The 225456-nt window shown below is 64.5% G+C and carries 220 protein-coding genes, 4 tRNA genes and 1 pseudogene (2 of these 225 cut by a window edge); 112 read left to right on the top strand and 113 right to left on the bottom strand.

The features are described from left to right. The 18 genes in view from LDB29_RS09855 to LDB29_RS09770 are tightly spaced (at most 30 nt apart) and all read left to right on the top strand, a layout consistent with a single transcriptional unit that may run on beyond the window. Positions 1-77, top strand: the 3' portion of a protein-coding gene (locus tag LDB29_RS09855; protein WP_025549542.1) for an NADH-quinone oxidoreductase subunit A. 298 nt of this gene lie to the left of the window's left edge; the window shows 77 of its 375 coding nt (coding positions 299-375); its start codon lies off the left edge, out of view; the stop codon is at positions 75-77. Next, on the top strand, positions 68-622 hold the full coding sequence (locus tag LDB29_RS09850) for an NADH-quinone oxidoreductase subunit B family protein (protein ID WP_013847137.1): 555 nt from the start codon (positions 68-70) through the stop codon (positions 620-622). The genes LDB29_RS09855 and LDB29_RS09850 overlap by 10 nt, the downstream gene beginning before the upstream one ends. A 1-nt stretch (position 623) precedes the next feature. Beyond that, positions 624-1460 (top strand): NADH-quinone oxidoreductase subunit C, encoded by an 837-nt coding sequence (locus tag LDB29_RS09845; protein ID WP_025549541.1) that lies wholly within the window; start codon positions 624-626, stop codon positions 1458-1460. Continuing rightward, a complete protein-coding gene (locus LDB29_RS09840) occupies positions 1460-2695 on the top strand; it encodes an NADH-quinone oxidoreductase subunit D (RefSeq protein ID WP_025549540.1) in 1236 nt (411 codons plus the stop codon). The genes LDB29_RS09845 and LDB29_RS09840 overlap by 1 nt, the downstream gene beginning before the upstream one ends. Beyond that, positions 2695-3363 carry an NADH-quinone oxidoreductase subunit NuoE gene (gene nuoE, locus LDB29_RS09835; RefSeq protein ID WP_025549539.1) on the top strand — a complete coding sequence of 223 codons (669 nt, stop codon included), beginning with the start codon at positions 2695-2697 and terminating at the stop codon, positions 3361-3363. Before LDB29_RS09840 ends, nuoE begins: the two co-directional genes overlap by 1 nt. Further along, positions 3360-4676: an NADH-quinone oxidoreductase subunit NuoF gene (gene nuoF, locus LDB29_RS09830; protein WP_025549538.1), complete on the top strand. Its 1317-nt coding sequence runs from the start codon at positions 3360-3362 to the stop codon at positions 4674-4676. Before nuoE ends, nuoF begins: the two co-directional genes overlap by 4 nt. Before the next feature lie 2 nt (positions 4677-4678). Beyond that, a complete protein-coding gene (gene nuoG, locus LDB29_RS09825; RefSeq protein ID WP_025549537.1) occupies positions 4679-6685 on the top strand; it encodes an NADH-quinone oxidoreductase subunit NuoG in 2007 nt (668 codons plus the stop codon). Beyond that, entirely contained in the window at positions 6682-7731 is a 1050-nt protein-coding gene (nuoH, locus tag LDB29_RS09820; RefSeq protein WP_025549536.1) for an NADH-quinone oxidoreductase subunit NuoH, read from the top strand. Before nuoG ends, nuoH begins: the two co-directional genes overlap by 4 nt. Next, the gene (gene nuoI, locus LDB29_RS09815; RefSeq protein ID WP_007684868.1) at positions 7728-8213 is read left to right on the top strand and encodes an NADH-quinone oxidoreductase subunit NuoI; all 486 of its coding nucleotides are present in this window, start codon (positions 7728-7730) and stop codon (positions 8211-8213) included. Before nuoH ends, nuoI begins: the two co-directional genes overlap by 4 nt. Before the next feature lie 30 nt (positions 8214-8243). Further along, a complete protein-coding gene (locus LDB29_RS09810) occupies positions 8244-8855 on the top strand; it encodes an NADH-quinone oxidoreductase subunit J (RefSeq protein ID WP_025549535.1) in 612 nt (203 codons plus the stop codon). Next, entirely contained in the window at positions 8852-9157 is a 306-nt protein-coding gene (nuoK, locus tag LDB29_RS09805) for an NADH-quinone oxidoreductase subunit NuoK (protein ID WP_004211745.1), read from the top strand. The genes LDB29_RS09810 and nuoK overlap by 4 nt, the downstream gene beginning before the upstream one ends. Before the next feature lie 6 nt (positions 9158-9163). Next, the gene (gene nuoL / locus LDB29_RS09800) at positions 9164-11263 is read left to right on the top strand and encodes an NADH-quinone oxidoreductase subunit L (protein WP_025549534.1); all 2100 of its coding nucleotides are present in this window, start codon (positions 9164-9166) and stop codon (positions 11261-11263) included. After that, positions 11263-12819, top strand: coding sequence for an NADH-quinone oxidoreductase subunit M (locus LDB29_RS09795; RefSeq protein WP_025549533.1), 1557 nt, complete (start codon positions 11263-11265; stop codon positions 12817-12819). The genes nuoL and LDB29_RS09795 overlap by 1 nt, the downstream gene beginning before the upstream one ends. Beyond that, a complete protein-coding gene (gene nuoN, locus LDB29_RS09790; RefSeq protein ID WP_025549532.1) occupies positions 12819-14255 on the top strand; it encodes an NADH-quinone oxidoreductase subunit NuoN in 1437 nt (478 codons plus the stop codon). The genes LDB29_RS09795 and nuoN overlap by 1 nt, the downstream gene beginning before the upstream one ends. Beyond that, on the top strand, positions 14252-14959 hold the full coding sequence (locus tag LDB29_RS09785) for a biotin--[acetyl-CoA-carboxylase] ligase (RefSeq protein ID WP_257557010.1): 708 nt from the start codon (positions 14252-14254) through the stop codon (positions 14957-14959). Before nuoN ends, LDB29_RS09785 begins: the two co-directional genes overlap by 4 nt. Before the next feature lie 15 nt (positions 14960-14974). Next, the gene (locus tag LDB29_RS09780; RefSeq protein ID WP_025549530.1) at positions 14975-15757 is read left to right on the top strand and encodes a type III pantothenate kinase; all 783 of its coding nucleotides are present in this window, start codon (positions 14975-14977) and stop codon (positions 15755-15757) included. Continuing rightward, complete coding sequence (locus tag LDB29_RS09775) at positions 15754-17391, top strand: ribonuclease J (RefSeq protein ID WP_025549529.1); 1638 nt, start codon at positions 15754-15756, stop codon at positions 17389-17391. The genes LDB29_RS09780 and LDB29_RS09775 overlap by 4 nt, the downstream gene beginning before the upstream one ends. Positions 17392-17402: 11 nt before the next feature. Then, the gene (locus LDB29_RS09770) at positions 17403-17663 is read left to right on the top strand and encodes a DUF1467 family protein (protein WP_025549528.1); all 261 of its coding nucleotides are present in this window, start codon (positions 17403-17405) and stop codon (positions 17661-17663) included. A 259-nt stretch (positions 17664-17922) separates the two neighbouring features. On the opposite strand, the gene LDB29_RS09765 is transcribed toward LDB29_RS09770, so the two are convergent. Further along, positions 17923-18603: a GNAT family N-acetyltransferase gene (locus tag LDB29_RS09765; protein ID WP_025549527.1), complete on the bottom strand. Its 681-nt coding sequence runs from the start codon at positions 18601-18603 to the stop codon at positions 17923-17925. A 215-nt stretch (positions 18604-18818) separates the two neighbouring features. Here LDB29_RS09765 and LDB29_RS09760 point away from each other — a divergent pair, with 215 nt between their 5' ends. Next, positions 18819-20762 (top strand): bifunctional diguanylate cyclase/phosphodiesterase, encoded by a 1944-nt coding sequence (locus LDB29_RS09760; RefSeq protein WP_025549526.1) that lies wholly within the window; start codon positions 18819-18821, stop codon positions 20760-20762. A 2-nt stretch (positions 20763-20764) separates the two neighbouring features. Here the strand turns inward: LDB29_RS09760 and LDB29_RS09755 are convergent, their stop codons facing one another. Beyond that, positions 20765-21721: a crotonase/enoyl-CoA hydratase family protein gene (locus LDB29_RS09755; protein ID WP_025549525.1), complete on the bottom strand. Its 957-nt coding sequence runs from the start codon at positions 21719-21721 to the stop codon at positions 20765-20767. 238 nt (positions 21722-21959) lie between these two features. On the opposite strand from LDB29_RS09755, the gene LDB29_RS09750 reads away from it, so the two are divergent. Together LDB29_RS09750 and tgt are read left to right on the top strand one after the other, a co-directional pair. Further along, positions 21960-22139 (top strand): hypothetical protein, encoded by a 180-nt coding sequence (locus LDB29_RS09750; protein WP_025549524.1) that lies wholly within the window; start codon positions 21960-21962, stop codon positions 22137-22139. 53 nt (positions 22140-22192) lie between these two features. Next, a complete protein-coding gene (tgt, locus tag LDB29_RS09745) occupies positions 22193-23323 on the top strand; it encodes a tRNA guanosine(34) transglycosylase Tgt (protein WP_025549523.1) in 1131 nt (376 codons plus the stop codon). A gap of 21 nt (positions 23324-23344) precedes the next feature. Here the strand turns inward: tgt and LDB29_RS09740 are convergent, their stop codons facing one another. The 3 genes from LDB29_RS09740 to LDB29_RS09730 form a co-directional block, all read right to left on the bottom strand. Then, positions 23345-24853: a sensor histidine kinase gene (locus tag LDB29_RS09740; protein ID WP_025549522.1), complete on the bottom strand. Its 1509-nt coding sequence runs from the start codon at positions 24851-24853 to the stop codon at positions 23345-23347. A 231-nt stretch (positions 24854-25084) separates the two neighbouring features. After that, complete coding sequence (locus tag LDB29_RS09735; protein WP_044662533.1) at positions 25085-25339, bottom strand: NepR family anti-sigma factor; 255 nt, start codon at positions 25337-25339, stop codon at positions 25085-25087. Between the two features lie 36 nt (positions 25340-25375). After that, positions 25376-25597: a hypothetical protein gene (locus LDB29_RS09730; RefSeq protein ID WP_128830766.1), complete on the bottom strand. Its 222-nt coding sequence runs from the start codon at positions 25595-25597 to the stop codon at positions 25376-25378. A 95-nt stretch (positions 25598-25692) separates the two neighbouring features. Between LDB29_RS09730 and LDB29_RS09725 the strand changes: the two genes are divergently transcribed. The 7 genes from LDB29_RS09725 to prsR all read left to right on the top strand — a co-directional run bounded on the left by LDB29_RS09725 (position 25693) and on the right by prsR (position 32767). Beyond that, on the top strand, positions 25693-26487 hold the full coding sequence (locus tag LDB29_RS09725) for a response regulator (protein WP_025549521.1): 795 nt from the start codon (positions 25693-25695) through the stop codon (positions 26485-26487). 92 nt (positions 26488-26579) lie between these two features. Next, positions 26580-26714 (top strand): hypothetical protein, encoded by a 135-nt coding sequence (locus LDB29_RS09720; RefSeq protein ID WP_025549520.1) that lies wholly within the window; start codon positions 26580-26582, stop codon positions 26712-26714. A 116-nt stretch (positions 26715-26830) separates the two neighbouring features. Further along, complete coding sequence (locus LDB29_RS09715) at positions 26831-27487, top strand: sigma-70 family RNA polymerase sigma factor (protein ID WP_025549519.1); 657 nt, start codon at positions 26831-26833, stop codon at positions 27485-27487. A 48-nt stretch (positions 27488-27535) separates the two neighbouring features. Continuing rightward, a complete protein-coding gene (locus LDB29_RS09710; protein ID WP_025549518.1) occupies positions 27536-27787 on the top strand; it encodes a hypothetical protein in 252 nt (83 codons plus the stop codon). A gap of 161 nt (positions 27788-27948) precedes the next feature. Then, positions 27949-29337, top strand: a complete 1389-nt coding sequence (locus LDB29_RS09705; RefSeq protein WP_025549517.1) for a TIGR03013 family XrtA/PEP-CTERM system glycosyltransferase — start codon at positions 27949-27951, stop codon at positions 29335-29337. Then, complete coding sequence (gene prsK / locus LDB29_RS09700) at positions 29334-31403, top strand: XrtA/PEP-CTERM system histidine kinase PrsK (RefSeq protein ID WP_025549516.1); 2070 nt, start codon at positions 29334-29336, stop codon at positions 31401-31403. The genes LDB29_RS09705 and prsK overlap by 4 nt, the downstream gene beginning before the upstream one ends. Then, complete coding sequence (prsR, locus tag LDB29_RS09695; protein ID WP_025549515.1) at positions 31403-32767, top strand: PEP-CTERM-box response regulator transcription factor; 1365 nt, start codon at positions 31403-31405, stop codon at positions 32765-32767. Before prsK ends, prsR begins: the two co-directional genes overlap by 1 nt. 290 nt (positions 32768-33057) lie before the next feature. Here the strand turns inward: prsR and LDB29_RS09690 are convergent, their stop codons facing one another. Beyond that, positions 33058-33402: a GntR family transcriptional regulator gene (locus LDB29_RS09690; RefSeq protein ID WP_025552190.1), complete on the bottom strand. Its 345-nt coding sequence runs from the start codon at positions 33400-33402 to the stop codon at positions 33058-33060. Between the two features lie 72 nt (positions 33403-33474). After that, on the bottom strand, positions 33475-34053 hold the full coding sequence (locus LDB29_RS09685) for a nitroreductase (protein ID WP_025552188.1): 579 nt from the start codon (positions 34051-34053) through the stop codon (positions 33475-33477). Positions 34054-34191: 138 nt separating this feature from the next. Here LDB29_RS09685 and LDB29_RS09680 point away from each other — a divergent pair, with 138 nt between their 5' ends. Next, positions 34192-35712, top strand: a complete 1521-nt coding sequence (locus tag LDB29_RS09680; protein WP_025552186.1) for a peptide MFS transporter — start codon at positions 34192-34194, stop codon at positions 35710-35712. 6 nt (positions 35713-35718) lie between these two features. Here the strand turns inward: LDB29_RS09680 and LDB29_RS09675 are convergent, their stop codons facing one another. Further along, on the bottom strand, positions 35719-36189 hold the full coding sequence (locus LDB29_RS09675) for an SH3 domain-containing protein (RefSeq protein ID WP_061935501.1): 471 nt from the start codon (positions 36187-36189) through the stop codon (positions 35719-35721). Positions 36190-36307: 118 nt separating this feature from the next. Here LDB29_RS09675 and LDB29_RS09670 point away from each other — a divergent pair, with 118 nt between their 5' ends. After that, positions 36308-37306, top strand: a complete 999-nt coding sequence (locus LDB29_RS09670) for a D-glycerate dehydrogenase (protein ID WP_025552184.1) — start codon at positions 36308-36310, stop codon at positions 37304-37306. Between the two features lie 274 nt (positions 37307-37580). Here the strand turns inward: LDB29_RS09670 and copD are convergent, their stop codons facing one another. Together copD and copC are read right to left on the bottom strand one after the other, a co-directional pair. Then, complete coding sequence (copD, locus tag LDB29_RS09665; RefSeq protein WP_025551835.1) at positions 37581-38429, bottom strand: copper homeostasis membrane protein CopD; 849 nt, start codon at positions 38427-38429, stop codon at positions 37581-37583. Positions 38430-38434: 5 nt separating this feature from the next. Continuing rightward, positions 38435-38827 (bottom strand): copper homeostasis periplasmic binding protein CopC, encoded by a 393-nt coding sequence (gene copC, locus LDB29_RS09660; protein ID WP_025551834.1) that lies wholly within the window; start codon positions 38825-38827, stop codon positions 38435-38437. Positions 38828-39029: 202 nt separating this feature from the next. On the opposite strand from copC, the gene LDB29_RS09655 reads away from it, so the two are divergent. The 7 genes from LDB29_RS09655 (at position 39030) to LDB29_RS09625 (ending at position 43531) form a co-directional block, all read left to right on the top strand. Then, positions 39030-39308 (top strand): hypothetical protein, encoded by a 279-nt coding sequence (locus tag LDB29_RS09655; protein ID WP_025551832.1) that lies wholly within the window; start codon positions 39030-39032, stop codon positions 39306-39308. A 20-nt stretch (positions 39309-39328) separates the two neighbouring features. Next, positions 39329-39784, top strand: coding sequence for a periplasmic heavy metal sensor (locus LDB29_RS09650; protein ID WP_025551831.1), 456 nt, complete (start codon positions 39329-39331; stop codon positions 39782-39784). Next, positions 39781-40362 carry an RNA polymerase sigma factor gene (locus LDB29_RS09645; protein ID WP_025551829.1) on the top strand — a complete coding sequence of 194 codons (582 nt, stop codon included), beginning with the start codon at positions 39781-39783 and terminating at the stop codon, positions 40360-40362. The genes LDB29_RS09650 and LDB29_RS09645 overlap by 4 nt, the downstream gene beginning before the upstream one ends. Positions 40363-40392: 30 nt before the next feature. Beyond that, a complete protein-coding gene (locus LDB29_RS09640; protein WP_037484133.1) occupies positions 40393-42147 on the top strand; it encodes a copper resistance system multicopper oxidase in 1755 nt (584 codons plus the stop codon). After that, complete coding sequence (locus LDB29_RS09635; protein ID WP_025551825.1) at positions 42144-43058, top strand: copper resistance protein B; 915 nt, start codon at positions 42144-42146, stop codon at positions 43056-43058. Before LDB29_RS09640 ends, LDB29_RS09635 begins: the two co-directional genes overlap by 4 nt. 77 nt (positions 43059-43135) lie before the next feature. After that, positions 43136-43324, top strand: a complete 189-nt coding sequence (locus LDB29_RS09630) for a DUF1328 domain-containing protein (RefSeq protein ID WP_025551823.1) — start codon at positions 43136-43138, stop codon at positions 43322-43324. A 3-nt stretch (positions 43325-43327) separates the two neighbouring features. Beyond that, positions 43328-43531 (top strand): DUF5818 domain-containing protein, encoded by a 204-nt coding sequence (locus LDB29_RS09625; RefSeq protein ID WP_044662521.1) that lies wholly within the window; start codon positions 43328-43330, stop codon positions 43529-43531. Between the two features lie 21 nt (positions 43532-43552). On the opposite strand, the gene LDB29_RS09620 is transcribed toward LDB29_RS09625, so the two are convergent. Next, positions 43553-43819 carry a hypothetical protein gene (locus LDB29_RS09620; RefSeq protein ID WP_044662520.1) on the bottom strand — a complete coding sequence of 89 codons (267 nt, stop codon included), beginning with the start codon at positions 43817-43819 and terminating at the stop codon, positions 43553-43555. A gap of 415 nt (positions 43820-44234) precedes the next feature. On the opposite strand from LDB29_RS09620, the gene acnA reads away from it, so the two are divergent. The 5 genes from acnA (at position 44235) to LDB29_RS09595 (ending at position 49936) form a co-directional block, all read left to right on the top strand. After that, positions 44235-46904: an aconitate hydratase AcnA gene (gene acnA, locus LDB29_RS09615; protein WP_025551821.1), complete on the top strand. Its 2670-nt coding sequence runs from the start codon at positions 44235-44237 to the stop codon at positions 46902-46904. A gap of 229 nt (positions 46905-47133) precedes the next feature. Continuing rightward, on the top strand, positions 47134-47472 hold the full coding sequence (locus LDB29_RS09610) for a hypothetical protein (protein ID WP_025551820.1): 339 nt from the start codon (positions 47134-47136) through the stop codon (positions 47470-47472). Positions 47473-47510: 38 nt separating this feature from the next. Then, positions 47511-48176, top strand: coding sequence for a response regulator transcription factor (locus LDB29_RS09605; RefSeq protein WP_044662519.1), 666 nt, complete (start codon positions 47511-47513; stop codon positions 48174-48176). 102 nt (positions 48177-48278) lie between these two features. Then, positions 48279-49583: a HAMP domain-containing sensor histidine kinase gene (locus LDB29_RS09600; RefSeq protein ID WP_025551414.1), complete on the top strand. Its 1305-nt coding sequence runs from the start codon at positions 48279-48281 to the stop codon at positions 49581-49583. Further along, positions 49583-49936 carry a YbaN family protein gene (locus LDB29_RS09595; protein ID WP_025551412.1) on the top strand — a complete coding sequence of 118 codons (354 nt, stop codon included), beginning with the start codon at positions 49583-49585 and terminating at the stop codon, positions 49934-49936. Before LDB29_RS09600 ends, LDB29_RS09595 begins: the two co-directional genes overlap by 1 nt. Positions 49937-50163: 227 nt before the next feature. Here LDB29_RS09595 and LDB29_RS09590 read toward each other — a convergent pair whose 3' ends face one another. Next, positions 50164-51429: a DUF445 domain-containing protein gene (locus LDB29_RS09590; protein WP_025551410.1), complete on the bottom strand. Its 1266-nt coding sequence runs from the start codon at positions 51427-51429 to the stop codon at positions 50164-50166. Positions 51430-51529: 100 nt separating this feature from the next. Beyond that, positions 51530-52270: an SIMPL domain-containing protein gene (locus tag LDB29_RS09585; RefSeq protein ID WP_025551408.1), complete on the bottom strand. Its 741-nt coding sequence runs from the start codon at positions 52268-52270 to the stop codon at positions 51530-51532. 139 nt (positions 52271-52409) lie between these two features. Between LDB29_RS09585 and LDB29_RS09580 the strand changes: the two genes are divergently transcribed. Genes LDB29_RS09580 through LDB29_RS09565 form a run of 4 tightly spaced genes read left to right on the top strand, consistent with a single transcriptional unit; the run spans position 52410 to position 56197 of the window. Beyond that, positions 52410-54188: an ABC-F family ATP-binding cassette domain-containing protein gene (locus LDB29_RS09580; protein WP_099185721.1), complete on the top strand. Its 1779-nt coding sequence runs from the start codon at positions 52410-52412 to the stop codon at positions 54186-54188. Positions 54189-54247: 59 nt separating this feature from the next. Continuing rightward, positions 54248-54973 (top strand): VIT family protein, encoded by a 726-nt coding sequence (locus LDB29_RS09575; protein WP_044662513.1) that lies wholly within the window; start codon positions 54248-54250, stop codon positions 54971-54973. Between the two features lie 35 nt (positions 54974-55008). Next, positions 55009-55548 carry a glutathione peroxidase gene (locus LDB29_RS09570; protein WP_025551406.1) on the top strand — a complete coding sequence of 180 codons (540 nt, stop codon included), beginning with the start codon at positions 55009-55011 and terminating at the stop codon, positions 55546-55548. A gap of 16 nt (positions 55549-55564) precedes the next feature. Continuing rightward, positions 55565-56197, top strand: coding sequence for a trimeric intracellular cation channel family protein (locus tag LDB29_RS09565; RefSeq protein ID WP_025551404.1), 633 nt, complete (start codon positions 55565-55567; stop codon positions 56195-56197). 27 nt (positions 56198-56224) lie between these two features. Here the strand turns inward: LDB29_RS09565 and LDB29_RS09560 are convergent, their stop codons facing one another. Beyond that, positions 56225-56530 (bottom strand): hypothetical protein, encoded by a 306-nt coding sequence (locus LDB29_RS09560; RefSeq protein WP_048578772.1) that lies wholly within the window; start codon positions 56528-56530, stop codon positions 56225-56227. A 132-nt stretch (positions 56531-56662) separates the two neighbouring features. Between LDB29_RS09560 and LDB29_RS09555 the strand changes: the two genes are divergently transcribed. The 5 genes from LDB29_RS09555 (at position 56663) to LDB29_RS09535 (ending at position 60099) form a co-directional block, all read left to right on the top strand. Continuing rightward, a complete protein-coding gene (locus tag LDB29_RS09555) occupies positions 56663-57004 on the top strand; it encodes a hypothetical protein (RefSeq protein ID WP_025551401.1) in 342 nt (113 codons plus the stop codon). Beyond that, a complete protein-coding gene (locus LDB29_RS09550) occupies positions 57001-57249 on the top strand; it encodes a hypothetical protein (RefSeq protein ID WP_025551399.1) in 249 nt (82 codons plus the stop codon). The genes LDB29_RS09555 and LDB29_RS09550 overlap by 4 nt, the downstream gene beginning before the upstream one ends. 118 nt (positions 57250-57367) lie before the next feature. Next, on the top strand, positions 57368-58297 hold the full coding sequence (locus LDB29_RS09545; RefSeq protein WP_025551398.1) for a DUF808 domain-containing protein: 930 nt from the start codon (positions 57368-57370) through the stop codon (positions 58295-58297). A 3-nt stretch (positions 58298-58300) separates the two neighbouring features. Continuing rightward, positions 58301-59677 (top strand): MATE family efflux transporter, encoded by a 1377-nt coding sequence (locus tag LDB29_RS09540; protein WP_025551397.1) that lies wholly within the window; start codon positions 58301-58303, stop codon positions 59675-59677. Positions 59678-59778: 101 nt separating this feature from the next. Then, positions 59779-60099, top strand: coding sequence for a hypothetical protein (locus tag LDB29_RS09535; protein WP_025551395.1), 321 nt, complete (start codon positions 59779-59781; stop codon positions 60097-60099). 156 nt (positions 60100-60255) lie between these two features. Here the strand turns inward: LDB29_RS09535 and rnr are convergent, their stop codons facing one another. Then, complete coding sequence (rnr, locus tag LDB29_RS09530; RefSeq protein WP_025551393.1) at positions 60256-62565, bottom strand: ribonuclease R; 2310 nt, start codon at positions 62563-62565, stop codon at positions 60256-60258. 362 nt (positions 62566-62927) lie between these two features. After that, positions 62928-64829, bottom strand: coding sequence for a signal peptide peptidase SppA (gene sppA / locus LDB29_RS09525; RefSeq protein ID WP_025550059.1), 1902 nt, complete (start codon positions 64827-64829; stop codon positions 62928-62930). Positions 64830-64984: 155 nt separating this feature from the next. Between sppA and gpmA the strand changes: the two genes are divergently transcribed. From gpmA to LDB29_RS09485, 8 genes are all read left to right on the top strand, one after another. Next, positions 64985-65671 (top strand): 2,3-diphosphoglycerate-dependent phosphoglycerate mutase, encoded by a 687-nt coding sequence (gpmA, locus tag LDB29_RS09520; protein ID WP_025550058.1) that lies wholly within the window; start codon positions 64985-64987, stop codon positions 65669-65671. A gap of 99 nt (positions 65672-65770) precedes the next feature. Next, on the top strand, positions 65771-66265 hold the full coding sequence (purE, locus tag LDB29_RS09515; protein ID WP_037483210.1) for a 5-(carboxyamino)imidazole ribonucleotide mutase: 495 nt from the start codon (positions 65771-65773) through the stop codon (positions 66263-66265). A 1-nt stretch (position 66266) separates the two neighbouring features. Further along, a complete protein-coding gene (locus LDB29_RS09510) occupies positions 66267-67337 on the top strand; it encodes a 5-(carboxyamino)imidazole ribonucleotide synthase (protein WP_025550056.1) in 1071 nt (356 codons plus the stop codon). 132 nt (positions 67338-67469) lie between these two features. Next, positions 67470-67997: a dihydrofolate reductase gene (locus tag LDB29_RS09505; RefSeq protein WP_025550055.1), complete on the top strand. Its 528-nt coding sequence runs from the start codon at positions 67470-67472 to the stop codon at positions 67995-67997. 8 nt (positions 67998-68005) lie between these two features. Further along, a complete protein-coding gene (locus LDB29_RS09500) occupies positions 68006-68944 on the top strand; it encodes a bifunctional riboflavin kinase/FAD synthetase (RefSeq protein WP_044662502.1) in 939 nt (312 codons plus the stop codon). 122 nt (positions 68945-69066) lie between these two features. Next, on the top strand, positions 69067-71964 hold the full coding sequence (gene ileS / locus LDB29_RS09495) for an isoleucine--tRNA ligase (protein ID WP_025550054.1): 2898 nt from the start codon (positions 69067-69069) through the stop codon (positions 71962-71964). A gap of 58 nt (positions 71965-72022) precedes the next feature. Continuing rightward, positions 72023-72538: a signal peptidase II gene (gene lspA / locus LDB29_RS09490; RefSeq protein ID WP_025550053.1), complete on the top strand. Its 516-nt coding sequence runs from the start codon at positions 72023-72025 to the stop codon at positions 72536-72538. Next, positions 72538-72948 (top strand): DUF3035 domain-containing protein, encoded by a 411-nt coding sequence (locus tag LDB29_RS09485; RefSeq protein WP_025550052.1) that lies wholly within the window; start codon positions 72538-72540, stop codon positions 72946-72948. Before lspA ends, LDB29_RS09485 begins: the two co-directional genes overlap by 1 nt. 16 nt (positions 72949-72964) lie before the next feature. On the opposite strand, the gene LDB29_RS09480 is transcribed toward LDB29_RS09485, so the two are convergent. The 8 genes from LDB29_RS09480 to LDB29_RS09445 all read right to left on the bottom strand — a co-directional run bounded on the left by LDB29_RS09480 (position 72965) and on the right by LDB29_RS09445 (position 81128). Then, positions 72965-73294, bottom strand: a complete 330-nt coding sequence (locus tag LDB29_RS09480) for a helix-turn-helix transcriptional regulator (protein WP_025550051.1) — start codon at positions 73292-73294, stop codon at positions 72965-72967. After that, entirely contained in the window at positions 73281-73736 is a 456-nt protein-coding gene (locus LDB29_RS09475) for an SRPBCC family protein (protein WP_025550050.1), read from the bottom strand. Before LDB29_RS09475 ends, LDB29_RS09480 begins: the two co-directional genes overlap by 14 nt. 65 nt (positions 73737-73801) lie before the next feature. Continuing rightward, positions 73802-75736 carry a 1-deoxy-D-xylulose-5-phosphate synthase gene (gene dxs / locus LDB29_RS09470; RefSeq protein ID WP_193666797.1) on the bottom strand — a complete coding sequence of 645 codons (1935 nt, stop codon included), beginning with the start codon at positions 75734-75736 and terminating at the stop codon, positions 73802-73804. A 106-nt stretch (positions 75737-75842) separates the two neighbouring features. Continuing rightward, positions 75843-76313, bottom strand: coding sequence for a Fur family transcriptional regulator (locus LDB29_RS09465; RefSeq protein WP_025550048.1), 471 nt, complete (start codon positions 76311-76313; stop codon positions 75843-75845). A 52-nt stretch (positions 76314-76365) separates the two neighbouring features. Further along, positions 76366-76692, bottom strand: coding sequence for a DUF423 domain-containing protein (locus tag LDB29_RS09460; protein ID WP_025550047.1), 327 nt, complete (start codon positions 76690-76692; stop codon positions 76366-76368). After that, positions 76689-78509, bottom strand: a complete 1821-nt coding sequence (locus LDB29_RS09455) for a monovalent cation:proton antiporter-2 (CPA2) family protein (protein ID WP_025550046.1) — start codon at positions 78507-78509, stop codon at positions 76689-76691. The genes LDB29_RS09460 and LDB29_RS09455 overlap by 4 nt, the downstream gene beginning before the upstream one ends. After that, positions 78509-78931: an iron-sulfur cluster assembly scaffold protein gene (locus tag LDB29_RS09450; RefSeq protein WP_025550045.1), complete on the bottom strand. Its 423-nt coding sequence runs from the start codon at positions 78929-78931 to the stop codon at positions 78509-78511. The genes LDB29_RS09455 and LDB29_RS09450 overlap by 1 nt, the downstream gene beginning before the upstream one ends. 118 nt (positions 78932-79049) lie before the next feature. Further along, positions 79050-81128: a transglycosylase domain-containing protein gene (locus LDB29_RS09445; RefSeq protein ID WP_025550044.1), complete on the bottom strand. Its 2079-nt coding sequence runs from the start codon at positions 81126-81128 to the stop codon at positions 79050-79052. A 109-nt stretch (positions 81129-81237) separates the two neighbouring features. Here LDB29_RS09445 and LDB29_RS09440 point away from each other — a divergent pair, with 109 nt between their 5' ends. Continuing rightward, on the top strand, positions 81238-81438 hold the full coding sequence (locus LDB29_RS09440) for a hypothetical protein (protein ID WP_025550043.1): 201 nt from the start codon (positions 81238-81240) through the stop codon (positions 81436-81438). A 24-nt stretch (positions 81439-81462) separates the two neighbouring features. On the opposite strand, the gene LDB29_RS09435 is transcribed toward LDB29_RS09440, so the two are convergent. Continuing rightward, entirely contained in the window at positions 81463-82758 is a 1296-nt protein-coding gene (locus LDB29_RS09435; RefSeq protein WP_025550042.1) for an MFS transporter, read from the bottom strand. Between the two features lie 155 nt (positions 82759-82913). Between LDB29_RS09435 and pgsA the strand changes: the two genes are divergently transcribed. From pgsA to LDB29_RS09420, 3 genes are read left to right on the top strand one after another with little or no spacing between them, the layout of a single operon-like run. Then, entirely contained in the window at positions 82914-83477 is a 564-nt protein-coding gene (gene pgsA, locus LDB29_RS09430; RefSeq protein ID WP_025550041.1) for a CDP-diacylglycerol--glycerol-3-phosphate 3-phosphatidyltransferase, read from the top strand. Between the two features lie 3 nt (positions 83478-83480). Next, the gene (moaD, locus tag LDB29_RS09425) at positions 83481-83741 is read left to right on the top strand and encodes a molybdopterin converting factor subunit 1 (RefSeq protein ID WP_025550040.1); all 261 of its coding nucleotides are present in this window, start codon (positions 83481-83483) and stop codon (positions 83739-83741) included. Beyond that, positions 83738-84178, top strand: coding sequence for a molybdenum cofactor biosynthesis protein MoaE (locus LDB29_RS09420; protein ID WP_025550039.1), 441 nt, complete (start codon positions 83738-83740; stop codon positions 84176-84178). Before moaD ends, LDB29_RS09420 begins: the two co-directional genes overlap by 4 nt. An 81-nt stretch (positions 84179-84259) precedes the next feature. Here the strand turns inward: LDB29_RS09420 and LDB29_RS09415 are convergent, their stop codons facing one another. After that, positions 84260-85186: a hydrogen peroxide-inducible genes activator gene (locus tag LDB29_RS09415; protein WP_025550038.1), complete on the bottom strand. Its 927-nt coding sequence runs from the start codon at positions 85184-85186 to the stop codon at positions 84260-84262. A 39-nt stretch (positions 85187-85225) separates the two neighbouring features. After that, positions 85226-85999 carry a sulfite exporter TauE/SafE family protein gene (locus tag LDB29_RS09410; protein ID WP_044662493.1) on the bottom strand — a complete coding sequence of 258 codons (774 nt, stop codon included), beginning with the start codon at positions 85997-85999 and terminating at the stop codon, positions 85226-85228. 160 nt (positions 86000-86159) lie between these two features. Here LDB29_RS09410 and epsC point away from each other — a divergent pair, with 160 nt between their 5' ends. From epsC to LDB29_RS09395, 3 genes are all read left to right on the top strand, one after another. Beyond that, entirely contained in the window at positions 86160-86870 is a 711-nt protein-coding gene (gene epsC / locus LDB29_RS09405; RefSeq protein WP_061935260.1) for a serine O-acetyltransferase EpsC, read from the top strand. Next, a complete protein-coding gene (locus tag LDB29_RS09400) occupies positions 86870-87229 on the top strand; it encodes a DUF2794 domain-containing protein (protein ID WP_025550037.1) in 360 nt (119 codons plus the stop codon). The genes epsC and LDB29_RS09400 overlap by 1 nt, the downstream gene beginning before the upstream one ends. A 295-nt stretch (positions 87230-87524) precedes the next feature. Further along, the gene (locus tag LDB29_RS09395; protein ID WP_044662490.1) at positions 87525-88457 is read left to right on the top strand and encodes a nitronate monooxygenase family protein; all 933 of its coding nucleotides are present in this window, start codon (positions 87525-87527) and stop codon (positions 88455-88457) included. 81 nt (positions 88458-88538) lie between these two features. Here the strand turns inward: LDB29_RS09395 and LDB29_RS09390 are convergent. The 3 genes from LDB29_RS09390 to LDB29_RS09380 form a co-directional block, all read right to left on the bottom strand. Beyond that, positions 88539-89299, bottom strand: a protein-coding gene (locus tag LDB29_RS09390) for an IS5 family transposase (protein WP_099185988.1) whose coding sequence is annotated in 2 segments (ribosomal slippage) — positions 88539-88975 and positions 88975-89299 — 762 coding nt in all. Because the reading frame shifts where the segments join, the coding sequence is not laid out codon by codon here. A 344-nt stretch (positions 89300-89643) separates the two neighbouring features. Continuing rightward, positions 89644-90516: an alpha/beta fold hydrolase gene (locus tag LDB29_RS09385; RefSeq protein ID WP_025551301.1), complete on the bottom strand. Its 873-nt coding sequence runs from the start codon at positions 90514-90516 to the stop codon at positions 89644-89646. A gap of 138 nt (positions 90517-90654) precedes the next feature. Next, positions 90655-92616, bottom strand: coding sequence for a PAS domain-containing sensor histidine kinase (locus LDB29_RS09380; protein ID WP_025551299.1), 1962 nt, complete (start codon positions 92614-92616; stop codon positions 90655-90657). A 174-nt stretch (positions 92617-92790) separates the two neighbouring features. On the opposite strand from LDB29_RS09380, the gene LDB29_RS09375 reads away from it, so the two are divergent. Both LDB29_RS09375 and LDB29_RS09370 read left to right on the top strand, forming a co-directional pair. Then, positions 92791-93753, top strand: coding sequence for a sugar kinase (locus tag LDB29_RS09375; RefSeq protein WP_025551298.1), 963 nt, complete (start codon positions 92791-92793; stop codon positions 93751-93753). 62 nt (positions 93754-93815) lie between these two features. Further along, positions 93816-93889, top strand: a tRNA-Gly gene (locus LDB29_RS09370). Here the strand turns inward: LDB29_RS09370 and LDB29_RS09365 are convergent. The 8 genes from LDB29_RS09365 to cyoA are packed head-to-tail and all read right to left on the bottom strand — an operon-like array spanning position 93855 to position 100829. Beyond that, positions 93855-94004 carry a hypothetical protein gene (locus tag LDB29_RS09365; RefSeq protein WP_157846882.1) on the bottom strand — a complete coding sequence of 50 codons (150 nt, stop codon included), beginning with the start codon at positions 94002-94004 and terminating at the stop codon, positions 93855-93857. The two genes, LDB29_RS09370 and LDB29_RS09365, sit on opposite strands and share 35 nt — an antisense overlap. A gap of 51 nt (positions 94005-94055) precedes the next feature. Next, positions 94056-94586, bottom strand: coding sequence for a response regulator transcription factor (locus LDB29_RS09360; protein ID WP_025551297.1), 531 nt, complete (start codon positions 94584-94586; stop codon positions 94056-94058). After that, positions 94583-95905: an ATP-binding protein gene (locus LDB29_RS09355; protein WP_025551295.1), complete on the bottom strand. Its 1323-nt coding sequence runs from the start codon at positions 95903-95905 to the stop codon at positions 94583-94585. The genes LDB29_RS09360 and LDB29_RS09355 overlap by 4 nt, the downstream gene beginning before the upstream one ends. Next, the gene (locus LDB29_RS09350) at positions 95902-96627 is read right to left on the bottom strand and encodes an SURF1 family protein (RefSeq protein WP_025551293.1); all 726 of its coding nucleotides are present in this window, start codon (positions 96625-96627) and stop codon (positions 95902-95904) included. Before LDB29_RS09350 ends, LDB29_RS09355 begins: the two co-directional genes overlap by 4 nt. Further along, a complete protein-coding gene (gene cyoD, locus LDB29_RS09345) occupies positions 96624-97061 on the bottom strand; it encodes a cytochrome o ubiquinol oxidase subunit IV (RefSeq protein ID WP_025551292.1) in 438 nt (145 codons plus the stop codon). The genes LDB29_RS09350 and cyoD overlap by 4 nt, the downstream gene beginning before the upstream one ends. Beyond that, on the bottom strand, positions 97058-97681 hold the full coding sequence (cyoC, locus tag LDB29_RS09340) for a cytochrome o ubiquinol oxidase subunit III (protein WP_025551291.1): 624 nt from the start codon (positions 97679-97681) through the stop codon (positions 97058-97060). The genes cyoD and cyoC overlap by 4 nt, the downstream gene beginning before the upstream one ends. Before the next feature lie 5 nt (positions 97682-97686). Next, positions 97687-99690, bottom strand: a complete 2004-nt coding sequence (cyoB, locus tag LDB29_RS09335; RefSeq protein WP_025551289.1) for a cytochrome o ubiquinol oxidase subunit I — start codon at positions 99688-99690, stop codon at positions 97687-97689. Between the two features lie 5 nt (positions 99691-99695). After that, the gene (gene cyoA / locus LDB29_RS09330) at positions 99696-100829 is read right to left on the bottom strand and encodes a ubiquinol oxidase subunit II (protein ID WP_025551287.1); all 1134 of its coding nucleotides are present in this window, start codon (positions 100827-100829) and stop codon (positions 99696-99698) included. A gap of 187 nt (positions 100830-101016) precedes the next feature. Here cyoA and LDB29_RS09325 point away from each other — a divergent pair, with 187 nt between their 5' ends. After that, positions 101017-102348: an MFS transporter gene (locus LDB29_RS09325; protein ID WP_025551285.1), complete on the top strand. Its 1332-nt coding sequence runs from the start codon at positions 101017-101019 to the stop codon at positions 102346-102348. A 98-nt stretch (positions 102349-102446) separates the two neighbouring features. On the opposite strand, the gene LDB29_RS09320 is transcribed toward LDB29_RS09325, so the two are convergent. From LDB29_RS09320 to LDB29_RS09310, 3 genes are all read right to left on the bottom strand, one after another. Next, a complete protein-coding gene (locus tag LDB29_RS09320; RefSeq protein WP_025551283.1) occupies positions 102447-103313 on the bottom strand; it encodes a glycosyltransferase family A protein in 867 nt (288 codons plus the stop codon). A 2-nt stretch (positions 103314-103315) separates the two neighbouring features. Then, positions 103316-104584 (bottom strand): ammonium transporter, encoded by a 1269-nt coding sequence (locus tag LDB29_RS09315; protein ID WP_025551281.1) that lies wholly within the window; start codon positions 104582-104584, stop codon positions 103316-103318. Between the two features lie 392 nt (positions 104585-104976). Then, on the bottom strand, positions 104977-105678 hold the full coding sequence (locus LDB29_RS09310) for a GIN domain-containing protein (protein WP_025551390.1): 702 nt from the start codon (positions 105676-105678) through the stop codon (positions 104977-104979). A 119-nt stretch (positions 105679-105797) separates the two neighbouring features. Here LDB29_RS09310 and LDB29_RS09305 point away from each other — a divergent pair, with 119 nt between their 5' ends. Genes LDB29_RS09305 through LDB29_RS09295 form a run of 3 tightly spaced genes read left to right on the top strand, consistent with a single transcriptional unit; the run spans position 105798 to position 109010 of the window. Then, positions 105798-107378 carry a M28 family metallopeptidase gene (locus tag LDB29_RS09305; RefSeq protein WP_025551388.1) on the top strand — a complete coding sequence of 527 codons (1581 nt, stop codon included), beginning with the start codon at positions 105798-105800 and terminating at the stop codon, positions 107376-107378. A 49-nt stretch (positions 107379-107427) separates the two neighbouring features. Beyond that, positions 107428-108423, top strand: a complete 996-nt coding sequence (hemB, locus tag LDB29_RS09300; RefSeq protein ID WP_025551386.1) for a porphobilinogen synthase — start codon at positions 107428-107430, stop codon at positions 108421-108423. Between the two features lie 2 nt (positions 108424-108425). After that, positions 108426-109010 carry a gamma carbonic anhydrase family protein gene (locus tag LDB29_RS09295; RefSeq protein WP_025551384.1) on the top strand — a complete coding sequence of 195 codons (585 nt, stop codon included), beginning with the start codon at positions 108426-108428 and terminating at the stop codon, positions 109008-109010. A gap of 21 nt (positions 109011-109031) precedes the next feature. On the opposite strand, the gene LDB29_RS09290 is transcribed toward LDB29_RS09295, so the two are convergent. The 5 genes from LDB29_RS09290 to zwf all read right to left on the bottom strand — a co-directional run bounded on the left by LDB29_RS09290 (position 109032) and on the right by zwf (position 114560). Further along, a complete protein-coding gene (locus LDB29_RS09290; protein ID WP_025551382.1) occupies positions 109032-109544 on the bottom strand; it encodes a hypothetical protein in 513 nt (170 codons plus the stop codon). A gap of 37 nt (positions 109545-109581) precedes the next feature. Further along, entirely contained in the window at positions 109582-110199 is a 618-nt protein-coding gene (gene eda, locus LDB29_RS09285; RefSeq protein ID WP_037483871.1) for a bifunctional 4-hydroxy-2-oxoglutarate aldolase/2-dehydro-3-deoxy-phosphogluconate aldolase, read from the bottom strand. Beyond that, entirely contained in the window at positions 110199-111164 is a 966-nt protein-coding gene (gene glk / locus LDB29_RS09280; RefSeq protein ID WP_025551378.1) for a glucokinase, read from the bottom strand. The genes eda and glk overlap by 1 nt, the downstream gene beginning before the upstream one ends. Positions 111165-111265: 101 nt before the next feature. Further along, complete coding sequence (gene edd, locus LDB29_RS09275) at positions 111266-113107, bottom strand: phosphogluconate dehydratase (RefSeq protein WP_099185724.1); 1842 nt, start codon at positions 113105-113107, stop codon at positions 111266-111268. Then, positions 113100-114560, bottom strand: a complete 1461-nt coding sequence (gene zwf / locus LDB29_RS09270) for a glucose-6-phosphate dehydrogenase (protein WP_025551376.1) — start codon at positions 114558-114560, stop codon at positions 113100-113102. Before zwf ends, edd begins: the two co-directional genes overlap by 8 nt. A 233-nt stretch (positions 114561-114793) precedes the next feature. Between zwf and LDB29_RS09265 the strand changes: the two genes are divergently transcribed. Then, positions 114794-114878: transfer RNA gene (locus LDB29_RS09265), tRNA-Leu, on the top strand. A gap of 278 nt (positions 114879-115156) precedes the next feature. Here LDB29_RS09265 and LDB29_RS09260 read toward each other — a convergent pair. Continuing rightward, on the bottom strand, positions 115157-116302 hold the full coding sequence (locus LDB29_RS09260; protein WP_025550980.1) for an aminotransferase class I/II-fold pyridoxal phosphate-dependent enzyme: 1146 nt from the start codon (positions 116300-116302) through the stop codon (positions 115157-115159). A 54-nt stretch (positions 116303-116356) separates the two neighbouring features. Here LDB29_RS09260 and LDB29_RS09255 point away from each other — a divergent pair, with 54 nt between their 5' ends. Further along, positions 116357-116620, top strand: coding sequence for a hypothetical protein (locus tag LDB29_RS09255; protein WP_025550982.1), 264 nt, complete (start codon positions 116357-116359; stop codon positions 116618-116620). A gap of 2 nt (positions 116621-116622) precedes the next feature. Here the strand turns inward: LDB29_RS09255 and pgl are convergent, their stop codons facing one another. The 5 genes from pgl to LDB29_RS09230 form a co-directional block, all read right to left on the bottom strand. Then, positions 116623-117312, bottom strand: coding sequence for a 6-phosphogluconolactonase (pgl, locus tag LDB29_RS09250; protein WP_025550984.1), 690 nt, complete (start codon positions 117310-117312; stop codon positions 116623-116625). Positions 117313-117317: 5 nt separating this feature from the next. Next, positions 117318-117806: a YbaK/EbsC family protein gene (locus LDB29_RS09245; RefSeq protein WP_025550986.1), complete on the bottom strand. Its 489-nt coding sequence runs from the start codon at positions 117804-117806 to the stop codon at positions 117318-117320. Beyond that, the gene (galE, locus tag LDB29_RS09240; RefSeq protein WP_025550988.1) at positions 117803-118822 is read right to left on the bottom strand and encodes a UDP-glucose 4-epimerase GalE; all 1020 of its coding nucleotides are present in this window, start codon (positions 118820-118822) and stop codon (positions 117803-117805) included. Before galE ends, LDB29_RS09245 begins: the two co-directional genes overlap by 4 nt. A gap of 139 nt (positions 118823-118961) precedes the next feature. Then, positions 118962-121139, bottom strand: coding sequence for a 3-hydroxyacyl-CoA dehydrogenase NAD-binding domain-containing protein (locus tag LDB29_RS09235; protein WP_025550990.1), 2178 nt, complete (start codon positions 121137-121139; stop codon positions 118962-118964). A 134-nt stretch (positions 121140-121273) separates the two neighbouring features. Next, on the bottom strand, positions 121274-122482 hold the full coding sequence (locus LDB29_RS09230) for an acetyl-CoA C-acetyltransferase (protein ID WP_025550992.1): 1209 nt from the start codon (positions 122480-122482) through the stop codon (positions 121274-121276). A 205-nt stretch (positions 122483-122687) separates the two neighbouring features. Here LDB29_RS09230 and LDB29_RS09225 point away from each other — a divergent pair, with 205 nt between their 5' ends. Continuing rightward, positions 122688-124358 (top strand): MFS transporter, encoded by a 1671-nt coding sequence (locus LDB29_RS09225; protein ID WP_099185977.1) that lies wholly within the window; start codon positions 122688-122690, stop codon positions 124356-124358. 4 nt (positions 124359-124362) lie between these two features. Here the strand turns inward: LDB29_RS09225 and LDB29_RS09220 are convergent, their stop codons facing one another. Then, a complete protein-coding gene (locus LDB29_RS09220; protein WP_025550993.1) occupies positions 124363-124953 on the bottom strand; it encodes a nucleotidyltransferase family protein in 591 nt (196 codons plus the stop codon). 153 nt (positions 124954-125106) lie between these two features. Between LDB29_RS09220 and folE the strand changes: the two genes are divergently transcribed. The 3 genes from folE to LDB29_RS09205 all read left to right on the top strand — a co-directional run bounded on the left by folE (position 125107) and on the right by LDB29_RS09205 (position 127420). Beyond that, positions 125107-125715 (top strand): GTP cyclohydrolase I FolE, encoded by a 609-nt coding sequence (gene folE / locus LDB29_RS09215; protein ID WP_025550994.1) that lies wholly within the window; start codon positions 125107-125109, stop codon positions 125713-125715. After that, positions 125712-126554 (top strand): SDR family oxidoreductase, encoded by an 843-nt coding sequence (locus tag LDB29_RS09210; RefSeq protein ID WP_025550996.1) that lies wholly within the window; start codon positions 125712-125714, stop codon positions 126552-126554. The genes folE and LDB29_RS09210 overlap by 4 nt, the downstream gene beginning before the upstream one ends. Before the next feature lie 89 nt (positions 126555-126643). Continuing rightward, positions 126644-127420 carry an enoyl-CoA hydratase-related protein gene (locus tag LDB29_RS09205; protein WP_025550998.1) on the top strand — a complete coding sequence of 259 codons (777 nt, stop codon included), beginning with the start codon at positions 126644-126646 and terminating at the stop codon, positions 127418-127420. Positions 127421-127638: 218 nt separating this feature from the next. Here the strand turns inward: LDB29_RS09205 and mmsB are convergent, their stop codons facing one another. From mmsB to LDB29_RS09190, 3 genes are all read right to left on the bottom strand, one after another. Continuing rightward, positions 127639-128523: a 3-hydroxyisobutyrate dehydrogenase gene (gene mmsB, locus LDB29_RS09200; RefSeq protein ID WP_025549160.1), complete on the bottom strand. Its 885-nt coding sequence runs from the start codon at positions 128521-128523 to the stop codon at positions 127639-127641. 77 nt (positions 128524-128600) lie between these two features. Continuing rightward, positions 128601-129659, bottom strand: a complete 1059-nt coding sequence (locus tag LDB29_RS09195) for an enoyl-CoA hydratase/isomerase family protein (protein WP_025549161.1) — start codon at positions 129657-129659, stop codon at positions 128601-128603. Between the two features lie 28 nt (positions 129660-129687). Next, entirely contained in the window at positions 129688-130830 is a 1143-nt protein-coding gene (locus tag LDB29_RS09190; protein WP_025549162.1) for an acyl-CoA dehydrogenase family protein, read from the bottom strand. Between the two features lie 111 nt (positions 130831-130941). Here LDB29_RS09190 and LDB29_RS09185 point away from each other — a divergent pair, with 111 nt between their 5' ends. The 4 genes from LDB29_RS09185 (at position 130942) to LDB29_RS09170 (ending at position 134323) form a co-directional block, all read left to right on the top strand. Continuing rightward, complete coding sequence (locus tag LDB29_RS09185) at positions 130942-131856, top strand: LysR family transcriptional regulator (protein ID WP_025549163.1); 915 nt, start codon at positions 130942-130944, stop codon at positions 131854-131856. 70 nt (positions 131857-131926) lie between these two features. Continuing rightward, positions 131927-132556, top strand: coding sequence for a class I SAM-dependent methyltransferase (locus tag LDB29_RS09180; protein WP_025549165.1), 630 nt, complete (start codon positions 131927-131929; stop codon positions 132554-132556). Between the two features lie 67 nt (positions 132557-132623). Continuing rightward, positions 132624-133556 (top strand): ABC transporter ATP-binding protein, encoded by a 933-nt coding sequence (locus tag LDB29_RS09175; protein WP_025549166.1) that lies wholly within the window; start codon positions 132624-132626, stop codon positions 133554-133556. Further along, complete coding sequence (locus tag LDB29_RS09170; protein WP_025549167.1) at positions 133553-134323, top strand: ABC transporter permease; 771 nt, start codon at positions 133553-133555, stop codon at positions 134321-134323. The genes LDB29_RS09175 and LDB29_RS09170 overlap by 4 nt, the downstream gene beginning before the upstream one ends. A 213-nt stretch (positions 134324-134536) precedes the next feature. Here the strand turns inward: LDB29_RS09170 and LDB29_RS09165 are convergent, their stop codons facing one another. Then, positions 134537-134992: a universal stress protein gene (locus LDB29_RS09165; RefSeq protein ID WP_025549169.1), complete on the bottom strand. Its 456-nt coding sequence runs from the start codon at positions 134990-134992 to the stop codon at positions 134537-134539. 203 nt (positions 134993-135195) lie between these two features. On the opposite strand from LDB29_RS09165, the gene LDB29_RS09160 reads away from it, so the two are divergent. The 4 genes and pseudogenes from LDB29_RS09160 to LDB29_RS09145 form a co-directional block, all read left to right on the top strand. Beyond that, on the top strand, positions 135196-136494 hold the full coding sequence (locus tag LDB29_RS09160) for a pyruvate dehydrogenase complex dihydrolipoamide acetyltransferase (RefSeq protein ID WP_257556924.1): 1299 nt from the start codon (positions 135196-135198) through the stop codon (positions 136492-136494). Then, a complete protein-coding gene (locus LDB29_RS09155) occupies positions 136494-136898 on the top strand; it encodes an acyl-CoA thioesterase (RefSeq protein WP_025549171.1) in 405 nt (134 codons plus the stop codon). Before LDB29_RS09160 ends, LDB29_RS09155 begins: the two co-directional genes overlap by 1 nt. Before the next feature lie 10 nt (positions 136899-136908). Next, positions 136909-138306: a dihydrolipoyl dehydrogenase gene (gene lpdA / locus LDB29_RS09150; RefSeq protein ID WP_025549172.1), complete on the top strand. Its 1398-nt coding sequence runs from the start codon at positions 136909-136911 to the stop codon at positions 138304-138306. Continuing rightward, positions 138263-138844: pseudogene (locus LDB29_RS09145) on the top strand (phosphatase PAP2 family protein); the annotation flags it as partial. The gene lpdA and the pseudogene LDB29_RS09145, both read left to right, overlap by 44 nt. Positions 138845-138895: 51 nt before the next feature. On the opposite strand, the gene LDB29_RS09140 reads toward LDB29_RS09145, so the two are convergent. Further along, positions 138896-140329: a DUF2142 domain-containing protein gene (locus LDB29_RS09140; RefSeq protein ID WP_037482500.1), complete on the bottom strand. Its 1434-nt coding sequence runs from the start codon at positions 140327-140329 to the stop codon at positions 138896-138898. A 465-nt stretch (positions 140330-140794) separates the two neighbouring features. Between LDB29_RS09140 and LDB29_RS09135 the strand changes: the two genes are divergently transcribed. Continuing rightward, positions 140795-141169 carry a hypothetical protein gene (locus LDB29_RS09135; RefSeq protein WP_025549176.1) on the top strand — a complete coding sequence of 125 codons (375 nt, stop codon included), beginning with the start codon at positions 140795-140797 and terminating at the stop codon, positions 141167-141169. Between the two features lie 73 nt (positions 141170-141242). On the opposite strand, the gene LDB29_RS09130 is transcribed toward LDB29_RS09135, so the two are convergent. The 10 genes from LDB29_RS09130 to LDB29_RS09085 form a co-directional block, all read right to left on the bottom strand. After that, complete coding sequence (locus LDB29_RS09130; RefSeq protein WP_025549178.1) at positions 141243-142190, bottom strand: hemolysin family protein; 948 nt, start codon at positions 142188-142190, stop codon at positions 141243-141245. Between the two features lie 103 nt (positions 142191-142293). After that, entirely contained in the window at positions 142294-142794 is a 501-nt protein-coding gene (gene ybeY / locus LDB29_RS09125) for an rRNA maturation RNase YbeY (RefSeq protein WP_025549179.1), read from the bottom strand. A gap of 140 nt (positions 142795-142934) precedes the next feature. Further along, positions 142935-143939: a PhoH family protein gene (locus tag LDB29_RS09120; RefSeq protein WP_025549180.1), complete on the bottom strand. Its 1005-nt coding sequence runs from the start codon at positions 143937-143939 to the stop codon at positions 142935-142937. A gap of 122 nt (positions 143940-144061) precedes the next feature. Further along, the gene (gene miaB / locus LDB29_RS09115) at positions 144062-145411 is read right to left on the bottom strand and encodes a tRNA (N6-isopentenyl adenosine(37)-C2)-methylthiotransferase MiaB (RefSeq protein ID WP_025549182.1); all 1350 of its coding nucleotides are present in this window, start codon (positions 145409-145411) and stop codon (positions 144062-144064) included. 9 nt (positions 145412-145420) lie between these two features. Further along, complete coding sequence (locus tag LDB29_RS09110; RefSeq protein WP_025549183.1) at positions 145421-146179, bottom strand: 1-acyl-sn-glycerol-3-phosphate acyltransferase; 759 nt, start codon at positions 146177-146179, stop codon at positions 145421-145423. Between the two features lie 6 nt (positions 146180-146185). Continuing rightward, positions 146186-146608 carry a Fur family transcriptional regulator gene (locus LDB29_RS09105; RefSeq protein ID WP_025549184.1) on the bottom strand — a complete coding sequence of 141 codons (423 nt, stop codon included), beginning with the start codon at positions 146606-146608 and terminating at the stop codon, positions 146186-146188. A 123-nt stretch (positions 146609-146731) separates the two neighbouring features. Then, positions 146732-147157: a MucR family transcriptional regulator gene (locus LDB29_RS09100; protein WP_025549185.1), complete on the bottom strand. Its 426-nt coding sequence runs from the start codon at positions 147155-147157 to the stop codon at positions 146732-146734. Between the two features lie 112 nt (positions 147158-147269). Further along, on the bottom strand, positions 147270-147749 hold the full coding sequence (locus LDB29_RS09095) for a GNAT family N-acetyltransferase (protein WP_025549186.1): 480 nt from the start codon (positions 147747-147749) through the stop codon (positions 147270-147272). After that, positions 147746-148375 (bottom strand): tRNA (adenosine(37)-N6)-threonylcarbamoyltransferase complex dimerization subunit type 1 TsaB, encoded by a 630-nt coding sequence (gene tsaB, locus LDB29_RS09090; protein ID WP_025549187.1) that lies wholly within the window; start codon positions 148373-148375, stop codon positions 147746-147748. Before tsaB ends, LDB29_RS09095 begins: the two co-directional genes overlap by 4 nt. Before the next feature lie 100 nt (positions 148376-148475). After that, positions 148476-149048, bottom strand: a complete 573-nt coding sequence (locus tag LDB29_RS09085; protein WP_025549188.1) for a NifU family protein — start codon at positions 149046-149048, stop codon at positions 148476-148478. Positions 149049-149162: 114 nt separating this feature from the next. On the opposite strand from LDB29_RS09085, the gene LDB29_RS09080 reads away from it, so the two are divergent. The 3 genes from LDB29_RS09080 to LDB29_RS09070 all read left to right on the top strand — a co-directional run bounded on the left by LDB29_RS09080 (position 149163) and on the right by LDB29_RS09070 (position 154296). Further along, positions 149163-149633: a pyridoxamine 5'-phosphate oxidase family protein gene (locus LDB29_RS09080; RefSeq protein ID WP_025549190.1), complete on the top strand. Its 471-nt coding sequence runs from the start codon at positions 149163-149165 to the stop codon at positions 149631-149633. Between the two features lie 249 nt (positions 149634-149882). Next, positions 149883-151268, top strand: coding sequence for a DEAD/DEAH box helicase (locus tag LDB29_RS09075; protein WP_025549191.1), 1386 nt, complete (start codon positions 149883-149885; stop codon positions 151266-151268). Between the two features lie 136 nt (positions 151269-151404). Beyond that, positions 151405-154296, top strand: a complete 2892-nt coding sequence (locus LDB29_RS09070; RefSeq protein WP_099185725.1) for a pitrilysin family protein — start codon at positions 151405-151407, stop codon at positions 154294-154296. Between the two features lie 13 nt (positions 154297-154309). Here the strand turns inward: LDB29_RS09070 and LDB29_RS09065 are convergent, their stop codons facing one another. Further along, a complete protein-coding gene (locus tag LDB29_RS09065) occupies positions 154310-154474 on the bottom strand; it encodes a hypothetical protein (protein WP_165363355.1) in 165 nt (54 codons plus the stop codon). 131 nt (positions 154475-154605) lie between these two features. After that, positions 154606-155193, bottom strand: coding sequence for a TetR/AcrR family transcriptional regulator (locus tag LDB29_RS09060; RefSeq protein ID WP_025549192.1), 588 nt, complete (start codon positions 155191-155193; stop codon positions 154606-154608). Between the two features lie 118 nt (positions 155194-155311). On the opposite strand from LDB29_RS09060, the gene LDB29_RS09055 reads away from it, so the two are divergent. From LDB29_RS09055 to LDB29_RS09040, 4 genes are all read left to right on the top strand, one after another. Beyond that, positions 155312-156472, top strand: a complete 1161-nt coding sequence (locus tag LDB29_RS09055) for an efflux RND transporter periplasmic adaptor subunit (protein ID WP_099185727.1) — start codon at positions 155312-155314, stop codon at positions 156470-156472. Positions 156473-156475: 3 nt separating this feature from the next. Further along, entirely contained in the window at positions 156476-159652 is a 3177-nt protein-coding gene (locus LDB29_RS09050) for an efflux RND transporter permease subunit (RefSeq protein ID WP_025549194.1), read from the top strand. Between the two features lie 5 nt (positions 159653-159657). Continuing rightward, positions 159658-161058, top strand: coding sequence for an efflux transporter outer membrane subunit (locus LDB29_RS09045; RefSeq protein ID WP_099185728.1), 1401 nt, complete (start codon positions 159658-159660; stop codon positions 161056-161058). Between the two features lie 81 nt (positions 161059-161139). After that, entirely contained in the window at positions 161140-161625 is a 486-nt protein-coding gene (locus LDB29_RS09040) for a methylated-DNA--[protein]-cysteine S-methyltransferase (protein ID WP_025549195.1), read from the top strand. A gap of 14 nt (positions 161626-161639) precedes the next feature. Here the strand turns inward: LDB29_RS09040 and LDB29_RS09035 are convergent. From LDB29_RS09035 to dapB, 4 genes are all read right to left on the bottom strand, one after another. Further along, a tRNA-Arg gene (locus tag LDB29_RS09035) sits at positions 161640-161716 on the bottom strand. Between the two features lie 74 nt (positions 161717-161790). After that, complete coding sequence (locus tag LDB29_RS09030) at positions 161791-162174, bottom strand: hypothetical protein (RefSeq protein ID WP_025549197.1); 384 nt, start codon at positions 162172-162174, stop codon at positions 161791-161793. Between the two features lie 95 nt (positions 162175-162269). Then, the gene (gene nth / locus LDB29_RS09025; RefSeq protein WP_025549198.1) at positions 162270-162920 is read right to left on the bottom strand and encodes an endonuclease III; all 651 of its coding nucleotides are present in this window, start codon (positions 162918-162920) and stop codon (positions 162270-162272) included. Positions 162921-162926: 6 nt separating this feature from the next. Continuing rightward, positions 162927-163691, bottom strand: a complete 765-nt coding sequence (gene dapB, locus LDB29_RS09020) for a 4-hydroxy-tetrahydrodipicolinate reductase (RefSeq protein WP_025549199.1) — start codon at positions 163689-163691, stop codon at positions 162927-162929. Between the two features lie 187 nt (positions 163692-163878). Here dapB and LDB29_RS09015 point away from each other — a divergent pair, with 187 nt between their 5' ends. Continuing rightward, positions 163879-164577: an NAD-dependent deacylase gene (locus LDB29_RS09015; RefSeq protein ID WP_025549201.1), complete on the top strand. Its 699-nt coding sequence runs from the start codon at positions 163879-163881 to the stop codon at positions 164575-164577. Positions 164578-164746: 169 nt separating this feature from the next. On the opposite strand, the gene LDB29_RS09010 is transcribed toward LDB29_RS09015, so the two are convergent. From LDB29_RS09010 to LDB29_RS09000, 3 genes are all read right to left on the bottom strand, one after another. Continuing rightward, complete coding sequence (locus LDB29_RS09010) at positions 164747-165772, bottom strand: FecR family protein (RefSeq protein ID WP_025549202.1); 1026 nt, start codon at positions 165770-165772, stop codon at positions 164747-164749. Beyond that, entirely contained in the window at positions 165690-166295 is a 606-nt protein-coding gene (locus LDB29_RS09005) for a sigma-70 family RNA polymerase sigma factor (RefSeq protein ID WP_048575718.1), read from the bottom strand. The genes LDB29_RS09010 and LDB29_RS09005 overlap by 83 nt, the downstream gene beginning before the upstream one ends. A 146-nt stretch (positions 166296-166441) precedes the next feature. Further along, positions 166442-166633: a hypothetical protein gene (locus LDB29_RS09000; RefSeq protein ID WP_044662444.1), complete on the bottom strand. Its 192-nt coding sequence runs from the start codon at positions 166631-166633 to the stop codon at positions 166442-166444. A 145-nt stretch (positions 166634-166778) separates the two neighbouring features. Here LDB29_RS09000 and LDB29_RS08995 point away from each other — a divergent pair. The 6 genes from LDB29_RS08995 (at position 166779) to LDB29_RS08970 (ending at position 174775) form a co-directional block, all read left to right on the top strand. After that, a tRNA-Leu gene (locus LDB29_RS08995) sits at positions 166779-166863 on the top strand. A 69-nt stretch (positions 166864-166932) separates the two neighbouring features. Beyond that, a complete protein-coding gene (gene tig / locus LDB29_RS08990) occupies positions 166933-168546 on the top strand; it encodes a trigger factor (RefSeq protein WP_257556909.1) in 1614 nt (537 codons plus the stop codon). A 247-nt stretch (positions 168547-168793) separates the two neighbouring features. After that, positions 168794-169771, top strand: a complete 978-nt coding sequence (locus LDB29_RS08985; protein WP_099185744.1) for a glycosyltransferase family 2 protein — start codon at positions 168794-168796, stop codon at positions 169769-169771. A 113-nt stretch (positions 169772-169884) separates the two neighbouring features. Beyond that, positions 169885-170520, top strand: coding sequence for an ATP-dependent Clp endopeptidase proteolytic subunit ClpP (gene clpP / locus LDB29_RS08980; RefSeq protein WP_007685070.1), 636 nt, complete (start codon positions 169885-169887; stop codon positions 170518-170520). Between the two features lie 135 nt (positions 170521-170655). Further along, positions 170656-171924: an ATP-dependent Clp protease ATP-binding subunit ClpX gene (gene clpX, locus LDB29_RS08975; RefSeq protein ID WP_007685071.1), complete on the top strand. Its 1269-nt coding sequence runs from the start codon at positions 170656-170658 to the stop codon at positions 171922-171924. A 364-nt stretch (positions 171925-172288) separates the two neighbouring features. Then, positions 172289-174775 carry a TonB-dependent receptor gene (locus tag LDB29_RS08970; protein ID WP_099185746.1) on the top strand — a complete coding sequence of 829 codons (2487 nt, stop codon included), beginning with the start codon at positions 172289-172291 and terminating at the stop codon, positions 174773-174775. 48 nt (positions 174776-174823) lie between these two features. Here the strand turns inward: LDB29_RS08970 and mtgA are convergent, their stop codons facing one another. From mtgA to LDB29_RS08955, 3 genes are all read right to left on the bottom strand, one after another. After that, the gene (gene mtgA / locus LDB29_RS08965; protein ID WP_025548841.1) at positions 174824-175519 is read right to left on the bottom strand and encodes a monofunctional biosynthetic peptidoglycan transglycosylase; all 696 of its coding nucleotides are present in this window, start codon (positions 175517-175519) and stop codon (positions 174824-174826) included. Between the two features lie 205 nt (positions 175520-175724). After that, positions 175725-176639, bottom strand: coding sequence for an RNA polymerase sigma factor RpoH (rpoH, locus tag LDB29_RS08960; RefSeq protein WP_025548839.1), 915 nt, complete (start codon positions 176637-176639; stop codon positions 175725-175727). Positions 176640-176714: 75 nt separating this feature from the next. Further along, positions 176715-177680, bottom strand: coding sequence for an RluA family pseudouridine synthase (locus tag LDB29_RS08955; RefSeq protein WP_025548838.1), 966 nt, complete (start codon positions 177678-177680; stop codon positions 176715-176717). Positions 177681-177697: 17 nt separating this feature from the next. Here LDB29_RS08955 and LDB29_RS08950 point away from each other — a divergent pair, with 17 nt between their 5' ends. Beyond that, on the top strand, positions 177698-178099 hold the full coding sequence (locus LDB29_RS08950; RefSeq protein ID WP_025548837.1) for a Mov34/MPN/PAD-1 family protein: 402 nt from the start codon (positions 177698-177700) through the stop codon (positions 178097-178099). Positions 178100-178180: 81 nt separating this feature from the next. Further along, complete coding sequence (locus tag LDB29_RS08945) at positions 178181-178834, top strand: histidine phosphotransferase family protein (RefSeq protein WP_044662436.1); 654 nt, start codon at positions 178181-178183, stop codon at positions 178832-178834. On the opposite strand, the gene LDB29_RS08940 is transcribed toward LDB29_RS08945, so the two are convergent. The 4 genes from LDB29_RS08940 to map all read right to left on the bottom strand — a co-directional run bounded on the left by LDB29_RS08940 (position 178831) and on the right by map (position 183104). After that, the gene (locus tag LDB29_RS08940; RefSeq protein WP_025548835.1) at positions 178831-179883 is read right to left on the bottom strand and encodes a nitronate monooxygenase family protein; all 1053 of its coding nucleotides are present in this window, start codon (positions 179881-179883) and stop codon (positions 178831-178833) included. The genes LDB29_RS08945 and LDB29_RS08940 overlap by 4 nt on opposite strands. Before the next feature lie 300 nt (positions 179884-180183). Next, a complete protein-coding gene (gene glnA / locus LDB29_RS08935; RefSeq protein WP_025548834.1) occupies positions 180184-181596 on the bottom strand; it encodes a type I glutamate--ammonia ligase in 1413 nt (470 codons plus the stop codon). Between the two features lie 96 nt (positions 181597-181692). Then, positions 181693-182031, bottom strand: coding sequence for a P-II family nitrogen regulator (locus tag LDB29_RS08930; protein ID WP_007685085.1), 339 nt, complete (start codon positions 182029-182031; stop codon positions 181693-181695). A gap of 242 nt (positions 182032-182273) precedes the next feature. Beyond that, positions 182274-183104 carry a type I methionyl aminopeptidase gene (gene map / locus LDB29_RS08925; protein WP_025548831.1) on the bottom strand — a complete coding sequence of 277 codons (831 nt, stop codon included), beginning with the start codon at positions 183102-183104 and terminating at the stop codon, positions 182274-182276. Positions 183105-183184: 80 nt separating this feature from the next. On the opposite strand from map, the gene LDB29_RS08920 reads away from it, so the two are divergent. Beyond that, positions 183185-183946 (top strand): molybdopterin-binding protein, encoded by a 762-nt coding sequence (locus LDB29_RS08920; RefSeq protein ID WP_025548830.1) that lies wholly within the window; start codon positions 183185-183187, stop codon positions 183944-183946. A 71-nt stretch (positions 183947-184017) separates the two neighbouring features. Here LDB29_RS08920 and LDB29_RS08915 read toward each other — a convergent pair whose 3' ends face one another. Genes LDB29_RS08915 through LDB29_RS08885 form a run of 7 tightly spaced genes read right to left on the bottom strand, consistent with a single transcriptional unit; the run spans position 184018 to position 191842 of the window. Further along, on the bottom strand, positions 184018-185214 hold the full coding sequence (locus LDB29_RS08915; protein ID WP_025548829.1) for an acetyl-CoA C-acetyltransferase: 1197 nt from the start codon (positions 185212-185214) through the stop codon (positions 184018-184020). A 25-nt stretch (positions 185215-185239) separates the two neighbouring features. Continuing rightward, a complete protein-coding gene (locus LDB29_RS08910) occupies positions 185240-186394 on the bottom strand; it encodes an acyl-CoA dehydrogenase family protein (RefSeq protein WP_025548828.1) in 1155 nt (384 codons plus the stop codon). Positions 186395-186419: 25 nt separating this feature from the next. Further along, on the bottom strand, positions 186420-187244 hold the full coding sequence (locus tag LDB29_RS08905; RefSeq protein WP_025548826.1) for a MaoC family dehydratase N-terminal domain-containing protein: 825 nt from the start codon (positions 187242-187244) through the stop codon (positions 186420-186422). Next, complete coding sequence (locus tag LDB29_RS08900; RefSeq protein ID WP_025548825.1) at positions 187241-188449, bottom strand: CoA transferase; 1209 nt, start codon at positions 188447-188449, stop codon at positions 187241-187243. The genes LDB29_RS08905 and LDB29_RS08900 overlap by 4 nt, the downstream gene beginning before the upstream one ends. Before the next feature lie 6 nt (positions 188450-188455). After that, the gene (locus LDB29_RS08895; protein ID WP_025548824.1) at positions 188456-189472 is read right to left on the bottom strand and encodes an NADP-dependent oxidoreductase; all 1017 of its coding nucleotides are present in this window, start codon (positions 189470-189472) and stop codon (positions 188456-188458) included. Positions 189473-189482: 10 nt separating this feature from the next. Next, positions 189483-190628 carry an acyl-CoA dehydrogenase family protein gene (locus LDB29_RS08890; RefSeq protein ID WP_025548823.1) on the bottom strand — a complete coding sequence of 382 codons (1146 nt, stop codon included), beginning with the start codon at positions 190626-190628 and terminating at the stop codon, positions 189483-189485. Between the two features lie 32 nt (positions 190629-190660). Continuing rightward, positions 190661-191842, bottom strand: a complete 1182-nt coding sequence (locus tag LDB29_RS08885) for an acyl-CoA dehydrogenase family protein (protein WP_025548821.1) — start codon at positions 191840-191842, stop codon at positions 190661-190663. Positions 191843-192109: 267 nt separating this feature from the next. On the opposite strand from LDB29_RS08885, the gene LDB29_RS08880 reads away from it, so the two are divergent. Both LDB29_RS08880 and LDB29_RS08875 read left to right on the top strand, forming a co-directional pair. Then, entirely contained in the window at positions 192110-193336 is a 1227-nt protein-coding gene (locus LDB29_RS08880) for a cytochrome P450 (RefSeq protein ID WP_025548819.1), read from the top strand. A gap of 13 nt (positions 193337-193349) precedes the next feature. Further along, positions 193350-193541 carry a ferredoxin gene (locus LDB29_RS08875; RefSeq protein ID WP_025548817.1) on the top strand — a complete coding sequence of 64 codons (192 nt, stop codon included), beginning with the start codon at positions 193350-193352 and terminating at the stop codon, positions 193539-193541. Positions 193542-193663: 122 nt separating this feature from the next. Here LDB29_RS08875 and LDB29_RS08870 read toward each other — a convergent pair whose 3' ends face one another. Together LDB29_RS08870 and LDB29_RS08865 are read right to left on the bottom strand one after the other, a co-directional pair. Continuing rightward, positions 193664-195139 (bottom strand): aldehyde dehydrogenase, encoded by a 1476-nt coding sequence (locus LDB29_RS08870; protein WP_037482292.1) that lies wholly within the window; start codon positions 195137-195139, stop codon positions 193664-193666. 10 nt (positions 195140-195149) lie between these two features. Beyond that, the gene (locus LDB29_RS08865; protein ID WP_037482288.1) at positions 195150-196535 is read right to left on the bottom strand and encodes an MFS transporter; all 1386 of its coding nucleotides are present in this window, start codon (positions 196533-196535) and stop codon (positions 195150-195152) included. A gap of 391 nt (positions 196536-196926) precedes the next feature. On the opposite strand from LDB29_RS08865, the gene LDB29_RS08860 reads away from it, so the two are divergent. From LDB29_RS08860 to LDB29_RS08845, 4 genes are all read left to right on the top strand, one after another. Beyond that, positions 196927-199980, top strand: a complete 3054-nt coding sequence (locus LDB29_RS08860) for a TonB-dependent receptor domain-containing protein (protein WP_025548813.1) — start codon at positions 196927-196929, stop codon at positions 199978-199980. A 318-nt stretch (positions 199981-200298) separates the two neighbouring features. Continuing rightward, the gene (locus LDB29_RS08855; RefSeq protein WP_025548811.1) at positions 200299-201642 is read left to right on the top strand and encodes a UDP-glucose/GDP-mannose dehydrogenase family protein; all 1344 of its coding nucleotides are present in this window, start codon (positions 200299-200301) and stop codon (positions 201640-201642) included. Positions 201643-201948: 306 nt separating this feature from the next. Continuing rightward, positions 201949-202113 (top strand): hypothetical protein, encoded by a 165-nt coding sequence (locus LDB29_RS08850; RefSeq protein WP_257556891.1) that lies wholly within the window; start codon positions 201949-201951, stop codon positions 202111-202113. Between the two features lie 34 nt (positions 202114-202147). Next, positions 202148-203293 (top strand): family 16 glycosylhydrolase, encoded by a 1146-nt coding sequence (locus tag LDB29_RS08845; RefSeq protein WP_065845992.1) that lies wholly within the window; start codon positions 202148-202150, stop codon positions 203291-203293. Here the strand turns inward: LDB29_RS08845 and LDB29_RS08840 are convergent. From LDB29_RS08840 to LDB29_RS08760, 17 genes are all read right to left on the bottom strand, one after another. Next, on the bottom strand, positions 203278-204213 hold the full coding sequence (locus LDB29_RS08840; protein ID WP_025548808.1) for a glycosyltransferase family 2 protein: 936 nt from the start codon (positions 204211-204213) through the stop codon (positions 203278-203280). The two genes, LDB29_RS08845 and LDB29_RS08840, sit on opposite strands and share 16 nt — an antisense overlap. Next, positions 204213-205298 (bottom strand): acyltransferase, encoded by a 1086-nt coding sequence (locus tag LDB29_RS08835; protein ID WP_025548807.1) that lies wholly within the window; start codon positions 205296-205298, stop codon positions 204213-204215. Before LDB29_RS08835 ends, LDB29_RS08840 begins: the two co-directional genes overlap by 1 nt. Continuing rightward, on the bottom strand, positions 205295-206422 hold the full coding sequence (locus LDB29_RS08830; protein WP_025548805.1) for an endo-1,4-beta-xylanase: 1128 nt from the start codon (positions 206420-206422) through the stop codon (positions 205295-205297). Before LDB29_RS08830 ends, LDB29_RS08835 begins: the two co-directional genes overlap by 4 nt. Beyond that, positions 206419-207387, bottom strand: a complete 969-nt coding sequence (locus LDB29_RS08825) for a glycosyltransferase family 2 protein (RefSeq protein WP_025548804.1) — start codon at positions 207385-207387, stop codon at positions 206419-206421. Before LDB29_RS08825 ends, LDB29_RS08830 begins: the two co-directional genes overlap by 4 nt. Then, complete coding sequence (locus LDB29_RS08820) at positions 207387-208343, bottom strand: glycosyltransferase family 2 protein (RefSeq protein ID WP_025548802.1); 957 nt, start codon at positions 208341-208343, stop codon at positions 207387-207389. The genes LDB29_RS08825 and LDB29_RS08820 overlap by 1 nt, the downstream gene beginning before the upstream one ends. Then, complete coding sequence (locus tag LDB29_RS08815; RefSeq protein WP_099185747.1) at positions 208340-209269, bottom strand: glycosyltransferase family 2 protein; 930 nt, start codon at positions 209267-209269, stop codon at positions 208340-208342. Before LDB29_RS08815 ends, LDB29_RS08820 begins: the two co-directional genes overlap by 4 nt. Next, the gene (locus tag LDB29_RS08810; protein ID WP_025548799.1) at positions 209262-210659 is read right to left on the bottom strand and encodes an O-antigen ligase; all 1398 of its coding nucleotides are present in this window, start codon (positions 210657-210659) and stop codon (positions 209262-209264) included. Before LDB29_RS08810 ends, LDB29_RS08815 begins: the two co-directional genes overlap by 8 nt. After that, positions 210629-211918, bottom strand: a complete 1290-nt coding sequence (locus LDB29_RS08805) for a polysaccharide biosynthesis protein (RefSeq protein ID WP_099185748.1) — start codon at positions 211916-211918, stop codon at positions 210629-210631. Before LDB29_RS08805 ends, LDB29_RS08810 begins: the two co-directional genes overlap by 31 nt. Then, positions 211911-212735, bottom strand: coding sequence for a WecB/TagA/CpsF family glycosyltransferase (locus LDB29_RS08800; RefSeq protein ID WP_025548798.1), 825 nt, complete (start codon positions 212733-212735; stop codon positions 211911-211913). Before LDB29_RS08800 ends, LDB29_RS08805 begins: the two co-directional genes overlap by 8 nt. Continuing rightward, a complete protein-coding gene (locus LDB29_RS08795; RefSeq protein WP_025548797.1) occupies positions 212732-213649 on the bottom strand; it encodes a capsular biosynthesis protein in 918 nt (305 codons plus the stop codon). Before LDB29_RS08795 ends, LDB29_RS08800 begins: the two co-directional genes overlap by 4 nt. Beyond that, positions 213646-215004: a GNVR domain-containing protein gene (locus LDB29_RS08790; RefSeq protein ID WP_025548795.1), complete on the bottom strand. Its 1359-nt coding sequence runs from the start codon at positions 215002-215004 to the stop codon at positions 213646-213648. The genes LDB29_RS08795 and LDB29_RS08790 overlap by 4 nt, the downstream gene beginning before the upstream one ends. Then, the gene (locus tag LDB29_RS08785; protein ID WP_025548793.1) at positions 215001-216428 is read right to left on the bottom strand and encodes an ATP-binding protein; all 1428 of its coding nucleotides are present in this window, start codon (positions 216426-216428) and stop codon (positions 215001-215003) included. Before LDB29_RS08785 ends, LDB29_RS08790 begins: the two co-directional genes overlap by 4 nt. Further along, positions 216425-217240: a polysaccharide biosynthesis/export family protein gene (locus tag LDB29_RS08780; RefSeq protein WP_025548792.1), complete on the bottom strand. Its 816-nt coding sequence runs from the start codon at positions 217238-217240 to the stop codon at positions 216425-216427. Before LDB29_RS08780 ends, LDB29_RS08785 begins: the two co-directional genes overlap by 4 nt. A gap of 27 nt (positions 217241-217267) precedes the next feature. Then, on the bottom strand, positions 217268-218443 hold the full coding sequence (locus LDB29_RS08775; protein ID WP_025548790.1) for a hypothetical protein: 1176 nt from the start codon (positions 218441-218443) through the stop codon (positions 217268-217270). 301 nt (positions 218444-218744) lie between these two features. Further along, positions 218745-218942: a hypothetical protein gene (locus LDB29_RS08770; protein ID WP_128830729.1), complete on the bottom strand. Its 198-nt coding sequence runs from the start codon at positions 218940-218942 to the stop codon at positions 218745-218747. Positions 218943-219211: 269 nt separating this feature from the next. Beyond that, positions 219212-220603, bottom strand: a complete 1392-nt coding sequence (locus tag LDB29_RS08765) for a sugar transferase (RefSeq protein WP_025548789.1) — start codon at positions 220601-220603, stop codon at positions 219212-219214. A 281-nt stretch (positions 220604-220884) separates the two neighbouring features. Further along, entirely contained in the window at positions 220885-221118 is a 234-nt protein-coding gene (locus LDB29_RS08760) for a hypothetical protein (RefSeq protein WP_025548787.1), read from the bottom strand. A gap of 161 nt (positions 221119-221279) precedes the next feature. On the opposite strand from LDB29_RS08760, the gene LDB29_RS08755 reads away from it, so the two are divergent. Both LDB29_RS08755 and LDB29_RS08750 read left to right on the top strand, forming a co-directional pair. Next, positions 221280-221750: an Lrp/AsnC family transcriptional regulator gene (locus tag LDB29_RS08755; protein ID WP_025548786.1), complete on the top strand. Its 471-nt coding sequence runs from the start codon at positions 221280-221282 to the stop codon at positions 221748-221750. 293 nt (positions 221751-222043) lie between these two features. Further along, entirely contained in the window at positions 222044-223432 is a 1389-nt protein-coding gene (locus tag LDB29_RS08750) for an integrase family protein (protein WP_257556884.1), read from the top strand. A 21-nt stretch (positions 223433-223453) separates the two neighbouring features. Here LDB29_RS08750 and LDB29_RS08745 read toward each other — a convergent pair whose 3' ends face one another. The 3 genes in view from LDB29_RS08745 to tnpB are tightly spaced (at most 60 nt apart) and all read right to left on the bottom strand, a layout consistent with a single transcriptional unit that may run on beyond the window. After that, complete coding sequence (locus tag LDB29_RS08745) at positions 223454-223675, bottom strand: hypothetical protein (RefSeq protein WP_257555885.1); 222 nt, start codon at positions 223673-223675, stop codon at positions 223454-223456. Next, on the bottom strand, positions 223675-225303 hold the full coding sequence (locus tag LDB29_RS08740; protein WP_257555886.1) for an IS66 family transposase: 1629 nt from the start codon (positions 225301-225303) through the stop codon (positions 223675-223677). Before LDB29_RS08740 ends, LDB29_RS08745 begins: the two co-directional genes overlap by 1 nt. Positions 225304-225363: 60 nt before the next feature. Further along, positions 225364-225456, bottom strand: partial view of an IS66 family insertion sequence element accessory protein TnpB gene (tnpB, locus tag LDB29_RS08735; RefSeq protein WP_037487503.1) — the final stretch only. It continues 255 nt past the right edge of the window; the window shows 93 of its 348 coding nt (coding positions 256-348); the start codon falls outside the window, past its right edge; it ends in the stop codon at positions 225364-225366.

Here is a 225456-nt window from a genome sequence, read left to right as displayed (position 1 = left end):
CGATGATGATCTTCATAGCGGAGCTGGTGCTCGGCCTCGTCTATGCGTGGAAGAAGGGAGCACTCGATTGGGAGTAGAACTTGAGCGGCCCGCGCCCGGCACCTTGTTGCCCGCGGGGACCCAGCCCGACCAGGATTTCTTCAACGCGCTGAACAGCGAGGTCAGTGACAAGGGTTTCCTCGTCACCTCGACGGAGGAACTGTTTCAGTGGGCTCGCACCGGCTCGCTCTGGTGGATGACCTTCGGCCTGGCCTGCTGCGCGGTGGAGATGATCCACGTCAACATGCCCCGTTATGACATGGAACGCTTCGGCGCCGCACCGCGCGCCTCGCCGCGCCAGTCCGACGTGATGATCGTGGCCGGGACGCTGTGCAACAAGATGGCTCCGGCGTTGCGCAAGGTTTACGACCAGATGTCCAATCCGAAATATGTGATTTCGATGGGCAGCTGCGCGAATGGCGGTGGCTATTATCACTACAGCTATTCGGTCGTGCGTGGCTGCGACCGCATCGTGCCGGTCGACATCTATGTGCCGGGTTGCCCGCCGACAGCGGAAGCCCTGCTTTATGGCGTGATGCAGTTGCAGCGGAAAATCCGCCGCATCGGAACGGTTGAGCGCTGATATGGGTCATTCTGCTCCTAGGATCGCGGCCATCGATGGGATCGCGCAGGAAATCGCCGGTCTGCTGGGACCGATGCTGGTCGAAACCGTCGATCATGCCGATGAACTGAGCTTCACCGTCGTCCGGGAAAAGCTGGCCGACGCGATGGTGCTGCTGCGGGATCGCGCGCAATATCAGCAGCTCATGGAAATTGCGGGCGTCGATTATCCGGATCGTCCGGAGCGCTTCGAGGTCTGCTACCATCTGCTCAGCGTCACGCGGAACCACCGCGTCCGCGTGAAGGTGCAGACCGACGAGGACATGCCCGTTCCCACCGTCACGCACATCTGGCCGGTCGCCGGCTGGCTGGAGCGGGAGGTGTTCGACATGTACGGCGTCATCTTCGAGGGGAACGCCGATCTGCGCCGCATCCTGACCGACTATGGTTTCAAGGGCCATCCGCAGCGCAAGGACTTCCCGCTGACCGGCTATGTCGAGATGTGGTATTCCGAAGAGGACAAGCGCGTCGTCTACAAGCCGGTGAAGCTGGCGCAGGATTTCCGGCAGTTCGACTTCATGAGCCCGTGGGAAGGCGCGCAATATGTGCTGCCGGGCGACGAGAAGGCGCCGCAGGCGCCGGGAGCGCCGACACCTGTCACAGCCCCGTTGCCGGCCGCTGCGGCTCCCAAGGGCGAACCGGCCGGTGCCACGCCCAAGGTCACCGAAAAGTCCGAGGATACCGGTGCGGGTGAACCCGCCAACAGCAAGGGTGCGGAAAAGTCGCCCAATGCTCCGGTAAAGCCCGAAGAGCACACAGACGAAGGCAAAGGCGCTGCCAAGCCTGAGGATAAGGCCTGATGTCCGACTATCTGGAAAAGCTGGACCATGTGACCGACGCGGCGGACCCGTCCTACGGCGACACGGAAATCCAGAACTACACGATCAACTTCGGTCCGCAGCACCCTGCCGCGCACGGCGTTCTGCGCCTGGTCATGGAACTGGACGGCGAGATCGTCGAGCGCTGCGACCCGCATGTCGGCCTTCTGCATCGCGGCACCGAGAAGCTGATCGAGCACAAGACCTATTTGCAGGCGCTGCCCTATTTCGACCGGCTGGACTATTGCTCGCCGCTCGGCATGGAGCACAGCTATGTCCTCGCCATCGAAAAGCTGCTGAACCTGGAAGTGCCGTTGCGCGCGCAATATCTGCGCGTGTTCTTCGCGGAACTGACGCGCATCTGCAATCACATGCTGAACCTCGGCTCGCATGTGATGGACGTGGGTGCGATGACGCCGAACCTGTGGCTGTTCGAAATCCGGGAGGATTGCCTCAACTTCTTCGAACGGGCGTCGGGCGCCCGCATGCATGCGGCCTGGTTCCGGCCGGGCGGCGTGCATCAGGACGTGCCGCTGAAGCTGTTGACCGACATTGGCGACTGGCTCGACACCCGTTTGCCGCGCCTGTTCGAGGACGCGATGAGCCTGGTGGTCGACAACCGCATCTTCAAGCAGCGCAATGTGGACATCGCGGTCGTCAGCAAGGAAGACGCGCTGAAATGGGGCTTTTCCGGCCCCATGATCCGGGGATCGGGCATCCCCTGGGACATCCGCAAGGCGCAGCCCTATGACGTCTATGACCGGATGGAATTCGACGTTCCGGTGGGCACCAATTTCGACTGCTATGACCGCTTCATGGTCCGCGTCGAGGAAGTCCGCCAGTCCGCGCGGATCATGAAGCAGTGCCTCAGCGAAATGCCGGAAGGCCCGGTGGCGAGTTTCGACCGCAAGGTGGTGCCGCCCAAGCGCGGCGAGATGAAGCGCTCGATGGAAGCGCTGATCCACCACTTCAAGCTTTATACCGAGGGCTTCCATGTCCCGGCGGGCGAAGTCTATGTCGCGACCGAAAGCCCCAAGGGCGAATTCGGCGTCTATCTGGTCGCGGACGGCTCCAACAAGCCTTACCGCTGCAAGATCCGCCCGACCGCCTTTAGCCACCTTCAGGCGATGGATTTCATGATGAAAGGCCACATGCTGGCCGATACCACCGCTGTCCTGGGCGCCATGGACATCGTGTTTGGAGAATGTGACCGCTAATGGCTGACGCAGTTCATATCCCGGACGAGGCCGAAACGCGCGCGCGCTGGGGCGCGTTCGCCTGGACGGCCGAAAATGCCGAGCAGGCGAAGAAGGTCATTGCCCGCTATCCCGCCGGGCGTCAGCAGTCGGCCGTGATGCCGCTGCTTGACCTCGCCCAGCGCCAGGTGGGTGCCGAGACGCAGACCCAGGGCTGGCTGCCGGTGCCGGTGATGGAATATATCGCCGACCAACTCGAAATGCCGTATATGCGCGTGTACGAGGTCGCGACCTTCTACACCATGTACAATCTCGCGCCCGTTGGCCGCTATCATGTGCAGGTCTGCGGCACGACGCCCTGCATGCTGCGCGGCTCCGACGATGTGTTCTCCGCCTGCAAGAACAAGGGGCTGGTGAAGGGCGGGACGACGCCCGATGGCCTGTTCACCCTGACCGAGGTCGAGTGTCTGGGCGCCTGCGCCAATGCGCCGATGGTCCAGATCAACGACGATAATTTCGAAGACCTGACCTATGACAGCATGAGCGCGATCCTCGACGATCTCGCCGCTGGCAAGCAGCCCAAGATCGGGCCGCAGATCGATCGTCAGACCAGCTGTCCGGAGGGTGGTCCGACCACGCTCAAGGATATGGTCAACGAAAATCACGACTATCGGGGCGAATGGGCATGAGCGACGTGATCGCGCCTCTCAGCGACAAGGATCGCATCTTCACTAACGTCTATGGCTTCCAGGATTGGGGCATCGACGCGGCGATGAAACGCGGCGATTGGGATAACACCAAGGCCCTGCTGGAAATCGGCCAGGACGACATCATAGAGCGCATCAAGGCCAGCGGCCTGCGCGGCCGTGGCGGCGCCGGCTTCCCGACCGGCATGAAGTGGAGCTTCATGCCCAAGGAAAGCAGGGACGGCCGTCCGAGCTTCCTCGTCATCAACGCCGACGAATCCGAGCCGGGCTCGTGCAAGGACCGCGAGATCATCCGCCACGATCCGCACAAGCTGATCGAGGGCGCGCTGGTCGCCGGTTTCGCGATGCGGGCGCGCGCCGCCTATATCTATATTCGCGGCGAGTTCATCTATGAGGCGAAGGTGCTCTTCGCCGCCGTCGAGCAGGCCTATGAAAAGGGCTTCCTCGGCAAGAATGCCTGCGGGTCCGGCTATGATTTCGACGTCTTCGTCCATCGCGGCGCGGGCGCCTATATCTGCGGAGAGGAAACCGCCCAGATCGAAAGCCTGGAGGGCAAGAAGGGCCAGCCGCGCCTGAAGCCGCCTTTCCCGGCGGGCGCGGGCCTTTATGGCTGCCCCACCACGGTGAATAATGTGGAATCGATCGCGGTCGCGCCGACGATCCTGCGGCGCGGGTCCGAATGGTTCTCCAGCTTCGGCCGGGAGAACAACAAGGGCACCAAGCTCTTCCAGATCAGCGGCCATGTGAATAAGCCCTGCGTCGTCGAAGAATCGATGGGCATCAGTTTCAAGGAACTGATCGACCGGCATTGCGGCGGCATTCGCGGCGGCTGGGACAATCTGCTGGCGGTCATCCCCGGCGGTTCGTCGGTGCCTCTGGTCCCGGCGAAGGAGATCATGGACGCGCCCATGGATTTCGATGGGCTGCGCGCGCTCGGCTCCGGCCTTGGCACCGCCGCCGTCATCGTGATGGACAAGTCGACCGACATCGTCCGCGCCATTTCGCGCCTCTCCTATTTCTACAAGCATGAGAGCTGCGGCCAGTGCACGCCCTGCCGCGAAGGCACCGGCTGGATGTGGCGCGTGATGGAGCGGCTGCGCACCGGCGATGCCGACCAGAGCGAGATCGACATGCTGTTCCAGGTGACCAAGCAGGTCGAAGGCCACACCATCTGCGCGCTTGGCGACGCGGCGGCCTGGCCGATCCAGGGCCTGATCCGGCACTTCCGTCCGGAAATCGAGCGCCGGATCAACGAAAACAAGGGTAGCGCCCCGGTCATGGAGGCAGCGGAGTAACCATGCCGAAGGTCAAAGTAGACGGCGTAGAACTCGAAGTCCCGGCGGGCGCCACGGTCCTCCAGGCCTGCGAGCTGGCGGGGAAGGAAATCCCCCGTTTCTGCTATCATGAGCGCCTCAGCATCGCGGGCAATTGCCGCATGTGCCTGGTCGAGGTGAAGCCCGGCCCGCCCAAGCCGCAGGCTTCCTGTGCGCTGCCGGCCGCGGAGAATCAGGAAATCTTCACCCAGACCGAGATGGTCAAGAAGGCGCGCGAAGGGGTGATGGAGTTCCTGCTCATCAACCACCCGCTCGACTGCCCGATCTGCGACCAGGGCGGCGAATGCGACCTTCAGGACCAGTCGGTCGCCTATGGCAAGGGCAGCAGCCGCTTCGACGAGAATAAGCGCGCCGTCACCGAGAAATATATGGGCCCGATCGTCAAGACGGTCATGACCCGCTGCATCCAGTGCACCCGCTGCGTGCGCTTTGCCGAGGAAGTCGCGGGCGTGCCGGAAATCGGCGCCATCTATCGCGGCGAGAACATGCAGATCACCACCTATCTCGAACATGCCGCCAAGAGCGAGCTGTCGGGCAATGTGGTCGACCTCTGCCCGGTCGGCGCGCTGACGTCGAAGCCCTATGCGTTCGAAGCGCGTCCCTGGGAACTCAAGAAGACCCACGCGATCGACGTGATGGACGCGGTCGGCACCAATATCCGGCTCGACAGTCGTGGCCGTCAGGTGCTGCGCGCCGTGCCGCGCATCAATGACGACGTGAACGAGGAGTGGGCCAGCGACAAGACCCGGCACAATGTCGACGGTCTGGTCCGCAAGCGGCTCGACAAACCCTATGTCCGCAAGGACGGCAATCTGGTTCCGGCAACCTGGAACGAGGCGTTCGCGGCGATTGCCGCCGTCAAGCATGGCGGGTCGGTGGCTGCGCTGGCCGGTGATTTGCTCGATTGCGAGACGATGTTCGCGGGCAAGGCGCTGGTCGAGAAGCTGGGTGGCTCGTTGCTCGAAGGTCGTCAGACCGGGCTCGCCTATGACGTGTCGAGCCTGAGCGCGGTCAACTTCAACACCACGCTCAACGGTCTTGAAACCGCTGACGTGATCCTGCTGGTGGGCACCAATCTGCGCTGGGAAGCGCCGCTGGTGAACACCCGCATCCGCAAGGCGATCAAGAAGGGCGCGAAGGTCTTTGCGCTCGGTCCGCAGGTCGACCTCACCTACAAGGTCGAGTGGCTGGGCAATGACGCCTCGCTGCTTGGCCGTCTGCCCGAAGCGGTTGTGGAAGCCTTCGGCAAGGCCGCGCGTCCGGCGATGATCGTCGGCGGCGGCGTGCTGGCGAAGGACGGCGCCCATGGCGATACGCTGGTGCTGGTCGAGACGCTGGGCCTCGTGAAAGAAGGCTGGAACGGCTATAATGTCCTGCATTTCGCGGCGGCGCGCATGGGCGGGTTGATGCTCGGCTATGCGACGCAGGGCGGCATCAAGGCGGTGGCTGCGGCGAAGCCCAAGCTGCTCTTCTCGCTGGGCGCGGACGAGGTCGATTATTCGGCTTTCCAGGACAGCTTCAAGGTCTATGTCGGCCACCATGGCGACAAGGGCGCGCATGTGGCGGACGTGATCCTGCCGGGCGCAAGCTATGCCGAGAAGGCCGGCACCTACGTCAATCTGGAAGGCCGGGTGCAGCGCGGCGAAAAGGCTGTGTTCGCGCCGGGCGATGCCCGCGAGGATTGGTCGATCCTGCGCGCTCTGTCGGAAGTGCTGGGCGCGACGCTCCCCTTCGACAGCTTCGAGCAGCTTCGCGCCGAAATGGCCAAGACGGTTCCGGCGCTGGGCATCGAGGGTCTGGCCGATTATGGCTGGTCCGTTCCGTCGCTGCCGACCGGCGCCAGTGGTGAGTTCGGCTCTCCGATCAAGGATTTCTACCTGACCAACGCCATCTGCCGCGCCAGTCCGACGATGCAGCAATGTTCGGCCGAACTGATCCACGGCGAGACGTATGCGGAGGCCGCAGAGTGACCGCTTTCTTCCAAAATCTCGGCCTGCCGTTCGAAGGCGCCTGGCTGCTTTCGACGATCATCGGCATTCTGGTGATTGCGTTGCCGCTGATGCTGGCGGTGGCGATGATCATCTACGCCGACCGCAAGATCTGGGCGGCGATGGCGCTGCGCCGCGGCCCGAACGTCGTCGGTCCCTTCGGTCTGCTCCAGTCCTTCGCGGACGGCGCCAAGGTCTTCCTGCAGGAAACCATCATCCCTTCGGCGGCCAACCGCACGCTTTTCCTGATCGCCCCGATCATCACCTTCACCGTCGCTCTGATGGCCTGGGCGGTGATTCCGTTCCAGGTGGGCGTGGTGCTGGCCAACATCAATGTCGGCCTGCTCTACATCCTCGCCATCTCGTCGCTCGGCGTCTATGGCGTGGTGCTGTCGGGCTGGGCGTCCAATTCCAAATATCCCTTCTATTCGGCGATCCGCGCCAGCGCGCAGATGATCAGCTATGAAGTCTCCATCGGCTTCATCCTGATCACCGTCGTGCTCTGGGCCGGCAGCTTCAATATCTCGGCCATCGTCGAGAGCCAGAAGGGCTATTATGGCTTCCTGAACGGCAACGGCTTCAACCCGCTGCTCTTCCCGATGGCGATCATGTTCCTGATCTCGGCCATGGCGGAAACGGCGCGTGCGCCCTTCGACCTGACCGAAGCGGAATCGGAACTGGTCGCGGGATATCAGACCGAATATTCGTCCATGGCCTTCGCGCTGTTCTGGCTGGGCGAATATGCAAACGTGATCCTGATGTGCGCCCTGAACGCCATCCTGTTCTGGGGCGGCTATCTGCCGCCGATCGACTGGGCGCCGCTTTATTATGTGCCCGGCATCATCTGGCTGTTCGCCAAGATATTCTTCTTCTTCTTCGTCTTCTCCTGGGTGAAGGCGACGGTGCCCCGCTACCGCTATGACCAGCTTATGCGGCTGGGCTGGAAGATATTCCTGCCGACCTCGCTGCTGTTCGTCTTCCTGGTGTCGGGCTTCCTCATGTTCACGCGTTACGGAGGCGCTCAATGAGCCTCGGCTATTATGTCAAATCCTTCACCCTCTGGGAGTTTGTGAAGGCGCACGCCCTGACCTTGAAATATTTCTTCAAGCCCAAGGCGACGATCAACTACCCCTATGAGAAGAACCCGATTTCGCCGCGGTTCCGGGGGGAGCATGCGTTGCGCCGCTATCCCAATGGAGAAGAACGCTGCATCGCGTGCAAGCTGTGCGAGGCGATCTGCCCCGCCCAGGCGATCACCATCGAAGCGCAGCCGCGCGATGACGGCAGCCGCCGCACGACGCGCTACGACATCGACATGACGAAGTGCATCTATTGCGGCTTCTGCCAGGAAGCGTGCCCGGTGGACGCCATCGTCGAGGGCCCGAATTTCGAGTTCTCCACCGAAACGCGCGAGGAGCTGATCTACGACAAGGCCAAGCTCCTTGAAAATGGGGACAAGTGGGAGCGGGCGATTGCCGCGAACCTTGCCGCCGATGCGCCCTACCGTTAAGCCGCAGCCGCCGAAGGGGAACATGATCCTGTGATTCACGTGCTTGCCTTTTATCTGTTCGCCGCGATCGTGGTGTGCAGCGGCGCGCTTACGATCCTGTCGCGCAATCCGGTTCATTCGGTGCTGTGGCTGATCCTTGCCTTTTTCAACGCGGCGGGGCTGATGGTCCTGCTGGGCGCCGAATTCATCGCGATGCTCCTTGTCATCGTCTATGTCGGCGCCGTTGCCGTGCTGTTCCTGTTCGTCGTGATGATGCTCGACATCGATTTCGCCGAACTGCGCGCCGGTTTCGTCGATTACCTCCCCTTCGGGCTGCTGATTGCGCTGGTGCTGCTGGCGGAGATCGTGCTGGGCATCGGCCTGTGGAGCGCGGGCCCCATAGAACTGGCCCAGCGCGCGGCTCCGGTGAACCCGGAACTCAGCAATATCCAGGCGATCGGCGCGCTGCTCTACACCCGCTACATCTTCCTGTTCGAAGCGGCGGGCATCGTCCTGCTGGTCGCGATGATCGGCGCCATCGTGCTGACCCATCGCGCCCGTGGCGGCGTGCGCGGCCAGAACATCGCCCGCCAGAACCGCCGCCGTCCCGAAGACGCGGTGCGCAACGTCAATCAGCCCGTCGGGCAGGGGGTAGAGCTGTGATCGGCCTTCAGCATTATATGGTGGTCAGCGCGATCCTCTTCGTGATGGGCGTGCTGGGCATCTTCATCAATCGCAAGAACGTCATCATCATCCTGATGGCGATCGAGCTGATCCTGCTCAGCGTGAACATCAACCTTGTCGCCTTCAGCGCCTTCCTGGGCGATCTGGTGGGACAGGTGTTCAGCATGTTCGTGCTGACCGTCGCGGCGGGTGAGGCGGCCATCGGCCTTGCCATCCTCGTCATCTACTTCCGCGGTCGCGGCACCATCGCCGTCGACGATGTCAACCGGATGAAGGGCTAAAGCTCGATGATCCAGCTTATCGTCCTTCTCCCGTTGCTGGCTGCTGCCATCGCCGGTCTTGGCAACAAGGCCCTTGGCAAGCTGCCCGCGAAGATCGTCACCACCGGCGCGCTGTTCGCATCCTGTGCGATGAGCTGGCCGATCTTCATCGGCTTCCTGACCGGCCATGCCGAACCCCATGTGGTCCCGGCCTTCACCTGGATCCAGTCGGGCAGCTTCGATGCGCAATGGGCGCTACGCGTCGACACCATGACGGCGGTCATGCTGGTGGTCATCACCAGCGTGTCGAGCCTCGTCCATCTCTATAGCTGGGGCTATATGGAGGAGGAGCCGGACCAGCCGCGCTTCTTCGCCTATCTGTCGCTCTTCACCTTCGCGATGCTGATGCTCGTGACGGCGAACAACCTGCTGCAGATGTTCTTCGGCTGGGAAGGCGTGGGTCTGGCCTCTTACCTGCTGATCGGCTTCTGGTTCCGGAAGCCGAGCGCAAACGCCGCCGCGATCAAGGCCTTCGTCGTCAACCGCGTCGGCGACCTTGGCTTCATGATGGGCATTTTCGGCACCTATCTGGTGTTCAACACCATCTCGATCCCGGAAATCCTGGCGGCCGCGCCGTCCATGGCCGGTTCGACCATCGGCTTTCTCGGTCACCGCTTCGACACCATGACCGTGCTCTGCCTGCTGCTGTTCATCGGCGCGATGGGCAAGTCGGCGCAGCTTGGCCTCCACACCTGGCTGCCGGACGCGATGGAGGGCCCGACCCCGGTGTCGGCGCTGATCCACGCGGCGACCATGGTGACCGCGGGCGTGTTCATGGTGTGCCGCCTGTCGCCGATGTTCGAAACCTCGCCGACGGCGCTTGGCTTCGTGACCTTCATCGGCGCGGCCACCTGCCTTTTCGCGGCGACCGTGGGCACGGTGCAGAACGACATCAAGCGCGTCATCGCCTATTCGACCTGCTCGCAGCTCGGCTACATGTTCTTCGCGGCGGGCGTCGGCGCCTATGGCGCGGCGATGTTCCACCTCTTCACCCACGCCTTCTTCAAGGCGCTGCTGTTCCTTGGCGCGGGCTCGGTCATCCACGCGATGCACCATGAACAGGACATGCGCTACTATGGCGCGCTGCGGAAGGAGATCCCGATCACCTTCTGGACGATGACGCTGGGCACGCTGGCCATCACTGGCGTCGGCGTTCCGCTGGTCGGCTATGGCTTTGCAGGCTTCTATTCGAAGGACGGCATTCTCGAAGCGGCCTATGCTTCGGGCGGCGCAGGCGTCGGTGCCTATCTGGTCGGCGTATTCGCGGCGCTGCTCACCAGCTTCTACAGCTGGCGCCTGGTGTTCCTGACCTTCTTCGGCAAGCCGCGCTGGGCCGCTTCGGAGCATATCCAGCATGCCGTCCACGACGCGCATGGCCATGGTCATGACGAACATGCCACCCATGGCCATGGCGCGGAGGACGACAACGCACCGGCGCAGGAGCATGCGGGTCACGATCCGCACGGGCATGAAACCGATGCCCATGCCCTGCCGACCGGCACCGGCGGCTATCATCCGCATGAAAGCGGCTGGGTGATGCTGATCCCGCTGGTGGTGCTGAGCCTGGGTGCGGTGTTTGCGGGCTTCCTCTTCCATGACCAGTTCATCGGGCCGGAAGGCGGCATAGAGTTCTGGAAGGGCGCGCTGGCGTTCGACAGCCATCTGATGCACGCCGCGCATGAAGTGCCGACCTGGGTCAAGTTCGGACCGTTCACGGTGATGCTGACCGGCTTGGTCATAGCCTGGCTGGCCTATATCAAGCACACCGACTGGCCGCAGCGCTTCGTCGCCACCTTCGGCGTGCTGTACCAGTTCCTGCTCAACAAATGGTATTTCGACGAGCTGTATCATTTCATCTTCGTCAAGCCTGCCTTCGCCATCGGCCGCTTCTTCTGGAAGTTCGGTGACGTGGGCTTGATCGACCGCTTCGGGCCTAACGGCCTGGCTGCGCTGGTCGTGCAGGGCAACAAAGTCACCCGTCGGCTTCAGTCCGGCTACCTCTACACTTACGCGCTGGTGATGCTGATCGGCCTCGCCGCGGCTGCAACCTGGGCGATGACACGATAATGAGCGGCTTCCCCATCCTTTCCCTGATGATGGCAGTGCCGATGGCGGGGGCCATCGCCTGTCTGTTCGCAGGCGCCAATCAGGCCCGCTGGATCGCGTTGGTCGCAACGCTGGTCGATCTCGTGCTGGGCGTCATCCTCTGGATGAATTTCGACCAGTCGGGGACCGCCGCCCAATGGCAGTTCCAGGAATATGCGCCGATCTTCGGCCGTTTCGCCTGGGCGCTCGGGATCGACGGCATCGCGCTGCTGCTGATCGCGCTCACCGTATTCCTGATGCCGATCTGCATCGGCGCGAGTTGGATCGCGATCGAGAAGCGCGTGCCGGAATATATGGCGGCCTTCCTGTTCATGGAGGTGCTGATGATCGGCGTCTTCACGGCGCAGGATCTCTACCTCTTCTACATCATGTTCGAAGCCGGCCTGATCCCGATGTACCTGATCATCGGCATCTGGGGCGGCGCGGATCGCATCTACGCTTCGTACAAATTCTTCCTCTACACGCTGCTCGGCTCGGTGCTGATGCTGATCGCGATGATGTGGATGGTGCATGAAGCGGGCACGACCGACATCCCGACATTGATGGCCTATCATTTCGATCCGCATATCCAGACATGGCTGTGGCTCGCCTTCTTCGCCAGCTTTGCCGTCAAAATGCCGATGTGGCCGGTCCACACCTGGCTTCCCGACGCGCACGTTCAGGCGCCGACCGCCGGTTCGGTCATCCTGGCGGGCGTGCTGCTGAAGATGGGCGGCTACGGCTTCATCCGCTTCTCGCTGCCGATGTTCCCGGAGGCGTCCGCGCAATTGGCGCCGCTGGTCTGGGGCCTGTCGATGGTCGCGGTGGTCTATACCAGCCTCGTCGCGCTGGTTCAGTCGGACATGAAGAAGCTGATCGCCTATTCGTCGGTTGCGCACATGGCCATCGTCACCGTCGGCCTGTTCGCCTTCAACCAGGCGGGCATCGAAGGCGCGATGATGGTGATGCTGGGCCATGGCTTGGTGTCGGGCGCTCTCTTCCTCTGTGTCGGCGTCATTTATGATCGGCTCCATACCCGCGAGATCAGCCGTTATGGCGGCCTCAGCATCAACATGCCGAAATATGCGGTGCTGTTCCTACTGTTCACCATGGCGTCGGTCGGCCTGCCGGGCACCAGCAACTTCGTCGGTGAATTCCTGTCGCTGATGGGCATCTACCAGGCGTCGAGCTGGGTGGCGCTGGTCTGCACCACCGGCATCATCCTGGGCGCGGCCTATATGCTCTATCTCTACCGCCGGATCGCCTATGGCGAGCAGAAGAATGCCGATGCGGCCGCGATGCCGGACCTGTCCGCGCGCGAAATCTGGCTGCTGGCGCCGATCGCGGCGGCGGTGCTGTGGATGGGCGTCTATCCGGAGAGCTTCCTGGCGCCCATGCGTTCCGATATCCGCGCGCTCGAAGCGCGCGTCGCCTCCGCCAGGCCGGCGGGCGATTCCCAGATCAAGATGGGGGCGGCCATTCCGGCTGCCGAGGCTGCCCGTCATGAAGAAGCCCCTGCGCACGGGGAGGCGCACTGATGATTGATTCCGCTTCCCTTCTGGCGGTCCTGCCGGAACTGATCCTGACGGCCGGCGGCCTGATCCTGATGCTGATCGCAGCTTATGGCGGCGATGCGACGGCGCGGCTGGTGAACTGGCTGTCGGTGCTGACGCTGGCTATCGCAGGCCTGGCGCTGTCCACTTCGCTGGCGCATGGGCCCGATGCCTTTGACGGGCTGGTGCGCGCCGATGCCTTCTCCGTCTTCGCCAAGGCGCTGATTTATGGCGCGGCGGCGGCGGCCATCCTGCTTGCGCCGCGCTATTTCCTGGTGGGTGGCGCGCTGCGGGCCGAATATCCGGTGCTGATCCTCTTCTCCTCGATCGGCATGGGCATGATGGTGTCGGCGGGCGACCTGCTGACGCTCTATGTCGGCCTCGAAATGCAGAGCCTTGCCGCCTATGTGCTGGCAAGCTTCATGCGGCAGGACGAGCGGTCGTCCGAAGCGGGCCTTAAATATTTCGTCCTGGGTTCGCTGGCGAGCGGCATCCTGCTCTATGGTTCGGCGCTTCTCTATGGCTTTACCGGCGGCACCAGCTTCGACGGCATCGCGGTCGCGCTGAGCGACGGTGTGTCGAAGGGCGAGCTTTTCGGCCTGGTGTTCGTGCTTGCCGGTCTCGCCTTCAAGATCAGCGCCGTGCCGTTCCACATGTGGACGCCGGACGTCTATGAAGGTGCGCCCACCCCGGTCACGACTTTCTTCGCCAGCGCGCCCAAGGTGGCGGCCATCGGCCTTACCGTCCGCGTCGCGATAGAGGCGCTCGGTCCGGCAGGCCTCGACTGGCAGCAGGTCGTGATCTTCGTTGCGCTCGCCTCGATCCTCTTCGGTGCGGTGGCGGCCATCGGCCAGACCAACATCAAGCGGCTGATGGCCTATTCGTCGATCAACAATGTCGGCTTCGCGTTGATCGGCCTTGCCACCGGCACGCCCGCGGGCGCGGCGGCGACGATGAGCTACATGGCGATCTATGTCGTCATGACCATCGGCGGTTTCGCCTGCATCCTGCAGATGCGCGATGCGGAGGGGCGTCCGGTCGAGACCATCGCCAGCCTTGCGGGCCTGTCGCGCTCGCGCCAGGGTCTGGCGGCGGCGCTGGCGATCTTCATGTTCTCCATGGCCGGCATTCCGCCGCTCTTCGGCTTCTGGGCGAAGTTCCTGGTGTTCGACGCGGCCGTCGCGGCTGGCCTGACGGCGCTGGCGGCCTTCGGTATCGCCATGTCGGTGATCGGCGCCTTCTATTATCTGAAGATCATCAAGACGATGTATTTCGACGAGCCGGCGGCGCCCTATGAAGCGCGGGGCGGGGCGGTTGAGAATATCATCCTGACGGCGTGCGCCGTGGTGATCGTCTTCGGCTATTTCCTCAATCCCGTCCTCGACAAGGCGAGCGCGGCGGCTGCGGCGTCGCTGTTCTGACCGAGCTTCGCTTCGTCGGGGAGACTGGCTCCACCAATGCCGACATGCTGGCGTTGGTGGAGCAAGGCGTTTCTGAAGGCTGCTGGTTGCGTGCGGGGCGGCAGACCGGCGGACGCGGGCGCATGGGGCGCAGCTGGGAAAGTCCCGACGGCAGTCTCTATTGTTCGACGCTGATCCGGTTGCGGGGGGGCGACCCGTTGCCGCATACGCTGGCGCTGGTCGCGGGCAACGCCGTGCATGCGCTGGTGGCGCCGCTTTGCAAGGGGCAGGCGCGGATCAAATGGCCCAATGACGTGCTGGTGGACGGCGCGAAGATCGCCGGCATCCTGCTAGAGCGGGCGGGCGATGCCATTGTTGCGGGGATCGGCGTCAATGTGACCGGGCATCCGACCGGGCTCGACCGGCCGGTGACGAGCCTCTTCGCGCAGGGCGCGCGAGATGCCGACGCGGCTGCTCTGCAGGTGCGGCTTGCGGAATTGTTCGCCCACTGGCTGGCGATCTGGCGCGCGCAGGGGCTGGAGCCGGTGCGGACGCATTGGCTGCTCAACGCCCATCCTGCCGGCACGCCGATGCGCGTGGTGCAGCCCGATGGCGAGACGGTGGAAGGCACATTCGACACGCTCGACCGCCATGGGATGCTGATCCTGCGCTTGGCGAATGGCGAGAGCCGTGCCATTCATGCCGGCGACATCCTTCTCATCTGACATCGGGGATCGGCCATGCTTCTCGCGATCGACGCGGGTAACACCAATGTGGTTTTTGCGCTGCTCGAGGGGCGGGAGATTCGCGCCCGCTGGCGGATCGCGACCGATCCGCGGCGCACCGCCGACGAATATGCGGTATGGCTGAACCAGCTCCTGATGCTGGAGGGCTATAAGATTGCCGATGTGGAGGCGGTCATCATCGCGACCGTCGTGCCGCGCGCCCTGCACAATCTTCAGGTGCTGGCCGATAAATATTTCAAGACGACCGCGCTCATCGCCGGTCAGGCGCCGGTGGAGTGGGGCATCGAACTCGACGTGGCCGAACCGGCCTCGGTCGGGGCGGACCGGGTTGTAAACGCCATCGGCGCGCACCATCTCTACCGCGAGGATTTGATCGTCATCGATTTCGGCACGGCGACGACCTTCGACGTCATCGACTATCACGGCGCTTACAAGGGCGGCATCATCGCGCCGGGCATCAACCTGTCGCTGGATGCGCTGGTCGCGGCGGCGGCGAAGCTGCCCAAGATCGCGATCGCGCCGCCGGAGAACCGGTCGGTTATCGGCCGCACCACCGAAGCGCAGATGCATATCGGCGTCTTCTGGGGCTATGTGGCGATGATGGAGGGGCTGGTCGCCCGCATACGTGCGGAAATCGGCCGTCCCGCCAAGGTGATTGCAACGGGGGGCCTGGCGGTCCTCTTCGACGACAATAGCGATATTTTCGATGCGATCGCGCCCGATCTCACGATCCAGGGCCTCGCATTGCTGTATGAACGGAGTTTGAAAACAGAATGATACCCGGAAATGAGCTGATCTTCCTGGCCCTTGGCGGCTCGGGGGAGATCGGCATGAATGTCAATCTCTACGGTTGCCAGGGCAAATGGGTGATGGTCGACTTGGGCCTGACCTTTGCCGATCCCGCCTATCCCGGCGTGGAACTGGTGCTGCCGGACCTGAGCTTCATCGAGGATCGCAAGGACGATCTGCTGGGCATCGTGCTGACCCACGGGCATGAGGACCATATCGGCGCCATTCCCTATCTCGCGGCCGATCTGGGCGTGCCGCTCTATGCGACGCCCTTCACCGCGGGGCTGATCCGGCTGAAGCTGGAGGAAGAGGGGCTGACCCAGGATGTCGCGCTCAACGTGATCGACAATGAGGGCAGCTTCGCCCTGGGGCCCTTCGGCTTCCGCTATGTGCCGCTGGCGCATTCGATTCCCGAAGGCAATGCGGTGCTGATCGACACGCCCTATGGCAAAATCTTCCATACCGGCGATTGGAAGCTGGACGAAACGCCGCTGCTGGGCCAGCCCTCCACGCCCGAGGAACTGGCGGCCATTGGCGACGAGGGGGTGCTGGCGCTGGTGTGCGACAGCACCAACGTCTTCAATCCCGAAGCCAGCGGCTCCGAAGGCGATGTGCGCGTGGGGCTTATGCAGACCATCGCGGGCGCTAAAGGGCGCGTGCTGGTCACGACCTTCGCGTCCAATGCCGCGCGGTTGCAGACCTTGGGGGAGGTTGCCAATGCCATGGGTCGCAAGCTCTGCGTGGCGGGGCGGTCGCTCGACCGGATCATCTCGACGGCGCGGACGGCGGGTTATCTCAGGGATTTCCCGCCGACCGTCGATTGGGACGATGCGATGGCCTTGCCGCATAATGAGGTGATGATCATCGCTACTGGCGGGCAGGGGGAGGCGCGGGCCGCCCTGTCGCGCATCGCCTTCGACAGCCACCCCATCAAGTTGGATGAGGGCGATCTGGTCGTCTTCTCCTCGAAGCAGATTCCCGGCAATGAGATCGCCATCGGCCGCATCCAGAACGCGCTGGCGGCCAAGGGCGTGCTGATGGTGACGGATCGTCAGGCGGAGGTGCATGTTTCCGGCCATCCGGGTCGTCCCGAGCTGGAAGCCATGTATCGCTGGGTACGGCCGCAAATCCTGCTGCCGGTCCATGGCGAGCGGCGGCATATGGCCGAGCAGGCGCGGCTGGGTCTGGCGAGCGGCGTTCCCCATGCGGTGGTGCAGTCCAATGGCGATGTGCTGCGGCTGGCGCCCAACGGGCCGGAGGTCATCGGCAACGAAACGACGGGACGGCTGGTGCTGGATGGCGACGTCATCCTGCCCGCTGACGGAGCGACGATGAACGAGCGGCGCAAGGTTGCGCTGCATGGCCAGATCAGCGTCGCGGTGGCGCTGGACGGCAAGGGCAGGGTGATCGGTTCCCCCGCCTTGCGCACCCAGGGCGTGCCGGTGGAAGAGGACAAGGCCGCCTTTCTGGAGGAGGCGGCCGAGGAGGCTGCGGGCGCTGTCGCCAAGGGATCGCAGGAGGAAGAGGCGTTGCGTGAACGGGTCAGGTTGGCGGTACGGCGCACGGCCACCCGCTGGACGGGCAAGAAGCCGGTGGTGGACGTGCTGCTCATTCGCGCCTAAGCCCTTTGCGCATGAACTGGTATGCGATCTTTGCCATTTACGTGCTGTTCTGGGTGATCAGCGCCTTCATCGTGCTGCCCTTCGGCATTCGCACGCCCGATGAAACGGGCGAGGCGTTGCGGCCGGGGCAGGCGGACAGCGCGCCCAGCAATTTTCGTCCAGGGGTCGTTGCCTTTCGGGCGACGGTCCTGTCGGCGGTTCTGTTCGGCCTCTATTATGCCAATTATGTGGAAGGCTGGATCACGTTGGAGCGGTTGACGCATATCGGCTGAGTGTCTGGCCGGAACCGACGGGCAACGCTGTTGGGTAAGCTTGAGTAGGGGCTTCACGACAGAGTTTTGATGTTCGCCCCAGGCCGCATCATGCTCCTGCGAAGGCACTCGAACGAGGCGCGCGACTCGTTTCGACGTAGCGTACTTCAATATGTGAGCACCGGAGGCGCAGAAAGCCGCCATTTGCAGCCCGCCATGGGCCGAATCCCCGCATATTCTGGGCGGGCGAACCCTCGGACAGGCTCCGCAGCGAGATGGCTCAGATCCGGGCGACCACCATCATGTGCATCCGCGCCCTTATCCGAAAGCCGAGCGTTTCGTAGAGCGCCACCGTCGCCTCATGTGCGGCATAGGCATGCAGGAACGGCATTTCTCCGCGTTCCAGCATGGCCCTGGCAACGATCTGCATCAGGCCCTTCGCATAGCCCCGCCCGCGATGGTCAGGATGAGTGCAGACACCGCTGACCTCGGCAAAGCCCGGCATACGCATCCGCTCTCCCGCCATGGCGATCAGCCTGCCCCGCTCCTTGATGCCGATGAAGCGACCGAGCCGATGGGTCAGCGGCAGGAAGGGACCAGGCTTCGTCATCAATGCAAGAGCACGCATTTCCGTCGCATCATCATCTGTCAGCACGACGGGCTCCCAGGACGGCGCATCGCCCGGAATCTCTTCCGCCACCATCTGCGCAAGCATCGCTTCGCGGACCAGGCGCGTGCCGGCCGGCGGCGTTTGCGCATCGGGTTCGACGATCCACAGCTCCCCCTGTTCGGGCACAAGCGCAGCCAACGCCGATCGAGCCGCCGGATTGCCGTCCGCCGCAGCGGCAAAGGGCCCGTAGCGTGGATCGATCCGCAGCGCGAGCGCATCCCCTTCGGCCAAGGGCTTCCAGCCGCTGTTGAGGGCGTTCCAGACCGGGCGATGCAGAGGATGATATGACACGATGACGCTATTTTCCGGCTGCGACCGGGGAAAGCAAGCCCCTCTTGCCCTGCCTTGCGAGCATAGGTCTCGATGGCCGGTCGATTCCGTAACAATCCGCTAATTCCCGCTTCTTTTGGACGGCGCGATTTACCAAATGGAAATCATGTTTCGGCAATGGTGGCGATGACGTGTCACGCCCTGAACGAAACTTGCTCGCATCCCTGCGAGGGCGCATGACGCCGGACACCCAGCAAAGCGCTGAAGTGCAGGCGAATCTCGTCAAATCCCTTTATGCTTCTCCCGCCTCGCTGATGATCGGTGCGGTTGCCGGCGGCGCGCTGGGGCTGGTGATCGCATGGCATGCGCGGCTGCCCGCCATCACCGCGATTGCGGTCCTGATCTGTCTCGTCGGGCTCAGCCGGTCGATCTCGGCCGTCTATTTCGAGCGGCAGCTTGCCCATCAGAACGGTGTAACCCAGCCCATTTGGGGACTGGCTTATGAATTGGGTGCCTGGGCCTATGCCGCGCTCCTCGGAATATTGACCTTCGCGACTCTCCTGCTTTCGGAGGACGCGACGCTCCACGTATTGGCCGTTTGCCTGGTGGCGTCCTATTCCGGCGGTATTTCAGGTCGTAATGCTGGCCGCATTCACGTCGCGGTGGGACAGACATGTCTATCCCTGCTGCCTACCTCGCTGGGCCTCGTCCTCGCGGGTGGGCTGAGTTATACGGTTCTGGGAATTCTCTGCTTCCTGATGATCTTCGCCATGGCGGACATTACCAAGACGACGCATCGCATCGTCTTGGAGGCATTGCAGGGCAAATATGAAAAGACGCAGCTCGCCACCAAGTTTGAGCGTTTGGCCCGCTTCGACAGCCTGACGGGTGTCGAAAACCGCATGGCGATGCAGATGCGGCTGCGCGAGATGTTCGATGGACGACGATCCGATCAGGATCCGATGGCGGTGTTCTGGATGGATCTGGACCGCTTCAAGGAAATCAACGACTCCCTGGGACATATGATCGGCGACCAGCTTCTATGCAGGGTCGCTGAAAGGCTGTCTCGCGCGCTGGACGGGCGCGGCCATGTCGCGCGATTCGGAGGAGATGAGTTCGTGCTGATCTGCCCCGGCGCCAGCCGGGCCGAAGCGGAGCGGATCGCGGACGATGTAATGGCCGAATTCACGCATGATTTCGACGTCGGCGGCTATAGTCTCGGCGTGACCGCGTCCATGGGGATCGCGGTTGCGCCGGGGGACGGACAGGACAGCGACGAACTGCTCCAGCATGCCGACATGGCGCTGTATCAGGCGAAGCATGCGGGCCGAAACCGCCATGCGCAATTCGCCTGGTCGATGAAGGAGCGGCAGAACCGCACCTACGATCTGGAAATGGGCCTGCGCGGCGCCATGGCGAATAATGAGCTGGTGCTGCACTATCAGCCGATCTTCGACACGAAAACCGGCAAGATCACGATTTGCGAGGCCCTGATGCGATGGGATCATCCGACGCTCGGCCGCATTTCCCCTGCGGAGTTCATCCCCATCGCGGAAAGCTGCTCGATGATCGAACCGATCACGGCCTGGGCGCTGGAGCAGGCCTGCCAGGATGCGATGGAATGGGATGAGAATGTCCGCGTCGCGGTCAATATCTCCCCGGTGTTGATCAAGAGCGACAGCCTGCCCCGCGCGGTCATCGCGGCGCTGATGCAATCGGGACTGAGGGCGCGCAGGCTGGAACTGGAGGTGACCGAGTCGATCTTCCTGGAGGATAGCGGCCGGACCAACCTGATCCTGTCCGATCTCCAGCGGATCGGCCTGCGGCTGGCGCTGGACGATTTCGGGACCGGCTATTCCTCGCTGGGTTATCTGCGCGACTATGCCTTCGACACGATCAAGGTCGACCAGAGCTTCATGCGTGGCGTCGAGGAGAATTCACGCCACAGGGCGATTGCCCAGTCGGTCGCCTATCTGGCCCACGCCCTGGATGTCGAAACCGTGGCGGAGGGGATTGAAACCGACGATCAACTGCGTTGCGCCCGCGAAATGGGCTTCACCAATGTGCAGGGTTTCGTGCTTAGCCGGCCAGTCCCCGCGGTGCAGGTGTTGGAGATGATGCGGCAGATGGATGACGATAGCGGCAGCGTCGCCATGCTCCAGGACCGGCGGCGCGCCTGATCTTATCTATGCAGACGGGTTTGGGCCGAGGCCAGGCGACGCATCATCCGCACGTCCTTCAGATCGAGCTTGAGTGCAGTGGCCGCCCAATTCTCGACGATGTCCTTCAGTTCCTCATATTCCAGCGGATCGACGCGTCGACCTGCCTGGAACACCCCGACATGACCGGCATGATGGGGCAGGCTGGCCGCGATATAGTCGCGGACGGCCTGCTCACCCTCGCCATCCTCCACCAGCGTGTGGATAATGCCCATGTCGTGCATCTCCTGCGCGGTATAGACCTTGCCGGACAGGATCATCCGTTCGGCCGCCAGCCGACCCAGCTTGCGCGCGAGGATGGAATAAGCCCCCATGCCGGGGAAAAGGCCGAACAGCATTTCGGGCAGACCGAAACGCGCACTGCGTTCAGCAATCACGACATCGAAGCAAAGCAAGGCTTCGAAGCCGCCACCCAACGCATCGCCCTGTGCCAGCGCAATGGAAATCACGGGAAGGTCGCCATTGCGCCAGGTGCGATGAACCACGTCGATACAGGCATGGCCATAGTCGACAAGACCGGGCAGGTCGCCACGCTCGATGCAGCCGGCGAACAGTTCCAGATCGCCGCCCAGGTTGAAAACGCCGGGAAAACGCGATCCGGCCACCATATATTTGACCGGCAGCTTGCCCGCATCGAACAGTCGTTTGGTCTCCACATACCAATAGCGGACGTCACGCAACATGGCAGGGCTGAAATTCGGTCGATTCGATGGCGTCATGAACGCCCAGAGCGTAGCGGCATCCGCCTCCCAGCTTATGTCGATCTGGCCGAGGTCGAACATGGTCGAGGTGCCGACGTCCGGCGTCGAGGCCATGCTTTCCGTAACGGCAGCCACGACATCTTCCTCCGCCGGAAGAGGGGCGGGAGTCAGATCGTCCATATGTTCACGGCCGGAATTAAATCGTCCGGAATCAACCATCTGAGCCCCCAAACTGCAACAGATGTTAAGCAGAACAGGGTTGCCGCGCTTATGCAATCGCGCCGAAAGGCATTGCCCCGGAATTAACCATTTTTAATAGCAACTGTTGCAGGGATGTCGCCCAAAAACTGGCCAATCGCGGAGTTTTGTTGTATTTATGCAACAAATAGCTTCTTTGAAAACTTGTCGCAAATCGGGCGCAGGCCTTTGTTAACCTTTATTAATTACGATCATCGCCATGAACACGCCCCGAACCGACAGGCAGCTTGTGACCCTGCTGCTGCACGACCTGCAAGGTGAGTCATGGCAGCTCAGCCTGGCTGCGGATTGTCTTTGTTTCATCGGCAATTACCGCCGGGTCGAAGGGTTCGATGTCGACGCGATCGTTGCGCTTGACGGGCTGCGCAAGAAGGGCTGAAGCGCGGCTTTGCGGCCTTGTCTGGCGCCTCTTTCGACCGTACAGCGCGCGCTGTGACAAATCCCCGCTTCTCCTTTTCGATCGCCGCGACCGACGGCAAGGCCCGCACGGGCGCCATCCAGATGCGCCGGGGCGAGATTCGCACGCCTGCCTTCATGCCGGTCGGCACCGCCGCCACGGTGAAGGCGATGCGTCCGGCCGAAGTGCGTGCAGCCGGCGCAGACATCATTCTTGGCAACACCTATCATCTGATGCTTCGTCCGGGGGCGGAGCGCGTCGCGCGACTGGGCGGCCTGCACGCCTTCATGGGCTGGGACAGGCCGATCCTGACCGATAGCGGCGGTTATCAGGTGATGAGCCTCAGCGCGCTGACGAAGATGAGCGAGGAGGGGGTCGCCTTTTCCAGCCATATCGACGGCTCCAGGCATATGCTGACGCCCGAGCGTTCGATGGAGATCCAGCGGTTGCTGGACAGCGACATCGTCATGGCTTTCGACGAGTGCACCAGGAACGGCTGCACCCATGACGAGGCGGCGAAGTCCATGGAGCGTTCCATGCGCTGGGCGAAACGCTCCCGAGACGGGTTCGATGCAGGGGCGGAACATGCGGAGCGGGCGGCGCTGTTCGGTATCCAACAGGGATCGCTGGACGAGGGCCTGCGGCGGATTTCGGCGGAAAAGCTGATCGACATCGGCTTCGACGGCTATGCCGTCGGCGGGCTGGCCGTGGGCGAGGGGCAGGAGGCGATGTTCGCCACGCTCGATTTCGCGCCCGGCATGCTGCCGGCCGACAAGCCGCGCTACCTGATGGGAGTGGGCAAGCCGGACGACATTGTCGGCGCGGTGGAACGGGGGATCGACATGTTCGATTGCGTATTGCCCACCCGCAGCGGGCGCAACGGTCAGGCCTTCACCTGGGCCGGGCCGCTCAACATCCGCAATGCGCGCTTTGCGGAGGACAAGGGGCCGCTCGATCCGCGCTGCGGTTGCCCGGTCTGCACGACCTGGAGCCGCGCCTATCTGCACCATCTGGTCAAGGCCGGCGAGATGCTGGGCGCGATGCTGATGACGCAGCATAATATCCATTTCTACCAGGCGCTGATGCAGGGGATTCGGGACAGCATCGCCATCGGGCGCTTTCAGGGCTTCGCAGCGGATTTCCGGCGGGATTATCAGCGGGCCTGAGGGGGTAAGCTCCCCGAACGCCTACTCCAGCACCGTAATGACGATCGCATAGTCGCCCGTCTCCGGATCATGGTCCAGCGGTGCGCGCAACTGGCGTGACAGGCCGGTGAGCACCCGTCCGTAGCGCTCCTCCAGCCGGGCGGTCATGTCCGGCGATCCGCGCAGCGCCGGCGAGAGGATGTGGAGCACCGCCCGGTCGGTGCGGCCCGGTTCCAGTTGCACGGAGATCCGCATCGCCGTGCGCGGATTGGACAGCATGGCAAGTTCCACCAGCTCGGTCAGCAGGAAGGCGATGGGCACTGCGACGTCCTGGCTGATGTGCAGATTGTCGCTGTCGATCTGAATGCCGAAGCGGCGCGCCTCGGCCGGGGCGGTGCCGCGCAGGCTGGCCGACAGTTCGCTGATCAGCGACCGCACGCCGACGCCGCGATGTTCCTCCAGCTCGGCATAATGGTTGCGGTGGACGACCGACAGCGCATCGACCCGCCGCTGGATCGTCGCATAGGCCTCGACCGCTTCGGCGTCATGGGCGGATCGCGCGTGCAGGTTGATCAGGCTCGCAATGATCTGGAGGTTGTTCTTGACCCGGTGATGGACCTCCCGCGTCAGCTTTCGCTGGGTTTCCAGGCCCTCCGCCATCTCCGCCTCATGGGTGGCGACATCTTCGCTGATTTCGCGGAAGGTGTCGCCCAGCGCCACGATCTCCTGCGCCGGGGTGCGGATGCGGCGCATCGGTTCCAGCACCTGACCGGGTTCATAGGCCGCCACCGTGCGGCGCAGCAGCACCAGCGGCCGGATCAGAAGGCGGTTGACGACGAACCAGCCAATGGCCGCCGCGGCGAACCACATGACCAGCGGCAGGAACAGCGACAACATGCGCGCGATCGTGACCGGGGGATCGCGCACCGTCATGGTGAGGACGATGTCGGGCGGGTCGAGCCGGGCGGAAAGCGTGGTGCTATGCCCGCCCGAAAGGCCAGCAGGCCGGGTGATGAGCAGGCTGCGGCCGCCCTCATTCAAGGTGATCTGCCGGTTCTGCAACGTGCCCGCAGGGTTGGTCATCGCCTCCAGATAGCCGCGCGGATAATAAGCGATGGCGACGACCGCGCCGTTGGCGCTCCGCGCCCGGCTGATGAGATAGGGCGAATCCGTCAACAACTGCGCGGCGGCATCGCCGAAACGTTCCGACCGGGGAAGGCCCGGCGGTTCCGGCAGGGTGGAACCGCAAAGCCGCCGGCCCGAGCGGTCGTAGATATAATAGCGGCCGCCGCCACGGTCGTGAGAGGTCAGGAAGGCCGAAAGGCGTGCGCACATCGCCGGATCGGGGCCGGATGTCGCAAAGGCATTGGCCGTCAGCATCAGCGCCGTTCGGTCGGACGCGAGATCGGCGGACAATTTGCGCGCACTTTGCGTCACCGCCACGCGCAGCAGCGCTTCCTTTTCCAGGTCGGTGGTGCGGATCGCCTGAAGCGAGGCGACCAGGGCGATCAGTCCCAGCGGCAGCAGGGCCAGCGTCAGGATGAGGAACATCTTGACGCCGGTGGAATGGGAAACGGCGTTCAATCTCTGAATGAAGGAAGCGGCCGGGGGAAGCGTGCCTTCGGCCGGCGGCGGTGGGGATATTCTGTCCATTTACCTGACGCTGAACATCGAACGCCGATTCTTCGGGGAGAGCGTCGCTCGCCGGCCGGATTTTACCAGATGCGCCATGTCCCCTCCGCTTGTTTCCGGCTCCCCCCCGGTCCGGCCGATCAGGGAGAGTCAGTCGAGCTTGCTGAGAAGGTCAAGCATTTCCGCGGGAATATCCTCGTCAACCGCGCGCTGATAGACGGATCGCAGGGCATTGGCGACCTGGCCGTCGTCCTTCGCGGCCGATGTGCGTTTCTTGCGGGCGACACTGCCCTTCACGCCAGAATCCGGAGTGTTGGTGCCGACATCTTTCTTGTCCCCTCCCGTCACATCCCGTTCCGTCGTTGAAGCAACCAAAACACGCCCCTCTGCAGCCATCAATGTCATGCCAGCCTGCTCTTTTTGCGGCTTTCCCCTATGACGTCAATTCGGCGTCAGGGAAATCAAAACACAAAATTCCAAAGATTTTCGAAAAAACCGAACGGCAGTGAAACAAATCCGTTGGTCGTTGGTTCCCTTGGCGAAGCATTTTTTGCCCGCCGCACGAGGTCGGCGGCGAGAATGGAAGGCGACGCGGGCGGTCATGCCCGAAGCATTTCCATTCTGAAAGGGGGTAAGGGGGCTTGCCACATCGGCATCGTCCATCCATCCTCCCATTCCGGCGAATGTTTCGGCATTTTGGTTAAGGCGTGGCTTTAACATAGGACAAGGCGCCCGATGGGCTGGGAGAATTTTTACAGATGTCGCTTGGTCAGCAACTGCACCCCCACCTTCCTTTCCTGCGGCGCTACGCGCGTGCATTGACGGGCAGCCAGGCGCATGGCGATGCCTATGTGCGCGCCACGCTGGAGGCGATCGTGGCGGCGCCCGACGAATTTCCGTCGAATGTCGATCCGCGCCTTGGCCTCTACAAGACTTTCCATGCGATCTGGTCCTCGTCCCATCTGGAAGACGGGCCGGTGCTGACCGGCGCCGACGGGCAGGAGGCGATCGCGCAGGCACGACTCGCCCGCCTGACGCCGCTGCCGCGCCAGGCGCTGCTGCTGACGGCGCTGGAGGGATTTACCGTCGATGACGTCGGCTATCTGATCGGCCTGGACAGCGACGACGTGGAAGCGCTGGTCAAGGAAGCGCTGAGTGAGATCGAGGCGCAGACCCGCGCCAAGGTGCTGATCATCGAGGATGAGCCGATCATCGCGATGGATATAGAGACCATCGTTCGCGACCTGGGGCATGAAGTCACCGCCATCGCCGTCACGCGCGAGGATGCTGTGCGCGAAGCCATGGCGGAACGGCCCGGGCTGGTGCTGGCGGACATCCAGCTTGCCGACGATTCGAGCGGCATCGATGCGGTGAAGGACATCCTCGCCGAATTCTCCGTTCCTGTGATCTTCATCACCGCCTTCCCCGAACGCCTGCTGACGGGCGAACGGCCGGAGCCGACCTTCCTCATCACCAAGCCTTTCCAGCGTTCGACCGTCAAGGCCGCGATTTCTCAGGCGCTGTTCTTCGACGAAGCGACCGCGCCGGCCTGACGTCGCGCGCGGCTTTCTGAAATTAGGCTGGAAAGAAGGGGAACCCCGGTCCGCGACCCGCGTTATTGATGCGTAACGATCGGGAGCGACCCATGGTCGAACAGGAGCAGCATATTGCGACGGAAGAAGCCAGGGCGGGCTCGACGCCGCATATCGTGCGTTACGTGCTCGGCGTTTCACTGACACTCGCGATCATCGTGATGATTGTGATATTGTGGGGCCATTGAACGCGGTTGCGGCAATTGGTCCTTGAGAAGAAAAAGATTGGGATGCGGACGCACATATGGCTTTGACGACTTCCGTTCATGCAGCGAGGGCGACAGCCGGTGAAGGGGTTGTTACCATGAGCGACGGCGTGGGCCAGGATGTTGAGCGCGAAACGCTTTCAGACACCGATTTCAAGCGGGAACTGGCGGCGGTCATCCCCCATCTGCGCGCCTTTGGACGGTCCCTGTCCGGCAATCGCGATGTCGCGGACGATCTGGTGCAGGAAACGCTGTTGAAGGCCTGGGCCGCGCGCAGCCGCTTCCAGGCGGGCACCAACATGCGTGCCTGGACCTTCATCATCCTGCGCAATCATTATCTGTCGCAGATGCGCCGTTCCCGCTTCCGGGGCGATTGGGACGATCTGGCGGCCGACCGCCTGCTTGCCGCGCCCGCCGGGCAGGACAAGCATGTCGAACTGTCCGACATGCAGCGCGCCTTGCTGCAATTGCCGCAGCCCCAGCGAGAGGCGCTGATCCTGGTCGGCGCGGGCGGCTTCGCCTATGAGGAAGCCGCCGAAATCTGCGGCGTCGCCGTCGGCACCATCAAGAGCCGCGTCGCCCGCGGCCGCGCCGCGCTGGAGCAGATATTGGAAAATGGCGAACTGCCATCCCGCCGCAGCCAGGAAAGCAGCGACGCCGCGGTGCTGGACGAGATCATGGACGATGTCGACCGGTTGAGCCGGGGCCGGGAATCCAGGGAAACAGGTGAAGATACCGACTCCGACGTGGAGTGATCTGTGCTATACTCTCCGCCTCGGTATGCGAGGATCGGGAGAAGGAGAATGGACGAAGGTCGTAAGGACGAACCCTTCGAACCGGCTTCCTTGCCGGGCCGGTCGCGGGGAAGCCTGATCATATTCCTTCTGGTCGCCCTGGCGCTGGTGCTGGCGATCGGCTTTTTCTACATGACGAAGGAACGCGACGACCGCCGTGCCGACGCCCTTATGAAGGCAGCCGGTTCCGTCGACAGCGCCGCCCATGTGGTGGGGCACGCGGCGAAGAACGCCGCGGATGCGCTTCGCAACCAGAATTGATCGCCCCTGCCGGTCCGCTTCGCCGGCATGGCCGATGGTCCTGTTCAGAAAATCTTTGTGATTGTCGTGCATTGTCCCCGACAGTGTCGGATTTCCTTACAGCGCCTGTAAGCTGATCCGGCTGTCACCTGCCCGCCGGGCGCAGCGGGAACGCGCGACGAATGATAAGATTGTTCAAACATTATGTGCCGCATGCGGTCCTGCTGCTCGGCCTTCTGGACTTCATGCTGCTGATGGCGGCGGCTGAAGGCGGGTGGATTCTGCGCGCCCGCCAGATCGGCATGGAGGTCGATCATGTGTCGACCCGCATCGCGCCGCTGCTCAGTTTCGGCCTGGCCATACAGACAGCGATGATCGCGGTCGGCGTCTATGGGCCGGAGGCGCTGCAATCGATCCGCTACGCGCTGGCGCGCCTGCTGGTCGCCATATCGCTGGGCGTGCTGTTCCTGTCGGTCATGCATTTCCTGCTGCCGGACATCACGCTCTGGCGGTCCAATTCGCTCTACGCCATGGGACTCGCCATTGCCCTGCTGCTGGCGATCCGCGTCCTTTTGGGATCGATGCTCGGCGGCGAGGCGTTCAAGCGGCGGCTGGTCGTGCTGGGCGCGGGCAATCGCGCCGACCGCATCCGGGAGATCGAGCAGCGCAAGGGATCTGGCTTCCTCGTCGTCGGCTACATCGCGATGAATGACGGCACGCAGGTGATCCCGGAAGCGATCAACCGCAGCGCCATCTACAATCTCGCCGATTTCGTCGTCCGCCTGGCCGCGAGCGAGGTGGTGCTGGCGCTGGAGGAACGGCGCAACGCCTTGCCGCTGAGCGACCTGCTGCGCATCAAGACCACCGGCGTCCATGTGAACGAAATCTCCACCTTCCTGGAGCGGGAAACCGGCCGCGTCGACCTGGACAGCGTCAATCCGAGCTGGCTGATCTTCTCCGACGGCTTTTCCGCCGGCCGCCGCCTGTCCAGCATCGCCAAGCGGCTGTTCGACGTCCTCGCCAGTTCGATCCTGCTGCTGCTGACCGGCCCCATCATCCTGCTCGCCGCGATCCTGGTGAAGCTCGACAGCAAGGGCCCCGCCTTCTACCGCCAGCAGCGCGTCGGCCTGTATGGCGAGGAATTCTGGATCGTGAAGCTGCGCACCATGCGGCAGGACGCGGAACTGTCCGGCCAGGCGGTCTGGGCGGAAAAGGACGATCCGCGCATCACCCGCCTTGGCTATTGGCTGCGCAAGCTGCGCATCGACGAACTGCCGCAGACATGGACGGTGCTGAAGGGCGAGATGAGCTTCGTCGGCCCGCGCCCCGAACGCCGCCAGTTCGTCGAGGATCTGGAACAGCATCTGCGCTATTATGCGGAGCGGCACATGGTGAAGCCCGGCATCACCGGCTGGGCGCAGATCAACTATCCCTATGGCGCGTCGATAGAGGATGCCCGGAACAAGCTGGAATATGATCTTTATTACGCCAAGAACTACACGCCTTTCCTCGATCTGCTGATCCTCATCCAGACGCTGCGCGTCATCCTCTGGCCGGAGGGGGCGCGGTGAGCGGCCTGCTGCAATTCGTCGGGGACTGGGGCCATGCGCTGGCCGCCGTGCTGTTCGCGGCGCTCGGCATTTTCGTCCTGCGCCGCCGGGAAGAAGCCGCCGAACAGCGCCTGCTGGCCGCCGCGCTGCTGCTGACCGCCTGCTGGTCGCTCTATGTCTCCTTCGGCGGGGTGGGCAAGCCGCTGACCGGCATCGGAGAAAATATCCGAAACGCGGCCTGGCTGCTGCTGCTGTTCGCGATGCTGCGGCGGAACGGCGCGGTGCGGGGAGAATCCCTGCTGGCGATCGGATCGGTCTATGCCGCCGTGGCGGGAATCATCCTGCTTCAGACCTTCACCGACCTCATCTGGCGGCAATTGCCGGAGCCTAGCGACCTGCACCGCGCGCTTCTTCACGCCTCGCTGGTGCTGCACCTGATGACCGCCATCGGCAGCCTGATGCTGGTCCATCATCTCTATATCAGTTGGCCGGTTCGGGAACGGGAGCGGGTGGCGCTGCTGCTGGGGGCGCTGGCGGCGATGTGGACATATGACCTCAATCTCTATGCCATCGCCACCTTCGCCATCGACCGGGCAAGCGATCTCTACGCGCTGCGCGGGCCGATGATGGCGCTGCTGGCCCCGGTGATCGCGGCGGGAATGCGCGCCGACATGGCCGGACGGCTGCAACTGTCCCGCACCCTGACATTCCAGTCGCTCTCCCTCGCGGCCATCGCGCTCTACATCGTGGTGCTGGCGGCGGCGGCGGTGCTGGTGGAACTGGTCGCCGGACCCTATGCCCGCGCGGTCGAGATCGGCTGCGTCTTCTTCCTGGCGGTAAGCGCGCTCGTGCTGCTGCCTTCCCGCCGGCTCCGCGCCTTCTGGAAGGTGCAGGTGGCCAAGCATTTCTTCCAGCACCGCTATGACTATCGCACCGAATGGATGCGTTTCGGCGACACCATAGGCCGCCCCGGCGACAATGCCCTGCCTTTGGGGGAGCGCGTGGCGAAGGCGGTGGCCGACATCACCGATTCTCCCGCCGCCCTGCTGATGCTGCGCGCGGACGACGGCGCGCTGGCGTTCGAAACGCATTGGAACTGGCAGGGGGACAGGCCGGACGGATCGGTCGTGCCCGCCCCGCTCGCCGCCCTCATCGAACAGAGCGGCTGGATCATCGACATCGACCGCCCGCCTTCCGGGGCCGGGGAAATCAGCGCGCCGGGCTGGATGAGCCTGGACCGCCGCGCCTGGGCGCTGGTGCCGCTGATCCATTTCGGCCGGCTGATCGGCGCGATCCTGCTTGCCCGCCCGCCGATCGACCGCCGGCTCGATTGGGAGGATTTCGACATGCTGCGCGCCGCCGGACGGCAGGCGGCCAGCTATCTGAGCGAGGCGCAGGGCCAGCAGGCGCTGGACGACGCCCAGCGTTTCGAGGAGTTCAACCGCCGCTTCGCCTTCATCATCCATGACGTCAAGAATCTGGTGAGCCAGCTTTCGCTGCTCGCCCGCAATGCGGAGCGGCACGCCGACAATCCGGATTTCCGCACCGACATGGTGCTGACGCTGAAGGAATCGGTGGGCAAGATGAACGACATGCTCGCGCGCCTGTCGCAGCATAACAAGGGCCGGGCGGAGGAACCCCGGCCCATGGCGCTGCGCGAAGTGGCGGAGCAGGTCGCGCGCACCCGCTCGCGCCAGCACGAAATAGGCGTGACCGGCGACGCGCCGCCCGTGCTGGCCGATCCCGCCAGGGTCGAGCAGATCGTCACCCACCTGCTCCAGAACGCCATCGACGCCAGCCGGCCGGACAGCCCCGTGGAATTGCGCTTGTCCGCCGATGATGCCTGCGCCCTGCTGGATGTCGTCGATCAGGGCCGGGGGATGACCGCGGAATTCATCCGCCGCGAATTGTTCAAGCCCTTCTCCTCCAGCAAGGCGGGGGGCTTTGGCATCGGCGCGTTCGAGGCGCGGGCGCTGGCCCAGGCGATGGGCGGGCGGATCGATGTGGAAAGCAAGCCCGGCGTGGGGAGCCGGTTCACGCTGCGCCTGCCTTTGGCGCAACAGGATCTTAGGGGGAAGGCCGCCTGATGAGCGACATGCGACCGAAACTGCTGATCGTCGAGGACGATCCGGGCCTGCAACGGCAATTGCGTTGGGCCTATGAGGAATATCAGCTCTTCATCGCGGGCGACCGGGAGGAAGCGATAGAGATGCTGCGCGAGCAGGCGCCCGATGTGGTGACGCTGGACCTGGGCCTGCCGCCCGATCCCGACGGCACCAGCGAAGGGTTCGCGACGCTGGCGGAAATGCTGCGGATCAAGCCGGACACGAAGGTCATCGTCGCGTCCGGCCATGGGGCGCGGGAAAGCGCGCTGCAGGCCATTTCCGGCGGCGCCTATGATTTCTACCAGAAGCCGGTCGACATCGATGAGCTGGGGCTGATCGTCCGCCGCGCCTTCCACGTCCATGCGCTGGAGCGGGAAAATGCCCGGCTGGCCGAAACCGCGCCGGAGGGCGGGCGCGTGCTGGGCCGGCTGATCACCGCCGCGCCGGAAATGATGAAGGTCGCCCGCACCATAGAACGGGTGGCGGCCGCGGACGTTTCCGTCCTGCTGCTAGGCGCAAGCGGCACCGGCAAGGAATTGCTGGCGCAGGGCCTGCACGATGCCAGCCCGCGCCGGGACGGGGCCTTCGTCGCGATCAACTGCGCGGCGATTCCCGAAACATTGCTGGAGGCCGAACTGTTCGGGCATGAGAAGGGCGCCTTCACCGGGGCGATCAAGACCACGCCCGGCAAGATCGAGCAGGCGCAGGGCGGCACGCTCTTCCTGGACGAACTGGGCGACATACCGCTGGCCTTGCAGGTGAAGCTGCTGCGCTTCCTGCAGGAGCGGGTGATCGAACGGATCGGCGGACGCCAGCCCATATCGGTCGACACGCGGATCGTCTGCGCCACGCATCAGGATCTGGAAGCCATGATCGCGGCAGGCACTTTCCGGGAGGACCTCTATTATCGCCTGGCGGAGATCGTCGTGCGCATTCCCGCTCTCCGGGAGCGGCCGGGCGATCCGGCGCTGCTGGCGCGGCATTTCCTCCACCGCTTCGCCAAGGAGATGAATCCGCAGGTCAAGGGGCTCGCGCCCGATGCGCTGGCGGCGCTCGACGCCTGGGGCTGGCCCGGCAATGTGCGAGAGCTGGAAAACCGCATGAAGCGCGCCGTCATCATGGCCGACGGCAAGCATGTGACCGCGGCCGATCTCGATCTGGACGGGGATCGCGCCGAAGGCGGTGATGTGGTGAACCTGAAGGCGGCGCGGGAAATGGCCGACCGCCGCGCGATCCGCCGGGCGATTGCGCGGACGGACGGGAATATCTCCGGCGCGGCGAAGATGCTGGGGATCAGCCGGCCGACGCTCTACGATCTGCTGAAGCAATATCGGATGCAGAATTGAAGGCCCCGATTGTACCAAAGCGCGCCGCGTCCATTGGAGTGCGGGGAAATGGCCAATCCAAGACATTCCCCTCCCGTAAACGGGAGGGGTTAGGGGTGGGCGCGAGCGTAGCGAGCTTCCAGCTTAGCCGTTGAAAATTCACGCTGATGTCGCGCCAGCCCACCCCCTAGCCCCCTCCCGCAGGCGGGAGGGGGAATGTCCGCAATCCACCCAAATCAGCCAGCCCGGCGGCTCACGAACTTATCACGTCACCCGCACCCTCTGCGCTCATGGAAAAACGCAGGGCAATCCTAGGCTCGTTGCAAATCCAGATCCGCCGCGCTGATTCCCAGCCTCCTGATCTGATCCGCCACAGGCGGCCATACGGTCTCCATGAAGCGCGCCCGTTCCATTTCCCGCAACCGCCGCGTCGCGCCGTCGGCGACGAACATGCCGACGCCGCGCTTCACCACGATCAGCCCATCGTCCTGAAAGCATTGATAGGCCTTCGCCACCGTCAGCGGATTGGCGCCCTGCTGCGCGGCCAGGGCGCGCACGGAAGGCAACATGTCCCCGTCGCGAAATTCCCCGTCCAGAATAGAAGCGGCGATGATCTCCCGAAGGCGGAGATAGACGGGTTTTGAGTCGTCGGCCATGGTGCATCAGTGCCATAATACAGCGTGGCAGGTCAAGCGACGCCCTTGCGCCATATCCGGTTGAGCGTGTAACTATCTGTCCCAGACAGAAACTATATTGTCATATTCTGGCCTAGGACGCTCTTCCTGTTCCCGTCCCGCAGTGCCGATGAAGATGAAGCCCGCGATCCGTTCCCCGGCTTTCGCAAAGGCCGCGCGCACATCCTCATTATAGCTGGGCCAGCCCGTCAGCCAGCCCGCCGCAAAGCCCAGCGCATGCGCTGCATGGAGCAGATTCATGATCGCCGCGCCCGCCGACAGTTCCTGTTCCCACACAGGGATCTTGCTACCCTCCACCGGCGCGGACAGCGCGACGACCAGCGTGGGCGCCTGATGCGCGAACTGGCGCATTGACTCCATCTCCAGCCGCCCGGCATCGGGCTTTTCGGCGCGATACGCCGTCTCGAGCAATGCCGCGAGAGCGTTCCGCTTCTCCAGCGGCACGATCACGAAGCGCCAGGGCGCCAGCTTACCATGATCGGGCGTGCGCTGCGCCACCTCCAATATCGTGCGGAGCTGGCCTTCGTCCGGTCCCGGCGCGATCAGGTCGCGGGGCTTGCCCGATCGGCGGGTCTGGAGAAGCGAGAGCGGAGAACTGCGGTCGTTGAACATGGCCGTCCAGATGGCCCGGCGGCGGACAGGACGCAAGGGCAGGGCCGCTCTTTGACAGACGAATAATTTCGGTTCTAGGCTGGCGGCGACAAGGGATGCGTTTCGCAGGGCCCGCAACAAGATAGGATAAGGGGCCGGATGGCGACCTCCATTTCAACGCCCGCCGGGGCAGGAGCGGGCAGGACCTGGCTCGGCCATCCGCGTGGGCTGTTCCTGCTGTTCTTCGTGGAGATGTGGGAACGATTCTCCTTCTACGGCATGCGTGCGCTGCTGATCTTCTACCTGACGCAGCATTTCCTCTTTTCCGATCGCGACGCCAGCTACGCCTATGGCGCCTATATGTCGCTGATCTACATCTCGCCGCTGATGGGCGGCTATCTGGCGGACCGCTATCTCGGCCAGCGCAAGGCCGTGCTGTTCGGCGGTGTCGTCATCGCCGCCGGGCACATCATTTTGGGCATGGAAAGCGACGATGCGGGGGCCATGGGCCTTGGCCTGTTCTGGCTCGGCCTGGCGACGGTGATCACGGGTACGGGCTTCCTCAAATCCAGCGTTTCGGCACTGGTGGGGCAGCTCTATCCGCGCGACGACATGCGACGCGACCCGGCCTATACGATCTTCTACATGGGTATCAACCTGGGTGCGACAATAGGCCCGGTCATCTGCGGCTATCTGGGCCAGACATGGGGCTGGCACTGGGGCTTCGGCGCGGCGTCGGTCGGCATGATCGCGGGCGTGATCGGCTTCATGCTGTGCAGGCCGCTGCTTCAGGGCAAGGGCGAGCCGCGCGATCCCGAACGCCTCAGGCAGCGTGTCGGCGGCATCCTCAGCCGCGAATGGCTGGTCTATCTTTCCAGCCTGGCGTTCATCGCGCTGTGCTGGTTCCTGATCCAGAATCATGTGATCGTCGGCTGGATGCTGGCCGCGGCAAGCGTCGCCGTCGTGCTGTACATCCTCTGGGAAGCGTTCGGCCGGATGGAGCGGATCGGCCGCGACCGGATGCTGGCGGCGCTGTTCCTGCTGGTCATCAATCCGCTCTTCTGGGGCCTGTACGAACAGACGGGATCGTCGCTCAGCCTTTTCACGGATCGCTATACGGACCGGAACATCTGGGGCTTCAACGTGCCCGCCTCGATGTTCCAGTCCGTCAACGCCGCCTATATATTGATGTTCGGACCGGTGATGGCGGGCTTGTGGATCTGGCTGGCGGAGCGGGGTTGGGAACCCTCCACTCCTGCCAAGTTCGGCATTGCGCTGGCGCTGGTGGGCGCGGGCTTCCTGATCCTGGTGGCGGGAACCGGCGCGCCCGGCACGCTGACGCCGGTGCTGTTCATCTTCCTGCTCTATCTTTGCCACACGCTGGGCGAACTCTGCCTGTCCCCTGTCGGCCTGTCCGCCATGTCGAAACTGGCGCCGTCGCGGATGATCGGCCTGATGATGGGCATCTGGTTCCTGGCCATGGCGCTGGGCGAATATGCCGCCGGGCTGATTGCGGCGGCGACGGGCGGAGAGGGCGGCGCGGCCTCCCGCGGCGATGTGCTGGCGGTCTATGGCAGGATCGGCTGGTGGTCGGTCGGTGCGGGGCTGGTCGTCATGGCGCTGGCGCCCCTGGTGAAGCGGCTGATGCACGCCGACCGGTTCGACGAAGAGGGCGAATGAGCGGCGCTACCCCGTCGCGCCCCATATGTCGCTGGCGCGGATGAAGCCCTTCTGCCCCCCTACGTCGAAGGCGCACCAGCCCTTGCCGCAGGAGGAAAGCCGCCCCACCACGCCCTTCTGCGCGCGGAACAGGGCGCGGGCGTCCTCGCTGGGGGAATCGCGCATCGGAGCGATGTCCGCCGTGACGATGGCGGTGGGGGTGTCGCTCAGCAGGCGGACATGCATCCACCCCTGCGTGCCGGTCGAATCCTCCACCTTGCGCCACAGGCCCAGCACCTGCACCACCTTCACCGGCAGGTCGCGGCGGCGATAGACCCAGTTGGACGGGTAATCCAGGCTGGGGCCCACGCGCATGCGCGCCTCGGCCTGGGTCAGCGACGCCCAATAGGGCACCGGCTTCGCAGGCGCGGCCCATGCCCCGCCCGCCCAGCACAGCGCCGCGACCATGCCCGCGCCCAGATAGCCCTTCATGCCCATATCGTCCCCATTGCCTGACTGCCGGACCATAGCCGCTCGCGGCCATGACCGACAACCGCTCTCTTGCGGATATGGATAAGCGCTTGACCATCGTCCTCACGGGGAATAGCGGCCAGACATGGCCAAGAAACCGCGCCCCGCCACGCCGCGCGTCATCGTTACGCGCCGCCTGCCTCCCAATGTCGAGGCGCGCATGGCCGATCTGTTCGATACGGTCTTCAACATCGGTGACGTGCCGATGGATCGCGCCGCGCTGACCCGCGCCATGGCGCAATGCGACGTGCTGGTGCCGTCCGTCACCGACCAGATCGACGCCGCGCTGATCGAGGCCGCGCCGGAGAGGCTGCAACTCATCGCCAGCTTCGGCAGCGGCGTCGATCATATCGACCTCAATGCCGCGCGGCAGAAGGGGATCATCGTCACCAACACGCCCGGCGTGCTGACCGAAGACACCGCCGACATGACGATGGCGTTGATCCTGTCGGTGCCGCGCCGCCTGGCGGAGGGGGAGAAGCTGGTGCGCTCTGGCGCGTGGACCGGCTGGAGCCCGTCGGGCATGCTGGGGCACCGCATCGGCGGCAAGAAGCTGGGCATCATCGGCATGGGCCGCATCGGCCGTGCGGTCGCGCGCCGCGCGGCAGCCTTCGGTCTTTCCATCGCCTATCACAACCGCCACCGCCTTCCCTTCGAAGTGGAGCAGGAATTGCAGGCGCACTGGCATGGCGATCTGGAGTCTCTGCTGGCGGGCAGCGACATCGTGTCGATCCACTGCCCGCTCAACGCCGACAGCCGCGGGATGATCGACGCCCGGCGGATCGCGCTGATGCGGTCCGACGCCTATCTGATCAACACCTCGCGAGCCGAGATCACGGATGAACCGGCCTTGATCGGGGCGCTTGCGGAAGGACGGATCGCAGGGGCTGGGCTGGACGTCTACACGCATGAACCGGCGGTCGACACCCGGTTGCTGGACCTCTCCAATGTGGTGCTGCTGCCGCATATGGGGTCCGCGACAATCGAGGGGCGCGACGCCACCGGGGCACGGGTGATCGCCAATATCCGCAGTTGGGTCGACGGCCACCGGCCGCCCAATCAGGTGCTGGAAGGTTGGGTCTGAAGCAACCGCCGGTGCGATGGGGAGATGGGTGGTAATCTGACGCCCACTTATCCCTGTCCCTTGAGGGAGAAGGCTGCGCAGACTTGGCAGCTTGCTGCCTAGTCGTAGCTGGGTGAGGGGGGTGCGATCCAACGGATCGCGCGGACCGCAGGCCCGCTTCCCTCCTCTAAATCAGCCCAGGCTCCTTCGTCGCCAAGGCTTCCCATCCTCCTCCCTCAAGGAGAAGGAAGGTCTTGAAATCGCCAATCCCAATCCTCCCCTCATCACCCACATTTCAAGCCAGTGGATCCAGGGTCCCAAGCGCCGCGACCAGTCCCAGTATGAGGACCGCCAGGCTGGTTTCCGCCAGCAGCGACAGGCGCAGATGGGCAACGCCTCCGTTCCTCTCCAGCATCGGCGTCAACCACCAGCGATTGGCGGCGGCGAGCAGCAGCATGCCGGCGAACAGCGCCAGCTTGGTGAGAAGCAGCCAGCCATAAAGGCCATGCAGAAGCGCGGGCAGTTGGGCTATACCGACGATCATCACTGCGTTGAATGCGCCGGTCAGGATCAGCGTCGCGACGAAGATCGTGCCGAACAGGGAGAAACGCTCCAGCATATGGGCGGTTCGTCCGCTCTCCCTTCCCGACAGCACGGCGTGCAGCAAGGCCAGCAGCGCACCGAACCATCCGGCGGCGGCCAGCACATGCAGCGCGTCCGCGATGCGGTGGGCGCTGCCGGCAAGGCCTTCGCTGGCGGCGGCATGGCCCGACCAGGCCAGGGTCGCGGCGGCGATGGCGGCGGGCAGGGCCAGGGCGGCGTTCCATCCGGCGCCCTGCCGGAGCAGCAGCGGCAGGATCGACAGCAGCGCGACGGCCCGCACCGCCAGCACCATGCCAAGCGGCGTTTCCTTGAGCAATATCCCGACGACGCCCCAGTCGGGGGGCAGGAACGGGGTTCCCGCCATGGCCGCCGCGCTGGCGAGCAGCCACAGGGCGGAGAGCGCAAGCCCGGCCACCGCCAGCGCGCCGATCGCCCCGCGCGGCGCGCTTCCGCCCATGCTCCACCAGAACAGTGGCAGGCCGGCGAGCGCTGCAAGATCGGCGTACAGGGCGAAACGGGCAGTGACGAGAAGCCAGTCCATCGACCTTATTTGACCGAGAAGCTGTATTTGCCCGCGATCTTGTGCTGGTCGGCGCCGACAATGTGCCAGTTGAGGTCGTAGCTGCCGGCCGGCAGCGCCCGGGGCAGGGTGACGATCATGGTCTTCCCGTCCCCGTCGACCGCTGTCTTGAAGCCCTTGATCGGCATCGGCGCATGATCGGCCATGCCCGGCATGCCGGTCATGATGAGGTCCACGCCGCTCAAGGGCGCGAGCAGCTTTTCGGAAAAGCTGAGCGTCAGCCGGGTGGGTTTGGAGACGGTGGCGTCCGCCGCCGGGCTGGAGGAAAGCAGCTTCGGATGCGCCAGCGCTGCGGAGGGGAGGGCGGCAAGGCCGAAGGCGGCGGCCAGCATGGCGGGGGTGAACAGGTTGCGACGCATGATGATAGGCTCCCGATAGATTGCGGTTACGGACCATTACGCATTGCGCTTTCCGACCCCTCGACCGGAGCGCAGGAATTTTTGCATGAGGGGTCGGTAAGCGCCCTGCGTATTGCAGGCGACAGGACATGGTTGTTTGTGGTGATTTCCGGCGTGGCGGATGATGCCCGCCGGCTTGAAGCCGCTATGTGGAGTGAAAGTGATGAGCGACCTCGATCAGCTATTGGGCCAGGTGGCCGCCCAGATGCGGAACACCCCCGCCGATCCGCGTCTGGAAAGGCTGGAGGACGCCGTGATGGCAGGCGTCGTCTCGCGCCGCGAACGGGCCGTGGCGCGGCGCAGCCTCGCGCTGGCGGGGATCGTCGCGGTCGGCATCGGGTGGATCGGCAGCGTGGTGCCCGGCAGCCCGGCGCAGGCGGCGTCCCGGCCCGCCATCATCGGCATGTCGGATTACGCACCCTCCCGCCTGCTGGGGCAGTGAGTCATGCAGGGGGCAAGGGCATGAGGGGAACCGCACGCTATGGGCTGGTCGCGCTGGTCGCCTTTGCAGCGGCGCTGGCGGCGGTGCTGGTGGCGCGGGCCTGGATCGCGCCGGAACCGCGCGTCGAAAGCGAGGTTCATGCCCTGATCCACCAGAAGCTGGAACTGGATGCGGCGCAGGAACGGCGCATTCACGCGCTGGAGGCGGATTTCGCGAGGCGGCGCGAGGCCATGGAGGCGGAGATGCGCGCCGACAATGCGCGACTGGCGCAGGCGATCGCGGCGGAGCATGGCTATGGCCCGAAAGTGGCCGAGGCCGTCGACCGGTCGCATCACGTCATGGGCATGCTTCAGAAGGAGACGCTGAAGCATATCTTCGCGATGCGCGCCGTGCTGCGGCCGGATCAGGCGGCGCAGTTCGACGCCGCCATCGTCAAGGCGCTGACCCGGCCAGCCCCCGTCCCGCCGGAGCGGTGAGCCCGTCGCTCACCGAACGCGGCGATGCAGAGCTGGCCGCGCTGGCGCTCGCCGGGCAGCAGAGCGCCTATGGCGAGCTGATGCGCCGCCATCGCGACGCCGTGTTCCGTCTGGCGCGGGGACATGCGGGCGATGCGACGGAGGCGCTCGACATCACGCAGGAGACGTTCATCTCCGCCTTCGCCGCGCTTGGCCGCTATGATGGCGCGCGGCCCTTCCGGCTGTGGATCGCGCGGATCGCGGTGAATAAATGCCGTGACTGGGCGCGGCGGCGGGCGGTGCGGCGCTTCTTCACCTTCGCCCGGCCGATAGAGGAAGCAGGCGCCGTGGCGGACGGCATGCCGACGCCGGAGGAGGCTGTCCAGTCCCGGGCGGAGCTGGCGCATATCCATGCAGCCATCGCCGCATTGCCCGGCAATCTCAAGGACGTGCTGGTTCTGCGCGCCATCGAGGGAATGAGCCAGGCGGAGGCGGCGCAGATATTGGGCATCAGCGAGAAAGCCGTCGAAACACGCCTCTACAGGGCGCGCAACAAATTGGCTGAAGGATTGAGGGATGGGGCGACGGGCCGCGTATAGGGGGAAACCGTCCTTATTGCAGAGCTGTCCATGCCCTTCACCCTTCCCGATGTCGATCGCCGCACCCTCGTCCGCAATCTTGCCGGACTGGGCGGCGCGCTGGCGCTGAGCCGGGTTTTCCCCGCCTGGGCGCGAAGCGGAACGGCCGGCCTGACGCCGGCCCCGGAAGTGCTGAGCGGCGAGGCCATCGCCCTGACCGTGGCGGAAGGGCATTTTTCGACCGGCGGGCGTTCGGCGCACGCGGTGATGATCAACGGCACGCTGCCCGCGCCGCTCATCCGCCTCAAGGAAGGGCAGAATGTCCGCCTGTCCGTCACCAACCGGCTGCGGGAGGATACGTCGATCCACTGGCACGGCCTGATCGTGCCCTTCCAGATGGACGGGGTGCCGGGGGTCAGCTTTCCCGGCATCCGCCCCGGCGAGACCTTCACCTATGAATTCCCCATCCGGCAGTCCGGCACCTACTGGTATCACAGCCATTCCGGCATGCAGGAGGCCGTCGGCCATTATGGGCCGATCGTGATCGATCCGGCGGGAACCGATCCGGTGGAAGCCACGCGCGAGCATGTCGTCATCCTGTCCGACTGGAGCCCGGTCCACCCGCACGTCCTGCTGAAGCGCCTCAAACAGATGGGCGGCTATTTCAACATGCAGAAGCAGACCTTGGCGGGGCTGCTGGCCGGGAAGGACCAGAACGCGAAGGAGCGCATGGAATGGGGCGCAATGCGGATGGACCCGACCGACATATCCGACATCACCGGATCGACCTACAGCTTTCTGGTGAACGGCCATGGCACGGCGGAGAACTGGACCGGCCTCTTCACGCCGGGCGAGCGGGTGCGGCTGCGCATCATCAATGCGGCGGCCATGACCAACTTCAACCTGCGGCTGCCGGGCCTGCCGATGACCGTGGTGCAGTGCGACGGCCAGTATGTGCAGCCGGTCGAGACCGACGAGTTCCAGATTGGCATCGCGGAAACCTATGATGTGGTGGTGCAGCCCGGGGAAGCGAAGCCCTACGCCCTGATCGCGGAAGCGATAGACCGATCGGGCCTCGTTCGGGCGACCCTGGCGCCGCGCATGGGCCTTGCGGCGGAGGTGCCGCCGCTGCGCGCCCGACCGCTGCTCGGCATGAAGGACATGGGCATGGACATGTCCGGAATGGACATGGGGCAGGGCGGAGTCATCGATCTCAGCCAGCCCGCCAATGAAGGCATGGCCGGCCATTCGATGAAGATGCGCGACAGGTCGGTGGCGCCGCAGGTGAAGATGGGACCGGGCGTCGCGACGCTCTCGCCCATGCCGGCCGACAGGACCGCCGACCGCCCGACGGGGCTGGAGACCGTCGACCATCGCGTGCTGACCTATGCCGATCTCAAATCGCTGACGCCCCATGCGGACAGGCGTCCGCCGACCCGGACGCTCGACATCCACCTGACCGCGAACATGGAGCGCTATATGTGGTCCTTCGACGGGGTGAAGCTGTCGGATGGGGCGGACCCCATTCCCTTCCGCCATGGGGAGCGGGTGCGCGTCAACCTGATCAACGACACGATGATGCCGCACCCGATCCATCTTCATGGCCATTTCTTCGAACTGGTGACCGGTGCGGGCGACCATAATCCGCTCAAGCACACGGTGAACGTGCTGCCGGGGGGAAAGGTGAGTTTCGACCTTACCGCCGACGCGCTGGGCGATTGGGCCTTCCACTGCCATATGCTGATGCACATGCACACGGGGATGATGCGCGTCGTGACCGTGCGGCACGCGGGGGACGCGGCATGAAGGCGCCGGTTTGCCTGGCCGCGCTGCTGCTCGCTTCCGCCGCCTTGCCGGTCTGGGCGCAGGATCATGGCGGGATGGACCACGGCGCCATGCAGCAGGACGATCATTCCGACCATCCGCCTGCCGGGGACGCCCATGCCGGTCACGGCCAGCCCGCGCCCGATGACGGCGTGCCCAAGGGGGTGGCCCCTCCCATGCCGTCCGATCATGCCTCGGAAGCCTTTTACAACCCCGCCGAAATGGCGCGCGCCCGTGCCGCCATGCTCAAGGAAAGCGGCGGCATGACCTTCTCCCGGCTGATGCTCGACCGGCTCGAATATCGCATGGGCAGGGGCGCCGACGGCTATCATTGGGAAGGGGAGGGCTGGATAGGCGGCGACATCGACCGTTTCGCCTTCAAGACCGAAGGAGAGGGCGAATTCGGCGGCCCGCTGGAAAGCGCGGAGGTGCAGGCGCTTTACAGCCACTCCATCGATCCCTGGTTCAACCTGGAAGCCGGCGTCCGCCACGACATTCGCCCCGATCCGCAGCGGACCTATGCGGTGGTGGGGATAGAGGGCCTCGCCCCCTATTGGTTCGAGGTCGGCGCGCAGGCCTTTCTGTCCGATAAGGGCGACGCGCATCTGCGGCTGGAGGGCAGCTACGACCAACGCATTACCCAGCGCCTGATCCTGCAACCGGCGGCGGAGATCAACCTCGCGGCGCAGGACGTGCCGGAACTGGGCATCGGTTCGGGTCTTTCCGACATCGAGTTGGGATTGCGCCTGCGCTATGAATTCGCGCGTGAATTCGCGCCCTATGTCGGGGTCAACTGGGAACGCAAGCTGGGCGACACCGCCCGCTTCACCCGGCGGGATGGAGAGCGGGCTGCAACGACGAGCCTGGTGATGGGCGTGCGCTTCTGGTTCTGATCGCCTGACCGCGGTCAGGAACCGGCGGTCCCGCCATCCGTTGGAAGGAGCAGGTCTTTCACCGGAAGGAGTGTCGCATGATCCGTCTGGCCATTATTTCGCTCGTGATCGCCGCCGTGCTGGCCATATTGGGCTTCGGCGGCGCGGCGGGCGCCTTCGTGGGTATCGCGAAGTTCCTGTTCGTGCTGGCGATCGCACTGTTCGTCATCTTCCTCGTCCTTGGCCTGATGGCTGGCAAGGGGATCAAGAACGCGATAGACCGATGACCCATGACGGAGATCGGTGCTGGAGTGGATGAAACCGGGCGGTTGGTCCGCGACGAGGCGGGTTTTCTGCTCCAGCGCGATCTGGGCGGCAGTTTCCGCCTGGTGTTGCTGCGGGTACCCGTCGACCATGTGGAAAAGCGGGTGCGGGTTCAGGGCTATTATGCCGGCGACGGCATAGTGGAGGTGGAGGGGGTGGCCGCGGCCTGACGGCGCGCAGCCCTCCTCCGATCAGGGATTGATCGAGTCGCGCGGATCGCCTGACGCCATGACGTCATGCGTGCTGACGAAACGGGCGCAGGCTCCGAAACCACGGTTGTTCTCCAGTGGCAGGGCGGTTTCGCAATAGGCGCATTCGGCCATCAGCCGGCCGACCATCCACTGGCTGCGGCCGCAACTGGGGCAGTGATTGGCTTCCCCCGGATGATAGTGGATGATGTAACCCCTTAAGGCCGGGTCGAAAGACTTGCCGGTCGCGAGGCTGGAAACTGGGCGCATCGTCTCTTCCTCCTCAGACATATATCTCGGCATCGACGTAAAATTCGGAAATTTCCCCCGAGCTTCACATCAGCATTGATGCAACGACGAACGTCAGAGCGAGCGACCCTTTATCATCTCTGCAAAGCCCGCTCCTTGCACCAGAACGCGGCTGCAACCCAATGTATCCCGCCCCGGAGGACCGCGTCTACAAGAAAGATTATCGAGGACCGTCCCATTTTCGCGCCTTCGCATTTGACTTGAGGCGCGCAGGCGCTATGGCGGCGCGCATCGGGACATATCCGCTTCGGCCGTGAGTTGGGGCGCATCCCGCCACCTTGCCGTCCGGTCTTTTTTCGCCGTCCGGCGAGCCTCTGGTGGAATAGCGTCATCCTGCCTGCTCCTGGCCGGGCAACTGCGAGGAGACGCACGACTCATGACCGCCATCGGACAGGACACACTCGGCACGCGCGACACTTTGAAGGTCGGCGGCAAGGACATCGCCTATTATTCGCTGAAGAAGGCCGCCGCGAAGCTTGGAGACGTTTCGCGCCTGCCTTTCTCGATGAAGGTGCTGCTGGAGAACCTGCTCCGTTTCGAAGACGGCGTCACCGTCACCACCGACGACATCCAGGCGATCGTCGACTGGCAGAATGACAAGGGCAAGGCGGAGCGGGAGATCCAGTATCGCCCCGCCCGCGTGCTGATGCAGGACTTCACCGGCGTTCCCTGCGTGGTCGACCTGGCCGCCATGCGCGACGCGATGACCGCGCTGGGCGCCGACGCCGGCAAGATCAACCCGCAGGTGCCCGTCCACCTCGTCATCGACCACTCGGTCATGGTTGACGAATTCGGCACGCCCAAGGCGTTCGAGCAGAATGTGGAAATCGAATATCAGCGCAATATGGAGCGCTACGACTTCCTGAAATGGGGTTCGAAGTCGCTCGCCAACTTCTACGCCGTGCCGCCGGGCACCGGCATCTGCCATCAGGTGAACCTGGAAAATATCGCGCAGGCCGTCTGGTCGAGCGAAGGCCCCGACGGCGTCACCGTCGCCTATCCCGACACCTGCGTCGGCACCGACAGCCACACCACCATGATCAACGGCCTGGGCGTGCTGGGCTGGGGCGTGGGCGGCATCGAGGCTGAGGCCGCGATGCTGGGCCAGCCCGTCTCCATGCTCATTCCCGAAGTCGTCGGCTTCCGCTTCACCGGCGAACTGAAGGAAGGCGTCACCGCCACCGACCTCGTCCTCACCTGCACCCAGATGCTGCGCGCCCGTGGCGTCGTGGGCCGCTTCGTCGAATATTTCGGCCCCGGCCTTGCCACCCTGTCGCTGGCCGACCGCGCGACGCTCGCCAACATGGCGCCGGAATATGGCGCGACCTGCGGCTTCTTCGGCATTGACGACAAGACGCTCGACTATATGCGCCTGACCGGCCGCACCGAAGAGAATATCGCCCTGGTCGAAGCCTATGCCAAGGAGCAGGGCTTCTGGATCGATCCGTCGGTCGAACCGGTCTTCACCGACACGCTGGAACTGGACCTCGGCACCGTCGTCCCCAGCCTCGCAGGGCCGAAGCGCCCGCAGGACCGCGTTTCGCTGCCGGAAGTGGACGATGTGTTCAACGCCGACATGGAAAAGGTCTACAAGAAGGCCCAGGCGCGCGTTCCGGTCGAGGGCAAGGATTTCGACATTGGCGACGGCGACGTCACCATCGCCGCGATCACCAGCTGCACCAACACCTCGAACCCCGGCGTCCTGGTCGCCGCGGGCCTCGTCGCCAAGAAGGCGAACGAACTGGGCCTGAAGCCCAAGCCCTGGGTCAAGACCTCGCTGGCGCCCGGCTCGCAGGTGGTCACCGACTATCTGGAAAAGGCAGGGCTCCAGTCGCATCTCGACGCCGTCGGCTTCAACCTCGTCGGCTATGGCTGCACCACCTGCATCGGCAACTCCGGCCCGCTGGCCGAGCCGATCAGCAAGGCGATCAACGAAAACGGCCTGGTCGCCGCCGCCGTCATCTCCGGCAACCGCAATTTCGAGGGCCGCGTGTCGCCCGACGTGCGCGCCAACTTCCTGGCCTCGCCGCCGCTGGTCGTCGCCTATGCGCTGAAGGGCACGGTGGTCGAAGACTTCATCACCACGCCGATCGGGACTGGCAAGGACGGTCAGCAGGTGTTCCTGAAGGACATCTGGCCGACCAACGACGAAGTGGCCTCGACCATGGCGGGCTGCATGGACCGCCAGATGTTCCAGGCGCGCTATGCCAATGTCTACAAGGGCGACGCCCACTGGCAGGCGATCGATGTCACCGGTTCGGACACCTATAGCTGGCGCGCCGGCTCTACTTATGTCGCCAACCCGCCCTATTTCGAGGGCCTGACCATGACCCCGAAGCCGGTCACCGACATCGTGGAGGCCAAGCCGCTGGCGATCTTCGGCGACTCGATCACCACCGACCACATCTCCCCGGCCGGTTCGATCAAGGCGACCAGCCCGGCGGGCAAGTGGCTGCAGGAGCGTCAGGTGGCGCAGGCCGACTTCAACAGCTACGGCGCGCGCCGCGGCCATCACGAGGTCATGATGCGCGGCACCTTCGCCAATATCCGCATCAAGAACCTGATGCTGGACGGTGTGGAAGGCGGCATGACCCGCTATGAAGGCGAAGTCATGCCGATCTACGACGCGGCGATGAAGCACAAGGCCGACGGCACCCCGCTGGTCGTCATCGGCGGCAAGGAATATGGCACCGGTTCGTCGCGCGACTGGGCGGCGAAGGGAACCAACCTGCTGGGCGTGCGCGCCGTCATCGTAGAGAGCTTCGAACGTATCCACCGTTCGAACCTGGTCGGCATGGGCGTGCTGCCGCTCCAGTTCAAGGACGGCCAGAACAAGGACACGTTCGGTCTGACCGGCGACGAAACCTTCACCATCCAGAATGTCGCCGGCCTGAAGCCGCGCCAGGATGTCGAAGTGATCGTGAAGCGCGCGGACGGTTCCACCTTCACCTTCACCGCGCTTTGCCGCATCGATACCGTCAACGAACTGGATTATTTCCTGAACGGCGGCATCCTCCAATATGTGCTGCGCAAGCTCGCCGCCTGACCGGCCAACGCATAAGGATGATGAAAAGGGCTCTCTCCATGAGGAGGGAGCCCTTTTCCTTTGGAGGCAAGGCCGAGATCGCAAGAGCCGCCGCATGGCCGCTTTCAGGTCAATCCCCATCATCGACCGTGTCGGGCTCCTGCGCGGGCAGGGCAGGGTGCGCCCCAGGAAGAGGGCGGCAGGCGGAACGCGCGCCACCCACCCTTCATCGTCATTCACCACCTGTTCAATGGCTCCCGGCTATGCCAAGGTCATGGAAATGAAGCGGTTCAGACTGATAGCAGGCTTGGGGGCCATGGCGGTGCTTTTCGCCGCGAATCCTTCCGCTTATGCCAGCAGCCAGCGCGATGAGCAGGATGCCGCGCGCCGCGCGATGCTGGACGGGCAGGTCATGCCATTTTCCGTCATCAAGCGCCGGGTGGATGCCGCCATGGGCGGCGCCACCTATCTGGGCAGCGAATTCAATCCGTCCACCAATCGATACCGCCTGAAATATGTGAAGGACGGCAAGGTGCTATGGGTTGATGCGGACGGTCGCACGGGCGATATAATCGGCTGGGCGCGCTGACAGGCGCGCGTCGGGCATAACAACAGAAACGGGGCCATATGCGTCTGCTGATCGTCGAAGATGAACCTAGCCTCGGGCAACAGCTCCGCAACACGCTGGAAGGCGCGGGCTATGCCGTGGATCTGGCCGACGATGGCGAGGACGGGCATTTTCTGGGTGCGACCGAAAGCTATGACGCGGTCGTCCTGGATCTCGGCCTGCCCACCATCGACGGCCTTACCGTGCTGGACCGCTGGCGCAAGGAGGGACGCAGCTTCCCGGTGCTGGTGCTGACGGCGCGCGACAGCTGGTCCGACAAGGTGGCCGGGCTGGACGCGGGCGCCGACGATTATCTTGCCAAGCCTTTCCAGAGCGAGGAACTGATCGCCCGCCTGCGCGCGCTGATCCGCCGCGCATCGGGCAATGCGTCGAGCGAACTGACCGCGGGCGACGTAAGGCTGGATACGCGCTCGGGCAAGGTGACGCTGAAGGGCGAGCCGGTGAAGCTCACCGCGCAGGAATATAAGCTGCTGTCCTACCTCCTCCACCACAAGGGCAAGGTGGTGAGCCGCACCGAATTGATCGAGCATATCTACGATCAGGATTTCGACCGCGATTCCAATACGATCGAAGTGTTCGTGACCCGCATCCGCAAGAAGCTGGGCGCGGACGTCATCACGACGATCCGGGGCCTGGGCTACAGCCTGGATGAACCGGGGCGGTAATCGCTCATCTTCCGTTCGGGCTTCGGGCGAACGGAAACAAAGGCTTTTGCGTCTTTGACTGACCAGCCGCAAGTTAGCTCGACCGGATCGCTCAGCCGCCGCATGATCGGCATCGCGGCGCTGTGGATCAGCCTGCTGCTGCTGGGCGGCGGGCTGGCGCTGGATCGGGTGCTTTCCGACGCGATCACGCGCAATTTCGACGATGGCATGAACTATGTCCTGACCGCCATGATCGCGTCGGCCGAGATCGGGCCGGACGGAGAGGTGCTGTTCAACCGCGAGCCTGCCGACCAGCGTTTCCTGGAGCCCAATAGCGGCATCTATTACCAGATCAGCGGCAAGGGGCATGAGGATTGGCGGTCGCGTTCGCTGTGGGACCGGGCGCTGAAGGTCAATCCGGAGCATCATGACGACGCCCCGCACATCTACGACAGCAACCAGTTTCCGGGCGAAGATCTGCGCGTGATGGAACGCAGCATCATCCTGCCCGGATCGGACACGCGCTGGATGTTCATGGTGGCGCAGGCGCGCGAGGGACTGGACGCGCAGATCAAGACGCTGCGATCGACCCTGTTCGAGAGCTTTGCCCTGCTGGCGCTGGGGCTGATCGTGCTGGCGACGTTGCAGACCATTTACGGGCTGCGGCCGCTCCGCAAGGTGCGGCATGAAATCGTGCGGATGCGCGCGGGCGAAAAGAATCGCGTGACCGAGCCGATGCCCGCCGAGGTGCTGCCCATGGTCGAGGAACTGAATGCCCTGCTCGCCCATAATGAGCGGCAGGCGGAGGAAGCGCGGACCCATGCGGGCAATCTCGCCCATGCACTCAAGACGCCGCTGACCGTGATCATGAACGCCGCGACCGCGCAATCGCCCGATCTGGGCGATACGGTCATCCGGGAAGCGACGACGATGCGGCGGCAGGTCGACCACCATCTGGCGCGGGCGCGCGCGGTCGGACGGCGCGGCGCGGCGCAGAGCCGGGCGGAAGTATGGGCCAGCCTGGATGCGGTGGAAAGGGCCGTCCAGCGGCTCTATCCCGAAGTCCGCATCGACATGGATGGCGACAAGGAAGCCGCCGTGCGGGTCGAACGGCAGGACCTGGACGAAATGCTGGGCAACCTGATCGAGAACGCCGCCAAATATGGCGGAGGCAGCGTGTTCGCGACCGTAGGGCGCAAGGGGGCGATGGTCGAAATCCTGGTGGAGGATGACGGCACGGGCATTCCGCAGGCAGACCGCACGCGCATTTTCGACCGGGGCGTAAGGCTGGATTCGGGGAAGCCGGGGACAGGCCTTGGCCTCGCCATCGTGCGGGACGTCGCGGAAATCTATGGCGGGTCCGTCGCGCTGGAGGAAAGCGACGATCTGGGCGGAGCGCTGGTCCGGCTGCGGCTGCCCGCGGCCTGATGCGGCGGCATCTCTATCTTGCCTGCGGTTTCCTGTCGCTTGGGCTGGGGGCGGTCGGAGCCTTCCTGCCGCTCCTGCCGACAGTGCCATTCATGATCCTGGCGGCCTTCTGCTTCGCGCGGTCGAGCCCGGCGCTGGAGTCGCGCCTGCTGGAGCACCGCCATTTCGGCCCGCATATCCGGCATTGGCGGGAAAAGGGCGCGATCAGCCGGCGAGGAAAGAAGGCGGCGCTGGCGGCTTTTGCTTTCAGCATGGTGCTGGCGCTCATATTTTCGCCATTTCCGTGGTTCTTGGTCCCTGCGGCGGCCGCTGCGATCGGCGGGACATGGATATGGACGCGGCCCGAAGCTTGAAGCGCGACCTTTTCCGCGCAGAAAGCGGGCAGGCCGTTTTTCTTCCCCCGTTCGCCCTGAGCCCGTCAGACCTGTGCTGATAGCCGGCCTTGCACGCAGTCGAAGGGCGCTTCAGCTCTTCTTGAAAGAGGTCATTTCAGGAGAAAGGCGAAGGGCTTCCGACAGGCTCGGCCCGAACCGTGCTCTTGTGTCCGTCCCTGGCCCTCATCCGCCAAATCCCGCATTTTCTACAGCAGCGTATCGACGCTATGGATGGCAAGTCCCACCAGCCCGCCCACCAGCGTGCCGTTGACCCGGATATATTGCAGGTCGCGGCCGACCGCATGCTCAAGCCGGCTGGTGACGGTCCCCGCATCCCATCCGCGCACCGTCTCGCTGACCAGCTTGACGATGGCATCGCCATAGGCTGCCGTCGCCCCCACGGCGGCACGCCGCACGAAGCGGTTGATAAGGAACCGCAGCCGCGCGTCCTGTTGCAAGGTCGCACCAAGCTGATGGAGCGCTTCGCCCAGACGCCCCGCCATCGCCTTGCCGGGATCGCGCACCGCGCGCAACAGCCCGCCGCGCGCCTGTTCCCACAGGCCATCGATCCAGCGCTGCATTGCCGGATTGTCGACCACCTCGTCACGGATGCGCGCCACGCGCGCCTGCATCTCCAGATCGAATTGCAGGTCGGCGGCGAGCTTCGTCAGGCCCTCCTCGGCCTTCAGGCGCAGGCTGTGCGCCGGGTCCTGCGCCATGTCGGCCAGCAGCTTGCGCAGCCCGTCGATGATCGCGTTGGACAGATTCTCGTCAAGGCCGGTCCAGCGCATTATCTTGCCCGACCGGTCATGCACCATCTGCCGGATCAAATGGTCGTTCGCCTCCAGCGTGCGATCCGCCCATAGGATGATGCCGTCCATCACCGGGGCGTGGCGCCCGTCCCGCATCGCGGCTTCCAGCGCTTGCCCGATCAGGGGGGCAAGGTTCATGGCGCGCAGGCGCTGGGCGATGGCGCCCTTCACCATGCCGCCCAGCCGTTCCTGGTCCAGCGCTTCCAATATATCGGCGGCGAGCCGGGACGCGCCCTCGCGCAGCCTGCCGTCGCCGCTGGAGGGACTCGACAGGAAGCGTCCCGCGGCGGCCGCCATGTCCAGCCGCTGCATCCGCCGCGCCACCACGGCGGGGGTAAGGAAATTGTCGCGCAGGAACAAAGCGAGCGTATCCCCGATCCGATCCTTGTTGCGCGGGATGATCGCGGTATGCGGGATCGGCAGGCCCAGCGGGTGGCGGAACAGGGCGGTGACGGCGAACCAGTCGGCCAGTCCGCCGACCATCGCCGCCTCGGCAAAGGCCTGGACGAAGCCGATGGCGGGGTGGAGGTGCGCCGTCGCCCGCGCCGCCAGGAACAGCGCCGCCATGACCAGCAGCATGCCCGTCGCCACCGTCTGCATGCGCCGCGCCGGATGGACAGGGCTGGCGACGGCGGGCCGGGGCGGAGCAAGCATCTTCATGACCAGCTAACGGTTACGCCGCCGTTTCGTTCAGGCAAGCGCTTCTTTTCCGGGGAAGGGGATGGAAGGCCGGCAACTGGCCGAAGGGCGCCCCGCCACCTTATCTTTCCAGCGCATATTGCACCGTCAGCGTCACCGAGGACCCGACCTGTCCCGGCTCCACCGGCGTCGCCGGCGCTGAGTCCGCCTTGAACCGCGCCGCTGCCATCACCGGCATGGGCGGCTGCCCGCCGCTGTTGCTCTCCGCCAGCGAGACGAGCCTTGCCGAGCGATAACCCGCCGCCTGGGCATAGAAATCGGCCTGCGCCCTGGCGGTCTTCAACGCCGCCGCCCGGGCCTGCGCCAGCATCGGCGCGGGATCGCTGATCGAGAAGCTCGGCCCGTTCACATTGGTCGCTCCGGCCTCCACCATCGTGTCGAGCAGGGTTCCCACCTTCCTGATGTCGCGCAGCTTCACCGATAGCTGGTTCGAAGCCTCATAGCCGATGAAACGCGGCCCGGCGGGCTGGCCGTCGCGGTTGCTATAGTCATATTGCGCGCTCAGATTGATGCCGCTGGTCTGGATGTCCTTCTTCGGAATGCCCGCCTTCACCAGCGCGGCGACCAGCCTGTCCATCTGCACCGCATTGTCGCGCATCGCCTGCGCGGCGGTCTGGGCGCGCGTCTGGACCCCGGTACCCACCGTCGCCATGTCGGGCGCCGCCTCCACGGTCTCGGTGACGTTCAACGTCACGACCGGCGCGGTTTCTGCGATGGTCACGCTGGTCTGCGCAGCGGCCGCGATCGGCAGAGCGGCGGCGGCAACGACAGCGGATGCCATCAGGGCGAACGTGGATTTCACAGGGCTTTCTCCTCAAGAAGCGATGCAGCGACATTGTGACGGCTGCGATGAATGGACGCTGACATGCGTTGAAAGCCGTCAGACAGCTTCCGGTTCCCCCCCCTTGCCCCAGGCGCGTCAAAGCCCTAGCTGCACGGCCATGGCGGCTCCCATTCTCTCCTTCGAAAATCTTGGCCTGTCCCAGGGCACCCATTGGCTTTTCCGCAATCTCGATATTTTCGTCGGGGATCGGGACCGGCTGGCGCTGATCGGCCGCAACGGCGCGGGAAAGACCACGCTGCTGAAACTGATCGCCGGCCAGATCGAACCGGACGAGGGCACGCGCTCCGTCCGTCCGGGCGCCCGCGTCATCATGCTGGAGCAGGACCCTGACGTTTCCGGCTTCGCCACGCTGCGCGACTTCGCGCTGGCGGGCCAGTTCGCGCCGCCCGCGCATGAGGTGGACGCCATCGCCAGCCAGCTCGGTACGGACCTCAACCGAGAGGCCGCGACCGCTTCGGGAGGCGAACGCCGCCGCGCCGCCATCGCCCGCGCCCTTGCCAGCGAACCCGATCTGCTGCTGCTGGACGAACCGACCAACCATCTCGACATCGACGCCATCGACTGGCTGGAGGGCTGGCTCGGCCGCTATAATGGCGCGTTCATCGTCATCAGCCATGACCGCGCCTTCCTGACGCGCCTCACGCGCCAGACGCTGTGGCTGGACCGTGGCGGCATCCGCCGCAACGAGATCGGCTTCGGCGGTTTCGAGCAGTGGATGGAAGCGGTCTATGCCGAGGAAGCCCGCGCCGCAGAGAAGCTCGACGCCCGGCTCAAGATCGAGGCGCACTGGCTGGAACGCGGCGTCACCGCCCGGCGCAAGCGCAACCAGGGCCGCCTTGCCAAGCTCCACGAAATGCGGGCCCAGCGCGCCGCCATGGTGGGGCCGCAGGGTGTCGCGAAAATCGCCGTCGCCAGCGACGACAACAAGACGAAAAGCGTCATCACCGCTGAGCATGTCACGAAGAATTTCGGCGACCGCACCGTCATCAGGGATTTCTCGCTGCGCATCCAGCGCGGCGACCGGATCGGCATCGTCGGCGGCAATGGCGCGGGCAAGACCACGCTCCTCAAACTGCTGACCGGTGAACTCGCGCCCGACAGCGGACAGGTCCGTCAGGCCAAATCGCTCGACATGATCTTCATCGACCAGCAGCGCAGCCTGATGCAGGCCGACAGGCGCGTGCGCGACGTTCTGGCCGAAGGCGGCGACTGGATCGACGTGCGCGGCACGCGCAAGCATGTCCACGGCTATCTGAAGGAATTCCTCTTCGACCCCTCGCTGGCGGAGGCGCGCGTCGGCACCCTGTCGGGCGGCGAGCGCTCACGGCTGCTGTTCGCCCGCGAATTCGCCCGCGAATCGAACCTGCTGGTGCTGGACGAACCGACCAACGACCTGGACCTCGAAACGCTCGACCTGCTTCAGGAAGTCATTGCCGATTATGAGGGCACCGTCCTGATCGTCAGCCACGACCGCGACTTCCTCGACCGCACGGTGACGGTCACGCTTGGCCTGGACGGCTCCGGCACCGTCGACGTGATCGTCGGCGGCTATGCGGATTGGGTCGCCAAGCGCCAGCCGAGGAACGCGCCCAGGCAAGAGAGGAAGGCTGCGCCGCCGCCCCCGCCGAAAAGCGCGTCGACCAAGCTCAGCTACAAGGACCAGCGCGATTTCGACCTGCTGCCCAAGCGGATAGAGGAGATGGAGGCGGCCATTGCCCGCGATGAGGAAGCGCTGGCCGATCCCGATCTCTACAGCCGCGATCCCGGCAGGTTCGACCTGCTCAGCAAGGCGATCGAAAAGGCTCGCGCCGAAAAGGAAGCCGCGGAGGAACGCTGGCTGGAACTGGCGGAAAAGGCGGAAGGGCTGGGTGCCTAGAATGCCTTGCGCCATCCTCCTCATCTGGTAGCCAGATGGCGGAAAAAGGGGACAGGCGCATGGAACAATCCGCGACGATGCAGGACAATGACATGATCGACGGCCATCATGCGGTCCATTATGTCAACCGCGTCGGCTGGCTGCGCGCGGCCGTTCTGGGCGCCAATGACGGCATCGTCTCCACCGCCAGCCTGCTCACCGGCATCGCTGCGTCGGGGGCGTCGCGGGATACCATCCTTCTGTCGGGCATCGCCGCGCTGGTGGCGGGCGCCATGTCGATGGCCGCGGGCGAATATGTGTCCGTCAGCGCCCAGTCCGATACAGAGCGCGCCGATCTGGCCAAGGAAAAGAAGGCGCTCGCCCAACAGCCCCATGTGGAATGGGAGGAATTGCGCGACATCTACGTCGATCGCGGCCTGACGGCTGACCTTGCGGGCCAGGTGGCGACGCAGTTGATGAATGTCGACGCGCTCGCCGCCCATGCGCGGGACGAACTGGGCATTTCCGACATCAGCACCGCGCGGCCCGTCCAGGCGGCGCTGACCTCCGCCGCGACCTTCTCCGCAGGCGCGGTCGCCCCTGTGCTGGCCGCCGTCGCCAATCCGTCGCACGCCATCGCGGCCGTCGCCGTCACGTCGCTGCTGTGCCTTGCGGTGCTTGGCTATGTCGGCGCCCGCCTGGGTGGCGGCGGGGTAGCGCGGGCGGTGGCTCGCGTCGTCTTCTGGGGCGTTTTCGCGATGCTTGCGACCTCCGGGGTAGGAAAGCTCTTCGGCGCCGCCATATGATGGGGGAAGCCGTCCATTCGCAAGGAGAGCATGCCATGATCCAGCAAATCCCGCTCAAGACCATCAAGGGCGCCGACGCCAGCCTGGCCGACTATGCGGGCAAGGTGGTTCTGGTGGTCAACGTCGCCTCCCGATGCGGCCTGACCCCGCAATATGAGGGACTGGAAAAGCTCTATCGCGACTATAGGGACAAGGGGCTGGTCGTCGCCGGCTTCCCCGCCAACGACTTCGGTGCGCAGGAACCGGGCAGCAATGAAGAGATCGCGACCTTCTGCACGACCAATTTCGGCGTGGATTTCCCGATGTTCGAGAAGATCGTCGTCACCGGGCCGGAAAAGCACCCGCTCTACGCAGCGCTGACCGGCGCGCAGCCGAGTTCGCAGGGGGAGGGGGCCGAGTTCCGCGAAAAGCTGATCGGCTATGGCATCACGCCCAATCGCGAACCCGAAGTGCTCTGGAATTTCGAGAAGTTCCTGATCGCGAAGGATGGCGGCGTGGCCGCCCGCTTCGCGCCCTCGACCACGCCCGACGATGCCGGGCTGATCGCGGCCATAGAGGCGGAACTGGCGAAATAGCGCCCAGCGCCGCCCCATGAACCAGACGCTGCTGCCGCAAATCGGCCCGGTGCTGGAGACGCTCGGCATCGTCGGCACTTTCGTCTTCGCCGCGTCCGGGGCGCTGGCCGCCGCGCGCCTGCGCCAGACGCTCGTCACCTTCGCCTTCTTCGCGCTGGTGACGGGGGTAGGGGGCGGGACTGTCCGAGACCTGCTGATCGGCGCGCCGGTCTTCTGGGTCCGCGACGCCGTGCCCGCCATCGCCTGCATGATGGCGGCGCTGCTCGTCTGGTTCACCCCGCGCCGTTTGTGGAGCGACAGCGCTCTCGACTGGCTGGATGCGGTGGGGCTCGCCGCCTTCGCCGTCTATGGCGCGGCCAAGGCGATGAGCTATGGCGTGCCGCCGCTGGTGGCGGCGATGATGGGCGTCGTCACCGGCTGCGTCGGCGGCATCATGCGCGACCTGCTGGCGGGGGAGCCGTCCATATTGTTGCGGCCGGAACTGTACGTGACGGCGGCGGCGCTCGCGTCGGGCCTGTTCGTCGCCCTGCGCTGGATCGGGCTGGACGTCCCCGTCGCGGGCGTCATCGCCGCGCTGCTCGGTTTCCTGCTGCGGGCCGTCGCGATGCGAAAAGGGCTCGGGCTGCCGCACTACCAGACGGAAGACTGAACCGGCCTCCGCGGATAGCCTCCGCCGTCACCCATGCGCCTTTTTCCGCCGGGTTTCCCAACCCTTTCTGGCGGCGGCGGACCGATCGGCGGCCGGACGCCGGGCCGACGCCGCGCCGCCCTTCTTCCCGCCCTTGCGCGAGGAGGCATGGCTGTCCGGCTTGCCCCGGCCGGAGCCGGATTTGTTGCCGCCGCCCGATTCCTTGTTGACGGTCGCCCAGGCGCGCCGTTCCGCTTCCTTGCGGGACACGCCGCGATCCTCATAACCCTGCTCGATATGCTCCGCCTTGCGCTTCTGCTTGTCGGTGTAGCTGCTCTTGTCGCCCTGGGGCATGATCGTCTCCTTTTCCTTGCATTCCAGGCTAACGATCGAACCGGCGGGCCGTTCACATCGCTGCACAGGCGTTACGACGCGGGAACCGAACGACGGGGGGAACAGGGCGGTCCGGCCCGCGTTCACCAGCGCATGGAGCAGCGCATTCTTCTCGAACGGCTGGCGCGGCATCTGGCCGCCGGCAATCCCGACCTGGGTCCGGATCGCTGGCAGGAACAGGTGGAAACCGCGGCAGGCCTGCTCGCCATCATCAAGGACCCCGACGATGCCATGCGGCAGGCGGGTGACGAACGGGTCTGGCAGGCGATGATCGACGCCGCGCTGCGCCAGCGCTGGGCCGTTGCCTCCGCGCCGTCCGTGGAACCGCCGGGCGGCACCGACGAGGAAGGCGACATCCCGCTGACGCCGGACACCGTCAGCGGCAACCGGGCCGAATGGGTCCATCTGCACCAAGCACAGGAGAAGCCGAAATGAAGGGGTTGTTGAAACTCGCATTCCTCACCGGACTGGGCGCCGTGGCGTGGAGGGGATGGAAGGAGTGGCAGGCGCAGCGCGACGCGGGCGACTATCGCGGGACCGGCTTCTCCTCCGGCCCGGTGCGCGATGCCGGGCCGGACGAGCAGCATATCGACGCGCGCGACTGGGACATGGTGGACGAGCAGGTCGATGAAAGCTTCCCCGCCAGCGACCCGCCGGGCAATTATCGCGGGCTGCATTGAGCCGCCGGCTCGCTCCCTTATCGATCCGATCGCTTCCCAATCCATTGCACCGCTTGTGCCCCGCCTCTATTGAGGCGGCTGCCGGTCCCATGCCGGGGCCAACAGGGGAATAACATCAATGCCTTCGGGTCTGATCGCGCTGCTCGACGACGTGGCGGGGATTGCCAAGCTTACCGCCAGTTCGCTGGACGATGTCGCCGCCGCCGCGGGCAAGGCGGGCTCGAAGGCGGCCGGCGTCGTGATCGACGACACCGCCGTCACGCCGCGCTATGTCATGGGCCTGACGCCGGACCGCGAACTCCCCATCATCTGGAAGATCGCCAAGGGATCGCTGCGCAACAAGCTGCTGTTCCTGCTCCCCGCCGCGCTGGTTCTGAGCGCCCTCGCGCCCTGGCTTCTGCCCCCCTTGCTGATGCTGGGCGGTGCCTTTCTCTGTTTCGAAGCGGCCGAAAAGCTGCTGGAGGCAGTGCAGGGCGGCCATGATCTGGCGGAGGAGGCGCTGGAAACGCATAGTTCGAAGGAACTGGAGGACCAGAAGGTCTCCGGCGCGATCCGCACCGACTTCATCCTCTCGGGCGAGATCATGGCGATCGCGCTCGGCACCGTGGCGGCGGAACCGATCTGGGAGCAGGCGATCGTCCTGATCGTCGTCGCCTTCCTGATCACCGCCGGCGTCTATGGCGTCGTCGGCTTCATCGTGAAGATGGACGATATCGGCCTGCATCTGGCGGAACGGCGTTCGGCCGGCGCACGGGTGCTGGGCCGTGCGATGGTGAAGGCCATGCCGGTGCTGATGCGGATATTGGGCGTCGTCGGCACTGCGGCCATGCTCTGGGTCGGCGGGGGCCTGATCGTCCACGGACTGCACGAATTTCACTGGGATCTCATCCCCGGCGCCATCCATCATGTCGCGGAAGCCGCGGGCCGGGGGCTGCCCGCCATCGCGCCGGCGGTGGAATGGGTCGTGAACGCGGCGGGCGCGGCTATCGTCGGGCTGGTCGTCGGCGGCATCGTCGTGGCGGTGCTGCACCTCTTCAAAAAGCACTGATCGATGCGTTCACCCTGGCGTCTGGAGGCCGGGGCGCTGACCGCGCTCGCGCTGCCGATGATCGCGGGCAATATCGCCTGGGCCGGCATCGCGGCGACCGACCTGCTGCTGCTGGGCCGGCTCGGCGCGGGCGCGGTGGCTTCGGGGGCGCTGGCGATCAACCTGTTCAACGCGCTGCTGATCTTCGGCATGGGGCTTGTCACCGCCGCCGCGCCGCTGATCGCCACGGAACGGGGGCGTCGGCGGCATTCGGTGCGCGACGTCAGGCGGACGGTGCACCAGACGCTGCGCGCGGCGACCCTGTTCGTACTGCCCGCCTGGGCGCTGCTCTGGGAAAGCGAATCCATCCTGCTGCTGATGGGGCAGGAGGCGGACCTGGCGGCGCAGGCGGGCGAACTGATGCGCGGCCTGCAATGGGCGCTGCTGCCCTTTCTGGGCTTCACCACGCTGCGCAACTTCATTTCCGCGCTGGAACGGCCGGTCTGGGGCCTGATCATCATGGTCTGCGCCATCCCGTTCAACCTGCTGGCGGGCTGGACCCTGATCTTCGGGCATCTGGGTTTTCCCGCGCTGGGGATTTTCGGCGCGGGCATCGCCAGCACGCTGTCCTCCTCCTTCCTGTTCCTCGGGCTGCTGTCGGTCATCCTGATCGACCGGCGGTTCCGCCGCTATCGCCTGCTGGGGCGATTCTGGACCCGTGATCGCGAACGGCACCGGGCCGTCTGGGCGCTGGGCCTGCCGATCGCGATCACCCTGGGGCTGGAAACCACCGTGTTCAACGCCTCCGCCTTCCTGATGGGGCTGATCGACCGCGACTCGCTGGCGGCGCACGCCGTCGCGATTCAGATCGCCGCGCTCGTCTTCATGGTGCCGATGGGCATCGGCCAGGCGGCGACCGTGCGCGTGGGTCTCGCCTATGGAAAGGGCGATCTGGCAGCGGTCGGCCGTGCGGGCTGGCTGGCGCTGGCGATCGGGACCGGATTCGCGCTGATCGCCGCGACGATGCTCATCGCCTTTCCGCGCATGCTGATCTCCGCTTTCCTGAACCTTGCCGATCCCGCCAATGCGCGGACCGCGATGCTGGCGGTCGGTTTCCTGGGCGTCGCGGCGCTGTTCCAGTTGGTGGACGCCGCGCAGGCGGTGGGGGCAGGGGTATTGAGGGGCATACAGGATACCCGCGTGCCGATGATCTTCGCCCTGATCGGCTATTGGGTGATCGGCATCGGAATCGGCATCGTCCTGGCCTTTCCGCTGGGGTTACAGGGCCTTGGCATCTGGCTGGGACTCGCGAGCGGGCTGGGCGTCGTCGCGCTGCTGCTGGTGGCGCGCTGGGCCTTGCGTGAGCGGCTGCATCTTCTATCGCGCAGGCGAAACGCCTGAATCCATTTGTCGCGGGCATGGGCCGGGTTGCGTCGCCGTGCGATGGTGCGACGCACAAAGCAATTGAACCGGCGCGTCAAATCGGTAATGAAAAACGCATTATGAACGCTCCTACCATGTTCTTCGAGGCGATAGCGCTTCAGAAATGTCTGATGGCGACCTACAACAAGATGGTCGTGAAGCTCGCGCCGCACATCCTCTACACGCGCCATGACGAAATGTTCATCGACGCGGTGACGATAGAGCGCGACGGCCGCCCGCCGCGGGAGCTGAAGCTCGGCACCTTCAAGCTGGCGGGACTGAACGACGTCAGCCTGGTCGATGAAAAGTTCGAGGCGATGCACGGCCTCTATGATCAGGGCGACAGCAAATATAAGGGCGTGACCCTGTTCGCGGTCGAGCCGGAGAGCGCGGCAGCCTGAAACCGCATTGACGGTTGAAGAGGAAAAAGGGGCGGTCCTGCGGGGCCGCCCTTTTTCGTTCACGGTGACGCCGTGGAGGTTGCAGCGCCATCTGCTCCTGCAAGGACAGGAACTCGCGTCAACCTGCGCCGTGGAAGCTTCATCGCAAAGGGGCTCTCACCGCCGATGCTTGCCCCGCTTCGATCCGATGTGGCGGATATTGGTCGGCCGCCCGCGCCTGACGCTGCCGGGCCGCACGCGGTCCTTCTTGAAGCTCGGCCGCTGGGGCAGGGCGTCGGGCAGTTCGAAGCGCAACGAGCCGTTGATCGGGTCCGCTTCGGCCAGCCGCAATTGCAGCCGCTGCCCGACCGTATAGCGGTCCCCGCTCTCCACGCCTTCCAGCGCCCGCCCGGCTTCGTCGAAGAAGAAACGCTCGTCGCCCAGCGTCGACACCGGCACCAGCCCGTCGCCGCCCAGCCCCTCGACCGTGGCGAAGAAGCCGAAGCTCTGCACCCCGGTGATCCGCGCCTCCACCAGATCGCCCACATGCGCCGCCAGGAACGCCGCGACATAGCGGTCGATGGTCTCCCGCTCCGCCTCCATGGCGCGGCGCTCATGCTGGCTGATCATCTCGCCCACGCGGCCCATATTCTCCATATCCTCGCCGCTCAGCGATGATCGGTCGGGAATATCCCCCTTGGGCGCCGGCAGTTCCAGCCCATAGGCGCCCACCAGCGCCCGATGCACCAGCAGGTCCGCATAGCGCCGGATCGGCGACGTGAAATGCGCATAGGACCCCAGCGCCAGCCCGAAATGCCCCATATTGGACGGCGCATAATAGGCCTGTGTCTGGCTGCGCAGGATCTGCTCCATGATCTGGGGCTTCTCCTCCGCTTCCCCGATCCGCGCGATCAGCCGGTTGAAGGTGGCGGGCTTCACCACCTGCCCCAGGGCGAATTCGATGTCGAAGGTCGCCAGATAATCCTTCAGCGCCACCAGCTTGTCCCGACTCGGCGGCTCATGGACACGGTACATGACCGGCGCCTTCTTGGCCTCCAGCGCCTTTGCCGCCGCGACATTGGCGGCGATCATATAATCCTCGATCAGCATATGCGCGTCCAGCCGCTCGCGCACCGCCACGCTGACGATCTTGCCATATTCGTCCAGCACCACCCGCCGCTCCGGCAGGTCCAGCGCCAGCGGCTCCCGCTTGTCCCGCGCCTTGCGCAGCAGCGCCCAGCAGGCCCAGAGGGGCTTTAATGCCGGTTCCAACAGGTCGAGGGGCTTTTCGCCGTCGATTGCCGCCTGCGCATCCTCATAGGCCAGCACCGCCGCCACCCGGATCACCGCGCGGGAAAAGCGCCAGCTCTTCACCTTGCCCGCCGCATCCAGCACGAGGTGACAGGCCATGGCCGCACGATCCTCGCCCGCCCGCAGCGAACACATGTCGGAAGAAAGCTGGTGGGGCAGCATCGGCACGACCAGATCGGGGAAATAGACGCTGTTCCCGCGCTTCCTCGCCTCGCGGTCCAGCGCGCTGCCCGGACGCACATAATAGCTGACGTCCGCGATCGCGACGATCGCCTTGTAGCCGCCCTCATTGGCCGGATCATCATCCGGCGCGGCCCAGACCGCATCGTCATGGTCCCGCGCATCGACCGGATCGATGGCGACGATGGGCAGGTGCCGCAAATCCTCCCGCTTCTCCTCATGCAAGGCGAGGCTGGAAGCCGTCACCGCCTCCTCCTCGACCCGCTCGGAAAAGACGTGGGGAATGCCATGCTTGTGGATGGCGATCAGGCTGAAACTGCGCGGCGCGAAGGGATCGCCCAATATGTCCGTCACCCGCGCCGTGATCCGGGGCGGGCGCCCCACCGGCTCGGCCAGCACCAGATCGCCCTTCTTCGCCGTGCCGGCGTCCGAAATCGGGGTATCCCGCCGGATGCGCTTGTCGACCGGCCGCAGCCACAGCTTGCCGCCATCCGCTTCCTCGACCACGCCCAGCAATTCCTCGCTCGCCTTGGCAAGCTTCTTCATCGGATGCGCGACCCAGCCGCGCCCCGCTTCCTCCGTCCGCGCCAATATGCGGTCGCCAATTGTCAGCGCGCCGCGCTTGCCCCGCTCCATGACGCGCAGCCGGGGCGCGGGCTGCCCCTCCGCCTCCCAGCGTTCCGGCGTGGCGATCAGGGTGGTGTCGTCGACATCCACGATCCGCAGCACCGTGACCTTGGGCACGCCGCCCATCTTGTGGAAGGCCCGCGCTGGGCCGATGTCGATCAGCCCTTCGTCCGCCATGTCCTTGAGCAGCGCCTTGAGCGCGATCTTCTCCTGCCCCTTGAGACCGAAGGCCTTCGCGATCTCCCGCTTTCCGGCCGGCTGGTCGGACGTGGCGATGAAATCCATCACCTGCTCGCGCGTCGGGAAACCTGCGGGCCGCACCTTGGTCCGGGCGGAGTCGGATTTCTTCTTCTTTTCGGTGGATGCCATGGACCAGCTATAGGGAGAGGGGCTCCCCCGCGCCAGTGCTCCATGGCGGAGGGTCGATGTGAAAAGATAACGGCTGCAGGGAAGGGCCTTTGTGGCGTCTGGGCTGGGTACGAAGCGGAAACCCATTTTATCCCTCTCCCTTGAGGGAGAGGGCTGCGCAGACTTGGCAGCTTGCTGTCTAGTCGTAGCTGGGTGAGGGGGTTGCAATCCAACGGATCGCGCGGGCCTCAGGCCCGCCCCTTCCTCATCCAACCCCGCCCACGCTCCTTCGCCGCCAGGGCTTCCCACCCCCCTCCCTCAAGGGAGAAGGAATGTCCGCCACTGCCCATCAATCCCCATGCCACATCAAGCAGCACCGCACATCACCGCCACAGCCCAAGCAGCAGCGCCATCATCCCCCGTTCATCCGCCGCCGTCGCCACCCGCGGCGCGCCATAGCCCCGGCACTCCAGGCAATCGGCCCGCACGCCCGCGCCGCTCACCAGCGCGCGCACATCGGCGACGGCCTGCAAAGCCCAGTTCCGCTGCACGATCGCCTGCCGCCCGAGCAGGTCGCGCCCGACCATGGCTGACGGGGCCCCGGCATCGTCCTCATCCTCCCGATCCATGACCGACTGGACGAATTCGGCGAACTTGTCCGGTTCCTTGGCAATGCGATAGGGCCTGGCCTTGGCCGGATCGATCTTCGCCAGCCTCGCCGCCTCGGCAATCGCCTCTTCCAGCCCGCCGAAGCGATCCACCAGGCCGATCTGCCGCGCCGTGCCGCCGTCCCAGACGCGCCCCTGCGCAATGGCATCGATCTGCTGGGGGGTCTTGCGGCGCGATTGCGCGACCAGCCCGACGAAGCGGCCGTAAATATCCTCGACCCCCATCTGCATGATCCGGTCGAACTCCGGCGTGGTGCCCCCGGCAATGTCCGGCTGGCCCGACAGCGGCGTCGTCTTCACGCCGTCGGTGGTGACGCCCATCTTCGCCAGAGTGCCCTCGAAGCTGGGTATGATGCCGAACACGCCGATCGAACCGGTGATCGTATCCGGCTCCGCGAAGATCACATCGGCCGGCGTCGATACCCAATAGCCGCCGCTGGCCGCCACATTGCCCATGGACACCACCACCGGCAGACCTTCGGACTTCGCTTCCATGATGGCGCTGCGGATCTTCTCCGACGCCATCACCGATCCGCCCGGCGAATCGACCCGGACCACCAGCGCCTTCAGGTCCTTGTCCGCCAACGCCTTGCGCAGCAGCGCCGAAATCGTGTCGCCCGCCGCCGTGCCCGGCCCGGCCTCGCCATCGACAATGTCGCCCGCGATGGTCAGCACGCCGATCTCGCCGTCATTGGCGGGCTTGTGCGCCCTCATATAGTTTTTAAGATCGATGGCGGCGAAATTCCCGGCCCTGTCGTCCGGCGCATCGCCCGCAACCTCTGCCACCCGCGCGCCGAAGGCCGCTTCGTCGCCCACCCGGTCGACCAGCCCGGCGCCCAAGGCCGCCTTCGCCAGATTGCCGCCAGCCGCCTCCGCCAGAGCCGCCGGATTGCCGACATAGGCCGCCAGCCGCGCCCTGGGCCGCGCCTTGGCCACTTCCTGCCGCCAATCCTCCCACAGCGCATCGGCGAGCGCCTGATTGGCCTGCTTCGCTTCCGGCGACTGGCCGGTCCGCGTGAAGGGCTCGACGAAGCTCTTGTAGGTGCCGACGCGATAGACATGGGTGTTGACCCCCAGCTTGTCGATCAGCCCCTTGTAATACAGCCCCGATCCGCCGCGCCCGGTGATCGCCACGCCGCCCAGCGGGTCCACCCAGCTTTCGCTCGCATGCGCGGCCAGTTGATAGCTGTCGTCGCTATAGATGGCGGCATAGGCGAAGACCGGCTTCTTCGCCGCGCGCACCGCGTCCAGCGCCTTGCCCACCCGCGCCAGCGCCACCTGACCGCCGCCCATGAAACCGTCCAGGTTCAGCACGACGGCCTTCACCTTCCTGTCGTCTCTGGCGGCATCCAGTGCGGCAACGATGTCGGCCAGCCCATATTCCTTCGCCCGGTCGCTCCCGCCCGACAGCAGCGCCATCGGATCGATTTCCGACGGCTGTTCGACGATGGTCCCGTCCAGTTTCAGCAGCAGCGCGCCGCTGCCGACGCTCTGCGCTGGCTTGGGCGACCAGGACAGGGCGGCATAGAGCGCCCCGAAGAACATCAGCAGGAACAACAGCACCAGCCCGTCCTTGATGGCGACCAATATGCGCCACACGCCCTTCACAAATGCCAAGTTGCCGGTTCCTTCCTTCAGCTTCTGCGTGGGCTATCCCATCGACGGACCGACTGCAATGTGGGGGCAGGCCGGGGCCGCGCAAGCTTGCGTCGGATATTTCCCGCGCTATGGGAGGGCGCAATTCTTGGTTTCTCGTGCAGGAGACACGCTTCATGCCCACGCTCGTCCTCATCCGCCACGGCCAGTCGGCCTGGAACCTCGAAAACCGCTTCACCGGCTGGTGGGACGTGGACGTGACCGAAAAGGGCGCGGAGGAAGCCCGCGCCGCCGGCCGCATGCTCAGGGAAAAGGGGCTGGACTTCGACCAGTGCTACACCTCCGTCCAGACCCGCGCGATCAAGACGCTGAACCTGGTGCTGGAGGAAATGGGCCGCCTGTGGCTGCCGGTCGAAAAGGACTGGCGCCTCAACGAACGCCATTATGGCGGCCTTACCGGCCTCAACAAGGCGGAGACGGCGGCCAGGCATGGCGACGCGCAGGTGAAGATCTGGCGCCGCAGCTTCGATACGCCGCCGCCGCCGCTGGAGGCGGGCAGCGAGTTCGACCTGTCGAAGGACCGCCGCTATGCCGGCATTCCGATCCCCTCGACGGAATCGCTGAAGGACACGATCGCCCGCGTGCTGCCTTATTGGGAAGAGCGGATCGCCCCCGACCTCAAGGCCGGCAAGCGCGTCGTCATCTCCGCCCACGGCAATTCCCTGCGCGCGCTGGTGAAGCATCTCTCGAACATTCCCGACGATGAGATCACCGAACTGGAAATCCCGACCGGTCAGCCCATCGTCTATGAACTCGCCGACGACCTGACCGCCAGGGACCGCTACTACCTGTCGGAACGCTAGAAAGGCCCCTCCCGCAGGGGAAGAAAGAAGCATTGCCCCTCCGCGAACCTCCCGCTAAGGGGCTTTGCTTTCCGCATATCAGGGAAAGTGCGAAGCGAAATGACCGGGGCACTCGAAGCCGTGCAAGTCGGCATCATCATGGGCAGCCGATCCGACTGGGAAACGATGCGCCACGCGGCGGAGACGCTGAAGGCCCTCGGCGTCGCCCATGAATGCAAGGTCGTCTCCGCCCACCGCACGCCTCAGCGCCTCTACGACTATGCCACCGGCGCGGTCGGCCGGGGCCTGAAAGTCATCATCGCCGGAGCCGGTGGCGCCGCACATCTCCCCGGCATGGCCGCCTCCATGACGCGCCTGCCAGTGCTGGGGGTGCCCGTGGAATCCAAGGCGCTGAAGGGCATGGACAGCCTGCTTTCCATCGTCCAGATGCCCGGCGGCGTTCCGGTCGGCACGCTCGCCATCGGCAAGCCCGGCGCGATCAACGCCGCGCTCTTCGCCGCCTCGATCCTCGCCACCACCGACGAAGCGCTGGCGCAGCGCCTCGACGCCTGGCGCGAAAAGCAGACCAACGACGTAGCGGACACCCCCGAATAAGATGACCATCATCCCGCCCGGCTCCACCATCGGCATATTAGGCGGCGGCCAGTTGGGCCGGATGATCGCCATCGCCGCCGCGCAGCTTGGCTATCGCACGCACATATACGCCCCGGAATCGAGCGGCCCCGCCGCCGACGTCTCTCCCCGCTGGACGCAGGGCGCCTATGAGGATGCCGACGCACTGGCGGCCTTCGCAGACAGCGTCGACGTCGTCACCTATGAGTTCGAGAATATCGACCCCTCGGCGGTCGAAGTCCTCGCCACCCACGGTCTCGTCCGCCCCGGCGCGGAGGCGCTCCGCGTGGCGCAGGACCGCCTCGCGGAAAAGCGCTTCGTCTGCGACCTTGGCGGCCTCACCGCGCCCTTCGCCCCGGTCGAAAGCCTGGACGATCTCGAAGAGGCGCTGGACCAGATCGGCAGCAGGGCGATCCTCAAGACCAACCGCATGGGCTATGACGGAAAGGGGCAGGCGCGCCTCTCCGATCCCGGCGACGCGGTCGGCGCGTGGAACGCCATTGGCCGCCAGAGCGCCATCCTCGAAGGCTTCGTCACCTTTGCGGAGGAATTCTCCGTCATCCTCGTGCGCGGCGCCCATGGCGACATCCGCTTCTGGGACAGCGCCGCCAACGTCCACAGGGACGGCATTCTCGACAGTTCGACGGTTCCCGCCGGCGCGCGGATCGAAGGCCAGCTTGCCGAAGCCCGCGCCCTGGCGTCGAAAGTCGCCGACGCGCTCGACTATGTCGGGGTCCTGACGCTGGAATATTTCGCCAGCGCCAATGGCCCGGTCTTCAACGAAATGGCCCCGCGCGTCCACAATAGCGGCCACTGGACCATCGAAGGAGCGGTGACGAGCCAGTTCGAAAATCATGTCCGCGCGATCTGCGGCCTGCCGCTGGGCGACACCGGCCTCGCCGCGACGAAGGTGGAGATGCGCAACCTGATCGGCGTCGAGGCCAATGACTGGCTGCAGATCCTGTCCGATCCGGCCAATCACCTGCACCTCTATGGCAAGCATGAAGCCCGCCCCGGGCGCAAGATGGGTCATGTCACCCGCCTGACCCTCTAACCTCTCATCGTTCGCCCTGAGCTTGTCGAAGGGCTTCACTTCTCTTTAAAGGGGGAGGCGATGGGGGCTTCGAAAGGCTCCGCCCGAACGCAGGATGGGTGTCGTGATCGATCAAATATTGGCCCGAACCGCATGACCAGTCCCACCGCCGAAATCCTCCTCATCCTGGCCCGCGCCGACAATGGCGTGATCGGCCGGGACGGCGACCTGCCCTGGCGCCTGCCCGCCGACCTCCGGCATTTCAAGGCGCTTACCCTCGGCCACCCGATGATCATGGGCCGCAAGACCTTCGACAGCCTTCCCGGCCTGCTGCCCGGCCGCCGCCATATCGTCCTGACCCGCGACAGCGCATGGAGGGGGGAGGGCGCCGAAACCGCCCACAGCCCGCGGGACGCCATCGCCAGGGCCGCATCGCCCACCGTCACCGTCATCGGCGGCGCGGAAATCTACAGCCTCTTCCTGCCTTTCTCCCATCGCATCGAACTCACAGAGGTCCATGTGGATGCGGAAGGCGACACCCGCATCGCCTATCCCGATCCCGCCGACTGGCGGGAAGTCGCCCGGCAGGACCATCCGGCCGAAAATGGCCGCCCCGCCTACAGCTTCGTCACTTTCCTCCGCGCCGCCGCGCATTGCCAGCGGCCGGACGCATGCCTATAGCGCCCCTCATGGAGCGGCTGCACAGCGGCGCCCCGATGCCCGCGCATCTGCGCGGCAGCATCATGGCGCTGGGGAATTTCGACGGATTTCATGCCGGGCATCAGGCCGTGGCCCGCCGCGCCATAGAGCTTGCCCGCGCGCAGGGCAGGCCCGCTGTCATCGCCACATTCGACCCGCATCCGATGCGGCTCTTTCGCCCGGAAACCCCCTGGTTCCGCCTGACCACCCTCGACCAGCGGGAACGCCTCTTCGCCCGCGCGGGCGCCGACGCGATGCTGGTGTTCGATTTCACCCGCGAACTGGCCGCGCTGGACCCGCTCTCCTTCGTTCGCCTGCTGGTCGACTGGGGCGTAGCCGGAGTCGTGACGGGGGAGGATTTCACCTTCGGCAAGGACCGCGCGGGCTCCACCCGGAGCCTTGCGCAACTGGGCGCGCCGCTCGGCCTTGCCGCCGAAGCCGTACCCCCGGTCACCGGCGCGGATGGGGAGATCATCTCTTCCACCCGCATCCGCAAGGCGCTCCAGTCCGGCGACTGCGCAACCGCCACCCGCCTGCTGACCCGCCCCTTCGCCATTGAAGGCGTGGTCCAGCATGGCGACAAGCTCGGCCGCACCATCGGCTTTCCAACGGCCAATATCGATCTTGGCCATTATCTGCGCCCGGCCTATGGGATCTACGCCGTGCGCGGGCTGCTGGCCGACGGGCGCGTGCTGGACGGTGCGGCCAATCTCGGCATCCGTCCCAGCTTCGATCCGCCCAAGGAATTGTTGGAGCCACATTTCCTCGACTTCGCCGAAAATCTCTACGACCAGCGGATCGAGGTTCAACTGATCCACTATCTTCGTCCTGAAGCGAAATATGACGGCCTCGACGCGTTGATGGCCGCCATCGCGAAGGATTGCGACGATGCGCGGCAAATCCTTGCGGGAACGCCGCACCTCGCCTAATGCACCGGGCATATTTCTCACCCGTTCGGGCTGAGCCTGTCGAAGCCCTTTTCTTTCCTTGAGGAAGAGCGCGATCGTTCGGCAGGCCGGAACGAACGGATTATTTCACCGCCGGACCCAAAATGACCGATCAGCCTCGCCAAGAAACCCAGGATTACAAGAGCACCGTCTTCCTGCCCGTCACCGACTTTCCGATGAAGGCGGGCCTCGCGCAGAAGGAACCGGCGATCCTGGCCCGCTGGGAGGAAATGGACCTCTACGGCAAGCTGCGGGAGCGGCGGAAGGGCCGCCGGCGCTTCATCCTCCACGACGGCCCGCCCTATGCCAATGGCGACATTCATATGGGCCATGCGATGAACAAGGTGCTGAAGGACATCATCGTCCGCAGCCAGTCGTTGCTGGGCTATGACGCGCCCTATATCCCCGGCTGGGACTGCCACGGCCTTCCCATCGAATGGAAGATCGAGGAGGAATATCGCAAGAAGAAGCAGAACAAGGACGAGGTTCCGGCCCAGGAATTCCGCGCCGAATGCCGCGCCTATGCCGACAGGTGGGTGGGCGTGCAGAAGGAACAGTTCAAGCGCCTTGGCGTCATGGGCGACTGGGACGATCCCTATCTCACCATGAAGTTCGACGCCGAAGCCACCATCGTGGGCGAACTGCTGAAATTCGCGGAAAGCGGCCAGCTCTATCGCGGCGCGAAGCCCGTCATGTGGTCCCCGGTCGAAAAGACCGCGCTGGCCGAGGCGGAGGTCGAATATGAGGACATCGTGTCGACCCAGGTCGACGTAGCGTTCGAGATTGTCGAAGCCCCGAACGCGCCCGAACTGGTCGGCGCGCATGCAGTGATCTGGACGACCACGCCCTGGACGATCCCGGTCAATCAGGCTTTGGCCTATGGCCCCGAAGTCGATTATGTCCTCGTGGAAAGCGACGGCCGCAAATTATTGCTGGCCGAAGCCCTCGTCCCCTCCGTCCTCCTGCGTCATTCCCGCGAAGGCGGGAACCCATCTCCCGACGCCGCCTCCACCGCGACGCCTGAGGCAGAAATCCTCTGGCGCGGCAAAGGCGCCGACCTCGCCGGAGCCGTCGCCCGCCACCCGATGCACGCCCTTGGCGGCTTTTTCGCCAAACCCCGCCCGTTCCTCGCGGGCGATTTCGTTACCACCGACGCGGGCACCGGCCTCGTCCACATGGCCCCCGACCATGGCGAGGACGACTTCGCGCTCTGCAAGGCGAACGGCATCAACCCGGTCTTCGCCGTCGAAAATGACGGCAAATATCGCGAAGACTGGCTCTGGCTGGGCGGCCAGGGCAGCGTCATCAACCCGAAATTCGTCGGCAGGGAAGGGCCCATCTGCACCGACCTGCGCGAAGCAGGCGGGCTTCTGGCTGCGTCCGATGACTTCAAACACAGCTATCCCCATAGCTGGCGCTCCAAGGCGAAGATCATCTTCCGCTGCACCCCGCAATGGTTCATCCCCATGGACCAGAATCCCTCTCCCCTTGTAGGAGAGGGAAGGGCCCCGCTCGCGCAAGCGGGTGGGAAGGGTGAGGGCGACAACGCCGCCACCCTGCGCGAACTCGCCCTCAACTCCATCGAACACACCCGCTGGGTGCCGGAACGCTCGATCAACCGCATCCGCTCGATGGTGGAGGGCCGCCCGGATTGGGTGATCAGCCGCCAGCGCGCATGGGGCGTCCCGATCGCCCTCTACATCCATCGCAAGACCGGCGACTATCTGGTTGATAAATCAGTTAATTCCCGCATCCTCAAAGCGTTCAGGGGTGCGGGAGCCGATGCGTGGTTCGGCGCCGACCACCAGGCGCTGCTCGGCCCCGATTACGACCTCAACGACTATGAGGTGGTGAACGACATTCTCGACGTCTGGTTCGACAGCGGCTCGACCCACAGCTTCGTGGTGGAGGGCCGTTACGGCGAAGGCGTCCGCGCCGACCTCTATCTGGAAGGCTCCGACCAGCATCGCGGCTGGTTCCAGTCCTCGCTGCTGGAAAGCAGCGGCACGCGCGGCCGCGCGCCCTATGACGCCGTCCTCACCCACGGCTTCGCGCTGGACGGGCAGGGCCGCAAAATGTCGAAGAGCCTCGGCAATGTCGTCGATCCGCTGAAGGTCATTGCCGAAAGCGGCTCCGACATCCTGCGCGTCTGGGTCGCCAGCACCGACTATTTCGACGACGTCCGCATCGGCAAGGAAGTGCTGGCCGGTTCGTCCGACGCCTATCGCAAACTCCGTAACACTTTCCGTTACTTGCTGGGCGCGCTTTCCGACTTTTCCGAAGAGGAAAGGCTGCCCGTCGCTGAAATGCCGGAACTGGAGCGCTACATGCTCCATCTGCTGGCAAGGCTGGACGCCGATCTCCGCAGCGTGGTCGACAAGGCGGCCGGCAGCGAGAACTGGCTGGAATTCAGCCGCTACACCCGCGCACTGATGGATTTCGCGAACAGCGACCTTTCGGCCTTCTTCTTCGACATCCGCAAGGACTGCCTCTATTGCGATTCGAAGTCGGACCCGAAGCGCCGCGCCTACCGCACCGTGCTCGACACGCTGTTCCACGCGCTGGTCCGCTACGCCGCGCCGATCATCCCCTTCACCGCTGAGGAAGTGTGGCAAAGCCGCTATCCAAATGCCGAAGAAAGCGTGCATTTCCTGGAATGGCCGACCGTCGATGCGGCATGGCTCGACCAGAGCCTGGACGACAAATGGGCGGAGATCCGCAACCAGCGCGATCAGGTCAACGAAGCCATCGAGCCTCTCCGCCGCGAAAAGGTCATCCGCTCCAGCCTGGAAGCCGATGTCACCATGGGTGAACTGGTCCCCAGTGACGGTGTGAACTTCGCTGAAATCGCCATCGTCGCCCGCATCGAAATGGGCAAGGGCGACGGCATCGTCGTCAAGCCCAGCGACTGGCACAAATGCGGCCGCTGCTGGCGCCTGCTGCCGGAGGTCGAGGAAGACGGCGCGCTCTGCAACCGCTGCGACGAGCTTTTGTCGGCGTGAGCATGAAGCGCTTGCCAGTGCACGGGGGGACCAAGTTATGCAGGTTGAGCACTAATTGATGCCAAATTCCGTCCACCATCGCCCTCTGGGCCTGATCGTCGCGGCCGTTACGCTCGTGCTCGACCAGCTCGTCAAGTATACCGTCACCTATCCCCTCGCGCTGAAAAGCCGGATGGACGACGGCATTGAAATCCTGCCGATCTTCCGCCTGCGCTGGCTGGAAAATCGCGGCGTTTCCATGGGCTTCTTCCACGCTGACACGAACATGATGCGCTGGATACTGGTCGGCATGACCATGCTGATCGCGGGTTTCGTGGCCGTGTGGATGTGGCGCGAAAAGGCGCGTCAGGACGTCGCGGCGCTCGGCCTCGTCCTGGGTGGCGCCATCGGCAACATCATCGACCGCATGCGCCTGGGCTATGTGGTCGACTATGCCGACCTGCATTTCGGGGAGTGGCGGCCTTTCCTGATTTTCAACCTGGCCGATGCAGCCATCACTTTCGGCGTGCTGATCCTGCTTGCGCGGGCGCTTCTGCTGCGCGAGAAGGGCGCAAAGACGGAGTCAATGAACTGATGCGTAAACTGATCCTCGCCGCTGGCCTGATTTCCATGCTGTCCGCTTGCGGCGGTGGCGGCGGCCTTTTCAACCGGTCGCGTCCCGACGAATTTGCCGTTTCGCGCCAGGCTCCGCTCGTGATCCCGCCTGATTTCGCGCTGGTTCCGCCCGCGCCCGGCACGCCTGCCGCCGCGTCGGTCGATTCGAGCAAGGCTGCAATGGACGCCATGTTCGGCGGCCCCGCTGCCCGCAGCCCGGGCGAAAGCGCCACTCTGAACGCGGCCGGCCGCGCCAATGCCGCCGCGGGCATTCGTTCCTCCGCCGGCGATCCGGCGACCGAAGTGGTCGAAAAGGGCGCAACCACCCGCGACATCATCGCCGCCCCCGAAGGCGACGGTCAGGACGCCCGCGCGGCCACTCCGCAATAATCGGAAAAACCGGAATTCAGGGCTGGCTCTCGACGAAATCCTTGAGCCGGCCCAAAGTCCCATCCCATTGACTGCCGACCTTGGCGAGCCAGTCCCTGGCCTCTGCGATACCCTCGGGCCGCAGGCTGAACAGCGCCTCGCGCCCGGCCCTGGTCCGCGTGACGAGTCCGGCGCCAAGCAGCACATCCAGATGCTTGGCCACCGCCTGGCGGCTGATCGGCAATCCATGGCCCAACTGACCGATCGAACGCTCTCCGCCGTCGGCAAGCCGCCCGATCATGCCCAGCCGCGTCGCATCTCCCAAGGCCGCGAAAAGTCGGGCTGGGGCAGCGTCAATGCTCGGCATAGTCGCGAATATTCTTCACCTGCTCCGCCCAGCCGCCTTCATTGTCCCGCATGACATTGCTTCGCCGGGGTTCGGGAACCTTGTCGAAGCCGCTTTCCGTGACCGTCAGCCGGGTGCCCAGGGCGGTCGGCTCCAGCATGAATTCGACCAGCGTCCATTCGGACACGGCCACACCGCTTTCCATCAATTCCTTGTCGCCGCCGGTCGCCGGCCATTCATAGGCGAAGCGCGTCATCGGCTGGATCGCCACGACCCGCGCTTCCCAGCGATAATCCTCATATCCCGGATAGGTCATATATCCGGTCGAAGCCGCCCCCACGGCAAAGGGCTGATCGAGAGCGACCCGGAACCAACTTCCGAACTTCTCATGATCGATCAGCGCGTCCCACACCCTTTCGACAGGGGCGGCGATCTCGATGGTCTTGGTGATGGAATCAGGCATATAGGCAACCTCCGGATTGCCCATATGCACTCATAACCTCCATCATGCAACCTTTTGGTTGCTTATTATGCCCGGACTTCGGTTCCGATCCCGGCGCTGTTATGACGCAGGGCCGTCAGCACCGTGTCGACTATGGCGCTCGCGTCCAGACGGGCGTCGGCATATTGCTTTTCCGGCTTGTCCTGATCCTGGAAGATGTCGGGCAGGCGCATGGTGCGCAGCTTGAGACCGTTGTCGATCAACCCCTGATCGCTAGCCAATGTCAGCACATGCGCCCCCAGCCCGCCGACCGAGCCTTCCTCTATGGTGACGCCAACCTCATGCGTGGTCAGCAACCTGCGGATCAGCGCTTCGTCCAGCGGCTTGGCGAAGCGCAGGTCCGCCACGGTCGTGGACAGTCCCTTGGCCTCCAGCGTTTCCGCCGCCTTCAGCGCCTCCTCCAGCCGGGTTCCGAGAGACAGGATCGCGACCTGCCGTCCTTCCCGCACGATCCTGCCCTTGCCGATTTCCAGCCTTTCCGGCGTGGCGGGCAGGGCGACGCCCGTGCCGTTGCCGCGCGGGTAGCGCACCGCAATCGGCCCATCGTCGTGCAGGGCGCAGGTGTGGACCATATGGACCAGTTCCGCCTCGTCCGCTGCCGCCATGACGACGAAATTGGGCAGGCTGGCAAGATAGGTCACATCGAAACTGCCCGCATGGGTCGATCCGTCGGCACCGACGAGGCCGGCCCGGTCTATGGCGAAGCGCACCGGCAGATTCTGGATCGCCACGTCATGGACGACCTGATCATAGGCGCGTTGCAGGAAGGTCGAATAGATGGCGCAGAAGGGGCGCATGCCCTGCGCGGCAAGCCCGGCGGCAAAGGTCACGGCATGCTGTTCCGCAATGCCGACGTCGAACGTCCGGTCGGGAAAGGCGGCGCCGAACTTGTCCAGCCCCGTTCCCGACGGCATGGCGGCGGTGATCGCGCATACCGCCGGGTCGCGTTCCGCCTCCGCGATCAGCGCCTGGGCGAAGACGCCGGTATAGCTGGGCGGACCGGGAGGCGCCTTGGCCTGCGCGCCGGTGATGACGTCGAACTTCTGCACGCCATGATATTTGTCCGCCGCCGCCTCCGCCGGGGCATAGCCCTTGCCCTTCTGCGTCACGACATGGACGAGGCATGGCCCCTCCGCCGCGTCGCGGACATTCTCCAGCACCGGGATCAACTGGTCGAGATTATGCCCATCGATGGGGCCGACATAATAGAAGCCCAGTTCCTCGAACAGCGTGCCGCCCATCGCCATGCCGCGCGCGAACTCGTCGGTCTTGCGCGCCGCATTGTGAAGGGGGCGGGGCAGCCGCCGGGCCAGCCGCTTGGCAAGGTCGCGCAGGCCAAGGAACTCCCGGCTCGACACCAGCCGCGCCAGATAGGCCGACAGCCCGCCGACCGGCGGCGCGATCGACATGTCGTTGTCGTTCAGGATCACGATCAGCCGGTTCCCGGCCTCCCGCGCATTGTTCATCGCCTCATAGGCCATGCCCGCCGACATGGAGCCGTCGCCAATGACGGCGATCGCCTTGCCGGGCTGACCCTTCATCCTGTTCGCCACGGCAAAGCCGAGAGCCGCGCTGATCGAGGTCGAGCTATGCGCCGCGCCAAAGGGATCGAACTCGCTCTCCGCCCGCTTGGTGAAGCCGCTGAGACCGCCGCCCTGACGCAGCGTGCGGATGCGGTCGCGCCGTCCGGTCAGGATCTTGTGCGGATAGCATTGATGGCCGACGTCCCAGACCAGCCTGTCGTTCGGCGTATCGAACACATAATGGATGGCGGTCGTCAGTTCCACCACGCCCAGGCCGGAACCCAGATGACCGCCGGTCACGCCGACGGCGGAAATCACCTCCTGCCGCAGCTCGTCGGCCAGTTGCCGAAGCTGGCCCGGTTGCAGCTTGCGCAGGTCCGCCGGCCAGACGACCTGGTCGAGCAGCGGGGTGGAAGGACGATCGTTCATGAAAGACATAGACTCCCGAACGCAGGAAGTTCCCTGCTTGCCGCATTTTCCGAGTCAGCAGATCGCATCCGCTTCGAAAATGCTCTGGGCCGTTCCGGGCGAAAGCGCAACGCCATCACGCGGCGCATTTGGCGCAGATGCCCAATATCTCGATGACGGGGCGATCCGGCTGAAAACCCTCGCCCCGGGCCACTGCGCGGACCTTGTCGGTCACCTTGTCGTCGTCGACATGCGTCGCCTGCCTGCAGCGGGTGCATACCAGGAAGATGCAGTCGTGATGGCAGCCCGGATGCACATTGGCGATATAGGCATTGGCGCTTTCCACCCGCATCGCGATGTTGTTGTTCACGAACAGGTCGAGGATGCGATAGACGCTGTTGGGCGCCACCCGCTTGCCCCGCGCCTTGGACACGCTGTCGGCTATGTCATAGGCGGATGCGGGGGTTTCCTCCGCCGCCAGCGCATCGAAAATGGCCGCGCGCATCGGCGTCCATTGTTCCTGGCTCGCCTCCAGCGTGGCGCGGGCGGCATCCGCGAGACTGTCGCTCGACGGTTCATGATGGTCGTGATGATGATGGTCGGCCATGGGTTCAATCTAAGCCTGGGTTAATGCGGGGGCAAGTGGCGGGCGCGGTCCGTCAGCCGCGCCAGTAGATCCACGCCGCCCATATCCAGCCGGCGATCATCAGCGTCCCTCCGACGGGCGTGACTGCGCCCAGCCATTTGGGAGCGCCCAGGGCCATGGCGTAGAGGGTGAAGGCGAAGATCGCCGCTCCGCCAAGATGCAGCGCCGCCGGACCCCGCGCCACCCCCATGATGGCGAGCGCGCCTACCGCATGGACGAGCTGATAGAGCCCGCCGGTGCGCAGCCACTCCGCCGCCTGCGGGCTGGCCGCGCCATGCGCGCCGAAGGCGCCCGCCGCTATCGCCACGGCCGCCGATAATGCAGCCAGAACCGCGATCATGCCTCTTCCTCCCCATCGCCGCGCGCCAGCAGGCGCATTTGCCTGCCGGGCCGATACATCAGCTCCTTCGCCGCCATCAGATTGCCATGCTCCATCTGGAGCGCCATGCGCTGTTCGTCATTGCGGCGATATTGACGCTCCACTTCCTCGACCTCTTCCGGCGGAACGCCAAGCGCCTGCATCGCCAAAACGCCCATGCAGATGGCGGATTCGAACACTTCGCGCACGACGCCGGCCAGATCCATGTCCTTGAGCGCCAGCAACTGCCGCCGGTCGAAGGCGCGTACCACCAGCGCCGCCTGCGGAAAAGCCTCGGCTATCGGTTCCAGCACCCGGCCGTCGAGCGAAGGATCGTCGATGCAGAAGGCGATCAGCCGCGCCTCTTCCGCGCCAGAACGGCGCAGCAGGTCGATGCGCGTGCCGTCGCCATAATAGACCTTCATGTCGAAGCGGCTGGACACTTCGATCTGCGACGGCTTCTTGTCGATCAGCACGACGCCGAAGCCATGGCCCATCAGCATCTGCGCGACGGTCTGCCCGAAACGGCCATAGCCGACGATGATCGCCGTGCCGCGCGGCGCCTCCTCGGGCGTGGGCAGGTCCGGCCTTGCCTTGGGCCTGGCGAATTCCAGCTTGCGCGCGAACAGCATCAGGAAGGGCGTCGTCGCCATGGAGAAGGTGACGATGGCGCTGAACAGGCTGGCGGCCTGGGGAGCGATCAGCAAAGCGCTCTGCGCCTGCGCGAACAGCACGAAGCCGAATTCGCCCCCCTGGCTCAGCAGCAGGCCGGAGCCGATGGCCTGGTTCCATTCCATGCCGAACAATCGGGCAAGGCCGGTAATCAGCGCCGCCTTGGTCAGCACCAATATCGCCGCCATGCCGATGACGAACAGCGGATTGGCGGCCACCGCATACAGGTCCAGCACCATGCCGACCGCCAGGAAGAACAGGCCGAGCAGGATCGAGCGGAAGGGTTCGACATCCGCCTCTATCTCATGGCGATAGGGCGAATCGGCCAGCATCACGCCCGCCACGAAGGCGCCGAGGGCGGTCGAAAGGTGCAGCGCGTGCATCAGCGCGGCCGCCGCCAGCACGGTGAACAGGCCGACGACGACGAACAGCTCCCGCTCCCCCAGCCGCCCGACCAGATGGAGCAGGGGCCGCAGGATGAAGCGGCCCGTCAGGACCAGCCCGGCGATGGCGGCCACCGTATAGCCCGCCATCAGCCATCCCGGCGGACCGGCCGCATCGGCCGGGTTGCGGGACAGCGCGGCGACGATGGTGATCAGCGGGACGATGGAAAGATCCTGGAACAGCAGGATCGAGAACACCTTTTCACCAAAGGGCGAATTGATCCGGCCGCTGCTCTTGAGGCCGGGCAGCACCTGCGCCGTCGAGGAAAGCGCCAGCGGCAGCCCCAGCGCAATGGCCGCCCCCCAGGTGAAGCCGGTCGTGTAGAAGATGATCGCCGTCAGCGCGCATCCGCACAGCACCACCTGCGCCATGCCGAGCGCGAAGATGTCGCGCTTCAGCCGCCAGAGCCGGGCCGGATGCAGTTCGAGGCCCACCAGGAACAGCAGCAGCACGATGCCGATCTCGGCTATGGCGAGCTTCGATTCCGCTCCGCCGACAAGCCTCAGGCCCTGCGGACCCACAAGTGCGCCCGCAACCAGATAGCCCAGCACGGCGCCCAGCCCAAGGCGACGGAACAGCATGACGAACAGCACTGCCGCGCCCAGCAGGATCACGCCCTCCGACAACAATATATCGGTGGCGGAAACAGGTACCGCAGCAGTTGGCCCAGTCTGCCCCTGCATCAGGCGTCGGCCATGCGCGCGGCTTCGGCAATGGCTTCGAAGCCCAGCCGGATGGAGGCGTGGCGGGCCGGATAATCGCGGGCGGGCGCGAGCACGGCCAGCCCCGGCCAGAAATCCAGCTCATCGCTTTCCCCCGCCAGATAGGCGGTCAGCCGGTCCCGCGCCTCCGCCAGTTCGCCGGCGGTGAGGCCGATCGCCTGCGCGGCCATCAGCGCCGCGGAGGCCTGCCCCAGCGCGCAGGCCTTCACGTCCAGCCCCATATCGGCCAGCCGGCCATCTTCCATCCTGACGTCGGCGGTCACGCGCGACCCGCAAGTGGGCGAGCGCTTCTCGACGCTGGCCTGCGCGTCGGGCAGCCGCTTGTGATGGGGTATGTTCGCGGCCAGCCGCAAAATGTCCTTGTTGTAGAGGGGGGCGCTCATTCCGATCCATGTAGGGCAGGATGCGTTCAGGAGAAAGGGCGGAAGGGGTCGTGCATGGCGCCGGCGGGAAAATATTGCATGCGTCGGCGCAGGCGGGCGCGCATCCATTCCGCCGCCATCAGGGCTGTTGATCGGTGGTCCCGGGACTGGCCGGAACGATCACGCGCGGCGGCGGCGCGCCCGGCTGCGGTCCGGGCACGCCGGGCGGCGGCCCCTGCGGCTGGTCGATGGGCAGGCGAAGCTGGCCGCCGCCGATATTCACCGTCACCCCCTCCGTATCCAGGCCCACGCTCATATTGCCGAGCCCGGCCTCCGTCGCGACATTGGCTATGGCGTTGACCAGATCGCTGTCCCTGCTTTCCTCCGGCGCATCCTCGACCGGTTCGTTGATCGCGCCCGCCATGAAGGTCCGCCAGATGCGGGCGGGCACGCCGCCGCCCGCCGCGCCGCCGGGCAGGGGCGTATTATCGTCATTGCCGATCCACACCGCCGTCACCAGCCCGCCCGCATAGCCGACGAAGATCGCGTCGCGGCTGTCCTGCGTCGTCCCCGTCTTGCCGAAGGTGCTGGTGCGAAGCGCGGCCGCGCTGCCGGTGCCGCGATTGGCGGCGGAGGACAGGAGGTCGCGGATCATCTCCAACTGGTCGTCGCTGAAATGCTTCTGGCGGCTCATCAGCCGGTCGAACCAGCCCTGCTCCTCCGGCGGCAGGCCGTGCGCCAGCACCGGATAGGCGCCCGCAGCCACCGCCGCATAGGCCTCCGTCAGTTCGACGAGCGGTATTTCCGACGTGCCGAGCGCCAGGCTCAAATCCTCCGTCAAGGGGGCCGTCACGCCCAGATCGCGCGCCACCTTGATGACATTGTCGACACCCACCTTCTGCGTCAGCCGTACCGCGGCAACATTGCTGGACGCGGCGAAGGCCTGCCGCAATGTGATCCGCCCGCGATATTTGCCGCCATGATTGGTCGGGCGATAGCTGCCCGTGGTGATCGGCGTGTCCTCGATGAAGTCGTCGGGCGTCATGCCGGCCCGGAAGGCGGCGAGATAGACGAACAGCTTGAAGGTGGAACCCGGTTGCCGCTTCGCCTGGACGGCGCGGTTGAAGGCGCTCTCGCCGTAATTCCTGCCGCCGACCATCGCGACCACGCTGCCATCGGGCTTCATCGCGACCAGGGCGGCCTGCGCCTTGCCCAGCGGCGCGCGGCGGATCGCGGCCTCCGCCAGCCGCTGGATGCGCCAGTCGAGCGTGGTGGCCACATTCTGCGCGCCATAGACCGCGCCGGCCCTGTCCCGCGCCTGCGGCAGCACCCAGTCCGCAAAATAGGTGCCGCTGGTCGGATCGGGCGCTTCATGCACGTTGAGCCGCGCCGGGGGCAGGGCGTCGCGTTCCGCCTTGGTGATGTAGCCTGCCTCGACCATCGCCTGCGTCACCAGGGCGGCGCGGTCGCGCGCGCCCTTCAAATTGGTGGTCGGCGCAAGGCGGGATGGCGCCTTCAGCAACCCCGCCAGCATCGCCGCCTGGGGGATGGTCAACCGTTCCGGCTGGCGGTTGAAATAGTGCAGGGACGCGGCCCGCAGGCCATAGACATTGTCCCCGAAATAGACGTTGGACAGATAGCGCTCCAATATCTGGTCCTTGGTCAGCCACGCCTCCAGCCAGAAGGCGATCAGCGCCTCCCGCGCCTTGCGCCCGAAGGTCCGGTCGCTGGAGAGGAACACGCCCTTGGCAAGCTGCTGCGTGATCGTGCTGCCGCCCTGGGAGGAGCCGCTGGACCAGAGATTGTGCCAGGCCGCCCGCGCTATGCCTCGTGGATCGACGCCCCAATGGTCATAGAATCGCCGGTCCTCGATCGCCATGAAGGCCTGCGGCACATGCTTGGGCAGGGCCGCGACGGTGACGGGCTTGTCGATGATCGCGCCGCGCCGCGCGATCAGATGGCCGTCCGCCGACATCAGGCTGATGCTGGGGGGCGCGATGGGCTTCAGGGATCGGGACATGGGGGCCGTCACCGCGAGCCAGGCGATGAGGATCATCAGCAGGGCCAGCAGCGCCGCGACCACCCATCCGGCTATCTGCACCCGGCGCTTCCATGGCCGCGGCGGCGCGAAGGCGCTGGGCGGTCCCGCGCCGAAGGCGCGGGGCGGCAGGGCGTCAGGGTCGGAAAGGGGCAGGGGATCTTTCATCGCTTCGGTCATGCTGTGTTATTTGCCTGACACGGTCAAGCGTGTCCCGTCGCGGGACAATCGGGGGTTAACTTTAAATCGCGATATTCCAAAAGGTAAAGAATCTCTTAACCTGTGCGTCATGAGAAGCAGACCTCTAGTCCTGACGAGCGAGTCGGCGCGCCATCCGTTCCGCCAGCGGCTGCCGCGCCATGTCCTGCGCGTCGTCGAACCGGCCCCCGCCGCGCGCGAACGCCCGCCGGTTTCCGACGACAATGACTGGAAACTGTTTGTGCTGAGCTTCGGTGCCTTCTTCACGGCCTTCTACAGCTTTATCTTTTAATCGCTTCTTATCAGCCACGCACCGTCAATCGCATGCCTTGTGCAGCGTCCAGGCGATCCATGCGCAGGGCAGGCACAGCGCCGCCACCAGCAGCAACTGGTTCACCACGGAAAGGCCCGCGATGCTGAGGCTGATGGTCAGCAGCGATCCCAACACCATCGCCCCTGAATTGACGATATTGTTCGCCGCGACGGTGCGCGCCGCCTCGCACTTCTCGACCGTCGTGGTGAGGAAGGCGTAGAGCGGCACCACGAACATCCCGCCGAAGGTCGCCACGCAGAGCAGGCAGAGCGACAGCGGGATCGCCAGCGGGTGATAGAGGAATCCCGCCAGCGAGAGCATCTTCCCATCCGATCCCGCCATCCAGAGGTCGCAAACGATGTGGAAGGCGACGATGCTGATCCCCATGCCGATGACGGAGGCGGGCGCATATCGGGCCGACACATGGCCGCTCAGCAACCGGTTGATCGCCACCGAACCGATGGCGATGCCGATGGAAAAAATGCCCAGGAACAGGCTGGCGACGGATTTGTCGGCGCTCAGCACATTCTTGACCAGCGGCGGGAACTGGATGAACAGCACCGTGCCGACCGCCCAGAAAAAGCTGATCGCCATGATGGCGAGGTAGAGCCGCCGGATGTGCATCGTTCCCCGCACCAGCGCGATCGAGGATCGGATGATGTGGAAATCGATCGGTTGCCGCTCCAGCAGCGACGGCGCGGCGGGCACGTTGCGCCCCGCCAGCCAGCCTATCACCGCCGTCAGGATGATGCAGACCGCCGCCGCCTGCACGGGGATGATCCCGGCCAATATGGTCCCGGCAAGGATGGCGATATAGGTTCCGGCCTCGACCAGGCCGGTTCCGCCCAGCACTTCCTCGTCATGCAGGTGCTGGGGAAGGATCGCATATTTGATCGGCCCGAAGAAGGTCGAATGCACCCCCATGGCGAACAGCGCGACCAGCAGCAGCGGAATGGCGAGCAGGTGGACGGCGATCCCGCTCCAGATCAGCGCCAGCCCGGCCGCGCCGACCGTCATGATGACGATTTCGGCGGCCTTGACGATGCGGATGATCGCCGCCTTGTCCCGCTGGTCGGCGAGCTGGCCCGACAGGGCGGACATCAGGAAGAAGGGCAGGATGAAGACGCCGGTCGCCAGCGCGCTGAACCAGGTTTCCGACTTCTCGTCATTATAGACGGTATAGACGACGAACAGCACCATCGCGTTCTTGAACAGATTGTCGTTGAAGGCGCCAAGGAGCTGAGTGATGAAAAGCGGCAGAAAACGTCGCTTGTTGAGGAGCCTTAGAGAGGCTTGCATGGGCGAGGGGGTCTTCTTCGCTGTGGATGAGCGTGGCGGGGTCTAGCGATAGAAGACGGGTCAGCACAACCCCTCTGCGCGAAACCTTGCCCCCCGTCCTCTCCCATGTTGCGCATCCGCTTGTGCGCCGGCCCCGACTGTGGCAGTCCGCCGCCATGCTGACGCTGCCCAATCTGCTGACGCTTTCGCGCATCCTGACCGTGCCGCTGCTGGTCGCCCTGTTGTGGCCGGCTGAGATCGGCGCGCGCTGGACGACCGGCTATATGCTGGCCTTCGCGCTATATTGCCTGATGGGGATCACCGATTATTTCGACGGCTACCTCGCCCGCGCTCAGGGCGCCGTATCGAAACTGGGCATCTTCCTCGATCCCATAGCGGACAAGATCATGGTGGGGGCGGTGATCCTGATGCTGTCGGCCACGCGCGACATTTCGGGCATCCATATCGCCGCCGCGATGATCATCCTGCTGCGCGAGATCGCGGTTTCTGGCCTGCGCGAATTCCTGGCGGGGCTCCAGGTTTCCGTGCCGGTGTCGCGCCTCGCCAAATGGAAGACGACCTTCCAGCTCATCGCGCTGGGCGCGCTGATTCTCGCCGGCGCCGTACCGCAATTTCCGTTCGTGCAACTGGTCGGCATCGCCACGCTCTGGGCGGCGGCGATACTGACGCTGGTCACGGGCTGGGACTATCTGCGCGTCGGCATCAAGCATATGGATTGAACCATGGCCGACCTCACGCTCGTCTATTTCGCCTGGGTCCGGGAGGCCATCGGCCGGGATGAGGAGCGGGTGGAGCGGCCTGCCGCCGACGCCACCGTCGCCGCGTTGATCGCCGCGCTGGCCGCACGGGGCGGCGGTTATGCCGAGGCCTTCGCCCGGCCGGACAGGCTGCGCGCGGCGCTGGACCAGCATTTCGTGCCGATGGACAGCCCGATCGGGGACGCGAAGGAACTGGCGATCTTCCCGCCGGTCACGGGCGGATGAACCGCGTCTCCATCCAGGCCGAGGATTTCGATCCGGCGGTGGAACTGGCCGCGTTGGAGGCCAGCGGCGGCGGGGGCGTCGCCAGCTTCACCGGCATCGTTCGGGGGGAAGGCGGGTTGGTCGCGCTCGAACTGGAACATTATCCGGCGATGACGACGGCGCAGGTCGAACGCATCGTCGCGGAGGCGAGCGACCGCTGGCCCCTGCTGAGGGTTCGGGTGGTCCACCGCTTCGGTCGGCTGGAGCCGGGCGAACGCATCGTGTTCGTCGGCACGGCCTCGCGCCACCGCGCCGCCGCGCTGGAGGCTTGCGCCTTCCTCATCGACTGGCTGAAATCCCGGGCGCCCTTCTGGAAGAAGGAACATTTTGCGGATCGGACGGAATGGGTCGAAGCCCGCGTCGAGGATGATGCGAAGGCCGAGAGCTGGAAGCGTTGAGCAAAAATCTGCCCTGTTCCTGATTTCGCGGGAACAGCATGTTTCTCTCCAGCCATCGCCCGCCAGCAATGGGTCCTGAGCCTAAGCCGCCGCGCTGACCTCCGGCAAGTCCGCCGCGTCGCGCAGCAATTCCGCGAGCAGCCGGAATTCCTTGTCGCGCGGGCTGTTCTTGCGCCACACCAGGGCGATGTCGCGATGGGCCCGTTCCGACCGGAGCGGCCGGGCGGTGATCTGCGTATGGTCGAGCAGGCCGCTCGCAATCGCCATTTCCGGCATGATCGTCATGCCCAGGCCATTGTCCACCATCTGCACCAGCGTATGCAACGACGTGCCCATCATCATGGCGCTCGCCCGGATTTCCGGCCGGTTGCACGCGGCCAGCGCGTGATCCTTCAGGCAATGTCCGTCCTCCAGCAGCAGCAGCTTGGTTTCATCGATCATTTCCGGCGCGATCCATTCGGGCGGATCGCGCGGATCGTCCCGGGGAAAGGCGACATAAAGCCGGTCCTGGAACAGAAATTCGCTGTCCAGCTCGCCGGTGGGAAAGGGCAGGGCGAGCAGCACGCAATCCACATTGCCGTGCCGCAGCGATTCGATGGCGGCCTGCGTCGTTTCCTCGCGCAGGTACAGCTTCAGTTCCGGCCGTTCGCCCCGCAACCTGGGCAGCAGGCGAGGGAGCAGGAAGGGCGCGATGGTGGGAATGACGCTCATCCGCAATTCGCCGGTCAGCGGCTTTCCCGACGCTTCGGCAATGGCCGCCAGTTCTTCGGCTTCGCGCAGCACCCGGTGCGCCTTTTCCACGATGCGGTCGCCCAGGGCGGTGAACCGCACCACGCGGCGCGTCCGCTCGACCAGCGTGATGCCGATCAGCGATTCCAGCTCGCGAATGCCGGCCGACAGCGTCGACTGGGTGACGAAGCAGCTATCCGCCGCCTTGCCGAAATGGCCATGCTCCTTCAGCGCCACCAGATATTGCAGCTGCTTGAGCGTCGGCATGTAACTCGACATTGATCGCCTTCCTCGATTGGAAAGCCCAATATAATTGTCTTAGCCGATATATCCAAGCCATTTGGCCACGCCGAACAAGGATGTGAGGGTCAGGATCGATCCCACGGCGATGAACAGCGTCCGGGGCGAGACGTGCCGGGCCAGCATCGCGCCGAACGGGGCCGCGATCACGCCGCCGATCAGCAGGCCGACCGTGTAGGTGGTGAAGGTTTCCCACCCCAGATGCAGCAGGAATGTGATGCTGATGGAGGTGGTCAGGATGAATTCGACGCTGTTGACCGTGCCGATGGTGTGTCGGGGGCTGGACCCCTGGATCAGCAGGTTCGACGTCACCACGGGCCCCCAGCCGCCGCCGCCGGTGGCGTCCATGAAGCCGCCGACCAGGCCCAGGGGCCCCACCCATTTGGGATTGCGCGCCTGGGGCGGATAATGAAAGCCCCGCCACACCAGATAGATGCCGATGGCCGTCAGATAGGCCTGGACGAACGGCTTGATCATCGCCCCGTCCACATTGGACAGGAGATAGGCGCCCGCCACCCCGCCGATCACGCCCGGAATGATGAGGCGCGCGAACAGGCGCCAGTCGACATTGCGATGGATGATGTGGCTGATGGCCGACACCCCGGTGGTGAAGGTTTCCGCCGCATGGACGCTGGCCGATGCCCTGCTGGGCGGCACGCCGAGCGCCAGAAGCAGCGTGCTGGAAATGACGCCATAGGCCATGCCCAAAGCGCCGTCGATCATCTGGGCGCCGAAACCGATGAGAATGAAAGGCAGGATTTCGCCGAAATGGGCGATAAAGATGTCGATCATTCATTGGTCCCTGTTATGATTGTCTACCGCCTTGATTGGTATATCACGGGCCGCCAAGAAACTTTCTGTTTTATCGGGCGAAGCCGAAATAGCCCGCCATCTGGAAAATTCATCCTTTTGCGCTTATGTACCGTCTGGTCGGTTTCATCAGGGGCGCTTCATGCTGCGCAATCTTATTGCTTATCTGGACTCGGTCAAATCACGCGACCCTGCCCCGCGCTCGCGCGCTGAAATCCTGCTCTATCCGGGCGTCTGGTCGCTGGCTTTCCACCGCGTGGCGCACCGCCTCTACCGCGCGCGGCTCTATTTCCTGGCCCGTGCGGTGAATCATTTTTCGCGATTCCTGACCGGCAACGACATTCATCCCGGCGCCCGCATCGGCAGGCGCTTCTTCATCGACCACGGCTTCACCGTGATCGGGGAGACGGCGGAGATCGGGAACGACGTCACCCTCTATCAGAACGTGACGCTGGGCGGGACCGATCCCGCCAACGGCATCGCGGGCAAGCGCCACCCGACACTCGAAGACGGCGTGATCGTCGGTTCCGGCGCTCAGGTTCTGGGCCCCGTCCGCGTCGGCGCCCGCGCCCGCATCGGCGCCAATGCCGTGGTGACCAAGGATGTGAAGGAAGGCGCGACCATGGTCGGCATTCCCGCGCGGCCCATGCTGGTCGACGTGACGGCCTATCAGCGCGAATTCCTGCCCTATGGCACGCCATGCTCCGACTGCGTCGATCCGGAAAAGCAGAAGCTGGAACTGCTCCAGCTTGAAATCGACCAGTTGCAGAAGCGCGTGGCCGAACTGCTTGCCGAACGGGGCGGTGCGCCCGTGGATGACGTTCGCCTGGTCAAGGAGCGTGGCCGCGCCTGATGAGCAACGTGACGCCGTTCCCGTCGCAAGCGGCCCAGGGTGCAAGGGGGGCGGCCAGCCAGACCGGTTTCGATCGTCTCGAACTCCAGCGGATCATGGATCTTTACGGCCGCATGGTCGCGGCGGGCCATTGGCGCGACTATGCCATCGACCTGGGCCGCGAAGCCGCGATCTTCTCCGCCTTCCGCCGCGCCGCCGAACGCCCGGAATTCCGCATCGAAAAACGCCCCTCCCTGCGGAACCGCCAGGGCATGTGGGCGCTGATCGGGGAGGCCGGGCACGTGTTGAAGCGTGGCGCGGAACTGCAGGGGATACTCGCGCCGGTGGAACGGCGGCTGCTCAAGATCGTGGGGGATTGACGCCCCCGCGCCCCGCCAGGGCATGGGCGGGTAGGGAGCGGACGTTGGCGGTCCCGCTATGGCTCCTGCCTTCGCGGGAGCATCATGTGCCTGACGTCCCTTATTGACCCCTTCCCGCGAAACCCTGCGATTTCCGGTTCGGCAGGACCGTAATCATCAGAAGAGCGATCATCCTTAACCCTACGGCATTGCGGAAGATGCCGCTCTCCCGCCAACCGCGCCAAGATTCCGCCTTTTTAGCCGCTCGTGTAAATGATAGCGCCGTCATGGAAATCATGAAGGAGAGGCTTCGCCTATGAGCTTGCCGGCATTTTTGGAAGGCCGTTTGTCCCTGCCGTTGATCGGTTCGCCGATGTTCATCATCTCCCAGCCTGCGCTGGTGATCGCCCAGTGCCGTGCCGGGATCGTGGGTTCCTTTCCCTCGCTCAATGCCCGTCCGTCCGGGGTATTCGAACAATGGCTCCAGCAATTGAACGAGGCGCTGACGGACAGGGACGCCCCCTTCGCGGTCAACCTGATCGTGCACAGGACCAACAGCCGGCTGGAGGAGGATCTCGCCCTCTGCGTCAAATATCGCGTGCCCATCGTGATCACGTCGCTGGGCGCGCGGGAGGATGTGAACCGGGCGGTGCACAGCTATGGGGGCATCGTGCTGCACGACGTCATCAACAATGTCTTCGCGCGCAAGGCGATCGAGAAAGGCGCGGATGGCCTGATCGCCGTCGCGGCGGGGGCGGGCGGGCATGCCGGCACCCTGTCGCCCTTCGCGCTGGTGGAGGAAATCCGGGCCTGGTTCGACGGGCCGCTGGCCTTGTCGGGCGCGATCGCCACGGGCCGGTCGATCGCGGCCGCGCGGATGATGGGGGCTGACTTCGCCTATATGGGTTCCCCCTTCATCGCGACGGAGGAGGCCAATGCCGAACCGGCCTATAAGCAGATGATCGTCGACAGCGGCGCGGCGGACATCGTCTATTCGGATTATTTCACCGGCGTGCTCGGCAATTATCTGCGCCCCAGCATCGCCGCAGCAGGTCTGGACGCCGACAAGTTGCCCAAGGCGTCGGAAATGGATTTCTCCAGCGACGCGGGCGGCGACAAGAAGGCGTGGCGCGATGTCTGGGGCGCGGGTCAGGGGATCGGCGCGATCCGCAAGGTTCAGTCCGCCACGACCTTCATCGCGCAACTGAAATCGGAATATCAGGCAGCCGTCGCCGCCTTCGGAGCCTAGAGCGTTTTCCAAGCAGATGGAATCATCTGCTGAATCGGAAAACGCGACAAAACAAAAACTTAGGCAGTAGTGACGATTTAATCATTTGAGCCATAGCATGATGCTGGCGAGTTTGACGAAGCCGAGGAAGTTTGCGGCGAGTTTGTCATAGCGTGTTGCGATACGGCGCCACTGCTTGAGCTTGGCGAAGAAGCCCTCGATGCCCCAACGCTGTTTGTAGGCGATGCGATCATAGTGGTGCTGATATTTGCGATGGCGGCGAGGTGGGATGACCGGCTCGCCGCCTTGCTCGTAGATGAGATCGTGCAAACTGTCGGCGTCATAGGCCCGATCAGCCAGAACCTTGCCAGCCGGGATGCCGCGGATCAGATCGCAGGCGGGCGCCATGTCGTTTTGCTGTCCGGGGCCGAGGATGAAGCGGATCGGCAAGCCCAAGGCATCGACTACGGCATGGATCTTGGTGCCGAACCCGCCTCGCGAGCGCCCGAGAGCCTGGGCTTGAGCGCCCCCCTTTTTACCCGAGCCCCAGCCGCCTGGGCCTGGGCGCGGATCACGGTCGCATCGATCGCCAGCCATTCGATGTCGGGATCATCCGACACAGCCTCGAAGATCCGGTCGATCACGCCTTGCTCAACCCAGCGATAATAACGCCGTTTAGCGGTCTGATAGGGACCGAACTTCTCGGGTAGATCGCGCCAGCGTCCTCCTGAACGCGCCAGCCAGAGCAAGGCGTCAAGAAACAACCGTCCGTCACTGCGAGGACCACGCTTGCCCTTGCGCCCGCCCGGAACGAACTCCCGCAGCCGCTCCCACTGATCATCCCGCAGCACTTCGCCTTCCACGCCAGCCTCCAAAAGCCAGCCTTGAATCACAAATCCAAACCGTCGTGAATCCCTAAAATGTCACTACGGCCTAGAGCAGTCGAGCCGATGCAATCGGATCGGAATCTGCTCTAGAGCCAATCGACATTCAGCCCTGACGGCCTGCAAATGACGCTTTTCCGTGCTTCCGGTGCTCACCTATTTTGAGCAGGCTGCGCTCCGGGTCACGGAAAACCAGCATTTTACCTTCGGTGGCCTTCGGCTCGGCTCGTCATCTTCTGAATGTCGATTGGCTCCAGGCGGCGCCCTTCATACCCTCATCCCGGCTTTCGCCGGGGTGAGGGTTGAAATTCCGAATGGCCGGGTCACAGGAAGGCGCGCAGTTCCGCGATGAAGCGGTCGAACTGGTCATGGTGCAGCCAATGACCGGCATCCGCGAATTCGACCAGCCGGGCATCCCGGAAATGCGCGGCGCGCCCATCCTTCACCGGATTGGACGCCCAGCTATCCAGCCCAAGGCACAGCAGCGTCGGACATGTGATCCGCTTCCAGAATTGCGGCAGGTCCATGTCCGACCAGGCCTGGGGCGCCGCATCGTGCAGATAGGGGTCGAATTTCCAGCGATAGCTGCCATCCTCGTTGCGATTGACGCCGTGGATGGTGAGGTGCATCGCCTGTTCGACCGACAGATGGTCGTTGCGTTCCCGCATGCGCGCGACGGCTGCCTCCAGGGTCGGATAATGCCGCCGTGCCTGACGCGCCCGGTTCCGCCGCTTCTCGATCCATTGCAGCCATAGGTCGGGCTCGGCCTTTTGCGCCTGTTCCTCGATCCGGCCCGGCGACAGGCCCAGTCCCTCTATGGCGACGATCCTGGCGACCTTTTCCGGGAACAGCCCGGCATAGCGCAGCGCGATCGATCCGCCCAGCGAATGGCCGACCAATATCACCGGCTCCCGGCCCAGTTGCTCGATCAACTGCGCCAGGTCGTAGACATAGTTCGCCATCATGTAGGAACCCTCGGCCGACCAGGCGCTGTCGCCATGGCCGCGCAGGTCGGGCGCGACGACGTGATAATCCTTCGCCAGCGCACGTGCCGTCCAGTCCCAGCTCCGCGAATGGTCGAAGCCGCCATGCACCAGAACCAGCGTCGGCGCGGCGCTGTTGCCCCAGTCCAGATAGTGCAGGCGCATCCGCAGCGACGTGTAGAAATGGGAAGTCGGCGCGGCTTGCGTGTTCATGCGATCCTGCGAGCGGGTGGACAGGGGAGGGACAAGGTTCATGTCTCTTTGGCGAACTCCCCGGCGCATGCAAGGGGCGAGAAAAGGAAAATCCCTGTTTTACGCCTGTTTGGTCAAGCTTTGGTAAAGATCGCCGCTCTACAGATCGTCCGAATGGGCGGCCAGCCTGACGAGCTTCTGGTGGTCCTGCGCCACCGCGGTCACGATGCGCGCCAGTTCCGCCTGCTTGAACGGCTTGTCCAGTCGGGGCCGTTGCGTCATGTTCGGCGGCAGTTCGGCAAAACCCGTGATGATGACCACCGGCAGGCCGGGCAGCCTTTGCTCGATCTCGTCGGCCAGCTGCGTGCCGGTCATGCCCGGCATGGCATAGTCGCTGATCACCAGGTCGACGCTGCCCTGTTCCAATATGCGCAGCGCATCCGGTCCCGACGTCGCCTGGAATACCGTGTGCCCCAGTTCCTCCAGCATGCCCGCGGTGTTGGTCAGCACCAGATCGTCATCGTCGACGGCCAGGATCACCAGCGGCTCCGTCAGCGCCAGGGCAAGGGCATCGGGAATGTCGGCCACGGCCACCTCCGCCGGTTCGGCGGGCGCCATCGGCAGCCACAGCGACACCGTGGTTCCCTGGCCCGGTTCGCTGACGATGGTCAGGGAACCGCCGCATTGTTCGGCAAAGCCGTGCACCATCGACAGGCCAAGGCCCGTGCCCTTGCCGACGCCCTTTGTCGTGAAGAAGGGTTCGCGCGCCCGCTCCAGCGTCGCTGCGTCCATGCCCTCGCCCTCATCGATGACGGACAGGCGCACATAGGGGCCGCCCTCCAGTCCGGGGCGTTGCGCCTTGGGCAGAGTGGCCTCCGCCCCTTCTATGATGATCCGTCCGTCGCCGGACATGGCGTCCCTGGCGTTCACCGCCAGATTGAGCAGCGCCAGTTCAAGCTGGGCCGGATCGGCATGGGCGGCGCTCAGGTGCAGGGGAAAGCGGGTTTCGATGGCGATCCCGCTGCCCAGCGTCGTCTTCAGGAGGTCGGCCATGTCCCGCACCAGCGCTACGCAATCGACGCTCCGCAACTTCAGTTCCTGCTTGCGCGCAAAGGCCAGCATGCGCTGCGTCAGCGTCGCCCCGCGTTCCGCCGCCGTCATCGCATTGTCGATATAGCGGGACACGTCCGCCCCGGTCGCCAGCCGCTGCCGCGCCAGGTCCAAACTGCCGACGATCACGGCCAGCAGATTGTTGAAATCATGGGCGACACCGCCCGTCAGCTTGCCGATGGCCTCCATCTTCTGCGCCTGGAACACCGCCTCCCGCGCTTCTTCGAGCGCCAGTTGCGTCTCCCGCCGTTCGGTGAGGTCGCGCGTTATCTTGGCGAAGCCGATCAGTTCGCCGGCGGCGCTGCGGATCGTATCGATGATGACATGCGCCCAGAAGCGGGAGCCGTCCTTGCGGATGCGCCATCCCTCCGCCTCGAACCGGTCTTCGCGCGCCGCCGTGTCCAGCGCCCGGGATGGCAGGCCGGCCATGCGGTCCTCTTCCGAATAGAAGCGCGCGAAATTCTGGCCCAATATCTCTTCGGTCGTATAGCCCTTGAAGCGTTCGGCCCCCGGATTCCAGCTCGTGATCGTCCCCATGGGGTCGAGCATGTAGATGGCATAGTCGGTCACGCCCTGCACCAGCAGGCGGAACCGTTCCTCGCTGCGGCGCAATTCCTCCTCCGCCGCGCGGCGTTCGGTCAGGTCGCGAGTGACCTTGGCGAATCCGATAAGCTGGCCGCCGGGTTCGCGGATGGGATCGATGACCACATGCGCCCAGAAGCGGGAGCCGTCCTTGCGCACGCGCCATCCCTCCGCCTCGAACCGGCCGGCATTTTCGGCGGTGTCCAGCGCGAGCGCGGGCAGGCCGGCCGCCTGATCCTCCGGCGTGTAGAAGCGGGAGAAATGCTCACCGATGATCTCATCGGCCTCATAGCCCTTGAAGCGCCGCGCGCCGGCATTCCAACTGACGACGATGCCGTTGGCGGAAAGCATGTAGATGGCATAGTCGGTGACGTTCTGGACCAGCAGCTCGAAGCGGTTTCCAGATCCTTCCGGTGCCGCCGTGCTCATGAGGGGTTCCCGTCGAATTGACATGTTCGTCGTCCACAACGCGCATGCGTTCCGGACGTTCCGCTTGCGAAAGCGATTGTCCGGCGTGCCGGGCCGGGCGCGGCATTGACTTCGCCGTGCCCTCCGCGCCAAGGAGGCGCCTTCGGCAAGGATGGCCAGGAAGACGGAACGCATATGGGCAAGACAGCAGGAATCACCGTCGTGGGCGAAGCGATGCTGGAACTGAGCCGCGCGTCGGACGGGGTCGGTTCGGGCCAGGTTGGTTCGGGCCAGGTTGGATCGGGCGGGGGCTGGAACCTGCGCTATGGCGGCGACGTCATCAACACGGCGATCCATCTCGCCCGTTGTGGCGACCATGTGCGCTTTGCGAGCGCGATCGGCGCCGATCCGATGAGCGCTGAACTGCGCGCGGCCTGGGAAGCAGAGGGCGTCGACACGTCGCTGCTGCTCTCCGCCGAGGGAAAGCTGCCGGGCCTTTACGCGATAGAGACCGATGCGCAGGGCGAACGCAGCTTCCACTATTGGCGGGGGGAGGCCGCCGCCAGGCGCATGTTCGACCTGCCGGAAAGCGCCGCCATGGTGGAAGAAGCGGCCGGATCGGAACTGCTCTATTTTTCCCTGATCACGCTTGCGATATTGTCCGGGGAGGCGCGCGAAAAGCTGTTCGCCCTGTGCGCGGCGGTTCGCGCAAAGGGGGGCAGGGTGGCGTTCGACGGCAATTACCGCGCCCGGCTGTGGCCCGATGCCGCGACCGCGCGCCACTGGCGCGACCGTGCCATCGCGCTCAGCGACATGGGTCTGCCCACTTTGGCCGATGAGGTCGAAATGGGCGAGGCGGACGATGCCGAGGATGCGGCCCGCCGCTGGGGCGCTGGCGAAGGCCGCGAGATCGTGGTGAAACTGGGCGCCGACGGCTGTCTGCTGGATGGGCAGATCGTCGCGCCGCCCGCCAGGCTCTCCGTCGTCGATTCGAGCGGCGCTGGCGATGCGTTCAACGGCGGCTATCTCCATGCCCGCCTCGCCGGTCGTTCCGCGCGCGAGGCGGCGCTTGCGGGCCATCGCCTGGCCGGCTGGAATATCGGCCGCCGGGGCGCGATACCGGCCCGCGATGGTGATGCGCCCTATGCCGACCTCTGAAATTCTCCGCTGCGACCTCGTTGACGGCATTGGGATCAAAGGCTAAGCCGCGTTTCACCCCGGCGGGTGTAGCTCAATGGCAGAGCAGAAGCTTCCCAAGCTTACGACGAGGGTTCGATTCCCTTCACCCGCTCCAGATTTCCTGACATCATGACGGCTATGTCGAGTTCGCCCCGGGCGCATTCCTGATGGGCCAGCCGCGAACCGGCCAGTAGCGACCGGCGAATCGCGAACCGGTCAATGGCGGGCATCAACTCCTGCCGCCAACGGCCGCGCCGACCGCCATCCACCCCATATCCTCTTCAACCCACCTGCCGCTTCGCCAGCTTCCTTGCCAGCGTGCGCCGGTGCATGCCCAATCGCCGTGCCGCTTCGGAGATATTGAAGTCGCTGTCCTTCAGCACTTCATGGATATGTTCCCATTCCAGCGTCTTGATCGACGTCGGGCGGGGCGCGAGGGGGGTGGAAGGGTCGCCGGCGGAACGCGCGAAGGCCGCCTCTATGTCGTCGGTGTTGGACGGCTTGGCGAGATAGTTGGACGCGCCGAGCTTGATCGCCTCCACCGCCGTCGCGATGCTGGCGAAGCCGGTCAGGACGACGATCACCATCGCCGGATCATGGGCATGCAATGTCTGCACGCAGACGAGGCCGGATTCCGCGCCCAGCTTCAGGTCGACCACGGCGAAGCCGGGCTTGCTGCCCGCCAGCACCGTTTCCAGCGCCGCATGGCTGTCGGCCGCCAGCACCGTATAGCCGCGCCGTTCGAAGGAGCGCTTGAGCGTTTTGGCGAACGCCTCGTCATCTTCGACAATCACCAGCAGGCGCTCAGTCATGGGGCCGTCTCCTCTTCCAGCGCCACCGTGCCCAGCGGCAGCCGCAGCAGGATCAGCGCCCCGCCATCCGCGCCGTTGCTCGCGCTGACGCTGCCGCCCAGCTTGCGCACCACATTGACCACAAGGAACAGGCCCAGGCCATGGCCTTCCTTGCCCTTGCTCGATCGATAGGGCTTGCCGAAATCCTCCAGCATCGCCTCCGAAAAGCCGCTGCCATTGTCGCGCACCGCGATGTTGAGCGAACTGCTGTCGCGCCCCGCCAGCAGGTCGATATAGGTCGCGCCCGCCTCCCGCGCATTGTCGAGCAGATTGCCGATCGCCTGCCGGATCACCGGATCGGCCACGATGCGGGGATAGTCGTGCGGCCCGAAATCGCAGCGCAGCGGCATGCCGGGATTCGCCCTGCGCCACTCCATGGCGATGCCCTCTATGAAATCGCGCACATTGGTCACTTCCGGAGCCTCGCCCCGCGCCTCGCCGGAGGACAGGAGGATGCCGGTGACGATCTCCTTGCAGCGCTGGACCGCCGCCTGCATCTCCGCCACTTCCTCGACCAGAGGGGGGTGGGCCGTGATCTCCGGCATGTGCCGCCAGTCGCCCAGCACCACCGCAAGCTGGGAGAGGGGGGTGCCCAGTTCATGCGCCGCGCCCGACGCCAACAGGCCCATGCGGACGATATGCTCCTCCTCCGCCGCCTGTTGACGCAACCGGGCGAGATAGGCGTCCCGCGCCTGGAGGTTGCGCGTCACCGGCAGCACGAACAGCACCAGCAGCACGGCGATCATGGTAAGGCATATCCATGTGCCGACGATATGCAGGTCGAACAAATGGCCTTCCAGCGCGCCGTTCAGGTCCAGCGGCCGGTAATGCAGCGCCAGCAGCCCCGCACAGAGCGCAGAGACGAAGACGATGCCCCAGATGCTCCACCGGTCGAGCAGCACCGCCCCCAGCGCCACCTGCACCAGATAGAGCGAGATGAAGGGATTGGTCGCCCCCCCTGAAAGATAGAGCTGCGCCGTCAGCAGCAGCACGTCGAACAGCAGCGACAGGAACAGTTCGGCATGGGACACGTCGGTCCGCTTGCGCAGCGCGCCGAAGCTGAGGCCGTTCATCAATATCGCCATGCCCGCGATCAGCAGCATCGGGGCGATGGGCAGGCGGATGCCCATGATGAAATGCACGGCGAGGATGGTGATGAGCTGCCCCGCGATCGCCAGCCAGCGCAACTGCACCAGCAGCGCCAGATTCTTGCGGCCCGCGGCGTCGGCAGGCCACTGGCTGGGTTGCCAGAGGGTGCTGATCGGCAGGTTCCGGTTCATCCCCGGCGGTCTTTCCGCTCCTGGCGCATCACGAATATGTACGCGCCCGCGACCATTGCCGCCAGCGCGAACCATGTGATCGCATATTGCAGATGATTGTTCGTAAAGGCGACGACGGTGAGGCCGCCGACAGGCAAGGCGCCGGGATCGGCCGCCGCATCGGCGTCGATGAAATAATCGGCCACCGGCCGCCCGATCCCGCGCGCTGCTGCGATGGCGGCCACATCGCGGGAGAACCAGCGGTCGCTTGCCGGATCGTTGGAGCGCAGGAAACCGCCGCCCGGTTCGCTGAGCCGCAGCAGTCCCGAAATCCGCGCTTCGCCCGGAGGACGCATATAGTCCCGTCGCTTGTCGGGCGGCACGAAGCCGCGATTGACGATGACCGTGAAGCCCTGATCGGTGACGAGCGGCGTCAGCACCCAGAAACCGGCGCCGCGCACCGTGACGGCCTGCACCAGCGCGGCCTTGTCATGGAGGAAACGGCCCGAAATCCTGACGCGCCGATATTCGTCGGCCTTAGCGGCCATGCGGGGAGCGGGGACGGGGGCGGCATGGATTCGCGCATCGACGCGGGCGATCAGGTCGCGCTTCCAGGCGAGGCGCTGGACCTGCCAGGCGCCCAGTGCGCAAAATCCGGCAAAAAAGAAGAGGGCGATCAGCGTCAGGCCGATCGGAAAGGCCGGGGAGCGCCGGGAGCGCTCCCCGTCTTGGGCCGTTGTCACGGCATCTCGCTCATATTGTGCATGACGCGCATTTCCTGGGTCGGACCCATGTCCATCTCCATCTGCGCGTGCGGCATCATGTTCGCATTCAGATGATACATGACCCACAGGGAACCGGACAGGACGATGACGACCAGCACCACCGTCAACATCATCGCCATGAACGACCAGCCGCCTTCGACGCGGGTGTTCATGTGCAGGAAGTAGATCATGTGGACGACGACCTGGACCGCGGCGAAGCCCATGATGACGATGCCCGTCAGTTGCGGGTCGTTCAGCGCGCCGCTCATCACCAGCCAGAAGGGAATGGCCGTCAGGATCACCGACAGGCCGAAACCGATCATGTAGCTGCCGAAGCTGCCGTGCGAATGGGCGTCATGATGATCGTCATGATGGTGGTCGTGGCCACCGTGCGGATGGACGGCATCGCTCACCGGAGCACTCCCATCAGATAGACAAAGGTGAAGACGCCGATCCAGATGACGTCCAGGAAGTGCCAGAACATCGACAGGCACATCAGCCGCCGCTTGTTGGCGGGGATCAGGCCCTTCTTCGCGACCTGCACCATCAGCGTGACCAGCCAGATCGAACCGAAGGTGACGTGCAGCCCGTGCGTTCCGACCAGCGTGAAGAAGGAGGACAGGAACGCCGAACGCCACGGACCCGCGCCCTCATGGATGAGGTGCGCGAATTCGTAGAGTTCGATGAACAGGAACGCCCCGCCGAACAGCAGCGTGACGACCAGCCAGCCCTGCGTGGCGCTGACCCTGTTCTTCTCCATCGCCAGCATGGCGAAGCCATAGGTGATCGAGGAGAAGAGCAGCATCGCGGTGTTGAGCGCGACGAGGGGCAGGTCGAACAGGTCCTTTGGCCCCGGCCCGCCGGCATAGCTGCCGCCCAGCACCGCATAGGTGGCGAAGAGGATGGCGAAGATGAGACAGTCGCTCATCAGATACATCCAGAAGCCCAGCATGGTGCTGTGGCCTTCGTGGAGGTGCGGCTCCTCGGGCAGGTGATAGGCCCGGGGTTCCCTATGTGCAGTTGCGCTGCTCATGCGTGTCAGACTCCCGCCGCGAGGATTTGCGTGCGCTCTTCCTCGGTGCGCGTCACATCCTCCGCAGGGATGTAGAAGTCGCGCTTGTAGTTGAAGGTGTGGCCGATGGCGACGGCGACGATGCCGATGAAGCTCAGCCCCGCAAGCCACCAGATGTACCAGATGAGCGCAAAGCCGCACAGCGTCGCCAGCCCGGCCAGGATCACGCCCGCGCCCGTGCTGCTCGGCATGTGGATCGGCCTGTAGCCGCTCAGCGGACGCTGATAGCCGTTTTTCTTCATGTCCGCCCAGGTGTCGCCATCGTACACCACGGGGGTGAAGGCGAAATTATACTCCGGCGGGGGCGAGCTGGTCGCCCATTCCAGGGTACGGCCGTCCCAGGGGTCGCCGGTGGGATCGCGAAGCTCGTCGCGCTTCCAGATGGACACCGCGAACTGGATCAGCATGGCGCCGATGCCGATGGCGATGATGGCGGCGCCGATCGCCGCGATGACGAACCAGGGTTGCAGCGACGGATCGTCCAGCACCCGCAGGCGGCGCGTGACGCCCATCAGGCCGAGCACGTAGAGCGGACCGAAAGCCAGCCAGAAGCCGATGTTCCAGCACCAGAAGCTGACCTTGCCCCAGAAGACGTTCAGCCTGAAGCCGAAGGCCTTGGGCCACCAGTAGTTGATCGCCGCGAACAGGCCGAACAGCACGCCGCCGATGATCACATTATGGAAATGCGCGATCAGGAACAGCGAGTTGTGGAGCACGAAGTCCGCGGGCGGAACCGCCAGCAGCACGCCGGTCATGCCGCCGACCGTGAAGGTCAGCATGAAGGCGACGGCCCACATCATCGGCAGCTCGAAACGGATCTTGCCGCGATACATGGTGAACAGCCAGTTGAACAGCTTGGCGCCCGTCGGGATCGAGATGATCATCGTCGTGATGCCGAAGAAGCTGTTGACGCTGGCGCCCGAACCCATGGTGAAGAAGTGGTGCAGCCACACCAGGTAGGACAGCACCATGATGGTGCAGGTCGCATAGACCATGGAGGTGTAGCCGAACAGGCGCTTGCCGCAGAAGGTGGAGACCACTTCGGAGAAGACGCCGAACAGCGGCAGGATGAGGATATAGACCTCCGGATGGCCCCAGATCCAGATGAGGTTGACGTACATCATCGGATTGCCGCCGAAATCATTGGTGAAGAAGGCGGTGCCGGCATAGCGGTCGAGCGACAGCAGGACGAGCGTGGCGGTCAGGATCGGGAAGGAGGCGACGATCAGGACGTTCGCGCAGAGCGAGGTCCAGGTGAACACCGGCATCTTCATGAGCGACATGCCCGGCGCGCGCATCTTCACGATGGTCGCGATCAGGTTGATGCCGGACAATGTCGTGCCGACGCCCGCCACCTGCAGCGCCCAGATATAATAATCGACGCCTGTCGCGGGACTGTAGGCAAGCCCTGACAGCGGCGGATAGGCAAGCCAGCCGGTCTGCGCGAACTCGCCCAGGAACAGCGACATCATGACCAGCACCGCGCCGCCTGTCGTCATCCAGAAGGAGAAATTGTTGAGGAAGGGAAAGCTGACGTCGCGCGCCCCGATCTGGAGCGGCACGATGTAGTTCATCAGGCCGGTGATGAACGGCATCGCCACGAAGAAGATCATGATGACCCCGTGCGCGGTGAACACCTGGTCATAGTGATGGGCGTTCAGATAGCCTTCCGAACCGTTGAAGGCCCAGGCCTGCTGGATGCGCATCATGATCGCGTCGGCAAATCCGCGCAGGAACATGATGAGGCCCAGCACCATGTACATGATGCCGATCTTCTTGTGATCGACGCTGGTGAACCATTCCTTCCAGAGATAGCCCCAGAGCCGGAACCAGGTGAGCGCCGCGACAAGGGCGGTGCCGCCCAGCACCACCGCGACGAAGGTTGCGACGACGATGGGCTCATGCCATGGGAAGCTGTCCCATGTCAGACGACCGAAGATCATCTGTGCGGTTGTCATTGTGCCAGTCATGGGCCTTACCGATGCTGCGCGTGCGCGTCAGCGCCGCTGTGGGAAGAGTGATCGCCCGGCGCCTGCGCGGCGCCCTTCGCGCCGTCCGCGGCCGGTGCGTCGGGAGCAGTCTCCTGCCCCCTGTTCCGGTCCGACTGTTCGATCACATGGCTGTCGGGGAAGTCGTAGCGCAGACCTTTGGTGTCGCGCGCCGATTCCTTGCCCGCGCCGCCCATCATGTTGACGTGCATCAGCTCGCCCATGCAGCGCTGGCCGGGCCGGGGGCACAGATTGACGACGGCATCGAACAGCTTGGGGTCGACGGCGGAGAAATAGGCGACCGGCGCCTTTTCGCTGGGCTTGGCCAGGGTCAGATAGACGTCGCGATCGAGATGGGCGCGGCTGGCCTTCACCCCGGCTGCCCAGGCATCGAACCCGGCCCTGTCCAGCGCCCGGTAGGCGAAGCGCATGTGGGTGAAGCCCGCGCCCGAATAGTTGGCGGAAATGCCGGTGCCCGCCACCGGCCGGTTGGCGACGGCGTGCAACTGGGTCTTCATGCCGGGCATGGCATAGATCTGGCCGGCGAGTTCAGGCACGTAGAAGCTGTTCATCACGGTAGAGGCGGTGATGTCGAACCGCACCGGCACATTGACCGGCAGCGCCAGCTCGTTGACTGTCGCGATGCCCAGTTCGGGGTAGATGAACAGCCATTTCCAGTCGAGCGCCACGACCTCGACCGTCAGCGGCTTCACCCTGGGATCGATCGCCGTCCTGGCGTCGATGCGGTCGAGCGGCCGATAGGGATCGAGCTTGTGCGTACTGACCCAGGTCAGCGCGCCAAGGCAGATGATGATCAGCAGCGGCGCGGACCAGATCAGCAGTTCCAGCTTGGTGGAATGGTCCCAGTCCGGGTCATAATCCTTGTCCGCGGCCTTGTTCGCCGCGCGGTAGCGCCAGGCGAAGAAGAGGACGAGCGCCATGACGGGAACGACGATGAGGAGCATCAGCGCGGTCGAGATCAGGATCAGGTCGCGCTGCTGCACCGCAATATCGCCCGACGGGTTCATCACGACCCAGTCGCAGGCCGTCAGCGGCAGCGCCAGAATCGGAGCGGACCAGCGGAAAATCCGGGTCCGGTCGAGGGGGATGGGGTGTGGCATGGGGGCCGCCTACCGCTTCCGCAGGGAGTCGAACAGTGGGCAATTTGTCCCATTGTGCGCAGATGCAAAAAATGCTTCAGCGGTGGGATACTGCTTAGACTCTGCGGGTTTTCTGCTATGTTGCCTATCCGTGGCCGCCGGCAGAACAGAAGAGGGTTCCGGTGGCTTAGCCAAGGAGCGGATGCCTATGAGTTCACAGGCCATGACCTTCACCTCCCGATCGCTGGAGGATGATGCGCGCCTGATCAATGCGCGGGACCACAAGATCGCGCCGGGTGATATTTCCATTGGTGTGATCATTGGTCGCACCTCCGAATTCTTTGATTTCTTCGTTTACGCCATCGCCTCGGTCATCGTGTTCCCGAGCCTTGTGTTCCCCTATGTGGATGCCCTGACCGGCACGCTCTATTCCTTCGCGATCTTCGCCGTCGCCTTCATCACGCGGCCCATCGGTTCGCTGATCTTCATGGCCATCGATCGCCGCTACGGGCGCGGAACGAAGCTGACCGTCGCGCTGTTCCTGCTCGGCGGCTCGACCGCGTCCATCGCCTTCATGCCCGGTTATGCGACGATTGGCCATTATGCTGCGTTAGTCCTGATCATCTTGCGCGCGGCACAGGGCATCGCGCTGGGCGGCACATGGGACGGGCTGGCGTCGCTGCTGTCGCTCAACGCGCCGCAGCATCAGCGCGGCTGGTACGCCATGGTGCCGCAACTCGGCGCGCCGCTGGCCCTGCTGGTGGCGAGCGGGCTGTTCGCCTTCTTCCTGCTCACGCTGTCGCGTGCGGACTTCCTCGACTGGGGCTGGCGCTATCCCTTCTTCGTGGCCTTCGCGATCAACGTCGTCGCGCTGTTCGCCCGGCTGCGCATCGTGGTGACGCATGAATTCGAACGCCTGTTCGAGCAGAAGGACCTTCAGCCGTCCGAAATCCTGCCGACGGTCAAGGCGGAAGGCCGCAACATCATCATCGGCGCCTTCGCTCCGCTGGCGAGCTTCGCGCTGTTCCACATGGTCACCGTATTCCCGCTGAGCTGGGTCGCGCTGTTCACCAACCAGCCGCTGGAACGGTTTCTGATCATCGAGATGATCGGCGCGTCCGTGGGCCTGCTGGCCATCGTCGTTTCCGGCTTCATCGCGGACCAGATCGGCCGCCGCTCCCTGCTGGCATGGTCGGCGCTCGGCATCGCGATCTTCAGCATCATGGCGCCGCTGCTGCTGAACGGCGGCGATCTGGGAGAGGTCGCCTTCATGATCCTGGGCTTCATGCTGCTGGGGTTGGCTTTCGGCCAGTCGTCCGGCGTCGTCGCGTCGAATTTCGCGACCGAGGCGCGCTATACCGGGTCGGCCCTGACGTCGGACCTGGCCTGGCTGGTCGGCGCCGGCTTCGCGCCGCTGGTGGCCCTGTTGCTGTCCGTGAAATTCGGTCTGGCCGCCTCGGGCATCTACCTGCTGTCGGGTGCGGTGGCGACGATGGTGGCGCTCTACATCAACAAGGAACTGGCGGCCCGCGACCGTTAAGGGGGCATCCGCCATCTTTGAAAAGGGGCCGGAGGGGGTTTGTCCTCTCCGGCCCTTTTCTGTCCCCGACGTGCCCACAGGAGCACGTTAAGCCAAGCTCAGAGCGACGCTCTACTCCCCCGCGCAAAATCCCGCATGCGCGCCAACGCCTTCCGGTCGAACCATCCCACGGGCAGCGCGCGCGGCGCAAAGCGCGGCAACCATTCCCCATAGACCGCATCCATCCGCACCGGCAGCCCGTCCACGCCATCCCGGCCCATGATGTCGGAAATGATCCGGTTCTGGAAAAAGCGCACCGAATAATTGATCATCCGCCGATATTGCATGCGCAGGGTGGTGGGCCGCAACAGGCTGACCGCCTCACAGCGAAAGCCGGCATCCTCGCAGGCCAGGATGCGCTCCCGCCGCCAGTCGGCATCGCGCCCCAGATCGGTATGCGCCCATGCCGCCACCAAACCGTCGTCTCCGATCAGGTCCTCGGGCAGCCGCAAGCCCCTGAGCCGGATCGCCGCCAAGAAGCGCCCCGACAGGGCGTAGAGATCGCCGAACAATCCCCGTTCCTCCCGCAGGGTCCGGCGATAGGCGTCCGCGGACCGCCCGTTCATCGGCATCCCCGCCGCCGCATTCGCCTCCGGCCGCGCCGCGAGGTCCGATACCAGCGCATCGATCGACCCGGCAAGGATCTCCGCATCGCCATCCATGAAGATCACGGCATCTTCTCCGCCGGTCAGCAGGCGGTGGACGAAATGGTTCCAGGTGCGCGCCTTGCCCCCGGCGGCCAGATCGTGGACGATGACATTCGTCCGTCCTGCGGCCGCTTCGCGCGCCCGTCCTGCCGTGGCATCGGTCGATCCGTTCACCAGCACATGGAAGACGGTGTCGGCCCGGTCCAGCGGCAGCGATGCAAGGCAACGCCCGATCCGCCGTTCCTCCTGATGCGCGAATATGCCGACCGCGACGCCCATGCCTAGCGGAAATCCCAGCCCTGCTGTCCATGGCGGGGGATGTCCAGCCCCTCCGCTTCTTCCCGCGCGCCGATCCGGGCGGGCGTCACGACCGACAGCATCAGCGCGATGATCGCCGCTCCCGCCATCGCCCAGAGCGCCACCGCCGCGATGCCGATGCACTGCGCCAAGAAGGCGCCGGCAAGACTGATCCCCGCCGCGAAACCGACGCCGCCCAGCGCCGGCAGCACGAAGGGAAGCAGCAACAGCGCGCCCGTCAGCCCGCCCAGTCCGTGGATCACGAAAATATCCGCCGCGTCGTCGATGCGGTCGCCCAATAATCCCTTTGCCAGTCGGCAGATGACGGCGGCGATCAGCCCGATGGCCATCGCGCCGCCCGGCCCCACCAGAGCGCCGGAGGCGGAAATCGCCACCAGCCCGGCCAATGCGCCGGAAACCAGCCCATTGGCGGTGACATGCCCCTTGTCGATCCGTTCCACCAGCATCCATCCGAAGAGGCCTGCGCAGGCGGCGAAATGGCCGTTCAGAATGGCGGTCGCGGCATTGTCCGTCGCGCCGAAGGACCATCCGCCCACTATGCCGGCCCAGCCGATCCACAGCAGCAGCCCGCCTGATACGCCCAGCACCGGCGCATGTCCGGCAGAAACGCTGCGCCGCCTGCCCACGACCAGCACCAATGCGAGCGCGGAAAATCCCGCGCTCAAATGAACGACCAGCGCGCCCGCGAAATCCATGACGCCCAGATTGGCGAGCCATCCGCCGCCCCAGACCCAATGGACGACCGGCGCATAGACCAGCAGCAGCCAGAGCAGCGCAAACAGCGCCATCCACCCCAGGCGCACCCTTTCCGCCACAGCGCCCGGCAGCAGGCCGGCGGCAAGGATCGCAAGGGCCATCTGGAACAGCACGAAGGTGGATTCCGGCACGGTCAGCCCGTCACGCAGCGCCCCCAGATCGGCCAGCAACAGATGCGCCCGGCCGCCCAGCCACCCGCTCCCCGGCGCATAGGCCAGGCTGTAGCCGACAAGGGCCCAGAGCAGCGAAACGCCGGCGGCCACCACCAGCCCCTGCACGCCGATCGACAGGGCGTTGCGCACATGGACCAGACCGGCATGACGCAGCGCGAGTCCCGGCAGCGCCGCCAGCAACACCAGCAGACCGCACAGCATCATCCATGCCGTATCGCCGCTGTCGGCCACGGCCACCTGCGCCGCCGCGGGTTGCGGGGCCGCCGACAGGAAAAGAAGGAGAATGGCAAGGAGGCGAGGCATCAGTTAATCCGGCAGTCCATATCCGGGCCGTCGTAACGCATGCGAAGTAAAGACTTGCCTAACCCTGATCGTTTCCCGCCACGCAGCCGATGCCTTGGGCAGCGCCGACAAATTCAGGACTCGCCGGACCAGTTGATTTGGGCGGGAAGCGTACACCCGCTTCATCCCTCTCCCTTGAGGGAGAGGGCTGCGCAGACTTGGCAGCTTGCTGCCTAGTCGTAGCTGGGTGAGGGGGTGCGATCCAACGGATCGCGCGGACCGCAGGCCCGCTCCCCCTCATCCAGATCAGCCTTAGGCTCCTCCGCCGCCAGGGCTTCCCATCCTTCTTCCTCAAGGGAGAAGGATGGTCTCGAATTGGCCATCCCCCGGCATCCCGAACTCGTCCCCATCGCCTAATAGGCTTCCCCACCGCAACTGATCCGCCCCGTCCCCCGATTGTCGACGCTGCAGGCGGCCTTCCCCGCCACCGTCACATCGCCCGATCCGGATGCGGAAACCCGGGCCGAAACCTCTGCCGTCACCGCCACATTTCCCGGACCGTCATTCGCCACCGCGGCCTGCCGCACCCGCAGGCCTTCCGCCATCACCGCTCCGGGGCCGGTGACGCGGATGGTCGCGACGCCCGCCTGGCCGGACAGGTTCGCCCGTCCGGCTCCGGCCACTCCCAGGCTCAGCTGGTCCAGATCCACCGCCGCCACGCTGACATCGCCATTGCCGCCCAGCACGATCTCACCGCGCAGACCCTTCATCCGGCTGACCGACACCGATCCGCCGCCGGTCAGCACCACGCGGCTGAGGTCGCCGGTCGACAGCCGCAGCACCGCCCGCCCGCCCGATTTCTCGCCGGGCCGCGCCCGCTCCACCGTCACCGCAAGCAGGCGGCCGGATATGTCCACCTTCAGCCGGTCCAGCACCGCCTGATCGCCATCCGCCCGCGCCGAAGCGCCCGCGCCGGTGGTGATCGTCACCTCCACCGGCGCATCCACGCGAATGGCGTCGAAACTGGTGATGGTGAACCCGCGCGTCGCCGCCGCCGCCGGGGCGGCCCATAGCATGATGACGACCGGCAGGGCGAGCGAACGGGGCAGCGGCATGACGATCTCCCAGTCTTTTGCCGATCCTGATAGGGATGGGCCGTAGCGGTTCCAAGCCCCCTTGTTCGTCGCACCGGATCAGGCAAGATCGTCAGGTTTTCAAAAGGGGCATGTGGCTGATGCGCAAATGGATTTCCGGACTCCTCCTGGCTTCGATCAGCATCGCGGCCCCGGCTGCGCCCGACGACCGGGGCGAAGCCTGGTGGAAGCATGTCCGCACCCTTGCCGACGATGGCTATGAAGGGCGGGGAACGGGCAAGCCGGGCTATGACAGGGCGGCTGATTATGTGATCGGACAGCTTCGGGCGCTTGGGCTGAAGCCGGCCGGGACCGACGGCTATAAACAGCCGGTCGCCTTCGTCGAGCAGGTGATCCTGTCGCAGCAGAGCAGCGCTTCGCTGACGGGGCCGGGCGGCCATGCCGCGCTGGCGGCGCCCGCCGACATCATCTTCTCAGGGGGCGGCGGCCCCGCTCCGGAAACCGTCGGCGCCCCGCTGGTCTTCGCCGGCTACGGCCTGCACCTGCCGGAAGCGGGGCATGACGATTTCGCCGGGCTGGACCTCAAGGGCAGGATCGTGGTGGTCGTCTCGGGCGGACCGGCGACCCTCTCCGGCGCGCTGAAGTCCCATGCCCGATCGGAGCGGGCGGCGTGGCTGGCGAAACAGGGCGCGCTTGGACTGATCCAGCTCGTGACGCCGAAACAGGTTGAAATTCCGTGGGACCGGCGCATGGCGCTGGCCAGCCAGCCGGCCCTGTTCTTCCGCGACCCGGCCCTGCGGGATACGGCGACCCCCTTCCTCAACGCCCAGTTCGACCCGGCCAAATCCGCGCTGCTCTTTGCCGGATCGGGCCATGATTTCGCGCAGATCTCCGCCGCCGCCGACAGTTCCGGTCCGGTGCCGTCCTTTCCGCTCGCCCAGCGGCTGGACGCGAAGGTGGCGGCGAGGCGCGCCGATTTGACCTCGCCCAACATCATCGCGCTCATGCCCGGGACGGACCCGCAGCTCAGCAGGGAATATGTCGTCCTGTCCGCGCATCTCGACGGCTATGGGGTGGGCACGCCGATCGATGGGGACGCGATCTACAATGGGGCGCTCGACAATGCATCGGGCGTGGCGAGCCTGCTGGAAATCGCCCGGACCCTGCGCAACGGGAAGGTGAAGCCCCGGCGGTCGATCCTCTTCGCCATCGTCACGGCGGAGGAGAAGGGGCTGCTCGGGTCCAGCTATTTCGCGCGCCGTCCGACCGTGCCGCAAAGGGCGATGGTGGCCGACCTCAATTTCGACATGGCCCTGCCGATCTTCCCGCTGACCACCGTGACGCCGATCGGCTATGACCAGAGCAGCCTTGGCAAGGACGCCGAAGCGGTAAGCGCGGCGATGAACCTGCCGATCACGCCCGATCCCTTCCCGGACCGCAACGTCTTCGTCCGGTCGGATCAGTACAGCTTCATCCGGGCGGGCATCCCCGCGCTGTTCTTCAAATATGGCTTCAAGGCGGGCACGCCGGAGGCGACGGTCGAAAGGGCCTGGCGCGCCAACATCTACCATTCGCCCAGGGACGACGCGAACCAGCCGGTGATGCCGGCCGAATCGGTGAAGCTCAACGACTATGTCGCCGCCGTCACGCTGCGCGTCGCCAATGCGCCGCAGCGCCCGGCCTGGAACGAGGACAGCTTCTTCCGCCGCTTCGCCAAATAGCGTCCCCTCCTGCTTGATCCGGCGAGGGCAGGGGCCTAAACCCCCGGCCATGACCCATGCCTCCTATCCGGCGCTTCGTCTGCGCCGCACCCGCGCCTCGGCCTGGAGCCGGGCGTTGCACGCCGAAACCCGCCTCACGCCCAGCGACTTCATCTGGCCGCTGTTCGTCACGGAGGGCAGGCAAGTGGAGGAACCGATCGGCTCCCTTCCCGGCGTGTCGCGCTGGTCGGTGGACCTGATGGTGGAGCGTGCGAGGGAAGCGCAGGCGGCGGGCATTCCCTGCCTCGCGCTTTTCCCCAATACGCAGGCCGACCGCCGCAGCGATGACGGGGCGGAGGCGCTCAATCCCGATAACCTGATGTGCCGCGCCATCCGCGCCATCAAGGATGCGGTGCCCGACATCGGCATCCTGACCGACGTGGCGCTCGATCCCTATACCGCGCACGGCCAGGACGGCCTGCTGGACGAGGCGGGCTATGTCGTCAACGACGCGACCATCGACGTGCTGATCGGCCAATCCCTGAACCAGGCGGCGGCGGGCGCGGACATCATCGCCCCCAGCGACATGATGGATGGCCGCGTCGGCGCCATCCGCGAGGCGCTGGAGCAGGAAGGCCATGCCAATGTGCAGATCATGGCCTATGCCGCCAAATATGCGAGCGCCTTCTACGGCCCGTTCCGCGATGCGGTCGGATCGAGCGGGCTGCTGAAGGGCAACAAGAAGACCTATCAGATGGACCCCGCCAACAGCGAGGAAGCGCTGCGCGAAGTCGCGCTGGACATTGCCGAAGGCGCCGACAGCGTGATGGTGAAGCCGGGCCTGCCCTATCTCGACATCATCGCCCGGGTGAAGGACCGGTTCGAAGTGCCCGTCTTCGCCTATCAGGTGTCGGGCGAATATGCGATGCTGGAGGCCGCGGCCGCCGCGGGGGCGGGGGAGCGCGACGCGCTGGTGCTGGAAACGCTGCTGGCGTTCAAGCGGGCAGGCTGCTCGGGCGTCCTCACCTATCATGCGCTCCATGCGGCGCGGCTGCTGGGAGCCTGAACATGACCGATCATCCCGAAGTCTCCATCATCCCCTTCAACGGCAAGACGCCGAAGATCCACCCCAGCGCCTTCATCGCGCCGGGATGCCGCATCATCGGGGATGTGGAGATCGGCCCGGACGTCAGCATCTGGTATAATTGCGTGATCCGGGCGGATGTGAATTTCATCCATATCGGCGCCCGCACCAATATCCAGGACGGCTCGATCGTGCATTGTGACAGCCCCGGCGACCATATTGACGGCCGCCCGTCCGAAGGCTGGCCCACGATCATCGGGGAAGATGTGCTGATCGGGCATCTGGCGATGGTCCATGGCTGCATATTGAAGGACCGCGCCTTCGTGGGGCTGGGCGCCATCGTCATGAGCGGCGGGACGGTGGAAAGCGACGCCATGCTCGCGGCCGGGGCCCTGCTTTCTCCGGGGAAGACGGTGCCTCACAGGCAGCTTTGGGCCGGCCGCCCCGCCAAATATATGCGCGACCTGTCGGACGAAGTGCTGATCGACATGCGGGAGGGCGTCGACCATTATGTCCATAATGGAAAGGCGCACAAGGGCGCGGTGAAGGCGGCGCTTTCGCCCGATTGAATCAGCAGGGCTGCGGGCGGATCAGGGCTGCGCCAGACGCCCCTTGAGCACGTCCAGCCGGTCGTTCTGCCCATCGACAATCGCCAGCGCGGAAGCCCGCGCCGCATCGATCGCCTCGATCCCGCCGCTGGCCTTCCCCTCGGCCGCCGCGTTGCTGCGCTCGACAAAGAGCACGTCCAGGCTCGCAAGCGCCGATACGCTGTCGTTGCGCGCCGATTCCAATGCGCTGAGCGCCGTCTGCGCCGCCACCCAGGCCTCGCTGGAGACCGCCGCGCCGGATGCTGCCCGCGTCGCCCTGTCCGCCGCCGGCCAGGCCTTGTCGAATGCCGTGCCGCCCGCCTGAGCCTGCGCCGTCAGCCGGTCGACATTCTGGACCAGCTCCGGTTCGGGCGCGACGGGGGAGGGCGCGGGCGCCGCCTCCGCTATGGGGGCGTCCTCTATCGCCCGCTTGGCGAGGGACGGATAGCCCTGGAAGGTGCTGGCGCAACCGGACAGGAACAGGGCCAGGGAAGGAAGCAGCCGACGCGGATTCATGCTTCGCATCTAGGATGAGCCGCGCCGGGAGGCAAGTTCAGCGTGGCAGCGCGGCGGCTTCCCGTGCAAGCGCCTCCATCTTCGCCGGATCGACCGGCCCCTTGGGCACGACCCAGCTTCCGCCGACGCATTTGACGACGGGTTCCGCCAGCCATCTGGGCGCGCTTTCCGCCGTGATCCCGCCGGTCGGGCAGAAGCGCGCCATGTGCAGCGGCGCGGCCAGGGCCTTCAGCGCGGGCAGCCCGCCCGAAGTCTCCGCCGGGAAGAATTTGAAGTGCGACAGCCCCATGTCCAGCCCGCGCATGATGTCGCCCGCCGTCGCCGTGCCCGGCAGGAAGGGAATGCCCGCGGCGATCGCGGCCCTGCCCAGCGGCTCGGTCAGGCCGGGGCTGACGATGAAGCGCGCCCCCGCCTCCATCGCGGCGTCCAGTTGCGCCGGGTTCAGCACCGTGCCCGCTCCGACGACGGCGCCCTCGACCTTCGCCATCTCCCTGATCACGTCCAGCGCCGCCGGCGTCCGCAGCGTCACTTCCAATGTTGGAAGCCCGCCCTTCACCAGCGCCCGCGCGATCGGCAGCGCATCCTCGACCCGGTCCACCACCAGCACCGGGATCACCGGGGCCAGTTCCATCACCTGTTCAACGCTCAACGCCATCATTTCTTCTCCCGAAAGGCCGCGGCGGCGCCGTACAGCCCGATTTCGTCATGCAGGGCGAGCCGGATCGGCACCGACTTCATCAGGCTTTCGAACCGTCCCTTGGCGGTGAAGCGCTGGTGGAAACCGCATTGCGGCAATATGTCCTTCATCCGCTGGGTCAGGCCGCCCGCCAGCACCACCGTATGCGGTCCCTGCGCCAGCGCCAGGTCGCCCGCGACCGAGCCGTAGGACATGCAGAACCGCGCCAGCGCCCTGCGCGCAAATTCGTCGGTCCCGTCGATGGCGGCCTGCCAAAGCTCGGCATCCTCCATCAGCATGACCCGATCATGGCCGATGGTCGCCATCGCCTTGTAGATGTTGTTGAGCCCCGGTCCCGACACGATGCGCTCGGTCGACACGCGCAGGAATTTGTCGCGCAGATAGGCGAGGATCTTCTCTTCCAGCGGGTCCAGCGGCGCGAAGTCCAGATGCCCCCCCTCCGTCGCGATCACATGCGGCTCGCCATCGTCGAAGGCGATCATCGCCACGCCCAGCCCGGTGCCCGGTCCCAATATCGTCACCCCGCCGTCGCGCGGAAAGGGCCTGTCCTCCCCGAACAGCAGCGGCAGATTCTCCTTCGGCAGGCGCGCCACGGCATGGGCGACCGCCTCGAAATCATTGACCAGCCGCAGATGCCTGAGGCCCAGTTCCTCGTCCAGCGTATCGGGCCGGATGACCCATGCGCTGTTGGTGAGCTTGATGACTTCGCGCCCGATCGCGGTGGCAAAGGCGATGGAGGCGGATGTGGGCAGATGACCGCCCTCATCCTTGACGAAGGCTGCCCAGCAGGCCTGGAGGGTCGGATAATCGGCCACCTTATATTTGCGCACCTTGCCCAGCGTGGGCACATTGCGCGCATTCAGTCTGGCACGGGCGAAGCGGGCGTTTGTGCCGCCAATGTCGGCTGCGATGATCTCGGTCATGCTACTCTCCTCCCGTCCGGGCCGAGCCTGTCGAAGTCCTTCACTCTTCCTCAGGAAAAGCGCTCCTCCGAAAATCTCGGGCGAACGGGAATGCTTCGGTTCTAAACTTCGGTTTCCATGGCCGCCAGAATGGGCGATGCGCCGCTTTCCGCCAGATCGCTATGATGGCGGAACAGCGCGAACAGCTCGCGGCCCGTATCATAGGGGGCGGGGGGCGGCGCGGGCGTGTCGCGGCCGTCCCATTCCGCCGCGTCGACCAGCGCCTCGATCAGGCCCGTCTCCGCGCAGACCCGCACCATGTCGCCGTCGCGCAGCTTGGCGATGGGGCCGCCGCCCAACGCTTCCGGCGACAGGTGGATCGCCGCGGGCACCTTGCCCGATGCGCCGGACATGCGTCCGTCCGTCACCAGCGCGACGCGGAAGCCGCGATCCTGCAACACCCCCAGCGCCGGGGTCAGCTTGTGCAGTTCGGGCATGCCGTTCGCCCTTGGCCCCTGGAACCGCACCACGACCACGACATCGCGCTCCAGTTCGCCGGCCTTGAAGGCGCGCAGCACATCGTCCTGATCGTGGAAGACCGCCGCGGGCGCTTCGATGGTCCAGCGCTCCCGGTCGACCGCGCTCACCTTCATGACGCAGCGGCCAAGATTGCCGGCCAGCAATCGCATCCCGCCGTCGGGATTGAAGGCGTCGGACACCGGCCGGAGGATCGACAGGTCGCGCGATTCGGGCACGTCCTTCCAGACCAGCGCGTCATTCTCCAGCGCCGGTTCCTTGCCATAATCGGCCAGTCCCTGCCGCGCGACGGTGAGGATGTCGCCATGCAGCAGCCCGTTGCCGAGCAGTTCGCGGATCACATAGCTGATGCCGCCTGCCGCATGGAAATTGTTCACATCGCCCGATCCATTGGGATAGACCCGCGCCAGCAGCGGCACGACATCGGAAATTTCCGCGAAATCGGTCCAGTCGACGACGATCCCCGCCGCCCGGGCGATGGCCGGCAGATGGATCGCATGATTGGTCGATCCGCCAGTCGCCATCAGGCCGATGATGGCGTTGACGATCGCCTTTTCATCCACGCAATGCCCCAGCGGCCGATAATCGTCATTGGGTTGCCCGTCCCTGTCCCAGCCGATGCGCGACAATTGATGCACCGCCGCCCGCGTCAGTTCCTGCCGAAGCTTCGTGCCCGGATGCACGAAGGAGGCGGCGGGCATGTGGAGCCCCATCATCTCCATCATCATCTGGTTCGAATTGGCCGTGCCATAGAAGGTGCAGGTCCCTGCGCCGTGATAGCTGGCGCTTTCGGACTCCAGCAGTTCCTCCCGGCCGACCTTGCCTTCGGCATAGAGCTGGCGGATGCGCACCTTCTCCTTGTTGGCGAGGCCGGACGGCATCGGCCCGGCGGGGATCAATATGGTCGGCAGATGCCCGAAACGCAGCGCCCCGATCAGCAGCCCCGGCACGATCTTGTCGCAGATGCCCAGCAGCAGCGCGCCCTCGAACATGGCGTGGGACAGGGCGATGGCGGTGCCCAGCGCGATGGTGTCGCGGGAAAAGAGCGACAGGTCCATGCCCGCCTGCCCCTGGGTCACGCCGTCGCACATCGCCGGAACGCCGCCCGCGACCTGCGCGGTGCAGCCCACCTCCCGCGCCGCCAGCTTGATCTGCTCGGGATAGCGGCCATAGGGCTGATGCGCCGACAGCATGTCGTTATAGGCGGTGACGATGCCGAAATTCATCGCCGCGCCGGTGCGGATGACAGCCTTGTCTTCGCCGCTCGCGGCAAAGCCATGGGCCAGGTTCCCGCATGAAAGCTGGGCGCGGTTGGTGCCCGCGTCCCGCCCGCGCTCGATCAGGCTCAGATATTTGAGGCGCGAAGCCGCGCTGCGCTTCACGATGCGTTCGGTGACCTTTTCGATCACCGGATGAAGGTCAGTCATTCCAGCTCGCTCCGTCTCGTTCGATAAGGGCAATGGCTGAGGACGGCCCCCAGTTCCCGGAAGAATAGGAGGATGGCTTCACCCCGGCCTCCTTCCACCCGTCGATGATCGAATCGATCCAGGTCCATTGCGCCTCGACCTCGTCCCGGCGCACGAACAGCGTGGCGTCGCCCGCCAGCAGGTCCAGGATCAGCCGTTCATAGGCGATCCGGCGGCGCTGCCCGGCGAAGGCGGCGGTCAGCGACACGTCCAGCGTCACCTCCTCCAGATGCACCTCGCGCTCCAGCCCCGGCCTTTTGCTCATGATGAGCAGGCGGATATATTCCTCCGGCTGCAACCGGATGATGAGCGTATTCGGCTCCAGACCCGACCCGCCATTGCGCCCGAAGATCGAATGGCGCACCGGCTTGAACTGGATCAGGATTTCCGACTGGCGCGTCGGCATGCGCTTGCCGGTGCGCAGGTAGAAGGGCACGCCCTGCCAGCGCCAGTTGTCGATATGGGCCTTCAGCGCCACGAAGGTCTCGGTGTCGGACGGCCTGCCCAGTTCGTCGGCATAGCCGGTGACGATCTGCCCACCGACCGCGCCGGGCGTATATTGCCCGCGCACGCTGTGCGTCTTCACCGCCTCGGCCGTCATCGGGCGCAGCGAACGGAGCGCCTTCACCTTCTCGTCGCGCACGGCGGTCGGGTCCATCCGCGCGGGCGGCTCCATGGCGATGATCGACAGGATCTGGAGGACGTGGTTCTGCACCATGTCGCGCAGCGCGCCGACGCCGTCATAATAGGAAACCCGGCCTTCCAGGCCCACCGTCTCGGCCACGGTGATCTGCACATGATCGATGGCGGTGGCGTTCCACAGCGGTTCGAACATCACATTGCCGAAGCGCAGGGCGAGCAGGTTCTGGACCGTTTCCTTGCCCAAATAATGGTCGACGCGGAAAATCTGGTCCTCCGCGAACAGCGCGCCGATGCCGTCATTGACCTCTTTGGAAGAGGCCAGATCCTTGCCGATCGGCTTTTCCATCGCGATTCGCGTCTTCGGCGTGATCAGCCCCGCCTCGGCCAGCCCCTGCGCGGTCGGCGCGAAGAGGGAAGGGGGCGTGGAGAGATAGACGGACACGCCCTTGTCGAGTCGCCCGTCCAGCCGTTCCGCCAGCGCCCTGAACTGGGCGGCGTTGCCTGCCTCCACCGGCTGGTAGACGATGATGTCGCGCAGCCGCTCCGCGATGTCCGCGTCATAACGGTCTGCGGCCAGGAATTTCCGCAGCGCCTTGTCGATGTCGGCGCGAAACTGCTCGTCGGTGAATTCGGAACGCCCTGACGCGATGATCAGGAAATCCTCCGGCAGCAGGCCATCGGCCAGCAGATTGTAGAGCGAGGGAAAGATCATCCTGTGCGCCAGGTCGCCGGTGGCGCCGAACAACAGGAACGTGGCAGACGGTTCGGTCAAAGGTTGTCCCTTTTCCGTTAGTGTTATCAGGTCTGCACGAAGCCGCCCTTATACCCAGCGGCACTCGTTACGCAAGCAGGCTATCCCTGTGGGGCCCATCCCGCAACCGCGAGAGGATGAAAGCGTCGATTTTTGGCTGGACGCTGGCCGCCGATTTTGCCATTGGCGCTCCACCCTGGCGTTTTTGACGGAAGATGGAATCATCCTCCGTCCGGAACGCGGCTGAAGGGCATGCGGGCGTGGTGAAACTGGTAGACGCGCCGGACTCAAAATCCGGTTCCGAAAGGAGTGTCGGTTCGATTCCGACCGCCCGCACCATCTTATTTAGCCTCAAGCTTATTTTGCCTCAAGCGCCGGGCGGCCGCATCCGCGGCGCTGGCTATCCTCGCATAAGCTCGGGCGGCCGTTCGGTTCGCCCTTGCGAACCCCGCCGGGTTCGATGCCCTCTTTCCAGACATGGCCATGCACTAAAAAGCCCGGCAGCATGGCTGCCGGGCAGGCGAGCTTTTACAGGGTAAAAGCTTCGGGTCGCACCCCAGCGATTAACCGCAAATATTTAAGATACCAGAGGAATTTGCCGATCCAGCCGGAATGGATCAATCCCTTGCCCCGCCGCCCTGCGCGTTGAACCAGGGGATCATCCGGGCGATGGCATCCTCCACCCGATCGGTGGAAACCGCGAAACTGAAGCGGATATGCCGGTGCCCGTCGACCGGATCGAAATCGATCCCCGGCGCCGTCGCCACCCCCGTTTCGCGCAGCAATCTCTGGCAGAAGGACAGGCTGTCATTGGTCAGATGCCCCACATCCGCATAGATGTAGAAGGCCCCGTCCGGCGGCGCGATCTCCTTCAACCCCAGCGCGGGCAGGGCGGCCAGCAGCAACTCCCGGTTGCGCCGATAGGTCGCGACATGCCCCTCCAGCTCATCGACGCAGTCGAACGCCTTCAACCCCGCATGCTGCGCCAGGGAAGGCGGCGTCAGGAACAGATTGCCCATCCGCGCCCGCGCCGTGTCGATCAGGCCGGGCGGAAACACCACCCAGCCCAGCCGCCACCCGGCCATGGAAAAATATTTGGAGAAGCTGTTCACGACGATGGCGTCCGGCGCGAATTCCAGCATCGACCGCGCCGGTTCGCCATAGCTGAGCCCGTGGTAAATCTCGTCGGAGACGATGCGAATGCCCCGCACCCGGCAAACCTCTGCGATGCGCGCCATCTCCTCGGCGGGAATGATGGTCCCCGTGGGATTGGCCGGACTGGCGATGATCGCCCCATCCGGCGCGGGTTCCAGGGCCTCCAGCGCCGCCGCGCCGATCTGGTAACGCTCCGCAGGCCCGCAATCGACCTCCAGCGGCTCCAGATACAGCGCCTTCAACGTATTGCGATAGGCGACATAGCCCGGCCGCGCCGTCGCCACCCGCGCACCCGGCGCGAACAGGCTGGTCAGCGCCAGCACCAGCCCCGGCGAAGCGCCGCAGGTGAGCAATATCTGCTCCGCTTCCACGGCCACGCCATAGCGCTCCCGATAATGGAGCGCGATCCGCTCCTTCAGCGCCGGACTTTCCCAATAGCCCATGGGGTCGCGATCCAGCACGGCATGCGCTTCCATAATCGCAGCAGAGGGCGCCCCCGTGGACGGTTGCCCGAATTCCATATGCAGGATGGATCTCCCCTCGGCCTCCAGCCTGTGGGCTTCCCGGCTGATGGCGATGGCGTGAAAAGGATCGATATTGGCAACCATGCGTCGCCTCTTACCCGCGCCGCAACCTTGTCACAATTGCCGCGTTGGCGATGGATGAACGAAACCATGCTCGACGCGCTGCAATATTATGGCGCAGGCGCCGCCACCATCGCCGCTTTCATCGTCTCCCTCAATCTCGGCCGCCGCATCACGGGCTGGGCTTTCGTCCTCTTCGTGACCTCCTCCATCGCCCTGATCGGCTGGGGTTTCCTGTCGGAAGACAGCGAAGGCATAGGCTTCCAGAATATCGCGCTGCTCCTGATCAATCTCGTCGGCGTCTGGCGCTATCTCATCTCCAGGCACAAGCCGCGCGACTGAACCTATTCCGAAATCCAAACCTCCACCGAAACCGCATGCTGGCACAGCGCCACCCGGACAGGCAGTTCCTCCACCGGCCCCCCCGCCAAGGCCCGGTCATAGACCGCCTTCTTCGCCGCCCCGCCGATCTGGAGGAAGATATGCCGGCTCGCAAGGATCGCCCGGGCGCTCATCGACATGCGCTGATGCGGCGCAGCGGGCGGCGTGACCGCGATCGTCAGGGCATGGGTGGAAAGCCCCTCCGCCAGTTCCTTCGCCCCCGGAAACAGCGAAGCGGTATGCCCATCCTCCCCCATCCCCAGCAGCACGATGTCGAGCGGCCAGGGCAGGGCCGCGAACGCCGCCTCGCACTCGGCCTGCCCGGCATAGGCGTCCGCCGCCTCATTCTTCATCGGCACGAACCGCGCCGCCCCGGCCTTCCCCTGCAACAAAGTCCCGCGCACCAGCCGCTCATTGCTGTCCGCATGGTCCGGCGCCACCCAGCGCTCGTCGACCAGCGTCACGATCACCTTGCCCCAGTCGAGCGCCATCGCCGACAAAGCCTCCAGCACGGGCCTTGGCGAGCGCCCGCCCGACAGCGCGATCGTCGCCACCCCCCGCGCCGCGATGGCATCCCCGAGGATCGCGGCGATCCGCCGCGCCATGTCCGCCGCCGCCAGCGCGCCATCGACGAAAAGATGTTCGGTAGGCATGTCGTTCAATTCTCTTCGGCCAGATTGTCTTCAGGGATCGTGCAGATGTCGATCCATCGCGCGGCGGTCAGCTCGGCCAGCCGCTCCGGCGTCAACTCCACCGAAGTCGTCCGCGATCCCGCCGCCGGAAACACCGTCTCGAAATCCCGCAGCGAAATGTCGCAATAAACGGGCAGGGGAGAGGTCAGCCCAAAGGGACAGACGCCCCCCACCGGATGCCCGGTCAGCCCCTCCACCTCCTCCAGCCCCAGCATGCGCGGCCTGGCGCCCAGCGCCGCCTTCGCCTTCCCGTTATTCAGCCGCGCATCGCCCCGCGCCACCACCAGCGCGACCTCATCCCCGACCCGCAACGACAGCGTCTTGGCGATCCGCGCCGGAACCACGCCCAGGGCCTCCGCCGCCTCATTGACCGTGGCGGTGCTCACCCCCTGGTCGATGATGGCGACATCCGGCGCATGGACGGAGAAAAAGGCCCGGACCGACTCCGCGCTCATTCCCCTCCATTCCCCCTTTGCTGTATCTCGGTCAGCTTGCGCTCCCAGGCGAGGGCATGGGTGACGATCTGATCCAGATCGGCATAAAGCGGCTTCCATGGGAATTCCCCCATGATCGCCCGATTGTCGGAAATGAGCGCATCCGGATCGCCCGCGCGCCGTCCCTCCATCCGCCGGTCGATCTTCAGGTTCGTCACCCGGTCGACCGCGTCCAGCACCTCCAGCACGGAAAAGCCCCGGCCATAGCCGCAGTTGAGCAGATAATTCTGCTCCGGCCTGACCATCAGCGCCTCCAGCGCCAGCACATGCGCCGCCGCCAGATCGGTGACATGGATATAGTCGCGCACCCCGGTCCCGTCCGGCGTGTCGAAATCGGTCCCGAACACCGAAACATGGCTCCGCTTGCCCAAGGCCGCCTCGACCGCGACCTTGATCAGATGCGTCGCCCCCGCCGTCGACTGTCCCGTCCGCCCGGCCGGATCGGCGCCCGCCACGTTGAAATAGCGTAGCGCGCAGAAATTCATCGCATGCGCCGCGCTGACGTCGCGCAGCATATATTCGGTCATCAGCTTAGACATGCCATAGGGATTGATCGGCCGCTGCGGCGTGGTCTCCCGGACCGGGCTTTCCTCCGGAATGCCATAGGTCGCCGCCGTCGAGGAGAAGATGAAATGCGGCACGCCTACCGTGACGACGCTCTCGATCAGGTCGCGGGTCTTGGCGCTGTTGTTATGATAATATTTGAGCGGGTTCTCGACCGATTCCGGCACCACCACCGATCCGGCAAAGTGCATCACCGCCTTCACGCCATGATCGCGCAGGGCCTTCTGCACCAGCGGCTGATCCGAAATATCGCCCTCGACGAAAGCCACATCGTCCGGCACCGCCCAACGGAACCCCGTCACCAGATTGTCGATCACCACGACGCCATAGCCCGCGTCGCGCAGCGCCAATACGGCATGGCTGCCAATATAGCCGGCCCCGCCCGTGACCAGAACCGACGGCTTTTCGCTCATAAGATGAAGGTCTCCCGATAGATCAGGGCCGCCGCCATTCTCCCCCGTCATGCTGAAACAAGTCCAGCATGACGAATGAGAAGGTTACAGCCCTTTGCCTGTCAGGACTAGATCAGCTTCGTGACGATTCCCACCCCATTCATGCCGCGGCGCGGGACGAAACGGGGCGATAGAAAGTCGCGCCGCTTGCCGCCATGTCCTGCAACTGGACCGTGGGCGCGAAGCGATCCCCATGCGTCGCCGCCAGCCGCTCCAGCACCGCGACGACATGGCCGATGCCGACCGTGTCCATATGGCTGAACGGTCCGCCGGTATAGGGCGCGAAGCCCCAGCCGAAGATCGCCCCGATGTCGCCATCCTCCGGCGTCTCCAGCACGCCTTCCTCGAAGCAGCGCGCGCATTCGATCAACTGGCGGTAGAGCAGCCGCTCCTTCACTTCCTCGACATCGGGCTGCACGGCGGCGCGCGGGAACATCTCCTCCAGTCCCGGCCAGAGATGCTTCTTGCCGCCCTCGGGATAGTCATACCAGCCCTTGGCGCTTTTCCGCCCCAGCCGCCCCAGTTCGACCATCCGCGCCATCACCGCGTCGGACGGCTGCGCGACATAGGCGTCGCCCAGCTCTTTCTGCGCGGCGACGACGATCTTGTGGCCCAGCTCGATGGAAACCTCGTCGCCCACCGCCAGCGGCCCCACCGGCATGCCCAGTTGCCGCCCGGCATTTTCGATCAGCGCGGGATTGATCCCCTCCGCCACCATCTCCACGCCCTCCTGCACATAGGTGCCGAAGCAGCGCGAGGTATAGAAGCCGCGCGAGTCATTGACGACGATCGGCGTCTTCCTGATCTGGGCCACGAAATCCAGCGCCTTAGCGATGGCGGCCGGCCCGGTCTCCTTGCCCAGGATGATCTCCACCAGCGGCATCTTCTCGACCGGCGAGAAGAAGTGGATGCCAATGAAATTCTCCGGCTTGCTCCACGCCTTCGCCAGCTTGGTGATCGGCAAAGTGGAGGTGTTCGACCCGAAGATCGTATCCGAGCCCAGCACCTCCTCGACCTTCTTGGTCACTTCGGCCTTGATCGCGACATCCTCGAACACCGCCTCGATCACGAAGTCCGCTCCGGCCAGCGCGGCATAATCCGTCGTCGGCGTCACGCGGGCCAGGGTCTCCGCCATCTTCTCCGGCGTCATGCCCCGGCCCAGCCGCTTCTTCAGCACCTCCTCGACATGCGCCTTGCCCTTTTCGGCATAGGCCTGGTCGCGGTCGAACAGCACGACCTCGATCCCCGCCTGCGCGGCCACGGTGGCTATCCCTGCGCCCATCATGCCCGCGCCCAGCATGGCCAGCTTCTTCGTCGGCGCCTTGGGCTGGTCCTTGGGCCGCCGCGCTCCGCGCTCAGCCGCCTGCTTGTTGACGAACAGGCTGCGGATCATGTTCGCCGCCTGCGGGTCGGCCGCGACCTTGGCGAAATATTTGCTCTCCACCCGGATCGCCCGGTCGATGGGCAGGAAAGCCCCCTCATAGACCGCCGAAAGCAGCGCGATCGGCGCGTTCATGTTGCGCTGGGTCTGCTTGAGCGTCATCGGCAGGGCGCCCGCCATGGTCTGGACGAAGGCCGGATTGAAGCCGCCCGCGCCGCCGGGGAATTTGAAGCCCTTGACGTCCCAGGGCTGCACGAAGGCGTTGGGATTGGCCTTCACCCATTCGCGCGCGGCTTCGACCGCCGTGCCCTGCGGCACGACCTGATCGACCACCTTCATCATCGCTGCGTCGGCGGGACGGAACAGCTTGCCCTGCAACATGTACATCAGCGACGCCTGCACCCCCATGATGCGCGGCAGGCGCTGCGACCCGCCGCCGCCGGGGAACAGGCCGATCAGGATTTCGGGCAGGCCCAACTGCGTCTTCGGGCTGTCCCCGACGATCCGGCGATGGCAGGCCAGCGCCAGTTCGAACCCGCCGCCGACGCAGGTCCCCTCGATGGCGCAGGCGATCGGCTTGCCGCAGGTCTCCAGCCGCCGGAACAACTGGTTCAGCACGAAAACCTTGTCGAAGATCGCTGCGGGGGAGGGGCGTTTCCCATTTTCGCTGACCAGCATCGACCCGAAATATTTGAGGTCCATGCCCGCCATGAAGCCGCTGCTCTTGCCCGACGCGATGACCGCGCCCTTGATCTCCTCCTCGGAGGAAATGCGCGTGATCGCCGCGTCCAGATCGGCCAGGAAATCCGGGCCGATGACGTTCATCGACTGATCGGGAACATCAATGGTGAGGGTTGCGATGCCGTCGGCGTCGATGTCGAAATTGATGGTCTGCATTTGAGGCAACCTTTCCTACCTCCGTTCGTGCTGAGTAGGGGCTGAGCTTGTCGAAGACCCGTATCGAAGCATTGATCCTTCGATACGCCATTTCGACGGGCTCAATGGCTACTCAGGACGAACGGCTCCAATGTTCAAACGCGCTCGATGATGATGCCCGTGCCCATGCCCGCGCCGACGCACAGGTTGATGAGCGCGGTGCCCTTGCCGCTGCGTTCCAGCTCGTCCAGCGCCGTGCCCAGCACCATAGCCCCGGTCGCGCCCAGCGGATGGCCCATGGCGATCGCGCCGCCATTGACGTTGATCTGCCCATGGTCGAGGTCCATCGCCTGCATGTAGCGCAGGACGACGCTGGCAAAGGCCTCGTTCAGTTCCCACAGGTCGATGTCGGCCTTGCTCATCCCCGCCCGATTGAGCAGCTTGCCCGCCACGAACTCAGGCCCTGTCAGCATGATCAGCGGCTCCGACCCGATAGAGGCCATGGCCTTGATCCGGGCGCGGGGTCTCAGCCCATATTTCTCGCCCATTTCCCTGTTGCCGACCAGCACTGCCGCCGCTCCATCGACAATGCCGCTGCTGTTGCCGGCATGGTGGACGTGATTGACCTTCTCCAGCTCGGGATAGCGGAGCAGGGCGATCGTGTCGAAGCCCGGCATCTCCTCACCCAGCGCGGCAAAGCTCGGCTTCAGGCTGCCGAGCGACTGCATCGTCGCGTCAGGCCGCATATGCTCGTCATGGTCGAGCACGACCGATCCGATGACGTCCTTCACCGGCACGATGGATTTGGCGAAGCGCTTCTCGTCCCAGGCGGCCTTGGCGCGTTTCTGACTCTCCACGGCATAGGCGTCGACATCGTCGCGGCTGATCCCGAACTTGGTCGCGATCACGTCGGCGCCGATGCCCTGCGGCGCGAAATAGGTCTTGTAGGCGACCGCCGGGTCCATCGCCCATGCGCCGCCGTCCGAAGCCATGGGCACGCGGCTCATCGACTCGACGCCGCCGCCGATGGCAAGGCCCGCTTCGCCGGAATAGACCTTGGCGGCGGCCATGTTCACGGCCTCCAGCCCCGAAGCGCAGAAACGGTTGATCTGCACCCCCGGCACGGTCTGGGCGTAATCGGCGTTCAGCACCGCCACGCGGGCGATGTCCGCGCCCTGTTCGCCCACCGGGCTGACGCAGCCCAGTATGACGTCATCAACATCGGCGGTGTCGATCTCCGTCCGGTCCCGCACCGCCTGCAGCATCTGCGTCGCCAGCTGGATCGGGGTGATTTCGTGCAGCGACCCGTCGGCCTTGCCCCGGCCCCGGGGCGTCCTGACGGCATCGTAGATAAAGGCTTCCATGGCTTTCCATTCCTCTCCGCTGGGCGCCGGATGTTCGCTGCGAATGTATTTACGTTTACGTAAAGTGCAAGCCTCAATCGTCAGCCCGCCCGACCGTAACGTCATCCCGCCAAAGGGGCCCCGCCTCGTCCTCCGGCGGACGTTTCAACCCTTTTCAATTCTTTTAATGATTCGCGGATTTGACCCGCCCGCCTTATTCCGCTTCATGGAAAGCGTGTCAGAGTCGGACCCCTCCCAAGCGCCGTCGCCCTTGTCGATCCCGATCTTCCGCGCGATCTGGTGGGCCAGCCTCGCCTCCAACTTCGGCGGGCTGATCCAGTCCGTCGGCGCGCAGTGGATGATGACCTCGCTCTCCGCCTCGCCCCAGATGATCGCGCTGGTTCCGGCGGCGACGACCCTGCCAATCATGCTGCTGTCGCTCTGGGCAGGCGCGGTGGCGGACAATAGCGACAGGCGGGTGGTCATGCTGATCTGCCAGCTGTTCATGCTCATCGTCTCCGCCCTGCTGGCGCTGTTCGCCTGGATGGGTTGGGTGACGCCCTGGGCCCTGCTGGGCTTCACCTTCCTCGTCGGCTGCGCCACCGCGATCAACGGACCGGCCTGGCAGGCGTCGGTCGGGGACATGGTGCCGCGCGCCGCCTTGCCCCATGCCGTTTCGCTCAATTCCATGGGCTTCAACATGGCGCGCAGCATCGGCCCGGCGCTGGGCGGCGTCATCGTCGCGGCCGCCGGTGCGGCGACGGCCTTTCTGGTCAACGCCATCAGCTATGTGGGGCTGGTCGCCGTGCTTGCCCGCTGGCGTCCCGAACGGCCGCCTCAACTCCTCCCGCGCGAACGCATCGGCCTCGCGATGCGCGCAGGGGTTCGTTATGTCGCCATGTCGCCCAATATCCAGGTCGTGCTGCTCCGAAGCGCGGCATTCGGCATCGGGGCAAGCGCCGTTTCAGCGATGATGCCGCTGGTGGCGCGCGAGCTGCTGGGCGGCGGCGCGCTGACATTCGGCGCGCTCAGCGGCGCCTTCGGCATCGGCGCGGTGCTGGGGGCGCTGTCGACGGGGCAATTGCGCCGCCGCTTTTCGGTCGAGACCATCGTGCGCTCGGCCGCCATGGCGCTTGCGGCCGGGACGGTGCTGATGGCGGTCAGCGACTGGCTGGTCGTTGCGTTGCTGGGGCTGCTGATGGCGGGCGCGGGCTGGGTGATCGCGCTTTCGACCTTCAACGTTTCGGTCCAGATGTCGGCGCCTCGCTGGGTCGTGGCGCGGGCTGTTGCCCTGTATCAGATGGTCGCCTTCGGCGGCATGGCCGGGGGTGCATGGCTGTTCGGCACCATGGCGGAGGATCATGGCGTCGTCACCGCCCTCTATGGCGCGGCAGCTGTCCAGTTCGCCTCGGCCCTGATCGGCTATGCGCGTCCGCTGGCGCAGACGGGCGAGGAGAATCTCGACCTCCAGAACCTGTGGCGTGAGCCGCAGACCGCCGTTCCGATCGAGCCCCGCAGCGGCCCGGTGGTCGTCACCATAGAATATCGCATAGCCGCCGGATCTGTCGTCCCCTTCCTGGCGGCGATGAGCGAACGCCGCCGCATCCGTCGCCGCGACGGCGCCCATGGCTGGTCGCTGCTGCGCGATCTGGGCGATCCGGAATTGTGGGTGGAGCGCTATCATGTGTCGACCTGGCTGGACTATGTCCGCCACAACAGCCGCCGGACCGTTGCCGACATGGCGAACAGCGAAGCCATCCACGCCCTGCACAGCGGCCCCAATCCGCCGGTCGTCCACCGCATGCTGGAGCGGCAGACGGGTTCTCTGCCGCTGGGCCGCTCGGCCGACCCGCGCGAGATGGGCGATCCCATGACCGATCCCACCCGGTCGAGCTGATGCGCTATTCGGGCCGCCGTTCGGCCAGATCCTCCGGCGTGTCGATATCGCGCAGGCTGGCGCCCATGGTTTCGATCTGCACGCCATGGCTGAGCAGCGCCCGCGCCCCCTGGTCTCCTCGCAGCGCCAGCAGTTCGGGGAAATGCTTCCGCCCGATGAAGGCGGGCGGCGAAGAGGAAAATCCGTCGGTGCTGGCGACGACGGAGCGGATGTCCTCCGCTGCCATGCAGATGCGGTTGTAATGCGTCTGCGGCACGTCGGGCATGTCGGCCAGGCAGATCAATATGCCGCGGCATTTCCGCATCGGCATGACATGCTCCACGGCGCGGATGATGCTGCCCGATATGCCGTCTTCCGGACGATCGTTGACCAGGATCGAATAGCCGCGCCGTTCCAGCCGGCGATGCAGGACCGGCGCCTGGCCGACAGGACGCACCACTGCAACCAGTTCCGCAAAGATCATGGAGGCGATGGTTTCCAGCGCATGCACCGCGACGGGCTTGCCCCGCCAATCGGCCATCAGCTTGTCTTCTTCCCCGAATCGTGAGGATGTGCCCGCTGCAAGGAGGACGGCGGCGATCTGTTCGGTCCGCATGGTTCCGCTGTGATGATTTGAGGCGACCCCGGTTGACCCGGTTTCCCCTGCATGTGCCACCGCCAGCATGTCCTGTCCAGCAGGGCGAAGGGGCTGGCGTTCCTGTAAATCAGTCGCCATATGCCCGGAAGCAACAAAGGAGTGGTGCCGTCCATGGAATATGATCCCGATGCCGAAACTGCGGGCGAGTCGATCAAGATTCCGGTTCCGGCGGACGTGGCCGACGCGATCCGTACGCTGATCCGCTGGTCGGGCGACGATCCGGAACGGGAAGGGCTGGTGGAAACGCCCCAGCGCGTGGCGCGGGCGTGGAAGGAATATTGCCGCGGCTATGACGACGATCCGGCCTATCATCTTTCGCGCATCTTCCATGAAGTCGGCGGCTATGACGACATCGTGCTGTTGAAGGACATACCGTTCCAGTCGCACTGCGAGCACCATATGGCGCCCATCGTGGGCGTCGCGCACATCGCCTATCTGCCCGGCCAATATGTCGTCGGCATATCGAAGCTGGCGCGCGTGCTGCACGCCTTCGCCCACCGGCTTCAGGTGCAGGAACGGCTGACTTCGGAAGTCGCCAACTGCATCTGGGAACATCTGAAGCCCCAGGGCGTCGCGGTCGTGGTCGAGGCGACCCATGGCTGCATGACCGGCCGTGGCGTGCGCACGCCCAATGTCGTCATGAAGACCAGCCGCATGCTCGGCGTCTTCCGCGACGATGAGAAGAGCCGTGAAGAAGTGCTGAAGCTGATCGGATCGTGAGCGAAGAGGAAGCTCCCGCCTATCGGCCCCTCGGGGGCACTGGGAAGCGCGCCGAACAGGCGGGCGCACGGCCGCTGGCGCAAAAGCGGCTGGCGCTGGTGACGGGCGGCCATCGGCGGTTGGGCGGCATCATCGCCGCCGCCTTCGCGCGGGCAGGTTATTCGCTGGCGATCCATGGCAGCCACGATACCCGGCTCGATTCCCATCTGGCGCTGACGCTGGAGGAGAATGGGACCGAATGGGACGGCTTCACCGTCGATTTCAGCGATCCGGAAGGGGCGGAGGAACTGGTGGCGCTGGTCGCGGAGCGTTTCGGCCGTCCGCCCGATGTCCTGGTCAACAGCGCGGCGATCTTCGGCCAGGATCGGCTCGACAGCGTCAATGCCGACGACCTGATGCGCCATTATGCGGTCAATTGCGCCGCGCCCACCTTGCTCACCAAGTCCTTTGCCACCATTCCGGCCGGCACAGGCGACCGGTGCATCGTCAATATACTGGATCAGAGGATCGACCATCCGCATGGCGACCAATTGGCCTATACCTTGTCGAAGATGGCGCTGGCGGGGCTGACGCGGCTGTCCGCCTCCACCCTGGCGCCGCAGATCAGGGTCAATGCGGTCGCCCCTGGACTCACCATCGCGACGCCCGATTATGACGAAGGGCAGATGGAAAGGCTGTCCGCGATGATGCCGCTGGCGCGTCTGCCGCAGGCGGAGCAGATTGCCGAAGCCGTGCTGTATCTGGCGGGCGCCAGTGCGGTGACGGGTCAGACGCTCTATATCGATGGCGGCGCGCATCTGCGCAGCTATGACCGGGACTTCATGCATCTGTGCCGATAGCGGCTGCGAAGATGCGGCTTGCCGGGGCTGGCCAAGGGCCGTCGCGCTGCATAGAGCGGATCGCAATGGGTCAATGAAGGGAGACGGCAATGGCATATGAAACGATCCTGGTGGAACAGCGCGATGCGGTGACGCTGGTCACGCTCAACCGCCCGCAGGCGTTGAATGCGCTGAACAGCCAGGTGCTGAAGGATCTGGGCGAGGTCTTTGCTGCCTATGATGCCGATCCGTCGCAGCGTTGCCTGGTCCTGACCGGCAGCGAGAAGGCCTTTGCCGCCGGCGCCGACATCAAGGAAATGGTGGAGAAGGATTCGGCGGACTTCTTCCTGGAGGATTTCTTCTCCGGCTGGCAGAGCAAGGTCGTCGCCACCCGCAAGCCGTGGATTGCGGCGGTCGCCGGCTTCGCGCTGGGCGGCGGATGCGAACTGGCGATGATGGCGGATTTCATCCTGGCCGCCGACACCGCGAAATTCGGCCAGCCCGAAATAAAGCTGGGCGTCGCGCCGGGCATGGGCGGATCGCAACGCCTGACCCGCGCCGTCGGCAAGGCGAAGGCGATGGAAATGTGCCTGACCGGCCGCATGATGGGCGCCGAAGAAGCGGAAAGCGCCGGTCTGGTCGCGCGGATCGTTCCGGCGGCTGATCTGCTGGAGGACGCGCTCAAAACGGCCGCGACCATAGCGGGGATGCCGCCCATGGCCGCGATGGTGAACAAGGAAATGGTCAATCTGGCTTTCGAGACCGGGCTGGCTCAGGGCATCCTGACCGAGCGCCGCCTGTTCCAGATCCTGACCGCGACCGAGGACAAGAAGGAAGGCATGGAAGCCTTCGTCGCCAAGCGTCCGGGGGTTTGGAAAGGCCGCTGATTGATGAGCGGATGGAGGCTGATGATGGCCAATTCAGGACATTCCCCTCCCGTAAACGGGAGGGGTTAGGAGTGGGCGCGAGCGTAGCGAGCTTCTGACTTAGCCGGTGCAAAACAGCGCAGATGCCGCGCCAGCCCACCCCCTAACCCCCTCCCGCCTTCGGGAGGGGGAATGTCCGCAATCCACCCATTTACGAGACGCTTGGAGATGGAAACCCCTTACTTCCCCTCCAACATCTCGATCATCAGCGAAAAGTCGCGCCCCGCTTCACCCTGATTGGCGAGCAGCTGGTAAAGCGACTCCGCCGCATTTCCCATCGGCACGCTCGCTCCGACCGAAGCGGCGGCTTCCGTCGCTAGCTTCAAATCCTTCAGCATCAGCCCCACAGCGAAACCGCCCTGATAGCCATTGTCCGACGGGCTTTGCGGCCCGACGCCCGGCACCGGGCAATAGCTGGTCATGGACCAGCTTTGCCCCGACGATACGCTGGAAATATCGTAGAAGGTCTGCGGGTCGAGGCCCAGCTTCTTCGCCATGGCGAAGGTCTCGCAGGTCGCCACCATGGTCGCGCCCAGCAGCATGTTGTTGCAGATTTTGGCGGCCTGACCATTGCCCGCGCCGCCGGCATGGATCACCGCCTTGCCCATGGTCGACAGGATCGGCTTGGCCCGGCCGAAAGCCTGGTCCGAGCCGCCGACCATGAAGGTCAGCGTACCGCCATTGGCCGCCGCGATGCCGCCTGAAACGGGTGCATCGACCATCTCGAAGCCCTTGCCCGCAGCGGCTTCCTCCACCCGGCGCGCCGTCGCGACGTCAATGGTCGAACAGTCGAGGAACAGCGCATCCGCCTTGGCCGCCCCGAAGACTTCGCCTGTATAGACGGCTTCCACATGCTTTCCCGCTGGCAGCATCGTGACCACCGCATCGGCGCCTGAGACCGCCTCCGCCGCGCTGGCGCAGCGCACGGCGCCCGCTTCGGCCGCCTTGGCCAGCGCCTCCTCCGAAAGGTCGAAGGCCCGCACGGCAAAGCCGTTCTTCAGCAGATTTGCGGCCATCCCACCGCCCATATTGCCCAGGCCGATGAAGGCGATGGTCTGGCTCATTTCAGGCACTCCTCTAGAGCGATTTCATGTCAGATAGGCCATCTGACGGCTTGGAAATCACGGAAAACAAAGCATGTTCAGCCGCGCAGTTCGGGCAGCGGCGTCCATTCCCTTTCCGGCGGCAAGGGCGCGAACAGGCTGTCCACCAGCTCGTCCGTCACATCCTCCGGCCGCGCGGGATTCCATCGCGGCGCATTGTCCTTGTCGAAGATCACCGCGCGCACGCCCTCCACGAAATCGGGACGGCGGATGACATGATGGCCGATGCGATATTCGTTGCGCATATTGTCGGCAAAATCGGTGAAGGCAGCGCCCTCGACCATCTGGCGCAGCGCCACCTTGATCGTCTGCGGCGACTTGGTGGCGAGCGTTGCCAGTTGCTCGCGCGCCCAGTCCGATCCGTCGGCTTCCAATGCAGTCAGAATATCCTCGAAGCGGTCCGAAGCGAACAGCCGGTCGATCTCCTCCCGATGCGCCTGCCAGGCCGATGGCGGCGGCGCATCGGCCATTTCGTCCAGTATTTCCGCCAATCCGTCGGGATCGGCAATAATCCGCGCCTTGACGGCATCCAGCTTGTCCGACGCCATATAATGGGTCGCGATGCCGATGGCGGCGCAATCCGCGCCCTTGATCCGCGCGCCCGTCGTCGCCAGCCATGCCCCAGTTCGCCCCGGCATGCGCGGCAGGAACCAGCCGCCGCCCACATCGGGAAACAGCCCAATGCCCGTCTCCGGCATGGCATAGGTGGTCCGCTCTGTCGCCACGCGATAGCGTGCCGGATCGGAAATCCCCACGCCCCCGCCCATGACGATGCCATCGATGAAGGCAATAATCGGCTTTTCATAGACGAACAGCAGATGGTTCATCCGATATTCGGTGAAGAAGAATTGCTCCGCCTCCGAACAGTCGCCTTTGGCGCTGTCGGCGATCATGGCGATGTCCCCGCCCGCGCAGAAACCGCGCCCTTCGGCATGATCCAGCATCACCGCAACGACGCTCTCATCCTCCCGCCAGGCCAGCAGCGCCTCAATGATCGCGCCGCACATCTCGGTGGTCAGCGCATGGATCGCCTTGGGCCGGTTCAGCCTTATCCGCCCCACGCCATTATCGACGGAAATCAGCACCTGATCGGTCATAAAATCTCCTGCGCATTCTCTCTCGGGCTTAGGGCCGCAGCATGTCGCGGGCGATGATCATGCGCATCACCTGATTGGTGCCTTCCAGGATCGAATGCACGCGCAGATCGCGCCAGAAGCGCTCGATCGGATAGTCCATCAGATAGCCATAGCCGCCATGCAGTTGCAGCGCCCGGTCGACCACCGACGATCCGGTGTCGGTCGCCAGCCGCTTGGCCATGGCGGCGAAGCGCGTCTTGTCCGGCGCATTCTCCGTCACCTTGACCGCCGCCGCATAGAGCAGCGTACGGGCGGCCTGAAGCTCTGTCTCCATATCCGCCAGCGTGAACTGCGTGTTCTGGAAATCCGCGATGCTCTGCCCGAACTGCTTGCGATCCTTGGTGTAAGTGAGCGCTTCGTCGATGCAGCGCTGCGCTCCGCCCAGCGAGCAGGCGCCGATGTTGAGCCGCCCGCCGTCCAGCCCCATCATCGCGATGCGAAAGCCTTCGCCTTCGCCGCCGACCAGATTCTCGACCGGCACCCGCACGCCGTCGAAATTGACCTGAGCCGTCGGCTGCGAATGCCAGCCGAGCTTGCGTTCCTGCGCGCCGAAGCTGACGCCGGGCATGTCCTTCTCGATGACGAGGCAGGATATGCCCTTCGGCCCGTCGTCGCCGGTACGGACCATGACGACATAGATTTCATTCTCCCCGCCGCCGGAGATGAACTGCTTAGAGCCGGTGACGACATAATGATCGCCTTGCCTGATCGCCCGCGTCTTGAGCGCCGCCGCGTCGGACCCCGATCCCGCTTCGGTCAGACAATAGCTGCCGATCCGCTCCATCGGCACCATGGAGGGCAGATATTTGTCCTTCACGGCCTGCGATCCGAACCGGTCGATCATCCAGGCGGCCATATTGTGGATCGAGATGAACGCGCTGGTCGACGGACAGCCATAGGCCATCGCCTCCATGACCAGCGCCGCCTCCAGCCGCCCGAGCCCAATGCCGCCCGATTCCTCCGACACATAGATGCCGCCAAAGCCCAGCTCCGCCGCGGCGCGGATGGTGTCGCGGGGGAAGATATGCTTTTCGTCCCACTCCGCCGCAAAAGGGGTGATCGCATCGGCGGTGAACCGGCGCGCCATCTCCTGAATGGCCAACTGGTCCTCGGTGAGATCGAACTGGCTCACAAACTCTCCTGACGTTCGCTTTGGGTTGCTTCTAGATACGATGCGGAATTGCACGCAACAACGCAGTTCTGCATAGCATTGCAGCGATTTTGCAGATTTGGCGAGTGATGAATGTTCGATTGGGACGATCTCAGGGTCTTTCTGGCGGTGGCGCGCACGCGAAAGATCGCGCCCGCCGCGCGAGCCCTGGGGATCGATGCGACGACCATAGCGCGGCGGCTTGCCCGGCTGGAGAAGGCGCTGGGGCCCGAACTGTTCGAAGTGGGGGCGGGGGAGCGCACGCTGACCGCCCATGGCCAGGCGTTGCTGAGCCATGCCGAAAGCATCGAGAGCGCAGCGCTCGCCGCGATGGAGGAGGCCACCGGGCGGGAGCATCATCTGAACGGCCAGGTGCGCCTTTCGGTGGCCGAGGGTTTTGGCACCTGGGTGCTGGCGCCGGGGCTTGCCGACTTCGCCAGGCGCCATCCCGCCATCAGGCTGGACCTCATCACCGCATCCGGTTTCCTCAATCCGTCCAAGAGGGAGGCCGACATGGCGGTCATGCTGGCCCGGCCGCAGCGGGGGCGGCTGTCGGTTCGCCGGATGGGCGATTACCGGCTGCACCTTTATGCCGCGCCCCACTATCTGGCGGAGGCGGGCGTGCCCGAAGGCACCGCTGACCTGCGCGATCATGTGCTGATCGGCTATGTGCCGGAATTCATCTTCTCGCCCGAACTCGACTATCTGGACGAGGTGGAGGCGGGGCTGGAAGCCAGTCTGCGCGCCACCAGCATCAATATGCAGCATCGCATGATCGCGGAAGGGGCGGGGATCGGCGTGCTGCCCGATTTCATCGCGGGCGGCGATCCCTCGCTGGTGCCGGTGATGGCCGGCGAGGTGGAGATCATGCGCAGTTTCTGGCTGGTGACGCATGGCGACCTTAAGAAGCTGCCCCGCATCGCGGCCGTGGCGCTATGGTTGCAGGAGCGTATCGAAACCCTGAAAAGCGCCGCCGAGGTCGACCAGCCGACGGGAAATCGCCTCTAGGCCATATCGACGCGGCCCGTCCGGGCCGCTAAGGGAGTCGGCATGACAGTGAAATGGTCGCAGTTCGCTCATGCAGCATAAGTCCAAGCGCAGCCGGGCGATGACCCTGCCCAACAGCGAGTTTCGCACCCGGGCGACCGAATATCTGGATTTCCTGGCCGCCTGGGTGAAGAAACCGCGCCAGACCGCATCCGTGGTGCCCAGCAGCCGTTATCTCGCGCGGTTGATGGTCGAACATATCGATCCGGAGGACGGCCGGGTAATCGAACTGGGCGGCGGCACGGGCGTCTTCACCCGAGCGATCCTGGGCACCGGCCTTCCCCCGGACAAGCTGGAGGTGGTGGAGATCAACCCAGCCTTTGCGCGCGGGCTGCGGCGTCATTTTCCCCATGTTTCGGTGCTGGAGACACCGGCGCAGATCGTTTCCACCGCAACCGCCGGCGAGGCCGGGGAATATCAGACGGTCATCAGCGGCTTGCCCCTGCTGGCGATGGATCGGCAGATGCATGCCGACATTCTTTCCGAAAGCTTCCGCATGCTGCGGCCCGGCGGCGCCTTCATCCAGTTCACTTATTCGATGCGTCCGCCCGTGAGCCGGGAGATTCTCGACGCGCTCGGCCTGGAGGTCGTCAGGGCCGGCCAGACCGTCCGCAACTTCCCGCCTGCCACGGTCTTCCGCTTTTTCCGCAAGGGCGAATAGACTGCGGTTGCGCCGCGCGGGCGGCACCCTATCTTTGCGCTTCAGAAAAAAGGGGGCACTGCCGCGCATGGCGTCCATCATCACCGTTTCGGGCCTGACCAAAAGCTATGCTTCGGGTTTCCAGGCGCTCAGGGGCGTCGACCTGGAGATCGAGGAGGGCGAGATATTCGCGCTGCTTGGGCCGAATGGCGCCGGCAAGACCACCATGATCTCCATCATCTGCGGCAATGTCCGGCCGACGGGTGGCAGCGTCACCGTCGCCGGGCATGACATCGTCCGCGACTATCGCGGATCGCGTTCCGCCATCGGCCTGGTGCCGCAGGAACTGCATACCGATGCGTTCGAACGGGTGATCGACACGGTCACCTTCTCTCGCGGATTGTTCGGCAAGCCGCGCAACGACGCCTATATCGAGAAGATCCTGCGCGACCTGTCGCTCTGGGACAAGCGCCACAGCAAGATATTGGAGCTGTCGGGCGGCATGAAGCGCCGCGTGATGATCGCCAAGGCGCTGTCGCACGAACCGCGGGTGCTGTTCCTGGACGAACCGACCGCCGGGGTCGACGTCGAACTGCGCCGGGACATGTGGAAGCTGATCGGGGAACTGCGCCAGACCGGCGTCACCATCATCCTCACCACCCATTATATCGAGGAAGCGGAGGAAATGGCCGACCGGGTCGGCGTCATCAACAGGGGCGAACTGGTGCTGGTGGAGGAAAAGACCGCCCTCATGAAGAAGCTCGGCAAGAAGACGCTGACCATCGTGCTGGCGGAACCTCTGTCCGCCGTGCCGCCGGAGCTTGGCGAATGGCAGGTCGCGCTGAAGGCGGACGGCCATGAGATCGAATATGTGTTCGACACCCAGGCGGAACGGACCGGCGTATCGTCGCTGCTGCGCAAGCTGGGTGATCTTGGCATCGGCTATAAGGACCTCAATACCGAGCAGAGCAGCCTGGAGGATATTTTCGTCTCCCTGGTCCATCAGGAGAAGGCGGCATGAGCGGGTTCAATTATCGGGCCATATGGGCGATCTATAAGTTCGAACTGCATCGCTTCCGCCGCACGCTGCTGACCGGGCTGCTGGTGCCGGTGATCACCACCTCGCTCTATTTCGTGGTGTTCGGCGGCGCGATCGGTTCGCGCATGACGCAGATCGACGGGATACCCTATGCGGCCTTCATCGTGCCCGGCCTGATCATGATGTCGATGTTCACCGAAAGCATCTTCAACGCCAGCTTCGGCATCTATATGCCCAAATTCACCGGCACCATCTATGAACTGCTGTCGGCGCCGGTATCGGCGGTGGAGACGATCATCGCCTATGTCGGCGCGGCGGCGACCAAATCCCTGATCGTCGGCACCATCATCTTCGTGACCGCGCATCTGTTCGTGGACATCCGGGTCGCCCATCCGCTCGCGATGGTCGCCTTCATGGTGCTGATCGCGGTCAGCTTCTGCCTGTTCGGCTTCATATTGGGGATATGGGCGCAGAGTTTCGAGCAGTTGCAGGTGATCCCGCTACTGCTGATCATGCCGATGACCTTTCTGGGCGGCGCCTTCTATTCGATCCACATGCTGGCGGAGCCGTGGCGGACGATCACGCTGTTCAACCCGATCGTCTATCTGATCTCCGGTTTCCGCTGGACCTTCTTCGGGCGGGGCGATGTGGGCATCGAGTTCAGCCTGCTGTTCGTTGCGAGCATGCTGGCGCTTTGCCTTGCCATCATTGGCTGGATGTTCCGGACGGGCTATCGCCTCAAGAAATAAGGCGTAAGGCGTCCGGGTCCGGCTTAACAAGCTTTGCTCCTGTGTAGGCAAGGGCCCGGTCCTGCCGTTCGAACCGGATTCCTTTCCGCGCAGGAACACGGATCAATGCCCCTAGAGCAGATTCCGATCCGATTGCATCGGCTCGACTGCTCTAGGTCTTTGTTTTGTCGCGCTTTCCGAGTCAGCAGCTGATTCCATCTGCTTGGAAAAGCGCTAGCTCAACCGGTCGATGGCCTCGGCATCCAGACCGCCGGGGATGACCATGATCGGGCAGGGCAGCTTGCCCGCGTCGGCGCCCGCGAAGTGCGAGACGAGGACGCCGGGGTGCCCGCTGGCGGCGGCCCCCAGCACCAATGCCGCGACATCGTCCATCTCCTCCAGCGTGTGGCGCACGACCGTCACCGGATCGCCCTGCCGGACGGTGATGCTGGGGCGGATGCCGGACTCGTCGGTCAGCGTGCCCGCCGCGCTCGTCACCAGCGCTTCGGCCCGTTGCAGGGCTTCATCCTCCATCGTCGCCTGCACGCCGCCCCATTGGACGAACTCGGCGGGAGGGATGAGGGCCAGGATACGGATCGCGCCCGCCGTCTTGGCGGCGCGCCGCGCAGCGAAACGAAGCGCCGTCTCCGCCTCCGGCGATTCGTCCACGACAACCAGATATGTCCGCATCTGCCGCGTCCTTACAGGGTAACGACCTTTTGGTCTTCATCGTCACAGGCGCCAGCTGAACCCATATGGTTAGCCGTGAACCAGAGTGGTGAAATGTGGCCGATTATCGGCGGGTGCGCAAGGCTTGGCCTTGACCGTTCCGGCCAAAGCGCCGAAACGAACTTCATTGCCCCATGCCCGATAAGATGAGAGGCCTTCCACCCATGAGCAAGACGATCCAGATGCCGGCCCTTTCCCCGACCATGGAAGAAGGGACGCTGGCAAAGTGGTTGGTGAAGGAGGGCGATGCCGTCTCCTCCGGCGACCTGCTCGCAGAGATCGAGACCGACAAGGCGACGATGGAATTCGAAGCCGTCGATGAAGGCATAGTGGCCAGGATACTGGTGGCCGAAGGGGCGGAGGGCGTGAAGGTGGGCACGGTCATCGCCATCATCGCGGAGGAGGGCGAGGATGTATCGCAGGCCGCTGCTGGAAATGCCGCGCCCAAGGCGGCTGCTCCCGCAGAGAGTGCAGAGAGTCCTGCGCCCAAGGCCGACCCCGTTCCCGCCAAAGCGCCCGCACCTGCCGCCAAGGCTGATCCGGCGCCGGCCCAGGGGACCGATGGCAGGGTGAAGGCCAGCCCGCTCGCTCGCCGTCTGGCCGAGGCCAAGGGGCTCGATCTTGCCGCCGTCACCGGTTCCGGCCCCAATGGCCGCATCGTGAAAGCGGACCTCGACGGTGCTGCGCCGGCCGCCAAGGCCGCTGCTCCGGCGCCTGCCTCCGCGCTTGCGGCCGCACCCGTCGCCGCTCCGGCTGCGGCGCAGGACTTCGGCATCCCGCATGAGGTCATCAAGCTCAGCAGCATGCGCAAGACGATCGCGCGCCGCCTGACCGAATCCAAGCAGCAGGTGCCCCATATCTACCTGACCGTGGACGTTCGGCTCGACAAGCTGTTGAAGCTGCGCGGAGAACTCAATGCCGGCCTTGCTTCGCGGGGCGTCAAGCTGTCGGTGAATGACTTGCTGATCAAGGCGCTGGGCGTCGCGCTGGTCCAGGTGCCGGAATGCAATGTACAGTTCGCCGGCGACCAGATGCTGAAATTCCAGCGCGCCGACATTTCGGTCGCCGTGTCGATTCCCGGCGGGCTGATCACGCCGATCGTGACCGAAGCGGACAGCAAGGGCGTCGCCGCCATCTCGACCGCGATGAAGGACCTCGCCAGCCGCGCCAAGGATGGCAAGCTGAAGCCGGAGGAGTATCAGGGCGGCACTGCCTCGCTCTCCAACATGGGCATGTTCGGCATCAAGCAGTTCGAGGCCGTCATCAACCCGCCGCAGGGCATGATCATGGCCATCGGCGCAGGCGAGAAGCGGCCCTATGTCATCGACGACGCCCTCCAGATCGCGACCGTGATGTCGGCCACCGGCAGCTTCGACCATCGCGCCATTGACGGCGCGGACGGCGCCCGCCTGATGCAGGTCTTCAGGGAGCTGGTCGAAAATCCGATCGGCTTGCTGGCCTGATGAGCCGGATGGACGAGCAGCCGCCGGCAGACCACCCGGCGGTGCGCGTCATCGCGATGCCCGCCGACACCAATCCCTATGGGGATATTTTCGGCGGCTGGTTGATGAGCCTGATGGATTCCGCGGCGGGTTCCGTCGCCGCCAGACACAGCCATGGCCGTGCCGTGACCATCGCGGTCGAAGGCATGACTTTCCTGCGCCCGGTCGTTGTGGGCGATGAGGTGTCGGTGTTTGCGACGCTGAAATCGGTCGGGCGCACGTCCATGAAGATCGACGTGGAAGCGTGGCGCCGTGCCCGGCACGACGACCGCAGCTATCGCGTCACCCGCGCGACCTTCACATTCGTGGCGATCGGTGAGGATCGCCAGCCCCGTTCCGTGCCGCCCTTGGCGGACCAAGACTAGAGAGACCGATATGGCTGAGAATTACGACCTCATCGTTCTGGGCTCCGGCCCCGGCGGCTATGTGGCCGCGATCCGCGCCGCCCAACTGGGCCTGAAGACCGCCATTGTCGAGCGGGAGAATCTGGGCGGCATCTGCCTCAACTGGGGCTGCATCCCGACCAAGGCGCTCCTGCGTTCCGCGGAAATCTACCATTATATGCAGCATGCCGGGGACTATGGACTGGCGGCCGAGAAGATCAGCGCCGACATCGCGGCGGTGGTGAAGCGTTCGCGCGGCGTCGCCAAGCAACTGAACCAGGGCGTCACGCACCTGATGAAGAAGAACAAGATCGCCGTCCATATGGGCGAGGGCAAGCTGACCGGGAAGGGCAGGCTCAGCGTCACCAGGGACGGCAAGACGGAGGAACTGACGGCGAAGCACATCATCGTCGCCACCGGTGCGCGGGCGCGCGACCTGCCGGGCAGCCCGGCCGACGGCAAGCTCGTCTGGACCTATCGCCACGCCATGACCCCGCCGGAAATGCCGGGCAAGCTGCTGGTCATCGGATCGGGCGCGATCGGCATCGAGTTCGCCAGCTTCTACAATGACATGGGCGCCGACGTGACCGTGGTCGAGATGATGGACCGCATCGTGCCGGTCGAGGATGCGGATGTTTCCGCCTTTCTCGAAAAGGCGCTGAAGAAGCAGGGGATGACCATCCTGACCGGTGCCGGCGTCAGCGACATCCAGGTCGGCGCCAATGGCGTCAAGGCGAAGCTGAAGGACAAGGCGGGCAAGGAGAGCGCCGCCGAATTCAGCCACATGATCGTCGCCATCGGCATCGTCCCCAATACGGAGAATATCGGCCTCAAGGAACTGGGCGTCGCCATGGACGAGCGCGGTTTCCTGAAGACCGACGCGATGTGCCGCACCAATGTCGACGGCCTCTGGGCGATCGGTGACATCACTGCCCCGCCGTGGCTGGCGCACAAGGCGAGCCATGAGGGCGTGATCGCGGCGGAAGCCATTGCCGGCAATCATCCCCATGCCATGGACCCGCGCAATATTCCGGGCTGCACCTATTGCCATCCGCAGATCGCCTCCGTTGGCCTGACTGAAGCCAAGGCGAAGGAAGCCGGCTATGAGGTGAAGGTCGGCATGTTCCCGTTCATCGGCAATGGCAAGGCCATCGCGCTGGGCGAGGCGGAAGGTTTCACCAAGACGGTGTTCGATGCCAAGACCGGCGAATTGCTTGGCGCGCATATGGTCGGTGCGGAAGTGACCGAGATGATCCAGGGCTATACCATCGGCAAGACGCTGGAGACGACCGAGGCGGAACTGATGCACACCGTCTTCCCGCATCCGACCATCTCGGAATCGATGCATGAAAGCGTGCTCGCCGCTTATGGGCGCGCACTCCATATCTGATCGGCGCAAAGCCGTGGCTAAAGGCGCGGGGGCGTTTGTCCTCGCGCTTTTTTGCGTCCTGGGGATTGCGCTGGTCCAGCGGCAGGGATGGCTGGATGGGCTGAATGCCGGGTTGATGGGAATGGCGGGGCGCGCGCGGGACAGCGGCGCCGGAACCATCGTCACCTGGATCATGCAACTGGCGTCGGCCGTGGGCGGAACGGCCGGGCGCTTCGCTCTGCTGGGCGCCTGCTTCGTCGCGCTTTGGGGGATGGCGCGTGCGCGTGCCCTCTGGCTGTTCTGGGCGGCGTTCGGCGGGACATTGCTCAACCTGGCGCTCAAGCAGATATTTGCCGCGCCCCGGCCCGATCTGTTGCCGCATCTTGACCTGGTGAACAGCTATAGTTTTCCAAGCGGCCATGCGGCGGGAAACATGGTCTTCTTCGGGGCCCTGGCCATGCTGGGCGGGCGGCGCTCCGCCTATGTCGCCATGGGACTGGCGATTGCGCTGATCGGGATCAGCCGGGTCTGGCTGGGCGTGCATTGGCCGAGCGACGTGCTGGCGGGTTGGATCGAAGGACTGGGTTGGCTGGCGCTGTGCGGTGCCTGGCTACCAGCGCGGAGAGGGCAGGAAGAGACGGCGGATGGGGTCATGGTGCGGGGGCATGCCGTCGGCGGTGACGAAGCCATGGACCCAGAAGCTGTCGAAAACCGTGGCGGCGGCAATGGCGAGTAGCAGCAGGGCCGATCCGGCGAACAGGGGCCGGGCGCCGCGCAGCGGCGCCGCCGGCATAAAGGCGAGCAATGCGAGTGGCAGGACGGGCAGGAAATAGCGACCCTGCGTCCCCTGGATATAGTCGGCGCCAAGCGGCGTGCCCGTCAGATACATGGCGGTTTCGATCAGCAGCGCCACCCCGGCCGCGATGGCGAGCCACCAGAGCCTTTGCCCCCATGAGACGCGCATGGCCGATCCGCTGCCAATCGCCGCGCCGAGCATTGCCAGCGCCAGCGGATAGGCGAGAAGAGGCAGCAAAATCGCATTCCAGCCGAAACGGCCCACGATCTGGAGCGCATAGACCGGCGCGCGTTCGGTGACGCTGGTGACAAGGATATGGAGATAGGCAAGCGGATCGTGCAGGATAACCGCCAATTGCTGACCGAGAGGCGCGGTCATGACCGTCTCGCCCGTCTTGCGCGACACGATATGGTAGAGCGCCTGGGTGCCGCCGGAGAGCTTCATCCACAGAAGGAAGGCGAAAGCGCCGATGACCATTGCGGCAAGGAGGGGCAGGGGCCGAAGATCGCGGCGGCTTTCCGGCCAGCGCAATCCGGCCGCCATCAACGGCAGATAGACGCCCTTGGCAAGCGCCAGCACGGGAGCGGTCAGGTAGAGCGCCAGGCCGCGTTTCGCCGTCCACCCCATGAAGCCGACCCGCAGCGCCAAGGCAAGGCCGAGAAAGCCCGTGCCGTTGATGACCGCATCGGGGGAGAGCGAAGCATTTTGATAGCAGAAGGTCGGCAGCAGCGCCGTGGCGAGCAGGGCATTGCGGCCGAAGGGAACAAGGCCGAGCGCCGCGGCCAGCATGGCCAGTGCGAACAGGGCGTTGACGATCCGGCCACTGTAGAAAGCTCCCAGATGCGGCAGGCCCAGGCTCTTGCCGATCGCCAGACCGGTCGCTCCGGGCAAATAGAGGGTGGGCGCATAGTTCGCCACATTGGGGAAATCGGCAAAGCGACGCTCATCGGCACGGGATTTCCCGGCATCCCACACGGTCATCAGCATGGACGGCCGGAACAGGCGGGCCTCGGGTGATGCGCGCGTCGGGAAATGGGCGTCGTGCAGGTCGATGGCGGCGCGGGGAAGCTCGGCGCCGATCATCGCGCCCTGCTGCTTGGTCAGCATGCCGCCTTCGGAAAGGAGGAGCGCCTTCATAAAATGCTGATTCTCGTCGGGAGCCTGAAAGGGCGGCGTGACGCAGGCAAAGAAGAGGGTTGCGATGCAGATCAGGGCGTAGAGCCGCTTTTCCAGGCTGGTCCATGGCATATAGCTCGTCGTCCGCGGATTCGCCCGGCCGGATGTCCGTCTTTCCTGTCGCATCGATCGCCCCCTGTCTGGGCATGATGACCTAGCGGCAAGCTCTTAATATTTCGCGCCTATTTCTGATCTGCATCAACATATCGGGTGGGGATCGCGTAAGTCTTCCGTAATATTTCCGCGCCAGTGTCGTCAGGCTCGGGACCCAATGCTGGCCGGGTCGAGGTTTGAGGCAAAATGGCTCAGGGCCAGAAGGCAAGGCGCAGGAATATGTCGATATTTCCAGCCTTGCCGACGCAGCACTGGGGTCATTTCGGTCAAATTTCTGCGGGACGCCGAAATGGCTTCCATCTCGAACCGACATGCGCTGGCAAAGGCAATGAGCCTTCGCGGCGCGCATTCCGGCCCGATATGGTCGCCATTTCGACGCCTCGAACCCGCCAGTAACGGGTCCTGAGCCTAGCGGAGAACTCCATGTATATCATTGATTTCCGGCATGATCTGAACCTGCTCGACATCCGATGGCGCGGCATCTTCACCGATGGGGCGATTGCGGAATATGCGCGCATATTGAAGCGCCAGTTCGTTGAGCAGGGGTTCCAGCCGGGCTATCTGCTGCGCATGGACATGACCGACAGCGCCGTCCAGACACAGGATGCGGTTGCATCCTTCGGTCGCCATCTCGGCGATTTTCCCAAGGCGAGGCGGATCGCCATCGTCACCCCCAGCGCCATTGCAAGCATGCAGGTGCGCCGGGTGATGACCCAATCCTATCTGCGGATATTTCCATGGGCTGAGCCGGCACTGGAGTGGCTGCTGGAGGATGAAGCAGCGGTGGCTGGGCTATAGCGGGCCATCCTGAGACCTTCGCATCACTTGCTCAGGTCCGATTCCTACCGCTTCAACCCAGCTCAAAGCAAAATCAGCCCTCTTCCTCGATTTCCCGTTCCGCCGGAGGGTGAAGGCGCAGACGGCTGACGCGGCGTCCGTCGCTGTCGAGGATTTCCAGTTTCCAGCCGCTTTGTGCATGTTCGACGATCTCGCCGGGCTCGGGAACGCGGCCCGCGATCACGAAGGCCAGGCCGCCCAGCGTGTCGACATCTTCCTCTATGTCCGCCAGCTTTTCGTCGATTTCCTTCGCCACATCCTCCAGTTCGGCGCGGGCGTCGGCTTCCCAAAGGCCGCCATCCAGCGGAACCAGCATCGCTTCCGGTTCCTCGTCATGCTCGTCCTCCACCTCTCCGACGATTTCCTCGACCAGATCCTCGAAGGTGAGCAGCCCTTCCGTACCCGAATATTCGTCGAGCACGATGGCGAGATGGGTGCGCTTGGCGCGCATTTCCGCGAGCAGGTCCAGCGCCCCCATGCTTTCGGGAACATAGAGCGGCTGGCGGATCAGCGGTTCCAGCGTATCGGGCACCGGCGCCTTGCCCGCCAATATGGCGAAGGCGTCGCGGATGTGGATCATGCCGACGATAGTGTCCAGATTTTCGCGATAGACGGGGATGCGGCTGTGTCCCGCCTCCGCGAACAGCGCGGCCAGATCGGCAAAGCTGGCCTTTTCCTCTATGGCGATGATGTCCGCGCGAGGGACCGCCACGTCATCGACCGTATGTTCGGAAAAGTGCAGCAGGTTGCGGACCATCTGGCGTTCGATGGCGGACAGGTCGCCCTTGGCAGGGGGCGCCGCGCCTTCCTCCTGCTCCTCCTCATCATATTCGTCGAGCGCATCCTCCAGCTCGCGCCGAAGGCTGTGGCTTTCCTCATCTCCGAAGAGCAGCGATTTCAGGCCGCTCCATAAACCGCCCTCATGGCTGCTACTGTCCGATTCCTTCGAACCGTTGCCGTCCTTGGGACTGCCTTCCGCCATCGTAGTTCCCGTTTCCCTGTTCACGGCATCGCCCGAGAAAGCCTGTCCTGAACCCGTTTGACGGTGGGCGCCGGCTTTCCGCTAAAAGCGATGCCACAAAATATTATCGATCCCCATAGGGATCGGAAATGCCCAGGCTGATCAGCGACTGCGTCTCCAGCGCTTCCATCGCTTCGGCCTCGGCGTCCTCCATATGATCATATCCCAGCAAATGAAAAGTCCCATGGACGATCAGATGCGTGGCATGATCGGCTATGGAGATGCCCTTTTCCGCGGCCTCGCTGGCGCAGACCCCTTCCGCCAGCACGATGTCGCCCAACAGCACCTCGCCATCGTCGGTGTTGGCGGTGGTTTCCAGCAGGTCCGACTGCACCATCGGGAAGGACAGGACGTTGGTCGGCCTGTCCTTGTCCCGATAGGCGCGGTTGAGCTGGTGGACCTCCTCATCGGTGGTGAGTTTGACCGCGACCTCGTACAAGGCTTCGTCCGCGGCGAACGCGGCATAGGGGCTGTGCGTGATGGCCGCGACGACGGCCCGCTGGGCCAGCAATTCCCAGTCGGTATCGGGCCAGCCCTGTTCGTGGAGAACGGCGACTTCAATCATTATGACGGTTTCCGTTCGCGCCGGGGGTAGTCGAGACATGGTGAAGGTCGAAATGTCGTTCCTCGACCCTGGGCTGTCCCGGACGCCTGCCTTGGCGGGCGTTCGAAGGGCTCGAAATGGCAGGGTGCCGGGCGTGCATCTCAGGCATCCGGGCCCTCATAAGCCTGGACGATGCGGCCCACGACCGGGTGACGCACCACATCGCTGATGCCGAAGGGCACGACGGAAATGCCCTCCACCCCCTCCAGCCGCGCGACGGCGTCCGCCAGACCGGAAATGCCCGGTTGCGGCAGATCCACCTGACGCGGGTCGCCACAGATGACCATGCGGCTGCCTTCACCGAAGCGGGTCAGGAACATCTTCATCTGGGCGACGGTGGTGTTCTGCGCTTCGTCCAGCACGATGAACGCGTTGGACAGGGTGCGGCCGCGCATGAAGGCGAGGGGCGCGATCTCGATCTCCCCCGACGCGATGCGGCGTTCGACCTGCTCTGCGGGGAGCGTGTCGTAGAGCGCGTCGTAGATCGGGCGGAGATAGGGGTCGACCTTTTCCTTCATGTCGCCGGGCAGGAAGCCCAGGCGCTCGCCCGCTTCCACGGCGGGGCGGGAGAGGATCAGGCGGTCGACGCTGCCGGTGATGAGCTGGCTCACGGCCTGCGCGACGGCGAGATAGGTCTTGCCGGTGCCCGCCGGGCCCAGCGCGAAGATGATGTCGTTGCGGGTGAGCGCCTCCATATAGGTCACCTGCGTTGCGGAACGCGGGACGATGGTCTTCTTGCGCGTGCGGATCATGACCTTGGGCGGTTCGGCCACGTCATGGCGGATGATGCCGTCCAGCGTGGGCTCCGCGGACATGGCGATCACCGCTTCCACCGCGCCGGCATCGATTTCCTGGCCGGCGACGATACGGTTGTAGAGGCCTGTCATGACATCGCGCGCGCGGGCGGCCGCCTCGGCGTCCCCCTCGATCTGGAGCTTGTTGCCGCGCGCCGCGATATAGACGCCCAAGCGGTTTTCGATGGCCACCAGATTCTGGTCATATTGGCCGAACAGCGCGCCCAGCAGGTGCGGACGGTCGAAAGTGACTTCCAGCCGGGCGCGTTCTGCGACCTCGGTGCGGTGGTTATGATTGGGTTTCTTGGACATTCAGCAGCCTCCCTGTTCGTCAGTCATACTCGCGCGGGCGAGTATCCATCTCCTGTCGTTTGAGCCTGGTGGACAGGGCTGGAGATGGGTTCCCGTTGCCACGGGAACGACTGTGATTAGGTTCAAGCGGCCTTCCTCCTGCTGGGTTGTCCGGCCAGACTGTTCGGGCCGGCGCTGATGATATCGACTTCTACCATGTCCCCGATGGAAAGTTCCGGCGCGGTGACGTGGACGGACTGAAGCCAGGGCGTCTTGCCGATGAGCTGGCCGGGATGGCGGCCCTTGCGCTCCAGCAGGATGCCGGTGCGGCGGCCGACGGTGGCCGCGTTGAATTCCACCTGATGGCGGTTGATCAGCGCCTGCAGGCGGGCGAGCCGTTCGTCCATGACCTCCGCGGGGATCTGTCCGTCCATGTCGGCGGCGGGCGTGCCGGGGCGCGAACTATATTTGAAGCTGTAGCATTGGGCGTAGCGGACCTGCTCCACGATCTTCAGCGTATCCTCGAACTCGGCGTCGGTCTCGCCGGGGAAGCCCACGATGAAGTCGCCGGAGAGCGCGATGTCCGGCCGGGCTTCGCGCACGCGTTCGATGATGCGCAGATAGCTGTCGGCGTCATGGCTGCGGTTCATCGCCTTCAGCACACGGTCGTTCCCCGACTGCACCGGCAGGTGGAGGAAGGGCATCAGCTTGGGTTCGTCGCCATGGGCCGCGATCAGCCCGTCGCTCATGTCGTTGGGATGGCTGGTGGTGTAACGGATGCGCTTGAGGGCGTCGATCTTCGCCAGTTCGCGGACCAGCCCGTCCATGCCCTGCGTCCGGCCCCTGTCATCCTCGCCGGTCCAGGCATTGACGTTCTGGCCGAGCAGGGTGATCTCCCGCACGCCGCCGTCGACCAGCGCCTTCGCCTCGTCCAGGATCGCGGACCAACTGCGGCTGATTTCCGCGCCGCGTGTATAGGGGACCACGCAATAGGTGCAGAATTTGTCGCAGCCTTCCATGATCGTCAGGAAGGCGGTGGGGCGCGCCTGCTTCGTGCGCGCGGGAAGGGCGCCGAACTTCGACGCCAGCGGCATGTCCGTGTCGACGGCCTGTTCGCCACGGCCCGCCTTGTCGATCAGGTCGGGCAGGCGGTGATAGGCCTGTGGGCCGACGACGATGTCGACATTGCGGGCGCGCCGCTGGATTTCGCCGCCCTCCGCCTGGGCCACGCAGCCGGCGACCGCGATCATCGGTCGGCTGCCGTCCTCGCGGGTCATGCGGCCGATGTCGGAATAGACCTTGTCCACCGCCTTTTCGCGGATGTGGCAGGTGTTGAGGATGACCAGATCCGCCTCGGCGCCGTCGGCCGCGGCGGTCATGCCGCGCTCGCCCAGCATTTCGGCCATGCGCTCGCCATCATAGACGTTCATCTGGCAGCCGAAGGATTTGACGTGGAAGGTCGCTGGAGTCTTTTGGGCGTCGTACCGATTCATGCGGTCCAGCTATACAAGGGGTGCGCCGCAAGTAAAAGGCGGCAGGTGCGCGGCGATGCTGGCGGCTATTCTTTCGCGGGTCGTCGCGGCCAAGGCCTTGCGATCAGGACAGATTGCCGGATCGAACGGTTCCAGAAAGCGCAGGGTGACCTCCAGCCTGCCCTTGCGTTCCAGCAACCTCCTGACGTTCGCACCCGCCGGCTCGTCACTGTGCCAGCTGATTTCGGCGGTGGCCGGACCATAGTCGATATGGACAGGCTGAATCCGCACCGAGCGCGGAGGAGGCAGCAGGACCGAGAGCAGGGATGGCTTGAACGGCAGGAGGCCGGTGCCGTCGCTGGTGGTGCCCTCTGGGAAAAGCGCCACCGGCTGATGCCCCGCCAGCGCGGCGCGCAAGGCGTCGAGTTGCGAAGAGAGCGCGCCGCGGCGCTCGCGGGCGACGAAGAGCGTGTTGTTCTGCGCTGCCAGCCAGCCGATGACGGGCCAGCGCGCAATGCCGTCATGCGCGACGAAGGCCGCACCCGTCGCACCGCCCAGCGCCAATATGTCCACCCAACTGACATGATTGGCGATGATGAAGCTGTCCCCTTGAAAGGGATGGCCGTCGATCCGCACCCGGGCGCCGACGGAACGCGCCGCCAGCGCCAGAAAGCGCGGCGGCCAGGGCGACCGGCGCCGGGCCGCGCGCCAAAGCAGATGCGGGATGAGGCAGAGCAGCAGGCTGACGGCCAAAGCCGTCAGGCGCATGAAGCGGCGAAGTGCGGCCAAGCTGTCTCAGCTCTTGCGGTCGAGCGCGACGCCGTAAAGTTCCATCCTGTGGTCGACTAGGCGGAAGCCAAGCTTTTCCGCGATCTGCTTCTGAAGCTGCTCCAGTTCGGGATCGACGAATTCGATGACATTGCCCGTCTCGACATCGATCAGATGGTCGTGATGGGATTCGGGCGCCGCCTCATATCGGGCGCGGCCGTCACCGAAATCGTGACGATCCAATATGCCCGCTTCCTCGAAGAGGCGGACCGTGCGGTACACGGTGGCGATGGAAATGCCCGGATCGATGGCAGCGGAGCGCCTGTGCAGTTCCTCCACATCCGGGTGATCCGTGGCGTCGCTCAGCACCTGGGCGATGACGCGGCGCTGTTCGGTGATGCGCAGGCCCTTTTCATGGCAAAGGGCTTCGACGTCGATCTTGCGGTTCATGCAGGCTCACTTGGCTGGAATGTGCGTAAGTTCGGAAAAGAGCCTAGCGGCTTTCGTCCTAGTATAAAAGGGGCGCGCGATACGCGCACCCCTTGCATGGGCGTTTGCCTGCGGTTTGCGCTGTTATTTGGGAGCGCGGACGCGACGGCGCTTGGTGCCGAGGCCGATCTTCTTGGCCAGGCTGCGGCGCTGTTCGGCATAGTTGGGCGCGACCATCGGATAATCGGCCGGCAGGCCCCATTTGGCGCGATAATCTTCGGGCGTCATCTGATAATGAGTCATCAGGTGGCGCTTCAGCATCTTCAGCTTCTTGCCGTCTTCCAGGCAGATGATGTAGTCGGGCTTGATCGACGAGCGGACCGAGACGGCGGGTTCGGGCTTCACCTCCGGCGCGGCGGCGGGAGTGGCCAGACCGGAAAGCGCGGCGTGCACATTCTGGATCAGGGTAGATACGTCAGAGACGGCAACGCTGTTGTTCGAGACATGGGCCGCGACAATATCCGACGTCAAAGTAATGAGCAGTTCGCTCTGCGCTGATTCAGTTTCCATTTCTTTTCCCTGCGAAGGCTATTGGTTGCGCGACCCGCCCGAGGAAAATCATTTCAGGAGCGGTATGGGTCAGCTATACCGATGGTTTCTGTTTTGCAAGGGCGGATTTAAATCATCTAAGCATGTCGATACGAAAGCTTAGCGCGTCGTGAAGTTGTCCATCGTTGCCGCGATAGTAACCGGGACGGCGGTGTACATATTCGAACCCGGCTTTTTCATATAGCCTTATTGCCGTATTCGACGCGCGAACTTCCAGATTCATCGACGTAATGCCCCGCTTGCGCGCCGTCCTGAGGCTGTCGAGCAGCAGGTCCTCGCCAATGCCCCTCCCGCGCCAGAGCGGGCTGACGGCCAACAGCAGCAATTCGCATTCGTCAAGCACGGAACGGACCAGCGCGAAGCCGACCGGCGCGGCGTCGATCCGGGCGATGGTGAGCCAGGTTCCCGGCATGGTCATCACCCCGGCGAGCTGCGGCAATGTCCATGCTTCGCCAAAGGCCGGGTCGAAGGCGCGCACCATGACGTCCATGGCATCGCTCATCGCGTTGCGCTCTCCATCCTCATAGGTCTGGAGCGTCAGGCCCGGCGTCATGACGCTGCGCGTTCCGCCATCGGACGCGCATCCGCGCCACGGCAATAAAGGGGGGAGGGGGGGAGCGGCGGGAGCCCGGCGACCAGCGGATAGTCCGCGGCATCGGGATACAGGCTCACCGCCGTGCCATGGCCGCGCGCCGTCACCAGCGCTTCGGCGCCGGTGCCGTAGAGCGTGGGCTGCGTCAATTGCTTCGCCAGTTCGGCAATCGGCGTGGAGGCAGGCGGGCCGAGGGGCGCAAGCCCGTCAGTGGAGAAGGCCTGCCAGAACAACTCGCCATGACCGCCGGTAATGGTGACGGCCAGGGACTCGTCCTTATGATCCCCTGCCGCCGCCCTGGCCGCGATCATGGCGAGCGCGCCATAGCCATGCAGCGGAATGTTCCAGGCCAGCGCCAGCGCCCGCGCGGCGGCGATCCCGATGCGCACGCCGGTGAAGCTGCCGGGGCCGACATCGACGGCGATCGCATCGGCCCGGCCGCCGTCGGGCAGGGCAGCGATGGCGGGCAGCAGCGCTTCGGCATGGCCACGCCCGACGATTTCATGAAAATGGCCCAGGGGCGCTCCGTCATCGAGCAGCGCCACGGACAGCGCCTGTGTCGCGGTGTCGATGACCAATATGCGCAAAGAAAACCCCTGTTGACCGCTCGCCCGATGCGATGCCCGGCTCTGCGGTTAATCGATCGGCACGGGTTTGCCAATTGTTCCCGGCCAACTGTTTCGCCGCTCAGACGGCGCGGACCTCCGTCACTTCGGGCACATAATGTTTGAGCAGTTGTTCGATCCCGTTCTTCAGCGTCGCCGTGGAGGAGGGGCAGCCGGAACAGGCGCCCTGCATGCGCAGATAGACGGTTCCCTTGTCGAAGCCGCGATAGATGATGTCGCCGCCGTCATTGGCCACGGCCGGCCGGACACGGGTGTCGATCAGCTCGCGAATCTGGGCGATGATCTCCTCATCTTCCGGATCGTCCGCAAATTCCTCCTCCTCGGGGACGAAGATTTCGCCTGCCGAGCCGGGCGCGAACAGCGGCATGTTGGCGGAGAAATGTTCGAGCAGGATCGAAAGGATGTCGGGCTTCACATCGCTCCACTGTGCGCCGGGCGCGATGGTGACGGAAATGAAGTCCCCGCCGAAAAAGACCCCCGTCACGTCGCCCAGGCCGAACAGCGCATCGGCCAGCGGTGAAGCCTCCGCTTCTTCCGGTGTGGCGAAATCGCGGGTGCCCATGCCCATGACCACGCGGCCGGGAATGAACTTGACGGTTGCCGGATTGGGCGTCGCTTCGGTCTCGATCAACATGCGCGCTATGTGGAGAGAAGACTGCGCAAGATCAAGCTTTCGTGCTAAATTGACTCCCGCAAATCGCTTGGCGCCGTCGATTGAGTCCCGCCTGAGATCGAAGGGAGAGAGAAGATGAGCAATGAGGCCGACATCCGCCACCGCTTCTGGACGGAATTGTCGCAAAGCCCGTTCCTGATGGTCGGGTTGAGAGGGTCGCCCGATCACAGCATGCCCATGACGGCGCAGCTCGATCCCGGCGCGAACCATTGCTTCTGGTTCTATACGACGCGGGAGAACCGGCTGGCCAGGGGCGGACCGGCCATGGCCCAGTTCGCAGGCAAGGGACATTTCCTGTTCGCCTGCATCGACGGCACTCTGGTCGAGGAGACGGACCCGGCGGTGATCGACCGGTACTGGACCCATGACGTAGCGAGCTGGTATCCCGGCGGACGGCAGGACCCGCATCTGACGATGCTCCGTTTCGATCTTGGCCGCGCGGAAATCTGGCGTGCCGACATGTCGCTTGGCGGCATGTTCCGGCAAATGTTCGGCGGAGACGTGCGCGAAGAGATGCGGAGCAAGCATGTGGAGGTGACGTTGTAGGGGTAGGCGAAAGCCGCCACTTGCTTTTTCCCGCCATTCCCGCCATATGCGCTGCAACGCAGCAGCGGGCTTCACGCCCCTTCCAGCGATTGGCAGCGTGATCGCTTCGGCCCGAACGGGCATCGGGGCCGGCCAATGAAAGTCTGCGCCAAGCTTTGAGGCTTCCCTTTTCACGCGGGTCGTTTCGTAACCCGCCTTGCGTCCCGGCCGTGCCGGAAGACGCCGGGGCCCATTCGTGAGTTATCATCCATGCAATTTACCGACCTTGGCCTTGCCGAGCCGATCCTGAAGGCGCTCGCCGCCAAGAAATATGCCTCGCCGACGCCGATCCAGGCGCAGGCCATCCCCGTGCTGCTGAAGGGCAAGGACCTGTGCGGCATCGCGCAGACCGGCACCGGCAAGACCGCTGCCTTCGCGCTGCCCAGCCTTGACCATTTCGCCCGAAATCCCAAGCCGACGCCGCTCCAGGGCTGCCGCATGCTGGTGCTGTCGCCGACGCGCGAACTCGCCGCGCAGATCGCGCAGAGCTTCCGCGACTATGGCCGCTTCCTGAAGCTGTCCGTGGAGGTCGTGTTCGGCGGCGTGCCGATCAACCGGCAGATCCGGGCGCTGGGGCGCGGCGTCGACATCGTCGTGGCGACGCCGGGCCGTCTGCTCGACCTGATCGACCAGCGCGCCTTCACCATCAAGGATACCGAGATCTTCGTCCTCGACGAAGCCGACCAGATGATGGACATGGGCTTCATCCACCCGTTGAAGCGCATCGCCAAGCTGCTGCCGAAGGAGCGGCAGAACCTCTTCTTCTCCGCCACCATGCCGGGCGAGATCGAGGCGCTGGCCAGCCAGTTCCTGCACGATCCGGTCAAGGTGAGCGTCGCGCCGCAGTCGACCACGGCGGAGCGGGTCCGGCAGCAGGCTACCTTCGTCAACCAGATGGAGAAGCAGGCGCTGCTCAACCTGACGATCCAGAAGGAAGACATCGACCGCGCGCTGATCTTCACCCGGACCAAACATGGCGCCGACCGGGTCGTGCGCTTTCTGGAGGGCGCGGGCATCCAGGCCGTGGCGATCCATGGCAACAAGAGCCAGGCGCAGCGGACCACCGCGCTCCAGGCCTTCCGCCATGGCCATGTGAAGCTGCTGGTGGCGACCGACATCGCCGCGCGCGGCATCGACGTGTCGGGCGTCAGCCATGTCATCAATTTCGAACTGCCCAATGTGCCGGAACAATATGTCCACCGCATCGGCCGCACGGCGCGGGCAGGGGCGGAGGGCGTTGCGATCAGCTTCGTGGCGGACGACGAGCGGCCTTATCTGAAGGCCATCGAGCGGACGACCAAGGTGAAGCTGGACGTCGTCCCGCTGCCGGAGAATTTCGTCGAGGTGGTGCGCAATCTTCCCAAGGCCGCGCCGCAGCGCAAGGGTCGGGAGCAGACCCCGGAGCAGAAGACGCGGCGCGCCGACGGGCAACGCCGCTATCAGGACCAGCAGAAGCAGCAGCGCGGCAATACCGAACGGGCGCATCGGCCGGATGGCGAAGCTGCGAAGCCGGCAAAGAAGAATTTCCGGCGCCGTCGCGGCGGCAGCAATGTCGGCGCGCATAAGGGCGCGGTGCAGAAGACCGGCGGGCGGTAATCCCAGATATGATGGGCTCCTGCGAAGGCTGGAGCCCAGTCCTGCCGTTTGACCGGATTCCCGTCTTCGCGGGAAGATGGGGTTCCTTCCTCTTTGTCAGTGGCCATTCAGGAAAATCTCTTTAGGCTGCGCGGCCATGAGCTTTTCCTTCCGGCGTTCCGCCGCTTCGCTGTCCGTCCTTGCCCTGCTGCTTTCGGGAACGCCCGCGCCTCTGGGGGCGAAGACGGACCCGACTGCCACATCCACGGCGCCGGGCTCGACCAAGGCGCAGGTCAGGCCATGGCTCTACGAGAACAGCGATGTTCCGATCGATCCGGCCTGGCGCTTCGGCACCCTGTCCAATGGCGTGCGCTATGCCGTCCGCCGCAATGGCGTGCCGCCGGGTCAGGTGTCGGTCCGGCTGCGGATCGACGCCGGCTCGCTGATGGAGCAGTCCGATGAGCTGGGATATGCCCATTTCATGGAGCATCTGACCTTCCGTGGCTCCCGCCATGTACCCGACGGGGAATCCAAGCGCATCTGGCAGCGGCTGGGCGTCACCTTCGGCAGCGACAGCAATGCGCAGACGACGCCGACCGGGACCACCTATGCGCTCGACCTGCCGCAGGCGACGCAGGCCAGCCTGGGCGAAAGCATGAAGATACTCGCCGGCATGATGGCCGACCCCAATATCGTCGAGAGCGCCGTGAATGCCGAGCGCGCCGTGGTTCTTGCGGAAAAGCGGGAGAGCGATGGGCCGCAGATGCGGATTTCCGATGCGACAAGACGGCATTTCTTCGCTGGCCAGCCGCTGGCCGACCATAGCCCCATCGGCACGGTGGCAACGCTGAATGCCGTCACGGCGGCGAAGATGGAAGCTTTTCACCAGCGCTGGTACCGCCCGGAAAATGCCGTGATCTCTATTGCGGGCGACATCGACCCGGCCATGGCCGAGCAATTGATCAAGGATAATTTCGGCTCCTGGACCGTCCCCGGAAAGGGCGCGCCGCTACCCGATTTCGGGGAGCCCGACCCCAGGGCCCCTGCCACCAGGGTGACGGTGGAGCCCGGCGCGCCCACCGGCCTCACCATGGCCTGGCTGCGCCCGTGGAAGCCGCATGCCGACACCATCGTCTACAATCAGGACAAGCTGACCGACATGCTGGCCCTGCAGATCATCAGCCGCCGTCTGGAACAGGTTGCGCGCAGCGGCGGCAGCTTCCTGCAGGCAAGCGTGGATCAGCAGGATGTCAGCCGGTCCGCCGATGGCACCTTCGTCACCATCGTGCCCACGGGCGAGAATTGGGAAAAGGCGTTGGGAGACGTGCGCGCGATCATAGAGGACGCCAAGGCCGCGCCGCCAAGCCAGATAGAGATCGACCGCGAATATGCGCAGATGGACACCGCACTCGCGATTCAGGTTGAGAATGCCGATACGGAGGCGGGCGCCAAGCAGGCGAGCGACCTGGTGAGCGCGGTCGACATTCGCGAAACCACGGTCAGCCCGCAGGCGGCGCTGGACATCTTCCGCTCCGGCAAGACGGGCATGACGCCGCAGAAGATATTGGATTCGACCCGGCGGCTCTTCTCCGCCGGCGTCTTCCGCGCGCAGCTGATCACTGGCAAGGTCCAGCCCGGCGTCGACGCGAAGCTGGCCGCCGCTGTCGCCGCGCCGGTCAAGGCGGCGACTAACGCGCGGCTGGCGGACAAGGTTGTGACCATGGCCGACCTGCCGAAGCTCGGCGCGCCGGGGAAGGTCGTTTCGCGTACGCCTATCGGCCTGCCGGGGATGGAAAGCATTGTCTTCTCCAACGGCGTCAAGCTGACCCTGTTCGCCAATGATGCGGAAACGGAGAAGGTGCGGATCAACGTCCGCTTCGGTCATGGCCAGCAGGCCTTTTCCCCGACCCGGCCCGTGCCGGGCTGGGCGGCGGATTATGCGCTGGTGGCGAGTGGAATAGGGAAACTGGGCCAGCGGGAACTCGATGACCTGACCAATGGCCGCCGCATGGGGATGGATTTCGCCATCGACGACGATGCCTTTGAAATGCAGGCCGTAACGCGTCCGGCGGATTATAAGGACCAATTGCTGCTGTTCGCGACCAAGCTGTTTGCGCCGGGATGGGACCCCGCGCCGATCGCGCGCGTGAAGACGGGGGCAGGGGTCGCCTATGACGCGATGGAGCGGGCGCCGGATTCCGTGCTGGCGCGGGACCTCAACTGGTTGCTGCACGACAGGGATGTGCGGTTCCGCACGCCTTCGCGGGCGGAGATCGACGCGCTGACTCCACAAGCCTTCCGCGCCACATGGGAACCGCTGCTGGCATCCGGGCCCGTCGAGATACAGATTTTCGGGCAGGTGAAGGCGGACGATGCCATTGCAGCCGTGGCGGCGACCTTCGGTGCGCTGCCGCAGCGGGTGGATGTCCCGGTTCCCGCCGCCAACAAGCTGATGCGCTTTCCCGCCCATGTCGAAAGCCCGGTGGTCCTGCGGCACAAGGGCGACAAGGAGCAAGCGGCGGCGGTCATGGCATGGCCCACGGCAGGCGGGTTCGCACTGACGAAGGAAGCGCGGCAGCTTGAAATCCTGACGCAGATTTTCAACGATCGGCTGTTCGACAAGCTGCGTTCGACCGAAGGCGCGGCCTATTCGCCCAGCGTCCAGAACAACTGGCCATTTTCCTATGAAAGCGGCGGTTACATATTGGTGACGAGCCAGGTGCGCCCGGATCGCGTCCGTTATTTCTACGGCGTGGTGAAGGACACGGCGGCGGACCTCGTCAAAAATCCGGTGAGCGAGGACGAATTGCAGCGCGCCGTCGCGCCGATGCGGCAATTGCTGATGCGGGCAGGGACAGGCAATGCCTTCTGGATGAACCAGATGGAGGGCGCTACCCACGACCCGCGCTATGTACAGGCGATGCAGACCATGGCGCAGGACATGCTGACCGTCACGCCAACCGATATTCAGGCGCTGGCGGCCAAATATCTGGTGCCCGGCAAGAGCTGGTCTGCGGTGGTGCTGCCCGATGGCGTCGCCGCCCAATAGCCGGACCGGCGGCTCAGGCCGGGACGCGCTCCGTCTGTTCCAGCAACTGGCTGTAGAGCCGGACATATTCCATGTGGATCGCGCGGATTTCCGGATTGCGGGAGCGGGCGGCCAGCCTGCGATTGCGGTCCAGCCGCGCCTCGAAATAGCTGCGGTCGAACGACATGTTGATACCCATTTCTTGCCTCCCGGGGGAACGATTTGGGGGCAGGAATGTTTCCAGCGGCCGAAAGTTGCGGCTGATTTCAGGCATTTCTGCTGCAACGCGGCAGACTGACCGGAAGCCGAGCCGGACCGAAGCCCGCCCCTTCAGTCCATGGCGCGAAGCGCGGCGACGATCATGAAGGCCGCGCATTTGGCGGTACGCTCAGCGCTGATGGTCGGTGCCGACAGGCTGCGATGGCCCAACCCGAACAAACAGGCCAGGATCATTTCTTCGGCGCTTTTCAGCGCTTCGCCCGACAATCCGGGGTTTGCGACGCAGGCGAAATCCCCCAGGGATTTCCGCAGGCCGTTGCACATGTCGGCAATCGTGCCCGCGACCCGCGCGTTGCGGAATCCCTCGGCCAGAATATCGAAGGACAGGGCCTCGTGCGGGTTGTCCATCACCTCCAGCAACAGCAGTTCGAAGGTCCGCTCTATGCTGATCTCCCCTGCCTCGAGCCGGTTCTGCAAGCTCAGGATCGTCGCTTCGCGTTCGCGCGTATCGCTATTCACGATCGCTTCGATAATGTCTTCCTTGCCCTTGAACAGCCGGTAGATCTGGCCGACGGACACATGCGCCGCGGCAGCCAGCTCGGCCATCGCGCTCTGATGAAAACCGTTGGCGGCGAACAGATCGCGGGCCGCATCCAATATGCGGTCCCTGGCATTCCGTTCATGTTGCAATGCAGCCAAAAATCTTCGTCCCGTCTTTTTTACTCTTGAACAAATTGTGGCATGTTCCTACCTGCCGCGCAAGCGGAATGAACGTTCATTCCAATTGAAGCCACCAGTGGAAACGGAGCATCGACCGATGCAAAAGGGGATTTTTGTCGGACTGTTCGCCTGCGCGTCGGCCCTTGCGCTGGGCGCCTGTGGCGAGCAGCAGCAGCCTGCGCCGCCGCCGCCCGCGGTCGGTGTGGTGAAATTGACGGTGGAAAACGCTCCGTTGACGACCGAGCTTCCTGGCCGCATCGCCGCAGTGGAAACGGCAGAGGTCCGGCCCCAGATCAGCGGCGTCATCCGCCGCCGCCTGTTCACCGAGGGCGCCGTGGTGCGTGCGGGCCAATTGCTCTACGAGATCGAGGATGCGCCCTATCGCGCCGCCCTGGGGCAGGCGCAGGGCGCTCTCTCTCGGGCGCAGGCATCGATCCGGGCGACGGGACTGCAGGCGCAGCGTTATAAGGAACTGGTCGGCATCAACGCCGTCAGCCGGCAGGAGGCCGACAATGCCGCCGCCTCGGCCCAGCAGGCGCGCGCCGATGTCGCCGCGCAGCGGGCGGCGGTGCAGGCCGCCCAGGTGAACCAGGATTTCACCCGCATAAGGGCCCCCATTTCCGGGCGGATCGGCCGTTCCCTGTTCACGCCGGGCGCGTTGGTGCAGGCAGGACAGGCCGACCCGCTGGCGACGATCCAGCGGACCGACGTCGTCTATGTCGACGTGACCCAGTCGGCCGCGCAGATCATCGACCTCAAGCAGGCGATGAAGGCAGGCGGCGTCAGTGCCGCCGACGGCGCGCGGGTCCAGTTGCTGCTGCCCAATGGCAGCGTCTATCCGATCGAGGGGCGTCTGCAATTTTCCGAGGTGACGGTCGATCCCAGTTCGGGCGCGGTAACGCTGCGTGCGACTTTCGCCAATCCGGACGGCCTGTTGCTGCCCGGCATGTATGTGCGGGCCAGGCTGGTCGAGGGCCAACGCAGCCAGGCGATCCTTGCGCCGCAGCAGGGCATCACCCGCGATGCGCGGGGCCGGGCCACCGCCATGGTGGTGGGTGCGGACAACAAGGTCGAACTGCGTCAGGTCGAAACCGACCGGGCCATTGGCGACAAGTGGATCGTCACCAAGGGGCTGAAGGCGGGAGACAGGCTGGTCGTGGAGGGCCTGGTGAACCTGCGGCCCGGAACGGTCGTGAAGCCGGGCGCGCCGCAGCAGGTGACGGCGGGCAGGCAGGCGAATGCCGGCGGGGCGAACTAAGCCATGGCCCGCTATTTCATCGACAGGCCCATCTTCGCATGGGTCATCGCCATCGTCATCATGCTGGCCGGCATTCTGGCCCTGCGCTCGCTGGCCGTGGCGCAGTTTCCGGAGATCGCGCCGCCCGCGGTGACGATCGCGACCACCTATCCGGGCGCGAATGCGGAAACGCTGGAAAGCACGACGACGCAGATCATCGAGCAGCAGCTCAAGGGCATCGACAATCTCCGCTACTTCTCGTCCAGCAGCGATTCGGCGGGCAACCTCACCATCACCCTGACCTTCGAGCAGGGAACGGATGCCGACATCGCGCAGGTCCAGGTCCAGAACAAGCTGGCCCAGGCCACCCCCCTGTTGCCGCAGGAAGTGCAGCAACAGGGGCTGCGCGTCACCAAATCCACCTCGACCTTCCTGATGATCATGGCCGTCTATGCCGATGACGGCATTCATGATCAGCAGGATGCGGGCGATTTCGTCGCTTCCGCCCTGCAGGATCCGATCAGCCGTGTCGACGGCGTGGGGGATACCCAGTTGCTGGGCGCGCAATATGCGATGCGCATCTGGCTCGATCCCTATAAGATGGCCAATCTGGGCGTCACCACCGGCGACGTCAAATCCGCCATACGCGCCCAGAATGCGCAGGTTTCCGCAGGCCAGATCGGCGGCACGCCGTCGCCCCGCGGCCAGGCGCTGAACGCCACCGTGACGGCGCAGTCGCGCCTCAGGACCCCCGAAGAGTTCCGGCAGATCCGGCTGCGCAGCAACAGCAACGGATCGGTCGTCTATCTGGCAGATGTCGCCAGGGTGGAGTTGGGTGCGGAAAGCTACAGCTTCGGCGCGAGGTTCAATGGCCATCCGGCCGCCGGCTTCGGCGTAAGGCTGGCGCCGGGCGCCAATGCGCTCGATACGGTGGAAGGCGTGAAGAACCGGGTCAACGAACTGTCGAAAACCTTCCCGAGCTGGGTCAAATACGACTTCCCGGTGGACAATTCGACCTTCGTGAAACTGTCGGTGGAGCAGGTCATCCACACGCTGTTCGAAGCGACGCTGCTCGTCTTCGTGGTGATGTTCCTGTTCCTTCAGAACTGGCGCGCCACGCTGATCCCCACCATTGCGGTGCCGGTCGTGCTGCTGGGATCGCTGGCGATCCTCTATGCGGCGGGGTTCACCATCAACACGCTGACGCTGTTCGGCATGGTGCTGGCGATCGGCCTGCTGGTCGACGACGCCATCGTCGTGGTCGAGAATGTCGAGCGCATCATACAGGAAGAGGGGCTTAGCCCGAAGGAAGCCGCGAAGAAGTCGATGGACGAGATCAGCGGCGCGTTGATCGGCATCGGCCTAGTGCTGTCGGCGGTGTTCCTGCCCATGGCGTTCTTCGGCGGGTCGACGGGCGTGATCTTCCGCCAGTTCTCCATCACCATCGTTTCCGCCATGGTGTTGTCGGTGCTGGTCGCGTTGATCCTGACGCCCGCGCTCTGCGCGACGATCCTGCGTCCCCGGGGGCACAGCCATGTCTGGACCGGCCCGTTGGGGTCGCGCTTCGGCCGCTTCTTCGACTGGTTCAACCGGACCTTCGACCGCAATGTCGTGCGATACGGCGCGACCGTGGAGAAGGTCGAGCGGCGCTGGGGCCGCACGATGCTGGTCTATGCATTGATCGTCGCGGGGATGGCGCTGGTCTTCCTGCGCCTGCCTGGCGGTTTCCTGCCCGATGAAGATCAGGGCATCATCATCAACCAGGTGTCGCTCCCGACCGGGTCGACGCTGGAGGAGACCGAACGGACGCTGGCGAAGGTGCGCGATCACTATATGACGGACGAGAAGCGGAATGTTGCCGCCGTCTTCACCATCTCCGGCTTCGGCTTCGTGGGCCAGGGCCAGAATGTCGGCCTCGCCTTTGTTAGGATGAAGGACTGGTCGCAGCGCGAGGGCGCCGACAACAAGGTGTCCGCCATCGCTTTGCGCGCCAATGGCGCGTTCCAGCGGATTTCCGCAGGCATGGCGATCGCCTTCGTGCCGCCCGCCGTGCAGGAACTGGGCAATGCCACCGGCTTCGACTTTCAGCTCGTGGACCGCGCCGGGCTGGGCCATGACAGGATGCTGGAGGCGCGCAACCAGTTGCTGGGCATGGCCATGGCCGACAAGCGGCTGGCGCAGGTGCGCCCCAACGGGCTGGAGGATACGCCGCAGCTCAAGCTCAACGTCGATCAGGCGGCAGCGGGCGCGCTGGGCATCGCCCAGTCCGACGTCAACGATACGATCAGCACGGCGATGGGCAGCAGCTACGTCAACGACTTCATCGACCGCGACCGGGTGAAGCGCGTCTATGTGCAGGCCGATGCGCCGTTCCGGACCACGCCGGATTCGATCGGCGTGCTGCATGTGCGGGGAAGCGGCGGCGCGATGGCGCCGATCTCTTCCTTTGCGACGACCGAATGGACCCATGGCCCGGCGAAGCTGGAGCGGTTCAACGGCGTGCCGTCGATGCAGATCATGGGTGCGCCCGCGCCGGGCGTTTCGACCGGCGAGGCGATGAAGGCGATGGAGGAAATGGCGACCAAGCTGCCGGCAGGCGTCGGTTATGAATGGAACGGCATTTCCTATGAGGAGAAGACCTCCGGCGGGCAGGCGCCGGCGCTTTATGCGCTGTCGATGCTGATCGTGTTCCTGTGCCTGGCCGCGCTTTATGAAAGCTGGTCCGTGCCCATCGCCGTGATGCTGGTGGTGCCGCTGGGCGTGTTCGGCGCGGTGGTCGCCGCGATGCTGGTCGGCCTCAACAACGACATCTACCTTCAGGTCGGCCTGATCACGACCATCGGCGTGTCGGCCAAGAACGCCATCCTGATCGTCGAATTCGCCGAGGAGAAGATGCGCGAGGGGCTGCCACCCGCGCGGGCGGCGCTGGAGGCGGGCAAGCTGCGCCTGCGGCCGATCCTGATGACCAGCTTCGCCTTCGTCTTCGGCGTGCTGCCGCTGGCGGTGGCGAAGGGCGCGGGCGCAGGCGGCCAGAACGCCATAGGCTGGGCCGTGGTCGGCGGCATGCTGTCCGCGACGGTGCTGGCCATCTTCTTCGTGCCGGTCTTCTTCACCGTCGTGAAGCGGCTGTTCCGCGAACATCATGGCAAGGATCAGGGCGGGCATGAGGGCGGCGCCCGGCTGGGTCCGCAGGAGGCATGAGGATAATGAACAAGATGAAGCCGTTCTCGGCGGCTGCTCTGGCGCTGACGCTCGCGGCCTGCGACATGGCACCCAAATATGTGCGCCCTGCCTTGCCGGTGCCGGGCGGGAGCCCGCAGGGGCCGGCCTATCCGGCTGGGCAGGGGCAGGCGATCGTTCCGGCGGATACGGCCTGGAAGGATTTCTTCGTCGATCCCCGCCTGGCGCGGGTGATCGAGACGTCGCTGGCCAATAATCGCGACCTGCGTGTCGCCCTTGCCAATGTCGAGCAGGCGCGGGCGCAATATCGCGTGCGGCGGGCGGACATATTTCCCACTGTGAACGCCAGCGGCAGCGCCACCTATCAGGACACGCCCTTCTCGCAAGTCGGGACGGGCCGGATGGACATCTATTCGGCGTCCGTGGGCGTGTCGGCCTGGGAAGTCGACCTGTTCGGCCGGGTGCGCAACCTCAGCAGGGCGGCGCAGGAACAATATTTCGCATCGGTCGAGAACCGGAATGCGGCGCAGACCGCGCTGGTCGCAGAGGTCGCGAACGCCTGGCTCGCCATGGCGGCGGATCAGGAGCGGCTGAGGATTGCGCGCGATCTGGAAAAAGCCTTCCGCCAGACGCTGGACCTCACCAAGGCCCGCTTCGCCAACGGGATCGCGTCGGAACTGGAAGTGCGGCAGGCGCAGACCAGCCATGACCGGGCGCGGTCCGACATTGCCGAAGCGACGACCCTGGTGGCGCAGGACCAGAATGCGCTGAACCTGCTGGCCGGTATGACGGTGGCGGCGGAGGACTTGCCGGCGGCGATGCCGGATGGCGACGTCACCCTCTCCAACCTGCCGGCCGACCTGCCTTCCACGGCTTTGCTGCGCCGCCCGGACATCATGGCGGCCGAACATCAGTTGCTGGCGGCCAATGCCAATATCGGCGCGGCGCGAGCGGCCTTCTTCCCTAATATCTCCCTGACTGCGGCGTTCGGGACGTTGAGCCTTGGCCTGTCCAATCTGTTCAAGTCGGGCAGCGACACATGGTCGGTGGTGCCGTCCGCCAGCCTGCCGATCTTCGATTTCGGCCGGAACATGGGCAATCTGCGTTATGCGCGGGCCATCTATGACGCGATGGTCGCCACCTATGAGAAGAGCGTGCAGACGGGTTTCCGTGAAGTGGCCGATGCGCTTGCCCGGCGCGGCACGATGACGGAGCAAATGGAGGCGCAGACATCGCTGCGGGATGCGGCGCGGGTAAGCTATCGCCTGTCGGAAGCGCGGTTCCGCGCCGGCGTCGATCCCTTCCTGACCACGCTGGATGCGCAGCGGACGCTCTATAATGCCGAACAGAGCCTGCTGGCGACACGGCTGGCGCGCGCCGCGAACATGGTCGAACTGTATCGCGCGATGGGTGGCGGCCTGAAATGATCTTTGACCGCAAGCGGCGGGAAGGCGGCCATGCATGTCATGCCCCATGCTGGCGTCGGCAAAGGGTTGAAAGGACAGGGCATGACTTATGCATATCGGACGCTGGCATCGCCCGTCGGTGAACTGACGCTGGTCGCGTGCGAGGCGGGACTGGCGGCGGTCCTGTGGCAGGATGACGATCCCCGGCGGGTGCCCATGGGGCAGCGGACCGAAAGGGGCAATCATCCGGTGCTGGAGGAAGCGGGACGGCAACTGAATGAATATTTCGCCGGGCAGCGGGAGACGTTCGACCTGCCGCTGCATTTCAACGGCACGGATTTTCAGAAAAGCGTCTGGACCGCGCTGCTGACCATCCCCTTTGGAGAAACGCGCAGCTATGCCGATATTGCCCGTCAGATCGGGAGACCGTCCGCCTGCCGCGCAGTGGGTGCCGCCAATGGGCGCAACCCGATTTCCATCATTGCGCCGTGCCACCGGGTGGTGGGCGCCAACGGCGCACTGACGGGCTTTGCAGGCGGCTTGAAGGCCAAAAGCTATCTGCTTGGTCTGGAGACAAAATTTCTCTGACATCCATTCGAAAATGGCGCACCCAAGAGGATTCGAACCTCTGGCCTTTGCCTTCGGAGGGCAACGCTCTATCCAGCTGAGCTATGGGTGCGTGTCGCTGGTGCGAAGGGCCGCTTAGCAAAGCCCAATCGCTCGCGCCAGCATCAAAATCGCCTCAGGCCAAAGTTATTTCGCCATTTTCTGCATCGGCTGGAATTTCCCAAGGCCGCAGCTCGGTCCACGCTGCAATCCGCCGGTCTGATAGAGCACCGTGATGATGTCCACCGAGCAGAGCTGGGACAAGCTGGTCTTGTAGAGGAAGCGCCGCTCGAAACCCAGGCTGGGGCAACTCATCGGCAGGATATTCCGATAGACCTTGTTGCCGTTCATGATGAAATCGATGGTCCTGTCGTCGCGGACCTCGGTGGAGCGGATCGCATTCAGTTGAACGCAATCAACCGGCTTGCCGGCGGGGACCAGATTGGCCGGAGCCTTCCCGGCTAGGGCAGGGGCAGCCGTGCAGGCGAGTGCCGCGGCCAGGGCGAATTGGCGGATAAGGGGGGCAGACATATCGTCTCTCCTGTTGACTGTCCGGATGACGTCGCGGGAACCCGTCATCCGTCCTGTCGCTCCTTCTACCGCGCGGCGGCTGAACCGCGCAATAATCAGGGGCTGGTGCCGGGCGCGGGCGTCTTGGGCTTGAAGCGGCAGAGGTCGGCCACGATGCAGCGCCAGCATTCGGGCTTTCGCGCCTTGCAGACATAGCGGCCATGCAGGATCAGCCAGTGATGGGCATCGCGGCGGAAGGGGCCGGGAACGTTTTTCTCGAGCTTCAGTTCGACGGCAAGCGGCGTCTTGCCCGGCGCGAGGCCGGTACGATTGCCGACACGGAAGATGTGGGTGTCGACCGCGAATGTTTCCTGCCCGAACGCGGTGTTGACCACGACATTGGCGGTCTTTCGCCCGACGCCGGGCAGGGTGGTCAGGACATCGCGATCCTGCGGCACTTCTCCGCCGAAATCGCGCAGGAGGATTTCGGACAGGGCGATGACGTTCTTCGCCTTGGCGTTGAAGAGGCCGAGGGTCTTGATATGCTGCTTCAGGCCTTCTTCGCCCAGTTCCACCATCTGCTGCGGCGTGTGGACATCGCGGAAGAGCGCGCGGGTCGCCTTGTTGACGCCCACGTCCGTCGCCTGCGCGGAAAGCAGCACCGCGACCAGCAACTGATAGACATTGCCATATTCCAGCTCCGTTCGGGGCGCCGGATTGGCTTCAGCGAGGCGGCTGAAGAAATCGAAGATCTGGTCCTTCTTCATCGGCGTTTACAGGCCCAGCACGCCCTTCATGTCGTAGCGGCCGACGGGTTGGCCGATCAGCCATTCGGCCCCCTTCACCGCGCCCCGCGCGAAGATGACGCGGTTTTCGGCGCGATGGCCGATTTCGATCCGCTCGCCCTCGGCCGCGAGGATCACCTGATGGTCACCCGCCACCGATCCGCCGCGCAATGCCGCAAAGCCGATCGCACCCCTGGCCCGTGCGCCGGTGATACCGTCGCGCCCGCGTTCGCTATGGTCGGCAAGAGCGATGCCGCGCCCGCGCGCGGCGGCTTCGCCCAGCAACAGCGCAGTGCCGGAAGGCGCATCGACCTTATGACGATGGTGCATTTCGACGATCTCTATGTCCCAATCGTCGTTGAGGCGCGCCGCAGCCTGTTCCACCAGCGCCGCCAGCAGGTTGACGCCCAGAGAGGTATTGCCGGTCTGGAGGATCGGGACTTGCTTTGACGCTTCGTCGATCAGCGCATGGTGCGCGGATTCCAGTCCGGTGGTGCCGATGAGGATCGGCTTCTTCGCCGCAATGCAGGCGTCCAGATGGGCCGACAGGGCGGCGGGCACGGAAAAGTCGATCAGCACGTCGCTTTGCTCGGCCAGGGCAAGCGGATCGGCAGTGATGGCGATGCCGGGGGCAAGCTCTCCCGCGCCACCGCGGTCAGTGCCTCCGGCGATTTCCAGCCCAGCCTCCTGAGCGACCTGCGCGATGGCGCGTCCCATGCGGCCAGCCGCGCCGAAAATCCCGATCCGTGTCATCAGCCTCATTCCCTGAAAGGTCGGATGGCCGATGCCAGAACGGGCCGGGCTTGTCATCCCCGCGGTACGGAAATGGACGATAAATGGCTGGTGAGGCCAAGCCAATGATCCGTTCTGCAAAAACGATGTCCGGATGATCCCGAATGCGGCATAGCCATGACATGCAACCATGGCGCCGGAAGAAGAGATGGACGACATTCGCAATATCGTGATCCTGACCGGCGCGGGAATTTCGGCGGAAAGCGGCCTTGCCACCTTTCGCGGGCCCGATGGCCTGTGGGAGGGGCATAGGGTCGAGGATGTGTGCACGCCCGAAGCTCTGGCGCGGAATGCCGCGCTGGTGCATCGCTTCTATGACGAGCGGCGGGCCAGGCTGAACGAGGTGAAGCCCAATGCCGCGCACGAGGCGCTGGCGGCGCTGGATGCGGCATGGCCGGGCGAGCTGCTGATCGTCACGCAGAATGTGGACGATCTGCACGAGCGGGCCGGGGCGAAGCGGCTGGTCCACATGCATGGCGAGTTGCGGTCGGCGCTCTGTGCGGCTTGCGGCAAGGCGGTGCCATGGACGCCGGCTCTGCCCCCCGGCTCGGCCTGCGACGGGTGCGGGCGTCCGGCCCTGCGCCCCGACATCGTTTTCTTCGGGGAGATGCCCTATCGGATGGATCTGATCGACGATGCCTTGCGGCGGTCCGACCTGTTCGTTTCGGTGGGCACTTCCGGGGCGGTGTATCCGGCGGCGGGATTCGTGCAGACCGCGCGCCATGTGGGCGCCCGGACGCTGGAGTTGAATCTGGAGCCATCAGCGGGCAGCTTCTATTTCGAGGAAAGCCGTATGGGGGCGGCGAGTATCCTGGTGCCGCAATTGGTGCGGGAATTATTGGGGTAGTCCGGAACGGGCCGCTTCGCATGGCCATTGGACCGAAAGCGGATTCTTCTGCGGTCCGGTCGTGCCATCTCGCCTGAGATCCCGGCGTTCGTCCGGATGATGGGGTGAGAGGCCGGGGGACCATGGCGATAATGTCTGCGGATGAGGGGGAGTGTTTTGCTTCCCGCTCCTATTCGCCGGCGGCATTGTCCGCTGGCTCCGGCTCATCCTGATAGAGCAGCATGACCGAGCCGTCCTGTCCGGCGACCACCCGGATGGGCAGGCTGAGTTGCAGGGCGGAGAGGAATTCCTTGCTGTCGGTGATACGGAAGCGGCCGCCGATGCGGAGCGATGAGACCCGGGTGTCCCCGATCAGGATCGGCGCCGCACGGTAGCGGTTGAACTCGCTCGCGGCCTGTTCGATGGTCTCTCCGTCCAGTTCCACCATCTGTTCGCGCCAGGCGGTCCGCTGGCCGATGAAGCGCGAGTCGAGATGGGTGAGCGACACGCTGCGCGGCTGGATGACGGCGCCGCTGCCGGCGCTGATCTGCTGGGCCAGATCGTTGCCGGAATGCACCGTGACGGTGCCCTGCGTGACGGTCAGTTCGACCAATGAAGGGCGCAACCGCACGTTGAAGGCGGTGCCGACGGCGCGGATGACGGCGGAGCGGGCCTCGACGTCGAAGGGGCGGGAGCGGTCGTGGGCGACGTCGAAAGAGGCTTCGCCCTTCAGGATGCGGACCTTGCGGCCATGATCGGTGAAGCGGACCTCGGCGGCGCTGTCGCTGTTGAGATGCAGGGTGGAGCCGTCGTCCAGCGCGATGTCGCTGATCTGGCCGATCCGCGTTTCATAATGGTCGACGCCGCTGAAGGTGCGGACCGTGACGATGGCAGCGACGATGAACAGCATCACCGCGACGGCGGCGGCGATCATGATGTTGCGCGACAGGCGGCGCTGCTGTTCCTCGCTGACGATGGCTTCCAGCGGGGGCAGGTTGACTTCGGCGGCCGCGCTCTTGAGCCGTTCGGCCGCTTCCCAAGCGGCTTCGGCCCGCGCGAACGCTACGGCATGACGGGGATCGGCTTCGACCCAGCGACAGATTTCCGCTTCGACCTCGGGACGAGGATCGCCATTAAGCCTTGCCAGCAGGCGCGCGGCTTCCGCCTCGATCTTGTCCCTGCTTTCGTAGCCCGAATCTGGTCCCGACGCCTGCACGTTCGAAATCCGTTTCCTCACGTTCCGCCCAGGCCCGCATAACTATTGCGATCGCTTTGGCCAGATGTTTTTCAACTGTAGAAACGGACAGGGACATTTCCTCCGCTATTTCCAGCATCGATTTTTCATGGATACGGCGGAGAATGAAGACCCGGCGGCATTGTGTCGGAAGCGAATCGACGATCGTCTCGACCTGGCGCAGGGCCTCGCGGGCGTGAAGCTGAGCCTCCACATTATTTTCGCCCTGCAGCAGTTCCAGGTCGGCAATGGTTTCGAAACTCACCACCTTGTTACGGCGCGCGGTGTCGATCACCAGATTGCGGGCTATGGTGAAGAGATAAGCCCGACCGGTCGTCACATTTTCCCAATTTTCAGTGGCATAGGCGCGGGCGAGTACCTCCGCGACCATGTCTTCCAGTTCCTGATTGGCAGGCAGGATCCTCCGGAGGCGCCCTCTGAGAGCAGCTTCCTGTGGTAGGATCACTGTCTTGAACCATTCCAGCTTAGCGCGAACCCTGTGCACGATGACCCCCTTGCTGTCAGCCGCGCCTCTCCCGAATTCATCTGTTTGTCATAGTTCAATCATGGATGCAGGGGCCTGTCCAGCGATTGCGCAGGCATTATTTCCCGTTTCTGTGGAAAACCCGCGGTCTGTGACCAAAATGTCGATCAGACGGGAGGGAGTTCGGGCGGCGCGCTGTCCGGCTGGTCGAAATCGGGACCATTGGGCACGATTTCCGGCGGCTCGCCGGCGGGGGTTTCGTCGGGCGTGAGGGGCGCAGGGGTTTCCGGCGGCGATTGAGGGTCGATCCTGTCGGGGGGCGGCACGCCGTCGGGCGCCGGGTCGGGGTGGGTGGCCATGGCTGTCTCTCCTTGATATGAGGGGTTACGCCCGGCCGGGCGGATGGGTTCCGTTCGGACTTATCCACCGGTTATCCACAGGCTGGACCTCTGGGCCTTGCTTCATGGGTCGCTTTTCTCTATGCCGCGCCGACCGGCGACCGATGCGGGCGTGGCGAAATTGGTAGACGCGCCAGATTTAGGTTCTGGTATCGCAAGATGTGGGGGTTCGAGTCCCTTCGCCCGCACCAGTGCGCCAGACTCTATAGGATGCGCAGGCGCCAACGAAATTCAGCTTTAGAAAGCGTTTGAGAGAAGAGATGCAGACTGTCGAGACGTTGAACGAGGGCCTGAAGCGCGCCTACACCGTGACCATCACGTCGAAGGACATCGACGCCCGCGTGGAAAAGGAAGTGGCCGCCATCGCGCCGCAGGTCCGCATGCCCGGCTTCCGCCCCGGCAAGGTGCCCGCCAACCTCGTCAAGAAGATGCATGGCGAATCGCTGCAGCGCGATGCGCTCAACAGCTCGATCCAGGACAGCATCCAGAAGCTGATCGCTGACCAGAAGCTGCGCCCCGCGATGCAGCCTTCGGTCGAGCTGGACGAGGCCTTCGAATTCGGCAAGGACGCCGAGGTGAAGGTCGAGCTGGAAGTGCTGCCCGAGATCGCGGCGCCGAGCATCGAAGGGCTGAAGCTGGAGCGTCTGACCGTCGAGCTCGCTGATGCGCAGGTGGATGAAGCCGCTGGCCGCATCGCGACCCAGCAGGGCGCGCTGGAAGAGCATGCCGCCAGCCACAAGGCGAAGGACGGCGATACGCTGACCATCGATTTCGTCGGCAAGATCGACGGCGAGGCCTTTGAGGGCGGTTCGGCCGAGGACGTGAAGCTCAAGATCGGCTCGGGCCAGTTCATCCCGGGCTTCGAGGAGCAGCTTGCCGGCGTCAAGAAGGGTGACGAGAAGACCATCACCGTCACCTTCCCGGAAGATTATGGCGCTGCGCACCTCGCCGGCAAGGAAGCGACCTTCGACATCACCGTCAAGGCGATCCTGAATGCCGACAAGCCCAAGCTGGACGATGATTTCGCCAAGTCGCTGGGCCTGGAGGGTCTGGACAAGCTCAAGGAACTGCTGAAGGGCCAGATCGAGCAGGAACATAATGGCCTGACCCGCACCCATATGAAGCGCAAGCTGCTCGACCAGCTCGCCGCTGCCCACGATTTCGACGTGCCGCCGAGCATGGTCGAGGCCGAGTTCAACCAGATCTGGGCGCAGCTCCAGCACGAAGCCAGCCATGAGGAAGACCCCGAAGCGGCCCTCAAGGAGATGGAAGCGGAGAAGGAAGACTATCGCGCCATCGCCGTGCGCCGCGTCCGCCTGGGCCTGCTGCTTTCGGAAATCGGCCAGGCCAATGGCGTTGTCGTCAGCGATCAGGAAATGAACCGCCTGATCATGCAGGCAGCCCAGCAGTACAGCCCGCAGGACCGCGAGCGCTTCGTGCAATATGTGCGTCAGGACCCGATGGCGGCCGCGCAGCTCCGTGCGCCGCTCTATGAGGACAAGGTGGTGGACTTCCTGTTCGAGAAGGCGGAGATCACCGACCGGGCCGTCAGCCGGGAAGAGCTGGAAGCCGCGATCGAGGCTGAGGATGGCGATCTGAAGCCGCACGTCCACGGTCCGGGCTGTGGTCATGATCATGACCATGATCATGACGAAAAGCCCAAGGCGAAGAAGGCTGCGCCGAAGAAGAAGGCTGCCGAGGCCGAGGAAGCGGCTCCGGCCGAGGCTGCCGCCGAAGAGGCCCCGGCCAAGAAGGCTCCGGCCAAGAAGGCCGCCGCCAAGAAGGATGAGGCCGTGGCTGAGGAAGCCGCTGCCGAGGAGAAGCCCAAGGCCAAGAAAGCTCCGGCCAAGAAGGCTGCCACCAAGGCTGAATAAGGCCTTTTCGGTCTGACTGGACAAGCGCCCGGCTTCGCAAGGAAGCCCGGGCGCTTTTCATTTCGGGCGCGGCATGGCAGACGAAATGTTAATGAGGTCCGTTCATGTCGAGAGGGGGCAGGATCGGGGGGAGTCGAACTCCTGCCAAGGCAGGATTCCAGTCCCGCCGTTTGAATTGGGTCCTGCCTTCGCAGGAACATGCCGTGTTTCCGAGGTGATGCGGCGGCGCTAAAAAGGTTTCGGGTCGATGAAGGAATTTCCGGCAGTGGAAAGCGGGGAGGGCGTTGCCACGCCGAGGATCGCCGTCATCCTGCCCTGCTATAATGAGGCCGGTGCGATCGTTCGGACGGTGGGGGATTTCCGCCGGGCGCTCCCCTCCGCCGAAATTTACGTGTTCGACAACAACAGCACGGACGGCAGCCGCGAACTGGCAGCTGGGGCTGGGGCTATCGTCCGCCGCGTGGCGCAACAGGGCAAGGGCCATGTGGTGCGCCGCATGTTCGCGGACGTGGATGCCGATATCTACATCATGGCGGATGGCGATGCGACCTACGAGGCTGCGGCCGCTCCAAAGATGGTGGCGGCAATGCTGGAAGATAATCTCGACATGGTCGTGGGCGCAAGGCGGAGCGAGATAGAGGAGGCCTATCGGCGCGGGCATCGCTTCGGCAATTGGGCGCTGACCAGCCTACTCAAGCGGCTGTTCGGACGCAGCTTCACGGACATACTTTCCGGATACCGTGTCTTCTCCCGACGGTTCGTCAAGAGCTTTCCCGTCCTTTCCGCCGGGTTCGAGATCGAGACGGAGATCAGCGTCCACGCGCTGGAACTCGCCATGCCCGTGTCGGAGGTGGTCACCGCCTATGGCGCGCGGCTGGAAGGATCGGTCAGCAAGCTCAGCACCTATCGCGACGGCTGGCGCATCCTGCGGACGATCATCACCCTTTATCGCATCGAACGGCCGATCCTGTTCTTCGGCATCATCGCCGCCCTGCTGGCATTGACGGGACTGGTCCTGGCAGCGCCGCTGATCCTCACCTATATGAAAACGGGGCTTGTGCCGCGCTTTCCGACCGCCATATTGGTGACGGGCCTCATGATCCTCGCGACGCTTTCGGGCATGTGCGGCCTTATATTGGACACCGTGGTGCGCGGGCGGCGGGAGGTTCGCCGGCTTGCCTATCTCGCCTTCAAGGCGCCATCCGACTTCGCCCGGCGCGACTGATTGCGCCCCGTTCGGCCGGGTAAACAGACCGCGTTTCACGCGACCCCTTGAACAGTCCGCTTTTTGTGCCGATGTAGAGAACGGGCAAAAGCAACACACCCTGAAAGAGCAAAATGACCGATATCATGTCCGATCCCATGGCCGCTCTGGTCCCTATCGTCATCGAACAGTCGAACCGGGGCGAGCGCAGCTTCGACATCTATTCGCGCCTGCTGCGGGAGCGGATCATCTTCGTCACCGGCCAGGTCGAGGATCATATGGCCTCGCTGATCGTCGCCCAGTTGCTGTTCCTTGAGTCGGAAAATCCGAAGAAGGACATCTGGATGTACATAAACTCGCCCGGCGGGGTGGTGACGTCCGGCATGGCGATCCACGATACGATGAAATATATCCGTCCACAGGTGGGCACCGTGTGCATCGGCCAGGCTGCCTCCATGGGCAGCTTCCTGCTCGCGGCAGGCGAGCCGGGCAAGCGCATCGCGCTCAGCAACGCGCGCATCATGGTGCACCAGCCATCGGGCGGCGCGCAGGGCATGGCGTCGGACATCGAAATCCAGGCCAAGGAAATCCTGCGCATCCGCAGCCGCCTCAACAACCTCTACGTCCAATATACCGGGCGTTCGCTGGAGGAAGTGGAGCGCGCCATGGACCGCGATACCTTCCTTGAGGCGGAGGAAGCCAAGGCCTTCGGTCTGGTCGACGAAGTGTTCGACCGCCGGCCGGCCATGGCGGAAACCCCCGAGGGCTAAAACCTATGTTTACCGCACGCGCCCTTTTCTCCCCTTGTGAAACGGGCGCGTCGCGGTCTAGGATGATCCTAGGACCAGAATATCCCTCGGCATGGGGCGGCTGTTCGCCTCAAAAGAGGGAAGAGAGATTGGCGAATGACTAAGCTTACGGGCTCCGATTCTAAAAGCACGCTTTACTGCTCCTTCTGCGGCAAGTCGCAGCATGAGGTGCGTAAGCTGATCGCGGGGCCGACCGTGTTCATCTGCGACGAGTGCGTGGAACTGTGCAACGACATCATCCGGGAGGAGACCAAGGGCGGTCTCGTCGGCAAGAAGGATGGCGGCGTGCCGACCCCGCAGGAAATCTGCGATGTGCTGGACGATTATGTGATCGGCCAGAACCGGGCGAAGCGCGTCCTGTCGGTTGCCGTCCACAACCATTACAAGCGCCTCAACCACGGCACCAAGCCGGGCGAGGTGGAACTGGCCAAGTCCAACATCCTGCTGGTCGGTCCGACCGGCTGCGGCAAGACGCTGCTGGCGCAGACGCTGGCCAAGACGTTCGACGTGCCCTTCACCATGGCCGACGCGACCACGCTGACCGAGGCGGGCTATGTGGGCGAGGATGTGGAGAACATCATCCTCAAGCTGCTCCAGGCGTCGGATTATAATGTCGAGAAGGCGCAGCGCGGCATCGTCTACATCGACGAGATCGACAAGATCAGCCGCAAGGCCGAAAATCCGTCGATCACGCGCGACGTGTCGGGTGAGGGCGTGCAGCAGGCGCTGCTGAAGCTGATGGAAGGTACGACGGCTTCGGTTCCGCCGCAGGGCGGGCGCAAGCATCCGCAGCAGGAGTTCCTCCAGGTCGATACGACCAACATCCTTTTCATCTGTGGTGGCGCGTTCGCAGGCCTGGAAAAGATCATCGGCGACCGTCTGGAGGCCAAGTCGATCGGCTTCGGTGCTCATGTCGCCGCGCCCGAGGAGCGAAAGACCGGCGAACTGCTGCGCCAGAGCGAGCCGGAGGATCTGCTGAAATTCGGGCTCATCCCTGAGTTCGTCGGTCGTCTGCCGGTGATAGCGACGCTGGAAGATCTGGACGTGGCTGCGCTGGTCAAGATTCTGGTTGAGCCGAAGAACGCACTGGTGAAGCAATATGCCAAGCTGTTCGACATGGAGAATGTCGAACTCAGCTTCACGGACGATGCCCTGACCGCCATTGCCAAGAAGGCCATCGAGCGGAAGACGGGCGCGCGCGGGCTTCGCTCGATCCTGGAGGCCATCCTGCTCGACACCATGTTCGACTTGCCTTCGATGGAGGGCGTGGGAGAAGTGGTGGTCGACAAGGATGTGGTCGCCGGCAGCAAGGAGCCGATTCGCGTGTTCAGCGAAAAGGACAAGCGGGCCGAAGACGCGGCCTGACTTTCGCGCGCTGCAACAGGTTAAATCAGGGAGAGGCCAGCGAGTTTCGCTGGCCTTTTTCGCGTCTTAATATTGGCTCGGTAAAAATTCTTGCTGCGTTGCAAAATTGCACCACTGTCAAATAGCTGCTCCGAGAGATCAGTTATTCTATATAAATCAATAGCTTGATGTCATCTTGCAACGTCCCTTGTAAGCATTGTCCATGCTGCATGCGCGGCCGTCACGTGAATGCTGTTATATTGTAGTAAAATTGCAATCAGAGCATCACAGGGCCGTCGCCATCGGCCGCCACAGGCGGCGCCAGCTCCACAGAGCAAAATAAAGCAGGCGCGACGCGCCAAACTTTCAAAGGGACAAAAATCAGATGAAACAGCTTCTTATGTGTAGCGCTGCGCTTGTCGCCGTGGCTGCGCCCATTGCCGCGTTTGCGCAGTCGACGGGGTCGATCGACTTTGAAAATGAAATCGTTGTGACTGGCGCTAGTGTGGACAAGGGCCTAGGCGGCGTAATCGTACCTGATACCAGCAAGGCCAAGGCCGTGCTCGGCGCTGAGTTCATCCAAGCCCAGACACCCGGCCAGTCGATCAACGAGGTGATCAACCAGCTTCCGGGCGTTAGCTTCCAGAATAACGATCCCTTTGGTTCTGCTGGCGGCACCATGACAATCCGCGGCTTCGACGACAGCCGCATTTCCCAAACCTTCGACGGTCTTCCCCTCAACGACACGGGCGGTTACTCGATCTATTCGAACCAGCAGCTCGATCCTGAAATCATCGACCAAGTGAACGTGAACTTAGGTTCTACCGATGTGGACAGCCCAACGGCTGCTGCCAGCGGTTCAACGGTAAATTACCGTTCGATCACGCCAAGCGAAGATTTTGGCGCGAAGATGGTCGCTTCCGTTGGGGATTTCAGCTTCTTTCGTCTGTTTGGCATGGTTCAGACGGGCAATCTCACGCCGTGGGGCACTCGTGCATTCGTTTCTGCCAGCCGTGCGACAAACAATGCCATCTACGGCGGTATAGGTGAAATCGACAAGCAGCAATATAACGCCAAAATTTACCAGCCGATCGGCAGCAATGGCGACTTCATCTCCCTCGCCGGGCACTATAATGAAAATCGGAACAATTTTTTTGGCTCAGTTCCCTTGCGGGTAGACGGCGGGCGAGTGGCTGGCAGCGCGAGCGCCAACCGTTTTCCAATCACGAAGGATGAACGCTTTTACGAAACCGCTCGTTGTACCATTCCGGCCGGAGTTACTGGTGCAGTCGATACCGCCAGTTCCTGTGGTTCCGATTATGAGTATCGATACAACCCGTCCAATACAGGCAACATCCGCATCAATTCACGCTTTACGTTGGCGGACGGACTGATCCTTACCGTCGATCCCAGCTACCAATATACAAAGGCGAACGGCGGCGGTACCAGCATCGCTTCTGAAGGTCTTACCCCGGCAAGCTCGGGCATTGCAGGCGCGGTCGGCTTCATTCAGGGTTCGTCGAGCTCAACCCAATATTATTTCGGGCGCGACCTGAATGGCGATGGTGATATGCGCGACACCGTTCGTGTTCATTCGCCCAGCCAGACGCAGACCCATCGCTATGGGTTGATCGCTTCGCTGCGCTACGATCTGGATGACAACAACACGTTGCGCGTGGCCTACAGCTATGATCGTGGCCGGCATCGGCAGACCGGCGAAGCGGGCTATCTTCAGACGATCGGCTTCGGCGCCGAACCTTTTCCCGTCAATCATCCGATCAAGGACGTAAACGGTGCGGCGGTGGAGAAGCGCAATCGCTTGTCCTATGCCATCCTGCATCAGGTTTCGGGTGAATATCGCGGCAAATTCAATGCCTTCACTGTCAATGTCGGGTTGCGGGCGCCTTTCTTCAAGCGCGACCTTAACAACTACTGCTTCACTCAGAGTGCGTCGGGCAACCTTCGCTGTTTCGAGCCGGGATCGTCGATCGAGGCTGCCTATGCGGTTGCGAACCCAACAGTGCAGGGACCGCAGCAGCGCATCTTCAAATATGACAAACTGCTGCCGAACGCTGGTTTCGTTTTCAACGCCAACCAGGCGCTGGACATTTTCGGCAACTATTCAAAGGGCCTCCAGGTCCCGGGGACCGACAACCTCTATCAGTCCTTCTATTACGATCCGGCAAATCCCAACGCCAATCCTTCGCCTGAAACAACGGATAATTTCGACCTTGGCATTCGTTATCGGACGGCTACGCTACAGGCGCAGCTGTCGGGTTGGTACACGATCTATAAGGATCGCCTCGCATCCGCTTATGATCGCGATCTGGACACCACCATCTATCGCAACCTGGGTCGTGTCGATAAATATGGCATAGATGGCAGCATTACATATCAGCCGATGCCGGAGCTGATGTTCTATGTCTTCGGTTCCTACCTGAAGTCGAAGATCAAGGATGATGTCGAACTGACGGCGACCACCCAGGCGCAAACCTCGGGGAAACGTGAATCGGGTGCTCCCATCTATACGCTCGGCGGCCGCATTCAGGGCGAGATCGAAGGAGTTCGTCTGGGTGTTCAGGCGAAGCGCACCGGCTCACGTTATGTGAACGACCAGAACCTGCCGGTATTCCAGAACGGAGCGCAGGTCTATGGTGCCAAGGCGCCCGGCTATACGCTCATCGATCTCGACGCGCGCTATTCGTTGGAGAAATTCGGTGCGCCCGGCGTCGCGGTTCAGTTGAACGTGACCAATGTGTTCGACAAGCTCTATGTGGGCGGTTTCGATGGCACCCTGTCGAATACGAGCATCACCTTCGCGCAGATTGGCGCGCCGCGGACCTTCGTGGGATCGCTGGTCGTCAGCTTCTAAGGTTTGGTACCTTATGGAAGAAAGGGCGCGGAGAGATCCGCGCCCTTTTCATTTCAGGCAGCTATCCAGCCCGTCGCGCTGGACAATACCGATGCGGGCGGTGATGCTGTTGCCATAGCGGCGGGTGAAGCCATGGGGGTCGATGGCTTTACGCTTCTTGGGAAGAGGCAGGACTGCGGCGATGCGGGCGGCCTCTGCACGGGTCAGTCGCTGGGCGCCGTGGTGGAAATAGCGGATCGCGCCAGCCTGCGCGCCATAAGTGCCGATGCCGGTTTCCGCGACATTCAGATACACCTCCATGATCCGGCGCTTGCCCCAGATCGCTTCGATCAGGAGCGTGAACCAGGCCTCCAGCCCCTTGCGGACGAAACTGCCGCCCTGGAACAGGAAAACATTTTTTGCGGTCTGCTGGCTGATGGTCGATCCGCCGCGGATGCGGCCGCCGCTCGCATTGTGCCGCATGGCCTGAGCGATGGCGACGGCGTCGAAGCCATGATGGCTGCAAAAGCGGCTATCCTCCGCGGCGATGGCGGCGCGCGCCATGTCCGGGTCCATCTTGTCCAGGCTCATCCAATCCTTGGTGATGCCGTTGGGGTCCAGCAACATCGTCCATGTCACGGGCGGCGGCACGAAGCGATAAATCACCACCATCAACAGAGAGAGGGCAACGAAACCACCGATGATCTTGAGGATGATCCCGATCCAGCGGGAGCGGCGGCGAGGGGAAGCGGACTTGGCGTTCATACTGCCGTGGTAGCGCGGATGCCGGGCGGTTCAAGATGGGAGAAGGCCACTCTTCGTGCCGACGAAAGCCGGGCTCATGACGCCAGGTGCACTTTTGCTGCCTGAGATCCCGGTTTAGCGCGGATCACGAATGATTATTGAGTGGGTGAGCGAAAAAAAAAGCCCCGGATTTCACTCCGGGGCTCCTTTGCGTTTTGCCATCCGGTCAGACAGCAGCGAGGCGGGAGATTTTGCCCAGCTTGTCGCCTGCAATCCGCATCATCGCCTTTTGCAGCTTCTCGAAAGCGCGGACCTCGATCTGGCGGACGCGCTCCCGGCTGACGCCATAGACCTGCGAGAGTTCCTCGAGCGTCTTGGGTTCCTCCGCCAGGCGCCGTTCGGCCAGAATATGCTTCTCCCGATCGTTGAGGTCGTCCATAGCCTCCACCAGCATGTCGTGGCGCAGTTCGCTCTCCTGCTGGTCGGCGACGCGTTCGTCCTGGAGCGGATCGGTGTCAGCCAGCCAATCCTGCCACTGGCCCTCGCCATCCTCGCGCATCGGCACGTTGAGCGACGTGTCGCCGCCCATCGCCATGCGGCGGTTCATGGAGATGACATCCTCCTCCGTAACGCCCAGATCGGTCGCGATCTTCCTGACGTCGTCGGGGTGCAGGTCTCCATCTTCGAACGCTTCGATATTGTTCTTCATCCGGCGCAGGTTGAAGAACAGCTTCTTCTGCGCAGCGGTGGTGCCCATCTTCACGAGGCTCCAGGACCGCAGGATGAATTCCTGGATCGATGCGCGAATCCACCACATGGCATAGGTCGCCAGACGGAAGCCGCGATCCGGCTCGAACTTCTTCACGCCCTGCATCAGGCCGATATTGCCTTCGCTGATCAGCTCGCTGACCGGCAGGCCATAGCCGCGATAGCCCATGGCGATCTTCGCCACGAGGCGCAGATGCGAGGTCACGAGCTGGGCAGCGGCTTCGGAATCCGCATGCTCGGCATAGCGCTTCGCGAGCATATATTCCTGCTCGGGCGTCAGAATCGGAAATTTGCGGATTTCCGACAGATAGCGGTTGAGGCTGGCTTCACCGCCCAGCGCCGGAACCGCGGGGACATTGCTTTTATCAGCCATGTCGTCACCTTTCCCTTTCATGCGCGGCGGGACCCAGAAGAGGCGTCCAAGGCGCCGTCGCAAACTTGTCCAAAACTATACGTGAAGCTCGCTTAACAGTTCCTGCATATCGACAGGGAGTTTGCTGTCGAAGCTGAGCGCCTCACCCGTTAACGGATGTATGAACCCCAGCCTTTTCGCGTGCAATGCCTGCCTTTCGAAACCCAGCGTTTCCAGTATCGATTTGAAACCTTTTCTCTCTTTACCGTAAACCGGGTCGCCGATCAAGGGGTGTCCCAGATGCGCCATATGGACGCGGACCTGATGGGTTCGTCCGGTTTCCAGCCTGCATTCAACCATGGCCGCGCCGCGCAGCCTTTCCATCGTCCGGTAATGCGTCACGGCATGTTTGCCGCGCCCTTCCCGATGAACCGCCATCTTCTTTCGATCGGCGTCGGAGCGGCCGATCCATGTGTCGATGGTGCCCGTCGCCGGCTGCGGCACGCCATAGACGATCGCGGCGTAGAGCCGATCGATCGAATGTGCCTTGAACTGCTGCGCGAGCCCTTCATGCGCGCGGTCGGATTTGGCAACGACCAACAGCCCCGAAGTATCCTTGTCGATGCGATGGACGATGCCTGGCCGCGCCACCCCGCCGATGCCGGAAAGCTGGCCCTGGCAATGATGGAGCAGCGCGTTGACAAGCGTGCCGTCCAGATTGCCCGCCGCCGGGTGGACGACCAGGCCCGCCGGCTTGTCGATGACGATCAGGTCTGCGTCTTCATACACCACGACCAGCGGGATGTCCTGCGGCACGGCCTCGGCCTCGACGGGTGGCGGAAGGGTGATGGCGAAAGCCTGTCCTGCGGCGACCTTCATGGAAGGATTGGGAGATCGCGCACCCCCCTTGCCCGGGTCTTCCGTCACTTGGCCTTCGACGATCAGCGCCTTCAGCCGCTCGCGCGAAAGATGGGGAACCAACTCGGCAAGCGCCTTGTCTAGCCGCATGCCAGCCTGCGCTTCACCGATTGTCGCTTCAATGATGGAAACCCCCGAACCCATTGGGTAGGAATGTAGGAATGAGGGTTGGGATTTCAAGAGGGCTGCTGGAACAAATCATGTCCGAAGCGGCGGCGAACAGGCATGAGGTCTGCGGGCTGCTGCTGGGGAAGGCGGGCCGGATCGAGGCGGTTCGGCCCGCCGCCAATGTCGCCGCCGATCCGGCGCGGCATTTCGAACTGGACCCGGTCGAACTGATCGCTGCCCATCGCGCGGCGCGGGCGGGCGGGGCGGCGATCGTCGGCCATTATCATTCGCACCCGGGCGGTCAGGCCGTGCCATCCCAAACCGACGCGGCCTGCGCGACGCCCGACGGCAGCCTCTGGCTGATCGTCGGCGGCGGCGCGGCCCGCCTGTGGCTTGCCAAGGCGGGGAGAGACGGACAGGTGCAATTTGTCGAGGCTTTGCTCGACATCATGTGAGTGAGGGTTGCATCGCGATGCAGGGCAGCGCATTAGCCGTTCATTCCTTCCTGTTCATTTCTCCGGCGGCAGCGAACCTTCATGACCAATCCGATCGACAGCATCGATTTTGCCAGCCTGCTCTGCTCGCGCCTTTGTCATGACCTTTTGAGCCCGGTCGGCGCGCTCAACAACGGGCTTGAGCTGATGGCGGACGAAACGGACCCGGAAATGCGTCAGCGTTGTCTGGACCTGTTGGCGGACAGCGCGAAGACCTCTGCGAACAAGCTCAAATTCTTCCGCCTGGCCTTCGGTTCGGCGGGCGGCTTTGGCGATGCCGTGCCGACGCATGAGGCGCGGGTCGCGATCGAGGGTATGTTCGCGGCTTCGGGCCGGGTGAAGATCGGCTGGCTGGTCGAGGACGACATGCTGGAAAAGCTGCCGGTGAAGGTGTTGCTGAACCTGGCGCTGATCGCGGGCGATGCGCTGGTGCGGGGCGGCCAGCTCGACATCGGGGCGGAAAAGCGGCCGGGCGTGACGGAGATCGTCGTGCGGGCGGAAGGGCCGAAACTGGTGCTTGATCCCGACCTGCGCGCCGCGCTGGCGGGGACTTTGCCGCCGGAGGGGCTGGCTTCGCGCACGTCGGCGGCATGGATGGTGCGCACCCTGGTGACGAGCGTCGGCGGGGAGATTGCGCTGTCGCCTGCTGGCGAGCCGATCTTGCTGTTCGGGGCGTCCATTCCCGACGCGCGCTAAGCGCTTTCCTGCATTTCCCTCGCCAGAAGGCCGATCAGCTCGGCGGCGGGGAGGGCGCGAGCCAGCGGTGCACCCTGGCCGGCCCATTGCGCGCCGAAGCCGCCTTCGCCCTTGGCCTTTGCCGCGGCGTTCAGCGCTTTGCCCGCATCATAGGCGATGGGGTAGGCGGGCGGCTGCAATGCTGCCTCGGCGCCCCAGGCGGTGAAGCGATTGGCAAGGCAGCGGGCCGGACGACCTGAAATGGCGCGGGTCATCGCGGTGTGATGGGCAGCGGGGCTCGTGAGGGCGGCGCGATAGGCTGCGTCGGCGCTGCTTTCCGTGCAGGCGATGAAGGCTGTGCCCAGTTGTGCCGCGACCGCGCCGAGGGCGAGCGCGGCACGAATGCCTTGCCCGTCCATGATGCCGCCCGCTGCGATCACGGGCAGGTCGCATTGGACTGCAAGCAGGCGAGTGAGGGCGAAGGTGCCGAGCTGGTCGTCAGGCGCTTCGGGATCAAAGGCGCCTCGATGGCCTCCTGCCTCATATCCCTGTGCGACTATGGCGTCGATGCCCGCTTCCCGCGCAGCCCGCGCTTCGACCGGACTGGTGACGGTTGCGAGGAGAAGGCATCCGGCTCGCTTGAGCGCCGCGATGCTGGTTGGATCGGGCAATCCGAAATGGAAGCTGACGACCGGCGGCGCAAGTTCGACCAAGGTGGCGAGCATCGCGTCGTCCTCCACGAAGCTGCGGTAGATTTCGCGGAGGCCGGTCGGAGGCTGGGCATCATAGGCCTGGAACAGTGGCGTCAGTGCAGCGAGCCAGGCCGCTTCCCTGACGGGGTCGCTGCGCGCGGGCCGATGGGTGAAAAGGTTGACGTTGAAGGGACGGCTGGTCTGGGCGCCGACGGCTTCTATCATGGCGCGGGCACCCGCCGCGTCGGTGGCGCCCACGGCAATGGAACCAAGCGCTCCTGCATTGGAGACGGCTGCCGCCATGGCGGGCGTAGAGACACCGGCCATCGGCGCCTGGATGATGGGATGGGACAGGCCCAGCGATTCGATGATCGACATGGGATCGATTGTCGGAGTTTTGCGGCAGGCGGGCAATGGGCGGATCTGGGCTGAAGCTGAATTCGCCAATTGTCGCCATCAAGCGCATCATGCTTCTGCAAAGGCAGCGGAATGAGGCAAGTGGCTCATGAGGGCTCTGTCCGGCGCTTGAACATCGTTTGAGCTGTGCGTCGGCTTTCGGAGGAGCATGGCCCGGTTGGATCGGATAATGGCGTTCTGCTTCCGTCCATTCCCACATCCCAAATGAAAAGGGCCCGGTCGCCTGTGCGACCGAGCCCCTTTCCAACAGTCCCGAATGGCTCAGGCGCTGTAGTACATGTCGAATTCCACCGGCGAGGGAGCCATTTCCCAGCGGTACACTTCGGGCCACTTCAGTTCGAGATAGGCCTCGATCTGGTCCTTGGTGAACACGTCGCCCTTCAGCAGGAAGTCGTAGTCGGCGGCCAGCGAGTTCAGCGCTTCACGTAGCGAACCGCAAACGGTCGGCACCTGGCTCAGTTCTTCCGGCGGCAGGTCGTACAGGTTCTTGTCCATCGCGGCGCCGGGATGAATCTTGTTCTCGATGCCGTCAAGGCCGGCCATCAGCAGCGCCGAATAGCACAGATAGGGGTTGGCCATCGCGTCGGGGAAGCGGAATTCGACGCGCTTCGCCTTGGCGCCCGCGCCGTAGGGAATACGGCAGGAGGCCGAGCGGTTGCGGGCCGAATAGGCCAGCAGAACCGGGGCTTCGAAGCCCGGCACCAGGCGCTTGTAGCTGTTGGTGGTCGGGTTGGTGAAGGCATTCAGGGCCTTGGCGTGCTTGATGACGCCGCCGATGAAGTAGAGGCAGGTTTCGCTGAGGCCGGCATAGCCTTCGCCCGCGAAGAGCGGCTTGCCGCCTTCCCAGATCGACATGTGGGTGTGCATGCCGGAACCGTTGTCCTGCGCGATCGGCTTCGGCATGAAGGTCGCCGTCTTGCCATAGGCCTGGGCGACCATCTGCACGACATATTTGTAAATCTGCATGCGGTCGGCGGTCTGGACCAGCGTACCGAAGGTCAGGCCGAGTTCGTGCTGGGCAGCGGCCACTTCATGGTGGTGCTTGTCGCAGGGCAGGCCCATTTCCAGCATGGTCGACACCATCTCGGCGCGAATGTCGGTGCAGGGATCGACCGGCGCGACGGGGAAATAGCCGCCCTTGGCGCGCGGACGGTGGGCAAGGTTGCCGCCTTCATATTCCTTGCCGGTGTTCGTCGGCAGCTCGACATCGTCGATCTTGAAGAAGGATTCATTATAGTCCGAGTTGAAGCGGACATCGTCGAACATGAAGAATTCGGCTTCCGGGCCGACATAGACGGTGTCGCCGAAACCGGCCGACTTGACGAAGGCTTCGGCGCGCTTCGCGGTCGAACGCGGGTCGCGGCTGTAGAGTTCGCCGGTATCGGGTTCCACGATGTCGCAGAAGATGATGAGCATCGGCGTGGCGCTGAACGGATCGACATAGACGGCGTCCAGGTCGGGCTTCAGGATCATGTCCGACTCGTTGATCGCCTTCCAGCCTTCGATCGACGAACCGTCGAACATCAGGCCCTGGGTCAGTTCATCCTCGCCCAGCACCGAAGACACCATGGTCAGGTGCTGCCACTTGCCCTTGGGATCGGTGAAACGGACATCGACCCATTCGATCTCCTTTTCCTCGATCATCTTCAGGATGTCTTTAGGCGTGTTAGCCATGTGAACCTTGCCCTTCTTTCATGATACCCCCCCGAAGGGGTAAGTTGATGTGGTCAGCCGCCAGACCGCTGAAGCCGGCGAGAAGTTTGGTGAAAATCAGATGGCGTCGCTGTCGCGCTCGCCGGTGCGGATGCGCACCGCACCCTCGATATTGGAAATGAAGATCTTGCCGTCGCCAATGCGGCCGGTCTGCGCCGCGGCAGAGATCGCCTCCACCACCCGTTCGGCGAGCGAATCGTCCACCACGACCTCCAGCTTCACCTTGGGCAGGAAATCCACCACATATTCGGCGCCGCGATAAAGTTCCGTATGGCCCTTCTGGCGGCCGAAACCCTTGGCTTCGGTGACGGTGATGCCCGACACGCCCACTTCGTGCAGGGCCTCCTTCACTTCGTCGAGCTTGAACGGTTTGATGATCGCTTCGATCTTCTTCATCTCTAGATATCCCAACTCAAACGCGCGCCAAATGGCGGGTATGATCCCGCCCTTCGTCCTGATCGAGCGACGACCGTCATGCCCCCCGAAGGCAAGAGCCGCCTCTCTTCCTAATCAATTACCGTGCCAAATAGCGAATCGCTGGAAACTGCTTTCTGCGATGCAGCAACTTTTGTCCATATTGCCCGGATTCCGGGCAATATCATGATGAGCTGCCCATTTTTTAGGCATGGCTGATATGATCAACGCTGATAGGGCGGCGCGTCGAGACCCGCAGGGCTTCTGGTGAATATCTCGCAACCGGTTTCAGTGATGCCGATGCTGTGTTCGAACTGCGCGGACAGGGTACGGTCGCGCGTGACCGCCGTCCAGCCATCCTCCAGCATCTTCACGCCCGGCTTGCCAATATTGATCATCGGTTCGATGGTGAAGAACATGCCGGGCTTGAGTTCCGGGCCGGTGCCGGGGCGGCCGACATGGACCACCTCCGGGCTGTCATGGAACACGCGGCCCAGGCCGTGGCCGCAGAAATCGCGCACGACGCCATAGCGGTGTTTTTCCGCATGACGCTGGATGGCATGGCCGATGTCGCCCAGCATATTTCCGGGCTTAGCCTGCTCAATGCCCAGCATCAGGCATTCATAGGTGACTTCGACCAGGCGCCGCGCCTTGATCGGGGCTTCGCCGCAAATATACATGCGGCTGCTGTCGCCGTGCCAGCCATCGACCAGCGGCGTCACATCGATATTCAATATGTCGCCTTCCTTCAGCTTCTGATCGCCGGGAATGCCGTGGCAGATGACATTGTTGAGCGAGATGCAACAGCTATGGGTATAGCCGCGATAGCCCAAAGTCGCGGGTACGCCGCCGCCGTCCAGCGTCATGCGGCGGACGATGTCGTCCAGCTCTCCGGTCGTGACGCCCGGCACGACGTGGGGCACCAGCGCGTCCAGTATCTCCGCGGCCAGCCGCCCGGCCTTGCGCATGCCTTCGAAACCGGCCGCGTCATAGAGCTTGATCGCGGTCGAGCGGGAAATCGGCGCGTCCGCCGTCATCGTCATATATTCGGTCATGGACGTGATTATAGGCGGGGATGCCGCATAATGCGAGAGGGCGGCTAGGCAGGGCGCGCGGCAGAAGCTATGGCCAGCCTATGGCCGACCCGACCCGCATATGGACCGCAGCGCTGATCGTGATCGGCGACGAGATTCTCTCGGGCAGGACCCAGGACAAGAATGTGTCGCAGATTGCGACATGGCTGAATGTGCAGGGCATCCGCCTGCGCGAAGTGCGGGTGGTCGCCGATGACAGCGACGCAATTGTGGAAGCGGTGAATGCGCTTCGCGCACGCAACGATTATCTGTTCACGACCGGCGGCATCGGGCCGACCCACGACGATATTACCGTGGACGCCATTGCCGCGGCGCTGGGCGTCGACGTTGAAATCCACCCCGAGGCGCAGGCGATGCTGTCGGCCTATTATGAAACGCGCGGAGGCTTGACCGAGGCGCGTCTGCGCATGGCCCGCGCACCTGCCGGATCAAGCCTGATCGAAAATCGCATGTCGGGCGCTCCGGGCATTCGGCATGGCAATATCTTCATCATGGCCGGCGTGCCGCACATCACCGCCGGGATGCTGGATAGCCTGACGGGGAAGCTGGAGGGGGGGCTGCCGGTGCTGTCCGCCACCATCGGTTGCTGGGTGGCGGAAAGCGAGATCGCCGACCTTCTCGGCGCGACGGAACGGGCGCATGAGGGTTGCCAGATCGGCAGCTATCCCTTCTTCCGCGAGGGGAGGACGGGCGCTAATTTCGTGATCCGCTCAGTCGACGCGGAAGGGCTGGATCGGTGCGTGGCGGACTTGAGCGCCGGGTTGGAGCAGGGCGGCTGGCCGGTGGTGGCCGGCGGAATTTGAGCCGCGTCCCATAGGTGCTTCGGATGGGGAGCGGACATTGACGCTCCCCCTTGGGCGGCCATGCTCCTTTGTCAGGCTCGCTCGAATATGGCGGCCAGACCCTGGCCGCCGCCGATGCACATCGTCTCCAGTCCATAGCGTCCATCGCGTCGCTGCAATTCGCGCAGCAGATTGGCGAGAATCCGTCCGCCCGTAGCCCCGATGGGATGGCCCAGCGAAATGCCCGAGCCATTGACGTTCAGCTTGTCCCGGTCGTCCCAGTTCCAGCCCTTGAGGCAGGCGAGCACCTGTGGCGCAAAGGCTTCGTTGAGTTCGACCAGATCGATGTCTTTCCACCCGAGGCCGGTGCGTGCGAACAGCCGTTCGACCGCCGGAACCGGCCCGATGCCCATGCGCGAGGGGTCGCAGCCCGCCGCCGACCAGCTATGCAGATAGCCCATGGGCTCCAGGCCGAGTTCGCTGAGCTTGTCCTCCGCCACCACGAGGCAGGCCGCCGCCGCGTCATTCTGCTGGCTGGCATTGCCGGCGGTGACGACGCCGTCCTTCTCGATGGGCTTCAGCAGGGCCAGCGATTCCGGCGTGGCGTCGGCGCGGATGCCCTCATCCTTCACGAACATCAGGGGCTCGCCCTTGCGCTGCGGCACTGGAACGGGAACCAGTTCGTCGTCGAACTTGCCCGCTTCCCATGCGGCGGCGGCGCGCTGGTGGCTCATCGCGGCATATTCGTCGCAGGCTTCCCGCGAGATGTCATAGTCTTTGGCGAGATTGTTCGCCGTCTCGATCATGCCGCTGATGATGCCATAGCGTTCGATCGGCTGGGACATCACCCGGCCCCGCGTCAGGCGGTCGTGGAACTGGGTCGAGCCGGACCGGGCGCCCCAGCGATGATCGATCGAATAATATTCGACGTTCGACATGCTTTCCACGCCGCCCGCGATCACCATGTCCGCGGCGCCGGTCTGGATACGCATGGCGGCGTCGATCACCGCCTGAAGTCCGGAGCCACAGCGCCGGTCGAGCTGCACGCCGGGAATGGATTCGGGCAGCCCCGCCGCCAGCGCCGACCAGCGGCCGATGCAGGGCGCCTCGCCATTGCCATAGCCCTGGCTGAACACCACGTCGTCGATCCGCTCGGGGTCGATCCTGGTGCGATCCACCAGCGCCTTGATGATGATGGCGCCCAGATCGCCCGCCGTCATCGACTTGAGCGACCCGCCATATTTGCCGACGGCGGTGCGGATGGGGGCGACGATGGCGGCTCTGCGCATGGGGATAAGTCCTTCGGATGAAAAATCAGCGGGCGGATTCGGCCTGGCGGATCATCTGCCTGGCGATGATGGTCTGCTGGATTTGGCTGGTGCCCTCATAGATGCGCAGCAGACGGACATCGCGATAGAAGCGCTCCACCTTATATTCGGCCATATAGCCGGCGCCGCCATAGATTTGCACGGCGCGGTCCGCGATCCGGCCCACAGCTTCAGATGCATGATATTTGAGCGCGGCGCATTCCAGGCTGACGGGCTCGCCCGCGTCGAACTTCGCCGCGACCGACTGCATCAGCGCTTCGGTGGTCAGCATGTCGACCTTCATGTCGGCCAGCATGCCCTGGACAAGCTGGAAGTCGGCGATGCGCTGGCCGAACTGCTTGCGCTCCAGCGCGTAGGAGAGCGCCATGTCGATCAGCCGCTGGCACATGCCGAGCGAGACGGCCGCGATGTGGATGCGTCCGCGATCCAGCACCTTCATCGCGGTCTTGAAGCCGCGCCCGGGCACGCCGCCGATGATGGCGCTCGCTGGCACGACCACATCGTCCAGGATGACGTCCGTGGTGATCGACCCCTTCTGCCCCATCTTCTTGTCGGGCTTGCCGAAGCTGATGCCGGGCGTGCTGGCGGGCAGGATGAAGGCGGAGATGCCCGCCGCGCCCTTCACATCGGGCTCCGTGCGCGCCATCAGCGTGAAGACGCTCGCGCGGGGGGCATTGGTGATGTAGCGCTTGGTGCCGCTGATGCGGTAATTGTCGCCGTCCCTGATCGCGACCGTGCGCAGCGAACCCGCGTCGGAACCCGCCTCCGGCTCTGTCAGGCCGAAGCTGGCGATGGCTTCGCCGGTCGCGAATTTGGGCAGCCATTCGCGCTTCTGCTCCTCGGTGCCGTCCATGACGATGCCCTGGCTGCCGATGCCGACCGTGGTGCCGATGACCGAGCGGAACACGACCGAGGCACGGGTGATCTCCCGGATGATCGCCGCTTCCTCCGCCATGGTGCAGCCAAGGCCGCCAAATTCCTCCGGCACGGAAAGGCCGAACAGGCCCATGTCGCGCATCTGCTGGATGATGCTTTCGGGTACGGCGTCGGCCTCCTCGACCGCATCTTCGGCGGGGATCAGCTTTTCCGCGACGAAGCGCTGGACGGTGGTGCGGAACAGGTCGAACGTCTCGGCGTCCATCTCGAAAAACTCCTCTCTCAGAACTTCAATAAGCGACGTCCGCCACCATGGCGTCCATGCCGTCACAGCGAATGGCGCGGAAGCGACCGCCCTCATCCTCGCGCAGCAGCACGCTCTGGCCGCAAAAGACCGGGGCGACGGCGCGGAAGGAGAAGCGGCTGGGCTTGCGCCCTCCGTTGCGGGCTTGGCCGAACAGCTTGGCGGCGGTGAAGGGACCGTGGATCACCAGCCCCGGATAACCTTCGTCCGCGCAAGCATAGGGCAGGTCGTAATGGATGCGGTGGCTGTTGAAGGTCACGGCGGAAAAGCGGAACAGATCGACCGTGGACGGCGTCCAGACAGCGTCCTTCTCCCCCGGGGGGAATGGGGCCGGAACGATGGCGGGAGTCGCGCCGCCTGCATCGCGATAGACGATGGTCTGGGTCTCGCGCACGCATTCATCGTCCCCCTGGACGATGCGATGGTCCACGGTCAGCAGGATCAGCTCGCCGCTGCGTCCCGATTTATGCGCGACATCGCGCACGGTGGAGATGCGGGTCGCCTCTCTGTCGAGCAGCAGAGAGGGACCGAATGCCATGTCCGATGCCGCGAACATGCGGCGGGGCAGGCTGACCGGGGGCAGGAAGCCTCCACGTCTGGGGTGGCCGTCGGGACCGATCCGGTCCGCTGCGGCGACGGGCAGGAAGAAGGCCCAATGAGCGAGGGACGGCTGGATTTCCCCGACGTTCAGCGGTTCGCCTATGGCGGCGGCAAAGCGGGTGAGCGCCTGACTATCCAGAATTTCAGTGCGGCTTTCTGTCTTGCCGATCCAGCTGCGCCAATGGGCGATGTCGGCTTCGGTCACGGTCATGCCACCAGCCCTTCATCATGCAGCCGTCCGATCGCGCCGCTGTCCAGGCCCAGCACAGTGGCGAGCACTTCGTCGGTATGTTGCCCCAGTTTCGGCGCGATGGCGACGGTACCGCGCGCTTCGTTCGCCAGCGTGCCCGCCGGACCGGATGTCGGATAGCTGAGGCCGCTCGGATGGGTCAGCGTCTCGAACAGCGGATTGGCGGTGAACAGGCGCGCGTCGGTCGTCACCGCCCGATGCAGCGTCTGATATTCGCCCCAGGTGACGCCGCCCGCGTCGAAGGCGGGTTTCAGCGCTTCGGCCGTGCGGCTTGCGAAGGCAGCCTCGAACAGCGGGAAGAGGCGGGCGCGGTGGGTGAAGCGGGCGCCTTCATCCCTGGCGAAGCTGGTCCCAAGTTCCGTTTCGATGGCGCCGACCGCATCGCTAAGGTCCAGCGTCTTGAGCAGGCCGCTCCACTGGCGCGGCGTGATGGCGACGACGATCAGCCGCTTGCCGTCCGCCGTCACGAAATCGCGTCCGAAGGCGCCGAACAGGTCATTGCCCATGCGGGGGCGGTCTCCGGCGGACAGCACTTCCGCCACCGAACCCAGATGCGACAGGCTGGACGCCGCCAGATCGGACAGGGGAATGCGGATTTCCGCGCCCTCGCCGCTGATCCTGCGGCGGAGGAGGGCCGATGTCAGCGCGAAGGCGGCATAGGCTCCGCCCAGCAAATCCCACGCCGGCAGCACATGGTTGACGGGCCGTTCGTCATCGGCCGGCCCCGTCATCTGCGGTACGCCGACCGCCGCGTTGATCGTATAGTCGACCGCTGGCGATCCGTCAGCCCAGCCCATCACCCGGACGGTGATGATGTCGGCGCGCCTCGCCGCCAGCGCTTCATGGCTGAGGAAACCCTTTACCGGATAGTTGGTGAGGAACAGCCCGGCATTGTCGCCCGGCGCCGTCGCCAGCGCCACGGCCAGTTCGCGGCCTTCGGGACGGCCAAGGTCGATGGCGATGGATTTCTTGCCCTTGTTCAGCCCCTCCCAATAGAGGCTGTCCCCACTGGGCGCGACCGGCCAGCGGCGGTAGTCCGGACCGCCGCCGATGGCGTCGAAGCGGATCACTTCCGCGCCCATCTGAGCGAGGTGCAGGCCACAGGATGGCCCGGCTATGAAGGCGGCGCCTTCGACGACGCGCAGGCCTTTCAGCAAATCATACATGCAGTTTCACCCCAGGAATCCGACAAGGGTCCGGCCGATATTCGCACCGGTGAACAGACCCCAAAAGGCATCCAGCGCCTTGTCGATCCCTTCATAGACCGTTTCCGCCGAAGCCATTTGCCCTGCGGCGTTCCAGGCCGTCATCCGCTCCACCATCTCGGTCTCAAGGTCCATATGGTCGAGTGCGATGAAGCCTTCCATGCGGATGCGCTTGGTCATGATCATGGTAAGGTTGCGCGGTACGACCGGCGCATCGGTGACGTTATATTGGGAGATCATCCCGCACACCGCGAAACGGGCGAAATTATGAGCTAGCGACAGCGCGGCCTGCAAATGATCGCCGCCGACATTTTCGAAATAAACGTCGATGCCCGTCGCGCCGATCGCCTTGACCTCACGGGCGAGCGCTTTGGTGAGGTTCGGCTCCGCCTTGTAATCGATGGCGGCGTCGACCTTCAGCACATCGCGCAGGAAGGCGGTCTTTTCCGGGCCGCCCGCCGATCCGATTACCTTGCATCCGATGTTGCGGGCGATCTGGCAGGCTATCGAGCCGACCGCACCGGACGCTGCCGAGACGAATACGACCTCGTCAGGTTGCAGCCGTGCGATCCGCATCAGCCCGGCATAGGCCGTCAGGCCCGGCATCCCGGCGAAACAGAGCCAGGCCTGGGTGGGGAGGGCGCTCCTGTCCCGCTGCTGAAGCGCACTGGCAGGGGCGCTGAAAACCTCCCGCCATCCAAGGCGGGAGAAGACGAGATCGCCCGGCGCGAAGGCCGGATCATTGGAAGCGATGACCTCTCCGATCGCCGGCCCCTCCATCGGCGCATCGAGCGCGAAGGGCGGGACATAGCTCTTGGCGTCGCTCATCCGCCCGCGCATGGCGGGATCGACCGCCATCCACAGGTTGCGGACCTGCACTTCGCCCGGACTGGGCGGCGGTGCGTCGACCGTGACCATGGCGAAGTCTTCCGCGACCGGCGTGCCGATCGGGCGGCGCTTCAGGTGGATTTCACGCGATTGCATGCCGGTCGCCTCAATAGCCGTTGAGCCGCGCCCAGCGCTCGCGATGCCAGGCGGTCGAGCCATAGCATTGCGCCGCCACCCGCGCCCGCTTCAGATAAAGTCCCGCATCATGCTCATGGGTCATGCCGATGCCGCCGTGAAGCTGGACCATCTGGGATGAAATACCGTGCAGCGTTTCCCCAACGGTCGCCTTGGCCAGGGAGGCGAGGGCGGGGAGGGCGGGATCGTTCGCGTCCATGGCGTCCAGCGCCGCCTCCACAGCCGATCGGGCGAGCTGCAATTCCCCGAACATCTCCGCCGCGCGATGCTGCAAGGCCTGGAAGGAGCCGATGATTGCGCCGAACTGCACCCGCGTCTTGAGATAATCGAGCGTGGTGTCGAAGGCCTGGGATGCATTGCCCAGCATCTCCGCCGCCAGGCCGATGGCCGCCCGGTCGAACAAGCTGTCGAGCAGGTCGATGCCCTTGCCCACTTCGCCCAATACGGCGTCAGCGCTCACCGGCACATTGTCGAAGCTGAAGAGAGCGGGCCGCCGCGCATCGATCTGGTCCAGCGCTTCCCGCGAGAGGCCGGGCGTATCGCTTTCCACCAGGAACAGGGTGATCCCGTCCCTGTCGCCGGGGAGGCCATGGGTGCGCGCCGCGACGATGGCGAAGGTCGCCGCCATGCCATCCTGCACGGGCCGCTTGATGCCGTTCAGCACCCACCCGTCGCCCACCGCCATGGCGGCGAGCGCGATCTTCTCGCGCTCATGCTGCGCCCCTTCCTCCGCCGCGAGCGTGCCTATGGCCGATCCGTCGGCAATGCCCGGCAGCCAGCGCGCCTGTTGCGCCTCCGTCCCGCCCAGCCGCAGCGCCGATGCCGCCACCAGCGCCGAACTCAGCAGCGGCGAAGCGCCCAATGTCCGACCCAGTTCCTCCAGCACCAGTCCCATGCTGCGACAGCCGAAATCGGAGCCGCCCTGCGCCTCCGGCACCAAAATGCCAGTCCAGCCCATCTGGGCCATTTCGGCCCAGGCCGCCGGATCGAAACCTTCCGCATCCGGCCGGCCGCCGCCATCATGGCCATAGAGCGACCGCAGCGCCGTCAAGGGCAGGCGATCACGCACCCATTCCGCCGCCATGTCCCTCAGCATCTGCTGTTCTTCGTTCAGCATCCTCCCGATCCCATCCTTATTCGTCTCTTTTGTCAGGCCGGCAGTTCCAGCGTGCGCTTCGCCGTGATGTTGTTCTGGACTTCATAACTGCCGCCGTAGATCGAGAAGGCCTTGCTATGCAGCCAAGCGCGCGTCGCTTCCCGTTCCGCGTCGGTATAATGTTCGCCCGACCAGCCGAGTCCGTTCGCGCCCATCAGCTCGACCAGCAGTTCGGCCCTTTCCTGGATGATCCCGGACCAGAGATTCTTGAGGGCCGAGACCCCATTGCTGGGGCCGCCGCTTTTCGCCTCCCGCGTCAGGCGCGCAACCGTCGCCAGATAGGCTTCGTGCCGCATGGCGTTGCGGACCATGCGCACCCTGAGGTCGGGATTGTCGATCCGTCCCATGCTGTCCGTGCCGCAATATTCATGAGCCAGCGGCGCCAGCGGCGTAATCTCCGCCTTCACATCCGACAGGCTGTTGCGTTCGAACTGGAGCAGGCGCTTGGCGATGGCCCAGCCCTGATTGACTTCGCCAACCAGATGGCCCTTGGGCACTTTCACATCGTTGAAGAAGACTTCGCAGAAATGGGTCGATCCGCTGATGAGGACGATAGGGCGGGTTTCGATCCCCTCCGATTTCATGTCGATCAGCAGGAAGCTGATGCCGCCCTGCTTTCGGCTGGTGTCGGTGCGGACGAGGGCGAAGCACCAGTCGGCCTGGTCGGCGCCCGATGTCCAGATCTTCTGCCCGTTGACCAGCCAATGATCGCCCATGTCGATGCATTTGGTCTGGAGCGAAGCAAGGTCGGACCCAGCGCCCGGTTCCGAAAATCCCTGGCACCAGCGCCGTTCATTGGTGGCGATGAAGGGCAGATGCTCCAGCTTCTGTTCCTCGCTGCCATATTCCAGCAACGTCGGGCCCAGCATCATCGTACCGTAGCTGCGGATCGGATTGAAACCGCCGATCGCAGCCAGTTCCTGCCCGATGATCTTGGCCTGCGCCTCGCTAAGGCCGGCGCCTCCATAGCGCGGTTCCCAGGTGGGCACGCCCCACCGCTTTTCCGCCATGCGTTCGCGCCACAGGCGCCAGTCGGCATTGGATTCCGCCGCATGCCGGTCGCTGACGAAGTGAATGGATGGAGCATTGGTCAGCGAAGGCGGGAAATTCGCCCGCAGCCATGCGCGCGCTTCCTGCCGGAACGACTGCGCTTCCATTCCATCCCACTCGGCCATGCACCCTGTCCCTGTTTCCCGCAAAAGCCACGCGGCCTTCCGATGGAGCATCCCGCCTCCATGACCGAATCCTTATGCCAATTCTGCACCGCTGGCTAGGTATAAATTGCACAGGTGGGTAAAATTAGTCGCATCTTCATCGATCATGACCGTGATGGTTGACAGCTTTGCCACAGGTCATAAACTATACTCAAATGCAAAATTGATAAGATCAGCCGCAGCCTTGCGATTCGGCGGCGGGCGGCTCGTACATAGGAGAGCGCGCATATGGAGACCTTCGCGGCCCGACCCATTCCGGCGCATGTTCCGCCCGATATGGTCGGCGATTTCAGCCTGTTTTCCTCGCCCGGCATGCAGCCGACGCCCAATGGCGATCCGCAGGCGGCCGCCGCCGTCGTGCATCAGGGTCCGCGCATCTTCTATTCGCCGGTCAATACCCGCGACGGGCGCGGCACATGGGTCATCACCCGCGCGCAGGACCAGCGGAAGGTGTTGCAGGACCCGGAAACCTTCTCCAGCCATCGCAGCATCTTCGCCTCCGCACTGGGGGAAAGCTGGCCGATGATCCCGCTGGAACTGGACCCGCCGGACCATGGCAAGTTCCGCTCGCTGCTCAACCCGCTGCTCTCGCCCAAGCGGGTGATGGCGCTGGAAAGCGCCGTGCGGGAACGTGCGATCTTCCTGATCGACAGGATCGCGGCGGCGGGCACCAGTTGCCACGTCATGGAGGATTTCGCCTTTCCCTTCGCGGTGAACATCTTTCTGCGCTTCCTTGGGCTGTCCGACGACCGGCTGGATGAATTCGTCCGCTGGGCGAACGAACTGCTGCATGGCGACAATGTGCAGCGTCCCGCCGCCGCGCGGACCATCATCGGCTTCATCGACGAATTGTCCGCCGAACGGCGCAGGCGGCCGGTCGATGACTTCATGTCCTTCCTGGTGCAGTCGAAGATCGATGACCGGCCGCTGACCGACATGGAAATTCGCGGTACCGGCGTGCTGCTGTTCATCGCAGGGCTGGATACGGTGGCAGCCGCCATAGGCTTCGACCTCAACTATCTGGCGCGGCATATGGACGACCAGCAATTGCTGCGCAGCGATCCGTCTCGGATCGTGCTGGCGGCGGAGGAACTGCTGCGCGCCTATCCCACCGTGCAGATGATCCGCGTGGCGACCCGGGACATCGATTTCGAAGGCGCGCCGATCCGCCGGGGCGACTATGTGTCCTGCGCGACGATGATCGCCAATCGCGACCCGCTGGAATTCCCGCATCCCGAAAGGATCGACCTGGCGCGGGAGGATAATCGCCACACCGCCTTCGCCTATGGCCCGCACCGCTGCCTGGGATCGCATCTCGCCCGGCGGGAGATCGTGGTCGGGCTGGAGGAATGGCTGAAGCGCATTCCGCCCTTCCGCATCAAGCAAGGCACGGCGCCGGTCACTTTCGGCGGGCATGTGTTCGGCATCGAAAATCTGGTCCTCGACTGGTCCTGAGGAGGGACTTTCCATGAAAATCATCGTGCACAATGACAAATGCCAGGGCCATGCGCGTTGCTGGGCCATGGCGCCGAATATCTTCGAGCTGGACGATGAGGGCTATATCAAGCCCGGCGACATCGACGTGGCGGAGGCGGATGAGAAGCTTGCCTGGAAGGGTGCGAAATCCTGCCCGGAAAGGGCGCTGGAAATCGGCAAGTGAACACGAGGCAGGGAAGGGGGCGCTCCTGCTGAGGCAGGGGGCAGTTCCGGCGACAGGACTGGGCTGCCGCGAGCCCCCCATCTCGCTCCAATGCCTTCGCGGGAGCGGGAAGGGGCTCCAGCTTATGTCCTGATCCACACGCCCTTGGTCTGCAAATAGGCGTCGATATGTTCGGCGCCGCCCTCCCGTCCGAAACCGCTCATCTTGTAGCCGCCAAAGGGGACGGACGGGTCCATCGCGAAATAATGGTTGACCCAGATCGACCCCGCCCGGATGCGCTTCACCGCCGCCATGGCCTTGCCGATGTCCTTCGTCCACACGCCGCCCGCCAGGCCGAAGCGCGTCGCATTGGCGCGAGCGATCACTTCATCGAAATCGTCGAACGGCATTATGCAGGAGACGGGGCCGAAAATCTCCTCCCGCGCGATCCGCATCTCATCCTTCACATCGGCAAAGATGGTGGGCGCGACCCAGTGGCCCTTGTCGAAGGCGCCGCCCGTCACGCGTCCGCCGCCCGTCACGAGCCGCGCGCCTTCCGTCGGCCCCAGTTCGAGATAGGAGGAGACGCGGGCATATTGCTTGGCCGACACCAGCGGACCGATCTGGGTGTCGGTGTCGAGGCTGGGGCCGATCTTCAGGGCCTTCGCGAAGGCGGCGATGCGCTGGACCATCTCCTCATAGACAGGACGTTCCACGAACAGTCGCGTGCCGGCCGCGCAGACCTGACCCGAATTGTTGAATACCCCCATCGCCGCTGCTGGCGTAGCCATGTCGAGATCGGCATCGGCGAAGATGATGTTGGGCGACTTGCCGCCCAGTTCCATCGTCACCTTCTTCACAGTCCCGGCGGATGCGGCGATGATCCTCTGGCCGGTCTCGCAGGAGCCGGTGAAGGCGATCTTGTCCACATCGGGATGCGCGGAGAGGGCGCCTCCGGTTTCGCCCGCGCCGGTCACGACATTGACGACGCCCGGCGGCACACCCGCCTCCAGGCACAGTTGCCCGAAGCGGAGCGGGCTGAGCGATGCATCTTCTGCGGGTTTCAGGACGATGGTGCAGCCGGTCGCGAGTACAGGCCCGACCTTCCACGCCGCGCTGAACAGCGGGCCGTTCCATGGGATGATCGCACCCACCACGCCCACCGGCTCGCGCAGCGTGTAGGACAGCAGGTCCACCGGGAAGCTGTTGGACAACGTCTCCCCATGGATCGCCGTTGCAGCGCCCGCAAAATGACGCAGCGAACGTTGCAGCATGCCCCGCAATCCACGAGCAGCCGTGATCGGGCGGCCCATTTCGATGCAGTCGAGCAGGGCGAGATCGTCGAACTCCGCATCCACCAGATCGGCCAGCTTCAACAGCACAGCCTGCCGCTCGGCCGGTTTGAAACGGCTCCATGGCCCTTCAAAGGCGGCGCGGGCGGCGCGGACGGCGCGGTCCACATCTTCCGCGCCCGCCAGCGCCAGTTCGGCCACCAGTTCGCCGGTCGATGGGCTGAAACTCTGGAACGTCTCGCCGGACAGGGCGTCGACAGGCTTGCCGTCGATCAGCAGCTTTTTGGGCTTGCCGTCGATGAAGGTGGGGCGGCGTGTCTCGATCATCGGATCATCCTCAAGCAATGGCTTCATGGGCGCGCCGCATCGAGGCGCGACCGAAGGCGAAAAGAAGCGCGGCGGGCAGCAGCACGCAGAACACGCTGATGACGAGCGACAGGCCGACCTTCATCTCGTCGCCCAGCAACTTGTCGGTGACAAGGCCGATGAAGGCGGGCCCGCCCGCCATGGCGATCAGGCCGGACGCCAGCACATAGAGCGCCGACACGCGCCCGCGCAGATATTGCGGCGTCACCACCTGCACCGTGGCAGGCCCCATGCTGGAGGTGGAGAGGATCAGCGCCATGAAGCACCAGTAGCAGGCGACGGTCGTCCAGGGGCTGCTGACCAGAAAGGCGGCGATGCCGAAGGGCGCCGAGGCCAGCACCGTCAGCAGGCACCAGAACAGATGGGCGTCGCGCCTCCCCCGGCGATAGAGCCGGTCGACCGTCCAGCCATGCAGAGGGATCATCGCCGCCGCCCCGATCTGGGCGAGGCCGATGACCGGCCCGATCCGTCCCGGTTCCCAACCATGAACCCGCGCAAGATAGACTGGCGTCCACAGCTGGAAACCGATGGTGGCGGCATAGGCCAGGCCGAAGCCGACAAAGGTCGCCAGATAGAGCGGCTTATATTCGCGCATGAAAGCCCATGCCTCGCCATAGCCCGCGCCCGCGCTGATCGCCCTGCGCCGGGGCGGTTCGCGGAAGGCGAAGACCAGGAAGGCGAGCGCTATGCCGGGCGCGCCGGTCATGATGAACACCTGTTGCCAGGGTTGCAGCAACCCGAAGACCGGCCAGACGGCGGGGCCAGCCTTCATCGCGGCGGCGACGATCGGGCCGCCGAACAGGAACACGATGCCCGCGCCCATCACCCCGCCCATGATGAAGACGGACATGGCGAGCGAAACCTTGTGCGGCGGGAAGCTGTCCCCGACCACCGAATAGCTGCCGGTGCCGAAGCCCGACTCGCCCGCGCCGACGCCTGCCCGTGCCATGGCGAGCGCCGCGAAGCTGCCGGCAAGGCCGCAACTCGCCGCCGCGATGCTCCACACCGTCACCGACAGATAAAGGACGACTCGGCGACTGAAGCGGTCCAGCGCCATGCCTAGCGGAATCGCGCACAGGCAGAAGAGAATGGCGAAGGCCGGTCCTTGCAACAGGCTGATCTGGAGGTCCGACAGGCCCAGATCCTTTTTGATCGGCCCGACCATGAGGGCCATGATGTTTCGGTCGGTCAGTGATAATATGTACAGCAGGAACAGGATCGCCACGGTCAGCCAGCCCATCAGGGGCGAAGGATAGGCGGCCTGTTCGGGGAGAGGTGAGGCGATGGTGGCTTCGACATCTCCGTGCGCGCCGCCTGATCCTGACGATGACGCCATCGTCGCGGAAATCTGCGTCATGGTTGCGCTGCCCGGGCGCAAATGGCGCTGTCTGACTGACGATCGTGCGGCAAGGCCACTCTCCCTATCTCTCGGCCCTGTAGCGGCCGGCAAGGTCTGCCGGCGCACTGCCGCTCCAGCCATTATAACGCACATTTCTGCACAGTGGGTCAATATATGTTCGTGGCATGTGCGCGGAAACGTCGGACCGCCGGGGCGGCGCGGGGAAATTATGCCGGGGGATTCCGGTGAAGGAGGGCGAGGAATATCTGCAATTAACTTTTCCCACTAGTGCAAAATTTATTGACATCGGCGTTGGCTGGGATAACTATAAAAGTGCACACGGGGATAATAATGATCGCGCCCGGTGACGTTGCCGGACAAAGATCGTGCAGGGAGAGGAAAAGGAAAGATGACGAAGGACAGGCTGTTCATATCGTCGCTGGCCGTCGGCGCCAGCATCATCGCAATGGCAGTGCCCGCCTGGGCGCAGGAAATGGCCGCGGCGGCGCCCGCGCAGGAAGATGCCGTGCCCCAGGCCGCGGCGCCCGCGAGCAATGCCGACATCGTCGTGACGGGGTCGCGCATCGTGCGCGACGGCTATACCGCGCCGACTCCGGTGACGGTCGCATCGACGGAGGAACTGGCCAAGACCACGCCCTCGGGCGTGGCCGACGCGCTCAACAAGCTGCCCCAGTTCAACAATTCGCTGAGCCCGTCCAAGTCGGCGAATAATTTCTCCAACCTGCCGATCCACGGCAATGTTCTGAACCTGCGCGGCCTCGGCACGCCCAGCAACAATCCGAAGGGTCCGTTGCGTACGCTGATCCTGTTCGACGGGATGCGGGTTTCGCCCACCGAATATGTCGGCACCATCGATACCAACGTCCTGCCGCAACTGCTGATGCAGCGCGTCGACGTGGTGACGGGGGGCGCTTCGGCCCAATGGGGTTCGGATGCGGTCGCGGGTGTCGTCAACTTCATCCTCGACAAGAAGTTCACGGGCTTCAAGGGCGTGGCCCAGGCCGGCGTGGACCAGCGCGGCAATAACGGCAACCAGCGGCTGGGCGGCGCATTCGGCGCGGATTTCGCCGGCGGCCGCGGCCATGTGCTGCTGAGCGCGGAATATTCCAACAGCGACGGCATGTTGCGGCAGGACCGCGACTTCGCGACGCAGGGCTATAATTTCGTCGGCAGCGTGACATCCACCTGCGCTCTTTCCGCCAACGGCCAGTCGCGCACCTGCACGGCGGCGCCGGGCACGGTTGCCAATCCCTATGTGGTTGCGCCGGACATCCGCATCTCCGCCCTGGCCGCCAACGGCCGTATCGTGGGGTCCAGCGTGGCCGGCAATCCGTTCGTCGGACGGGTCATCAACAATGACGGCTCCACCCGCCCGTTCAACCTGGGGACCGTGGTCGGTACCACCGGCTTCCAGCAGGGCGGCGACGGCTACAAGATTCCCGACGACACCAATGCGATTTCGCCGCTCACCAACTATAACGGTTTCGGCCGGGTCAGCTACGACCTGACGGACGACATCAATTTCTTCGTCCAGGGGCTCTACGCCCGCAGCAAATATCATTATTTCACACAGGGCAATTCGCTGATTCCGGCGACGCAATCGGCGCGCATCTACAAGGGCAATCCTTATCTCTCCACTGCGCTCGACGGCGCGCTGACAGGCGCGAACGATTATTATGTCGTCGGTCAGCAGGATGCAGGCCAGCCCAAGCCGATCGCCTATGAAAAGACCGATTATTGGACGGCGACGACCGGCCTTGCGGGCAAGTTCGACGACTTCAACTGGCAGGTGACCTACAGCCACGGCGATTCGAAGCATTCGATGGACAATGTGGGGCTGTACGACAACCAGAAGCTCTATGCCGCGCTCGACGCCGTGCGCGATCCCTCGACCGGGCAGGTCACCTGCCGCGTGCTGCTGAACCCGACCTATGCCAGCCAATATGCCGGGTGCAAGCCGATCGACGTGATGCATGGCGATCCCTCGAAATCGACGCCGGAGGGCTATGCCTATGCGACCGGCACCTCCAGCTATCGGGCGCGCTTCAAGCAGGATGCGATCGCCGCCAATATCAGCGGCAGCCTGTTCGAACTGCCGGCAGGCCCGGTCGACATCGCGGTGGGCGTGGAATATCGGCGCCAGTCCCTGCGCCTCACCAGCAATGCCGATCCGTCGCTGCTGGACACGGATGCGGAGCGGGAAGCCTATTTCGCCGGCTTGCGCGGCGTCCCTCGGGCGGAATCGGCAACGGTTCCCTATCCTACCGGCTCGATCAACACGCTCTTCTACTGGCTGACCAATGTCGGATCGGCAGCGGGCAAGCTGAACGTCAAGGAGGCCTATGCCGAACTTGCGGTGCCGATCCTGAAGGACACGCCCTTCTTCCGCGAATTGAGCGTGAACGGCGCGATCCGTGTGACCGATTACTCCACCTCCGGCACGGTCAAGACCTGGAAGGTGGGCGGCACCTGGAAGCCGGTGGACGACCTGCTGCTGCGCGGCACCTATTCGCATGACATCCGCGCGCCCAATCTGTTCGAACTTTATGCCGGCGCGCAGAGCGGCATCGGCATCGTCAATGACGTCAGGAGTGCGGACGGGAGCTATGGCAGCGGCCAGAACGTCAATGCCAACACGGTGACGTCGGGCAATCCCAATCTGAAGCCGGAAGTGGCGGACACCTACACCTTCGGCGCAGTGTTCTCGCCCAGCTTCCTGCGCGGTTTCTCGGCCTCGATCGACTATTACAACATCAAGGTCGACAAGCTGATCGACTCCCTGTCGGCGCAGCAGATCCTGACCAACTGCCTTAATGCCGGCGGATCGGGCGTTGCGGAATGCAATCTGATCGAGCGCGCGAGCCCGACCAGCTTCCCGTCGCTGATTCGTCTGACCCCTGCGAACATCGCCTTCCTGAAGACGGCGGGCATCGATTTCGACTTCACCTATCGCACGGCGGTCGGCAATGGCGGGCTGGGCGTGCGGCTCTACCTCAACTATCTCGACAAGTTCGATGCCCAGCAATATGCGGGCGCGCCGATCGCCCATTATGCGGGCGTCAGCGTCGTCACCAGCAACCCGCAGGGTTTTCCGCGCTGGCGCGGCAACCTGACGGTGGACTATACCAATGGCCCCTTCGGCCTCACCATCGGCGAACAATATATCGGCAAGATGCGGCTCGATATTCCGGGCGGCGCGACGCCGATCCAGTTCGTCAATCCCAAGGTGAAGCCGGTCTGGTACACCGACCTGACGATGCGCTACACCATTCCGCATGGCGATGGCGGCAATTTCGAATTCTTCGCGACGGTCAACAACCTGTTCGACAAGAAGCCGCCGCTGATTCCCGGCACCGTGCCGGGCGTCAACCCGCCGACCAATATCGCGGTGTACGACATTGTCGGCCGCGCCTTCACGGCCGGCGTGCGCGTCAAATTCTGACCGGTTCCTCAGGGCGAGGGCGAGGGGCGGGAGCAGCGATGCTCCCGCCCTTTTCCATGGGCTAAGCGCCTGATCCGCGCCCATATGTGTGGGAAGAGCGGCAGGCTGCGTTGCATCCAGCCCGCGCAGGACGGTATGCTGCGCTGCGTCAATCGCCGGCTGGTTCCGGCCAATTGGGCATCGGGCTCGGTCGCCTGGCGCCCAACCCATGATGAGGGATGAGGGTCCGTGCATCCGGGGTTTCCCGGAATGGATTCCTGCGTCCTTTCATGATCGGTTGGCCGTCGGTCGAAAGCCGTTTGAAGAAGGAGAATAGTGATGCGGATCGTTATGACCGGCTCGGGCTATGTCGGCCTGGTATCCGGCGCGTGTCTCGCGGATTTCGGCCATGATGTCATCTGCGTGGACAAGGACGCGCGCAAGATCGAGTTGTTGCAGGGCGGGGGCGTTCCGATCTACGAGCCGGGCCTTGCCGATCTGATTGCGCGCAATGTGAAGGCGGGTCGCCTGACATTCACCACCGATCTTGCCGGATCGGTTAGCCAGGCCGATGTGGTGTTCATCGCCGTCGGCACCCCCGCGCGGCGAGGCGATGGGCATGCGGACCTCAGCTATGTCTACGCCGCCGCCCAGGAGATCGCTTCCAATCTGAGCGGGTTCACCGTCATCGTCACCAAGTCCACCGTTCCGGTCGGTACGGGGGACGAGGTCGACCGTATTGTCCGCGAAACCAATCCCGATGCGCAGTTCGCCGTCGCCTCCAACCCCGAATTCCTCCGCGAGGGTGCGGCGATCCAGGATTTCAAGCGTCCTGACCGCATCGTCGTCGGCATAGAGGATGAGCGCGCCCGCCCGGTGATGGAGGAGGTCTATCGCCCCCTCTACCTCAACCAGGCGCCGATCCAGTTCACCGGCCGCCGGACAAGCGAACTCATCAAATATGCCGCCAACGCCTTCCTGGCGATGAAGATCACCTATATCAACGAAATTGCCGAACTGTGCGAGAATGTCGGCGCGGACGTCCAGCAGGTGGCGCGCGGCATCGGTCTCGATAACCGGATCGGTTCGAAATTCCTTCATGCCGGGCCGGGCTATGGCGGCTCCTGCTTCCCGAAGGATACGCTGGCGCTGGTCAAGACGGCCGAAGACGCCGGCGCGCCGATCCGCCTGATCGAAACGACCGTGGCGATCAACGAAAGCCGCAAGCGGGCCATGGCGCGGAAGGTGGTCGCGGTCTGCAACGGGTCGGTGCGCGGCAAGACGATCGCCGTGCTGGGCCTGACCTTCAAGCCCAATACCGACGACATGCGCGATGCACCGTCGATCGCCATCATCCAGGCCCTGCAGGACGGAGGCGCGCAGGTGCGGGCCTATGATCCGGAGGGGATGGATGCCGCCCGTACGATGATGGCCAATGTCGAATTCTGCGATAATCCCTATGTCGCGGCGCAGGGGGCTGCGGCGGTCGTCATCGTCACGGAATGGGATGCGCTGCGGGCGCTCGATCTGCCGCGCCTCAAGGGCATCATGAGCGGTGACGGTCTGGTCGACCTGCGCAACATCTATCGTCCGGCCGATGCCGAGGCGGCCGGCTTCGCCTATGTCAGCGTCGGCCGCGGCGCCACGCCCGAGATAGAAGAGTTGGTTCAGGCGGCGGAATAAGCCGCGACCGAAATCCCTTCCCTCGCGGGAAGGGCTGGAACAGGCGCGCTCCCGGCCTTGTGTCGGGAGCGCTTTTCATTTCCGGCGTGGAAATCCCGGGTCATATCGATTCCGAAAACATGGCCAGGTTCAGCCAGTTTCCGGCATGTCCACCAACAACTCGTCGCAAATTCCGAAAGGATACGACGAGTCGTCGTTGACCCGAAGTTTTTGTTAACCTTCTTGGGAGACCCTATCGGGGATAACTGCGGGGGTCGCAACCATGCCTGTCAAAATGACTGGCTCCATTTTTGGAGCCGGAATGCTTTGTATTTTCGCAGCGGGAGCCGCTACGATCATGACTGGGGGGTCGACATCGAATATGACGTCGACCGCAACCAGCACCAGTTCGCAGCCTCTTTCCGCCACGAACTCCACAACGATAACGTCGTCGACGATCAGCGGTTCCACGACGATGAACATTGTCTCTGATTTTTCCGATTTCGACTTCGCCAATGGGACGAAGCTGCCGGCAAAGGCGACGCTGTCGCTGGGCAATGCGAGCTTTCGTCCGGGCAGCAGCGTGGCCTATGTGCCGGTGACGCTGGATCGGCCGACGCCCAATACGGTGATCGCGCGGATCATCACGGTCAACGGATCGGGCACCTATCGCGCACTGTCGGGCTATAATTACCAGACGGTCGACACGGTGGTGATCTTCCGCCCCGGCGATCCGCTGGTGCAGACCGTCGCGGTGCCGATCATCGGCGCCACGGAAGGCCAGCAGTTCCAGGTCAAGCTGCGGGAGGCGCCGTGGGGCGGCCTTCAGGGTCAATCGACCGCGACGATCATGGCCAGCAGCACGGCCATCGCAACCGCCAGGGCGACGGGTATGTTTCGCGAGCCGCGCAGCTTCGCGGCGACCGGTACGCTTCAGTTCGAACTGCTCAAGGACACGCATAGGCGGTCCCCCGATGGCGGTTGGGACCGGTGGGCGACTTCGCTTGCCCATGGCCGGACGCAGATCGCCAATGGGGAAACCGGTCTCTATCTCGATTCCAGCATTTTCCCCGGCATCGAAGGGCCGGTCTATTGGGGGACGAACGGACTCGTCCTGCATACGCAAAAGCTGAAGACGCCGATCAGCTATGGCGGCCAGACATGGTATTATGGATCGTCGGTGCTCGACGGGCGCAATTTCCTGGCGACGCAGATCGGCTATGGCCAATATGAATGGGAAGCCAAAATGCCCAGCCGGCGCGGGTCATGGCCTGCCTTCTGGCTGGTTTCGACCAGCGGCTGGCCGCCCGAGATCGATATTTATGAAGGGTTCGGCTATCAAAGCTATTGGGATTTCGACCGCCATGTCGCCCATACCCTGCATATCGGGGCCAACGGCACCCGTTACGATCAGCGGGGCGTCACGATCCAGACGCAGCAGGCCTATGGCCTCAGCGGCTATTCCCAGGGTTTCCATCGTTTCGCCGTGGACATCCAGCGCGATTACATCACCTGGTTCGTGGATGGGGTGGAAACCTATCAGTCGGTCAATCCCTTCCGGGGCTTCCGCTTCTATCCCATCATGGACGTCGCGGTGAAGACCGATGGCGCTTATGATGACGGGTCGGGCGACATGGTGGTCAAGAGCTTCAAAATCTACAGCGCGCCATAATGGCTCGCCCCGTAATAGCTGCGCGCGCCTCCTGCCAGGGCATAGAGGCGCGCCCAGCTCTTGACCCACTGTCCGGCGATGTCCACCCGACGCGCGCCGGGCAGAAACAGGGCCGCCAGTCCTGCGGTCCGCAGTCCCAATATCGCAATCGACCGGGCCAGCAGCTTCGCGGCGCCGATGCGGCCGGGCAGGGCCTTGCGCCGCGCCATGGTTTCGGTGCAGCCGATGCGCCACATGCGTTTCAGCACCCATGAAAGGCGCGCCCGCTCCGCCGGCACCCATTCGCTGACCCGTGCATCGGGCGACCAGCCGAAGCGGGCGCCTGCCTCATGCAGCCGGGCCAGGAAATCCAGATCCTCTCCGCCGCTGCGGTTGAAGCGCGGATCGAAGAAGGGCACGCCGATCATTGTAAAGGCGCGCCGGCCGACCAGCAGGTTGTTGCTGGCCCAGAGCATGCCGGTCGCCCCCCATGGGCGTTCCTCCGCGCGGAAGACCAGCGTTTCGCGCGCCCATCGCGGCGGCTGCCCCACGAAGCAACTGTCCACCGGCCCGGCAACGACATCCGCGCCCACCTGCGCCTGACAGATCAGCAGCGCGTCGAGCCAGCCGGGTTGCGGCCACTCATCATCGTCGATCATCGCCAGGAAACGCATCGCCGGGTCGTCCAGAGCGGCGGCGGCGATGGCATTGCGAACTGCGCAGAGCCCTGGCTGCGCCACCGTCAGCAGCGTCACGGGCAGGCCATATCCCTCCGCCAGCAGCGACCGGACCACGGCTGCCCCCTCCTGCCGGACCGGATCATTGTCCGCCACCAGCACCATCACGTCATGGCGGTCGGTCACGCCGGGCAGGACCTCCAACAGGTGGCGGAGCTGTTCGGGCCGGCGGAAGGTGGGAATGGCGATCCAGACCGCGGGCATCAGGCGGCAGCCTCGACCACGGGCTTGCGGCTCCGTCCGCCGCGCTGGAGCCATTTGATGAAGCGGTGCCCGCGCACCTCCACCAGCGCATAGCTCGCCCAGCAGAGCAGCCAGGTCGATACCAGCATGGCGAGGACGATCAGTCCGTCGGAGCCGGTGATCCCATGCCTGTGCGCCACGCCCATGCCGCGGGCGAACACGTCGCGCACCAGCGGATGCCAGAGATAGATGGAATAGCTGATCAGGCCCAGATGGAAGCTGACCGGATTGGCCATCACCGCCCGCGCCGCAGCGCCGTTATAATAGCAGCTCAGCACCAGCGCCGGCATCAGGCAGACCACCAGCAGATCGGCCTTTCCAGGCAGCAGCAGCGCGAGCGCGATGAGCCCGCAGATCATGGCGAATGCGCCCGTCCGGTCGATGAGCCGCCGGCACCACGCCTTCTCTGCGCAGCGATAGCTGAGAACGCCCAACGAGAAACCGGCGAGGCAGCGCAGCAGCGTGAGCACGCTGTCGCTGTCATTGACGTCCAGCGGACCGCTGGAACCCCGGCCCGACAGCGCCACCAGGCCCAATATTCCGACGCACAGCAACCCCTGCACCCACGCCCATCGCGAGAAGGCGATGATGGCGATCAGCGGGTAGATGAGATAGGCCGCGACCTCCGTGCTGACGGACCAGCTGTTGCCTGCGATCGGCTCCGTTCCCCAACCCCAGCTCTGCACCATCAGCAGGTTGGTGAGGATGTTCGGCGCATCGAGCGCGATCGCCTGGCTGCCGGAGATGTTCAGGACGATGCGCGCCATGAACACCAGCGTCACGATCAGGTGCAGCGGCCATACGCGCGCCATGCGGTTGATGAGGAAGTCGACATAGCTTGCCCGTCCCAGATGGTTCACCACCCGGTCGTGATAGCCGAAGGAGATGACGAAGCCGCTCAGGATGAAGAACAGGTCGACCGCCAGATAGGCGCGGGAAAAAAGCGGCAGGCGAAACGCCTCGAACGCCGGATTATGCGGGATGTGGTACAGCAGCACCGACACCGCCGCCACGCCGCGAAGGCCGGTCAGCGAGGAAATTCTCATGCGCCTGCGCTCCTCATGGCGGGGGCCGCGTCGAAGGCGGCGGCTATGGCGTCCCACAGCGGCTTGCGGCGCATCCCGCCGTCCAGCGGCAGGCCGCGCGACAACTGGCCGTCGGGCCACTTGTAATCCTTGAAACTGGACAGCCAGCTATAGCGGTCCGACAGCCCCCAGCAGAGCACCGACCGCATCGCCGGATTGTCCAGCGCCACGTCCAGAAAGGCCTTGGCGACGGAGGCGACCTCCTTGTCCCGTTTGTCCGGATTGGGTGGCCCACCCCGGTCCGCGACGTCGAATTCCGTGATGGAGAGGGCCAGCCCATAGCCGCTGAGCTGTTCCAGAAAGCGCGCGAACAGGGCCTGGTTGAAACCTTCCCTATAGGGCTTCAGATGCCCTTGTATGCCCACCGCGTCCACCGGCACGTTGCGCGCCATCAACCGGTCGAGCAGCTTCAACAGAGCAGTGCGGCGGCGCTCGCAGCGGGGGGAGTCATGTTCTATCCCGAAATCGGTCAGGAACCGCATGGGCCGGGGATCGACTTCCCGCGCATGGTGGAAGGCGATGTCGATATAATCCTCGCCCAGCGCATCCATCCACATGCTTTTGGCGCGCATGCCGTCGGCGCGGCCGTCATTGGGCTCGATGGCTTCGTTGACGACGTCCCATTCGCGGATTTTGCCTGCGTAACGGCGCATGGCGGTGTCGATATAGCTGGTCATCAGCGTTTCGCGTTCGGCACGGCCGGCGGCCTTCAACGCCGGTTCCAGCCAAGGCGGTTGCGCGGCGTACCAGACCAGCGCATGCCCCCTCGCGCGCATGCCATGCTGCTGTGCGAAGGCGATGATCTGGTCGGCGCCGCTGAAATCATATTTGCCGGGTTTCGGCTCGGTCGTGCCGCGCTTCAGTTCATATTCCTGGACGACCATGTCGCACTCCCGGGCGACGGCGGCGGTGAAATCGGGGTCTTCGCGCAACTGGCGCGACTTGATCGCCGCGCCGAAATAGCGGCCCGACTTGCGGGCATGGGCGGCCAGCCCTGCCGTGCCGCCGACCTGCGCGGCGCTCGGCTGGATGGGGGAGCAGGCGGAAAGCGCCGCCGCGCCCGCCAGGAATTCACGCCGCCTCACAGCCTCTGCCCCTTGCCGGCGAGCATGTGGGACAGGTCGATCCAGCGGTCGGAAATGCGGCGATAGACCGGGTCGGGCATCACGATCTGCAACAGCACGGTCGCCGCCAGCCGGGGACCGAAGGCGCCCCGGCAGACGGCGCCCAGATAGTAGCGCATCGCCTGCCGCCTGCTGGTCGGCCAGATGCTTTTCGCGGCGTGCCAGCCCATATAGGCGGAAAAGGCGCGCGGGCTGATATGGGGGCGCAGGTCCCGCAGCCAGGTCAGGCTGCCGATGCTGCCGCGCACCTGCGAAAGCCGGTCGTCGGCATCGCGGTCGGCCCATATGGTGCCGGGCCGTTCCGTCATCAGGAAGCGCGCCCCGGCCAGCGACAGGCGCAGGGCGAAGTCGGTATCGTCGCCGAATTTCACATCCTCGCGATAGCGCACCTTCTCAGCCAGCGTCCGGCTGAGGGCCATGCTGCTGGTCTGGATGAAGCCGCGATCGCACATCAGATAGCGGTCCATGGTTTCCCCATGGGCGATGGCGCGCGGCGGCTTGAGGAAATTGCGTCCTTCGCCACGGTCGGCCAGCACCTGGCCATAGGCGACGACATCCTCGCTCTCCTGCAACAGGGGCAGCAGGTCGGCAAGATGGTGCGGCAGGAACCGGTCGTCGCAGTCGAGAAAGGCGATATAGCGCCCGCGGGCATGGTCGATGCCCTTGTTCCTCGCGGCCGCCGCACCGCGATTTTCCTGCACGATGACCTTGAGACGCGGATCGTTGATCGCGCCCAGGGCAACTTCCGTCCCGTCCGTCGATCCGTCCACGACCACGATCACCTCGATGATCGCGACCGTCTGTTCAAGGGCGGACATGACGGCGGCCACCGCCGCGTCGCGCCGCTGATAGGTGGGGATCACCACGGAAAACAGCGGCGCGGCGGTGGCAGCCTTCAGGCTGGACGGAGGTTGCCAGGCGGTCATCACGAACCGGCTCCACTTGTGGCGGCCTCGGCCTTGCCGAAGCGCAGGACGAAGCCGTTGACCAGCGATCGGTAGAGCGGCTTGGGCAGATAGGATCGCAGCACCTGCCGGGCGATCACGCGGGGAGGGACGCCGCCCGCCACCATGCCCACCGCCAGATCCTTGATCGCCACCACCGGCCTGATCGGCGCCATATGATAGGCCAGCACGGTTGCGCGATAGCCCCGCCGCGCCCGGTTGGTGAGCATGTGGCCGCAGCGGTCGAGCCAGTCGAGCGAGGTTTCATAGCCCTTCACATAGGATGTCCGGCCCGCCTCCGTCGCGTCGAGCCAGATGGTCAGCGGCTGGTCGATCATCCGGAACCGGGCCCCCGCGCCCTGGAGCCGGACGCAGAAGTCGAGATCCTGTCCCTTCTTCAAAGCCGGGTCGAACAGCACATGCTGGGCCATGCCGGTCGGCACGACCATGGTGCTGGTCTGCATGAACTGATTGGCGCAGAACAGATATTCCCCGACATCCTCGCCCTCGCGAATGCCGCGGTCGGGCCTGATCCAGTAGCGGTCGACGCCCCGGTCCACTTTCATGCGGGAATAGAGTACCGTTCGCCCGTCATCTCCCGCCAGCGCCTTCGCCATGATGGAAAGCTTGCGCGGAAGGAACAGGTCGTCGGAGTCCAGAAAGGCGATATAGCGCCCGTCGGCCGCCATGATGCCGGCATTGCGCGCCGCGCCGCCGCCGGCGTTATCCTGCCGGATATAGCGGACGCGGGGATCGCCTATCGCGTCGATCACGGGGCCGGGATTGTCCCGCGAACCGTCGTCGATCACGACGACCTCGAAATCCTGCCAGTCCTGCGCCAGCACGGACCGGATGGTGTCGCCGACGATTTCCGCACGGTTGTAGAGCGGGATGACGACGGAGAAAAAGGGTTGCTTGCCCAGCGCGGCATCGCTCATGCGCCATGCACCTTTCGATATTCTTCATAGTGGAATCCGGCGAGCCCGGCGATCTTGCCGGCCGCGCGATAAAGCTTGCCGAGCCGTTCGACCCGCTTGCCCCGGTCGAACGTGGCGACAGCGCCCACTGATCCGACGAGGAATCCCGCGACAATGCGCGGCGCTTCGCCCAGCAGCGTGCGCAGGCGGCCCTTGTGGAAACGCTCGACCATCATGTCGGTCATGCCGACGCGATAGCCGCGCATCAGCAGCCATCGGGCGGTGACGCGGCTGGCGGGGATGAGTTCGGTCACGACCGCCTCCTCCGACCAGGCGAAGCGGAAGCCGGCGCGCTGCATGCGGGTGAACAGTTGCTTGTCCGACCCGCCGGTCAGCGCCATGCGCTCGTCAAAGGGGCGCTCCCCCATGGCGCGCAGGGCCGTGGCGGCGATCAGCACATTGGCGGTGCTGTCCACCAGCGCGACCGGGCCGGACTGCCCGCGTTGCTTGGGGGCGAGCAGGGGATGGCGCGCCGCCCAGGGAGCGATGGCGCTGTCCATCTCCCGCAGCACGGCGCCGCCGACCACGTCCGCCTCCCAGCGCTGCGCCGTATCGGCCATGGCGTCGATCCACCCGGGGGAAGCGGCCTCGTCATCGTCCAGCATGGCGACATGGGTCGCGCCGGGCCGCGCCAGCGCGGCGGCGACGAGCGCGTTGCGCACCAGCGGAATGCCGCGTTCCGCAACCAGCAGGGCTTCGATCGGCCAGCGATAGCCTTGGGAAGCGAGCTGCTCGACCACGGCGAGCCCTTCCTGACGGGCCGCGTCATTGTCGGCCACCAGCACTTCAAGATGGTGCCGCGTTTGTTGCGCAGCGAGGGATTCCAGGGTCCGGCGCAATCCCTGTGGCCGGTTGCAGGTGGCGATGCAGACGATGATATTAGCCATGGACGCTCTCCTGCTGGAGATGGTGGCGCCGGGTCCATTGCGGGCGCGGCTTGGCCTTGAAAGTGGCGTGGGCGGCCGCGATGGCCGCGAGAAAGATCACCCAGACCTGGCGATCCTTGTCGAAAAAGCTGGTTTCCAGCAGGTTCTGGTACATGACGAACACCCAGATGGCGAAAGCGGGCACCATCAGCGCCTGGTTCTCCCTGGTCGAGCCGGTCAGGAACCAATAGGCGGGCAAGGCAAGGAAGCTGACCAGCAGCATGATGAGGCCCAGCGGCCCGGTCGTCACCCAGATTTCCAGATAGCCGTCATGCGAATGGGCGGTCAGCATCTGGAATTGCTGGTTCAGATAGTCATGCGCGGGGCTGTTCACGCCCACCTGCCAGAAGCCGCCGAAGCCCGCGCCCAGGTAGGGATGATCGGCCAGATAATCGAACACCACCCGCCAGATCGATACCCGTCCGGTGAAGCTGGTCGGATCGGCGAACAGCCGCTCGATGGTCGGTTGATAGGCGATGTAGAGCGCCAGGAAACCCACCATGCCGAAACCCAGCATCAGCAGCAATATCGCGCGCTTCTGCGTGTTGTCGCTCAGCGCCCGATAGATGTTGCTGATCGCCAGCATGCCGACGCACAGCGCGAGCGAAGTCTTGCTCTTGGTCCCGATCACGAAGACGAACGCCATGACCGCGAACAGCGCATAATACCATTTGCGCCGGTCGATCCATGCATTGCCGCAGACGATGAAGGTCAGCGCCATGACGGCCCCGGCGATATTCTTGTGGAAGAAGAAACCGCGCCATGCGCCGATCAGCGCCTTGTCGCTTTCGGTCGGTGGATGGACGGCGGCGGGTGTCAGCGGCAGCGACACCCAGCAGATGATCAGCGAGACGATCAGCGCCGCGCGCAGCGCGTCGAACAGCCGCTGCGGCCCCATCAGGGAGAGCGCGCAGAAGGTGATGTAGATCACGATGAGCTGCTGCATCGCCCGCTTGAAGGACACGAACGGGTCCACGCCCCAGGTGCAGGAAATGAAGAACCAGACCAGCATGATCGCCAGCGGCCAGAAGGTGAATCTATATTGCAGCGGATGCTTGCGGATGATCTGCACGCCGGTCAGCAGCAGGGCGAAGCCGATGAACAGCATCTGCTTGAACAGGTCCGACCCGTCATTTTCCTGCGCCATCGCCACCAGCTCGTCCTGCGTGCGGGAGGCGAAGGGTTGCTGGCCGATGAAGACCATCATCAGGAAGACGAAATAGAAGATCTGGGTGATCCAGATCATGCGCATGCTCTGGCCGCCGCCCGTCTGTGCGGGGATGGCGGCGACACCGCCGCGATGCCAGCTTGTCGCCATGGTCAGGCGGCTCCCCGCTGATCGCGCCGCCATTTGCGGTCGAGTTGCCAGATGCCGAGCATCATGACGAGCTGCGACAGCACGACCCCGCCGATGGAAAGGACGGGCGCGGTGCCCAGCACCAGCAGCGTCACGGCGACCAGCCCGACGCCGCAACTGCGCATGCTCTGTGCGGCGAGCGGGCGGAAGGCCTTGCGCGCCTGGGTCATCACGCTCATCGGCGTCTGCACGCACTGGACGAGGGAGAGGAGGGCGCAGAGGCCGACCGCGATCATCACCAGCCGGTGGTCCAGCGTGGGCTTCAGGATCAGGCCTGGAAAGGCATAGAGGGCAATCGCCGCCACCGCGCAGGTCGCCAGCCACAGCATGACCAGCGCGGCCATGAAGACCCGTTCCGACCTGATCGCCGCGTCATGATCGCCGCGCGCCACGGCCCGGGTCATGCGGGGCCGCTCCAACTGTGTGAGGGCGGTGATGCAGACATTGACCGGGCGGAAGAACAGCATCCCCACGGCGATCGGCGCAAAGGCGGTCGGCCCGGCGAGCAGCGTCACGATATAGCTGTGCGAATTGGAGGTCGCCTCCGTCGACAGCACGCCGACCAGCGTCCAGGCCGACTGCTCCTTCCACACCGGGCGATAGGCGCCCAGCGCGCGGGCGGGCGCCATGGCGAAGTGCCGCCGCAGATAGGCGAGGCCGAAGGGGAGCAGTCCGACCAGGCTGGCCGCCACCAGCATGCCGCCGATGGCGGGCATGTCCGCGCCGGTCCGCATCGCGATCAAAAGTCCCGCCAGGATCGTCCCTGCATAGGCGAGGTCCGATCGTGCAGCCCTTGCCGGAGCATGATGCGCATAGGCATTGGAGCGCCCGAACCAGCGGATCAGCGACAGCATGCCCGCCATCCCGAACAGCAGGGCTGCGGCGGGAGAGGCGGTTGCCCAGGCGATGGCGGCGCAGATCAGTCCCTGGCTGGCCGCCAGCATCAGGTTGACCGGGAAGAAGAAGTCGAAGCTCCGGGCATCGGCATCGTCTCCCTGGTTCACTGCGATGGTATAGGGCGTCGACACCAGCGCATTGGACAGGCCATAGCCGAATTGGATGATCACCAGCAGGAATGCCAGCGTGCCGATGGCCGCCGTTTCCAGATGGTGGATGGAAAAGAGCTGGACCAGCAGATGGCTGACCGAGACGATCGCCGACGACAGGCTCGCCAGCCCGAAGCGGCCGAACAGGCTGCCAAGGCGCCGGACGCGGCCCGTCGGAAGATTTTCAGCCACCTGGGCTTCAGCCATGGCGATGTTTCCAGATCAGCCAGAGGGCGTGCGGATTGGTGGTGATGTAGCGCCAGGCCAGTTCTTTGGGCCGCGTCGCCATGCGGTGCAGCCATTCGAAACCGGACTTCTGCATCCAGAGCGGCGCGCGCGGATAGTCGCCGGTGATATAGTTGAACAGGCCGCCACAGGTGACGATCCAGCCGGCCTTGATCCGGTCGCGATTGCGCACGCAAAAGGCCTGCTCGCGCGGCTTGCCGGTGCCGACCCAGAGGACGTCGGGCGCGGCGGCATTGATCGCGTCGATCACCGCATCCTCTTCCTCCGGCTTCCAGAAGCCGTTGCGCCGTCCGGCGAGCTGAAGACCCGGCGCCAGCGCGAGGATCTCCTTCGCGCAGGCGGCGTTCACCTTCTCCTCGCCGCCGAGCAGATAATAGCTGACCTGGGCCTCCGCCGCCGGTTTCAGGCTGTCGATGAACATGTCCGTCGTGCTGGAGCGGTCCGCGATCTGCGGTCCGCCGAACCAGCGGGAGGCCGCGACGATGATCTGTCCGTCGGCATGGATCAGGTCCGCCTGCGCCAGATTGGCGCGGAAGTCCGGATCGGTGGCGTTCATCGACAGGCCCTGGCCGTTGGCGTCGAACACCAGCGACGGCTGCTGCTCCAGGCTGCGGCGCAGGGGCGCTTCCACCAGCATCTTCGCGATCAGCGCATCCAGCGACAGGGTGGATACGGGCAGGCCGCCGACATGCGCGACGGGGGCTTCATTCCCTATGCCCGGACCGATGCCGGGGGAAGGAAGGGGCTGGGGACGCGCCAGCGCTTGTTCGGCGCTCATGCAATCACCGTCCCGGCGATCGGTACGCCATGCCGGTCCAGATCGTCGATGACCCGGCGCATGTCGGCAATGGCGGTATCGCCGCGCCGCGCGACGATCACGACGGCGTCGAAGCCCGCCAATATGCTGCCATAGGGCGTCTGGTCGCCCTTCCGCTCCGCAAGGTAGAACAGCATCGACGTGTCGCGCAGGCCCCAGCCATTGGCCGTTTCCGCCAGCGGGCCGCGCGTCACGAGGCTCGCCGCGCTGCCGGATGCGCGACCGGCGGTCATCAGCCACAGGCCCTCCACCGCCGTCCTGGCCGCGGGCAGCAGCGCGGCGCTGCCCATTAATTGCTCTGCCAGTCCTGCCTTGTTCGCGATGCGGAACAGCCGGTCGAGCGAAGGCCGGCCCATGTCGACGTCGATCAACATCGTCTGCCCGTCCATCTGGGCCAGCACGACGGCAAGGTTCGCCGCCATGATCGCGGCCTCGTCGCCTGCCTCTATGGCCAGCACCGCCAGCCGCAGGGCAGCGGGATCGCCCTCTTTGGCCGCGGCGCGCATCTTGGCGCGGATCGTCCGCACCTTGGCGGCATAGGCATTGGCGGGGTCGAAGGCCGCGACCACCAGCGGATCGACCCGCTGGTCGCCCTCCGGCAGCAGGGCGAAGCCGCCCTGCAAGGCCGCGAGCATGCCCGCATCCTCCGGGTTCAGCAGCCCCAGGTCAACCGCCGCGTCATGCAGCGCCAGCCCTTGGGATCGGGCATGCGCCTCGACCTTGTGCACATCGGCTTCGGCCAGGAAACCGTGCTCCACCGCCAGTCGGGCGAAATTATGGCTGTCGCGGGCGCGGGGACGCAGCGCGGCGCCGCCGCCTGCCATGCCGCCCGAGGCCAGTTGATGCGGGGCGCCCGCCGTGGAACGCAGTCTCATGCGGCCTCCTGTTGCTTGAAGAACTTGGCCTGGCGCGCAGGGACCGGCACCAGTTCGGTGATGACATCGACCTCGGTGGCGCGGGCGACGCCGGCCGCGGAACGAACGCGGGGATGGACGATCTCCATCAGGATGACGGCAGCTACGCCGCCGACCAGGCCAAGCGCGATCCCGCCGATCAGCCACAGCATGATATTGGGCTTGGCAGGCAGCAGGGGCACGGTGGCCTCATCCAGCGGACTGGCATTGGGTTGGGATATCTGGCTCTTCAGCACCGCCTCGTTGAAGCGCTGCCGCACCGTGTCATAGGTCTGCCGCGCGGCATCCACGTCGCGCTGGAGGACCATGAGCTGGTCCTGAACGTCCGACATGCGGATCATGCGATCCTCCTGCCCCGCCATGTTGGACTTGAGGTCGCCCTCCCGCCGGCTGGCCGCCACGCTGTTGGCGCTGACCGCGCCGGCCTGGCTGGCGCGCGCCGCCGCCAGCTTGGACTGGAGTTCGGACAGCTGGGCGGCGGCCGCCGCCATGGTCGGGTGATTGGGGCCCAGCGTCTTTTGCAGTTCGGATACCCTGGCGGACTGCGCCGCCACCTGTTCCTGCAAATTCTGGACGATCAGCGATCCTTCGATGTCGGAAACGCTGCCCGCACCGGCCTTGGACCGTGCGGCCGCCGCTTCCGCCTGCGCCTGGGTAAGCTGATAGGACAGGTTCTTCAGCTTCTCCGCCTCAAGGTCCATGCGGTTGATGCCGATGATGTCGTGCGCCCGCTGGAAGTCCGACAGCTTCTTTTGCGCGATCTCATAGCGACGGCGCACTTCCTCCGTCTGCTCGTCGAACCATTTGGCCGATCCGCGCGCCGGGGAGGCGCGCAGTTCCACCTGTTCGCGCATGTAGATCCGGGCGATCAGGTTGGCGACCTTTGCGGCGACCTGCGGATCGGCGTCCAGATACTGGATCTGGAGCACGTTGCTCTGCCGGCCGGTGGTGATGGTCATGTTCTTCGCGACCGTGGCGGCTGCCGCCTGCACCCGCGCATCGGCGGGCATGTCCGTCGGCATCGCATCGACGAAGCCCGCTTCCCTTGCCACGGCGTTCATCACCTTGCCGCTGCGGATGATGTCCGTCTGCGTGCCCAGGATGGAATCCGTGTCGGGCTTGGGCCCCTGCGCCGTATTGGTGTCGGTCGGATCGGTCTGCGAAAGGTCGAGCAGCAGCGACGCCGTGCCCATATATTGCCGCGGTTGCAGAAAAGCGGTGATCGCGACGAGCAGGAACAATATGCCCCCGATCATCGCCGCCGTGCGCCAGCGCGCCTGAAGCGCCGCCAGCAAATCCATCGGGTTCATGGTCATAGCCCGTCCACTCCCTTGAGCAGCGCGCGCATCTCCTCCGCGGGCGATTGCACAGGCGGTGCGCTCTGCACCGGCTGCTTCGCCATCAGCAGCAGAAATTGCGGCGCCAGCGTATCCTCGAACATCCAGAGCTCACCATTGGGCGTCGCCACCAGCGCGGGTTGCAGCCGCATCATCGCGTCGCGCGCCTGGCCTTCGTTCACCGACCCGCCACCCAGCACCTCATGGCCGAGCTTCACGAGCCGCTCATAGCTGATGGCGGACATTTGGGAGGCGACGACGGCGGCAAGAGCGATCATCCGCCGCGTGGACCCGGCTTCCCACAGGATGCGGCGGAACAGCGCATGGGTCTGGCCGCTCATTTCCTCCCAATCCTCCAGCGCGGAGAGCAGCCCCTGCTCGACATCGGACAGCAGCATCCGGTCGCGCGCGGCCGATTCCGTCACCAGCGCGGCCGACATGCCGAACAGCCGCGCATGATAGGGCGATCCCATGGCCGCGCTCGACAATGCGTCGAGCGCATCCTCGTCGATGGAAAGCCGGGCGTTGGAGGCGCAGGACAGCAGCAGCCGCTCCAGCTCCGGCTTGGGGATCGGCGCGACCCGCTGCGGCACCAGATGGCGGCGCAGCGAGGGGTGGGCGGCAATCAGCCCGTCAATGTCGCTGGCGATGCCGACCAGCACGACCTGTACCGGCGAGTGGATGTCGGTCAGCAGCTTCAGCAGCGTCGCGACGTCCTGCTTGGCCGTTTCCGACTGCACCCGGTCATATTCGTCGATGATGAGGATGGAACGCTCCCGCACTTCCTCCACCAGCAGGGCGGAGAGGCGGGACACGTCCAGCGGCTCGCTCATCATCTTGCGTGCCCGTTCCTGTCCCGCGCTGCTCATCGGCAATTCGGTCAGGAAGGGACGGAAGAGGGAGTCGAAATCCGCTTCGCCATTGGCGGATGCATAAAGCGCGACGCATCCCGCCTCGTCCGCCAGATCCCCGAACACGCGGGCGAGCGAGGTCTTGCCCGATCCGCGGGTGCCGAAGATCACGGCATGCTTGCGTTGCACGACGATCGCCTCGACCAGCTTTTCCAGTTCGCTGTTGCGCCCTGCCAGTCCATGGCGGTCGGTCACCGGCATGGCGGTGTTGAACGCCGCATAGATGCTGTCGCGGCGCAGGCTGATGGGTTTGATCGGCGCGGCCATGGCGCTCATGGAGAGCGGCCGGTGCGCCGCTTCCTCCGGCTGCGCTTCCGGCGCGTCATGCCGGAAGCCGGGCAGGGCGGGCACGTCCAGATGCAACGGCACGTCGTCGGGTATGACGCGCTCGTTGCGCTTTTCGCCGCTGCGCGTAAGGGACAGAAACCTGTCGAAAATACCGGATTTCTGGCTGGAGCGTGAGTGCGCGAAGCCTTGATCGAGTGTCGTCAAAACAGCTTCTCCCGGATGATGAGGACGTCTTCAGGCTTGACCGGATCGTCCAGCTTGGCCTGTATTTCCTTCCCCTCCCGCCGGACTTTTATCCTTTTGGTCGAACCCGCCAGCGTCGGTCCGCCCGCCAACGCCAATGCCTGCCGGAAGCTTTGCCCCGGCACATAGGAGAAGGCGCCGGGCTGCTGGACCTGGCCGTAGACATAGACTTTTTCCGCCGGCGGCACGAACAGCGTGTCGCCCGCCTTCAGCGGCCGCATCGCGCCCGCGCCCATATCGGCCAGCGAAATGCGTACTGGCCCGCTGCCGTCCGCAGGCGTCAGGATGACGGCATTGGCGCCGTCCTTGGTCGAACCGCCGGCCTTGGCGAGCATCGACGCCACCGTATAATCCCGGTCGAGCGGATAATTGCCCGCTTCCGGCACATTGCCGAGCACGGTGACGAACCGGCTGACATAATTGCTGACCTCCACGCTGACGGACGGCTTGGTCAGATAGCCGCCGCTGGCGTAGCCGGCCGCAATGTCCTGCGCCAGTTGCGAGGTCGTCTTCCCCTTGGCGGAAACCGGCCCGACCAGCGCGAGCAGGACGGTGCCGTCCTCCTTGATACGCGTGGTCGTCGACAGGTCGGGCTGTCCGAAGACGGAGATTTTCAGCTCGTCATTCGGACCGAGCTGATAGCCTGCGCTGGCCGCCTGCGCGGCAGTTGCAGTCGCCGCCGCGTTTCCGGCGGCGGTCTGGGCAGTCGCAGCCATCGGACCTGCAATGATGAGCAGGGTCGAGATGGATTTCAGGAGAGTATCGGCTTTCACAGCTCATGCTCCCAATATATTGAGGGTCTAGAAATGCAGGGCAGCGCCCAACGTTACTTGCGTGCCGCTATAGTTGGAGACGCTGGTGTCCGTTCTGCGGGTGTAATGCTGGGCATCCAGCGTAAGATCGAAACGATCCGAAAGTTTCCTGGTCAACAGCCCGCCAAAGCGACGATTGCGGTCGGCCGTTATTGAATAGGGACGAAGCGCCGCATCCTGACGGAACTTTCTGCGGTCCCATTCCGCATAAAGGCCGGCGGACGTCAGTTCGGAAATCGAAAATTCGCCCTGGATGCGGTAGCTGGTATCGATGGCGAAACCGCTGGCGATCAGGCTGTCGTTGACGATGGCGCGCTCTGTCATGGCCGTCAGCTTCAGGCGCGGAATGGCTTGCGTCGACAGGCTGACTTTCCAGCCCAGCCCGTCATAGCCGCCCACCGCCGCGCTGTCGCTGCTGACGTCGAGCCAACGGACATCCGCGTCGATCTGCGTGATCGGCGTCACCGCGCGCTGGAACCGCAGGCCATAGCTGTTGATGCGGTTCTCTATGCCCAGCGTGTCGCGCTTGCTGTTCACCCGCTCATAATAAGCGGTCAGCGTGCCAAGACTGGGCATGGCATAGCCGATCCCGCCCATGAACATATCGCTGGTCTGGTCGGCATAGTCGAACTGGTCGGCATTGCGCGTCCTGTCATGCTCATAGCTCGCCACAGGGAACAGCCCCGGGCGCTCGCAGGTGAAATCCGCGCCGACCGTGGCGAACTTCTGGAGGTTTTCGGTCGCGGAATTGATGTCGCCATAATCAGCGCGCTGTTGGCGATAGGAGGCGCGAGGGGTGATCAGGCAGGTCGCGCCGAAGCGGATATTGGCCTTCGCCTCCGTATCCAGACGCAACTTGCTCCGCTGTCCTTCGGAAATGAAACGGTCATAGCCGATCTTCCCCCGCAGCAGGATGTCGTGACGGCCCACCGGCATGCCATAGGTCGCCTCCAGAGAGGGCGTGACGATCAGGTCGTCGGTGGGGTTTTCGACGCGGTCGTCCACGCGATAGACATTGTCGTCATAGAGTAGATCGAGGCCGGCTGTCAGATGAAGACCGTAATCCCTGATCCGCTTCTGCTCCATGGCATTGCTGACGCGCTTTGGCTCAGTCGTACCGTCATTATCCTGCGCCTGCGAAACTGTCGACATGGCCGCGACCATTGCGGCACCACTTAGCGCTGCCGCAAAACAGGTGCGCGACCATGAAGTCTGTCGATCGCAGGGCGCGGAAATGCGGCCCCGCAATCGCGGATTATTATATTTGTTCAAAACCAATCGACCCTTATTGCATTGCAGCAATCAAGGCATGCTAGAAGTATTTCTACGTAAAACCACTGCCCGGAAAGCAGCTTGTCGCGTCAAAACAACGGCTCGGTTCATCGCAAACAGGGCGCGGCGGGACCAGTCCCGGCGCACCCTGCAGCTGTTAATCTGGGAGAAAGCTTGAGCCTTGCGAGTCCGGTCAGAAGATCAGCCAGGCGATGGCTGCGACCGCGCCGACAAAGGCCACGATGCCGGCCCAACGTGACAGGAGCTGTACGCCGCTTTCGGCATGATCGGCAAAAGTCATGCCGTCGATGCGAGCGGGAAGCTCACGGCGCAACTCCGCCGTCTCGATCAAAGAGGGTGCCGTCGCAACTGCTGCAAATTCTTCCGCCACGTCGATATTCCCGCCGCCCGATTGGTGATGGGGTTAATATCCGATTTTGCGGTTAACAAATAGTTGGGAAGGAAGGCCTGCTGACATCGATTCGTCGCATATGACCATGCGACAGCGCCAAATTCTTAACCTGGGATAAGATTTTTTGCGACGAAGCGTTTTCGGCGACATTTCGTCGCAAATATCATTTTTTCGGCGGAACCTTTTTCGCTCTCCCGCGTCTTGGCCGCTCCGCCGATTCGCGCTCCAGATTTCGCATTCGGCGGGCGCTAATAAGCGTTCTTGTGGACCAGCACGTTCAGCGTTCCGAACAGGATCGCAATGTCGCGGGTCAGGCTCCAGCCATGCAGATATTCCAGATCTGCCTCGACCCGGTTCAATATGTCGCGGCGCGTTTCCGTCGCACCCCGGAAGCCGCGGATCTGCGCCAGGCCGGTGATCCCCGGCTTCAGTGCATGGCGGTGCCAATATTGCCGGTCCACCTGCCAGAATAGCTGTTCCTCCGCCGTCGATCCCAGGGCGTGGGGGCGGGGGCCGACCAAGCTCATCTCTCCCAGCAATACGTTGATGAGCTGCGGCAGTTCATCGATGCTGGTCTTGCGGATGAATGCGCCGACGCGCGTGATGCGATTGTCGTCCCGCTGCGTCGAAGTCGCGCCCGCGCTGTCGCACTGCTCCACCTTCATGCTGCGGAATTTCAGGATGTGGAACAGCATGTTGCCGCGCCCGATCCGTTCCTGCTTGAAGAAGACGGGGCCCGGGGAGTCCAGCTTGATGAGGATCGCCACCACCGCCATCAGCGGCGCGAGAAGGATCAGCACAGGTACGGTCAAGGCGATGTCCAGCAGGCGCTTCTTGGCTCGGTTGGCGAGGTTCAACGGCCCGCGCGACACCACCAGCGTGGGCGTGCCGCGGTAAGACTGGACCGCCAGCGGCGCCATCGGGTCCAGTTCGGGCACGATGATCTCACCCAATATGTTGCCGCCTTTCAGCATCTGGGCCCAATCCGCCTTGCGTTCGGCTGGGCAGGAGATCACCGCGCGATCATAGTCGCGGAGCAGGGTGCCCAGGCGATGCAGCATATAGGGATCGTCCAGATCGGCCTTCAGCCCGATGGCCGCCGCATCGACGATCACCATGCCACTGACGTCGTCGGGAATGGCGCCGTCATCGATGATCAGGAGCTGGGCGAACAGGCCGTCGGCAAAGTTGCGGCGCACCATATGAACGATCATCAGCCGCTGTAGGACGAGCAAGGTGCCGCTGCACAAGATACCGGCCGAAATGCCAAGCCGCGACAATTGTCCCGTCGCCTTCAGCGAAAAGACAACCAGCAGGAAGATCAGCAATGTTCCTGCGAAAGCCATGGTGGCGCTGCGGCAGGACTGCGTCATGCGCATCAGGCAATGGGGATTATAGGCCTGGTTATGGAAAGCCAGAACCGCGTAAACGATCATGCCGCCCGCCAGCGGCTGCCACTGCCCGTCCGCCAGCCATTGCAGGCCGGCGGCGCGCAGCCCGAAGGCGAAGCCCGTGGCAAGCGCGGCCATATCGGCAACCAGCAGGAGCAGGCACAGCCAAAGCCGCGCATTCCGCTGCCCTGAGGCCGTAGCGGGCTGGCGACTGGGAACACCTTCGATCGCCAGATCAATTTTCGACATCTGCAACCCTTTTTATGTCTTGACGTCAAGCCGGGCACCGCCGCGCGGCAGTGTGTTAACCATCAGACATCCGCAGCGTTTTGATTTATGTTGCGCAGCAGCAGGGCATAAATGCCGTGGACTGACAATCGGGCTTGGGGTGCGCGGACCCGCTTTTCCGATGATCCGTTTCTCCTGGAAGATGCTCTGCCCCAGATTTGCGACGACCTGAAATGGCGAGCGTTGCCATGCGGCGCTTTCGGGGCGCGAAGAACGCCGCCCGATCCGAATCACCAGCAGGATCAGCCTATTATCCACCACCCCAGCAAAAACAGCGTGGCGAGCAGCGCGAAGGGGCCTGCCCAGCGCGACAGGCGCTGGATCGCGCCCTCCATCTGCTCTTGCGGAACATGCCACCAGGAAGCAGGATTTCCATCCTCCCGGCTGTTCGTCTGCACAGGATCATGCTGGGGCGCGGCAGGAGCGGCTTTTGCGCCGCTGCCCTTGTCCTGTGGTTGGGGAGAAAGGTCGATCATGTCCGCAGTCCCAACCATCCCTGATGCGACCTGTCGACAGAATAGCCCGGTTGGCCGAAAAGGAAAGCGGATTCAGGCTTTTCGTTTCGGCAAAATCATCCGCGTCGGATCGTTCAACTGGACGCTTGGATGAAAGGGATGCGGCGATTATCCTGCCCCTCATGAAACAGGACCGACAGATCGATGCCGTCGACCGAAAGATCATCGCAGCCCTTCAGGAGGATGCGACGCTCAGCCATGCCGAGCTGGCGGAGCGGGTTGGGGCTTCCAGCGCTTCCTGCTGGCGTCGGATCAAGGCGCTGGAGGCCGCGGGCGTTCTCGCCGGGACGGTCAGGCTGGTCGATCCGGAAAAGGTCGGGCGGGGCGTCAACGTCCTTTGCAACATCCGCATGCGAAGCCACGCTCAGGAGGCCCGCCGCGCCTTCGAGCAGTTTGTCGAGGGTCGTCCGGAAATCGTCGAATGCTTTTCGATGTCGGGGGAATGGGACTATCTGATGCGCATCGTGGTCGCGGATGTCGCGGACTATAATCGCTTCCTGATGATGACCCTTTTGGGGCATCCCTCGGTCGCCGGTGCTGCGTCGCACTTCGCCCTGTCCATGACGAAGTTCACCACCGCCCTGCCGGTCTGACCTTGAGGGCGACGGGAGAAGCCGTGCGGCGATGCATCAAGGGTGGGGAGGATCTGGTGGACGCAGTTTTTTGGTGGACGCACTAGGGCTCGAACCTAGGACCCGCTGATTAAGAGAAATTGGATTCAACGTCTCACCGCGAAATTTCATAGTACATCGCGTCACCATGTTACAGGAAATTCCCTTATGTTTCCTTGTATTAATGGTAAAATTGCGTCATCCTCCCGAACATGGAGGTGTGTGGCATCCCTTCCAATTTGTAGCGCAATTTGTAGCGCAAAATCGAGGCTGACATGGCAACGAAGAAATTTTCTGATCCTTGGATTCGCGGCCTGAAGGCCGCCCCAGAAGGGGGACGGGACGAGTGGCACGACGAGGCCGAAACAGGACTATTAGTTACGATCAATCCCAAGCGTCGGGTGACATTCTGGCTCTATGCGCGATACCCGAAAGGAGATGGGACGTGCGGAGCTCCTAGTCGCAGAGTGCTAGGAGATTTTTGTCCTGCGGACGCCAAGGATCGCATCTACATTGTCAAGAAGGGTGTGCCCGCCCTTGCCTTGGACGAAGCGCGGCAGAAGGCCCGAGAATGGAAGGCCGCGATTGCGGATGGCATTGACCCTAGTCGACCTGCTCAGCCGGTAGATGAAGAGCCGCAGGCGGTATTGGAGACGATTGCGACGGTTTTTGTCGAGTTTTTCAAGCGCCATGTTATGAAAGAGGGTCAGAAGGACGGCCGTGGTAGACCTCTGGCTCCGCTGCGTTCTGCAAAGGAGATCAAGCGGATTTTCGATCACTATATCTTGGAAGACCTAACCGGCAATGAGCGGTGGCGAAATCGTCCGATCGCTTCAATCACGCGCCGCGATGTAACCGAGTTACTCGATACAATTCAGGATAACAATGGAGCTACTCAAGCGGATGCCGTGCTCGCACAGCTCAGCTCCATGTTCAACTGGTACGCGGCGCGGGGAGACGATTTCGTGTCTCCAATTGTGCGGGGAATGAAGCGAACTAAATCTTCCGAGCGCAAACGCAAGCGTATTCTGAGTGACGAGGAAATCCGCATATTCTGGCAGGCTTGCGGGACGCAGGAGGTATTCGGTGTTTTCTGCCAGCTATTGTTGCTGACTCTTCAGAGGCGCGAAAAACTGCGGTTGATGCACCGGGACTATGTTACGTCCGATGGACTGTGGACGATCCCGACGGAAGATCGAGAGAAGGGTAATGCCGAGTATGTTCGGCTATCTCCCATGGCGATGCAGATCGTTAAGAAGCAGCCTACGACGCCGACCCGACCATTTGTTTTCCAGGGACGCTTGGCTGGTCCGATCAACGGCTTCACTGACGCCAAGGCGGAACTGGATGCCAAGATGGAGGAAATCGCCGGTCACCCTATCCCACACTGGGTCCTGCACGATCTGCGCCGGACCGGAAAGACGCTGATGATACGAGCAGGCGTCTCGCCGCATGTCTCTGAGCGAGTGCTTGGGCATGTCATTCCAGGCGTAGAAGGTGTCTATGATCAGCACGACTACCTCGCTGAAAAGACGGAAGCCCTTCGTCAGCTTGCGTCATTGGTGGCGCGGATACTCAATCCGAAGGACAACGTCGTTCCGATGAAGGCTCGCAGCCGGTCTCGATCGAACAGTCAAATGGAGCAAAAGGCAGAAGCAGAGTAGGCATTCGGTGAAGGCCGCGGCTTACTGATGATTTCGGCGATGCTCTGCGAGAAGGTCACGAAGGCATTCAATGCCATCTCCCGATAGAGCCAGCACCGCATCCTCTTCGGTGCCATAAACCCAGATAACGCCGTCTTCGGTGTCCATCTGCTCGGTGAGCTCGTGGAGCAGGTCCTCGCTTTCCTCCCATTCTTGGGCGACTTTCGCGAGGGTTGTCACTGCGTAGACCTTGTTCCGCTGCATCAGGCCGCCAGTTCCTCTACCGGAGCAATCCGATGATCGGTTTTCCAATTCCAGGGAAGCAGGCTGTATAGCTGGTTCTGGGGCAAGTCGGCGATGCGGGTGAGGACGTCAGCGAGCCAGGCCTGCGGATCAATGTCGTTTAGCTTTGCCGTGGTGATGAGGCTCAGCATGAAGGCGGTGCGCCGACCGCCGCGGTCTGAACCAGCGAAGAGCCAGGATTTTCTGCCCAAAGCTATGCCCCTGAGCGCCCGTTCCGCTGCGTTGTTCGAGAGGCAGATGCGCCCGTCGTCGAGGAAGGCGGTGAAGGCTGGCCATGCCTTGAGCATATAATCCATGACCTCGGCCACATCGCTGTTCTTCGAGAGCTTCGACCGGTTGTCCCGCATCCATTCTTCCAGATCGGTCACCAGCGTTGCGCTGAGTTCCTGCCGAAGGGCGAGACGCTCCTGTGCCGGTCTGCCGTTGATGGCGCGCTCGATGTCGAAGATCGCGTCGATACGACGGACCGCCTCCACCGCCAGCGGTGAGATGACGACCGCCTTTTTGCGGCGCTTCTTGAGCTGCGCGGCGACATCGGCCAGTTCGAAGAAGTAACGGCGCGCGTGGCTCCAGCATAGAGCACGGGTCAGCGGCGCCGGCAGGCGGTCAGCATGGAACAACGCATTGTAGCCGGCATAAGCATCGGCCTGGAGGATACCCCTCCAGTTGCGTAAATGGTCCACGGGATGTTCGCCCCGCCGGTCGCGGGAATAATGGAAGATCGCTGCTGGCGGCGCCGGCCCACCAAAAGGTCGGTCGTCCCGGACATAGGTCCAGATCCGGCCCGTGTCGGTCTTGGTCTTGGCCAGCACCGGCACCGTCGTATCGTCGCCGTGCAGCCGCTCCGCGGCCAGGACATGTGCCTCGATCAGCAGGTAAAGCGGCATCAGCGCGGCGGTGCAGGCGCCGACCTGATCGGCCAGGGTGGAAAGGCTCAGGTCCACGCCTTCCCGGGCATAACGGTCACGCTGGCGGTTGAGCGGTTGATGCGCGCCGAACTTCTCGAACAGCAGCATGGCGAGGAAGCTGGGGCCAAAGAGCCCGCGGGGCGTGACATGGAAAGGCGCCGGCGGTTGAGTGATCTTCTCGCAGTCCCGGCAGGAGAACTTCTCCCGCACGGTCTGGACCACCTTCCACTGGCGCGGCACGACCTCAAGCGTCTCGGTGATATCCTCGCCCAGCTTGCACAGCCGGTCCGAGCCGCAACAGGGGCAGGCATCGGGCGCGGCGATGACGACGCGCTCGCGCGGCAGATGCTCGGGCAAGGGCTTGCGCGCAGGGCGCTTGCGCTCGAACGGCGCGACATTGGTCTTTGCCGCTGCCAGGACAGCCAGGAGCTCGTCTTCAGTGGCAGCGGTCTCGCACTCTTCGAAGGTCAGTTCCATCTGATCGAGCAGATGGCGCGTGCGCTCGGAGCGCTGGCCGAAAAGGGTGCGGCGCATCTTCTCGTTCTGCAGTTGGAGAAGGGCGTTGCGGGCTTCCAGGTCGGCGTTGATCGCCTTGATGCGGGCGACTTCAGCGGCGACAGCCTCGGCAGCGGCAAGCCGCTCGCGAAGGCTGTCGATCTCTGCTTGCACCTCGTCCCCCATGCCCAAACGCATAGCAGAAAAGCGCCGGAATCCCTAGCTTTTTAGGCTGTCTCTGACCTTTTATCCGGCCAATGTGGGACGCCATGTCGCCTGCGGATTACGCCAGTCGATCGCCTCCAGCATGCAGGCCATCTGCGAGGGGGAAATGGCAAT

It is taken from the genome of Sphingobium sp. CFD-2 (genome assembly GCF_024611135.1).
GTDB classification, from domain to species: Bacteria; Pseudomonadota; Alphaproteobacteria; order Sphingomonadales; family Sphingomonadaceae; genus Sphingobium; species Sphingobium fuliginis.
This window is presented reverse-complemented; position numbering and strand designations above follow the sequence as displayed.

Bases quoted from the DNA above. Each gene is read 5' to 3' on its own strand.
- LDB29_RS08820 (WP_025548802.1), bottom strand. From the start codon at position 208,343: ATGAGCGATGCCGCGCTGGGCAAGCAACCCTTTTTCTCCGTCGTCATC.
- LDB29_RS09030 (WP_025549197.1), bottom strand. From the start codon at position 162,174: ATGTCTGCCCCCCTTATCCGCCAATTCGCCCTGGCCGCGGCACTCGCC.
- nuoL (WP_025549534.1), top strand. From the start codon at position 9,164: ATGATCCAGCTTATCGTCCTTCTCCCGTTGCTGGCTGCTGCCATCGCC.
- LDB29_RS09560 (WP_048578772.1), bottom strand. From the start codon at position 56,530: ATGCCCCAGGGCGACAAGAGCAGCTACACCGACAAGCAGAAGCGCAAG.
- LDB29_RS08930 (WP_007685085.1), bottom strand. From the start codon at position 182,031: ATGAAGAAGATCGAAGCGATCATCAAACCGTTCAAGCTCGACGAAGTG.
- LDB29_RS09755 (WP_025549525.1), bottom strand. From the start codon at position 21,721: ATGGTTGATTCCGGACGATTTAATTCCGGCCGTGAACATATGGACGAT.
- LDB29_RS09435 (WP_025550042.1), bottom strand. From the start codon at position 82,758: ATGCAAGCCTCTCTAAGGCTCCTCAACAAGCGACGTTTTCTGCCGCTT.
- LDB29_RS08870 (WP_037482292.1), bottom strand. From the start codon at position 195,139: ATGATCGAGACACGCCGCCCCACCTTCATCGACGGCAAGCCCAAAAAG.
- LDB29_RS09225 (WP_099185977.1), top strand. From the start codon at position 122,688: ATGGAAAGCGTGTCAGAGTCGGACCCCTCCCAAGCGCCGTCGCCCTTG.
- LDB29_RS09175 (WP_025549166.1), top strand. From the start codon at position 132,624: ATGGCGTCCATCATCACCGTTTCGGGCCTGACCAAAAGCTATGCTTCG.
- LDB29_RS09045 (WP_099185728.1), top strand. From the start codon at position 159,658: ATGAACAAGATGAAGCCGTTCTCGGCGGCTGCTCTGGCGCTGACGCTC.
- LDB29_RS09065 (WP_165363355.1), bottom strand. From the start codon at position 154,474: ATGGGTATCAACATGTCGTTCGACCGCAGCTATTTCGAGGCGCGGCTG.
- LDB29_RS09625 (WP_044662521.1), top strand. From the start codon at position 43,328: ATGACGGAGATCGGTGCTGGAGTGGATGAAACCGGGCGGTTGGTCCGC.
- LDB29_RS09720 (WP_025549520.1), top strand. From the start codon at position 26,580: ATGGTCGAACAGGAGCAGCATATTGCGACGGAAGAAGCCAGGGCGGGC.
- LDB29_RS08815 (WP_099185747.1), bottom strand. From the start codon at position 209,269: ATGGCTAATATCATCGTCTGCATCGCCACCTGCAACCGGCCACAGGGA.
- copC (WP_025551834.1), bottom strand. From the start codon at position 38,827: ATGCGTCGCAACCTGTTCACCCCCGCCATGCTGGCCGCCGCCTTCGGC.
- LDB29_RS09635 (WP_025551825.1), top strand. From the start codon at position 42,144: ATGAAGGCGCCGGTTTGCCTGGCCGCGCTGCTGCTCGCTTCCGCCGCC.
- mtgA (WP_025548841.1), bottom strand. From the start codon at position 175,519: ATGAACGCCAAGTCCGCTTCCCCTCGCCGCCGCTCCCGCTGGATCGGG.
- LDB29_RS08800 (WP_025548798.1), bottom strand. From the start codon at position 212,735: ATGAGCGCCGAACAAGCGCTGGCGCGTCCCCAGCCCCTTCCTTCCCCC.
- LDB29_RS09220 (WP_025550993.1), bottom strand. From the start codon at position 124,953: ATGCGGACCGAACAGATCGCCGCCGTCCTCCTTGCAGCGGGCACATCC.
- gpmA (WP_025550058.1), top strand. From the start codon at position 64,985: ATGCCCACGCTCGTCCTCATCCGCCACGGCCAGTCGGCCTGGAACCTC.
- LDB29_RS09555 (WP_025551401.1), top strand. From the start codon at position 56,663: ATGGAGCAGCGCATTCTTCTCGAACGGCTGGCGCGGCATCTGGCCGCC.
- LDB29_RS08900 (WP_025548825.1), bottom strand. From the start codon at position 188,449: ATGTATGATTTGCTGAAAGGCCTGCGCGTCGTCGAAGGCGCCGCCTTC.
- LDB29_RS09590 (WP_025551410.1), bottom strand. From the start codon at position 51,429: ATGAAGATGCTTGCTCCGCCCCGGCCCGCCGTCGCCAGCCCTGTCCAT.
- LDB29_RS09595 (WP_025551412.1), top strand. From the start codon at position 49,583: ATGCGGCGGCATCTCTATCTTGCCTGCGGTTTCCTGTCGCTTGGGCTG.
- rpoH (WP_025548839.1), bottom strand. From the start codon at position 176,639: ATGGCTGATAAAAGCAATGTCCCCGCGGTTCCGGCGCTGGGCGGTGAA.
- galE (WP_025550988.1), bottom strand. From the start codon at position 118,822: ATGAGCGAAAAGCCGTCGGTTCTGGTCACGGGCGGGGCCGGCTATATT.
- lspA (WP_025550053.1), top strand. From the start codon at position 72,023: ATGCCAAATTCCGTCCACCATCGCCCTCTGGGCCTGATCGTCGCGGCC.
- LDB29_RS09245 (WP_025550986.1), bottom strand. From the start codon at position 117,806: ATGAGCGCGGAGTCGGTCCGGGCCTTTTTCTCCGTCCATGCGCCGGAT.
- LDB29_RS09260 (WP_025550980.1), bottom strand. From the start codon at position 116,302: ATGGTTGCCAATATCGATCCTTTTCACGCCATCGCCATCAGCCGGGAA.
- LDB29_RS09610 (WP_025551820.1), top strand. From the start codon at position 47,134: ATGGCTCCCGGCTATGCCAAGGTCATGGAAATGAAGCGGTTCAGACTG.
- clpP (WP_007685070.1), top strand. From the start codon at position 169,885: ATGACCGATATCATGTCCGATCCCATGGCCGCTCTGGTCCCTATCGTC.
- LDB29_RS09290 (WP_025551382.1), bottom strand. From the start codon at position 109,544: ATGAATCCGCGTCGGCTGCTTCCTTCCCTGGCCCTGTTCCTGTCCGGT.
- LDB29_RS09295 (WP_025551384.1), top strand. From the start codon at position 108,426: ATGACCGATCATCCCGAAGTCTCCATCATCCCCTTCAACGGCAAGACG.
- LDB29_RS08950 (WP_025548837.1), top strand. From the start codon at position 177,698: ATGAGGGTTGGGATTTCAAGAGGGCTGCTGGAACAAATCATGTCCGAA.
- LDB29_RS09460 (WP_025550047.1), bottom strand. From the start codon at position 76,692: ATGATCGCGGTTCTGGCTGCATTATCGGCGGCCGTGGCGATAGCGGCG.
- LDB29_RS08745 (WP_257555885.1), bottom strand. From the start codon at position 223,675: ATGCAGCGGAACAAGGTCTACGCAGTGACAACCCTCGCGAAAGTCGCC.
- LDB29_RS09605 (WP_044662519.1), top strand. From the start codon at position 47,511: ATGCGTCTGCTGATCGTCGAAGATGAACCTAGCCTCGGGCAACAGCTC.
- cyoC (WP_025551291.1), bottom strand. From the start codon at position 97,681: ATGAGCAGCGCAACTGCACATAGGGAACCCCGGGCCTATCACCTGCCC.
- LDB29_RS09120 (WP_025549180.1), bottom strand. From the start codon at position 143,939: ATGTCCAAGAAACCCAATCATAACCACCGCACCGAGGTCGCAGAACGC.
- LDB29_RS08940 (WP_025548835.1), bottom strand. From the start codon at position 179,883: ATGTCGATCATCGAATCGCTGGGCCTGTCCCATCCCATCATCCAGGCG.
- LDB29_RS09415 (WP_025550038.1), bottom strand. From the start codon at position 85,186: ATGTCGAGTTACATGCCGACGCTCAAGCAGCTGCAATATCTGGTGGCG.
- LDB29_RS09380 (WP_025551299.1), bottom strand. From the start codon at position 92,616: ATGAGCACGGCGGCACCGGAAGGATCTGGAAACCGCTTCGAGCTGCTG.
- nuoF (WP_025549538.1), top strand. From the start codon at position 3,360: ATGAGCGACGTGATCGCGCCTCTCAGCGACAAGGATCGCATCTTCACT.
- copD (WP_025551835.1), bottom strand. From the start codon at position 38,429: ATGGACTGGCTTCTCGTCACTGCCCGTTTCGCCCTGTACGCCGATCTT.
- LDB29_RS08945 (WP_044662436.1), top strand. From the start codon at position 178,181: ATGACCAATCCGATCGACAGCATCGATTTTGCCAGCCTGCTCTGCTCG.
- purE (WP_037483210.1), top strand. From the start codon at position 65,771: ATGACCGGGGCACTCGAAGCCGTGCAAGTCGGCATCATCATGGGCAGC.
- LDB29_RS09075 (WP_025549191.1), top strand. From the start codon at position 149,883: ATGCAATTTACCGACCTTGGCCTTGCCGAGCCGATCCTGAAGGCGCTC.
- LDB29_RS08825 (WP_025548804.1), bottom strand. From the start codon at position 207,387: ATGACCGCCTGGCAACCTCCGTCCAGCCTGAAGGCTGCCACCGCCGCG.
- LDB29_RS09420 (WP_025550039.1), top strand. From the start codon at position 83,738: ATGAACCGCGTCTCCATCCAGGCCGAGGATTTCGATCCGGCGGTGGAA.
- LDB29_RS09535 (WP_025551395.1), top strand. From the start codon at position 59,779: ATGAACGCTCCTACCATGTTCTTCGAGGCGATAGCGCTTCAGAAATGT.
- LDB29_RS09100 (WP_025549185.1), bottom strand. From the start codon at position 147,157: ATGGAAACTGAATCAGCGCAGAGCGAACTGCTCATTACTTTGACGTCG.
- LDB29_RS09685 (WP_025552188.1), bottom strand. From the start codon at position 34,053: ATGTTCAACGACCGCAGTTCTCCGCTCTCGCTTCTCCAGACCCGCCGA.
- glnA (WP_025548834.1), bottom strand. From the start codon at position 181,596: ATGGCTAACACGCCTAAAGACATCCTGAAGATGATCGAGGAAAAGGAG.
- LDB29_RS09320 (WP_025551283.1), bottom strand. From the start codon at position 103,313: ATGGGCGTCGCGGTCGGCATATTCGCGCATCAGGAGGAACGGCGGATC.
- LDB29_RS09505 (WP_025550055.1), top strand. From the start codon at position 67,470: ATGACCAGTCCCACCGCCGAAATCCTCCTCATCCTGGCCCGCGCCGAC.
- LDB29_RS09675 (WP_061935501.1), bottom strand. From the start codon at position 36,189: ATGGGCATGAAGGGCTATCTGGGCGCGGGCATGGTCGCGGCGCTGTGC.
- LDB29_RS08865 (WP_037482288.1), bottom strand. From the start codon at position 196,535: ATGACGCAGATTTCCGCGACGATGGCGTCATCGTCAGGATCAGGCGGC.
- LDB29_RS09575 (WP_044662513.1), top strand. From the start codon at position 54,248: ATGGAACAATCCGCGACGATGCAGGACAATGACATGATCGACGGCCAT.
- clpX (WP_007685071.1), top strand. From the start codon at position 170,656: ATGACTAAGCTTACGGGCTCCGATTCTAAAAGCACGCTTTACTGCTCC.
- LDB29_RS09680 (WP_025552186.1), top strand. From the start codon at position 34,192: ATGGCGACCTCCATTTCAACGCCCGCCGGGGCAGGAGCGGGCAGGACC.
- LDB29_RS08775 (WP_025548790.1), bottom strand. From the start codon at position 218,443: ATGGTCGCGGCCATGTCGACAGTTTCGCAGGCGCAGGATAATGACGGT.
- LDB29_RS08835 (WP_025548807.1), bottom strand. From the start codon at position 205,298: ATGAGAATTTCCTCGCTGACCGGCCTTCGCGGCGTGGCGGCGGTGTCG.
- LDB29_RS09715 (WP_025549519.1), top strand. From the start codon at position 26,831: ATGAGCGACGGCGTGGGCCAGGATGTTGAGCGCGAAACGCTTTCAGAC.
- pgsA (WP_025550041.1), top strand. From the start codon at position 82,914: ATGCTGACGCTGCCCAATCTGCTGACGCTTTCGCGCATCCTGACCGTG.
- LDB29_RS09185 (WP_025549163.1), top strand. From the start codon at position 130,942: ATGTTCGATTGGGACGATCTCAGGGTCTTTCTGGCGGTGGCGCGCACG.
- LDB29_RS09795 (WP_025549533.1), top strand. From the start codon at position 11,263: ATGAGCGGCTTCCCCATCCTTTCCCTGATGATGGCAGTGCCGATGGCG.
- folE (WP_025550994.1), top strand. From the start codon at position 125,107: ATGGAATATGATCCCGATGCCGAAACTGCGGGCGAGTCGATCAAGATT.
- LDB29_RS09670 (WP_025552184.1), top strand. From the start codon at position 36,308: ATGGCCAAGAAACCGCGCCCCGCCACGCCGCGCGTCATCGTTACGCGC.
- LDB29_RS09310 (WP_025551390.1), bottom strand. From the start codon at position 105,678: ATGCCGCTGCCCCGTTCGCTCGCCCTGCCGGTCGTCATCATGCTATGG.
- LDB29_RS09690 (WP_025552190.1), bottom strand. From the start codon at position 33,402: ATGGCCGACGACTCAAAACCCGTCTATCTCCGCCTTCGGGAGATCATC.
- pgl (WP_025550984.1), bottom strand. From the start codon at position 117,312: ATGCCTACCGAACATCTTTTCGTCGATGGCGCGCTGGCGGCGGCGGAC.
- LDB29_RS09130 (WP_025549178.1), bottom strand. From the start codon at position 142,190: ATGGCGGAAGGCAGTCCCAAGGACGGCAACGGTTCGAAGGAATCGGAC.
- hemB (WP_025551386.1), top strand. From the start codon at position 107,428: ATGACCCATGCCTCCTATCCGGCGCTTCGTCTGCGCCGCACCCGCGCC.
- LDB29_RS09095 (WP_025549186.1), bottom strand. From the start codon at position 147,749: ATGACGCCGGGCCTGACGCTCCAGACCTATGAGGATGGAGAGCGCAAC.
- LDB29_RS09385 (WP_025551301.1), bottom strand. From the start codon at position 90,516: ATGAACACGCAAGCCGCGCCGACTTCCCATTTCTACACGTCGCTGCGG.
- LDB29_RS09355 (WP_025551295.1), bottom strand. From the start codon at position 95,905: ATGAACCGGAACCTGCCGATCAGCACCCTCTGGCAACCCAGCCAGTGG.
- LDB29_RS09655 (WP_025551832.1), top strand. From the start codon at position 39,030: ATGAGCGACCTCGATCAGCTATTGGGCCAGGTGGCCGCCCAGATGCGG.
- LDB29_RS09570 (WP_025551406.1), top strand. From the start codon at position 55,009: ATGATCCAGCAAATCCCGCTCAAGACCATCAAGGGCGCCGACGCCAGC.
- LDB29_RS09165 (WP_025549169.1), bottom strand. From the start codon at position 134,992: ATGCGGACATATCTGGTTGTCGTGGACGAATCGCCGGAGGCGGAGACG.
- LDB29_RS09360 (WP_025551297.1), bottom strand. From the start codon at position 94,586: ATGACTGAGCGCCTGCTGGTGATTGTCGAAGATGACGAGGCGTTCGCC.
- LDB29_RS08750 (WP_257556884.1), top strand. From the start codon at position 222,044: ATGGCAACGAAGAAATTTTCTGATCCTTGGATTCGCGGCCTGAAGGCC.
- edd (WP_099185724.1), bottom strand. From the start codon at position 113,107: ATGACTGACCTTCATCCGGTGATCGAAAAGGTCACCGAACGCATCGTG.
- LDB29_RS09105 (WP_025549184.1), bottom strand. From the start codon at position 146,608: ATGAACCGCAAGATCGACGTCGAAGCCCTTTGCCATGAAAAGGGCCTG.
- LDB29_RS09085 (WP_025549188.1), bottom strand. From the start codon at position 149,048: ATGTTGATCGAGACCGAAGCGACGCCCAATCCGGCAACCGTCAAGTTC.
- LDB29_RS09055 (WP_099185727.1), top strand. From the start codon at position 155,312: ATGCAAAAGGGGATTTTTGTCGGACTGTTCGCCTGCGCGTCGGCCCTT.
- LDB29_RS09410 (WP_044662493.1), bottom strand. From the start codon at position 85,999: ATGATCGACATCTTTATCGCCCATTTCGGCGAAATCCTGCCTTTCATT.
- LDB29_RS09510 (WP_025550056.1), top strand. From the start codon at position 66,267: ATGACCATCATCCCGCCCGGCTCCACCATCGGCATATTAGGCGGCGGC.
- map (WP_025548831.1), bottom strand. From the start codon at position 183,104: ATGACCGAATATATGACGATGACGGCGGACGCGCCGATTTCCCGCTCG.
- LDB29_RS09305 (WP_025551388.1), top strand. From the start codon at position 105,798: ATGCGCAAATGGATTTCCGGACTCCTCCTGGCTTCGATCAGCATCGCG.
- LDB29_RS09000 (WP_044662444.1), bottom strand. From the start codon at position 166,633: ATGGCCACCCACCCCGACCCGGCGCCCGACGGCGTGCCGCCCCCCGAC.
- LDB29_RS09775 (WP_025549529.1), top strand. From the start codon at position 15,754: ATGATACCCGGAAATGAGCTGATCTTCCTGGCCCTTGGCGGCTCGGGG.
- nuoG (WP_025549537.1), top strand. From the start codon at position 4,679: ATGCCGAAGGTCAAAGTAGACGGCGTAGAACTCGAAGTCCCGGCGGGC.
- LDB29_RS08790 (WP_025548795.1), bottom strand. From the start codon at position 215,004: ATGACCATGAACCCGATGGATTTGCTGGCGGCGCTTCAGGCGCGCTGG.
- LDB29_RS08895 (WP_025548824.1), bottom strand. From the start codon at position 189,472: ATGCAATCGCGTGAAATCCACCTGAAGCGCCGCCCGATCGGCACGCCG.
- LDB29_RS09735 (WP_044662533.1), bottom strand. From the start codon at position 25,339: ATGACATTGATGGCTGCAGAGGGGCGTGTTTTGGTTGCTTCAACGACG.
- prsR (WP_025549515.1), top strand. From the start codon at position 31,403: ATGAGCGACATGCGACCGAAACTGCTGATCGTCGAGGACGATCCGGGC.
- LDB29_RS09760 (WP_025549526.1), top strand. From the start codon at position 18,819: ATGACGCCGGACACCCAGCAAAGCGCTGAAGTGCAGGCGAATCTCGTC.
- LDB29_RS09580 (WP_099185721.1), top strand. From the start codon at position 52,410: ATGGCGGCTCCCATTCTCTCCTTCGAAAATCTTGGCCTGTCCCAGGGC.
- rnr (WP_025551393.1), bottom strand. From the start codon at position 62,565: ATGGCATCCACCGAAAAGAAGAAGAAATCCGACTCCGCCCGGACCAAG.
- LDB29_RS09705 (WP_025549517.1), top strand. From the start codon at position 27,949: ATGATAAGATTGTTCAAACATTATGTGCCGCATGCGGTCCTGCTGCTC.
- LDB29_RS09730 (WP_128830766.1), bottom strand. From the start codon at position 25,597: ATGGACGATGCCGATGTGGCAAGCCCCCTTACCCCCTTTCAGAATGGA.
- LDB29_RS09170 (WP_025549167.1), top strand. From the start codon at position 133,553: ATGAGCGGGTTCAATTATCGGGCCATATGGGCGATCTATAAGTTCGAA.
- LDB29_RS08860 (WP_025548813.1), top strand. From the start codon at position 196,927: ATGACGAAGGACAGGCTGTTCATATCGTCGCTGGCCGTCGGCGCCAGC.
- nuoE (WP_025549539.1), top strand. From the start codon at position 2,695: ATGGCTGACGCAGTTCATATCCCGGACGAGGCCGAAACGCGCGCGCGC.
- miaB (WP_025549182.1), bottom strand. From the start codon at position 145,411: ATGAATCGGTACGACGCCCAAAAGACTCCAGCGACCTTCCACGTCAAA.
- LDB29_RS09840 (WP_025549540.1), top strand. From the start codon at position 1,460: ATGTCCGACTATCTGGAAAAGCTGGACCATGTGACCGACGCGGCGGAC.
- dapB (WP_025549199.1), bottom strand. From the start codon at position 163,691: ATGACACGGATCGGGATTTTCGGCGCGGCTGGCCGCATGGGACGCGCC.
- LDB29_RS08760 (WP_025548787.1), bottom strand. From the start codon at position 221,118: ATGATCGACCTTTCTCCCCAACCACAGGACAAGGGCAGCGGCGCAAAA.
- LDB29_RS09445 (WP_025550044.1), bottom strand. From the start codon at position 81,128: ATGACCGAAGCGATGAAAGATCCCCTGCCCCTTTCCGACCCTGACGCC.
- LDB29_RS09440 (WP_025550043.1), top strand. From the start codon at position 81,238: ATGAGAAGCAGACCTCTAGTCCTGACGAGCGAGTCGGCGCGCCATCCG.
- LDB29_RS08810 (WP_025548799.1), bottom strand. From the start codon at position 210,659: ATGGCGGCGCGATCAGCGGGGAGCCGCCTGACCATGGCGACAAGCTGG.
- LDB29_RS08985 (WP_099185744.1), top strand. From the start codon at position 168,794: ATGAAGGAATTTCCGGCAGTGGAAAGCGGGGAGGGCGTTGCCACGCCG.
- LDB29_RS09640 (WP_037484133.1), top strand. From the start codon at position 40,393: ATGCCCTTCACCCTTCCCGATGTCGATCGCCGCACCCTCGTCCGCAAT.
- LDB29_RS09080 (WP_025549190.1), top strand. From the start codon at position 149,163: ATGAGCAATGAGGCCGACATCCGCCACCGCTTCTGGACGGAATTGTCG.
- LDB29_RS09255 (WP_025550982.1), top strand. From the start codon at position 116,357: ATGAACGAAACCATGCTCGACGCGCTGCAATATTATGGCGCAGGCGCC.
- cyoA (WP_025551287.1), bottom strand. From the start codon at position 100,829: ATGCCACACCCCATCCCCCTCGACCGGACCCGGATTTTCCGCTGGTCC.
- LDB29_RS09475 (WP_025550050.1), bottom strand. From the start codon at position 73,736: ATGCCTGATTCCATCACCAAGACCATCGAGATCGCCGCCCCTGTCGAA.
- LDB29_RS08905 (WP_025548826.1), bottom strand. From the start codon at position 187,244: ATGACCGTGACCGAAGCCGACATCGCCCATTGGCGCAGCTGGATCGGC.
- LDB29_RS09450 (WP_025550045.1), bottom strand. From the start codon at position 78,931: ATGAGCGCCCCCCTCTACAACAAGGACATTTTGCGGCTGGCCGCGAAC.
- LDB29_RS09455 (WP_025550046.1), bottom strand. From the start codon at position 78,509: ATGCAGGGGCAGACTGGGCCAACTGCTGCGGTACCTGTTTCCGCCACC.
- ybeY (WP_025549179.1), bottom strand. From the start codon at position 142,794: ATGATTGAAGTCGCCGTTCTCCACGAACAGGGCTGGCCCGATACCGAC.
- LDB29_RS08970 (WP_099185746.1), top strand. From the start codon at position 172,289: ATGAAACAGCTTCTTATGTGTAGCGCTGCGCTTGTCGCCGTGGCTGCG.
- LDB29_RS09770 (WP_025549528.1), top strand. From the start codon at position 17,403: ATGAACTGGTATGCGATCTTTGCCATTTACGTGCTGTTCTGGGTGATC.
- LDB29_RS09315 (WP_025551281.1), bottom strand. From the start codon at position 104,584: ATGCCTCGCCTCCTTGCCATTCTCCTTCTTTTCCTGTCGGCGGCCCCG.
- LDB29_RS09725 (WP_025549521.1), top strand. From the start codon at position 25,693: ATGTCGCTTGGTCAGCAACTGCACCCCCACCTTCCTTTCCTGCGGCGC.
- LDB29_RS09135 (WP_025549176.1), top strand. From the start codon at position 140,795: ATGTATATCATTGATTTCCGGCATGATCTGAACCTGCTCGACATCCGA.
- LDB29_RS09230 (WP_025550992.1), bottom strand. From the start codon at position 122,482: ATGGAAGCCTTTATCTACGATGCCGTCAGGACGCCCCGGGGCCGGGGC.
- LDB29_RS09550 (WP_025551399.1), top strand. From the start codon at position 57,001: ATGAAGGGGTTGTTGAAACTCGCATTCCTCACCGGACTGGGCGCCGTG.
- LDB29_RS08880 (WP_025548819.1), top strand. From the start codon at position 192,110: ATGGAGACCTTCGCGGCCCGACCCATTCCGGCGCATGTTCCGCCCGAT.
- LDB29_RS09015 (WP_025549201.1), top strand. From the start codon at position 163,879: ATGGACGACATTCGCAATATCGTGATCCTGACCGGCGCGGGAATTTCG.
- LDB29_RS08915 (WP_025548829.1), bottom strand. From the start codon at position 185,214: ATGCGCAGAGCCGCCATCGTCGCCCCCATCCGCACCGCCGTCGGCAAA.
- nuoI (WP_007684868.1), top strand. From the start codon at position 7,728: ATGAGCCTCGGCTATTATGTCAAATCCTTCACCCTCTGGGAGTTTGTG.
- LDB29_RS08840 (WP_025548808.1), bottom strand. From the start codon at position 204,213: ATGCCCGCGGTCTGGATCGCCATTCCCACCTTCCGCCGGCCCGAACAG.
- LDB29_RS09375 (WP_025551298.1), top strand. From the start codon at position 92,791: ATGGGCAAGACAGCAGGAATCACCGTCGTGGGCGAAGCGATGCTGGAA.
- eda (WP_037483871.1), bottom strand. From the start codon at position 110,199: ATGGCGTTGAGCGTTGAACAGGTGATGGAACTGGCCCCGGTGATCCCG.
- LDB29_RS08805 (WP_099185748.1), bottom strand. From the start codon at position 211,918: ATGGCTGAAGCCCAGGTGGCTGAAAATCTTCCGACGGGCCGCGTCCGG.
- LDB29_RS09400 (WP_025550037.1), top strand. From the start codon at position 86,870: ATGAGCAACGTGACGCCGTTCCCGTCGCAAGCGGCCCAGGGTGCAAGG.
- LDB29_RS09235 (WP_025550990.1), bottom strand. From the start codon at position 121,139: ATGCAGACCATCAATTTCGACATCGACGCCGACGGCATCGCAACCCTC.
- LDB29_RS09480 (WP_025550051.1), bottom strand. From the start codon at position 73,294: ATGCCGAGCATTGACGCTGCCCCAGCCCGACTTTTCGCGGCCTTGGGA.
- LDB29_RS09750 (WP_025549524.1), top strand. From the start codon at position 21,960: ATGAACACGCCCCGAACCGACAGGCAGCTTGTGACCCTGCTGCTGCAC.
- dxs (WP_193666797.1), bottom strand. From the start codon at position 75,736: ATGTCTTTCATGAACGATCGTCCTTCCACCCCGCTGCTCGACCAGGTC.
- LDB29_RS09050 (WP_025549194.1), top strand. From the start codon at position 156,476: ATGGCCCGCTATTTCATCGACAGGCCCATCTTCGCATGGGTCATCGCC.
- LDB29_RS09620 (WP_044662520.1), bottom strand. From the start codon at position 43,819: ATGCGCCCAGTTTCCAGCCTCGCGACCGGCAAGTCTTTCGACCCGGCC.
- LDB29_RS09195 (WP_025549161.1), bottom strand. From the start codon at position 129,659: ATGACCGATCAGGTGCTGATTTCCGTCGATAATGGCGTGGGGCGGATA.
- LDB29_RS09040 (WP_025549195.1), top strand. From the start codon at position 161,140: ATGACTTATGCATATCGGACGCTGGCATCGCCCGTCGGTGAACTGACG.
- LDB29_RS08920 (WP_025548830.1), top strand. From the start codon at position 183,185: ATGGCCGACCCGACCCGCATATGGACCGCAGCGCTGATCGTGATCGGC.
- LDB29_RS09500 (WP_044662502.1), top strand. From the start codon at position 68,006: ATGGAGCGGCTGCACAGCGGCGCCCCGATGCCCGCGCATCTGCGCGGC.
- LDB29_RS08885 (WP_025548821.1), bottom strand. From the start codon at position 191,842: ATGGCCGAGTGGGATGGAATGGAAGCGCAGTCGTTCCGGCAGGAAGCG.
- LDB29_RS09710 (WP_025549518.1), top strand. From the start codon at position 27,536: ATGGACGAAGGTCGTAAGGACGAACCCTTCGAACCGGCTTCCTTGCCG.
- mmsB (WP_025549160.1), bottom strand. From the start codon at position 128,523: ATGAGCCAGACCATCGCCTTCATCGGCCTGGGCAATATGGGCGGTGGG.
- LDB29_RS09540 (WP_025551397.1), top strand. From the start codon at position 58,301: ATGCGTTCACCCTGGCGTCTGGAGGCCGGGGCGCTGACCGCGCTCGCG.
- LDB29_RS09545 (WP_025551398.1), top strand. From the start codon at position 57,368: ATGCCTTCGGGTCTGATCGCGCTGCTCGACGACGTGGCGGGGATTGCC.
- LDB29_RS09780 (WP_025549530.1), top strand. From the start codon at position 14,975: ATGCTTCTCGCGATCGACGCGGGTAACACCAATGTGGTTTTTGCGCTG.
- glk (WP_025551378.1), bottom strand. From the start codon at position 111,164: ATGACCGAGATCATCGCAGCCGACATTGGCGGCACAAACGCCCGCTTC.
- LDB29_RS09325 (WP_025551285.1), top strand. From the start codon at position 101,017: ATGAGTTCACAGGCCATGACCTTCACCTCCCGATCGCTGGAGGATGAT.
- LDB29_RS08740 (WP_257555886.1), bottom strand. From the start codon at position 225,303: ATGGGGGACGAGGTGCAAGCAGAGATCGACAGCCTTCGCGAGCGGCTT.
- LDB29_RS09630 (WP_025551823.1), top strand. From the start codon at position 43,136: ATGATCCGTCTGGCCATTATTTCGCTCGTGATCGCCGCCGTGCTGGCC.
- LDB29_RS09485 (WP_025550052.1), top strand. From the start codon at position 72,538: ATGCGTAAACTGATCCTCGCCGCTGGCCTGATTTCCATGCTGTCCGCT.
- LDB29_RS09070 (WP_099185725.1), top strand. From the start codon at position 151,405: ATGAGCTTTTCCTTCCGGCGTTCCGCCGCTTCGCTGTCCGTCCTTGCC.
- moaD (WP_025550040.1), top strand. From the start codon at position 83,481: ATGGCCGACCTCACGCTCGTCTATTTCGCCTGGGTCCGGGAGGCCATC.
- LDB29_RS08795 (WP_025548797.1), bottom strand. From the start codon at position 213,649: ATGAGACTGCGTTCCACGGCGGGCGCCCCGCATCAACTGGCCTCGGGC.
- LDB29_RS08855 (WP_025548811.1), top strand. From the start codon at position 200,299: ATGCGGATCGTTATGACCGGCTCGGGCTATGTCGGCCTGGTATCCGGC.
- epsC (WP_061935260.1), top strand. From the start codon at position 86,160: ATGCTGCGCAATCTTATTGCTTATCTGGACTCGGTCAAATCACGCGAC.
- LDB29_RS09180 (WP_025549165.1), top strand. From the start codon at position 131,927: ATGCAGCATAAGTCCAAGCGCAGCCGGGCGATGACCCTGCCCAACAGC.
- cyoB (WP_025551289.1), bottom strand. From the start codon at position 99,690: ATGACTGGCACAATGACAACCGCACAGATGATCTTCGGTCGTCTGACA.
- LDB29_RS08955 (WP_025548838.1), bottom strand. From the start codon at position 177,680: ATGGGTTCGGGGGTTTCCATCATTGAAGCGACAATCGGTGAAGCGCAG.
- LDB29_RS09205 (WP_025550998.1), top strand. From the start codon at position 126,644: ATGGCATATGAAACGATCCTGGTGGAACAGCGCGATGCGGTGACGCTG.
- LDB29_RS09740 (WP_025549522.1), bottom strand. From the start codon at position 24,853: ATGTTCCTCATCCTGACGCTGGCCCTGCTGCCGCTGGGACTGATCGCC.
- tig (WP_257556909.1), top strand. From the start codon at position 166,933: ATGCAGACTGTCGAGACGTTGAACGAGGGCCTGAAGCGCGCCTACACC.
- ileS (WP_025550054.1), top strand. From the start codon at position 69,067: ATGACCGATCAGCCTCGCCAAGAAACCCAGGATTACAAGAGCACCGTC.
- LDB29_RS09155 (WP_025549171.1), top strand. From the start codon at position 136,494: ATGAGCCGGATGGACGAGCAGCCGCCGGCAGACCACCCGGCGGTGCGC.
- LDB29_RS08765 (WP_025548789.1), bottom strand. From the start codon at position 220,603: ATGTCGAAAATTGATCTGGCGATCGAAGGTGTTCCCAGTCGCCAGCCC.
- LDB29_RS09160 (WP_257556924.1), top strand. From the start codon at position 135,196: ATGAGCAAGACGATCCAGATGCCGGCCCTTTCCCCGACCATGGAAGAA.
- nth (WP_025549198.1), bottom strand. From the start codon at position 162,920: ATGAAGAAGGACCAGATCTTCGATTTCTTCAGCCGCCTCGCTGAAGCC.
- LDB29_RS08890 (WP_025548823.1), bottom strand. From the start codon at position 190,628: ATGCTGAACGAAGAACAGCAGATGCTGAGGGACATGGCGGCGGAATGG.
- LDB29_RS08910 (WP_025548828.1), bottom strand. From the start codon at position 186,394: ATGGACGCCGAGACGTTCGACCTGTTCCGCACCACCGTCCAGCGCTTC.
- LDB29_RS09650 (WP_025551831.1), top strand. From the start codon at position 39,329: ATGAGGGGAACCGCACGCTATGGGCTGGTCGCGCTGGTCGCCTTTGCA.
- LDB29_RS09395 (WP_044662490.1), top strand. From the start codon at position 87,525: ATGAGCTTGCCGGCATTTTTGGAAGGCCGTTTGTCCCTGCCGTTGATC.
- LDB29_RS09565 (WP_025551404.1), top strand. From the start codon at position 55,565: ATGAACCAGACGCTGCTGCCGCAAATCGGCCCGGTGCTGGAGACGCTC.
- LDB29_RS09600 (WP_025551414.1), top strand. From the start codon at position 48,279: ATGATCGGCATCGCGGCGCTGTGGATCAGCCTGCTGCTGCTGGGCGGC.
- LDB29_RS08755 (WP_025548786.1), top strand. From the start codon at position 221,280: ATGAAACAGGACCGACAGATCGATGCCGTCGACCGAAAGATCATCGCA.
- acnA (WP_025551821.1), top strand. From the start codon at position 44,235: ATGACCGCCATCGGACAGGACACACTCGGCACGCGCGACACTTTGAAG.
- nuoN (WP_025549532.1), top strand. From the start codon at position 12,819: ATGATTGATTCCGCTTCCCTTCTGGCGGTCCTGCCGGAACTGATCCTG.
- LDB29_RS08875 (WP_025548817.1), top strand. From the start codon at position 193,350: ATGAAAATCATCGTGCACAATGACAAATGCCAGGGCCATGCGCGTTGC.
- lpdA (WP_025549172.1), top strand. From the start codon at position 136,909: ATGGCTGAGAATTACGACCTCATCGTTCTGGGCTCCGGCCCCGGCGGC.
- LDB29_RS09140 (WP_037482500.1), bottom strand. From the start codon at position 140,329: ATGCCATGGACCAGCCTGGAAAAGCGGCTCTACGCCCTGATCTGCATC.
- LDB29_RS09465 (WP_025550048.1), bottom strand. From the start codon at position 76,313: ATGGCCGACCATCATCATCACGACCATCATGAACCGTCGAGCGACAGT.
- LDB29_RS09365 (WP_157846882.1), bottom strand. From the start codon at position 94,004: ATGCCCGCCATTGACCGGTTCGCGATTCGCCGGTCGCTACTGGCCGGT.
- LDB29_RS09845 (WP_025549541.1), top strand. From the start codon at position 624: ATGGGTCATTCTGCTCCTAGGATCGCGGCCATCGATGGGATCGCGCAG.